This window comes from Streptomyces sp. NPDC111802 (assembly GCF_055634335.1).
The window spans coordinates 173,015-341,820 of record NZ_JBVKCZ010000003.1 but is presented as its reverse complement, the minus strand read 5'-3'; the positions used below and the strand labels follow the sequence as shown (position 1 = coordinate 341,820).

The window sequence follows — 168,806 nt, the reverse complement described above, 5'->3', positions numbered from 1 at the left end:
CCCGCCCACAACCTGACACCAGCATGGTCCCCACCCATGACCACACCAACGAGCGAACTGGCCAGCAGTCACGGCAAGCACCGTTGCAGTACTAGGGCCTGTTCTGAGTTGAGGTCACGGGAGGGCTGGGGCTGCGTAACCAGAGGGTGGACCCGCGCAGGTGGAGTCCTGCGGCATAGCTCTCGGGTGTCTTGTCATAGCGGGTGGCCAGCCCTGAGGCGGCCTTCGAGACGCACGCCGTGTCGCCGGTGCACGCGGCGGTCACCAAACGCCTCCGCGAACTCTGCGTCGCGGGGACGGAACGCGTACCGGCTCGACATGGTCGCGGGAAGGGGCCCCCGCGGCGCCTTGAGACAACGACGCGTCCCGACGGTCAAGCGCCGCAGGCCCCGTTTCCGCCGAGGCTGATCATGGCGCGGTACAGCTGCTCCTCGGTGAGCGGCGGTGCCGGTAGCGGGTGGGCGCGGTCGGTTCGGAAGCCGTCGAGCAGAAGGTAAAGGTGGCGGCGCCAGGCGTCCGGGGCGATGGCGTGGGTGGCCTCGGTGACGCGGCTGTGCGACCAGATGACGAAGGCAAGGTCCTCGGGGGTGAGGTCGGGGCGCAGGCTGCCCTGCTCCTGCGCACGCTCGACGATGTGTACACCGAGTTCACGGATGCGGGTCTGGGTACCCGCCAGGCAGGCGCTCTCCGGCAACCGCATGGAGGCCAGATCGTTGAACCCCCGGTCCTGTGACTGGAGTTCGCACATGGTCTCCAGGAAGTGGCACAGCCCCGCCCAGGCGTCATCCATGGTGACGGCCTTCTCGGCGGCCTCCCGCCAGAGGGCCAGCTTCTCGGCGAAGGTCGCCTGCACCAGGTCCAGCCGGGTGGGGAAGTGCCGGTACAGCGTGCCGATGGCCAGCCCGGCTCGCTTGGCCACCTGCTCCAGGGGTGCCTCCAGGCCCTGCTCGGCGAAGCAGGAGCGGGCCGCGGTGAGCAGGGCCTCGCGATTGCGCTGCGCGTCGCGCCGCAGGGGGCGGACAGGGGCCGGGTTCCCGGCGGAGGCGGACGGAGGGTCGATGGCCATGTCACTCAGGCTACCAACCGGAGGGGCGCCTCATGTTCTCTGCTACGCTCCAGAACATGAGGCTGCCCTCGACTTTCAGTCCCGACCGCTGTCGTGGCGGGAGTTGGCCCCTCATCCGTCCAGCCCGTCGACCGGAGGAGTACCACCCATGCGCGTCATCGCCGTCATCGGGGCAGGCCCAGGCCTGGGCCTGTCCATCGCCCGCCGCTTCGGAAGGGAGGGTTTCCAGGTCGCCCTGGTCTCCCGGACCCAGGACAAGCTCGACGCGCTCGCCGCGCGGCTCGCCGAGGAGGGCATCGAGGCCGCGGGCTTCGCTGCGGACGTGACGCGTCCCGACTCGCTGCGGTCGGCGCTCGCCGCGGTCGCCGACCGGTTCGGGGCCGTCGACGTACTGGAGTACTCGCCCGCCGACCCCACGTTCGCCGGCGCCGCCGCCGTCGACGCCACGGCGCTGGACCTCCACAAGCAGCTCGACTACTACCTGTACGGAGCGGTTGCCGCGGTCCGTCAGGTGCTGCCCGCCATGCTCGAACGCGGCAGTGGCACCCTGCTGTTCTCCACGGGCGCCTCCTCGGTCCGGCCGATCGGCGGCGCGTTCGGCAGCGTCGGCGTCGCGGCGGCGGCCCTGCGCAACTACGCCATGGCCCTGGGCGTCGACCTCGCCGAGTACGGGGTGCACGTCGCACACGTGGCGATCGGGGTGTTCATCGGCAGCGGTCCCGGCACCGAGCCCGAGACCATCGCCGAGCACTACTGGGATGCGTACACCAAGCGCGACCAGGTCGAGATCGTCCACACTGTCCCCGGCGGCATCTGGTGAGCACCTCCGGCACGCCCGCGGCGAACACGGCCAGGCCACCCTTGGTGAAGATCTTCTGAGCCGCCAACAAGGTCGTACGGCCGCTGCTCGCCTCCCGCTTCCACAAGCCGCTGAGCGGGCGCCTGATGCTGCTCACGTACAAGGGGCACAGGACGGGCCGCGAATTCACGGTCCCCATCGGCTACTTCGACTGGGATCCCGGCACGGTGCTCGCCATGTCCTCCCAGCTCGGCTGGATCCCCAGCATGCGCGAAGGGTCCCCCGTCCGGCTACGCATCCGGGGCCAGGACCACGGCGCCGTCCCGACGGTCGTCGAGGACCCTGAGGAAGTCGCCGCCCTGCTGGGTGAGTTCGGCCGGCGCAAAGGGCCCAAGGCCGCCAAGGGGCTGATGCTCGGCCTCCCAGGCGACCGGCAGCCCACCGGCGACGAGCTGCGCACGGCCGCCGCGAAGACCCGCTTGGCACACCCGCGAGCACCCGTGGGTCCGTGAGGACGCCGGCACGCTGCGCCGCTTGAAGCGCGCCGAGTCCGCCTTCAAGAACGACGCCGAGCCGGTGTTCTGCTGGACCCAGTACGCGGGGCACGGCCCCGGGTCGGAACTGCTCGGCAGTCCGCGCCGTGTGCTGGAGATCGGGTGCGGCACCGGGCGCGCCCTCGCATATCTCGCGCAGCAGGGCATCGAGGCGCACGGCGTCGACCTCTCCCCGGTCATGGTGAAGAAGGTCAGCGAGCGGTGGGCGGACACCGGCGCGACGTTCGAGTGCGCCGAGGTCCTGGACTTTCTCGGCGCGTGCGAGGACACGTTCGACGCCGTGTACTCGATCTTCGGCGCGGCCTGGTTCGCCGACCCTGGCCGGCTCCTCCCTCTCGTGCGAGCTCGGCTCAAGCCCGGCGGCATGTTCGTGTTCTCTCAGCCGCCGGCGATCCCCGGTGAGTACGGTCCCCAGGGCATGTACAAGGGCGGCTTCGCGGGGAAGGCGATGTTCACGTACCGCTACAGCTACAAGCCGCAAGTGTGGGAGCGTCACCTGCTGCGCGCAGGCTTCGTCGTGACTGAAGCGAAGGTGCTGGACGCTCCGACAGAGGGGCACATCGGCACGCTCATCGTGCGCGCCGGAGCCTAGCCCCCCAGGAACGGCCCCGCTCGTCCGTTACCCCGTGGCGCCTGGGCGGGGACGGCCGTCACGGTCCCGGCCACGAGGACGGCGGTGCCGCACAGAACGGCTGCGCGTTTTCCCATCTCGTTCCATCAGGACATGACCCGATCGGGTCGAGGGATGCGCTCCAATGCTCCCCGATGCGCCCCGATGCATCCCTGTTGCTCCCTGATGCGCTCAGATCAGCGAAAGCTGGGTCGGTTCGGTTGCCGCGGGCTCGGCCGGCTGGGGTTCGGGGATCCGTCGTGGCATCACCGCGCGTGTGGGGCCGATGCCGTACTCCTGTGCCAGATCGTGGACCTGACGGGTGATCCGGCGCTGGTACCACTTCGGCGCGTAGGCGCCGTCCGCGTACAGCCGCTCGTAGCGGCGCACCAGATGCGGGTGCTCACGGCCCAGCCAGGCCATGAACCACTCCCGGGCCCCCGGCCGCAGATGCAGCACCAGCGGGGTGACGGAGGTGGCCCCTGAGGCGGCGATCGCCCGCACGGTGGCCCGCAGTTGGGCCGGGTCGTCGCTCAGGAACGGAATCACCGGCGCCATCAGCACACCGCACCCGAGCCCGTGCTCGCTCAGGGTCCGTACGACGTCCAGACGCCGCTCGGGGGCGGGCGTACCCGGCTCCACGGTGCGCCACAGCTCGGGGTCGGTGAAGCCGACCGAGACGGAGATACCGACGTCCGTCACCTCGGCGGACTGCTTCAGCAGCTCCAGGTCGCGCAGGATGAGCGTGCCCTTGGTGAGGATCGAGTAGGGGTTGGCGTGGTCGCGCAGGGCGGCGAGGATGCCCGGCATCAGACGGTAGCGGCCCTCCGCGCGCTGGTAGCAGTCGACGTTCGTGCCCATCGCTATGTGCTCGCCCTGCCAGCGGCGCGAGGCGAGCTGGCGGCGCAGCAGCTCCGGCGCGTTCACCTTGACCACGATCTGGGAGTCGAAGCCGAGACCGGTGTCGAGGTCCAGATAGCTGTGGGTCTTGCGGGCGAAGCAGTACACGCACGCGTGCGAGCAGCCCCGATAGGGGTTGACCGTCCACTCGAAGGGCACGCGCGAGGCGCCCGGTACCCGGTTGATGATCGAACGGGCCCGGATCTCGTGGAACGTGATCCCGGCGAACTCGGGCGTGTCGAAGGTGCGGGTCACCACGGCGTCCGCGCCGAACAGCGCGGAGTCGGCCCGGCTGTGGTCGGACTCCAGGGTGAGGTTCTCCCAGCGCATGACGCCTCCTCGGTAGCACTGACCCCAGAATAGAACACATGTTCCCTTGATCGTGCGACCTATCTCCCGGCTTCGTTTTCGATCACTGTGCGACCGCTTCGGGGAACAGTTCGGGACCCCGATTTGGGCGGGCCGGGAGCGGGGTGGTTGGCTTGCCCCAACCCCGAGAACTCTGGTCCTGGAGGAAGTCAATGGCGCAGGTCGAGGCCACTACGGAGCGTGTCGTCGCGGCGGACGCGGAGAAGGTGTTCGACGCCCTCGCCGACTACAGCGGCACCCGGCGGAAGCTGCTGCCCGGGCACTTCAGCGAGTACGAGGTGCGTGAGGGCGGCGACGGCGAGGGCACCCTCGTCCACTGGAAGCTCCAGGCCACCAGCAAGCGTGTGCGCGACTGCCTTCTGGAGGTCACCGAGCCCACCGACGGCGAGCTCGTCGAGAAGGACCGCAACTCCTCCATGGTCACCGTCTGGCGGGTCACCCCGGCCGGTGAGGGCACGTCCCGGGTCGTCGTCACCACCACCTGGCAGGGTGCCGGCGGCATCGGCGGCTTCTTCGAGAAGACCTTCGCGCCCAAGGGGCTCGGCCGCATCTACGACGAGCTGCTCACCAAGCTCGCGGCCGAGGTCGAGAAGTAGCCCGGAGGTCCCTTCAACCCACTGATCACGGGCGGTCGTTGGCCGCCTCACCGGATCGAGTGGATCTCTTCGTCGTCCGACCCTGTTCCGTAACTCGTCGCGCTTGCTCGTAGTTGTTCGCTTAAGCGGGAATTGTGCAGCAGCGCGACGAGGGGAGCGGTACGTGGGCGGGAGCACTCTGGTACAGCACGAACCGGCCGCGGCGCCCCCGGAGGTCCCCCCTCCCGTACCGGCGCAGGTGACCGAACTCGGCCCGCGCCGGGTCCGGTTGATCTTCTTCGCGCTGCTGCTCGCGCTGCTGCTGGCCGCGTTGGAGCAGATGATCGTCGCCACCGCGCTGCCGAAGATCGTCGGCGAGCTGCACGGCCTGGACAGGATGTCCTGGGCGATCACCGCCTACCTGCTCACCGCCACCATCGGCCTGCCGGTCTACGGCAAGCTCGGGGACCTCCTCGGTCGCAAGGGTGTCTTCCAGTTCGCGATCGTCGTCTTCGTCGTCGGCTCCGCGCTCGCGGGGCGGGCCGAGACCATGGACCAGCTGATCGCCTATCGCGCGGTCCAGGGCGTCGGCGCCGGCGGTCTCATGATCGGGGTCCAGGCGATCATCGCGGACATCGTGCCGCCCCGCGAGCGCGGCCGGTTCATGGGCCTGATCGGTGCCGCCTTCGGCCTCGCCTCGGTCGCAGGACCCCTGCTGGGCGGCTACTTCACCGACCACCTCTCCTGGCGGTGGTGCTTCTACATCAACGTCCCCTTCGGCCTGGTCACCCTGGCCGTCGTGGCCGTCGTACTGAAACTGCCGAAGCCCGGGACCAGGGCCCGGCTCGACATCCTCGGCTCGCTGCTGCTCGCCGCCGCGTCCACCTGCCTCGTCCTGCTGACCAGTTGGGGCGGCACCGAGTACGCATGGGACGACCGCGTCATCCTCGGCCTCGGCGCGGGGGCCGCCGTCGCCGCCGTGCTCTTCCTCGTCGCCGAGCACTTCGCCGCCGAACCCCTCATCCCGCTCAGGCTGTTCCGGGACGCCGTCTTCACCGTCACCGGTCTGGTGGGCCTCGTGATCGGGGTCGCCCTGTTCGGCGCCGCCAGCTATCTGCCGACCTACCTGCAGATGGTCGACGGGGCCACGGCCACCGAGTCGGGCCTGCTGATGCTGCCGATGATGGGCGGCATCGTCGGCGCCTCGATCGTCTGCGGCCAGCTCATCAGTCACACCGGCCGTTACAAGCTCTATCCCGTGCTCGGCAGCGCCCTCTCGGTCGTCGGCATGTGGCTGCTGTCCCGCCTGGAGATCGACACGCCCCGGCTGCACTACAGCCTCTGGATGGCGGTGCTCGGCGCCGGCATCGGCATGGTGATGCCGGTCCTGATCCTCGCCGTGCAGAACTCCGTGCGCCCCGCCGACCTCGGCACCGCCACCAGCGCCAACAACTACTTCCGGCAGATCGGCGGCAGCGTTGGCGCGGCCGTCTTCGGCACCCTGTTCGCCGACCGGCTCGCCGACGCCCTGGCCGAACGCCTCCCCGCGCACCCGGGCGGCGAGCTGCCCGACGCCGAGTCCATCACCCCGCAGCTCGTCCACACCCTGCCCCCGGCGCTGCGCGACGACTACATCCAGGCCTACGCAGACGCCATGCCGAGCATCTTCCTCTACCTCGTGCCGGTGCTCGTCCTCGGCCTGCTCATCGCCTTCTTCCTCAAGGAGAAACCACTGGTGGCCCACAACGCCCCGGCCCCGGAGACGGAATCGGCGCCGGTGAACACCCAGATCCCCCCGGCCCGTTCGCCGCACACCGCCGGCGTCCCCGTCCACGGCACCGTGCAGCACCCCGACGGGACCGTCGTCCCGCGCGCGGCGCTCACGCTCATCGACATCGCCGGGCAGCAGGTCGGACGCGGCGCGAGCGGCGAGGACGGGCGGTACGCGCTGGCCACGCCGGGCCCGGGGACATACGTCATGATCGCCGCGGCCGGCGGCCACCAGCCGGGGGCCGTCACCGTGACCGTCGGCGAGCGCCCCGTCGAACTGGACATCGTCCTCGGCGGCGCCGGACGCCTCGCCGGGAAGGTGCTCACCCCGGACGGCACGCCCGTCGACGCCACGGTCACGCTCACCAACATCAAGGGCGAGGTCGTCGCCACCACCCGCAGCGGTCGCGAGGGTGGCTACGTCATCACCGAACTGGTCGCCGGCGAGTACACCCTCGCCGCGAGCGCCCCCGCCTTCCGCCCCGCCGCCGTCCCCGTCACCGTCAAGGCGGCCCGCGAGACCCGCCAGGACATCGAACTCGCCGGCGGCGCCCTGCTGCGCGGCACCGTGCGGGCGGGCGGCGGACGGCCCGTCGAGGACGCGCGCGTGACGCTCCTCGACGCGGCCGGCAACGTGCTGGACACGCTCACCACGGGCCCCGACGGCACCTTCCGGTTCGTCGACCTGTCCACGGGGGAGTACACGGTCATCGCCGCGGGTTACCCGCCGGTCGCCACCGTGCTCCAGGTCGCCGGCGGAGGCCGTACGGAACGCGATCTTCAGCTGGCGCACGAGGACTGAGGCCGGTCCACGCGCACCTGGGCTGTGCTGCGCGGACGGGAACTTCGGCACCCTCGCGCGTCGTTGTGATCCCGTCACATCAATTCCCGTATTGCCGCACATCACCGCGGCAGGGAGCCGTACGGTGGTGTGGGCGCGCAGATCTTGCGGAGCCCTGGGGAGAGAGGGCCTGGGCCATGGACCGTGGCACCGAGAGGGACGGCGCGGTGACGGAACACGCCGTGTCCGGACGCATCCCGCTGGCCGTGGTCGTCGTGGACCGCGAGGGCCTCGTCTCCCACTGGAGCTCCGGCGCACGACGCCTGTTCGGCGCCGCCAAGGAGGAGGCGATCGGACGCCCGGCGGTCGATCTGCTGCCCGTCTCCGGCGCGCTGCCCGAGGACGACGACATGTCGCTGTACGGGGCCTACTCGGCGTACGACGGACTCGGCCACGATCTCGAGACCTCCCTCGACGGACGGCTGTACTACCCCGCCGCGGGCCGCGCCCGTCTCACCGTGCCCGAGCGAGACCGCGTCGATGTCCTGTGGTGGGCCTACCCGCTGGTGGGACCCGGCCCGGAGCGGATGCTCGTGCTCGGCGCCGATGTGGGCCGGCTCCAGCAGGAGGACCGCGACGACGACCCCGGCTACGAGCGCGTGGCACCCGGCTTCGCCCTGCACACCGACTTCCCCGGCGCCGACGAACTCGCCCGCAGACTCCCCGAGATCCTGCCCAGCATGAGCGTCGAGGAGAGCGCCCGCATCGTGGGGCAGATCCTCGAACTGGGCTATCCGGTGATGGAGTTCAGCCAGAGCGACCGGGTGCCCGTCACCCCCGACTGGGGCGTGCCCCGGCGCGTGGAGCGCAGGGCCCGTCGCGAGCGGGCCGCCCGGGCCGCCGCCCAGGGCTTACCCGCACCGCGGGAGTACGCCGACGAGGCCGAGGACCTCGAGTACGCCGCCGTACGTGAGCGCCTGGAGTTCCTCAACGAGGTCAGCGGCCGCATAGGCACCTCCCTCGACCTCGCGCGGACCATCATCGAGGTCAGCAAGGCGGTGGTGCCCCGCTTCACCGATGTGGCCGGCACCTATCTGCGCGAACAGGTCGTCGCGGGTGAGGAGTTCGCCGAGGGCGTGCCGGACACGACCACCATGTGGCACCGGGTCGCCGTCGAGCACACCGACGAACCCGGCCGCTGGGACGACGTCGTACCGGTCGGCGAGGCCATGCCCTTTCCGGCGCACACACCGTTCTTCCAGTGCATGACCACCGGCGAGCCCGTGCTGGTGCCGCGCATCAGCGAGCAGATGGGCCACGCCATCGCCTCGCAGTTCGAGAAGCGCGACATCCGGCCGCTGATCACGGGCCGCTCCATGCTGGTCGTACCGCTCAAGGCCCGCAGTGTCGTGCTCGGCTTCATGATCCTGCTGCGCCACCCGGAGCGCGTCGAGTTCAACGACATGGACCGCGTGACCGGGGCCGAACTCGCCGCCCGCGCGGGCCTCGTACTCGACAACGCACGCATGTACACCTACCAGGAGAGCGTCGCCGAGACCCTCCAGGACAGCATGCTGCCGCACATCCCGCCGCGCATGGCGGGCTGCGACATCGCGACCCGCTATCTGCCGGGTACGTTGCTGGGGCGGATCGGCGGTGACTGGTTCGACTCCGTCAAGCTCCCCGGCGCCCGCACCGCCCTCGTCGTCGGCGATGTCATGGGGCACGGCCTCAACTCGGCCGCGATGATGGGCCAGTTGCGTACGGCCGTGCAAACCATGGCCGCCCTCGATCTGCCGCCCGCACAGCTCCTGCGCAATCTCGACGACCTCGCCCAGCGCCTCGGCGACACCTACCTCGCGACCTGTCTGTACGCCGTCTACGACCCGATCGCGAGCGAGCTGCAGATCGCCAACGCCGGTCACATCCCGCCCGTCCTGGTCCGTGCCGAGGACGGGCGCAGCGAGCTGCTCGACCTGCCCACGGGTGCGCCGATCGGCGTCGGCGGGGTGCCCTTCGAGGCGGTTCGCGTGCGGGTGGAGCCCGGCGACCGGATCGTGATGTGCACCGACGGCCTGGTCGAAGTGCGCGGCGAAGACATCGGTGTCGGCCTCGCGACCCTGTGCGAGTCCGCCGCCCACCCGGCCGCGTCCATGGACGAGGCCTGCGACACCATCATCCGCAGCCTCAACACGCGCGGCGGCCGCAAGGACGACGTCGCCCTGCTGATGGCCCGTCTCAACGGCATCGAGCCGCGGGACGTCGCCGCATGGCGGATCGGCCTGGACCCGGCGGAGGTCGCCCGGGCCCGCGCCGTCGTCCGCGAGCAGCTGCACGAGTGGGGCCTGGCCCGCCTCGCCCACACCGCCGAGCTGCTGGTCGGCGAGCTCGTCACCAACGCCGTACGGCACTCCCACAGCCGCCCGGTCGAACTGCGCCTCGTCCGCGGCGACACACTGCTGTGCGAGGTGGACGACGACGACCACGAGCTGCCGACCCTGCTCAACGCCGGCCCCCTCGACGACTCCGGACGCGGGCTGCGCGTGGTGAGCACGCTCGCGCGGGAATGGGGCACCAGCCGGACCGACGCCGGCAAGACCGTCTGGTTCGAACTCACGCTCCCGCGCCGCTGACCGCGTGCCCCTCAACGGGCGTACGACGGCGTGCGGCTGTCGAATGCGGAGTGAAGGTATGCGCCGTGCGCTTGTGGCTGAAACCAGGCCGCGATAGACCGTACTCGCCCGTCAGTTCACGGCGGGTCGCCATCGCTACCTGGGGAGTCGGTCATGAGCGTGAGGAATGGGTACCGAGAGGCCTGGGAGGGCTTCTGGCGTGAAGCCCCCGCAGAACAGGGGGCGGTGTTCTGGGACGCGGAGCCGGCCCTGACCGCCGGACGCCATCTGGCCCTCTTCGAGCCCCACCTGACCGATCCGGGCCTGCCGATGGTGGACCTGGGCTGCGGCAACGGCACCCAGACCCGTTTCCTCGCCGACCGCTTCCCCCGCGTCGTCGGCGCCGACCTGTCCGCCGAGGCCGTCGACCACGCCCGCCGCGCCGACCCCGCCGGGCAGGCGACGTACCGGATGGTCGACGCGGTGGACAAGACCGAGGCCGAGACGCTGCACGCCGAGCTCGGTGACGCCAACATCTATATGCGGGGCGTGCTGCACCAGGCGGAGCCGGAGGACCGGCAGCTGATGGTCAACCAGATCGCCACCCTGGTCGGCGAGCGCGGCCGGGCCTTCCTCGTCGAACTCTCCGAGTCGGCGAAGCCCGTCCTCGTCGGCCTCGCGCAGAGCCCTTCGGGACCGCCGCCCAAGCTCGCACCCATCTTCCGGCATGGCATCGCGCCCGGTGAGGTCGCCGACGCCGCCGTGCCCGAGTTCTTGCACGCGGCCGGCCTCACGGTCATCGCGAGCGGCGAACTGCCACTGATCACCACGGAGTACGGGCCCGACGGCACCCGCATCGAGCTGCCGTCGAAGTGGGTGGTGGCGGGCCGGACGGCGTGACGTCGAAGGCCCTCCGGGTGGGTCCATACCCGCCTGGAGGGCCGCTGTCGTCGTCATGCCGGCTCAGTGCGCCTTGTCGCCGTGCACGAGATCGGGGTCGGCCACCTCCGGGCGTTCCGACCAGAAGGCAGGGGCCATCAGACGCCACACGACCATGAGGAGCACACCCGCGAGGGTGATGCCGATGCCGATGACCAGCGGCGGTCCGAGCCCGAACCACGAGACGCCGCTGTAGGAGTTGGCCGGGTCGGCCATGTCGCCGACCGACTCGACCAGCAGCCAGAGCAGCAGACCGGCGCCGACCAGCGGGCCGAGGCCGATGAGCACGAAGTGGTGCAGGCTCTCGGTGAGATGGCGCCGGTAGTAGACCGCGCAGGCGATGCCCGTGAGCGCGTAGTAGAACGCGATCAGCAGGGACAGCGCGGTCAGCGAGTCGAACAGGGCGTTCTCGCTGATCTGGCGGACGACGAGATACCAGGCGATGGCGATGCCCGCGACCCACCACGTGCTCACGTCGGGTGTGCGGAACTGTGGGTGGATGTGCCCGAAGCGGCCCGGCAGGGCGTGCCGGCGTGCCATGGACAGGGCCGTGCGCGAGGCGGGGATGATCGTGGTCTGCGTCGAGGCCAGAGCCGAGGTCGAGACCGCCAGCAGCACGACCCAGTTCCAGCCGACCATCGCCTCGTCGGCGAGGATGGCGAAGATGAACTCCTCCTCCCCGGCGTTCTCGGACAGGAACGCCGGCCCCGCGTAGGCCACGACCGCGATGGCCACCGACACGTAGGTCACCAGCAGGATGACCGTCGACCACACGGCCGCCTCGCCGGGAGCGGTGGCGGAGTTCTCGACCTCCTCGGTGAGATTGACCGCCGACTCCCAGCCCCAGTAGACGAACACGCCCAGCAGCAGACCCGCCGTCAGCTCGGCGCCTCCCGCGCCGAAGGGGTTCAGCCAGCTGATCGACGGATCGACGGAGTCGAGGGTGCCGGTCCCGGCGTAGACCCGGTAGAGCGCCACCACGGCGAACGCGAGCAGACAGGCGACCTGGGCGAGGATGAGGGCGTTCTGCATCCGGGCCGACACCTCGGTGCCGATGACGCAGACCGCCGTCATCACCAGGATGACCAGCACCGTGAGCAGCTGGCGGACGAACTCGTTGCCGACCCAGCTGTCGAGCCCGAAGGCCAGCAGGGCGAACGTGACCGCGACATCCGCCAGTGATCCGACCACCAGGACGCCGGTCATCGTGATGGCCCAGCCGCCGAGCCAGCCGGCCCACGGGCCCATCGCCCGGGTGACCCACGAGAACGTCGTCCCGCAGTCCTGGTCGACCTTGTTGAGGTAGTAGAACGCCGACGCGATCAGCAGCATCGGCACGAACGACGCGAGCATGATGCCCGGGGCGCGGATGCCCACGAGAGCCACGACCGGGCCGATGGCCGCGGCGAGTGAGTAAGCGGGCGACGTGGAGTTGAGGCCGATGACGAGTGCGTCGAGGAACCCGATCGCGTTGGCTTTCAGTCCGTCGGACGGACGGGTGTCCGTGGTGCCGTCGGCCATGCTGCCTCACTTCGGTCGTACGTGACCTCATGAAACAGCGAACCGTGGGGGCCCGCCCCGCCTTTCGCGCGCGGTCATCGGAGGTATCACCCGTGTGCCCATCCACGACCTGCGTCAGCCGTCGGCCGGCAGCGCGGGCGTGGGGTGTGCCGCCGCCAGGGCCGCCAGCTCGTCCGCGTCGCGTGGACCGGGTGCCGTCTCGTCCAGCAGCCCCTGCGCGCGGAGCAACCGGGCCGCCGCGACACCCCAGGGCAGCCTCAGGCCCGCCTGCCGGAGGAGGTCCGTGCGGGCCAGCATCACGGGTGCGGGGCCGGTGCGTACACCCGAGGGGGTCAGCAGTGCCGCGTCGTCGGCCCAGCGCAGGGCGAGATCGACGTCGTGGGTGGCCATGACCACCGTGGTGCCGCTCGCGCGCAGCCCGCCGAGCGTGGCGAGCAGACGCTCCTGCCCGTCGGGGTCGAGCCCGGCGGTCGGCTCGTCGAGGATCAGCACGCGCGGCCGCATGGCGACCGCCCCGGCGATGGCGGTGCGCTTGCGCTGCCCGTACGACAGCAGATGCGTGGGCCGGTCGGCCAGCGCGGTGATGTCCAGCGCGGCCAGCGCCTCGTCGACCCGTGCCCGCACTTCGGCGTCGGACAGGCCCAGGTTCAGCGGGCCGAAGGAGACGTCCTGCGCGACGGACGCGGCGAAGAGCTGGTCGTCGGGGTCCTGCACCACCAGCTGGACGGTCGTCCGCAGCCGCGTCAGCCCCTTGCGGTCGTACGTGACCGGCGCCCCTTCCACCGCCAACCCGCCTCTGTGCGGCTTGAGTCCGCCGCTGAGCAGGCGCATCAGCGTGGTCTTGCCGCTGCCGTTGCGGCCCAGCAGCGCGAGCGCGCGCCCCTCACACACGTCGAAGTCGAGGCCGCTGAGCACGACGGGGCCGTCCTCGTAGGCATAGGACGCGCCCCGCAGGGCGACCAGGGCGGTGGGCTCGCTCATGGCAGGGCCTTCTCCAGTACGAGGGTGAGGGCGGCCAGCGCTGCGAGCAGTGCGCAACTCGCGGCCGTGAAGCGGACGGAGATCCGGGCCTGGGGCACCAGGACGCGCAGCGTGCCGTCGTAGCCGCGCCCGGCGAGCCCGGCCTGGAGCCGGGTCGCCCGGTCGAAGGCCCGCACGAACGCGGTGGCGCCGAGCCCGGAGAGCGAGCGCCACTCCGCGGCCCGACTGGTGTGGCCGAGCCGGGCGGCCTGGGCGTCCCGGACGCGCCGCACGGAGTCCAGGAGCAGGAAGCTCATGCGGTACGTGACCAGGGCGACGTCGACGACCGGCGCGGGCACCCCGGCCTTCACCAGGCGGGGCAGCAGATCGGACATCGGCGTGGTGAAGGCGAACAGCAGCACGCCGAGGGAGGCGGCCGAGGTGCGCAGCAGCAGTTCCCCGGCGCGCCGCCCCCCGTCGTCGGCGAGGGACACGAAGCCCTCCGGGCCGCCCACTTGGACCAGCAGCGTGACCGCGCCGGTCACACAGAAACCGAGCGGCACGCGATAGGCGCGCCACAGCCGCCGCGCGGGCACGCCCGCCGGCCCCAGCAGCACGGTGAGCGCGGTGACCAGGACCAGCGCGGCGCCCGGCCAGGGCGGCAGCGAGATCGCGAGCACGGTGAGGCCGAGTCCGAGCACGGCCTTGTCCACGGGATGACGGCGGCGCCAGCGACTGCTGTGCGCTGCCGCGTCGATCGGCAGCACGCGTCAGACCTTGCCGGCCTTCGGTTCCTCGGCGCTGGGCTCCCCGGCGGTGGGCTCCCGCTCCAGCGCCCGCCGCTCACCCTGCTTCCGGCCCCGGTGCAGACCGAAGTAGTAGGCGAGCACACCGGCGCCGAGAGCCGCCTGGAGCGAGAACAGGGCCGACTCGATCTCGCCGGACGGCGGCTCGTAGAGCGGCGAGAACCACGGCTTGTAGTCCGGCTCGATCTCGGTGATCGCCGACTCGGCCTCGCCGTCGGAGCCCGTGAACGGCTCCTCCTTGTGGTCGCCGAGGCCGAGCGCGAGCGGCAGCACGGCGAGCGCGGCCACGACGAGCAGCAGCAACAGGTTGATCTTCGTGTTCTTCTTCATCACGCCACCGCCTCGGTCTCGGTCCGGGACCGCTCGCCGGCGACGAGCACGCCGAGCCGGGTCAGTTCGCCCTTGCTGGACTGCACCAGCAGCCGCATCACAAGCACCGTGAGCAGGCCCTCGCTCACCGCGAGCGGGATCTGGGTGACGGCGAAGATGGAGCCGAACTTGCCGAGCGCGCCCAGGAATCCGCTGCTCGGGTCGGGGAAGGCGAGCGCCAGCTGGACGCTGGTCACGCAGTAGGTGGACAGGTCGGCGACGAACGCCCCGAAGAACACGGCGACCATCAGCGGCACGTCGAAGCGCCGCAGCAGCTTGTAGATCGCGTACCCGGCCCAGGGCCCGACGATCGCCATCGAGAAGACGTTGGCGCCGAGCGTGGTCAGGCCGCCGTGCGCCAGCAGCAGCGCCTGGAACAGCAGGGTGATGGTGCCGAGCACCGCCATGATCGGCGGCCGGAACAGGATGGCGCCGAGCCCGGTACCGGTGGGATGCGAGCAGCTGCCGGTCACCGAGGGCAGCTTCAGCGCGGACAGGACGAAGGTGAAGGCTCCGGAGGCGCCGAGGAGCAGTGTGCTCTCGGGGTGCTCCCTGACCTCACGGGTGAGTGAACGGACTCCGTGTACGACGAACGGCGCGGACGCGACGCCCCAGGCGACCGCGTGCGCCGGAGGCAGGAAACCCTCGGCTATGTGCATGGCTCAGCAGACCCTCTCCAGCACCTCGTGGATGGTTGACGCGCCTTGGCCGGTCTCCTGGCTGACGGGTACCACACGCCCGTGCTCCGCCTTCCCGGGTTCCGAAGAACCCAGTGGCTGCCCATGAGGGCCGGAGCCGGACTTCCCGATTCACAGTGGCGAGGGCCGCACCGGCATCACACCGGATTTCCCGTTCACCAAGGCGTCGTGACAGTAGTGCCCGCACACGGTGGCTGACAAGCGGGCCCAGGGGGCGTGAAAGCGGCGTTCGTCCGCTTCGTGGCGGGTTCTCGCGCGGGCGCGTAACGTGACGGAGCATGAAGATCCTCATCAGTGCCGACATGGAGGGCGCCACCGGTGTGACCTGGCCGGGCGACGTGCTGCCCGGGACCCCGCAGTGGGAGCGGTGCCGGGGGATGTTCACCTCGGACGTCAATGCCGCGGTGCTGGGATTCTTCGACGGCGGCGCCGACGACGTCGTCATCAATGAGGCGCACTGGTCCATGCGCAATCTGCTGCTCGAACGGCTCGACGAGCGGGCCGAGATGCTCACCGGCCGGCACAAGTCGCTGTCCATGGTCGAGGGCGTTCAGCACGGCGACGTGGACGGCATCGCCTTCGTCGGCTACCACGCGGGCGCCGGCATGGAGGGCGTCCTCGCGCACACCTACCTCGCCAACTCCATCACCGGGGTGTGGCTGAACGACGTACGGGCGAGCGAGGGGCTGCTGAACGCGCACGTCGTCGCCGAGTACGGCGTGCCCGTCGTGCTCGTCACCGGCGACGACGTGGCCTGCGAGGACGCGCTCGGGTACGCGCCCGAGGCGCTGAAGGTCGCCGTCAAGGACCACGTCTCGCGGTACGCCGCCGTGTGCCGTACACCGGCCAGGACCGCCGCCGACATCCGCGCGGCGGCGAAGGAGGCGGCCGCGCTGGCGGTCCGTCAGCAGCCGGTGAGCGGCGGCCCGTTCACCGTCGCCGTCGAGTTCGACGCGGAGCACCTCGCGATGGCCGCCACCGTCGTCCCGGGCGTCGAACGTATCGGCGAACGAAAGGTGGCGTACACCAGCGAGCGTATGTACGAGGGAATCCGTACCTTCAAGGCGGTCACCACGATCGTCTCGGCCGCGGTGGAGGAGCAGTATGGCTGACGGGCAGGCGCTGGACGAGGTCGTGACGTTCACCTCCGACCTCATCCGCATCGACACGACCAATCGCGGGGGCGGGGACTGCCAGGAGCGGCCCGCCGCCGAGTACGCCGCCGCGCGGCTGGCCGAGGCGGGCCTGGAGCCCACCCTGCTGGAGCGCGTCAAGGGCCGCACGAACGTCGTCGCCCGCATCGAGGGCAGCGACCCCTCGGCGGCCGCGCTGCTCGTCCATGGTCATCTGGACGTGGTGCCCGCGCAGGCCGACGAGTGGAGCGTGCACCCGTTCTCCGGGGAGATCCGCGACGGGGTCGTGTGGGGCCGGGGCGCGGTCGACATGAAGAACATGGACGCGATGATCCTCGCCGTCGTCCGGGCCTGGGCGCGGGAGGGCGTACGGCCCCGCCGGGACGTTGTGATCGCATTCACCGCGGACGAGGAGGCGAGCGCCGAGGACGGCTCCGGCTTCCTCGCGGACCGGCACGCCGGGCTGTTCGAGGGCTGCACCGAGGGGATCAGCGAGTCGGGCGCGTTCACCGTCCACGACGGCGGCGGCCGGCAGATCTACCCGCTCGCGGCCGGGGAGCGCGGCACCGGCTGGCTCAAGCTCACGGCACGCGGCCGGGCCGCGCACGGCTCCCAGCCCAACCGGGAGAACGCGGTGACCCGCCTCGCCGCCGCCGTCACCCGCATCGGCGCCCACGAGTGGCCGATCCGCCTGACCCCGACGGTCCGCGCCGCCCTCACCGAACTCGCCGCGCTGTACGGCCTCGACGCCGACCTGGCCGACGTGGACGCACTGCTGGCGAAGCTCGGCCCGGCCGCCAAGCTGGTGGAGGGCACCGTCCGCAACAGCGCCAACCCGACCATGCTGGACGCCGGTTACAAGGTCAATGTGATCCCGGGGGAGGCGGTGGCCTACGTCGACGGCCGGTATCTCCCCGGCTTCGAGGACGAGTTCCGCGCGACCGTCGACGAACTCACCGGCCCGGACGTGGACTGGGAGTTCCACCACCACGAGGTGGCCCTCCAGTCGCCGGTCGACTCGCCGACCTACGCCCGTATGCGCGCCGCCGTCGAGGAGTTCGCGCCCGAGGGCCACGTGGTGCCGTACTGCATGCCCGGCGGCACGGACGCCAAGCAGTTCTCGCGGCTCGGCATCACCGGCTACGGCTTCTCGCCGCTGCGGCTGCCGGAGGGCTACGACTACGGGGCCATGTTCCACGGCGTCGACGAACGGGTGCCGGTCGAGGCGCTGCACTTCGGTGTGCGGGTACTCGACCGCTTTCTGCGCACGGCCTAGACGAAGTAGGGGAGACAGTGCGGACGCTGGCGTACGGTTCCTGGCCCTCGCCCATCGACGCCGCCGTCGCCGCGGCGCACGACGGGCGGCCCGAGTACGTGGGCTTCGTCGGTGACGAGGCGTGGTGGATCGAGCCACGGCCCACGGAGGGCGGGCGGCGCACGCTGGTACGGCGACGCGCCGACGGCACCGAGGAGTCGGTGCTGTCCGAACCGTGGAACGTGCGCAGCCGGGTCGTCGAGTACGGCGGGCAGCCGTGGGCGGGCGCGATGGCCGACGGCAGGCCGCTCGTCGTCTTCGTCGACTTCGCCGATCAGCGGCTGTACCGGTACGAGGAGGGCGGCGAACCCCGTCCGCTGACTCCCGTGTCCGACACGGGCGGCGGACTGCGCTGGGTGGAACCGCAGTTGCGACTCGACCTCGGTGAAGTGTGGTGCGTGCTGGAGGAGTTCACGGGGGAGGGGCCGACCGATGTGCGGCGCGTCCTGGCCGCCGTGCCGCTGGACGGCTCCGCGGCCGAGGACCGGGACGCCGTACGCGAACTCACCGACGGGCGGCACCGGTTCGTGACCGGAGCGCGGATCTCGCCCGACGGGCGGCGCGCGGCGTGGCTCGCCTGGGACCACCCGCGGATGCCGTGGGACGGCACCGAGCTGCTGGTCGCCGACATCGGCGCCGACGGCACGCTCGGCGGCCCGCGGATCGTCGCCGGGGGGCCGGAGGAGTCGATCGCGCAGGTCGACTGGTCGGCCGAGGGCCGGCTGCTGTACACGAGCGACCACAGCGGCTGGTGGAACCTCTACCGCGACGGACAACCCCTGTGCCCGCGCGAGGAGGAGTTCGGCGGTCCGCTGTGGAAGCTGGGGCTGCGGTGGTTCGCCCCGCTGGCGAGCGGGCTTGTCGCCGTGGTGCACGGCCGTGGTTCGACGGCCCTCGGGGTCCTCGACCCCGAGACCGGCGAGATCGTCGACGCGGCCGGCCCCTGGACCGAGTTCGCGCCCACGCTCGCGGTGCACGGCGATCGGGTGATCACCGTCGGCGCCAGTCCGCGCAGCGCGTACGAGGTGGTCGAGCTGGACACCTGCACCGGCCGGTCCCGGGTGGTCGGGGCCGCGCACGACGACGCCGTGGACCCCTCCTACTACCCCGAGCCGCAGATCCGCACCTTCACCGGCCCCGCCGGGAACGACATCCACGCGCACATCTACCCGCCCCACAACCCCGGCTGTGTCGCCCCCGCCGACACACCGCCGCCGTATGTCGTCTGGGCGCACGGCGGCCCCACCGACCGGGCGCCCCTGGTGCTCGACCTGGCCATCGCCTACTTCACCTCACGCGGCATCGGCGTCGCCGAGGTCAACTACGGCGGCTCCAGCGGGTACGGGCGGGAGTACCGCAACCGGCTGCGCGAGCAGTGGGGCGTGGTGGACGTCGAGGACTGCGCCGCCGTCGCGCTCGCCCTCGCCGACGAGGGCACCGCCGACCGCGACCGGCTCGCCGTCCGGGGCGGCAGCGCGGGCGGCTGGACCACCGCCGCGTCGCTCACCACCACCGACGTCTACGCCTGCGGCACGATCCTCTACCCCATTCTCGACCTGGCCGGCTGGGGCACGGGCGAGACCCATGACTTCGAGTCGCAGTACCTGGAGTCGCTGGTCGGCCCGCTCGCCGAGGTGCCGGCGCGCTACGCGGAGCGTTCGCCCGCCGCGCACGCCGACCGTCTCACCGTGCCGTTCCTGCTGCTGCAGGGCCTGGACGACGTGATCTGCCCGCCCGCCCAGTGCGAGCGGTTCCTGGCCAGGATGGAGGGGCGCCGGGTGCCGCACGCCTACATCGCCTTCGAGGGGGAGGGGCACGGGTTCAGGCGGGCGGAGACGATGATCCGCGTCCTGGAATCCGAACTCTCCCTGTACGCACAGGCCTTCGGGCTGAACCCGCCCGGGATCCCGAATCTGGAGCTCGCCAAGTGACCCGGTCGGCAGGGCCACTGCTACGGCCACTGCTCCGGCCCTCCCGGCTCGCCCCCGGCGCCCGTGTGGCCGTCGTCGCGCCCAGCGGGCCCGTGCCCGAGGAGCGGCTGCAGGCCGGGCTCGACGTGCTGCGCGGCTGGGACCTCGACCCCGTGGTGGCGCCCCATGTGCTGGACCGGCACGGCGAGTTCGGCTACCTCGCGGGTACGGACGCCGACCGCGCCGCCGATCTGCAGGGCGCCTGGTGCGATCCCACCGTGGACGCCGTGCTGTGTGCCCGGGGCGGTTACGGCGTGCAGCGGATGGTCGACCTGCTGGACTGGGACGCGATGGGCGCGGCCGGGCCGAAGGTGTTCGTCGGCTTCAGCGACATCACCGTGCTGCACGAGGCCTTCGCCACCCGGCTGGGCCTGGCGACGCTGTACGGGCCGATGGCGGCGGGCGTCGACTTCGTCAAGAACGCGCGGGCGCAGGAGCATCTGAAGGCCACGCTGTTCGAGCCGGAGTCGGTGCGCGCCATCACCTCCGCCGGATCCGCGCTGGTCCCGGGCCGGGCGCGCGGTGTCACGCTCGGCGGCTGCCTCTGCCTGCTCGCCGCCGAGGCGGGCACCACGCACGCCCGGGTCTCCGCGTCCGGCGGCCTGCTGTGCCTGGAGGACGTGGGCGAGGAGACGTACCGGCTCGACCGCTACCTCACCCAGCTTCTGCGCGCCGGTCTGTTCGACGGCGTGCGCGGCGTGCTGCTCGGCTCGTGGCAGGAGTGCGAGCCGTACGAAGGGGTGCGTGCGCTGCTCCTGGACCGTCTGGGTGGCTTCGGTGTGCCCGTTGTGGAGGAGTTCGGGTTCGGGCACTGTGAGGGTGCGCTGACGATTCCCTTCGGGGCGAGTGCCGAACTCGACGCCGAGGCGGGGACGTTGACTCTCGATGAGCCGGCGCTGCGCTGAGCTCCTTTCACTGAATCTCCGTCAAGAAACCTCCGTCACGGCGATTGACCTCGCCTGACACGTGTCACACCATGACAACCGGCCAGTACTTACTGGTCGGTAAGCAGGGCATCCCCAGCGTGCCTCAGTGTGGAGGTCTCAGTGTCCCGTCGTGTGCCCAGATATCGAGCCCCGCTCGCTCTCGTCCTCGGCGCCACCCTCACCGCACCCCTCGCACTCACCGCACCGGCCGCCGCCGCGACCGGCCAGTACACCGTCACCGCACTGAAGTTCACCGTCCAGGCGGGCGGTCGCACCTGCACCGTCGACGCCGATCTGTACCGGCCCGTCGGCGTGGACCGCGCCCACCCCGCGCCCGCCGTCGTGGCCACCAACGGCTTCGGCGGCAGCAAGTCAGACGGTTCCACCGACGTCGTCGGCAAGGCCTTCGCCGAACGCGGATACGTCTCCCTCGTCTACTCCGGGCTCGGCTTCGGCAGGTCCGGCTGTCTGATCTCGCTCGACGACCCCACCGTCGACGGCGTCGCCGCCTCCGGCCTGATCGACTTCCTGGGCGGCAAGCGCGCCGCCGACGACGGCACGAGGGCCGACTTCGTCACCCTCGACGCCCCCGGCGACCCACGCGTCGGCATGGTCGGCGGCTCCTACGGCGGGGCCGTCCAGCTGGCCACGGCCGCCGTCGACCGGCGCCTGGACGCACTGGTGCCGATGATCACCTGGCACGACCTGGCGTACTCCCTCGACCCGAACAACGCCGCAGGCAGCGGCAACGTCCCCGGCGCCTTCAAGTGGCAGTGGGCCAACGGCTTCTACCTCATCGGCGAGGGCCAGCCCCTGCTGGAGCCGAACCTCGACCCCTCCCGCATCAACTCGATGGCCTGTCTGCACTTCGTCACCAAGGCCTGCGACACGATCCGCACCCTCAACTCCGGCCGCTATCCGGCGAAACAGACGGCCGAGCTGCTCGCCTACGCCCGCAGCGTCTCGCCGGTGTCGTATCTGCACCGCGTCAAGGCACCCACGCTGCTGGTCCAGGGCCAGGCCGACAGCCTCTTCAACCTCAACGAGGCGACGGCGACGTACAAGACGCTCAAGGCCCAAGGGACTCCGGCAAAGCTGATCTGGCAGTCCTGGGGCCACAGCGGCGGAATCAGCGACCCCGCCTCCGGCGAACTCAACCTCGGCCAGGGCAACCTGGAGACCAGCTACGTCGGCCGGCGCATCCTCGCCTGGTTCGACCGCTACCTCCGCGAGAACCACGTCGACACCGGACCCGCCTTCGCCTACTACCGCGACTGGATCACCGACCCGAACCACACCTATGCCACCGCCGACCGCGTCCCCGCGCTCAGCGAGACCCTCTACCTCTCCGGCGACGGCAAGCTCGTCGACAACCGCGGCAAGGTGACGCGCGGCAGCCGTACGTACACCAACTGGCTCGTCCCCACCAGCCACTCGGAGAGCTCGCTCGCCGGGCTCATCGGCCTCCCGGACCGGGCGCCGTACGACACCCCGGGCACCCATCTCGCCTGGACCAGCGAGCCGCTCGCGCGCACCACCGACGTCGTCGGCGCGCCCCGGGCCACGCTGCGGGTCGTCTCCCCGAAGGCCGAGCGGACCCAGCACTCCGGGGACGCCGCCGACAAGCTCGTCCTGTTCGCCAAGCTGTACGACGTCGCGCCGGACGGCACCCGGACGCTGGTGCACCGGCTGGTCGCACCGGTGCGGGTGCCCGACGTGACCAGGAGTTTCACCGTGACCCTGCCCGGGATCGTGCACCGGTACGAGAAGGGGCACCGGCTGCGCTTCGTGATCGCGGCGAGTGACGACGCGTACTTCGGGAACCGGGGGATCAAGCCGGTGACCGTGGTCAGCACACCACAGGACACGGGGGTGATCCAGCTGCCGGTGCTCGACTGATCGAACCGGGACTACCGGGACTGCTCACCGTGCGTGATCGCGTCCTCGGGAGCATCCTTGGTGGTATGACCACGAAGACGTCGGAGAGCGGCACGAGGGCCGGCGGGAAGTGGGGTGGCCTGGCCGGGGCGATGACCCCTGCCAGGATCACCGTGCTGGTGCTCGCCGTCCTCGCCCTGGTCCTCATCTTCGAGAACACCGGCAGGACCGAGATCCGGCTGCTGATCCCCCTGGTGACGATGCCGCTGTGGCTGGCGCTGCTCGGCACGGGCGTCATCGGCGCACTGTTCGGGGCGTATTTCATGCGACGGCGCCGCTAGCGGGTCGTACGCTGGCGCAATGCCGCACCCCGCGTCCCGCTACCTCGCCGAAGGCCCCCGCGTGGGCATACGTCCCTTCACCCACGAGGACGGCGCCGAGTTCACGGCGCGTGCCCGGGAGAGCAAGGAGCTGCACCAACCGTGGCTCTTCCCGCCGGACGGCGCCGCGTCATACGCCGCCTACGCCGGGCGGCTGATCGAGGATCCGACCAAGGCGGGGTTCCTAATCTGCTCGAAGGACGACGGCGAGGGCATCGCCGGGTTCATCAACATCAACAACATCGTCCAGGGCGCCTTCCAGAGCGGTGCCCTCGGCTACGGCGTCTTCGCCCACGCGGCCGGGCGCGGCCTCATGCGGGAGGGCCTCGATCTGGTGGTGGGCCACGCCTTCGGGCCGATGCGGCTGCACCGCCTGGAGATCAACGTCCAGCCCGCCAACACCGCCTCCATCGCCCTCGCCCGCGCCTGCGGCTTCCGCCAGGAGGGCTTCTCGCCGGGCATGCTCTTCGTCGACGGGGCGTGGCGCGACCATGAGCGGTGGGCGATCACCGCCGAGATGCGGGCTTGAAGTTGATCTTCATGGTGTCGAGGTCGGTGACCGTGGACTTCAGATCGCGGAAGCCGTAGCCCAGCTCCCGGAGCGCGGTCCCCGCCCGGTCCTCGGCGATGGCACCGGCCATCTCCTCGCCGTCCGCCGCGTCGGAGATCACGACGTAGCGCATCGAGAAGTGCTTGAGTGGGGACGGCTCGTAGGACAGCGACCCCTCCTCGGAGAACCGCATGCTGCTCAGGCCGTGCTCGGCGGCCTCGGCGAGCAGCCGCGTCCGGGCCTCGTCGGTGAGGCCGTCCCAGGTGCCCCGGACGATCACCCGGTAGGTGTGCTGCTCGCTCATGCTCCCGCTCCCGTGGATTGGCGTGGAGCGTCGACTGTACGTCGACGAGGTTGAACCGCATGCGGAATATCGTCGTGCTCGACGCCCCTCCCAACCTGTCCGACATCGTGGTGTCGGCTCTCGATCAGGCCTGACGGTCCGCGTACTCGTAGATCGACCCGTCCGGGTGCATCGCGATCAGGTTGCGGCCCACCGGCGTCGGCACCGGGCCCGCGATGATCCGGGCACCCAGCTCGCTGAGCACCTGGTGCGTCTCCTCGACGTCCTTGACGGCGATCGTCGCCGCGACCTTGCGCAGCACCTCCAGCTCGGCCTCCGGGCCGCTCATCAGCAGGAAGCACCCGATCGCCGCCACCTGGACGCCGCCGCGTTCGAAGCGGAGCGCGGTGCCGCCCGCGAGGCGTTCGTAGAAGGGGACCGCGGCCTCCAGATCATCGACGCACACGCGCAGCGTGGCTCCCAGAATGTCCATGTGGGAAGCCTAGTTGGCGGCGGCCGGGTGGGGAGATCGTTTCACGCGATCCCCTCACTCCCCGTTATGCGTACGCCTGTACGGGTACTCGGCGGCCATGGACCGCTTGGATCATCTTGAGCATCTGGACAAGCACCTGGTCGACGAGCTGGCGCAGGTGGCGCGCGAGACCATACGGGACGAACTGCGCGAGCAGACGCGCAGGCAGCGCCGCCGGGCCACGCTCTACGCCGCGTCCGGCGCCGTCGCCCTGTACGCGGGCGCGGCCCTCGCGCTCGCGCTGGGATTCGGCCTCGCCGCCGGGCTGCCGGACTGGGCGGCCGCCCTGATCACCGCGGCCATCCTCGGCGTGCTGGCCTACGTGCTGCGCGGCGCGGCCCGCCCGTCGGCGTCCCGGCACACGGGCGTACCGACCGACGCGGCGCACGGCCGCACCGTCGGCGGCACGGCTCCGTCCGCCGCGCCGAGCGGGCTGGGTGGTGTGCCGTACCCGCCGATGCCGCCCGGACCGCCGGCGGGCGCGCCGGACCCGACCGAAGCGCGGAAGCCGTATCCGGACGACATCGACCCCGAGCAGCCGCACCACCGGGCGTGAGGCGGCGTGCGCGGGCCGTGGGAAGGGGCCCTGCCGAAGCGCGGCAGGGTCGTGGTGGTGACCGGCGCCAGCGGAGGCGTGGGCCGGGCTGCGGCCCGGGCCTTCGCCGCGCGCGGCGACCGGGTCGCCCTGCTCGCGCGGGGTCGTGAGGGCCTCGCCGCGGCGGCGGACGAGGTGCAACAGGCCGGCGGTGAGGCGCTGGCCGTCACCGTGGACATGGCTGACCCCAAGGCCGTCGAGGACGCGGCCCAGCGGGTCGCCGACGCGTTCGGGCACATCGACGTCTGGGTCAACAACGCCTTCGCCGGGATCTACGCGCCGTTCACCGAGGTCACCCCGGACGAGTTCCGCAGGGTGACCGAAGTGACGTACCTGGGCTATGTGTTCGGCACCCGGGCCGCCCTGCGGCACATGCTGCCGCGCGACCGGGGCACGATCGTGCAGGTCGGATCGGCGCTCGCCTACCGGGGGATTCCCCTGCAGTCGGCGTACTGCGGGGCGAAGCACGCCATTCAGGGATTCAACGAGTCGCTGCGGTGCGAGCTGCTCCACGAGCGGAGCCGGGTGCGTACGACGATGGTGCAGCTGCCGGCCGTCAACACCCCGCAGTTCGACTGGGTGTTGAACCGGATGCCGGGACGCGCCCGGCCGGTGGCCCCGGTGTACCAGCCGGAGGTGGCCGCGCGGGCGATCGTGCACGCGGCCGGGCACGGGCGGCGGCGGGAGTACTGGGTCGGCGGTTCGACGGTGGCGACGCTGTTCGCCAACGCGGTCGTACCCGGGCTGCTGGACCGGTATCTGGCGAGGACCGGCTTCGAGGCCCAGCGCGACGAGGGCGAGCCGGACGAGGGCGCGCCGCCGGGGCCGGGCAACCTGTGGACGCCGGCGGACGGGCCGCACGGCCGGGACTTCGGCGCGCATGGCCGCTTCGACGAGGAGTCTCATCCGGCCGCCCCACAGGAGTGGCTCTCCCGCAATCGTGGCCGGGTGGGACAGGCGGTCGTGGTCGGTGCCGGGGTTCTGGCGGCGCGACGACTGGCTCGTCTCGCTCGCCCCGGCCTCGCTGGTCATCGGGTGACCGGTCGCTAGGCGACCCGGTACTCCTGGACTTCCTCCGCCCGCAGCGTCAGGCCGTGCCCCACGCCCTGGACCGGGGCGATCGTGCCGCCCGTGGGGTCCAGGGCGCCGTCGAAGAACATGTCCTCGATACGGACGTGGTCGTGGAACCACTCGATGTGGCGGAGGTTGGGAAGCGCCGCGGACACGGCGGCGTGGGCGTGCGGGGCGCAGTGGGCCGAGACCTCCAGGCCGTGGGCCTGGGCGAGAGCGGCGGTGCGGAGGAACTCCGTGAGGCCGCCGCAGCGGGTGGCGTCGATCTGCAGACAGTCGACGGCGCCCGCCGCGATCATGCGGGCGAAGTACGGCAGGTCGTAGCCGTACTCGCCGGCCGTGACGTCGCACGGCAGGGTGTCTCGGATCAGACGCAGACCGGCGAGGTCGTCCGAGGACACCGGCTCCTCGAACCAGCCGACACCGTGACCGGCGAGGGCGTGGCCGACACGGATCGCCTGTTTGCGGGTGTAGGCGCCGTTGGCGTCCACGTACAACTCGGCCTCGGAGCCGATCACCTGACGGGCGGCCCGGACCCGGGCCACATCGCGCAGCACCGCCCCGCCCCGGTCCTGTCCGATCTTGATCTTCACGCGCGGGATGTGCTGACCGTGCACCCAGCCGTTCAACTGCGCCGCCAGGTGCTTGTCGTGGTACGTCGTGAAGCCGCCGCTGCCGTAGACCGGAACGCGTTCGCGGCAGGTGCCGAGCAGCCGGGCCAGGGGCAGTTCCAGCAGGCGGGCCTTGAGGTCCCACAGGGCGATGTCCAGCGCCGAGATCGCACACCCGGCGACGCCCGGCCGGCCGGCGTTGCGGACGGCGCGGCACATCGCCTCGTGCACGGCCGGGATGTCCAGGGCGTTACGGCCCTCGACCAGCGGCGCGAGATGGTCGCGCAGGAAGTCGCCGACCGCCGCCGGGCCGTACGTCCAGCCGGTGCCGGTCGCGTCGCCCGCCGTCACCTCGGCGATCACCACGGTCGTGGCGCTCCAGGCCAGGGTGCCGTCCGCCTCGGGGGCGTCGGTGGGCACCGTATAGACGGAGACGACGGGGAGATGGAGTTTCATGACGTCCGTCCGCCCCTCGCCACCGCCGAAGCCCGGCGATCACCGGCGACACGAAGGAAGCAGCAGCCGTACTGGGGCATGGGGGAAACCTCCGGAAGGGCCGCGTCGGCGGCGGTGGCGGGTCGCCCCACCGGGTACCCGGAGGTCCGGACGGCAACCCGGGCCGGTTGTTGGACGTGCCGGAAACCGGCGGGCGGGCGTGGACCACGTTTGGGGGCCCTGACCAGGGGGACGCGGAAGGCTCCCGAGGTACGCGACAGCGTCGGAGGCCCAACGTGAGTCGACCCCGCATCGTGATCGTCGGCGCCGGATTCGCCGGATTCCGGGCAGCCCGCACCCTGTCCCGGCTCACCCGGCACAAGGCCGACATCACCCTGCTGAACCCGACCGACTACTTCCTGTATCTGCCCCTGCTGCCCCAGGTCGCCGCCGGCATCCTGGAACCGCGCCGGGTCACCGTCTCGCTCTCCGGCACCCTGCCGCACGTACGGCTCGTGCTGGGCGAGGCCGGAGGCATCGACCTCGACGGGCAGACCGTGCACTACACCGGCCCCGAGGGCGACGCCGGCACCCTGTCCTTCGACCGGCTGATCCTTGCCGCGGGCAGCGTCAACAAGCTGCTGCCCATCCCCGGCGTCGCCGAGCACGCACACGGCTTCCGGAGCCTGCCCGAGGCGCTGTACGCACGGGACCACGTGACCCGGCAGATGGAGTTGGCCGCCGTGGCCGACGACCCCGAGACCTGCGCGGCGCGCTGCACGTTCGTCGTGGTCGGCGCCGGATACACCGGGACCGAGGTGGCGGCGCACGGCAAGCTCTTCACCGACGCCCAGGTGCGCAGGCACCCGTTGCGGGCGGGCCTGCGGCCACGCTGGCTGCTGCTCGACATCGCCGATCGTGTCCTGCCCGAGCTGGACGAGAAGTTGTCGCGCACGGCCGACCAGGTGCTGCGGCAGCGGGGCGTCGAGGTGCGGATGGGGACCTCCGTGAAGGAGGCCACGCACCGGGGGGTGCTGCTGACCGACGGCGAGTTCGTCGAATCCCGCACGCTGCTGTGGTGCGTCGGCGTACGGCCCGATCCGCTCGCCGAGTCGCTGGAACTGCCCCTGGAACGGGGCCGTCTGCTCGTCGACCCCTACCTCCAGGTTCCGGGCCGGCCGGCGCTGTACGCCGCCGGGGACGCGGCCGCCGTGCCGGACCTGGAGAAACCCGGCGAGTACACCCCGATGACCGCGCAGCACGCCTGGCGGCAGGGCAAGGCCGTGGCGCAGAACGTCGCCGCGTCACTGGGCATGGGGCAGCGGCGGGCCTACCGCCACCGCGACATGGGCTTCGTGGTCGACCTGGGTGGCGTCAAGGCGGCCGCCAATCCCCTCGGCGTCCACCTGTCCGGCGTGGCGGCGGGCGCGGTCACCCGCGGCTACCACCTCGCCGCGATGCCCGGCAACCGCGTCCGCGTCGCCGCCGACTGGTTCCTGGACGCCGTACTGCCACGCCAGGCCGTGCAGTTGGGCCTCGTACGGTCGTGGTCGGTACCCCTGGACACGGCTTCGCCGGAGCTTGCCCGGGTGGCGGGCGGGCCGGAGGCGAAGAACGGCGCCGGTGGTGAGCCCGCCAAGGATCAGCCGGGTGCCGTGAAGACGCAGGGGGGCGGAGAATCCGCCGGCAACCAGCCGGGTGGTGAGCCCGCGAAGAAGCAGGGGAGTGGAGAAGCCACCGGCAACCAGCCGGGTGGTGAGCCGGCGAAGAACCAGCCGGGCGGAGAGCCGGCGAAGAGCCAGCCGGGTGGTGAGCCGGCGAGGAACCAGCCGGGCGGAGAGCCGGCGAAGAACCAACCGGGCGGAGAGCCGGCGAGGAACCAGCCGGGCGGAGAACCCGCCAAGAGTCAGCCCGCCGGAGAACCCGCCAAGGCGCAGCCCGCCGGAGAGCCCGCCAAGAGTCAGCCCCGCGGTGAACCGGCCAAAAACCAGCCCCCCGACCCCGTCCAGGACCCCGAAGCCGCCAAGCACCACGAACCCCCGGGCCCCGTCATGCGCCCCGACGCCTCGGCACGTCCCGGACCGCCCTCCGACGCCCCGGCGGTGCACAAGCCGCACCCGCGAAGTCCGGCAGCCCCCGAAACCGGCTCGCCCAAGCCCTCGGAAGGAGAGACATGAACACCGCCGAACTCACCGAGCTCGCCCAGCAGTTGCGGGTGGACAGTGTGCGGGCCTCCGCTGCCGCGGGGTCGGGGCATCCGACGTCGTCGATGTCCGCCGCCGATCTGATGGCCGTACTCCTCGCCAACCACCTTCGCTACGACTTCGAGCGGCCCGCCCACCCCGGCAACGACCGGTTCGTCCTGTCCAAGGGACACGCCACGCCGCTGCTGTACTCCGCCTACAAGGCCGCCGGTGCCATCGAGGACGGGGAGCTGCTCACCTTCCGCAAGCTCGGCAGCCGTCTCGAAGGGCACCCCACCCCGCGCCGGGTGCCGTGGGTGGAGACCGCGTCCGGCTCGCTCGGGCAGGGGCTGCCGATCGGGGTCGGGATCGCGCTCGCCGGGCAGCGCCTGGACCGGACCGGGTACCGGGTGTGGGTGCTGTGCGGGGACAGCGAGCTCGCCGAGGGCTCCGTGTGGGAGGCCGCCGAGCACGCGGCGTACGAGCAGCTGGACAACCTCACCGCCATCGTGGACGTGAACCGGCTGGGCCAGCGCGGCCCGACCCGGCACGGGCACGATCTCGACGCCTACGCCCGCCGCTTCCAGGCGTTCGGCTGGCACACCGTCGAGGTCGACGGGCATGACGTCGACGCCGTCGACCGGGCGTACGGGGAGGCCCGCTCCACCACCGGGCAGCCCACCGTCATCCTCGCCCGCACCCTCAAGGGCAAGGGCGTCGAGAGCGTCCAGGACCGGGAGGGACTGCACGGCAAGCCGCTGCCCGACGCCGACGAGGCGATCGCCGAGCTCGGCGGGCCGCGCGAGCTGCGCATCCAGGTCCACGAGCCGCACGCGACCCGCATGCTGCACGCCGTACCGTCCGGGCACCTCCAACTGCCCAGCTGGAACAAGGGAGAAGAGGCCGCCACCCGTGACGCGTACGGCAAGGCGCTCGCCGCCCTCGGTACCGGTCGCGGCGACGTGGTCGCCCTGGACGGCGAGGTCAGCGACTCCACGCGCGCGGAGTTCTTCGCCAAGGAACACCCCGAGCGGTTCTTCGAGTGCTACATCGCCGAGCAGCAGATGGTCGCCGCCGCGGTGGGGCTCGCCACGCGCGGCTGGCTGCCGTACGCCTCCACCTTCGCCGCTTTCCTGACCCGCGCCTACGACTTCGTGCGCATGGCCTCGGTCAGTGGCGCCGGCATCAACCTCGTCGGCTCGCACGCCGGCGTCGCCATCGGGCAGGACGGGCCGAGCCAGATGGGCCTTGAGGACCTGGCGATGATGCGTGCCGTGCACGGTTCGACCGTGCTGTACCCGTGCGACGCCAACCAGACCGCGCAGCTCGTCGCCCGTATGGCAGGCCTCGACGGCGTCCGCTATCTGCGGACCTCGCGCGGCGCCGGCCCGGTGATCTACGGCCCCGACGAGGAGTTCCCGGTCGGCGGCAGCAAGGTGCTGCGCTCCAGTGACCGCGACCGGCTGACCGTCGTGGCGGCCGGTGTCACCGTGCACGAGGCGCTCGCCGCCGCCGACGCCCTGGACCGCGAGGGCATCCGGATCAGGGTCATCGACCTGTACTCCGTCAAGCCCGTCGACCGGGAGACCCTGCGCCGGGCCGCCGAGGACACCGGCTGCCTGCTCACCGTGGAGGACCACCACGAGGAGGGCGGCATCGGCGACGCCGTGCTCGACGCGTTCACCGACGGGCGCCCGGTGCCGCGACTGGTGCGGCTCGCCGTACGCATGATGCCGGGCTCGGCCTCCCCGGACGAGCAGCTGCACGCCGCCGGCATCGACGCCATGGGCATCACCGCCGCGGGGAAGCTGCTGGTGGAGGAGGCGGTCGTACGGTGACCGACGACGGCGCCACGAAACAGGTGCGGGCAGGCCGCCGTACCGTCGAGGTCAAGCGCGTCGACAAGGTGCTCTTTCCCGGCGGCGGGGGCGCGAAGGAGTACACCAAGGGCGACCTCCTCGACTACCACCGGTCCGTCGCCCCGTTCATGCTGCCGCATCTGCGGGGCCGCCCGCTGATGCTGGAGCGGCACCCCGACGGGCTCGACGGGCCCCTGTTCATGCAGAAGAACACCCCCGAGCACTACCCGGACTGGATCACGCGCGTAGAGCTGCCCAAGGAGGGCGGCACCGTCTGCCACACGGTCTGTGACGACACCGCGACCCTCGTCTACCTCATCGACCAGGCCAGCCTCACCCTGCACCGCTGGCTCTCCCGCACCAGCGGCATCGACCGCCCCGACAGGCTGGTCTTCGACCTCGACCCGGCCGAGAACGACTTCGGGCAGGTCCGAGAGGCGGCGGGTCTGCTCGGCGAACTGCTCGACGCGCTGAAGCTGCCGTCGGCCCTGATGACCACCGGCTCGCGCGGTCTGCATGTCGTCGTACCGCTGAAGGGGCAGGACGACTTCGACCAGGTGCGCGCGTTCGCGCGGGACGTCGCCGACACGCTCGCCGACGCCCACCCGGACCGGCTCACCACCGCCGCCCGCAAGAAGGACCGCGGCGACCGCCTCTACCTCGATGTGCAGCGCAATGCCTACGCCCAGACCGCGGTCGTGCCCTACACCGTGCGCGCCCGGCCCGGAGCCCCCGTCGCCACCCCCCTCACCTGGGACGAGCTGGACGATCCGGACCTCGACGCCCGCCGCTGGACGATCGAGGACGCAGTGGACAAGGCGCGTACCGACCCCTGGGCCGGGCTGATGGGCCGGGCCCGCTCCCTGGGGCCGGCCCGGCGCAGGCTCGAAGCGCTGCGCGGCTGAGGAACTCGGCACACCTCGGCCCGAATAAGCCGAGCCGGGGGTTTGATCGGCGCCTTCCAGGCCACTCGGCGTAGGAGGCGCCCATGAATGATTCACAGAACACACCCAAATCATCCAGACGGCAGACGGGCGGGGCGGACGAACGGCCGGCCCCCATGGAGGTCCTGCGTCAGGCACGGGCCCAGCTCGCCGAGCTCACCGGTGCGAACGCGGAGAAGGTGACGTCCTTCGAGCAGACGGAGGACGGCTGGAGCCTTGAGATAGAGGTCCTGGAACTGACCCGCGTACCCGACACGATGAGCCTGATGGCGAGCTACCAGGTCGATCTCGACCCTCAGGGACAGCTCACGGGATACCGGCGCGTGCGCCGCTACGAGCGTGGCCGTTCCGACGCACACAGGCCGGGCGGCCGCTAGGTCGCCTGCCCACGCCCAGTACACCGACCCCAGACAAGGAGGAACGGCTGGTATGACCGTTGTCCCGGCACAGCAGACCGGCGGCGGAGGCGGCAGCAGCGGCCTCTACGACGTGCTGGAGCTCGTACTCGACAGGGGACTCGTCATCGATGCGTTCGTGCGGGTCTCCCTGGTCGGCATCGAGATCCTCAAGATCGATATCCGCGTCGTCGTGGCCAGCGTCGACACCTATCTCCGCTTCGCCGAGGCGTGCAACCGGCTCGACCTCGAGGCCGGGCCGCGCAAGGACCCGGGCCTGCCCGACCTGGTCGGGGAGATGACCGAGTCCGGTGCGCGCGGCAAGTCCAAGGGGGCTCTGTCCGGTGCCGCCGAGACCATCTCCGACGCCTTCAAGCAGGCACGTGAGGAAGGCGAGGAGCGGCCCCGGCAGCGCACCCGCAAGTCCACGACCTCGCGCAGGAAGGAGGAGCAGGAGTGAGCACGTACGTGTACGGCATCACCGCGAGCTCGCACCCCGCGCTTCCGGAGGACATGGGCGGCATCGGCGAGCCGGCGCGCCCGGTGCGCGTGCTCAAGCAGGGTGAACTGGCCGCTCTCGTCAGCGACGCGCCCGAAGGGCTGCGTCCCAAGCGCAGGGAACTGCTCGCCCACTCCAGCGTGCTCGCCGAGGTGGGGGCGGCCGGCTGCGTGCTGCCCATGCGGTTCGGCAGCGTCGCCCCCGACGACGAGACGGTCACCTCGGTCCTCGCCGAGCGTAGCGACCACTACAAGGAGCGCCTGGCGGCACTGGACGGCAAGGTCGAGTACAACGTCAAGGCGTCCCATGCCGAGGAGGCGGTCCTGCACCGTGTCATGGCCCAGAACCCGGAGATCCGGGCCATGACGGAGGCCAACCGGCAGGCCGGCGGCGGCACTTACGATCAGCGGCTCCACCTCGGCGAGATGGTGGTCGCCGCGGTCAAGGCCCAGGAGGCCGAGGACGCGACCGATGTGCAGCACACCCTGGAACCGGCGGCGGACGCGGTCAGCGTCGGCCCCGAATCCAGCGGATGGCTCGCCAATGTGTCCTTCCTGGTGGACCGGGACGGAGCCGAGGCGTTCCTCGCCGCGGTCGAACAGCTGCGCAAGGGCCATCCGCATCTCGAACTGCGCGTCAACGGCCCGCTGCCGCCGTACAGCTTCGTCGAGCCCGGCCCGGCCGAGCCCGCGGGCACCACGAGCGGCGTGGAGAGCATGGAGGAGTAAGGCCGTGGGACTGCTCGGAGAGGTACTGCTGTTGCCGTTCGCCCCGGTGCGCGGCAGCGGATGGGTGATCAGACAGGCGCTGCGGGAAGCGGAACGCCTCTACTACGACCCGAGCGCCGTTCGCGCCGAACTGGCACGGCTCGAGGAGCGGTTGACCGCCGGCGAGATCGACGAGGAGGAGTTCGACCGCCAGGAGGACGAACTCCTTGACCGGCTTGAGATCGGCCTGCGTGCAGGGTACGGGAACAGCGACGGGACGGCATGATGAACCGAGTGGGACTGGGCCTCGCGGTAGGGGCCGGATACGTCCTCGGACGTACGAAGAAGATGAAACTGGCGTTCGCTCTGGGCACGTTGGTGGCGGGCAAGCGAATGCACTTGAGCCCACGGGCCGTCACGGACCTGGTGTCCCAACAGCTCCAGAACAACCCGCAGTTCAAGGAGATCGGGGACCAGCTGCGCGAGGAACTGCGCGGTGTGGGCAAGGCGGCGTCCGGCGCGATGGTCGAGCGGCAGCTCGACGCGTTCGCCGACCGGCTGCACGGACGTACCACCGAGGTGCGTGAGCAGCTGTCCGGCGTGGTGCCGACGCCCGACCTCGGCTCCGAGAACGAGGAGGACGCGGAGGACGAGGACCGCGACGAGCCGGAGGCGTCCGAGGAGGACGAGGACCGCGAGGACGAGAACCGCGACGAGCCGGCCCGGAAGGCCACGGCGAAGAAGGCTCCGGCGAAGAAGACCGCGAAGAAGGCGGCGAAGAAGGCACCCGCGAAGAAGACGGCGCCCAAGAAGAAGGCGGCCGCGAAGCGGACCGGCGCCGCCAGGTCCGCGGCGAGGAAGACGGCGGGGGCACGCGGCGGCGCCGATGGGACACGCCGGTCGAAGGGCGGTGACGGATCATGACCGAGACACTCGGATCCGCGGGCTCCGCGGCCCGTGGGGCTGCGAAGGAACCACTGTCCGGCCTGGCCAACAGCGAGGCGGCCGACCGGCTCAAGTCCGAACTGCAGGAGTACCTCGCCGTGCAGGCCACTCGGCTGCTCACCGGCGCGGGACGCAAGCTCGGCGAGACCACGGTCAAGCTGAACGACATCGCCGAGGGCCGCAGCCCCGGCTTCGCCCAGCTCGCCCTCGACGGCGGGCGCAAGCTCGCCGAGGGCAAAGGGCCGCTGCGCAGCGCACTGGAACTCGGCGCCACCCGCGCAAAGGACAATGTCGTGAACGCGTTCAAGAACATCGGCGGGGGCGGCAAGAGCAAGAACAAGCGCAAGGCGGGCAACAAGCCCACTGTCATCATCGAGTACATCGACGTCGGCGTGCCGCTGCGCACCGCCTACGACCAGTGGACCCAGTACCAGGACTTCAGCACCTTCGCCAAGGGCGTGAAGAGCGCGAACCGCGCCGACGACACGACGTCCGACTGGCAGCTGAAGGTCTTCTGGTCCAACCGCAGCTGGAAGGCGCAGACCACCGAGCAGGTGCCGGACGACCGGATCGCGTGGACCTCGGAGGGCGGCAAGGGCACCACGAAGGGTGTCGTCTCCTTCCACCGGCTCACCGACAGCCTCACGCGTGTCCTGCTGGTGATCGAGTACTACCCCCAGGGCCTGTTCGAGAAGACCGGCAACATCTGGCGCGCCCAGGGCCGTCGCGCCCGGCTCGACCTCAAGAACTACGTCCGCTTCATCACCCTCAAGGGAGAGGCCGAGGACGGCTGGCGCGGCGAGATCCGCGACGGCGAGCTCGTCCGCAGCCACGAGGACGCGGTCGCGGAGGAGGAGCAGGAGTACGACGAGAACGAGGCGGAGGACGAGGACGAGGAGGACGGCGAGAGCGCCGAGTACGCCGAGGACGAGGAGCCCGAGGGCGAGTACGAAGAGGAGGAGGAAGAGGAGAGCGAGGGCGAGGAGGAGCCCGAGGACGAGTACGAGGAAGAGCCTGAGGAAGAAGCCGAGGAAGAGGACGAAGCCGAGTACGCGAGCGGCGGGAGCCGGCGATGACCATGTCCAGCAGGCTCCCGGAGCCCTACAGCCAGGGCAGCGGAGCCAATCTCGCGGACATCCTGGAGCGGGTGCTCGACAAGGGCATCGTCATCGCGGGCGACATCCGGATCAATCTGCTCGACATCGAACTCCTCACCGTGAAGCTGCGGCTGATCGTCGCCTCCGTCGACAAGGCGAAGGAGATGGGCATCGACTGGTGGGAGGACGACCCCGCGTTGTCCTCCCGCGCCCGCCGCAACGAACTCGCCAAGGAGAACGCCGAGTTGCGCGAGCGTCTGGCCCAGCTGGAGCCTGCCAGGGAAGCCGCCCGGGAACAGGAGGAGGCCCCATGACCGGACTGCGCTACGTCTACGCCGTGTGCCGCCCCTTTCGCTCCGCCCTCCAGGCCCAGCTCTCGGGCGTCGCCGGCGCACCGCCGAAACAGCTGACGCACCACGGCCTGGTCGCCGTCGTCAGTACGGTGCCCGAGGCGGACTTCGCCGAGGCGCCGCTGCGTGCCCATCTGGAGGACCTCGACTGGCTCACCGTGACCGCCCGCGCCCATCAGCAGGTCATCGACGCGCTCACCGCCGTCACCACCCCGCTGCCGCTGCGGCTCGCGACCGTCTTCCGGGACGACAGCGGCCTTCGGACCATGATGGAGGCCCGCGAGGAGGACTTCCGGCGCGTCCTCGACCGGCTGGAGGGGCGGGTGGAGTGGGGCGTCAAGGTGTACGTCGAGAGAGCGCCCACGGAAGCCACCGAGCCCACCGAGCCCGGCCCGTCCGATCGCAAGGCGGAGTCGGGCCGTGACTATCTGCGCCGGCGTCGTATGCAGACGCGCGCTCACGAGGATGTGTGGCAGCGGGCCACGGAATTCGCCGGGCGGCTGCACGAAACGCTTTCCGTTTTCGCCGAGGATCGCCGGTTGCACGCGCCGCAGAGCGCCACGCTTTCCGCCGCGTCCGGTCAGAATGTGCTCAACGCCGCCTATCTGGTGTCGCGCGCGGATTCCGAGGAATTCGTGGAACTGGTGGACCGGGAAAAGGACGACGTACCGGGAATCCGAGTCGAACTCACCGGCCCCTGGGCGGCGTATTCCTTCACGGGAGAGTTCGGTCAGGATTCGGAGGTGGAGCAGTGACCGTCGTCGAACGCCGTGAGATCGCCCTCGTGGACCTGCTCGACCGGCTGCTCGCCGGCGGCGTAGTCGTCACGGGGGACATCACCCTGCGCATCGCCGACGTCGACCTCGTCCGTATCGACCTGAACGCGCTGATCAGCTCCGTCAACGAGCAGGTCCCGTCCCCTTGGGGGGAGTTGACGTGACTTCACATCCCGACCCGGGACCGCACCACGACCCGGCATCGCACCACGACCCGGCATCGCATCGCGATCCGGAACGGCACCACGACCGGGCCTCGCGTCGTAACCGGGTGGACCTGGACCCCGACACTGTGGAACGCGACCTGGTGAAACTCGTCCTGACGGTCGTGGAGTTGCTCCGCCAGCTCATGGAGCGCCAGGCGCTGCGCCGCTTCGACGAGGGCGACCTGAGCGAGGAGCAGGAGGAACGGATCGGGTTGACGCTGATGCTGCTCGACGACCGTATGACCGAACTGCGGGAGCGCTACGGGCTGCGGCCCGAGGACCTGAATCTGGACCTCGGGCCGCTGGGACCACTGCTTCCCCGGGAGTGACGTCAATTCACCGGAGTGAAATCAACTCACCACCGATACCAGCGGCCCCTGCCGCCCGCCGTGGTCGTGCCACGCATCACGAAACCGAGTAGCCATACGACGAGGACCGCTATCGCGATCCACCACAGGGCCTTCAGCGCAAATCCGGCGCCGAAGAGAATCAGAGCCAGTAGCAGCACGAGCAGAATGGGAACCATAATCCAACCTCCTGCTCATCGGGTTTCCAGAAGTCCGCGATTCAGTCCGCCATTCACTACACGATTCAGGCTTCCTTACGGCACAGAATCTCTCCGTGCAGCACGCTGAACCAGCCGTCGTCCCGCTGCCCCCACTCCCGCCAGGCCGCCGAGACCGCCCGCAGCCGCTCCACCGTCGCGTGCCCGTCCCGCGTGGCACGCTCGGCATACGCGGAGGCCAGTGTGCGATCCGCCCACAGTCCGCTCCACCAGGCCCGCTCGTCGGGCGTAGCGAAGGTCCAGGTGCTCGAGGTCGCCGTGATGTCCGTGAGCCCGGCCCGCAGCGCCCAGGACTTCAGCCGGCGCCCTGCGTCCGGCTCGCCGCCGTTGGCGCGGGCGACCCGGCGGTACAGCTCCAGCCAGTCGTCCATCCCCCGGGACGCCGGATACCAGGTCATGGCCGCGTAGTCCGAGTCACGGACCGCGATGAGGCCGCCAGGCCTGGTGACCCGCGTCATCTCGCGCAGCGCGGCCACCGGGTCGCCGACGTGCTGGAGCACCTGGTGGGCGTGGACCACGCAGAAGGTGTCGTCCGGGAAGTCCAGGGCGTGCACGTCCGCCACCGCGAAGTCGACGTTCGTCAGACCGCGCCCGGCGGCCGTGGCCCGGGCCTGCTCCAGCACCTCCGGCGCCCGGTCGACGCCGGTGACGTGCCCGTCGGGGACCAGGGCCGCCAGGTCGGCGGTGATCGTGCCCGGCCCGCAGCCGACGTCCAGGATCCTCATGTGCGGCTTCAGCGAGTCGAGCAGATAGGCCGCCGAGTTGGCGGCGGTGCGCCAGGTGTGCGAACGCAGCACGGACTCGTGGTGCCCGTGCGTGTAGACGGCGGTCTCCTGTGCCTTCGACGGCCCTTTCGACATGGCTGTTCCCCTCGTCTCGTCGTGCCGGTCGACGGGATACGCGACGGGGTGCGCGGCCTCGCCGACCGGTACTCGACACCGTAAGCCCGCATGTCGAATGATGAGACCCGCGTTTTGCCATCTGGACTGACGGTCAATCAGGAACCGCCGGGCAGCGGACGGTAGACCGTCAGTGCCTCCGGCAGCTTCTCCAGCGTGACCTCGCCGCCCACCTCGGTGACCTCGCCGTCGTACGCGAGCAGCGCACCCTGGGTGACGCCGGTCAGATGCAGCCGGCCGACCTGGACCGCCGCATGGGCCGGGGAGCGGGTCAGCGGGCCGGCGACGGCCGCCGCGAGCAGGCGCAGAGCGGGCCGTCGGCCGCCGTGCACGACCCGTACGTCGAGCACACCGTCCGCGAGGTTCAGCCGTCGTGCGGGGGCGAGGCCCAGCCGGTGGTAGGTGCCGTTCCCGGCGAACAGCAGCCACAACGGGTGCGCACGGCCCGCGACTTCGGCGTGCAGCGGGTGGCGTTCACGGCGCAGGACGCGCAGCGCCGCGAGCACCCCGGCGGGCCAGGCACCGACCACCGACGAGAAGCGGTCGCGCTCACGCACCAGCTCCGGATACACGCCCAGGCTGCAGGTGTTGAGGAACAGGCCCTGCTGCCCGTCGCAGCTGAACCGGCCCACGTCCACCCGCACCGCGTCGCCGCGCTGGAGGGCCCGGCTCAGATCGCGCTCGTTCTCCACGCCCAGGTCATAGGCGAAGTGGTTCAGCGTGCCACCGGGCAGCACCGCCAGCGGCAGGCCATGGCGCAACGCGATCTCCGCGGCCGCGTTCACCGTGCCGTCGCCGCCGCACACCCCGAGCACCCGGGCGCGGGCCGCCGCCTTGCGCAACTCGGTCCGGACATCCTCCGGTTCGCACTCGACCAGCTCGGCGCGCGGCAGCAGGTCGAGCAGGGCGTGCACCCGCTCGGCGGTGCCCGACGCCTTGTTGGCCACCATGATCAGGCCGTCCCCCTCCGTCAGCGCCGGAACGTCCGTACGCGGCCGGGCCGGCGGGACCTGCCGGTCACGCGTGGGCACCATGCCCCGTACGGCGAACGCGGCACCCGCGCCCAGTGCCGCGCCCGCCAGCACATCGCTCGGGAAGTGGACGCCGGTGTACACCCGCGACAGCGCGACCGACCAGGCGATCGGCGCCACCACCAGGCCCCAGCCCGGCGACTCCAGGGCGACACCGGTGGCGAACGCGGCCGCCGACGCCGCGTGACCGGAGGGGAACGAGGTGGTGATCGGCTGCCGCTTCAGCTGCCGGACCAGCGGTACGGGATCCAGTACGGGGCGGGGGCGGCGCACGGACCGCTTGCCGAGGGTGTTGATGGTCAGCGAGGCCAGGCTCAGCGAGGCCAGGCCCCGCACCGCGGCCCGGCGGGCCCGTGGCGTCCGGCTGACGGCGATCGCCGCGGCCGTGGCGAACCACAGCACGCCGTGGTTCGCGCTCCGGCTCAGCCGTGGCAGGACCCGCTCGGCATACGGCCAGTGCTGCTCGGCGGCGAACTCGAACAGCCGGGAGTCGAGGGCGAGGAACCGGTCCCGCAGGGTGTGCCGGCCGGGCTTGAGGACGGTGAGGTCGACGTCTGGGCTCATACAGGGCTGGGTACCCTGAAGTGGCCGATTGCTGTCCGGCAGGCGGTGAGCGACACACGGAGGAACCCCCAGCACATGCGCCTGCTCCTCATACGCCACGGCCAGACCCCGTCCAACGTGGATCACCTGCTGGACACGGCCGTCCCCGGACCGGGTCTGACCGCGCTCGGCGAACAGCAGGCCGCCGCCCTGCCCGCTGCGCTGGCCGACGAGGACATCGACGCGATCTACGTCTCCACCCTCACCCGCACCCAGCTCACCGCCGCCCCGCTGGCCGCCGCGCGGGGTCTGCACGTGATCGTGCGGGACGGCATCCGTGAGCTGTCCGCCGGGGACCTGGAGATGCTGCCCGGTGAGTCCGAGCAGGGGCAGCTCTACATGAAGACGGTGTTCGCCTGGGCGGACGGCGACACGGAGCTGCGCATACCGGGCGGCGAGAGCGGTGCGGAAGCGCTGGCGCGGTATGACGCCGTGGTGGCGGAGGCCGCGGAGAGCGGTGCTCGGGCCGTCGCCATGGTCAGCCACGGTGCGGCGATCCGGATGTGGACGGCGGCGCGGGCGGTCAATGTGGACGTACCGTTCTCGGCCGCGCATCCGCTGGACAACACGGGAGTGGTGATCCTCGAAGGATCGCCCGCGGACGGCTGGAAAGCGCTGGCGTGGGCCGGGGCGGTCGTGGCTCCCGCCGGGGACAGCGGGCCGGCTGGGGAGGTCGTGGACGGGGACGCGCCATAGGCCTGCGATAACGGTTTGCCCGCTCCCGCCCCCGACCCGCAGAATTCGGCTTCATGGGACATCTGGAAGCCGCGCACCTCGAGTACTACCTCCCCGACGGGAGGGCGTTGCTCGGCGACGTGTCCTTCCGGGTCGGGGAAGGCGCCGCCGTGGCGCTGGTGGGGCCCAACGGTGCCGGCAAGACGACCCTGCTCCGGCTGATCTCCGGTGAGTTGAAGCCGCACGGCGGCACCGTCACCGTCAGTGGCGGGCTCGGCGTGATGCGGCAGTTCGTGGGGTCCGTACGGGACGAGACGACCGTACGTGACCTGCTGGTGTCGGTCGCGCCGGCCCGGATCCGCGAGGCGGCGAAGGCCGTCGACGCCGCCGAGCACGCGATCATGACGGTCGACGACGAGGCCGCCCAGCTGAAGTACGCGCAGGCGCTCTCCGACTGGGCCGAGGTGCGCGGCTACGAGGCCGAGACGCTGTGGGACATGTGCACCACCGCGGCCCTCGGGGTGCCGTACGACAGGGCACAGTGGCGTCAGGTGCGCACCCTGTCGGGCGGCGAGCAGAAGCGGCTGGTGCTGGAGGCGCTGCTGCGCGGCCCGGACGAGGTGCTGCTGCTCGACGAGCCCGACAACTACCTCGACGTACCCGGCAAGCGCTGGCTGGAGGAGCGCCTGAAGGAGACCCGCAAGACGGTCCTCTTCGTCTCCCACGACCGTGAACTCCTCGCCCGCACGGCGGAGAAGATCGTGTCGGTGGAACCCTCGCCGGCCGGCGCGGACGCCTGGGTGCACGGTGGCGGCTTCGCCACCTACCACGAGGCCCGGCGCGCCCGCTTCGCCCGCTTCGAGGAACTGCGCAAACGCTGGGACGAGAAGCACGCCCAGCTGAAGAAGCTGGTGCTGACGCTCCGTCAGGCCGCCGAGAACAGCCCCGACATAGCCTCCCGCTACCGCGCCGCGCAGACCCGGCTGCGCAAGTTCGAGGAGGTCGGCCCGCCGCCGGAGCCGCCGCGTGAGCAGGACATCAGGATGCGGCTGAAGGGCGGCCGTACCGGAGTGCGGGCCGTCACCTGCGAGGAGCTCGAACTCACGGGCCTGATGAAGCCGTTCTCCCTGGAGGTCTTCTACGGCGAGCGCGTCGCCGTCCTCGGCTCCAACGGCTCCGGCAAGTCGCACTTCCTGCGCCTGCTGGCCGGGGACGACGTGGCGCACACCGGGGCGTGGAAGCTGGGCGCGCGTGTCGTGCCCGGCCACTTCGCGCAGACGCACGCACACCCCGAGCTGCTCGGCCGCACCCTCCTGGACATCCTGTGGAAGGAGCACGCCCAGGACCGGGGCGCCGCGATGTCCCGGCTGCGCCGCTACGAGCTGACCAACCAGGCCGAGCAGACCTTCGACCGTCTCTCCGGCGGACAGCAGGCCCGCTTCCAGATCCTTCTGCTGGAGCTGGAGGGCGTCACGGCCCTCCTCCTCGACGAGCCGACCGACAACCTCGACCTGGAATCCGCCGAGGCCCTCCAGGAGGGCCTGGAAGCCTTCGAGGGCACCGTCCTGGCCGTCACCCACGACCGCTGGTTCGCCCGCTCCTTCGACCGCTTCCTGGTCTTCGGCAGCGACGGCCGGGTGCGGGAGACGGCGGAGCCGGTGTGGGACGAGCGGAGGGTGGAGCGGGCCCGCTGAAGCCGCATCGCTGGGCTCACGCCCAGCGCAACAGCGCCCCCAGGCCGCCCACCGGCGCGTCCTGCCGCACCGACTCGACGGCCGGCGTCACCGACACGGCACCCGCACCCGTGGCCACCGCGCAGCGCATCAGCGCATCGTCGGCACGCGCCGACCACGAGTGCTGTTCGCCGAGGATCCTCAGGTCCGTACGCCGCACCGCCAGCTGGTCCGGATCCTCACCGATCCACACCTCACGGTGCGCGTCGGCACCGTCCGGATGAATCAGCAGTTCGTCGATACGGTGCTCACGCGCGGCCTCGATCAGCGCCGGCACGCCCTCCACCGCCCCGGCGCGTCCCTCACCGTTCGGGTCGCGCGCCGCCAGGAACCGTTCCAGCTCGCGCGCCGCCCGCTGCCGTACATGCTCCGCGCGGGCCCGTTCGACGTCCTCGTCGAGCAGCCTGCTACCGGTGCCGTGCGGAGCCTCGACGGCCAGGTCCTGCAGCCGCCGCGGCAGCCGTTCGCGCACGGTCCGCCGCTCCCGGTCCTCGCCGACGAGGATCAGCAGATCGGCACGGGTCTCCTCCTGGCAGACGGCGAGCGCGTCGGCGATCTCGGCGGCGTTGTGCTCCCAGGTGTTCTCCACCCTCAGCTGGAAGTGCCGCTCGGACCAGTCGGCCGTGCTCGTACGGTGCAACGGATGCCGTCGGCCCGTGACCGAGCCGGCGTCCTGCCGGCCCAGCGCGGTGCGCAGCTCGAACGCGGCGCCCCTGCGGTCGACGTAGGCCACCACGCACACCGGGTCCTCGCCGGCCAGCTCCAGCAGCGGCGTGGTGTGCGGCAGCGGGGCCCAGTGGGCGCTGTCGGGCTGCGGGGCGCGGGCCAGCGGCGGATCCAGGACTACCTCACCCGCACGGGCGAAGATCGCGCGGCCGTGTGGCTCGGACGAGTGTTCCAGGTCCTCCAGCGCACTTCGCACGGCCCGGCAGGTCGCGTCGTCGCAACCCTGCTCGGACAGCTCCTGGGAAAGGGCCTGAGCCGTCAGGTGCCGCTCATGCGGCGTGTCCTCCGTATGCCGGGAGGTACCGACGTAGACGGAGGCCCAGGGCCCGAGGTGTTCGTACAGTGGATGCAGAAAGGCGAGATCCATGACTGTCTCCCCTACACCGATCGGGGGCTATGTGCTCCCCGGCGGGTACCCGGACCGCATGGTTGAACACGACGAGCGGGGCACCACCATGACCGGAGTCGACCCCGGCCGGCTGGACGACACACAGCTCATGAAGGAGCTGGAGACCATCCACCGGACGCGCCACGACACGCTGCTGTACGGCTCGAACGACGCGCTGCGGGCCCACAACGAACGGATGGCGCAGCTGGAGGGCGAGTATCTGCGCCGCAACCCGCGCCGCACCGTGGCCGCGGGCCGAACCCGCGACGGCGCCCGCGACCGTACGGCGGGCAACCCGGGGTCCACGGCTCCACCGGAATGACCTGAAGCCGCGCCCACGGACGGGGCACGCGCGGCACGTGCACATGCCCCGTCGGACTCAGCGGCGCACCGGCGGCCGGCCCCAGTGGCGGTGGGCCGCCAGGGCCGCCGTGAACGCCCGCAGGAACTCCTCGCTCGCCGGGCCGGGCGAGGTGTCCGTCACCACGCCCTGGTCGGCCACCGGATGATGGAACTCGGCGGACAGCCGCACGCCCTCCGGCTCCAGGGACGACAGCACACCCACGCCCGAACCGAGCGCGGCCACCGGCTTGCCGTGCCGGTAGGCATCCCGCACAAAGCGCATCGCGTCCTGGTCGGCGGCCGTGTCGGGGGTGTCCGCGGGGCCGCCGGGCACCACCACGGCGTCGTACAGCACGGACGCGACGGTGGGCAGCGCGCGGTCGACGGCGAACCGGTCACCGTCGGCGCCGGTCACCTCACCGTCCGTCGGCGCCAGCGCCTCGACGATCGCGCCCTCGGCCGTCAGCGCGTCACGCACCGACGTGATCTGCGCGATGTCGACGCCTTCGGCCACGAGGACCGCGATCTGCCGGGTGCGGACCGAGCCGTCGCCGCGCAGGGACTCGATGCTCAGCGCGGGGGAGGACAGCTTGTCCGCCACCTCCGCCCCGGACGGATCCGGAACCCCGACGCCGCGCGCCACCTGGCGCGCCAGGTCGGAGTTCACCTTGGCGAGATGCTCGACCGTGCGGGCCCGCACCTCCTTCGAGCCGACCTTGCCGAGCTCGAACCGGAACGCCGCCACGATGTGCTGCTTCTCCCAGTCCGCCATGCTGTTCCAGAACATCGCGGGCTGGCTGTAGTGATCCTGGAAACTCGGGCTGCGGCGCCGGATCTTGGCGCCGTCGACCCGTTCGGCGTAGTGCGTGTACGCGCTCCCGTCGACACCGGCGTGCGCGGGGCAGCCGCCGCCGAGGGAGGTCGGGAAGTAGTTGGTGCCCCGGTGGATCGCGCTCTGGTGGTAGCCGTCGCGCTGGTTCGTGCGTACGTCCGCCACCGGCCGGTTCACCGGCAGCTGGGCGAAGTTGGGGCCGCCGAGGCGTATCAACTGGGTGTCCAGGTAGGAGAAGTTGCGGGCCTGGAGCAGCGGGTCGTTGGTGAAGTCGATACCGGGGACGACGTTCGCGGTGTGGAAGGCGACCTGTTCGGTCTCGGCGAAGAAGTTCTCCGGGTTGCGGTCCAGCACCATCCGGCCGATCGGCCGTACCGGCACCTGCTCCTCCGGAATGATCTTCGTGGCGTCGAGCAGGTCGAAGTCGAACGCGAACTCGTCCTCCTCCGGGACGAGTTGGACGCCCAGCTCCCACTCCGGGTACTCACCGGCCTCGATCGCGTCCCACAGATCCCGCCGGTTGAAGTCCGGGTCACGCCCCTGGCACTCCTGCGCCTCGTCCCACACCAGCGAGTGCACGCCCAGCCGGGGCTTCCAGTGGAACTTCACGAACGTGCCCTTCCCGTCCGCGTTCACGAACCGGAAGGTGTGCACGCCGAAGCCCTGCATCATGCGGTAGCTGCGCGGGATCGCCCGGTCCGACATCAGCCACATGATCGCGTGCAGGGTTTCCGGCTGGAGCGACACGAAGTCCCACAGGGTGTCGTGCGCGGAGGCGCCGGTGGGGATGTCGTTGTGCGGCTCCGGCTTCACCGCGTGCACGAAGTCGGGGAACTTGATGCCGTCCTGGATGAAGAAGACCGGGAAGTTGTTCCCGACCAGGTCGTAGTTCCCCTCCGACGTGTAGAACTTGGTCGCGAATCCGCGCACGTCCCGCACGGTGTCCGCCGAGCCCTTCGGCCCCTGCACGGTGGAGAACCGCACGAACACCGGGGTCCGCACGGACGGGTCCTGCAGAAACGCCGCGCGGGTGAACTCCGCGCAGGACTCGTACGGTTCGAAATAGCCGTACGCGCCCGCGCCCCGCGCGTGCACCACCCGCTCGGGGATCCGCTCGTGGTCGAAGTGGGTGAGCTTCTCCCGGAAGTGGAAGTCCTCCATCAGCGTCGGCCCGCGTTCGCCGGCGGCGAGCGAGTCGTCGGTGTGGTCGACCGTCACGCCCTGGTCGGTGGTGAGCGGCCCGGCGGCCGGGTCGTCCGCCCGAAACCTCTCCCGCTGCTCCCGCTTGCGGTCTCCCATCAGACGGCCTCCTTCTTGGACTCCCTGGCGAACACCTCGAGGAACGTCTCGCAGAACGCCTTCAGGTCGTCCGGCTTACGGCTGGTGACCAGCTGGTTGGGGCCGTGGTCGCAGATCCGCACCTGCTCGTCGACCCAGGTGCCGCCCGCGTTGCGGATGTCCGTCCGCAGACTCGGCCAGGAGGTCAGCACCCGGCCACGTACGACGTCCGCCTCGATCAGCGTCCACGGGGCATGGCAGATCGCGGCGACCGGCCGGCCCTGCTCGAAGAAGTCCCGCACGAACGCGACGGCCTTGCTGTTCATCCGCAGATAGTCAGGGTTGGCGACCCCGCCGGGCAGGACCAGCCCGCCGAAGGAGCCGGCCGACGTCTCGCCCACGACCTCCTGCACGGGGAACTTCTCCGCCTTGTCGAGATGGTGGAACGCCTGGATGGTGCCCGGCTTCGTCGACACGAGCACCGGCTTGTGGCCGGCGTCCACCGCCGCCTGCCAGGGATCGGTGAGCTCGATCTGCTCGACGCCCTCGGGCGCGGTCAGAAAAGCGATACGCATGATGTCTCCACGTCCTTCCGTGGCCCGTGACGGGCCTCGTCACTGGGGCGGGTCGGCGGGTCGTGCGCTCTTGGCCCCGCGCGCCTCACTCGTCCGGGGCGGCGCGGCTGATCTCGGCCAGCGCTGAGCCGGGGTCCTGGTTCTCCGCCAGGTCCCCGAGGCTGACGACGCCGACCGGCAGGCCGTCCTCGACGACCGGCAGCCGCCGTACGGCGTGCTCACGCATCAGCGCGACCGCGACGGACACCCGCTCGCCCGGACCGATCATCACGGGGTTGCGGGTGCACACCGCCCCGGCGCTCACCGTCAGCGGATCGGCGCCGTCCGCGACCGCCCGTACCGCGATGTCACGATCGGTGAGCACACCCAGCACGTCCTGCCCGTCGGCCACCACGACATCGCCGATGTCCTGCGTCCGCATCAGCTGCGCCGCCTCGACGAGTGAGGCGTCCGGGCGGACGGCGACCACGCCCGGGGTCATGACGTCCTTCACGAATTCAGCCATCGGCGGCCCTTCCCGCGTCTGTCCGGCCGGTACGCGTACCGACCGCTAGGCGTTCCCGCGCCGGGCCGGCCGCCCGCCCCCGGTCAGGGCCTCGGCCAGCTCCTGGACGTTGGTGTAGCGCGCCGAGCGCGGAAGCCGCTCCACCGACTCGACGAGGGTGTCGGGCGCGTACTCGCGGCGCAGCTCACCCGCCAGTTCCTGGGGGCTCGCCGGGAAGGCGCCACGGCCCAGGTTCCGCGCCAGCTCCAGCCGGACCGTCGCCAGGGAGGCCGCCCCCGGCGCCACCGGCCCGCCCGCGACCTGCGGATCGTCATCGGCGGACGGCTCCGGATCGTGCCACTCCTCCGTCCGCGTGGGATGCCCGGACCGCAGCAGCCCCTGGAGCTCGTGCTTCATCTCGTCGTCGCGGTGGACGCTCAGCCGGTCACTGCCTCGCTGCATGACTCCCTCCAGATCCTCGGAACTGCGCACCGCGTACCCGATGAGAAGGGGCCGACACAGGGTTTGCACTCCGGAAGCGGGGAGACCCGGATGGGCACCCCCCGCGAAAATTCTGGGGAAGGACCAGATCATGGCACTGCTCGCTGTGCTTCTTCCGCTCGTGATGCTCGGTGTGGTGCTGGCACTGGGGCGGTACGAGGATCTGCTGCTGCCGCCGGGGCAGCAGGACGAGGACCTGCGGGAAAAGGCGGCGCTCGGCCACTGAGTCCCGGGTCCCCGCCCGCTGCCGTCACCTGTGCACACACCTTTCAGGCGCAGGTCAGGGCAGTACGACGATCTTGCGCCCCTGGCCGGCCGCGAACTGGGCCAATGCCTGGGGATACTCCGTCAGTGGCAGCCGATGGCTGATGAACACCTGCGGATCGAGCACCCCGGTGGCGAACAGTTCCGCCGCGCGTTCATAGCTGTGCAACACCGCCATGGAGCCGGTGATCGTGATCTCCTGGTTGTAGATGCGGTACGGGGAGATGGTGGCCGTCGTCGCGTAGTCGGAGACCCCGAACTGCAGGAACGTGCCGGCCTTGGCGACCCTGTCCAGGCCGTCCTGGATGGCGGCGGCGTTCCCCGTCGCGTCCACGACCACGTCCCAGCCACCCGCCCGCCCCAGCTCGTCGGCCGAGGGCGCCGTCCGCGAGCAGCCCAGCTTCTCGGCCGTCGCGAGCCGCTCCGGGTTGACGTCGACGACGTCCACCGAGGAGGCGCCGGTGCGCTTGGCCAGCTCCAGCATCATCAGGCCCATCGTGCCGCTGCCGTAGATCAGCACATGGGAGCCGATTCTGCTGTGGAGCACGTCGTAGCCGCGCACGGCGCAGGACAGCGGTTCGATCAGGGCCGCGTCCTGGACGTCCACGTGGTCGGGCAGCCGTACGCAGTTGGCGACCGGTGCCACGGCGTACTCGGCGGCGCCGCCGGCCACGGTCACGCCGATCGCCCGCCACCGGTCGCACAGGTTGTTGCGGCCGGCCCGGCAGTAGCGGCACTCGTTGCAGTACAGCGAGGGGTCCACGGCGACCCGGTCGCCGAGGGCGAGTTCGGTGACCTCGCTGCCGAGGCCCACGACCTCGCCGGCGAACTCATGGCCCGGTACGACCGGCAGGGTCGGCGCGAACTCGCCCTGGAGGATGTGCAGATCCGTCCCGCACAGCCCGCAGGCCGCCACGTCGACCACGACTTCGCGCGGCCCCGGGGTGGGGTCGGGCACCGTGGTGACGGTGACCTTTCCGGGGGCTTCGATGACAGCGGCTCTCACTTGACTGCTCCTAGGGACAAGCCCCGGACCAGTTTGTCCTGGGCGGCGAATCCGGCGATGAGGACCGGCAGGGAGACCAAGGTGGCGGCGGCGCAGAGCCGGGCGAGGAACAGGCCCTCGCTGGTGATGAAGCCGACCAGGAAGACCGGTGCGGTCGACGCGTTGGTCGCGGTGAGGTTGACGGCGAACATGAACTCGTTCCAGCTGAAGATGAAGCAGATCAGCGAGGTCGCGGCGAGTCCCGGCATGGCGACCGGTGCGACGATCCGCAACAGCACGGTGGGCAGGCCGGCGCCGTCGACCTCGGCGGCCTCGAGGATCTCCTTGGGCACCTCGGCGAGGAACGAGCGCATCATCCACACCGCGATCGGCAGATTCATGGCGGTGTAGAGGATGATCAGCGTCCACACGTTGTCCAGCATCCCGGCGTCCTTGACGATCAGGTACACCGGCAGCAGGGCCGCGATGGCCGGCAGGAACTTGGTGGACAGGAAGAAGAACATCACGTCGGTCCACTTCTCGACCGGCTTGATGGACAGCGCGTAGGCCGTCGGCACCGCAAGGGCGAGCACGAGCAGCGTCGAAATGACGCTTGCCATCGCCGAGTTGAGAAGGAACGGGGTGATGTCCCGGCTGAACAGCAGCTTGTACTGGTCGAAGGTGACCGGTGCCAGCGGACTGGGCGGGTTGGTCGCCGCGTCCGCCTCCTGATGGAAGGAGGTGAGCACCATCCACGCCACGGGTGCGAAGAACGCCAGGGTGGCGAGCCAGGCGACGAAGGTCCACAGCGGTGACAGCCGGGGCGTACCGCCGCGGTCGTCGTGGCGGCGGACGAGCTTCCTGAGCCTCGCGCCGGGTGCGGCGACGGCTGCGTGAGTGGTCATCGGGACACCTCCTCGCGGAACAGCGACGCGATGGTGCGCAGCGCGAAGGTCGCGATCACGATCGAGCCGAGCACGACGACCACGCCGGCGGCGGCCGCCTGGCCGTACTCGTACTTGCGGAACATGGTCAGGTAGATCTCGTAGGGCAGGTTGGTGGTCTGGGAGCCGGGCCCGCCCTGGGTGATGGTGTAGACCGCGTCGAAGGTCTGCACGACGTAGATCGTGCCGAGCAGGACGCCCAGCTCGATGTACTGGCGCAGATGCGGCAGGGTGATGAAGCGGAAGGTCGCCATGGCCGACGCCCCGTCGACGCGGGCCGCCTCCAGGACGTCACCGGGCTGGGCCTGCAGACCCGCCAGGATGATCAGCATCATGAACGGCGTCCACTGCCAGACCAGCGAGACCACCACGGCGGGCATGGGGTAGGAGGACACCCAGTCGATCGTGGGGCCGTTCTCCGCGCCGAACAGGCGGTACACGGCGTTGAGGGTGCCGTTGAGCAGACCGTAGTCGGGGTTGTAGATGGCGTGCTTCCACAGCAGCGCCGCGGCGACCGGCATGACGAGGAACGGCGCGATGAGCATCGTCCGCGCCAGACCCCGGCCGAGGAACCGGCGGTCGAGCAGCATCGCCAGGCCCAGGCCGAGGACCACGCTGATGAGGACCACCGAGGCGGTGAGTACGACGGTGTTGAGGACCGCCGTGCGCAGCCGCTCGTCGGTGAAGACGAACGTGAAGTTCGACAGGCCGACGAAGTGCCGCTCGCCCGGTTTGAGGACGTTCCACTGGAAGGTGGAGATGACGAGCGTGGCCACGAAGGGCAGTTGTGTGACGACGACGGTGAAGACGAGCGCCGGCAGCAGCGGAATGCGGCGCCGCCACCTGTTGACGCCGGTGGACGTGCGCGGGCGGCTGGGTGGTGGTGCTGTCCTGGGCGGAGCGGTGAGCGTGGTCATGGCGGATTCCTCTGCCGGTGAAGGCGGGGGTGGGGAGGGTGCCCGGCCGGGGGGAGGACCGGCCGGGCGGTTCCTGCGGGTCACTGGTAGTTCTTCGCGACGTCCTCGGCGAGCTTCTGGCCGTCGTTCAGTGCCTTGTCCACGCTGGTCTTGCCGGCGATGGCGGCGGAGATCTCCTGGGTGACCTTGGTCCCCAGATCCTGGAACTCGGGGATGGCCACGTACTGGACGCCCACCGTCGGCCTGGGCTGGACACCGGGGTTGGCCGGGTCTGCCTGCTCGATGGACTTCAGGGTGATGTCACCGAACGACGCGGCAGCCTTCTGGTACTGCGGGATCTCGTAGGTGCTGGCCCGCTTGCCGGCCGGGACGCGCGACCAGCCGAGCTTCTCGCCGACCAGCTTCTCGTAGTCCTTGCCGGAGGCCCACAGCATGAACTTCGAGGCGGCGTCGGCGTTCTTCGTGGTCTTGGGCATCGCCCACGCCCAACTCCACAGCCAGCCGCTGCTCTTGGTCTGCGCGGTCGGCGCGTAGGCGTAGCCGACATGTCCGGCGATCTTGCTGGAGCTCGGGTCCTCCAGCGATCCGGCCGCGCTGGTCGCGTCGTACCACATCGCGACCTTCTTCTGGCTCATGGCGTTCAGGCACTCGGTGAAGCCGGCCTGCGCCGCTCCCGCCTCTCCGTGCTTGCGGACCAGATCGACGTAGAAGTCCGTCGCCTTCTTGAACTCGGGGGTGTTGACCTGGGCCTTCCAGTCCTTGGTGAACCAGGTGCCGCCGAAGGTGTTGACCACGGTGGTCAGCGACGCGCCGAGCTCGCCCCAGCCGGCCAGGCCCCGCAGACAGATGCCCCGCATCCCCGGCTCCGCGCCGTCGACCTTGGCCGCGATGTCGGCTATCTGCTGCCAGGTCGGGCGCTCGGGCACCGTGATGCCCTTCGCCCGCATGACGTCCTTGTTGTACATGAGGAAGGAGGACTCGCCGTAGAACGGCAGGGCGTAGAGCTTGCCGTCGGAGCCGGACAGAGACGTGACCATCGGCTTGAGCAGGTCGGCCGTGTCGAAGCCCGCGTCCTTGTCGGCGTAGGAGCTCAGTTCGTGCAGCCAGCCGTTCTTCTGCCAGATGGGGACCTCGTAGGCGCCGATCGTGGCGACGTCGTACTGGCCGGCCTGGGTGGCGACGTCCTGGGTGACCTTGTCGCGCAGCTCGTTCTCGGGAAGGACCGTGAAATTCACCTTGATGCCGGTGTCCTTGGTGAAGGTGTCCTTCGTCAGCTTCGCGATGTCCTCCATCTGCGGATTGCCGACCATCAGCACGTTGATGCTCTTGCTGTCGCCACCGGAGCCCGACGTGCCGCCCGCCCCGCTGCAGGCGACAAGCAGCGAGCCCGCGGCCGCCGCCGCGGCGAGGACATGGATCATTCTTCGTGTACGCATGACTGACTCCAGGGATGTGTTGCGAGGGTGTGCGGAACCAGGCCCCGGACGTGCGGGGGTGGTGGGGTACGGAGATGAACCGCGGCTCAGACCCGGATGACCTCGGGGCCCAGCAGTGAGTAGCGGTGTGCCTCGGAGGCGGGCAGCCCGGCATCGGTGACGATCGCCTCGAACTGTGTGACGTCCGCGAAGCGGCAGAAGCTCACGGCGCCGAACTTCGTATGGACACCGGAGAAGACCCGGCGCCTGGCGGTCCTGAGGACCTGGGACTTGACCTCGCTGACCGCGGGGTCGGGGGTGGTGAGTCCGTACTCGCGGGAGATGCCGTTCGCGCCGACGTACGCCAGGTCGATGACGAGGCCGGCCAGCATCCGCGTGGCCCAGTGGTCCACCGTGGCCAGCGTCCCGCCGCGCACCCGGCCACCGAGCAGCAGGACGGTGATGTTCTCGGCGGAGGCCAGGGCACTCGCGGTGGCCAACGAGGAGGTGACCACGGTCAGTTGGCGGTCACGGGGGAGTGCGGCGGCGATGAGCTGCGGGGTGTAGCCCTCGTCGATGAAGACGGACTCCGCGTCCCCGAGCAGGTCGGCCGCGGCGACCGCGATCCGGGCCTTCTCGGGGACGTTCATGGTGGTACGGAAGGCGAGCGTGGTCTCGAAGCCACGGCTCTCCACGGGATGGGCGCCGCCATGGATGCGCCGCACCAGCCCGTGTCCCTCCAGGAGATTCAGATCGCGCCTCACGGTCTCCTTGGAGACCCCGAGGTCGGCTGCCAGCTTTCCGACGTCCACGGAGCCGGAAGAGCGTGCCCTTTCCAGAATTCCCCGTCTTCGTTCCTCGGCGTCCACGGCGACACCTCCGTTTCACGCTCGACGCGTCGTACCCGCGCCGGCTGTTTCCCGGAGCCCGTCCCGTTCGGCTTCGGTGGCCAAATTTCTACAAGGCGTTCGCCCGTACTGGCCAGGTTCGTCGTCGAGCGGTTCATGACCGAATGTGCCCGTTTCTCGCCCTGCACAGTCCCTGGATAGTGCCGTGGAGGGCTCGGTGGCGCGGGAGGTCATTGCCCGTTCGCCAATGGCCATGTGCCTGTTTGATGCCTGTTTGACGCCTGGCCTCGGGTCGGTTTCGGCCAGAGGCACCGGCGCCGGCACAGCAGTTGCCGGTCGCGGAGGGGCCGGTGCCCTGTGTGTGGATCAGCGGGCGATCGAGATCGCGAAGGGCGCCAATCCGTTGGACCGAATCAGGTGCGGTACGAACAGAATCGCTGCCTCCGTGGCGCGGGCGGTCTGGATCCCGCCGAGATCAGTGATCCACTCCTTGCGCCAGCCGAGGTCGACGAGCAGTTCACGGACGGTCTGTTTGGCCTGCGGGTCCTCGCCGGAGAGGAAGGCGTCCGGCGCCTGGGTGAGCGTGGCCGGCGCGGTCATCACCGTGAAGAGCATGGTGTTGAGTGTCTTGACGACGCGCGTTTCGGGGAGCGCTTCCTGGAGTTGCTCGGCGAGGCTCGAGCCGGGGTAGATCAGGTCGGCGGGCAGTCCGTCCGGTCCGTCGACGGTGGCGTTGGAGACGTCGACGAGGATCTTGTCGCGCAGTTCCTCGCGCAGCGCGACGAGCCGGTCCAGCGAGCCGGCGCCCGGGGTGGCGTTGATGACGATCCGGGCTGTCCGGGCAGCGTCGGCGGTGGCGCCCGGCGCGCGGTCCGCCACGGTCACCTCATGCCCTGCCCGGATGAGGGCTGTGGCCAGGTTGCCGCCGACGCGGCCGTTTCCGAGAACTGCGATCGTGGTCATGATGATCTGGTCCTTCCGTGTGTGCGGGTTGTGGTGCGCGGTCAGCGTGAGAGCGTGGCGACGGCCTCGGCGTGGACGCCGGGCGCGGCGGCCAGGAAGCTCTCGCTCTGCGGGGTCCAGGGGCGGCCCTCGGCGTCGGAGATCTGTCCGCCGGCCTCGGTGACGAGCAGCGCCCCGGGCAGCAGGTCCGCGCGGGCGCCGGCGAACTGCCAGAAGGCGTCGATCCGGCCGGCGGCCACGTTCAGCAGGTGCAGGGTCGCGGGCACGGCGGTGCGGACGACGAGCGCGTCGAAAAGCATTGCGGTGATGGAGGAGCCGACGCGCCGCACGACCTTCTCGTCCTCGTCCGGCCGGGCCTGGCTGGTGGCCACGATGCTCAGGCCGAGGTCCGCGGTCCGGGAGACATGCAGCGGCCGGCCGTCGAGGTGGGCGCCCGCGCCGGTGAGCGCGGTGTAGGTCTCCCCGGTCAACGGCAGGTGGACCGCGGTGAGCACCGGCTGGTTCTCACGCACGAGGGTGGCGGTCACCGCCCACTCCGGCAGGGCGTGCAGGTGGTTGACGTTGCCTTCGGCCGGATCCACGACCCACCACTCGCCGGGCGGCAGCGCCCCGCCGTCCAGCTCGTCCTCCACCCAGCCGGCGTCCGGGCGCAGGGCCGTCAGGCGGGGGCGCAGGATGTCGAGGGCCGTGTCGTCGTTGGCGGCGAGCGCGCTCATCAGCTCTTCGCGGCTCTGGTAGCGGACCACCTCGCCGAAGCGCTCGCGCAGCGCTGAACCGGCCTCGCGCACGGCGATCGCGGTCTGGTCGAGCAGGTCGGCGTCGGAGGCGGCTACGTCAGTGGTCTGAAGCGTTTCGGACATGGTGGTACTCCCGTGTGAGGAGGGGGGATGAGGCCGGTCGAACCGAGCTGTGCGTTCCGTCTTGCGCTCTCGTCTCGAAGGTATAGAGCCCCATCATTAACTTCAAATGCATGTCAAGCACGGCTAGGATTACTCACATGCAATTGGACTTGAACCTGCTCACCGCGCTCGACGCGCTGCTGGAGGAGGGAAGCGTGGCCGGGGCCGCCGCGCGCCTGCACGTCACCGCCCCCGCGATGAGCCGGAGTCTGGGCCGAATCCGGCGTACGACCGGGGATCAGATCCTGGTGCGCACCGGCCGCACGATGACCCCGACGCCGTATGCGATCGCCGTCCGGGAACAGGTGCACGAGCTGCTGCACCAGGTACAGGGGGTGCTGGCACCGAGCCGTGAAGTCGATCTGGCAACGTTGGAGCGCACTTTCACACTCCGCTGGCACGATTCCCTGGTCGCCTTGAGCGGCCCCGCACTGCTCGCGGCCGTGCGCGGACAGGCGCCGGGCGTGCGATTGCGCTTCGTCGCTGAATCGAGCATCGACACCCCCGAGTTGCGGCGCGGCGAGGTCGACCTGGAGGCGAACGCCAACCGCCCGAGCGCACCGGACATCCGTGCCGAGAACGTGGGGGAGACCCGCCTCGTCATCGTCGTGCGGCAGGGGCACCCCCTCACCCGCGTCAAGGCCGTCACCGCGAAGCGGTACGCCGCCGCTGAGCATGTGACCGTCTCGCGACGTGGAAACCTCAGCAATGCCCTCGACGACGCCCTCGCGCAGCTCGGCCTCACCCGCCGCGTGGTGGCGACCGCGCCCACGGAAGCTGCTGCGCTGGAGTTCGCGCGCGGCTCCGATCTCCTGATCAGCGTCCCCGAAGCCACCACGCGGTCAGCGGTCGCCGACCTCGGCCTGGTCGTGCTCCCCCTCCCGCTCGAACTGCCGTCGGCACCGATATACCTGTCGTGGCATCAGCGCTACGACACCGACCAGGCCCATGCCTGGCTGCGCGGACTGGCGCGAACCGCGCTGGCCATGTGCGGAGCGTCGTAGTCGACGCCGTCGGTCTACTGAATGACGTCACGGAATGACGCGCCCGCCCTGCGCACCGCCAGGAGCGCCGCGCCGATGTCCGCCGCCGCTCGCGGATCGGACAGGGAACGGCCCGTCAGCTCCTCGACGCGGCGCAGCCGGTAGCGGACGGTGTTGGGGTGGACGAAAAGACTCCGCGCCGCCTCCGCGGCGGAGCCGGCGGCGGCGTACCAGTGCTCCAGGGTCTCCAGGAGACGGGCCCGCTCCGCGGCCGGGAGATCGAGCAGGGGCTGAAGGACCACCTCCACCAGGTGCGCCGCCTCGGCCGGGGCGGCGGCGACGACCATGGCCAGCGGGTTGTCGTCGAACCGCGCGACGCCGGGGCCGGTGCCCTGGAGGCCGGCCAGAGCCAGACGGGCGAAGCGCAGAGCCTGGGGGGTGTCCTGCAGCGAGTGGAAGCACGGGCTGATGCCTACGCGGGCGCCCGCGCGGCGCAGGATGCGCAGGCAGGTGCTTTCCGCCGTCGCCGTGGGGAGGGCGGCCAGGCCGATCTGCTGGTCGGGCAGCAGCCGCCAGGCGAAGTGGATCTGGGCCTGACGCAGCGCCACTTCCGTCCCCGCCAGCGGCTCCTCGCCGGGAGCGTCGGCGGCCGCCGCGGCGACCACGTAGGGTCCGCGGTCGGGCAGACCCAGCTCGCGGGCGGCCTCCCACAGCGTGCGGTCGGCGATGACGCCGGTGAACAGCGCCTCCACCAGTGCCGAGCGGCGCGCCTGACGCCGCGAGGTCAGCTCGGCGGTCGTCTCCCGGTAGGCCGCCGCCACCGCCTCCGCGTAGCGGCCGAACAGGGCCCAGAACTCCGGGGACTGGGACACCAGTTGGGCGTCGGTGACCTCGGGATGGGTGCGTGCCTCGCCGAGGACCTCCGTCCACAGGAGCTCGAAGCCGATCCGGTACGCGTGCAGGGTGTCCGCCAGCGGCACGCCCTGCTCGGCACGGAGGCGGCCGGTCTCCCGGGCCGGGCTCGGGTCCTGCGCGCCCGCGCGGCCGAGCTGGTTCAGGAGCAGGTCCGCGTTGGCGGTGCACGAGCTGCGCAGCGAGTCGAAGGGGATCAGCGACTCGTCCTTGTAGGCATCGACATCCGAGCGGATGCGCTGCGCCATCCGCTCGCCCAGTTCCGGCAGCCTTGCATGAAGCGCCGAGACCACCCCTGAGAGGTCCATTCCCGCAGCGTATCGCCCCTGTTTTGTCCTCGGGAACAATTCGGGAGGTCAGACGCTGTCGTACCGCACATAGGTCCTCGCCACGGACGTCTGCACGATGTCGTCGATGTGAACAGCGAATTTCGACGGTGACGTTCGTGGAGGCGGTCATGGCCAATCTGGCTCAGTTCCTGGTGGAGACGGCACGGCGGCAGCCGGAACGCCCCGCGCTGCGGCTGGGGGACCAGGTCGTCAGCTACGCGGAGCTCGACGAGCGCAGCGCCCGCACCGCCGCGCTGCTGCGGGCCGGGGGCGTACGAACGGGAGACCGGGTCGCTCTGATGCTGCCCAACGTTGTCGAGTTCGTCGTCCTGTACTACGGCGTGCTGCGCGCCGGAGCGGTCGTCGTGCCGATGAACCCGCTGCTGAAGACCCGGGAGACCGAGTACCACCTGCGTGACTCGGGCGCGCAGATGCTCTTCGAGTGGCACCAGGCGCCGGGCGAGGGCGCGCAGGGCGCGGCCGCCGCCGGAGTGCGCCACATGGCCGTCGAGCCCGTCACCTTCGCCGGCCTGCTGGCCGGTCACGAGCCGCTGCCGGAGGTGAGCGAGCCGGACGACGAGGACGTGGCGGTGCTGCTGTACACCTCCGGCACCACCGGACGCCCCAAGGGCGCCACGCTCACCCACTCCGGGCTGCGGCACAACACCGAGGTCAACGCGGTCGAGGTGCAGCGGATGACGGCGGAGGACGTGGTGGTGGGCTGTCTGCCGCTGTTCCACATCTTCGGCCAGATCTGCACGATGAGCGTGACCGTCCGCGCCGGTGCCTCGCTCACCCTGATCCCACGCTTCGACCCGCAGACCGTGCTGGACGCCATCGCCCGCGACCGGGCGACGATCTTCGAGGGCGTACCGACCATGTACGCGGCGCTGCTCCAGCACCCGTCGGAGGCCGACGTGTCCACGCTGCGGATGTGCGTCTCCGGCGGAGCCTCGCTGCCGGTGGAGATCCTGCACGGCTTCGAGCGTCGCTTCGGCTGCGTGGTGCTGGAGGGCTTCGGCATGTCCGAGACCAGTCCGGTGGTCACCTTCAACCACCCCGACCGGCCCCGCAAGCCCGGATCCATCGGCACCCCGATCAAGGACGTGGAGGTGCGGCTCCTCGACGACAAGGGCCAGGACGTGACCCCCGGCGAGATCGGCGAGCTGGCAGTGCGCGGGCCGAATGTGATGAAGGGGTACTGGAACCGCCCGGAGGAGACGGCGGCCACCATTCCGGACGGCTGGCTGCGCAGCGGCGACCTCGCGCGCCAGGACGAGGACGGCTACCTGTACATCGTCGACCGTAAGAAGGACATGATCATCCGCGGCGGGTACAACGTCTACCCGCGCGAGATCGAGGAGGTCCTCCACGAGCACCCGGCCGTAGCGCTGGCCGCGGTGGTGGGCGTGGCCGACGCGCACCTGGGCGAGGAGATCGCGGCCGCGGTGGTACTGCGCCCCAAGGCGCAGGCCACCCCCGACGAGCTCCGGCAGTTCGTCAAGGAGAGGGTGGCGGCGTACAAGTACCCACGCGAGGTGTGGCTCGTGGACACGCTGCCGACCGGCCCCAGCGGCAAGATCCTCAAAAGGGAGATCAGCGCGCCGACGGGGTGAGGTCGATCGTCTCCGGCATCTCTCGCGCCAGGGCCCGGTCCTGGAACCGAATGGTCATCGCCTTCCATCGGCATCGACGACCGCGAGCGCGGCTCCCGTGATCTCCGCGTTCGCCTGCAGCCAGCGCTCGCGCAGCCGGGCCTCCTCGTAGAGGCGGGCGTTGTCGATGGCCACGCCACTCAAGGTCCAGCTCCCGGCCGACGGGCAGCACCGCCTCCAGCAGGCTGTGCGCCCGGTCGCGCGTGCCGCGGGCGGCGTCCAGCCGGGCCTCGAGCTCCTCCAGCAGCTCGTCCAGCCTCAGCTGCGGCAGCCGTACCCGGGCTTCCCGAGGCTCCTCGGCGCCCGTGGCGTGGGGCGGTTCGGGATCGGAGACGGATGTGGGCCCGCATCGGCCGGGTCGCAGCTCGGGTGCTTGGGCCGTTCGGCCCTGACATGGGGACGGCCAGCACATGCCGACCAGGCCCCTGTCGTCCGACGCTGGAGAGGAGTCGCGGCCCGACAGCCGGACCGTACCCGCCGAGCCGAGGAGCGCAGCGTCATGGTTCGTTACGTGTACGACTTCCGCGAGGGCCGCCGCGACATGGCGGACCTCCTGGGCGGCAAGGGTGCCAATCTGGCCGAGATGACCCGGCTGGGCCTGCCGGTCCCGCCGGGTTTCACGGTCACAACCGACGCGTGCCGGGCCTTCCTCAGCACCGGAGCGGAACCGGACGGCATGCTTGCGGAGGTCTCCCGGCACCTGTCAGCCGTCGAGGACGCCGCCGGTCGGCGGTTGGGCCGGCGGGACGACCCGTTGCTGCTGTCCGTCCGGTCCGGGGCACGGTTCTCGATGCCCGGGATGATGGAGACGGTGCTGGACATCGGGCTGAACGACGACTCCGTCCTGGGGCTGGCCAAGGTCTCGGGCAGTGAGCGGTTCGCCTGGGACTCGTACCGCAGGCTCGTCCAGATGTTCGGAAGTACGGTCATGGGCGTCGACCCGGCGTTGTTCGAGCGGGCCATGACGATGCTCAAGAGCCTGCGCCACGCCCCCGACGACCTGCACCTGGACGCCCGCGACCTCGCCGAGCTGGTGGAGGCGTACAAACAGCTGATCCGCGACGAGACGGGGGAGGACTTCCCGCAGTCGCCCGCCGAGCAGCTGCGCAGGGCGATCCTGGCGGTGTTCGGCTCCTGGAACGGCGAACGCGCCCGCCTGTACCGGCGCCGCGAACACATCCCCGACGACCTCGGCACCGCCGTCACCGTGCAGCGCATGGTCTTCGGCAACCTCGGTCCCGACTCGGGCAGCGGCGTCGCCTTCACCCGCGACCCGGCCACCGGCCGCAGCGGACTCTACGGCGACTACCTGCCCAACGCGCAGGGCGAGGACGTCGTCGCCGGCATCCGCAACACCGTGCCGCTGGCCGAGCTGGAGCGACTCGATCCCCGGTCGTACGAGGACCTGCTCACCCACATGCGGACCCTGGAGCGGCACTACCGGGACCTGTGCGACATCGAGTTCACCATCGAGCACGGCACGCTGTGGATGCTGCAGACCCGGGTCGGCAAGCGCACCGCCGAGGCCGCTTTCGCCATCGCCGCCGAGCTGACCGACGAGGGGCTCGTCACCCCGGACGAAGCCCTGACGCGGGTCGGCGGTGACGGGCTCGCCCGGCTGATGTTCCCGCGCTTCGACGCCTCCGCGACCGGTGAGGCACTCGCCCACGGCATCCCCGCCTCACCTGGTGCAGCGGTCGGCGCGGCGGTCTTCGATTCCGCCGAGGCGGTACGGCGTGCAGCGGCCGGCGAGAAAGTGGTCCTCGTCCGCCAGGAGACCACCCCCGACGACCTGCCCGGCATGATCGCCGCCCAGGCCGTGCTGACCAGCCGTGGCGGCAAGACGAGTCACGCGGCCGTGGTGGCCCGGGGCATGGGCAAGGTCTGCGTGTGCGGCGCCGAGGAACTCGCCGTGGACACCGAGGCCCGGCGCTTCACCACCCGTGCCGGCACCATCATCGACGAGGGCACTGTCATCTCCGTGGACGGCTCCGCAGGTGCCGTGTATCCGGGGGCGGTCCCGCTGGCCGACTCAGCGGTCATGCGGTTCCTGGAGGCCGGCGAGCGGTCGGCGGGCGTGGTCACCGCCGTGGCCCGTGCTCTCGAACACGCCGACTCCGTAAGACGGTTGGAGGTGCGGGCGAACGCCGACACTCCCGAGGACGCGCGGCGCGCCCGACGCTTCGGGGCGCAGGGCATCGGGCTGTGCCGTACCGAGCACATGTTCCTCGGCGAGCGCCGCAAGCTGGTCGAGGACATGATCCTGGCCCGCGACGACGCCGAGCGCGAGCGGACGCTGGAGGCTCTCCTGCCGCTCCAACGCCAGGACTTCACCGACATCCTGGAGGCCATGGACGGACTGCCGGTCACCATCCGCCTGCTGGATCCGCCGCTGCACGAGTTCCTGCCCGACCGCACCGAACTCGCCGTACGCATCGCAGCCGCCGACGCACGCGGGGAGCAACCCGATCCGCACGAGCAGGCGTTGCTGGAAGCCGTGGGACGTATGCACGAGGAGAACCCGATGCTCGGCCTGCGCGGCGTGCGCCTCGGTCTGGTGGTCCCGGGCCTGGTCGCCATGCAGGTACGGGCCGTCGCCGAGGCCGTGGTGGCCCGTACGAGGGCCGGGGGCTCACCGCACGCCGAGATCATGGTGCCGCTGGTGGGCGCGGTCGAGGAACTGCGCATCGAGCGCGCTGAGGTGGAGCGGGTGCTCGCCGAGGTGTCCGAGGAGTCCGGCGTGTCCGTGCGGTGCCCGGTCGGCACGATGATCGAGCTGCCCCGCGCCGCGCTCACCGCGGGCCGTATCGCCGAGGAGGCCGAGTTCTTCTCCTTCGGCACGAACGACCTCACCCAGACCACCTGGGGCTTCTCCCGCGACGACGTCGAGGCGGAGTTCTTCTCGGCCTACCTCGACAAGGGTGTCTTCCCCGCCTCGCCGTTCGAGACGATCGACCGGGACGGCGTGGGACGGCTGGTCAGGATCGCGGTCGACGAGGGCCGCGCCGCCCGCCCGGGCCTGACGATCGGCGTCTGCGGCGAACACGGCGGCGACCCCGACTCGGTCCACTTCTTCCACACGGCGGGCCTGGACTACGTGTCCTGCTCGCCGTTCCGGGTGCCGGTGGCGCGTCTGGAGGCGGGCCGGGCGGCGCTTTCCGGGACCGAGGGCAGCGACAGCCGGTGAGGGCCATCCGGGCCCTGACCGGGGCCCATCGGCCCTGGCACCCGGCGATTGCCCGGGAGACCGTGGAGGCAGGAGCGGCACCGGTCCCCCGCGGAGTCGCTCCGCTGAGCAGGCGGACAGAGCAGTGAGCAACGCACCTCAACGGAAGCCGGCCATGGTCCACGACGACAGTCCGCGGGTCCTCGCAGGACCGCGCCGACGCATCGAGCTCGACAGCGCCGAGGCGCTGCGGCTGCTGGGCAGCGTGACCCTGGGGAGGATCGTCTTCACCCGGCACGCCCTGCCGACCGTACGCCCGGTCAACCACGTCCTGGACGACGGCGACATCGTCATCCGCACGCACGAGGGCGCCGCCCTGATCTCCCGGACCCAGTCGGCCGACAGCCCTGGTGTCGTCGTCGCCTACGAGGCCGACGCCATCGACCCGCTGACGCATCTCGGCTGGAGTGTGGTGGTGACCGGGTACGCCCGGCTGGTGACCGATCCTGATGACCTGGCCCGCTGCCGGGTGCTGCTGCAGCCGTGGGTGGAGCAGGCCATGGATCAGGCGATCCGCATCCGGCCCGACCTGGTCACGGGCACCCTGCTCACCGAGGACGGCCGCTCGGGCGAGGCCTGAATCGGCCGCCTGTGAAGCAGGAGTCGAGGAGTACCCGCAGGGACGCCGAACGGCCCTTTGGGGAAGGGCCGTTCGGCTTACGACGCGGGCGTGCGCGTAGGGCAGGGAACGTCACACGGTGATCCGCCGCCCGGTGACCGCCTGCGGTTCGACCCGCACCCACAGATCGCGTCCGCCTCCCGCCCAGGGGCGGCTGTATGCGCTCTCAGCGAGCCGGCGAGCCTCTTCGGGATCCGTCACGGCTCGGGCACGCCCGCGCACGAGAACGCTCCAGCTCCGGCTGAACGCCTCGTCGATGCGGTCGACCTCGAAGGCCACTGGGCGGTCGGCGGCCAGTGAAGGTGTCGTACCGGATGCCGTGCGGAACACGATCGCGCCGTCGACGACGCTGTAGTTGACGGGCACGACGACGGGGCCCGATGCGGTGGACAGTGCGATTCTCCCCACGCCGTGCGGGCCCAGGAGGGACCTGCACTCGTCCGGGCTCAGTTCCGTGAACTCGGGGGTACGGGCGGCCTGTTCCAGGCCGGGCGGCAGGTCGGTGGCGCCGCCGGTGAGCTCCGAGACCGTGGTCTCCAGGGCCGCGGCCAGGCCGAGGAGCGCTCCCCTGTCGGGCGCGGCGCCGGGATGCTCCTCCAGGTGCCTCAGGTAGCTGGGTGCCATGCCGGTCCGGGCGGCCGTCTCGCGCCGGGACAAACCGAGTTGTGCGCGCCGCGCGGCGAGGCGGCGTCCCAGATCGCCCAGAGGCCGTTCGATCTGCGTCCGTTCGGCCATCGTCGTCACGTCCCTTCGTCAGGCCGCGCCCACGGCGACGACCTCGTGCTGCTCCCCGCCGAGCACGACCTTGAGGGCCCCGGTGTCGGCGGCGCCGGCGAAGACGTCGTACGCCTCCTCCATACGGTCCAGCGGGAAGGTGTGGGTGACCAGCTGAGACGTGGGCAGGCGGCCGGCGGCCGTCATCCGCAGCAGGGTCGGGGTGGAGTAGGTGTCCACCAGGCCGGTGGTGATGGTGATGTTCTTGATCCAGAGGTCTTCGAGGTGCAGGGTCGCGGGGGCGCCGTGCACGCCGACGTTGGCGACGTGGCCGCCGGGCCGGACCATGCGGGTGCACAGCTCGAAGCTCTCCGGTACGCCGACCGCCTCGATGACGACGTCCGCACCGAGACCGTCAGTGAGGTCGGCGACCAGCTGCTCGGGGGTCTCCCGGGCGTCGGCAACCGCGTCGGCACCGAGCTGCCGGGCGGCCTCCAGCCGGGCGGGGGCCAGGTCGACGGCGACGATCCGCTCGGGGGAGAACAGCCGTGCCGTGGCGATGGCCGCCAGTCCGATGGGCCCAGCGCCGACCACTACGACTGTGTCTCCGGGACGGACGTGCCCGTTGAGCACGCCCACCTCGTAGGAGGTCGGGAAGATGTCGGCCAGCAGGACGGCCTCGGCGCTGTCCATGGCGCCCGGCAGCGGGTGCACGGACAGATCCGTGTAGGGCACGCGGACGTACTCGGCCTGGGTGCCGTCGATCAGATGGCCGAGGATCCAGCCGCCGCCGCCCCGGCATTGCCCGTACGTCCCCTGCCGGCAGTAGGCGCAGCGCCCGCACGCCGTGATGCAGGAGACCAGGACCCGGTCGCCCGGCCGCACGGTCCGAACGTCACTGCCGACCTCGACGATCTCGCCGACAGCCTCGTGGCCGAGGACGGTACCGGGGCGCACTTCAGGAACGTCGCCCTTGAGGATGTGCAGGTCCGTGCCGCAGATGGTGACGGCTCCGACGCGCACGATCGCGTCGGTGGGCTCCTTGATCGCTGGGTCGGGGATCTCTTCCCAGGCAGACTGACCGGTGCCGTGGAACACGTAGCCTTTCATGACGCCCCTCTCCCACTCGATGGGCCGCGGGGCCGGGGCCGGCGACGGGATCCCGGCGCCACTACGAGCCTGGCGCCGACCTGCGTCGGATGTGCCCCGCAAGTCCAGCTTGACCCGCACGCGGGCGGAGCGCATGGGCCGGTCGGGCCCCTTGAAGGGCCGGGCGGGGACGGGTTCGTACGGCCGCCGCGTGCGGATCCCCGCGGGCCCGACAGACCTACCCGGCAGGGACCGTTCGGCCCTTCCGCACGATCAGCGGCGGGTCTTTGATCAGGCTATGTACGAGAACCACATGAGGTTCGCACTGTCCCAGGCGGTACACACCGTCGACGGGACGACCGTCGTCGAGCTGCGCGGCGAGATCGACCTCGTGACAGCGATACCGCTGGCAGCAGACCTCGACGCCGTGTCCTCGGGCCCGCACCCCGACCTGGTGCTCGACCTGCGTCCCGTGGTCTTCATCGACTGCGCCGGTCTGGGTGTCCTGTGCCGGACGCGGAACCGGGTCCTGGCCCGTGACGGCCGACTCCGGCTGATCACCGGCAGTAGACGTTTCCTGCGGATTCTCCGGACGGCCGGCCTGGGCGAAGTGTTCGATGTGCACCCCGACCTGTCCAGGGCACTGGCCCGTACGCCGACTGTCGACGCCTCTCCGGTCGCCATGGGCTGAACGGCCCGCCCTCGGCCGTGAATTGGTGCCGGGCGGCCCTGGGGCGTCGCCCCCTCGGCCCATGGGGCCACGCTCCGGTGACTGCCACTTTCGAAGGTGTAACGACCGGAGGAGGGAGGAGGTGCGGAGCCATGGGTGGTGGCAAGCAGGTGCGGATACGGTTCTGGCGCTGGCGGAGCAATCGGCTGCGACGCCGTGACGACATCGTCGACGCATGGATCGTGCTGGCCGTGTGGGTGGTCGTCGCGGTGGGAGGCACGGTCGCCGGTCTGGTGGCAGCACATGCCACCGACGAGACGTTCGCACGCCGGCGTGCCGAGCGGCACCCCGTACGTGCCGTGCTCCTCGCAGACGTACCGACACGCGCGTCGGCACTCCGGTCGTCGGGCGACAAGGCCCTGGTCAAGGTCCGCTGGACCGCGCCCGACGGCTCCGCCCGCACAGACCTCACACCGGTCGACACACGGCTGAAGGCCGGAACCGGACTGACGGTCTGGCAGGACGGCCACGGCACGTTGGCCACCGCACCACCGAGCCCCTCCGAGGCCGCCGTCGAGGCAGGCCTCCTCGGCACCTTCGCTGGGCTCGCCGTCACCGGCGCCGTCTACGCCATGGGAGCCGTCGCGCGGTGGCGGCTCGACCGGCGGCGCATCGACGGGTGGGCCGTGAGTGGGACCTGGTGGGCCCGAAATGGGGGCACAGGACCGGCTGAAGGCAACGTCTGACACTTCGGCCGGCCTGCGACTGCGTCTGTTCTCGCGAGAGGAAGGCAGATCGTCATGGAAAGAGTTGTCGTTGCCCGCGTCGACCACCCGGCGCCCGGCCGGGCTGTTGTCCGCTGGGCCTCACGGGAAGCGATGCTGCGCGGACTTCCCCTCCGGGTGACTCACCGCGTCGCCGAGATCGTGCTCGGCGTGGACACCCGCGACGCCGTCGGCGGGGCTCTCGATTTCGCCTTCGACACCGCCCGGCTGTGGGGCGTACGACTGCGTGCCGTGCATGCCTGGAGGTTCCCCTCCGGCGCGGCCGAGTTGCCCTTCGGCGTACCGGAGGAGGACCGCGCCACGTGGGAGGACCATGAGGTACAGCTGCTGGCCGACGCGCTGCGGCCGTGGCGGGAGAAGTACCCGGAGGTACGCGTGCTGGAGGACGTCCGGCTGTTCACTCCGGCCCATGCCCTGCTCCAGCTGTCCGCGAGCGCCGGGCTGGTCGTCGTGGGCCGGGGTTCCGGGGGCGAACCGGGGCCCACCGTGCGGGCACTCCTCGCCGAGTCCCTGTGTCCCGTCGCTGTCGTGCCCTCATAGCCAGGCCCCGACAAACGACCCTGGTGCCCGCTGTCCCGGCACCAGGGTCGTCCAATTCCGTCCACGCGTCCGCTAATCACCACCCGCCAGCTCAGCGGCCACGCGCCCCGCCCACTCCTCGATCGCGGTGAAGTCCCGGAAGTCCCCGCCCTTCCCGGAGCGCAGGATCATCCCGGCCACCCACCCCTTCGCGCCTTCCTCCAGGCAGCCGCCGAAGGTGATGTGCTCCCTGGCGTCCAGCCGCGTCATGACCTTCTGCACTCCGGGCACTGGCGGGATGTCGCGCTCGGAGGCCGAGGGGTCGAGGGGTCCGCTGCTGAAGAGCCAGAGCGGGCGTTCGGCGAGGGCCCTGCCGTGCCGCCGGACGAAGCGGCGTGCGTCCTTGTGCCAGCGTCCGGCGTACAGCCCGCCGCCGACCACGACGGCGTCGTACGAGGACACGCTCGCCACGTTCCGGGCGGGCAGGGCATCCGCTGTCAGCCCGTCCTTGCGCAGGACGTCGGCGATGGCTTCGGCGATCTGCGCGGTCGATCCGTTGGTCGTTCCGTAGGCCACCAACATGTTGCCGGTCATGATGGTCCGCCTCCTCTCAGAGTCGGCGCAGCCATTCGTCGGCCACGCCTTGCAGGGCCGGCTCGTCGGGTCGCAGCCCCGTGTCGTCCCGGCTCCAGGTCAGCTGGTCGACCACGGCCACCACGCCGTCGATCTGGCGGGTCATGGAGACGGCGATGGCCGACTCGCTCTTGCGTTCCGTCTGGCCGGTGAGGGTGACGACCCCTTCCGTGACGGAGACATCGATGCTGGGCGGTAGCAGCACAGGGCGCGTACCAGCACCTCCTGGACGATCTCGTCGCGGATCTCCGCGTCGGGCAGCAGGAAGACCTGGAGCAGGTCGCGCCGGGTGACGATGCCGACCAGCCGCTCCTCCTCGTCGAGGACCGGCAGCCGCTCCACGCGCCGCTGGACCATGGTCCGGGCCGCCTCGATGATGGTGTCGTCGGCGTGCACGGTGAGCGCCTCCTTTCCGAGAGCTGGAAGAGTCGGCGTCAGGGCTGTGGCCCTGTCGCGCAGGGTGTCCCTCCTCGCCTGCTCACTCCCGCTCGGGCACGATGGCGACCGGACAGGCCGAGTGGTGCAGAACCCCGTGGGCCACCCGGCCCAATTGGAGCCCGAAGTGCCGGTGGTGGGGCTCGGCGCCCACGACTCCCGCAAGGAACGCGCCTGTTCGAGGAAGGTGGCAAGGCCGACCGCTTCTGGATCATCCGCACGGGCACCGTCGAGCTCGACATGCGCGTACCAGGCCGCCGTCCCGCCGTCATCGAGATCCTCCGGCACGACGAACTCGTCGGCTGGTCCTGGCTCTTCACCCCGCATGTCTGGCACCTCGGCGCCGCGGCGACGACCCCGGTGTGGGCGTCTGCCGCGAGCTGCGCAACCAGATGCCGGAGCTGGCCTGTCTGATGCTGACGTCCTTCGACGACGAGGACGCCCTCCTCGACGCCATCATGGCCGGAGCCTCCGGCTACGTCCTCAAGCAGATCAGAGGCTCCGACCTGGTCTCCGCGGTGCGTACCGTCGCCTCGGGCCAGTCCATGCTCGACCCCGCGACCACGGCCCGTCTGATGCGCTCGCTGCGCGCCGACCCCGCCGAGCCACCCGCCATGGCACCCGAGCTGGCGAGCCTGTCCCCGCGTGAACGGGACATCCTCGCCCTGATCGGCGAGGGCCTGACCAACCGCGAGATCGGCAAGAAGCTCTACCTCTCGGAGAAGACCGTCAAGAACCACATCTCCCGGCTGCTGGCCAAACTCGGCGTCCAGCGCCGCGTACAGGCCGCGGTCCTGGCCTCCCACCTGGAGCAGACGGACACCGGCGACCGCCCGACGAGGTGAGCGGCGGCTGGGCCGTCCAGAACCCCTGGGCCGGACGGCCCCGTATGCGTAAGCGGGGAGGACGCCCCGACCTGAGGTGGGTCACCCAAAATCACGCGAGCCCGGACCGGAGCGGTCCTTCGCCTCACCCACGGCGAGCCGCCTCTCCAGCGAATTTCATCGCAGGACCGACCGACACCGCCCGCCGCGACCTGGGAACGCGACGAGGGCACGGGGGACAGGCCGACCAGGATCAAGCGCCCTTCGGGTGCGAGGCGGGCTGCCCTCTTCAGCGCCGTTCAACCACTCTGGTCCCGCTTCTTCTCCCGCCCCGGCAGGAACTCCTGCATCTTCGCCTTGAACCCCTGCCTGACCATCGACCCCCGGTCCGCGTCGCCCTTCAGGATCGACGCGGCCGTGGCCTCCATCTGTTCCCAGGTCGCGTGCGGCGGGATCGGCGGTACGGCCGGGTCCGTGAGGAACTCGATCACCGCGGGGCCGTCCGCCTCCAGGCCCGCGCGCCAGCCCGCTTCGACGTCCTCGGGCTTTTCCACCCGGATGCCGGTCAGGCCGAGGGAACGCGCGAAGGCGGCGTACTGCACGTCGGGGAGCTCCTGGGAGGGCAGGAAGGAGGGAGCGCCCTCCATGGCCCGCATCTCCCAGGTGACCTGGTTGAGGTCGCGGTTGTTGAACACGGCCACGATCAGCCGCGGGTCCTCCCACAGGTCCCTGTACTTCGCGGCCGTGATCAGCTCCGCCAGCCCGTTCATCTGCATGGCTCCGTCCCCGACCAGCGCGATCGCCGGACGGTTCGGGTGGGCGAACTTCGCGCCGATCGCGTACGGCACTCCGCAGCCCATCGTCGCCAGCGTCCCGGACAGCGAGGCGCGCATGCCGGGGCGCATCGTCAGATGGCGGGCGTACCAGTTGGCCGCCGAGCCGGAGTCGGAGGAGACGATCGCGTTGTCCGGGAGCAGAGCGTCCAGGGCGCGGGTGACGTACTCCGGGTTGATCGGGTCGGCCGACAGCCCGGCGCGCCGCTCCATGACCTCGCGCCAGCGCGCCACGTTGTCGCACACCGTGTCGTACCACTCGCGGCCCCGCTCCTCGGACCTGATCAGCGGGATCAGCCGCTCCAGGGTCGCCTTCGCGTCGCCGACGAGATTCACCTCGTACGGGTACCGCATCCCGACCATGTGCGGATCGATGTCGATCTGCACACCCCGCGCCTTGCCGAAGGACGGCAGGAACTGGGTGTACGGGAAGGAGGAGCCGATGGTCAGCAAGGTGTCGCAGTCCCGCATGAGTTCGTACGACGGGCGGGTGCCCAGCAGACCGATCGAACCGGTGACGTACGGCAGTTCGTCGCTCAGGACGTCCTTGCCGAGCAGCGCCTTGGCCACGCCGGCGCCCAGCAGTTCCGCGATCCGCTCCACCTCGGCGCGGGCCCCGGACGCACCCTGGCCCACCAGGATCGCCACCTTGTCACCGGTGTTGAGGATCTCCGCGGCCCTGCTGACCGAGTCGTCCGAGGGGACGGCCGTCCAAGAGCTGCGGTCCAGGCTGGAGGGCACCATTTTGAACTCGTGTGTGGGCGGCGAGTAGTCGAGTTCCTGCACATCGCCGGGGATGATGATCGCCGTCGGGGCGCGGCGGGCGTACGCGGTGCGGATCGCGCGGTCCAGGACGTTCGGCAGCTGCTCGGGGACCGTCACCATCTCCACGAAGTCCGAGGCGACGTCCTTGAAGAGCGTGTGCAGGTCCACCTCCTGCTGGTACGAGCCGCCCATCGCGGTGCGGTGGGTCTGGCCGACGATCGCGAGGACCGGGACGTGGTCGAGCTTGGCGTCGTACAGGCCGTTGAGCAGGTGGATCGCGCCGGGTCCCGAGGTCGCCGCGCACACTCCGAGACGACCGCTGAACTTGGCGTAACCGACCGCCTGGAACGCGGACATCTCCTCGTGCCGGGACTGGATGAAACGCGGCTCGTTCTCGGCCCGGCCCCATGCGGCGAGGAGACCGTTGATGCCGTCACCCGGATAGCCGAAGACATGCTCCACACCCCACTCGCGAAGACGCTGCAGGACGTGGTCGGCGACCTTGGTGCTCATGCGGGACCTCCTGGGCTCCGAGGGGATTGCGCGGCACCGCTACGAGTGACCCCGCGGACGGGTGGAAAACCTGCGCCCGGGTTTGAGGAGCGGCAGTGAGGGCAGGCGGACCAACAGTGCTTCGGACAGGAGGCACGTCCGTGGGAGCGGCGGCTTCTTCCCACCACGGGTGTGTCCGGTTCCGGTGCGCGCCCGCACTCCCACGGTGACCTACCAACCCAGAGCACCACCAAGGGAGTTGCGACGCACCATGCCCACTCCAGTGAGCGCGAAGCACCACCCGCACGACGACGCCCCTGACACCGCCGCCGACTTCCGCAAGCTCGCCACCCTGCCCGAGGGGCCGCAGCGCGACACCCTCCGCGACCGGATCATCGAGGCCTGGCTGCCCATGGCCGACCGGCTCGCGGGGCGATTCCGCAGCCGCGGCGAGAGCTTCGAGGACCTGCGGCAGGTCGCCGCCCTCGGGCTGGTCAAGGCCGTCGACCGATACGACCCCGAGCGCGGCAACGCCTTCGAGAGCTACGCCGTGCCCACCATCACCGGCGAGATCAAGCGGCACTTCCGCGACCACATGTGGACGCTGCATGTGCCGCGCCGGGTACAGGACCTGCGCAACCGCGTACGGTTCGCCGTCCACGACCTCCAGACCGTCTCCGGCCGCCGGCCGACCGTGGCCGAGATCGCCGAGCACGCGGACATGAGCGAGGCCGACGTCAAGGTCGGTCTCGAGGCACTGGAGAGTTTCACCGCCCTGGCACTCGACGCGGAACTGCCCGGCAGCGAGGACGGGTACTCCCTCAGCGACGCGCTCGGATCCGCCGACCCCGCGCTGGACACCGTCGTGGACCGGGAGGCCGTCAAGCCCCGGCTCGCCGCGCTGCCCGAGCGGGAGCGGGCGATTCTGTACATGCGGTTCTTCGGCGACATGACGCAGAGCCGGATCGCCGAGCAATTGGGGATCTCGCAGATGCATGTCTCCCGGCTCATCAGCCGGTGCTGCCATCGAGTACGGGAGCAAGTACTGAGTGACGTGGCCTGAGGGCCGGGTTCCGCCGCGCCCCCTCAGGGTGTCCGCGCCATCGCCAGTGCCATGTGACGGGACATCGTGTCCGTCGCCTGTGCCTCCGCCATCGAGAACGCCGTACGGGCTCCGCATCTGAACAGCGTCAGGACGCCTTCGACACTGCCCTCGACCACGAGGGGCACGCACAGCAGTGACGTGACGTTCGCCTGTACGAGGACGGGAGCGCCCTTGGGGTCCTTGCCGAAGGCGTCCGGGTTCTCGGTACGCACTTGCAGGATCGGGGATCCGGTCCGTGCCGTCTCCTTGACCAGGGGGCACGTGGCCGGATCCTGTGCCGTGAGCGAGGCCGCCTCCCGCTCCGACGGGGCGAGGACCGCCGTACGGGACATCCGCGCGGCGACCGTGTCGACGATCACCCAGTCGGCGAAGCGGCCGTGCAGAACCCGGGCCGCCTGCCGCAGGACCGCGTCGCGGTCGCCGCGCGGTGCGGTCAGCAGGGTCGTGGTCATTGCGTCCAGCAGGTCCAGCAGCGCGGCGTGCCGGGTCGTCTCGGCGAGGTCGGGGACCTGGGACGCCGGCGTGGCGGCCGGAGCCGGCGTACCGGACGCCGTGCGGTCCCCGGGCTGCATCACCACCAGCACCGTGGTGTGCGGCTCCCCGTTCGGGCGTACGGCGGTCAGGGTCGCGTGGACCGGGGCCGACGGGTGCTGCAGCAGATGCACCGTGAGACTGCGGTCGCCCTCACCGCGGGCCACCGCGGCGGCCTGCGAGCGGAACGCCGCCCGGTCGGCGTGAGCGAGCAGACCGGTCAGCGGGCGGCCCGTCGCATAGCCCGCCCGGACGCCGGTGAAGGCCGCCGCTGCGAAGTTCAGCCGGCGCACCACCGCCTCACGGTCCACCAGCGCCACCGGAAGCGGAAAGCCCTGGAACACCGCCCGCAGCAGATGCTGCTCCTGACGGCCGGCGGAGGCCGCACGGGGCGGTCCGTTCGAGTACAGCCGCTCGTACCATGGCCACAACTGGTCGGCGACATGGTCGAGTTCGAAGATGGCCGCGTCCAGGACCGTAGGGAGGTCCCCTCCGGACACGGATCGCGCCGCCTTGAGCTCCGCGACGCGGCGCACGAAATCCGCTAGCTCTTCACCGAATTCGTCCGTCTTCTCCATGGGGATGAACCTAGCTGGCGACGATGTGTTCCGGTGCCGCCGGGGCCCAACCGGTTCCCCTTGTTCTCAAGTCGTTCTCCCCAGTCGTTTTCCCCGGCCGGGGATCGGGAACGCGCAGAGAAGAGCGAGGAGTTGAGGATGCCTGTTGACGATCGTATGGATCACTGGGGAGACGAGTCGGCCGAAGCCGCCCTTCCGGGGCGCAGGCTGTCCGCGCTCGCCGAGCAGGCCGTGCGCTGCACCGTCGACTGCTGCGGAGCCAGCAGCATGGTCGCCGAGGCGGAGGCCGAGCGGCCCGCCTCCGTCACCCACCCCGACCTCGCCGGACTGGTCGCCGTACAGCTCCGCTCCGGGGACGGGCCCATCCCCGCCGCCCTGGAGCGTGGCGAGCCCGTCGACTCGGCCGACCTGCTGCACGACGAACGCTGGCCGGAGTACCGCGCCATGGCACTCGACTCGGGTGTGCGCTCCAGCGTCACGCTCCCGTTCCGCCGGTCCGGGCTGACCGTGACGCTCAGTCTCTACAGCTTCCGGCCCGGTGCCCTGGAGGACGCCCGGCACGGTCCCGTGCACGCCCTCGGTGAATTCGCCGCGAGCTGTCTCGTCCGCGACCGCTCCTACCGCGCCGCGCTCACCGAGCTCGACCACCTCGGCACCGCCCTGCGCTCCCGGCCCGTCGTCGACCAGGCGTGCGGCATCGTCATGCACGTCCTCGGCTGCGACGCCGACGCCGCCTTCGGCGTGCTGCGCCGGATCTCGCAGGGCACCAACCGCAAGCTCGCGGATGTCGCGTCCGGCGTGGTGAAGCGGCGGGGGCGCGGGCTGGAGCGGGATCTGGCGGCGCTGATGAACTGACGGGGCCGGACTCGTCGGGTACGACGGACTTACGGACTCCGCCGATCCGGGCCCTGTCACCCACTTGGCCGTCACCCGTCCCGCGAATGGTGCCCGGCCGCGCGCGCCCGGGCGCCGGGCGGGCTGTCATGGCTGCGGGGGCACGACCGCCGTTCCCCCGCAGCCGTCGGCCGAAGGAGCTCACCCCATGAGCCGCACCGCCCGTGCCGCCCTGTCCGTCGCCGCCCTGGCCGGTGCCGCCCTGGGCCCCGCAGCCTCGGCCGCCTCCGCGGAGCCGACCGCGGAGGTCAGCCCGGGCAGTGTCGCGCCGGGCGGCAATGTCACCGTCTCGGTCTCGTGCGACCCCGTCGACGGGTCCGCGCCCGCCACCATCGAGGCCGTCTCGCAGGTGTTCGAGGAGGGCACCGTCGAGCTGAAGCGGGTCTCCGGCAATGACGAGAAGGCCGCCGGGCCGGCCTACAGCGGCACCGCCCGCGTTTCCCCGGCCGAGAACTTCGAGGGCGACCCGGACGCGGCGGGCCCGGAGTCCGAGTGGACGGTCGACGGCACCTGCCCGGCGGCGGCCGGCGGCGGGGCGGGCAAGGAGGGCAAGCAGGGCAAGCAGGGCAAGGAGGGCAAGCAAGGCAAGGAGTGGAGCGCGAAGTTGACGGTGGCCCTTGAGAGCGGCGGCGACAACGGCAGCGGCGAGGTCGGTGCGGACGGCGGCACGGGCGACGTTGGCGGCGGGCAGGGCGGCAGCGGTGGTGGCGAGGGCTGGACCGGAGGCGGCACGGGCAGTACCGAAGGCGGCGGGGGCCGTACGGAAGGCGGCAGCCGCACCTGCACCGAGCCCCGCTCGGACTGGACCGAATCCGACAAGTCCGAGCCTCACTCGGGCAAGTCCGAAGGCGGCGGCACCGAGTCCGACTGGAATACGACCGAATCCGAAACGGGATCCGAAGCGGAAGCCGACAGCACGGAGTCCGGCCTCGGCACGACCGAGGGCGAGAAGACCGAGCCCGACCTCGGCACGACCGAGGCAGAGACGACCGAACCCCACGCGGACGCCACCGAGCCCGACTGGTACGGGAGCGGGCCCGGATCCGGCAGCGGCGAGTCCCCCTCGGAGGACTGCGGCGGCGCGGCCGACCAGCACGGTGTGCAGGCCGGCACGGGCGGTACCTTCACCGACTCCGTCCCCGCACTGGCAGCCGGCGGCCTGCTGATCGCGGGCGCGTTCGGGGGCGCGGTGTACCGGCTGCGCCGTAGGACGCCCACCGTGGAGGACTGACCCGTACGAGGCCGCTGTGACGGGCGCAACCCCGGCGGGCGCCCATGGAGTTGCGCCACGATGGGTACCCAGAGCGCTGGGGCACACGACGCACCGTGCGGCCCCCTCGCCGTAGGAACCCCCCAGAGCCCATCTCGGAACATCGGAACACCAGCCCTCCCGGAGTGGCGGAACACCGGACGACGACGAACCACCACGGCACCAGGCACAGCGGAGGCACGGATGCGGCGGACGGATCCCGAAGGCCACGGCCCCGTCCGTTTCGGGCCGCCGCTCCCGGACGACGGACTGCCTGTGCTGCCCGAACTCGCGGCCGTGCTCGCCGCGGCCGCGGGCCGGGCCGAGAGCGAGCCGGTCGGCGGCGGCACCGCGCTGCTGGAGGCGGCGTGCGGCTACTGGGGCCGGCGCGGACTGCCGGCCCAGCCCGAGCAGGTGGTGGCCGCTCCCGGCGCGCCCGCCCTGCTGCTCGGGCTGACCTTCGCGCTCGGCGGCGACGTCCTGGTGCCGCGGCCCTGCGCGGCCTGGTGGGCGCCGTACGCCCGTCTCCTGGGCCGGCCCGTCTTCCATGTGGCGACACCGGCCGAGTGCGGGGGCGTTCCGGATCCGTACGCCCTTCTGGAGACCGTCCGCCGGGTCCGTGCCGAAGGCGGTGACCCGCGGCTGCTGGTGCTGTCCGTCGCGGACGACCCCACCGCCACCGTGGCCCCGCCCGAGGTACTGCACGAGACCGTGGAGGCCGCGACCGGCGAGGGACTGCACCTGGTCAGCGACGAGACCTGGCGCGACACCGTGCACGCCCCGCGCGACACCGTGCTGGTCAGCCCCGCCGAGATGCTGCCCGAGCAGGTCACCGTGGTCACCGACCTTGCCGGCGCCCATCTCCCGCCGGGATGGCCGGCCGCGGTCGCCCGGTTCCCCGCGCACAACGCCGGGAACGGCCTCCACGCGCGCGTGCTCGACGTGCTGACCGCGCTGGGGGCCCGCGTCGCGGGTCCGGTCGCCCTCGCGGCCGGGTACGCGCTCGCGGAGCCCGACCCGGTCACCGCGCGGGTCGACGCCGCCGTACGTCTGCACGCGCGCGTGGCCGCCGCCGCGTACACCGCCGCCGTGGGGGCGGGCGCCGTCGCGCGGCCCCCGCAGGCCGGGCGGCACCTGTACGTCGACCTCGGCCCGCTGCGCGCCGGGCTGTCCTCGCACGGGGTGGGGGACGCCCAGGACCTGGAGGACTTCCTCGCCGCCCGGCTCGGCATGCCCGCACCGGGCGGACACCGCTTCGGCGACGACCTCCAGGCGTTGCGCGTACGGCTGTCCACCGGACCGCTGCTGGCGGGCACCGACGAGGAGCGCGCGGAATGCCTCAGTTCACCCGTGCCGTTGGAACTACCACATGTGCAACGCGCGTTGATCCACTTGAAGTCGGTCTTCGACGATCTCCGTGACGACGCTCAGCGATGGGAGCCTCCTCGATGACGCAGCAGTCCGAGTCAGCCACGTCGACAACACCGCGTCCACCCACCCGGGATGCCGACGCCCCGGCGGACCCGACACCCTTCGCACCCCCGCCCCCGCCCCCGCCGCTCGCCGCACCTCGCCCGCTGGGCGAACGCCGGGTGTGGCCGCGCACCTTCCACGACCGTCTCACCGCCCCGCTGCCCGGCATGAAGGCCCTCGCCCGCTTCGCGCGCGAGGGCGCCGTACGCCCTGGCCGGGACGGCCTCGCCGACATCCCCCGGCTGCCCTTCGAGCCGGCCCCGCTGCCCCGCGTGGACGCGCGCACGGTCGCCGTCTCCTGGGCGGGGCACGCCAGTTGGGTCGTCCGGATCGGCGGGCTGACCGTCCTCACCGACCCGGTCTGGTCGCGCCGCATCCTCGGCACCCCGACCCGTATCACCCCCGTCGGCGTCGCCTGGAGCGAGCTGCCGCGCGTGGACGCGGTCGTCATCAGCCACAACCACTACGACCACCTGGACGCCCCCACCCTGCGCCGACTCCCGCGCGACACCCCCGTGTTCGTGCCGGCCGGCCTCGCCCCCTGGTTCCGCCGCCGCAGGTTCACCCAGGTCACCGAGCTGGACTGGTGGGAGGCGGCCGAACTGTCCGGGGTGCGCTTCGACTTCGTGCCCGCCCACCACTGGTCCAAGCGCACCCTCACCGACACCTGCCGCAGCCTGTGGGGCGGCTGGGTGCTCACCGCCCCGGACGGACAGCGCGTGTACTTCGCGGGGGACACCGGCTACGGGCACTGGTTCACCCGCATCGGCGAGCGCTACCCCGGCATCGACCTCGCGCTGCTCCCCATCGGCGCCTACGACCCCCGCTGGTGGCTCAGCGACGTCCACTGCGACCCGGAGGAGGCGGTACGGGCCACCCAGGACCTCGGCGCGCGCCGGATGGCCCCGATGCACTGGGCGACATTCGTGCTGTCGGCGGAGCCGGTCCTGGAACCGCTGACACGCGTGCGTGCGGCGTGGAAGCAGGCGGGACTGGCGCGGGAGGACCTGTGGGATCTGCCGGTAGGGGGATCGCGTGTACTGAACCAGCAAGCGGCCGGAGAGGCGACCCAGAGGCGCGGGGCCGCGTCTGTCGGCGGCTCCGCCGCGGGGCGCGACTAGCCACGACGGCCCCGTAGCCCGCGACAAAACCTCACTCGGCAGATCGAATCCGTCTCCAGACACTCGGCGCCGCGCTGATCAGCACGGTCAGCGCGATCGCCGCGACCACGCCCTCCCAGGGCTCGTCGAACAACGACCCGCCCAGGATCCCGATCAACTGATACGTCACCGCCCAGGCCAGACACGCCGGCAGGTTGCCCCGCGCGAACCGCCGCATCGGCCACTCGGCCAGCAGACACGCCAGCATCACCGGCAGCCGCCCCGCCGGCACCAGCCGGGACAGCACCAGAACGGCCACACCGTGGTCCGCGAGCTTCGCCTGCGCCTGCGCGAGCCGCTCCTCCGGCGCGTGCGAGCGGATCGCCTCCAGCCAGCGCGAGCCGTTCTTCGAGCCCATGCCGCGCCGGCCCAGCCAGTACAGCGTCGCGTCACCCAGGAAGGCGGCAGTCGACGCCGTCACGAAGACCAGAGCCAGCGCGAACGGCGCCGTCTGGTGGAACGCCACCACCGCCGCGGAACTCACCAGCGCGCCCGTCGGCACGATCGGCACCAGCGCACCGATCAGCACCAGCAGGAACAGCGACGGATAGCCGATCGCCTGCTGCGTCGACTCGACCGGCACCACCGTCGTGGTGGCGGCCAGTATCGTCACCGGGCCACCTCCAGGCGCACGCTCTCCCCGTGCGCGAGCCGGTGCACCGATACGCCGGGCACACGCTCGGCCGCGAGGCGCGCGAACTCGTCGCCGGGCGCGTGGAATTCATGAGGGCGCACGCCGTCCATGCCGATCGGCCAGTACGTGCCGTAGTGCACCGGCACGGCGCTGCGCGGCGAGAGCCGGGCCAGTGCCTCGGCGGCCCGCCCGGCGTCGAGATGACCCTCCCCGAGATAAGGCCCCCAGCCGCCCACCGGCAGCAGGGCCACGTCCACCGGGCCGACGTCCTTCGCCATGGCGTCGAACAGCCCGGTGTCCCCGGCGAAGTAGGTGCGCGCCTCGCCCTCGATGACATAGCCGAGGGCGGGGGAGCGATGCCGGCCGACGGGCAGCCGCCGTCCGTCGTGCCGCGCGGGCACGGCCCGTACGGCCACGTCGCCCACCGTCGTCACATCCCCCGGCGCCATCTCGGTCACCTGCAGATGCGTGAGCCGGCGCAGCCCCGGCACGCCTCGGGGTGCGCCCCGGGGCACGAGCAGACGGGTGCCCCGCGGCAGCCCGGCCAGGGACGGAAGGTGCAGATGGTCGGCGTGGAGGTGGGACACCGCGGCGACGTCCGCGCGCCGGGCGTCGGGTGCGGGCAGTGCGCCCCGGCGGCGGCGCAGGTGTGCGAGCCGGCGTGCGAACAGAGGGTCGGTGAGGACGCGCACGTTCGAATCCTCGACCGTGCAGGTGGCGTGACCCCACCAGGTGATCTCCACCGGCACCTCTTTGCCTCCTTCGCGCGACTCCCCGAAGCGTACGGGCTGGAGTAGGGTCGGCGGCGAAACCCGGAGGTGAGGGGGACGCCATGGGGTCATCCATAGTGCGCGTCACGGCGATCGCCAGTCTGACGCCGCTCGAAGAGCTGGACGCCGACCCCTTCCTGGTGGACTCCCGCAGCCAGCACGCGATGTGCGCGCGCTGGGCCGCCGAGCACGGGTACGTCGTCGCGCGCGAGCTTCTCGTACGGGCGCTGCGGGCGGACCACAGCGTCCTGTGGGAGGGCGTCCGGCCCGGCCTCGACCTGTTCGTCGCGCCCAGCCGCAGAGTGCTGGAGAGCGCGCTGTCGTCGGTCGAGGAGTTCACCACGGAGTGCGCCCGGCGCGGGGTGCGGGTGGAGACGGTGGGGCGCGCGGAGCCGTTGTACGACGCGCAGATGAAGGCACGGGTGCATCGGAGGCTGTCCATGCCGACGGCGGGGTACGACGGCCGCTAGGCGCTCCGCGGGTCGCGCCGCTGGTAGTGCCGGACCAGGTCGTATGGCGTCTGCGGCGCCGTTGTGGCTGGTCGCGCCCACGCGGCGGAGCCGCACATTGATACAGCCCCGCGCCCCTTCGGGGCGGGAACCGGCGGAGGCGGTGGGGCGTTGTGTCAGGCTGGGGGGCGTACAGGCCCGTTTCCGGACGTGAGGTGGGCTGGGCGTGCGTGGGCGTTGGCGGCGGGTGACCAGTCAGGTCGGGCGGAGCATTGCCGTATGGGCCGTCTGTACCGTCACCATGCTCGTGCTCGCCGGGATCCTGCCGGACTTCCAGCTGCAGTCGGCGGACGATGACAGCGCCACCCGGCTCGCCGTCACCGCGGCCCTCGGCGCCGGCGCCTTCGGTCTGCTCTCCGCGCTCGTGTGGCCCCTCCTCGTACGGCTTCTGCTCCTCGTCCCCGCGCTGGTGCTCGGCCTGCTGGTGTTCTTCCTGAACGGCTCGCTGCTCATCGTCGCCCTGCGCCTGGTCCCCTCCGGCGACAGCGAGGCCGCCCCCGAGACCGCCGTCATCGTCGCCGCCGTGATGTCCGCCGTCGCCTCGGCCACCGGCGCCGCCCTCGCCGTACGGGACGACGACGCCTACCGACGCAGGCTGTACCGCCTCGCCGACCGCCGCCGCAGGGCCCTGCCACCCGGCCCGTCCAGCCCCGGCACGGTCTTCATGCAGCTCGACGGCGTAGGCCACGACATCCTTCGCACCGCGGTCGGCAAGGGCCTGATGCCCACCGTCGCCCGGTGGCTGGGGGAGAGCGACGGCAGCCGCCCCACCCACCGGCTCACCCCCTGGCGCACCGACTGGTCCAGCCAGACCGGCGCCAGCCAGCTCGGCATCCTGCACGGCAGCAACCACGACATCCCCGCCTTCCGCTGGTACGAGAAGGCCGGCCACGAGGTCATGGTCTGCAACCGCCCCACCAGCGCCGCCGAACTGCAACGCCGCGCCATGGACCGCACCGGCGACGGCGGACTGCTCACCGCCGACGGCGCCAGCCGCGGCAACCTCTTCAGCGGCGGCGCCGACGAGCAGGCCCTCGTGCTGTCCATCGCCACCAGACGGCGCGGGCGCCGCAACCGCTCCCGCGCGGGCTACTTCGCCTACTTCTCCGACCCGGCCAACGCGGTGCGCACCGCCCTGTCCTTCATCGCCGAGGTCGGCCGTGAGATCGGCCAGTCCACCCGGGCCCGCGCCCGCAAGGTCCGGCCGAGAGTGGGCCGTGGCGGCCTCTATCCGCTGGTCCGCGCCTTCGCGACCGTCGTCGAACGGGACGTCGTCGTCGCCGCGGTGATGGGCGACATGCTCGCCGGCCGCACCGCCGTCTACGCCGACCTGGTGGCGTACGACGAGGTGGCGCACCACTCCGGGCCGGGCAGCCGCGACGCCGAGAAGGTCCTCGAAGGCCTGGACAGGGCGCTGGCGTTGATCGAGAAAGTCGCCGAGCACGCGCCACGGCCGTACCGGATCATCGTGCTCTCGGACCACGGCCAGAGCCCCGGCGAGACGTTCCGGTCCCGCTACGGCCTCGGCCTGGCCGAGCTGGTGCGGGCCGGCTGCGGGCTGCCCGTGCCGCGCAAGGCGCAGCGCACTCACAGTGGCGCCGAGGCCCGCGCGGCCGTGCGCGCGGCGCTGCGCCGGCCCGTCGAGGAGGGCGGCGAGCAGCACCGCCTGGCCCGCCGCCGCTCCGAGCCGATCGTGCTGGCCTCGGGCAACCTCGGCCTGATCTCCTTCCCGGATGTGCCGCACCGGATGACCAGGGAGGAGATCGACGCCCGCCACCCGGCGCTGCTCACCACCCTCGCCAACCATCCCGGCGTCGGCTTTCTGCTCGTCCGCAGCGAGCAGCACGGCGGGGTCGTGCTCGGCGCGTACGGCGCGGAGATCCCGCTGGACCGACTGGACGGCGATCCCGGGCCGTTGGAGGTCTTCGGGCCGGGCGCCGCCGACGCCGTACGCCGGACGCACTCCTTCCCGAACGCGGCCGACATCATGGTCAACTCCGCCTACGACCCGGCCGACGGCGAAGTGCTCGCCTTCGAGGAGCAGATCGGCTCGCACGGCGGGCTCGGCGGTGCGCAGGGCAGGCCGTTCCTGCTGTCGCCGCTCGCCTTCTCCGCGCCGGCCGGCGACGCGGAGGACCTCGTAGGTGCCGAGCAGGTGCACCGCGTACTGCGCCGCTGGCTGCATGAGTCGGACGGGCCTCAGGTGCCCGTGAAGACGGAGCCGCGGGAGCGGGCCGCCTGAAAATCGGCTGCGTCCGGGGGCCCGGCGGGCACACACTGTTCGAGAGTCGCGAACCAGTCGCACACCCCCCGAGGAGTTTCTGCCTTGCAGGCAGCCGTCACCGTCACGCCCGCCCGAATCCCCGAACTGCTCCTCGGTCTCGCCACCGTGCGGCCGGTCTTCATCTGGGGCGCCCCCGGCATCGGAAAGTCCTCCCTCGTCCGGGACTTCGCCGCGTCGCTCGGGCTGGAGTGCGTGAGTCTGCTCGGCACCCAGCTCGCGCCGGAGGACCTGATCGGCGTGCCGCAGATCCGTGACGGGCGTTCGGTGTTCTGCCCGCCGGAGGCGATCGCCCGCGACGAGCCGTACTGCCTGTTCCTGGACGAGCTGAACGCGGCCACGCCGGATGTGCAGAAGGCGTTCTACTCGCTGATCCTGGACCGCCGGATCGGCAACTACGAGCTGCCCAAGGGCTCCATCGTCATCGGCGCCGGGAACAGGGCCACCGACAACGCGCTCGCCCGGCCCATCGCCTCCGCCCTCGTCAACCGCCTCACCCACGTCCACCTGGAGGCCTCCGCCAAGGACTGGCTGACCTGGGCCGCGAACAACGGCATCCACCCGTGGATCCTCGACCATCTCACCGACCGGCCCGACCACCTGTGGTCCAAGCCGCCGAAGACCGAGGAGCCGTTCTCCACCCCCCGCTCCTGGCACATGCTCTCCGACGCGCTGCACTCCTTCGGCCGCGACCTCGACGAGGAGACGCTGAAGGTCCTGGCGCACGGCACGCTGACGCCGACGCACGCCACCGCGTTCTGCGGCTACGTCAAGATCGTGCGCAGCCAGTACGGCATCGAGGCCATCGTCAAGGGCGACGCCCGCTGGCCGCACCGCATGGAGGACCGCGACCTGCTGTACTACCTCGCCGAGTCCTTCCGCGGCCGTCTGATCAAGGAGCTGCCGGCGAGCAAGGAGCACATGTCGGCGAACGGGCGCCAGACCGCGTACCGCGCCAAGTCGCTGCTGGTGCAGCTCGCGGAGATCTCCGTCGAGGTCGCCCAGAGCGTCATCGCCTCCGACGCGGACGGCAACCCGGTGCTGCCGTCCTGGTTCCTGGTGGAGGCCGCGCGGGACATGCCCCGACTGGTGGAGGCGCGGCGATGAGCCGGACCCACGACAAGGGGAAGGGGAAAGGGAAGAAGAAGCGGGACCCGGCGGCAGAGGCCTTCGCCGAGGGGCTGCGGCTGGTGCGGGCAAACCCCGCGCTCGCCGGCGTCGAGTTCACCGTCTGCCGCCACGACAAGTGCGAACAGGCGCCCCGCGACGGCCTCGTCCGCGTCGACTCCGACGGCGTCCTGCATGTGCACCCGGAGCGACTCGCCGAACCCGCCACCTGGGCCTGGGTCATCGCGCACGCCGTGCTGCACCTCGGCTTCGGCCACGTCCCTTCCAGGAAGGGCACGCCCGTGCAGCCCGACCGCGCCGACCTCGCCGCCCGCTGTGTCGTCGTCAACCGCTTCCTGCTCACCTTCCCGGTCGGGAAGGCACCTGACCACCTGCCGCTGACCTATCCGGACGGCGACGAGGAACAGCTCGCCGAGCGCTGGCGGCGCGACGGCGTTCCGGCCGGGTACGAGCGCTGCGGCACGGCGGGCCCGGAGCCCGACCAGCTCCTCGTGGAGTGGATGGGCTGGTTCGGATCGCCCCCCGACCATCAGCTGGCCTTCGCGACCGCGCTGACCCGGACCGTGTCCACCGCGATGGACATGGCGGGCGGCCGACGCGACTCCATGCTCGGCGAGCCGGTCAAGAAGCGGCCCTGGCAGTGGGCGCTGGAGTGGTTCATCACCTCCTACCCGCTGCTCGGCGGCATCGCGGCCGGCATCAAGCTGGTCGCCGACGCCGAACTCGCCCGCGCGCACGGCATCGCCGTCGCCGCCGTCAACGCCGAGGCCGGCGAGATCTACATCAACCCGCTGCGCCAGTTCGAGCCCGAGGAGTGGCGGTTCATCCTCGGCCACGAGATGCTGCACGCCGCTCTGCGCCACGGCGACCGCTGCGGCACCCGCGACCCCTATCTGTTCAACGTCGCCTGCGACTACGTCATCAACGGCTGGCTGCGCGAGATGCAGGTCGGCCAGATGCCCCAAGGGCTGCTGTACGACGCCCAGTTCACCGGCCTGTCCGCCGAGGAGGTCTACGACCGGATCACCGGCGACCTGCGCCGGATGCGCCGGCTGGCCACCCTGCGCGGCAAGGGCGTCGGTGACGTACTCGGCGCCCCGCTCGGACCGCCCGGCGACCCTGTCGACCTCGACGAGTTCTACCGCCGGGGCCTGAGCCAGGGCCTCGACCTGCACCAGCAGCAGGAGCGCGGCTTCCTGCCCGGCGGCCTGGTCCAGGAGATCCGCGCGCTCAGCCATCCGCCGCTGCCCTGGGACGCCCGACTGGCCCGCTGGTTCGACGAGTTCGTGCCGCGTCCGGAGCCCGTGCGGACGTATGCGCGCCCCGCGCGCCGCCAGGCGTCGACCCCCGGTATCCCGCGCGCAGGCCGCTACTTCCCGCCCGAGGAGATCGCCCGCTGCACCTTCGGCGTGGTCCTGGACACCTCCGGCTCCATGGGCGCCGGCCTGCTCGGCAAGGCGCTCGGTGCGATCGCCTCGTACGCCGAGGCGCGGGACGTACCGGCCGCGCGGGTCGTGTTCTGCGACGCGGGACCGTACGACGCCGGGTATGTGCCGGTGACGGACATCGCGGGGCGGGTGCGGGTGCGCGGCCGTGGCGGTACGGTCCTGCAGCCGGGGATCGACCTGCTGCAGCGCGCCGACGACTTCCCGCCGGGCGCGCCCGTCCTCGTCATCACGGACGGCTGGTGCGATGTGCTGCGGGTGCGGCGCGAGCACGCGTACCTGATTCCCCCGGGCCGTCGCCTGCCGTTCACCCCGCGTGGGCCGGTCTTCCGGGTGCAGTGAGCCGGAGTGTGATCGGATGGGGGCACGGACCCCAGCAAACGGGCCCCCACGCGAAAGGAAGAACCGTGGCTACCACGCGCTCCGCACACACCGTCTGGGAAGGCAACCTGCTCGAGGGCAACGGAGTCGTCAACTTCGACTCTTCCGGTGCCATCGCCGCACAGCCGGTCACGTGGGCCTCGCGCTCCCAGGACGCGAACGGCAGGACCAGCCCGGAGGAGCTGATCGCCGCCGCGCACTCCAGCTGCTTCTCCATGGCGCTGTCGCACGCGCTCGCCGGCGCCGGCACCCCGCCCACCAAGCTCGTCACCTCCGCCGACGTGAGCTTCCAGCCGGGTGAGGGGATCACCGGCATCCACCTCACCGTCGAGGGGACGGTGCCGGGCATCGACAACGAGGCGTTCGTCGCCGCGGCGGAGGATGCCAAGAAGAACTGCCCGGTGAGCCAGGCCCTGACGGGTACGAACATCACGCTCTCCGCCAAGCTGGCCTAGGCCGTGTCCGCAAAGTCCCGTCGTCCGCCCGGAGGGCGGGCCCCGCGGCGTCTGGTGCGTGCTCTCGGCGTGCCGGGCGGAAGCCCTCGTACTGGGCGTACTTGGGCTTGCGCCCGGTGCGGCGAGAGCGCGTGCCAGGCGTCGCGGGGCAGGCGGGACTTTGCGGACACGGCCTAGCGCCGCGCGGGGGTGCGGGGCGTCGTGGCTGGTCGCGCGGTTCCCCGCGCCCCTTCAGGGGCGTCGCCGTGCCCGCTCCCCGTGCACCGGCGGCTCGCTCGTGCGACGGTATTGCGGGAGGCGTTCCGCACCCGCCGCGCCCTGGCCCTCCGGGGCTGAGCGCCCGCTCAGCCGCCGTTTGGCACCCGCTTCCCAGGTCACTCGTCCCATTGACAAGAACTCGCTCAAGTTTTGTGCTGGAGTTCCAGAGGTGCCCTGGCGGAAGGGGACAACGATGGCACGCGCGGTCGGGATCGATCTCGGGACCACGAACTCGGTGGTCGCCGTCCTGGAGGGCGGCGAACCCACTGTCGTCGCCAACGCGGAGGGGGCCAGGACCACACCGTCGGTCGTGGCCTTCGCCAAGAACGGCGAGGTGCTCGTGGGGGAGGTGGCCAAACGGCAGGCGGTGACGAACGTGGACCGCACCGCCCGCTCCGTGAAGCGCTACATGGGCGACGCCGGCTGGCGTTTTCCCGACCAGGGGGACATCGACGGCACCCGCTATCGGGCCCAGGAGCTGTCCGCCCGGGTCCTGCAGAAGCTCAAGCGGGACGCCGAGTCCTATCTCGGCGAGGATGTCACCGACGCGGTGATCACCGTCCCCGCCTATTTCGACGACACCCAGCGGCAGGCCACCAAGGAGGCCGGCGAGATCGCGGGCCTGAAGGTGCTCAGGATCATCAACGAGCCCACGGCCGCCGCCCTCGCCTACGGACTGGACCGGGGCGACGAGCAGACGGTGCTGGTCTTCGACCTCGGCGGCGGCACCTTCGACGTCTCCCTGCTGGAGATCGGCGACGGCGTCATCGAGGTCAAGGCCACCAACGGCGACACGCATCTGGGCGGCGACGACTGGGACCAGCGGATCGTCGAGTACCTGGTGAAGAAGTTCAAGGGGCAGTACGGCATCGACCTCGGCAACGACAAGATGGCCTTGCAAAGGCTGCGCGAGGGCGCCGAGAAGGCCAAGATCGAGCTGTCCAGCTCCTCCGAGACGACGATCAACCTGCCCTACATCACCGCCTCCGCCGAGGGCCCCCTCCACCTGGACGAGAAGCTGACCCGGGCCCAGTTCCAGGAGCTCACCGCCGACCTCCTCGACCGCTGCAAGACCCCCTTCCACCAGGCGGTCAAGGACGCCGGCATCAAGCTCTCCGCGGTCGACCACGTCATCCTCGTCGGCGGCTCCACACGGATGCCCGCCGTCACCGAGCTGGTGAAGGAACTGACCGGCAAGGACCCCCACAAGGGCGTCAACCCCGACGAGGTCGTGGCCGTCGGCGCGGCCCTCCAGGCCGGCGTGATCCGCGGCGACGTCAAGGACGTCCTGCTGCTCGACGTCACCCCGCTGTCCCTCGGCATCGAGACCAAGGGCGGCATCATGACGAAGCTCATCGAACGCAACACGACGATCCCCACCCGGCGTTCGGAGATCTTCACCACGGCCGCCGACAACCAGCCCTCCGTCGGCATCCAGGTCTACCAGGGCGAACGCGAGATCGCGGCGTACAACAAGAAGCTGGGTGTCTTCGACCTGACCGGTCTGCCCCCGGCGCCGCGCGGCGTCCCGCAGATCGAGGTCGCCTTCGACATCGACGCCAACGGGATCATGCACGTCTCCGCGAAGGACCTGGCGACCGGCCGCGAGCAGAAGATGACGGTGACGGGCGGCTCGGCCCTGCCGAAGGACGACATCGACCGCATGATGCGAGAGGCCGAGCAGTACGCCGAGGAGGACCACAAGCGGCGCGAGGCGGCGGAGACCCGCAACCAGGCCGAGCAGCTCGTCTACCAGACCGAGAAGTTCGTCCGCGACAACGAGGACAAGGTCCCGGCGGACACCAGGGCCGAGGTCGAGTCGGCGATCACGGACCTCAAGCAGCAGCTGGAGCAGAACGCCGAGACGAACGCCCTGCGCACCGGCATCGAGAAACTCGCCACGGTGAGCCAGAAGATGGGCCAGGCGATGTACGCCCAGTCCCAGCAGGCGCCGGCAGACGCGGATGCGGGCACGGGCACGGGCACGGAGCAGACGGCACCGCAGGACGACGACGGTGTGGTGGACGCGGAGATCGTCGACGACGAGAAGGACCAGAAGGGCGGCGCCGCCTGACGCCCGCCGCCCAGTGGGTCACGGGCGCGTTCCCGGGTGTGCGGTCGGCAGTGTGGCGCACACGGCGTCCAGGACGGAAGCGTACGGGGTGCCGAAGTCGGTGAGCCTGGAGCGCAGCTGCTCCAGGCAGTCCCGGTGGTCCAGCAGGAGATCGGTGTCGCCGGTACGGGCCGCGAACTCCAGTACCGCGGGGAGGAAGTCGGGCAGCTCCTCGCCGGAGAACTCCAGACCGTGGGCGCGGTAGAGGTCCCTGAAGCGGAGCATCGACATGTCGCGCCGCCGGGTGTCCCCGTCGCGCCACCAGGTCAGATACAGGCTGTGACGGTTGTCGAGGTCGAAGACCTCGACATAGTGCGCGGCCAGTTCCCCGGGGGGGCGTGAGCGCCGCGTGGTCGGTGAACTCCCGAAGTTGCGGGGCGGCTTCGCGCAGCAGGGGCAGACGGGCGCGGAAGTCGTCGTCGGGGTAGGTCAGGCAGAGCGCGGCCGCCTGGTACAGCACCTCGAAGGACGGCATCAGACCTCCTCGGCGTCGGCTGTGTCAGCTGCGGTCCGCCGTCCGCGCAGGGCGTGGAAGTTCTCCACCGTCACCAGCGGCAGCAGTTTGCGGCCCGAGTCCTGGCCGAGGGGTCCCTCCGCGCCCATCCCGGGCCCGCCGTCGTAGTCGAGGCTGCACCCCTGCGGGAGCGCCGACTCCTCCAGACGCCTGGCGTCGGCGGCGGCCGCCGTCGGAATGACGTACCGGTCCTCGTGCGTGGCGATCGCCAGCAGCCGGTACATCTCCTCGATCTCCTCGGCCCGCATACCGACGGCGGCCGGCACCGAGGGGTCCGGCTCGTCCCCGAGGTTGATCGCCCGCATGTGGGAGCGCATCGCGGCGAGCTTCTCCAGCGAGGAGCGGACCGGGCCGATCGCCCCGGCCGTGAACATCTCCGCCAGGTACTCCAGCGGTATGCGCAGGCTGTCGATCGCGCCGAACAGGTTTCCCGCGTCCTCGCCGTCGTGCCCGGTCTCCGTCAGCACGTCCACCACCGGGGAGAGCGGCGGGATGTACCAGACCATCGGCATCGTCCGGTACTCCGGGTGCAGCGGGAGGGCGACCCGGTACTTACTGATCAGCGCGTGCACCGGGGAGCGGCGGGCCGCCTCCAGCCAGTCGTAAGGGATCCCCGCCCGCTCGCACGCCTGCCGCACCCCGCGGTCCTCGGGGTCGAGGAAGATGCCCAACTGCGCCTCGTACAGGTCCCGTTCACGCGGGACGGAGGCGGCGGCCGTCACCCTGTCGGCGTCGTACAGCACCACCCCGAGATAGCGCAGCCGGCCCACGCATGTCTCCGAGCAGACCGTCGGCAGGCCGGCCTCGACGCGCGGATGGCACATCGTGCACTTCTCGGCCTTGCCGGTGGCGTGGTTGAAGTACACCTTCTTGTACGGGCATCCCGGCACGCACATCCCCCGGCCCCGGCACCGGTCCTGGTCGACGAGGACGATGCCGTCCTCCGCCCGCTTGTACATCGCACCCGACGGACACGACGCCACGCAGGACGGGTTGAGGCAGTGCTCGCAGATGCGCGGCAGATAGAACATGAAGCTCTGCTCGAACTCGAACCGCACCTTGTCCGAGGCCTGCGTACGCGCCCGCTCGACCAGCGGGTGGAAACGACCGCCCGCCTGCAGCTTCAGCGCGCCCCGCCGGTTCAGCTCCCAGCCGCCGCGCCGGCGTTCCTGGTCCTCGTAGCGGCGTGGGGAGCCCGGCCCGGGGCGGGTCTCGACGTTGTTGAACCAGACGTGCTCCATGCCAGGCCGGTCGGTCCACGCCTGCTTGCAGGTGACCGAGCAGGTGTGGCAGCCGATGCACTTGTCGAGGTTCATCACCATGGCGATCTGGGCCATCGGACGCATCAGTACTCGACCTCCTGGCTGCGGCGGCGGATCACCGTCACCTCGTCACGCTGGTTGCCCGTCGGGCCCAGGTAGTTGAACGCCCAGGAGAGCTGGGCGTAGCCGCCGACGAGATGGGACGGCTTGAGGATCAGCCGGGTCAGCGAGTTGTGGAACTTCGGTACGGCGACGGTGCGTTCCCGCGCGTGGTGCGTGTAGATGGTGCCGTGCGGTATCCGGTGCGAGACGACCGCCTGTGCGACGACCACGCCGTCGCGGTTGACCGTCTCGACCCAGTCGTTGTCCACGACGCCGATCGCGTCCGCGTCCTGCGGGGACATCCAGATGTTCCGGCCGCCTCGGGAGAGGGCCAGCATGAACAGGTTGTCCTGGTACTCGGAGGGGATGGACCACTTGTGGTGCGGGGTGAGATAGCGGACCGTCACCTCCCGTCGGCCGTCCGGGCCGAGGCGCGGTTCGCCGAGCAGTTTGTTCATGTCCAGCGGCGGCCGGTAGACCGGGAGCGCCTCGCCCAGTTCCTGGATCCAGTCGTGGTCGAGGAAGAAGTGCTGGCGGCCGGTGAGGGTGTGCCAGGGTTTGAGGTGCTCGGTGCTGAGGGTGAAGGCGGTGTGGCGCCGCCCGCCGGACTCGCTGCCCGACCACTCCGGCGAGGTGATCATCGGCACGGGCGCGGCCTGCGTGTCCGCGTAGGTGATCCGCTTGCCCTCGTGCTCGGCGGCCAGGTGCGCCGTCTTCTGCCCCGTGCGGGCCTCCAGCGCGCGGAAGCCCTGGGTGGCGAGGCGGCCGTTGGTGGCGCCGGAGAGGGCGAGGATGGTGTTCGCCGCCTTCACGGCCGTGTCCAGCAGCGGGCGGCCGTCGCCCGTCGTGCCGTTCAGGTGCCGGAGGTCCTCGACCTCCTCGTCCGGCCTGAGCGTGATGCCCTTGGCGGGCAGCCCGAGCTGCTCCACCAGCGGACCGAGCGCGGCGAACCTGGCGCCGATCGCCGGGTAGTCCCGCTCCACGACGGTCAGGTTCGGCAGGGTCCTGCCGGGCACCGGATCGCACTCCCCGCGCCGCCAGTCCAGCGCGACCCCGCCGGGCTGGGCGATCTCGCCCGGGGTGTCGTGCTGGAGCGGGGTCGCCACCAGGTCCCTGCGTACGCCGAGATGGTCGACGGCCAGTTCGCTCAGCCGCTCGGCCAGCGCCTTGAACGTGTCGAAGTCGGTGCGCGCCTGCCACGGCGGGTCCACGGCCGGGGTGCAGGAGTGGACGGAGGGGTGCATGTCCGTGCCGGCCAGATCGTGCTTCTCGTACCAGGTCGCGGCGGGCAGGACGACATCCGACAGCAGCGTCGACGACGTCTGCCGGAAGTCCAGCGACAGCAGCAGATCGAGCTTGCCCTCGGGTGCCTCGTCGTGCCAGGTCACCGCACGCGGCCGTACGTCCGGCGCAGCCTCCTCGGCCCGCAGGGACGAGTGCGTGCCGAGCAGGTGCCGGGTGAAGCACTCGGCGTCCTTCGCCGACGAGCCCGGCAGGCCGGCCCGCCACAGCGTCAGTATCCGCGGCCAGTTCTCCGGCGCGTCCGGATCCTCGCAGGCAAACTTCAGTGTGCCCGCGCGCAGTTCGGCCACCACCCGCGACACCGGATCGCCGAACACCTCGCCCAGCTCCAACGGATTGCGGTCGAAGGTCGGATACGACGGCATCCAGCCCACGCGCGCCGACAGCGCCAGACAGTCCGCGCCCGTCATCCCCCGGAACCGCCCCGTACCGAGCGGCGAGGCCAGCAGGTCGGCGCCGAACCGGTCGTAGCGCCACTGGTCGGTGTTGAGGAACCAGTACGCGGTGCCGATCATCCGGCGCGGCGGCCGCGACCAGTCCGACGCGGCCGCGAGCGTCGCCCAGCCGGTCACCGGACGGCACTTCTCCTGGCCCCCGTAGTGCGCCCAGCCGCCGCCGTTGCGGCCCTGGCAGCCGGTGAGCTGGAGCAGGGCGAGGAAGGCGCGGTGGATCGTCTCGGAGTGGAACCAGTGGTTGGTGCCCGCGCCCGTCAGGATCATGCAGCGGCCCTTCGACCGCTCAGCCGTCCGCGCGAACTCCCGCGCGATCCGCACGCACTTGGCCGCCGGGACGGAGGTCTGCGCCTCCTGCCAGGCGGGCGTGCCGGGCGCCTCGGCGTCGTCATACGACGTGGGCCAGCGGCCCGGCAGTCCGCGCCGGCCGACCCCGTACTGCGCGAGCAGCAGGTCGAAGACCGTCGTCACCAGCGGACCGTTCGCACCCCCGAGTTTCGTCGCCGGGACACCACGCCGTACGACGTCCCCGCGCCCCTGTCCATGCGGCCCGCCCTCGGTGTCGAAGCGGGGCAGGAGCACCTCCACGCCGGCCGAGACCGCACTGCCGTACAGGCTCAACGTCGGTCGTATGTCGCCCAGTTCGAGATTCCACCGTCCCTTGCCCGACTCGGTCCAGCGAAAGCCGAGGGAACCGTTCGGGGCGAGCGCTCGGCCCGACACCTCGTCCAGCACGACCGTCTTCCACTGGGCGCCCTCGCCCCGCTGCCCCAGGTCCGAGGCGCGCAGGAACTTCCCCGGGACGTGGCTGCCGCCCCGCTTCTCCAGGGTGACCAGGAAGGGCAGGTCGGTGAACTGCCGTACGTAGTCGGCGAAGAACGGTGTCTCGCGGTCGACGAAGAACTCCTTGAGGACGACATGCCCCATGGCCAGGGCCAGCGCGCCCTCCGTGCCGGGGTGCGGGTGCAGCCACTCGTCGGCGAACCTGGCGCTGTCGGCCTGGTCGGGGGCGACGACCACGACCTTCTGGCCCCGGTAGCGGGCCTCCGCCATCCAGTGCGCGTCGGGCGCGCGGGCCGCCGGGACGTTCGAGCCCCACATCATCAGATACGCCGCGTCCCACCAGTCGCCGGACTCCGGCACGTCGCTCTGGTCGCCGAAGACCTGCGGGGAGGCGACGGGCAGGTCGGCGTACCAGTCGTGGAAGGACAGCATCGGGGCGCCGATGAGGGAGTGGAAGCGGGCGCCGGCCGCGTGCGACACGATCGACATCGCGGGCACGGGGGAGAAACCGGCGATGCGGTCGGGGCCGTACGCCCTGATGGTGTGCACATACGCGGCGGCGACCAGCTCGATCGCCTCGTCCCAACTCGCCCGCACCAGGCCGCCCTTGCCGCGCGCCCGCTGGTAGCGGCGGCGGCGCTCGGGGTCGCTCTGCACGTCCGCCCAGGCCAGGACCGGGTCCTTGAGGCGTTCCTTCGCCTCCCGGTACATCTGGAGGAGCGCCCCGCGGACGTACGGATGGCGGACCCGGGTGGGGGAGTGGGTGTACCGGGAGAAAGCGGCGCCCCGCGTGTTCACGACCTTGTCGTGGCCCCTCCGGTCCCGGTGGAACGCGTCCGCCGCGCGCCCGCCGGTCAGCGCGACGCTGTGCAGATCGGGCGCGGGCGTGCCGGGCCGGAAGAACCTGCCGGCCTTCAGCAGCGCCGCGCCCGGCTCGGCGGGCGCGGTGGGCGGTATCCGGGTGTCGGTCACAGGCGCTCCCTTGCTTGCCCTGATCACGAACCTAGGGCGGGGCGCGGGAGCGCACCCGTTCACGGCGCCCGTACGGGTCACCGCCGCACGGCGACGGTGCGGGTCAGGGCTTGCGGGCGACCCCCGCGTACACGGGCACGATGCCCTCGGCCTGGGCCGCCACGTCGGCCGGCTCCGGGCGCCAGCCGTAGACCGGGATGATGCCGGGGCCGAGCAGCTCCAGACCGTCGAAGAAACGGGAGAAACCGGCCAGCGACCGGGGGTGGAACGGGGTGCCGCCGCGCCGGAAGTGGTTCGCCGCCTTCTCGATGGCGTCCGGGCTGAGGTCCGGGGTGACCTGGGACAGGATCAGATAGCTGCCCGGGGCGAGCGCGGCGACGTACCTCTCCAGCAGGCCGTACACGTCGTCGCCGTCGGGGTCGTCGCCCAGATAGTGGGTGAGCGCGACCAGCGACAGCGCGACCGGTCGGCCGAAGTCCAGGGACTCGCCGGCCCGGCCCAGCAGCGTGTCGACGTCCCGGACGTCGGCGTGCACATAGTCCGTGCCGCCCTCGGCGGAACCGTGCAGCAGGGCCTCCGCGTGCCGCAGCACGATCGGGTCGTTGTCCGCGTACACGACCTTGGCCTCCGGGGCGACGCCCTGCGCGACCTGGTGCAGATTGGGCTCGGTGGGGATGCCCGTGCCGATGTCCAGGAACTGGCGTATCCCGGCCTCGGCGACCGTGCGTACGGCACGGTGCATGAAGCGGCGGTTGGCGCGCGCGCCGCGCAGCACCGTGCCGTCCACGGCGAGGATCCTGCGGGCCAGCTCCTCGTCCACCGGGTAGTTGTCCTTGCCGCCCAGCCACCAGTCGTAGACCCGCGCCGGATGCGGGCGGCTGGTGTCGACGCGGGCGGGCACGGACTCGGATCCGGTCATGCGGGGTCTTCTCCTCGGGGTCGATTGCCTGGACGGTCCGCTGCCTCGGCAGTCCGCTGCCTCAGCAGTCCTCGCGGTACTCCCGCAGGATCTTCTTCGTGCGCTCGGCCGACGCCGCGGCCGTCGACATGTGGTCCAGGACCTCCAGATGCGCGGCGACCTCCGTGCGGGAGTCGAGGTACAGGGCGCCGCTGAGGTACTCGGTGTAGACCATGTCGGGCAGTTCCGGCTCGGCGAAACGGAACAGGGTGAAGGGCGCGTACGTCCCCGGGTGCGGGCCGGAGGCGAACTCGGCGATCTGGAGCGTGACGCGGTCGCGCTCGGCGAACTCCAGCAGCCTGTCCACCTGGTCGCGCATCACCCGGCCGCCGCCGCTCACCGGGCGCCGCAACACCGTCTCGTCCATGATCACCCACAGATGGGGCGGGTCCGGGCGCTCCAGCAGCCGCTGCCGCTCCATACGCAGGGACACATGCCGCTCGATCGTCTCCGGGCCGGTCTGCCCGATCGTCCCGGCCCGCATGACGGCACGGGCGTACTCCTCGGTCTGGAGCAGACCGGGCACGAAGTGCGGCTCGTAGGAGCGGACGATCCGGGCGGCGCCCTCCAGGCTCACATACAGGCTGAACCAGTCCGGCAGCACGTCGTGGAACCGCTGCCACCAGCCCGGCTGATTGGCCTCCTCGGCCAGCGAGACGAACCCGGCCGCCTCCTCCTCCGGTACGCCGTACGTCTCCAGCAGCACCTGTACGTACGGGATCTTCAGCGCGACCTCGGCCGTCTCCATCCGTCGTACCGTCGCCGCGGCGACGCGCAGCACCCGCGCGGCCTCGTCACGGCCCAGGCCGGCCGTCTCCCGTAGCTCCTGCAAGCGTTTGCCGAGTACCACCTGGCCGACGGTGGGCGCGGGTCGCCGCTCACTCACGCCACGCCTCCCCTACGCGCCGAAAGTACGGGGTGCAGTGTGCCATGTTCGGGGGTGCCATGGGGTGGCCGGACTGTGCCCATTACCCCGCAGGTAATCGACCGGCCCGCTTGTCCGCGAGAGCGTTGAGGTACCGGATTCCGGGCCGGCGCACTCCGGTCCGGGGTCCGGCCGCCTCACATTTCTCAACTCGACCTCGACGGAGGGTGATTCACCATGTCCGCCATCTCGCTCGCCGCGCTCGCCCGGACCTCCGACCCGCAGACCGTGCTGCGCCGATTCCTGGCCCTGGACGCGGTGGTGACCGGGGCGAACGGGCTCGCCTATCTCGTGGCGTCCGGCCCGCTCGGCCGCCTCCTCGGCGTCGACTCCACGCTGCTGCTCGCCCTCGGCGGATTCCTCGCGGTGTACGCCGGTGCCGTCGCGCTGCTCGCCTCCCGTGCCCGCCCGGCCGAGTTCCCGGTGCGTGCCGTGATCGAGGCCAACCTCGCCTGGGCCGTGCTCAGCATCGTCGCGCTCGCGCTGTGGCTGTCGCCGACCACGGCGGGCTCGGTGTGGACCGTGCTGCAAGCGCTCACCGTCGCCGGGTTCGCCGCCCTCCAGTACATCGCCCTGAAAGTTCGTCAGGGAAGCAGCGACTGAAGGTACTTGACCGTCGCCGGGTCGGCCGGGAGCAGTGTCTCGATGGCCAGCTCGGCGACGGTCACGTCCATGGGCGTGTTGAAGGTGGAGATGGAGGAGATGAAGGACAGGACGCGGCCCTCGTGCTCGATCTGCATCGGCAGCGCGAAGTACGGGACGGGCTCGGCCGGTTCGACGCCGGGGGCCTCCTGCGGCACCGGATAGGCGGCGACCTCCTCGTACAGCGCGCGCAGCGGCTCGGATCGGTGCAGGGCGATCTGCCGCTGCATCTGCGCGAGGAGATGGCCGCGCCACTCGCGCAGGTTGCGGATGCGGGGCGCGAGGCCCTCCGGGTGCAGGGTCAGACGCATCGCGTTCAGCGGGGGCTGGAGGAGGTGCTCGGGGATGCCGTCGAGGAGCATGAGGATGCCGCGGTTGGCCGCGTGGACGTTGTACATCGCGTCCACGACGAGGGCCGGGTAGGGCTCGTAGCCCTGGATCAGCTGTTCCATGCCCGCGCGGAGCGCGTCCAGTGCCGGGTCGTCCAGCGGGGTCTCCGGGTAGTGCGGGGCGTAGCCGGCGGCCAGCAGCAGCGCGTTGCGCTCGCGCACGGGCACCTCCAGATGCTCGGCCAGCCGCAGCACCATCTCCTCGCTCGGCCGTGAACGGCCCGTCTCGATGAAGCTGATGTGCCGGGCCGAGGAGTCCGCCCGCAGCGCCAACTCCAGCTGACTGACCCGCCGTTGCTCACGCCAGGCCCGCAGCAGCGGACCGACGCCCTGGCCGGAGGGGGCGATGGGCGGCTGGGCTGCGGCGGACGGGACAGTGGTCATGAGTACGACCGTAATCGAGGAGCGGGGGAATGAACGAGCGGTGGCAGTCGCGGGAGGACCTTACCGACGTCAATCCGGAGAGGCGCCGCCCCGACCGGCCGGTACCGCCGATGGCCGGTACCGCCGCGATCGGGGCGGTTGTGCATCTGCCGGCCGCCGTCATGGAGGAGGGCCGGGGCCTGTCCTCGATGAGCGGCGTCCTGGCCGACTCCGCCTACCGGCTGATGCCGGCCTGGCGGCCCGGCCTCACTTCAGGTGCCGGTCCAAGAACCGGCACCCGTCCTCCAGCTCGAACCACGGGGTGCCGGTGTGCCCGCCCAGATTGGCGTGCAGCGTCTTCTCCTTGGTGCCGAAGGCGTCGAACAGATCCAGGGCCCGCTGCCGGGGGTTCCCCTCGTCGTCCCACTGCAGCAGGAACAGCAGCGGAACGGTGATCTGCCGGGCCTCCTCGCGCTGGGCGCGGGGCACGTACCCCCCGGCGAAGAAGCCGGCGGCCGCGATGCGCGGCTCGGCCGCCGCCAGCCGAATGCCGAGGGCGGTCCACCCCGAGTACCCGACCGGGCCGCCGATCTCCGGCAGCTCAAGGAGGGCGTCCAGGGTGGTCCGCCACTCCGGGACCGCCTTTTCGACCAGCGGGCCGATGAAGGACTCGAAGATCTCATCGACCGGCTCGCCGGCCTGCGTCGCCCGGCGGAGGTCGGCGCGGGCCTGCTCGTCGGCGGCGGAACGGGGCCGGTCACCGCACCCGGAGGCGTCGATGGAGGCCACCGCGTAGCCGTACGCCGCGCAGTGCCGGGCCCGGGCCACCAGCCGGGACTCCCTCCTGGGCAGGCCGTTGTTGTGGGCCATCAGGATCAGCGGGGCCGGTGCGGCGGATCCGGGCGTCCACAGGGTGCCGGGGATCTCACCGAGAGTGAATTCGCGATCGAGGACGCCGTCGTCGAGGCGTTGTTCGGAAGTGAATCGCATGGTCGTGCCTTTCGGGAGTGCGCTTGAACGGCGCTCCCGGACGACCTATCGCCCGACCGCGACCCCGGAGGGGAGCACCCATGTCGATACTGCGTTCACGGGTACCACCTCCTCGTTCTCTCGCACGGCCTCCGGGAAAGTAGCAGGGGCCGCCGTGGTCCGCCAACAGGTTTTCGCGGCGGCTCCGTGGCCGAGCGCCACGGAGTCACTCGCCTGAAGGCAGGCTCCGGGGCGGGGCTCGTCCCCGGCTACAAGGGCTACGGCGCCAGAGGGGGCCCGGGTGGCGATCGTGGCAGCGGATCCCCGTACTCGCCGCCGACCCGGCCGCCGAAAGTGTGCGCCGCCGACCACGGGGCATGGGTCTGACCAGGGCCGTCGCGCCCGCCCTGTGGCAGGCTGAAGACGTACCCTCCGACGCAGGAAGGAGCGAGGCCATGCCCCTGGAACCGCTGTCGCAGAAGGAGATCGAGGACCGGCTCGCGGAGCTGCCGGGCTGGTCGCCGGACGGTGACCGGATCGCCCGTTCCTACCGGCTCCCCTCGCACTTCGCGGCCACGGCGATGGTCGTGCACATCGCCCAGGTCCAGGAGGAGCTCGACCACCATTCCGACCTCACCCTGGGCTACAACACCGTCTCCCTCACCGTGAACACACACACCGTGGGCGGCGTGACCGAGCGGGACTTCGACCTCGCCCGGCGGATCGAGGAACTCGCCCCGGGCCACGGGGCACAGTGACGGGCGTGCTGGACTACGACAAGGAAGCCGAGCGGTACGACGTCTCACGCGGCGGCGAGCCACGAGCCGCCGCCGCGGCCGAGGCCGTGCTGGGCCTGCTGCCGGACGGGACGCGGCGCCTGCTCGACGTCGCCTGCGGCACCGGAATCGTCACGCGGCGGCTCGCCGCAGGCCGGGACGGTCTGTCCGTGACCGGTGTCGATCTCGCGCCCGCGATGGCCCGGCACGCGGCCGCCCGGCTGCCGGGCGCCGTGGTGCTCGCCGACAGCCGCCGATTACCGTTCCCGGCCGGACGGTTCGACGCCGTCAGCAGCGTGTGGCTGCTGCACCTCGCGGGGAGCGCCCAGGACGTCCGGACCATCGTCGGCGAGTGCGCCCGAGTCCTGCGGCCCGGCGGGGTGTACATCACCACGGTCGACAAGGCCGCCGCCCACAACGTCGGCAGTGACATCGACGCCGTGATGGCCTCCCGCCCGCACCGCCCGGCCCGCGACGCGGCGGACCTCGTCGAGTCGTACGCGCTCGGCCACGGCCTGGTCCCGGCCGGCGGGGCCCGCTTCACCGGTCACGGCCAGGGCCGCAGCCCCCGCCGCACAGTCGCCGACCTGCGCCGGGGCTGGTTCGTCGCCCTGCCGCCCGGTGGCGCGCTCGCCGACGGCTTCGCCGCCCGCCTGGCGGAACTTCCGGACCAGGACCGGCCCCGGCCCGACCCGGTGTTCACGGTGCGGGCGTTCCGCAAGCCCGGGTGACGCTCGCCCGGAGGGCGGCCCAACTGGCCCACGAACACGGCAACTTCCGCACGCACGGCGGCGACTGAGGGAACGGAACCGTCCGTCCTCCCGAGGAGGTACGTCACGTGCAGCACCCGCGCAAGCACCGTAGACGCCGGGCCGCCCTCGCCGCGACCCTCGCCACCGCCGCCCTGACCGCCGCCGGACTCATCACCCCGAACGGCGCCGGGACAGCCGAAGCGGCCACCGCCCGCCAGGTCGAGGCCCTCGACCGAGGCGTGGTCAGCGTCCACACCTCCAGCGGCAACCTGGTCAGCTGGCGCTGGCTGGGCACCGATCGGAACGACGTCTCCTTCAACGTCTACCGGGCCGGCACGAAGGTCAACTCGACCCCGATCACCGGCTCCACGAACTACTTCCACTCCGGCGCCCCCGAACAGGCCGACTACACCGTCCGCGCCGTCGTGAACGGCGTCGAGCAGGGCGACTCCGTGCACGCCGTCCAGTTCCGCACGGGCTACAGGGACGTCCCCCTCAGCCCGCCCGCCGGCGGCACGACCCCCGACGGAGTCGCGTACACCTACGAGGCCAACGACGCCTCGGTCGGCGACCTCGACGGCGACGGCGCCCTCGAATTCGTCCTCAAGTGGCAGCCCACCAACGCCAAGGACAACTCCCAGTCCGGCTACACCGGCAACACGATCGTCGACGGCATCAAGCTCGACGGCACCCGGCTGTGGCGCGTCGACCTGGGCCGCAACATCCGCTCCGGCGCGCACTACACACAGTTCCAGGTGTACGACTACGACGGCGACGGCCAGGCCGAGGTCGCCATGAAGACGGCCGACGGCACGGTCGACGGTACGGGCGCGGTGATCGGCAGCTCATCGGCCGACCACCGGAACGCGTCCGGCTACGTCCTCTCCGGGCCCGAGTACCTGACCATGTTCAACGGCCGGACCGGCAGGGCGATGGGCACGGTCGACTACGTCCCGGCTCGGGGCACGGTCTCGTCCTGGGGCGACTCGTACGGCAACCGGGTCGACCGGTTCCTCGCCGGTACCGCCTACTTGGACGGCTCCCGCCCCTCGCTCGTCATGGCGCGCGGCTACTACACCCGTACCGTCATCGCCGCCTGGGACTGGCGCGACGGCGCCTTCACCCGCCGCTGGACCTTCGACACCAACGCCTCCACCAACACCGGCAAGGGATTCGACGGCCAGGGCTCGCACAGCCTGTCCGTCGGGGACGTCGACGGCGACGGCAGGGACGAGATCGTCTACGGCGCGATGGCCGTCGACGACAACGGCTCCGGTCTTTGGACGACGAAGACCGGCCACGGCGACGCGCAGCACCTGGGAGATCTGGATCCCTCGCACGCGGGCCTGGAGTACTTCAAAGTGTCCGAGTCGACGTCGCAGCCGGCCGAGCTGTACATCAACCCGGCCAATGGCACGGTCAACTGGACGCTGGCCGCCTGCTGTGACAACGGCCGGGGAGTGGCAGGGGACATCTACGCCGGGAACGACGGCGCCGAGATGTGGTCCGCCTCCGACACCTCGATCCGCGACGAGGCCGGCGCCGCCAAGGGCCGCGAGCCGTCCTCGGTGAACTTCCTGTCCTGGTGGGACGGCGACACCGTCCGCGAACTCCTCGACGGCACCCACATCGACAAGTACGGCACGTCGTCCGACACCCGCCTCCTGACCGGATCCGGGGTCTCCTCCAACAACGGCACCAAGGCCACGCCCGTGCTCTCCGGCGACATCCTCGGCGACTGGCGCGAGGAGGTCGTCTGGCGCACCAGCGGCAACACGGCCCTGCGGATCCACTCCACGCCGTACGAGACGAACACGAAGATCACGACCCTGCTGCACGACACGATGTACCGCACGGGCCTCTCCTGGCAGAACACCGCGTACAACCAGCCCCCGCACCCGAGCTTCTTCCTCGGCAACGGGATGGCCACGGCGCCCAGTCCGGTGGTGTACACCCCATGACCGGGTGAAACGAAGGGGCGTGGGGAACTGCGCGACCAGGCACACACAACCCGCAGTCGCCAGTCCACCCACGCCCCTCAAGACGCTCCGCGCCGCTTACTCCAGCAACTCCGCATACGAGCCCATGGCCAACGCGATGTCCGCCTGGGCCCAGAACCGGTGATACGTGAACGACGGCGCCGCGCCGCCCGCGAGATACGCCTCGATCTTCGACCAGGCCGGATCGTCCTCGTAGAACGAGCGGATCGAGTCGAAGGTCGACGAAGAGTTGATCGCGTCGCCGTTCGGCATGGTGCCCGTCCAGCCGCTCGGGACGTGGATCGCGTCGTCGAAGCGGTTGTAGTCGGCCCGGGTCTCCGGGACGGCGACCCCCAGGGCGTCCTGGTGGTTGTCCCACATGCCGTCGAGAAGCGCCTTGGCCGTGCTCGCGGCCTCCGTGTCACCCGAGCGGTCGGCGTAGTACGTCAGGGTCTTGGCGTACGCGGCCGCCACACCGACGTCGTCGGTGTAGTCGGCGACGGTGACATGAAGTCCGTTGTTGGCGCCGGGACTTGACGGGTTCCAGGTGTCGGGCTGCCCCGACCACTGGAGGGTGGACGGGATCCGGTACGTGCCGTCAGGGTTGACGGTCGTCTCGGACAGCGCCCAGTCGACCCACTTGTCCAGGACGGCCTTCGCGGTCGCGTTCCCCGTCTGCTGGTAGTACTCGGCGACCCGCTCCATCGACCACGCCTGGAAGCCGAACCACTGGTTGGACGGCGGGTCGTGATAGACGGGCTGCTGGTCGTAGTACATGCCGTAGAAGGTCGACTTCCCGGTGGGCGGCGTCGCGTACCGGCCCGCCCAGCTGTTGGTCGCCCCGCCCGCGATCGCGCCCTCGCTGGACTGCAGCCAGCGGTAGAACTCGACCTGCCGCTCAAGGGACTTGGCCCAGTCCGCCTGCCCCGTCGCCGACTTGGGCTTCAGGTCGGCGTACGCGCTGAGCGCGTACGCGGCCATCGGGTTCTGGTAGCCGCCGTGCGCGTGGCTGGAGCCGATGCGCCAGGCCCAGCCCGCCGAGGTGTCGGTGGCACCGCCCCACGCGTAGTACCAGGACAGCAGGTAGAACGAGGCGTCCTTGCCGGTGCCCGCCGGGCAGGACGAGGGGCCCACACAGTTGCCGACCTTCTTGAAGTACTTGTCGTACATCGCGTAGCGCAGGTAGTCACCCATCTTCGCGGCCTTGGCCACGGTCGCGGAGATCTCGCCGCCCTTGCCCTGCTCGTCGGCCCACTTGTCGGCCCAGTACGCCGCCTGCACCGCACGGGCGTCCGCGTCCGGGGCGTTGGTGAACTTCCACTGCCTGGCGTACGACGCGTCACCCGTGAACAGGTCCAAGTACCCGTTCCTGCCACCGTACTTGAAGGCGTCGCAGGTGGGCTGCGGCACCGTCTCCCACACCGACTCCTGCGCGCCGCGCTGGAAGGTGTTGATGTACGACGGCCCGGTGTCCGCCGGTCCCGCCTCGCACTTGCCCGGTGAGTTGCCGTATCCGTAGACGTTGTCGACGTCCTGCAGCCAGTGCATGCCGTAGACGTCGTCCGTGCCGTAGGCCGACTTCAGTTCACCCGCGATCGGGTCCGTGCCGACCGGGACCGACGAGTCGAGCTTCGCCGGATACTCGTTCGGGGTGTCCAGCTCGGGCGCGTAGGTCGCCGGCTTCGACGCGTTGTAGAAGGAGTTGGTCGGCTGGTCCGCGTGGGTCGGGATCATGTACTTCTCCATGATCTCCCAGGCCCCGTTGAACTTGGACCAGTCGCCCGTGACCTTGCCGTACATGGCCTGCAGCCAGAGAAGGTAGCTGTAGGCCTCCGAGGTGGTCTCATGTCCGTGGTCCGGTGCCTCGACGATCAGTGTCTCGACCGAGTGGTAGGGGATGCCCTCGGGCGAGAAGTAGCCGTTCGCCGGGTTGGTGATCTTGCCGTACAGCTCCAGGAAGCGGGCGTCGTACGCCTTCGTCGCCGCGATCTGGGTCGCCGTGACCGTGGCCTTCGCGTGCCCCGTCGCCGTCGACTCGAAGGTCGCCGCGCCGGTGCCGGAGGAGTTGGCCGTGATGGTCACCTTCTGGGCGGTGTTCCAGTTCGCGGGAGTGAAGGTGAGTGAGGCGCCGCCGGTCACCGACAGGCCCGAGTTGCCGCTCGTACGAGCGGTCCTGACGGTGACATCGGCCGACGGCCGGGTCGACAGCTTGACGTCGAATGTCGCCGACTTGCCCTGTTGGACCGGGAGTTGGGCCGGGGTGGCCACCACGGCGGGACCCGAGGCGACCGTGATGCCGACCGGCGTGGACTCACCGGACGCGCCCAGGCTGTCGTACGCCTTCGCGAGCAGCGAATGACTGCCCACGGTCAAGCTTGAGACCGAGAGCGAGTACGGCGCCGATGTGTCCGTGCCCAGCAGCGTGGTGTCGTCGTAGAACTCGACCTTGCTGATGGTGGCGTTGTCCGCGGCGGCCGCGGTGGCCGCGAGCGGGACGGCGTCGCCCTGCGAGTAGACCGCGCCCGCGGCCGGGCTGGTCAGCACGGTGATGGGCGGTTGGTGCGCGCCGGTGCAACTCGTGCCGTTGACGGCGAAGTTCGTGGGGGCGGCGTTGCTGCCGCTGTAGGTGAACTGCGCGCCGGTCGTGACGCCGGCTCCGGCCGCGATCCGGCCGTTGTAGCCGGCGTCCTTCACGGTGATCGCCTGGCCGGACTGCGACCAGGTGCCGCTCCAGCCGTTGCTGAGCTTCTGGTTGCCCGCGTAGCTGTAGGTCAGGGTCCAGCCGTCGATGACGTCCGTACCGCGGTTGGTGACAGTCAGCTCCGCGGTGAAGCCGGAGCCCCAGTCATTGGCCTTGTAGTCGACACCGCACTGAACTGCCGCCGCCTGGACGGGAGTCGACCCGGTGCCGACCATCGTCAGGGGGAGCGTCAGGGCTGCCAGGACGGCCGTCCACAACCGTCGTACGGCTCTGCGTCTGCGTGGGGGATGCATGTGCTGGTTCCTCCTTGCGGCTCGGAGAAGTCAAGGCTTGAACCAGTGGGAGCGCTCCCATAGTGGGGACGGGGGTGCAAAGGGTCAAGGTGCTTGAAGAGTCGAAAAGATTCGATGAGTTCAGTTGAGCGAAAGTCAGTAACTCCTCTGTCCATCACCGTCACTTGGCGCTAACTTCATGGCACCAGTGGGAGCGATTCCATCAGTCGACGCGTCCGTCACGGCGCGCCTGATCTGCAAGGAGTCGCTCATGCGACACCCCCCGCGTTCAGTACTTTTAGCCGTCATCGGAGCGGTCGCCCTTGTCGCGGCCGTGACGATGCCGGTCGTCACGGCGCAGGGAGCCACGCCCGCGTGCACGGTGACGTACCCCGTCACCAGCGCGACGGTGACCGCGACCACCTGCAATGCCGACGCCGAACCGTCGCCGCCCGATCCGACGGACCCGACGGATCCGCCCGATCCGACGGACCCCGGTGACCGCACGGTGCCGGTCCTGCACGTCTCCGGGAACAAGCTCGTGGACGCCGACGGCACCACCCGCCGTCTGCTCGGCGTCAATCGTTCCGGCGGCGAGTTCATGTGCGTCCAGGGCTACGGCATCTGGGACGGGCCCGTCGACGACGCCGCCATCGAGGCGATCGCCGACTGGAACGCCAACACGGTCCGCATTCCGCTGAACGAGGAGTGCTGGCTGGGCCTGTCCAACATCAAGCCCGAGTACGGCGGAGCGAACTACGTCGACGCCGTGCGGGAGCTGGTGGCGAGGGTCGAGGCGCACGGCATGACGCCGATGCTCGAACTCCACTGGTCCTGGGGCCAGTACACCGGCAACTCGGCGGGCTGCTCCGATGTGCACGCCGTCTGCCAGAAGCCGATGCCCGACATGCGGTACACGCCCGCGTTCTGGGCGTCGGTCGCGAGCACCTTCAAGGACGACCCGACCGTCGTCTTCGACCTGTTCAACGAGCCCTACCCGGACCGCGCGACACCCACGACCACCCAGGCGTGGCAGTGCTGGCGGGACGGCGGCACCTGTCCCGGCATCGGGTACGAGGTCGCCGGTATGCAGGATCTCGTCGACGCCGTACGCGACACCGGCGCCGGCAACCCGATCCTGCTCGGCGGGCTCGCGTACTCGAACGACCTGAGCCAGTGGCTGACGTACCGGCCCACCGACCCGGCGGGCAATCTCGCCGCCGCCTGGCACGTCTACAACTTCAACACCTGCGCGAACGAGAGCTGCTGGAACTCCACACTCGCCCCCGTCGCGGCCCAGGTGCCGCTGGTCGCGGGGGAGATCGGGGAGAACACCTGCTCGCACTCCTTCGTCGACCAGGTCATGAAGTGGTTCGACGACCGGGACCTGTCCTACCTCGGCTGGACCTGGAACACCTGGAACTGCTCCTCCGGTCCGGCCCTGATCTCCGGTTACGACGGTACGCCCACGGCGTACGGCATCGGGCTGCGCGACCACCTGCGCTCCCTCGACGGATAACACCCGCAACCGAGAAGGAAACCCCCACTCATGAGTCGTACCAGAACAGCCATGCTCGCTGCCCTGACGCTGGTCGCCGGGGCCTCGGGAACCGCGCTCGCCGCGGACCCCGGCGGAATCGGCACGGCCGCCGTCCCCTGCACCGTCGACTACAAGGTGCAGAACCAGTGGGACACCGGCTTCACCGCCGCCGTGACCGTCACCAACAACGCCGCCGCCAAGTCGAGTTGGGCGGTGAAGTGGTCGTACGCCGGCAACCAGAAGGTCACCAGCGGCTGGAACGCGAAGATCAGCCAGAGCGGGGCCGCGGTCACCGCCGCCAACGAGACCTACAACGCCACGTTGGCGAGCGGCGGTTCGGTCAGCTTCGGCTTCCAGGGCACCTACAGCGGCACCAACGCCGTCCCGGCCACCTTCACCCTCGACGGTGTCACCTGCAACGTCGACGACGGAGGCGGCGGCCCGACGGATCCGACCGATCCCGGACCGACCGGCCCCAAGGTCGACAACCCGTACTCCGGCGCCAAGGTGTACGTGAACCCGGAGTGGTCCGCGAAGGCCGCCGCCGAGCCGGGCGGCAACCGGATCGCGGGCCAGCCGACCGGTGTGTGGCTGGACCGGATCGCGGCCATCAACGGCGTGAACGGCGGCATGGGCCTGCGCGACCACCTCGACGAGGCCCTGACGCAGAAGGGCTCCGACGAGCTGGTCGTCCAGCTGGTCATCTACAACCTGCCGGGCCGTGACTGCTCCGCCCTCGCCTCCAACGGCGAGCTCGGCCCGACGGAGATCGACAAGTACAAGACGCAGTACATCGACCCGATCAAGGCGATCCTCGCCGACCCGAAGTACGCCTCGCTGCGGATCGTCACCACGGTCGAGATCGACTCGCTGCCGAACCTCGTCACCAACACCGGCAGCCGTCCCACGGCCACCCCGCAGTGCGATGTGATGAAGGCCAACGGCAACTACCAGAAGGGCGTCGGCTACGCCCTCAACAAGCTCGGTGACGTGCCCAACGTCTACAACTACATCGACGCCGGCCACCACGGCTGGCTCGGCTGGGACGACAACTTCGCACCCAGCGCGGCCATCATGAAGGAGGCGGCGACCACCGAGGGCGCCACCGTCGACGACGTCCACGGCTTCATCACCAACACGGCGAACTACAGCGCCCTGAAGGAGAACAACTTCACCGTCAACGACACCGTGGCCGGCAAGTCCGTCCGCGAGTCCAAGTGGGTCGACTGGGACCGCTACGTCGACGAGCTGTCCTACGCGCAGGCCTTCCGCAACCAGCTGATCACGACCGGCTTCAACTCCGGCATCGGCATGCTGATCGACACATCCAGGAACGGCTGGGGCGGCTCGGCACGGCCCGCCGGTCCGGGCGCGACGACCGACGTCGACACCTATGTCAACGGCGGCCGCTACGACCGACGCATCCACGTCGGCAACTGGTGCAACCAGTCCGGCGCCGGCCTCGGCGAGCGCCCGCAGGCCAACCCGGCGGCCGGGATCGACGCGTACGTCTGGATCAAGCCGCCGGGGGAGTCCGACGGTGCCAGCCAGGCAATCCCGAACGACGAGGGCAAGGGCTTCGACCGGATGTGCGACCCGACCTACACCGGCAACCCGCGCAACGGCAACAACCTGTCCGGCGCCCTGCCCAATGCTCCGCTGTCCGGGCACTGGTTCTCGGCGCAGTTCCAGCAGTTGATGCGGAACGCGTACCCGCCACTGTCCTGACCCGGTGAACCCGCGATCCGCCGGGGTCAGCCCTCTGTCAGCCCTCCTGGGACAGACCCCGGCGGATCGCGAACTCCACCGCCGAATAGTCCCCGTCGGCCCGGTCCAGCTCCAGCGGCACCGCCGTATGCAGCGGCGGCTGCGCCATGAAACGGGGACGTGTGCCGTGGTGGGGCTGGGCGGCGTGGACCAGGAACGGGTGGCAGAGGTAGACATCGCCGGGGCGGCCCGTGGCGTGGGCCTGCGGGCGGTGCGCCGAGGCCTCCGCGACCTTGGGGCCGAGCTCCAGGAAGGAGGCGCCGGCCTCGCCGTACGGTGCCAGGACGGGCGGTACGTCGAGATGTGAGCCGACCCGGATGCGGGTCGGGGCGTCGGCCTCGGTGACCTCGCTGAACAGGAACAGCATGAGCAGCGCCCGGTCCTTCGAGTGCACGTTGGTGTGGGGGTGCTCGGCGCCCTCGGGCAGATAGCTGCCCTCGATGTGCCAACCCGCGTCGTCCGGCTCCTCCTCGTGCGGGAACCGCAGCGGGAAGCTGCCCAGCGAGTAGCGCGACTGCCAGCGGCCCTCACCCACCAGCACATCGAAGGCCTCGTGCAGTACGGGTGTGTTGACGGCGGCCGCGAAGGGGCCCTGCGCCATGTCGTACACCCAGTGCACGGGGTCCTTCCAGGTGCCCGGGTCCTCCCGGTCGTACCCCGTCTCCCGCCACAGCAGCCGCGCGCAGTGTTCGGCGACGCGCGGCGGAAAGGCGCCCTCGATCTTCACGAAACCGTCCTCGAGGAAGCGCTCCACCATCTCGTCGTCCATCGGGCCATCGTGAGTGACCGCGGGCCGCCGTCGCACCCCATTTTTCTTTGCTCCGTTTTTGCCGCTACGGCAAGGACAGTGGCCCGGGGGCGGTGCCTCGGAGCACGCTGGCGGCAACCGGACGAGAGGCTGACCACCATGGCGCACGAGAACCATCCGCACCAGCAGCACCAGCACCCGCGGCACCAGCACCGCCACGACCACACCGACGTCGACTGGGCCGAGATGGGCCCGCTGCTGGAGGCGCAGGCCGAGCTGTTCACGCCGCTGTACGAACACGTCATGGCCTGGCTGGCCAAACGGCAGACCGAACCGGGACTGATCGTGGACGCGGGCAGCGGACCCGGAGTCGTGTCCTGTCTGCTCGCCGACACCTTCCCCGGCGCCCGGATCGTCGCCGTCGACGGATCCGAGCCCCTTCTCGACCGGGCCCAGGCAAGGGCGGAGCGGCTCGGTGTCGCCGACCGCTTCGGCACCCTCGCCGGTGAACTCCCGGGCGTTCTCGACGAGTTGGACTATCCCGTCGATCTGCTGTGGGCCGGTCGCAGCCTGCACCACCTCGGCGACCAGCGCGCCGCCCTCGCCTCGTTCGCCGACCGTCTCACGTCCGGTGGCACGCTGGCCCTCCAGGAGGGCGGCCTGCCGTCGCGGTTCCTGCCGCGGGACGTCGGGTTCGGGCGGCCCGGGCTGCAGGCCCGGCTCGACGTGCTGGAGATGGAGTGGTTCGCGCAGATGAGGGCCGACCTCCCCGGCGCCGTCGCCGAGACCGAGGACTGGCCGGCGCTGCTCACCGCCGCGGGCCTGAGGCCCACCGGCACCCGCACCTTCCTCCTCGATCTGCCGGCCCCGACCACGGACCGCGCCCGCGCCTACGCCGTCGCCTCCCTCACCCGGACCCGCGAGGGCCTCGGCGACCGCCTCGACGCCGACGACCGCGCGGCCCTCGACCGGCTCCTCGACCCCGACGACAAGGCGAGCGTGCACCACCGCCCCGATGTGTTCGTGCTGGCGGCGCAGACGGTGTACACGGCGGTGCGGACGAGGTGACACCGGGGACACCGGCCGGCGGCGGGACTTGACTTCGAGAGCTCTCCAAGTGATGGACTCCCCGGCGTCGGAACCGAGACACAGGGGGAAACGCCATGACCGACTCTCCGGTCGCACTCATCACGGGCGGCGGCAGCGGCATCGGCGCCGCGGTCGCGCGGCAGTTGCTGGACGCCGGGTACCGCGTCACCGTCACCGGCCGCGGTGCGGCGCGGCTGCGGGGGTTCGCCGAGGAACTCGGCGAACCGGAAGGGCTGTTGACGGTCGTCGGGAACGCGGCCGAGTACGCCGACGTACAGGCGGCGGTCGACGCGACGCTCAAGGCGTTCGGCCGGCTGGACACGGTCGTCGCCAACGCCGGCTTCGCCACCCATGACTCCGTCGCCGAGGGCGACCCCGAGGGCTGGAGGGAGATGGTGCTGACCAACGTCCTCGGCCCGGCCCTGCTGATCCGCGCCTCCATCGACGCCCTCAAGGAGACCCGCGGCCGGATCGTGCTGGTCGGCAGCGTGGCCGGGTTCGTGCCGGGGCCGGGCAACATCTACGGGGCGACGAAGTGGGCGGTCACCGGGCTCGCCGAGAACACCCGGCGACAGGTCACCGACTGGGGCGTGGGCGTCACCCACATCGCGCCGGGCCGGGTCGAGACACCGTTCTGGGACAGCTACGGCAGCCTGCCGCCGGGGCATCTGCTGACCCCCGACCAGATCGCCGACTCGGTCGTGTGGGCCGTCCGCCGGCCCGACGGCGTGGACGTCAACACCGTGGTGGTACGGCCGATCGGACAGCCCAACTGACGTAGGGCCGGGCTCAGTGCGCGATCTCCTATTAGGAAAGTTTCCTGATGGATGCGCGACCTCGGGTCCGCCGCACTGATTGCGGCGTCATCACCCCGGTAGAAGACTGGACATGCCGAAGATTTCGGATGTGCGCCCGGCTTTCCGGGAGGTGTCATGTTCGTACGCGCCATCTACACGACCGGCGATCCGACGAAGATCGACGCGGCCATCAGGGCCATGAACACGGAGGGACGGGACCTTCTGGAGGACCGTCCCGGGTATCGCGGCGCGAGCGTCTTCGTGGACCGGACGCTCGGCAAGCTGCTCGCGGCGAGCTGGTGGGAGACGGAGCAGGCCCGGCAGAACAGCGACGAGGTGCTGCGGGAGCGGCGGGCGGCGATGCTGGATCCGTTCGCGGGCACGCTGGCGGTCGACAATTATGAGGCGCTGGTCTTCCATCAGGTACGGCAGCCGCAGGCGGGCGGCGGGCTGCGGCTCACGCGGCTGGAGTTCGACCCCATGGACACGGATCTGCTCGCCGACACGTTCCGGGCGACGGTGGTCCCCAGGCTCGACACGCTTCCGGGGCTGGTCAGGGCGTCCCTGCTGGTCGACCGCGAGCGCGGACGCGGCATGGTCGGGACGGTCTTCGTCGACCAGACGTCCCTGGCGGCGTCCCGCTCGGGTCAGGCGGGGGCCCGGCACGAGGGCGCGGCGAAGGCGCATGTGAGCGTGATCGGGCTGGAGGAGTTCGAGGTCGTCTTCACCGACGTACGCGGCGACTGAGGTATCCCGCCCGGGAGCCGGCCCGCGCACCGGACCCGGCGTGCACGTCCGCCCGCCGCTCATGCGACTGAGCGGCGGGCGGAGTGCTGGGCGTGCGGCGGCTGATGTGCCGCGGCGGGGGTCAGCCGCCGAACGTCGCCGGGTCCGGGCCGAGGCGCCGGTCCTCGTTGAGCGCGCTGATCGCGGCCAGGTCCTCGTCGTCCAGGCTGAAGTCGAAGACCGCGATGTTCTCCTTGATCCGCGACGGCGTCACGGACTTCGGGATCACGATGTTGCCGGTCTGAAGGTGCCAGCGCAGCACGATCTGGGCCGGGGTGCGGCCGTGCTTCTGCGCGATGGCGACGATCGCCGGGACCTCCAGCAGGCCCCTGCCCTGGCCGAGCGGCGACCAGGCCTCGGTGGCGATGCCCTGCTCGGCGTGGAACTCGCGGGCGGCGCGCTGCTGAAGGTGCGGGTGGAGCTCGATCTGGTTGACCGCCGGGATCACCGACGTCTCACCGATCAGCCGCTCCAGGTGCTCCGGAAGGAAGTTGGAGACGCCGATCGCGCGCGCACGGCCGTCGGCGTGCAGCTTCTCGAAGGCCTTGTAGGTGTCGACGTAGGTGCCGCGGGCCGGCATCGGCCAGTGGATGAGGTACAGGTCGACGTACTCCAGGCCCAGCTTGGCCAGTGATTCGTCGAAGGCGCGCAGAGTGGCGTCGTACCCCTGGTCGCCGTTCCAGAGCTTGGTGGTGACGAAGATGTCCTCGCGGGGGAGAGCGGAGGCGGCGATGGCCTTGCCGGTGCCCTCTTCGTTGCCGTAGATCGCCGCTGTGTCGATGCTGCGGTACCCGGCCTCCAGCGCGGTGCCGACCGCCTTCTCCGCCTCGTCGTCCGGCACCTGCCAGACGCCGAAGCCCAGCTGGGGCATCTCCACGCCGTTGTTGAGGTTGATCGGGGGGACCTTGCTGCTCACGAGCTCTTGATCCTTACGGTTGTCGTCAGGTGGTACTCATATCGTCAACGATCACGAGGCGCCGTGCATTCCTGACGGCGGAATCCGCTGGGAAAACCGCCGTAACTGACCGGCGAGTCAGCAGTCGTGGCGAGATTGGCCGGAAACGCATCCGACGTTATCGGTACGGACCATTGACCGTGGCCCGTCATGTCGAGACTCTGTATCCCGCTACCGACCGTGCTGATGAACTCGGTGCATGCATGTGAACAGCAAGTGCCTGTCTGGGCTCTGAGACCCCCACTTCCTCGGAAAGCAGGTATGCGCACATGGACGAGAGGCTGCTCGATACCCTCCAGGCGGAACAGGAAATTCAGGAAACATCGGATGAAGAGGTGTGGCAAAGCCCTGGGCACTCCATAGTGGAGACCGCCCTCGAAGTGACCGCCTACGCCCTCGCCGACCGCTAGCCGGCCGCATCGCGAGAGCACCGTGACCACGACACGCGTGCACGCCGACGGCCCCGCAGCCCCCTGGACGGCCACCGAGTTCACCGGGCGGCTGCGGGCCGTCACCGCGGCCCGCTACCACGACCGGCACCCCTTCAACCTCCGTATGCACCAAGGCGAGTTGACACCCGGCGAGCTGCGCCGCTGGATCGCCAACCGCTTCCACTACCAACGCCACATCCCCGTCAAGGACGCCCTGATCCTCGCCAAGCTGGAGCGGCCCGCGCCGCGCCGGGCCTGGCTGCGCCGCATCCGCGACCACGACGGCACGGCCGAGGGCGAGGGCGGCATCGAGCGCTGGCTGCGGCTCGGCGAGGCGGCCGGTCTCGGCCGGGACGAGCTCTGGGACGCCTCCCGGGTCCTGCCCGGGGTGCGCCTCGCGGTCGACGGATACGTCAACTTCTGCCGGCTGAGCCCCGTCCTGGACGCCGTGGCCGCGTCGCTGACCGAACTGTCCGCACCGGATCTGATGCGCACCCGCATAGCCGCCTTCGAACGCCACTACCCGTGGATCGACCCCGACGGCCTCGCCTACTTCCGCACCCGTGTCGACCAGGGCGCCCGGGACGGCGACGAGGCCCTCGCCCTGGTCCTGGACCGGGCCCGCACCCGGGAGCAGCAGGAGCGGGCGGTGGCCGCGCTGGCGTTCAAGTGCGATGTGCTGTGGGCCCTGCTGGACGCCGTGGACGGCGGCGGCCCATGACCTGGCGCCCCGCCCTCGCCCGCTCGGTCCTGCTGCGCCACGACCGGGTGCGCGGCACCGACCTCCTGCTGCTGCCCGAGCGGGTCGTCGTGCTGCACGGCAGCGCGGGCGGCGTGCTGCGGCTGTGCGACGGCACCAGGGCAGTGGACGACATCGTCGCCGAGCTCGGCGCACGCTTCCCCGGCGCCCCGGTCGCCGCCGAAGTACCCGAATTCCTGGACACCTTGCGAAAGGAGGGCTGGCTGCGGTGACCGCCGATCCCCCGTGGGCCCTGCTCGCGGAACTCACCCACCGCTGTCCGCTGCGCTGCGGGTACTGCTCCAATCCCGTCGAACTGGTCGGTCGGTCAGTAGAGTTGACCGCCGAGCAGTGGGCCGGAGTGTTCCGGCAGGCCGCCGACCTGGGCGTCGTACAGACCCATCTGTCGGGCGGCGAACCGCTGCTGAGGCGCGATCTGCCGGACATCGTCACCGCCGCCGAGGCCGCGGGCCTGCACACCCAGCTCGTCACCAGCGGCGTCGGCCTGGACGAGCGGCGGCTCGGCGGGCTTGTCGCGGCCGGGCTGCACAGCGTCCAGCTGTCGGTGCAGCACGCGGATCCGGCAGCCTCCGAACGCATCGCGGGCGCCCGCTCGTTCGCCGCCAAGGAGCGTGCCGCCCGGCTGATCCGCGCCGCCGGACTGCCGTTCGGCCTGAACGTCGTCCTGCACCGCGGCAACGTCGACGCCCTGGACGGCCTGATCGAGCTGGGCGTGTCCTGGGGCGCCGACCGGATCGAGCTCGCCCACACCCAGTTCCACGGCTGGGCACTGCGCAACCGTGCCGCCCTGCTGCCCACCCGGGAGCAGGTGGATCGCGCCCGCGCCCGGCTCGCCCACTGGCGCGAACGCCCCGGCAGCACACCGGAGTTGATCTGGGTCGCCCCCGACCATGTCGACGGCACCGCCAAACCCTGTATGGGCGGCTGGGGCGCGATCTCGCTCACCGTCACCCCGGACGGCACGGTCCTGCCGTGCCCGGCGGCGGCCGCCCTCCCCGGCCTCGACCCACCCAACGTCAGGGACCGCCGACTCGACTGGATCTGGCGGGAGTCGAAGGCGTTCAACGCCTACCGCGGCGAGAGCTGGATGCGCGAGCCGTGCCGTGACTGCGCCCTGCGCTCCACCGACCACGGCGGCTGCCGCTGCCAGGCGTACGCGCTCACCGGGGACGCCACCCGCACCGACCCGGCCTGCCGGCTCTCGCCCGACCACGCCCTCGTCCGGGACCTGGTCGACACCCCCCGCCCCCTGCCCGGCGGTCCCGCCTTCGTCCCCGCCTACCGCGAAGGAGCACCATGAGACGTCTGCACGCGCTGCTCACGGCGACTGTGCTCGCAGCCGGGGCCCTGACCACGGCACCCACGGCCGCCGGCGGGACGCGACCCGCGGCCCTCGCCGCCGAGCACCCGCGCGCCGCCACGGACTGGTCGGTCGCCATGGTCGACTCCACCACGGCCCGCTTCTCGCCGAGCACGATCGGCGGCTGGTCGTACCCCGTCGGCCTCTACCTCTACGGCCAGTACCTCGTCCACCGCCGCACCCACGACCCGGACCAACTGGCGTACATCAAAAGCTACGTCGACCGGTTCGTGGCCGCCGACGGCTCCATCGGCCGGAGCTTCGACAACCTCGACAGCATGCAGACCGGGCGGCTGCTGACGATCCTTCACCACGAGACCGGCGAGGAGCGCTACCGGATCGCGGCGAAGCGGATCCGCGACCGCCTCGACACCTACCCGCGCACCGAGGACGGCGGCTTCTGGCACGCCGACACCGCGAGCCGTGCCCACCAACTGTGGTCCGACGGCGTCTACATGGTCGCCCCGTTCCTGGTGGAGTACGGCAAGGAGTTCCACGACTCCACCTACGCGAACGACGAGGCCGCCGAGCAGCTCCAGATCTACGGCAGCCATCTCCAGGTCCCCGGCGGCCTCCTGCGCCACGCCTACGACGAGTCGCGCACCAGCACCTGGTCCGACCCGGTCACCGGCCTCGCCCCCGAGCACTGGTGCCGTGCCGTCGGCTGGTACTCGATGGCGATCGTGAACGTCCTGGACGCTCTCCCCGCCACCCATCCGCGCCGCCCGGCACTGCTGCGCATCCTGCGGAAGCTGGCCGCCGGCCTGGAGCGGCACCAGGACCCGGCCACCGGACGCTGGTTCCAGGTCATCGACAAGGGCGACCGCGCCGACAACTGGACCGAGACCTCCTGCTCCAGCATGTTCACCTACGCCCTCTCCCGAGGCGCCCAGCAGGGCCACCTCGACCCGCACTACGCGAAGGTCGCCGAACGCGGCTACCGGGGCGTCCTGCGGAAGATCTCGCTCGGCCCCGACGGCCGCACCGACCTCACCGACATCTCCGTCGGCACCAACGTCGGCGACTACGCGTACTACGTCGCCCGCACCCGGGCGACCAACGACCTCCACGGCCTGGGCGCCTTCCTGATCATGAACGAGCAGCTGCGCGCCCGGCCCCGCACACCCACCACTGAGAGGGAGCAGTCATGAGCACCAGCCGCAGGACCCTGCTGGGCGCGGCCCTGGGCGGCGCGGTCGGCGCCGCCGTCGGCCTGCCCGCCACCCCCGCCCAAGCCGCCTCCTGGCAGTTGAAGTGGTCCCCGTCCGCGCGCTCCGACGGCCTGCGCGCCTTCGAGACCATCGAGGACGACCGCGCCGACTCGCACCCCGCGGGCGCGCCCCACATCCGCCCGGACGGCGACAACTGGCGCTTCACCATGCACAAGGTCGACCGGGACACCTCGACCGACCGCCAGCGTCACGAGGTCACCGGTCTGCGCACCTCCTCCGGCTACCTGAAGTGGCTGCCGGGCCAGACCTGGCGGATCACGTACGCGATGTACATCCCGAGCTCGCTGAAGGCCACGACCACCTTCACGCACATCATGCAGATGAAGCAGCCCGGCGCCGGCTCCTCGCCGATCGTCGTGCAGTCGCTGCGCCGGGTGAACGGGGCTCAGACCATCGAACTCCAATTGCCCGTCTCCGGGACCCTCATCGGCCGCACCTCCCTGGACCCGCTGCACGACGCATGGACCGACGTCGACTTCCAGATCAAGGTCGGCGACGGCTCGTCCGGCTCGGTGCGCTGGATCCTCAAGAGCGGCGGCACCACGCTGATCGACAAGTCGCGCAGCGGCGTCGACACCTTCCTGGCCGACCGGGTGCGCCCCAAGTGGGGCATCTACCGCAGCCTCGGCGACACCTCGGGCTCCCTCCAGGACTGCCACCTGCTGCTCACGCACCTCCGCGGCTACCAACTCCTCTGAACCCGCGCACCCCCGACCTCCCCCTCGCCGCCCACCACTGGAGGTGGACCCCGTGCACGTCCTCGCCGCCAGACGCCGACACCGCCCCGGCGTGCTCCTGGCCGCCCTGAGCGGCCTGCTGCTGTCCCTGCTCAGCGCCTCCCCACCGTCCCGCGCCGCCGTCGCGGCCACCGACCACCAGGCCGAGAGCGCGACGATCTCCCAGGGCACGGTGGCCGCCGACCACACCGGCTACACGGGCTCCGGCTTCGTCGACTACACCAACGTGACCGGCTCGTACGTCGAGTTCACGGTGAGCGCGGACACGGCGGGCGGCGCCTCGCTCGCCTTCCGCTACGCCAACGGCACCACCGCCGACCGGCCCATGGACATCTCGGTGGGCGGAAAGGTGGTCGCGTCGAAGGTGTCCTTCCCGCCCACCGCGAACTGGGACACCTGGGCGACCAAGGCGATCACCGCCGACCTGACCGCGGGAATCCACAGGATCCGCGCGACCGCGACCACCTCCGGCGGCGGGCCCAACCTCGACCGACTGACCGTGGGCCCGGCGGCCGACACCCAGGCCCCGACCCGCCCCGGCGCGCCGAGCTGCTCGGCGATCACCGAGAACACCCTGACCCTCACCTGGGGTGCCTCGACGGACGACGTGGGGGTGGTGGCGTACGACATCTACGAGCACGGCAACAGGATCGGTGAGGCCGCGGGCGGCACGACCACCAAGAACCTCACCGGGCTGACCCCCGACACCACCTACAACCTCACCGTCATCGCCCGGGACGCGGCCGGCAACGCCTCCCCGGCCGGCCCGGCCGTGGACTGCAGGACCGGGACCGGCTCCGACACCAGCCCGCCGACCAGGCCCGGCACCCTGGCGTACGGCGACGTCACCGCGAACAGGGCGACGCTGAACTGGGGTGCCGCGACGGACGACAAGGCGGTCACGGCGTACGACATCCGCAGCGGCGCCACCGTCTACAAGAGCGTCACCGGCAACCCGCCCGCCACCTCGACCACGCTCACCGGGCTCGCCTGCGACAGCCCCTACAGCCTGAACGTCGTGGCACGCGACGCCGCCGGGAACGCCTCCCCGCAGAGCAACACGGTCACCTTCACCACCCGGGCCTGCGCCACGGACGGCGGCGTCCCCTCGTCCATCGGCACGCTGTCGTCCGGCTGGAGCATCCCCTGGGGCACGTACTGGATGCCCGACGGCAACAGCGCCCTGGTCACCGAACGCGACAGCTTCAAGGTGTTCAAGCTGACCAAGGACGGCACCAGGACCCAGGTCGGCAGTGTCCCGAACGCGGTCACCACGGACGGCGAGGGCGGACTGCTCGGCGTGGCCGTCGACCCCGGCTGGGCCACCAACCACCGTGTGTACTTCATGCACACCGCCGCCGAGGGCAACCGCATCGCGCGCATGACCTACGACGGCGGCTCCCTGAGCGGCTACACGGTCCTGCTGCAGGGCATCAAGAAGAACCGCTACCACAACGGCGGCCGGCTCGCCTTCGGCCCGGACGGATATCTGTACGCCTCCACCGGAGACGCCCAGACCTCCTCACTCGCCCAGGACAGGAACTCCCTGAACGGCAAGATCCTGCGCCTGACGACCGACGGCAGACCGGCCCCCGGCAACCCCTTCGGCACCCACGTCTACTCCCTCGGCCACCGCAACCCGCAGGGCCTCGCCTTCGACCGGAGCGGCCGTCTGTGGGAGGCGGAGTTCGGCAACAGCGCCTACGACGAACTCAACCTGATCGAGCCGGGCGCCAACTACGGCTGGCCGACCTGCGAAGGCACCTGCTCGGTCGCCGGCATGACCAACCCGAAGAAGACCTGGCCCGTCTCCGAGGCGTCCCCGAGCGGCATCGCCATCGTGCGCAACGTCATCTACATGGCGGCCCTGCGCGGCGAACGCCTGTGGCGCATCCCCATCAACGGCGACACCGAGAACGTCGGCACGGCGAGCGCGTACTACGTCGGCACCTACGGCAGGCTGCGCACGGTCACCAAGGTGCCGGGCGCCGACCAGCTGTGGCTGTCGACGACCAACAGCGACAACAACGGAGGCGAGCCGGACGGGGCTGACAAGATCTTCCGCGTGAACATCGGCTGACCCGGCACGGACTCACGCCTGGTACAGCGCCTCCACCTCGCCCGAGTACGCGTTCTCGATCGCCTTGCGCTTCAGCTTCAGCGACGGCGTGAGCAGTCCGTGCTCCTCGGTGAACGGCTGGGCGAGGATACGGAAGGTGCGGATCGACTCGGCCTGCGAGACCAGGGTGTTGGCGGCGACGACCGCGCGCCGCACCTCGGTCTCCAGGTCGGCGTCGCGCACCAGCTGGGCCGGGGTCATCTGCGGCTTGTCGCGCATCATCAGCCAGTGCTCGACGGCCTCCTGGTCAAGGGTGACCAGGGCCGCGATGTACGGACGGTCATTGCCGACGACGATGCACTGCGAGACCAGCGGATGGTCCCGGACGCGCTCCTCCAGCACGCCCGGCGAGACGCTCTTGCCACCGGAGGTGACCAGGATCTCCTTCTTGCGGCCGGTGATGGTGAGATAGCCGTCCTCGTCTAGGGATCCCAGGTCACCGGTGGCCAGCCAGCCGTCGTGCAGGGACTCGTCGGTGGCCTTCGGGTTGTTGAGGTAGCCCTGGAAGACGTTGGCGCCGTGCAGCCAGATCTCGCCGTCGTCCGCGATGTGCACGGTCATTCCGGGGATGGGGCGGCCGACGGTGCCGTAGCGGGTGCGCTCAGGCGGGTTCGCGGTCGCGGCCGCCGTCGACTCGGTGAGGCCGTAGCCCTCGTAGATGTGTACACCGGCGCCCGCGAAGAACAGCCCGAGCCGCCGGTCCATCGCCGAACCGCCGGACATCGCGTGGCGGATACGCCCGCCCATCGCCGCCCGCATCTTGGAGTAGACGAGCTTGTCGAAGAGCTGGTGCTGCATGCGCAGCCCCGCCGACGGCCCGGGCCCGATGCCCCACGCCTTGGCCTCCATGGCGTCCGCGTACTTCACGGCGACCTCGACGGCCTTCTCGAAGGGCCCGGACCTGCCCTCCTTCTCGGCCTTGCGGCGGGCGGCGTTGAAGACCTTCTCGAAGATGTACGGCACGGCGAGGAAGAACGTCGGCTTGAACGCGGCCAGGTCCGGCAGCAGGGCCGCCGCGTTCATCTGCGGCTGATGACCGAAACGGACCCGGCCGCGGATCGCGGCGACCTGCACCATCCGCCCGAAGACATGCGCGAGCGGCAGGAACAGCAGGGTCGCCGCCTCGTCGCCCTTCTTGGAGTGGAACACCGGCTCCCAGCGCTCGATGACGGTGTCCGCCTCGTACATGAAGTTGCCGTGCGAGATGACACAGCCCTTGGGGCGGCCCGTCGTCCCCGATGTGTAGATGATCGTCGCGACCGAGTCCGGTGTGACCGCCTGCCGGTGGCGGTGGACCACGTCGTCGTCGAGGTGGGCGCCCGCGTCGTACAGCTCCTGCACGGCGCCCGAGTCCAGCTGCCACAGCTGGTGCAGCCGCGGCAGCCGGCCGATGACGGTCGCGATCGTCATCGCGTGGTCCTCGTGCTCCACGATCGCCGCCGAGCACTCGGAGTCGTACAGCATCCAGAAGCACTGCTCGGCCGAGGAGGTGGGGTAGATCGGCACCACCTGCGCGCCGATGGTCCACAGCGCGAAGTCGAAGAGCGTCCACTCGTAGCGGGTGCGCGACATGATCGCGACCCGGTCGCCGAACCGGATGCCCCGGGCGAGCAGGCCCTTGGCGAGGGCCAGGACCTCGTCGCGGAACTCCGCGGCGGTGACGTCCCGCCACTGGTCGCCCTCGTCCTTGCGGCCCAGCACGACATACGACGGATCCTCCTGGGCATGCTGGAAGACGACGTCGGCCAGGCCGCCCACCGGCGGTGGCAACGCCAACGGAGGGTTGGTGAACTCGCGCAATCCCCGCTCCCCGCTCCGAGTGCCTCGGCTGACGCTCCGCACAGCGCCGTGAAAGCTACCCCACCCGCCTTTCGGACGGGAGGGGGCCGAAAATCGACCGGTGCTCAGGTATCCACTGGTCAGCGGTGGAAAATGCGCTCACATGGGGAAGGGTCGGACAGAAAACTGACGGTTGAGTAAGTTTCGGGCCCGTAATCTCCACCGAATCTGTACGACCCGATTACCCGCTACGGGCCCTGTCGATCATGCTATCCCCGGTGTACAGGTGTCTCCTTCGTCAGCGTCCGAGGGGCCGAACCTGTCACTCCGGTCTTCTTCCCGGGCGGCCTTTTCACCAGAGCGAGCACCAGCACCCCGGCCACCGCCGCCGTCGCCCCCGCCGCCAGCGCGACCGAGTTCAGCCCGTCGGCGAAGGCCGCGCGCAGCGTCACCTCGCCGAAGGCACCCCGCAGCCCACCGGCGCCGCCACCCGCCAGGGCATGCGCCGCCTCCTCGGGCAGCGTGTCCCGCATCCGCCCGGTCAGCACCGTGCCGTACACCGCGATACCGAGCGCGTACCCGAGCTGCCGGAAGGTGTTCACCGCACCGCCCGCCATGCCCGCCCGCTCCGGCGGTACGGCGGCCAGGGCGGCCCCCGCGATCCCGGGCGACACCAGCCCCGTACCGACGCCCACCAGGACCAGCCCCGGTATCAGCGCGCTCGCCGTCGACCCGGCGTCCAGGAACGCCATGCAGAGCTGGCCCGCGCCGATCAGCAGCAGCCCGCCCCCGATGGTGAGCCGCGCCGACACTCCGTGCAGCAGCCGTCCGCCGGCCACCGCCACCACGAACGACGCGAGCGACAGCCACAGGAACACCGCACCGCCGCGCACCGGGCTCATCCCCAGCAGGGTCTGCAACCAGATCGAGGTGTACGCCATGGCGCCGAACGCCGCCGCGTTGAAGGCGAGCGAGCCCGCCATCACACCGGAGAACGCGGGCCGGAGGAACAGCCGCGGATCCAGCAGCGGATCGGCGACCCGCCGCTCCACCACGACGAAGCAGACCAGCGCCAGGGCCGCCCCGGCGAACCACCCGAGTGTCCCCGTCTCGCTCCACCCATGGCTCCCGGCCCGCACGGCCCCATACGTCACCGCCCCCGCGAAGGCCGCGAACGTCACCGTCCCCGCCCAGTCGATACGGCGTCCACGCGTCCCCCGCGACTCCGGCACCACCCGCAGTGTCAGCCACACCGCGGCCACACTCACCGGCAGATTGACGTAGAAGATCCATCGCCAGCCCGGCCCGTCGGTGAGCAGCCCTCCGGCGATCGGCCCCACCGCGGCCGCCGCCCCGCTGACCGCGCCCCACACGCCGAGCGCGACCGAGCGCCGCCTGCCCTGGTAGACGGAGCCGAGCAACGGCAGCGTGGTGGCGAACATGGCGGCCGCGCCGATGCCTTGCAGCCCCCGCGCGGCGACCAGCATCCCCGGCCCGGTCGCGAGTCCGCACAGCAGCGACGCCGCCGCGAACACGACGACACCGGCCACATGCACACGCCGCCGTCCCAGCACGTCCGCCGCGGCCCCCACGCCCAGCAGCAGCGCGGCCAGCGCCAGCGCGTACCCGTCCATCACCCACTGCAGATCACTCAGCGACGCGTTCAGCGCCCGCGCCATGTCCGGCAGCGCGACGATCGCGATCGTCACGTCCAGCAGCAACATGAACGTACTCAGGCACACGGCCGTGAGCGGCCCCCATGTGCGCATGTTCTTCCCCTCCTGTGCGAGACACGTACGTGAGATGCGTACGTGTCCGTACGATGGGCCGCACACGGCCGATCGCGGTGGTGTCGAGCGTCCGACCGCCGGAATCCGACAGGAGAAGACGCCGTGGAGATGGAATCCCACATCTTCGATGAGCTCGACCTCCAGCTGCTGTACGCGCTGGAGCTGAACGGCCGGGCGTCCTTCGCCCGCGTCGGGGAGGTGCTCGGCGTCTCCGACCAGACCGTCGCCCGCCGCTACCGCAGGCTGTGCGCCGAGGGCGGCCTCCGGGTGGTCGCCGTCCGCGACGCCGAACGCCTCGGGCAGGACCAGTGGACGCTGCGGCTGCGCTGCGTACCCGACAGCGCCCAGGTCATCGCGGAGGCGCTGGCCAAACGGGACGACACCAACTGGATCGGCATCGCCTCCGGCGGCACCGAGGTCATCTTCGGCACCCGGCCGCGCAGCCCGGGCGACCGCGACGACCTCCTGCTCGGCAAACTCCCGCGCACCCCGCGCGTCCTGGAGATCCGGGCACACCAGATGCTGCACCGCTTCTACGGCGGCCCGAGCGGCTGGCTGCGCAAGTTCCGGGTGCTCACGGACGACCAGGTCGAGGCACTGCGGCCCGAGGTCGTCCCCGATCCCGGACCGGCCCGCATCGACCCCGACGACGAACCCCTGATCGCCGCCCTGGAACGCGACGGACGCGCGACCTACCCCGAACTCCAGCGCGCCACCGGCCGTTCGGAGTCCGCGGTGAAGCGCCGCCTCGCCGCGCTGCTGGCGTCCGGGGCGGTGTACATCGACGTGGAGTACCTGTCCGAGACCATCGGCTATCCGTTCGCGGCCCTCCTGTGGATCACCACCACCCCGGCCGCCCTCACCCCCGTGGGCGAGGCACTCGCCGCCCACGACGCGATCGCCCACGCCGCGGCGACGGCGGGGCCCTGCACCATCATCGCGACGGCGGTGGTGAAGAACAGCGCGGCCCTGTACGGATACCTCAGCGGCCCACTGGGTCGCCTGGAGGGCGTCCAGCATGTGGAGGCGTCGCCGTTCCTGCGGAGGGTGAAGCAGCTGACCTATCTCCAGCGCCCCGCACGCTAACGGCGGTGCAACCGATCCCCACCCGCCAGGATCGCCCCGGCCAGGGCATCCGCCGCCCCCTGGGCCGCCGTGTGCCGCCGGCCGTGCACCAGCACGAAGTCGACGCGTCCGAGCGGCGGCAGCCCGAACCGGTCCGGCACGCGCACCAGGCCCGGCGGAATCAGTCCCCGCGAGTGCGCCATCACCCCGAGCCCGGCCCGCGCCGCCGCGATCAGCCCGTTGAGGCTGCCGCTGGTGCACACGATCCGCCAGTCACGCCCCTGTCGTTCCAGCGCCTCCAGCGCGAGCGCCCTGGTGATGCCCGGTGGTGGATAGACGATCAACGGCACCGGACGGTCCGCCTCCAGCCGGAGCCGCTCCGTGCCGATCCACACCAGCCGGTCGTGCCACACCGGTTCGCCGCGTGGATCCTCGGGGCGCCGCTTGGCCAGCACCAGATCGAGCTTCCCGGCGGCCAGCTGCTCGTGCAGGGTGCCCGAGAGCTCGACGGTCAGCTCCAGGTCGACCTCGGGATGCTCGTACCGGAAGCCCTCCAGGATCTCCGGCAGCCGGGTCAGCACGAAGTCCTCGGACGCGCCGAAACGCAGCCGGCCGCGCAGCCGGGTGCCGGTGAAGAACGCCGTCGCCTGCTCGTGCACCTCAAGGATCCGGCGGGCGAAGCCGAGCATCGCCTCGCCGTCCTCGGTCAGCTCCACGGAGTGGGTGTCCCGGGTGAACAGCGGCCGCCCGGTGGCGTCCTCCAGCCGCCGTACATGCTGGCTGACGGTCGACTGGCGCAGACCGAGGCGCCGGGCGGCCTGGGTGAAGCTCAAAGTCTGGGTCACCGCCAGGAACGTACGCAGATGGGAGGGGTCGTACACGCCGGCCAGACTACCAGCTGCTATCGCGGATTGTGATGACAGTCAGAGTGGTATGCGGGATTCCCGATCGCTGACCGCCGGAGGACGATGGGGAGGGCACGTCCGTGCCCGGAGCCGGAAGTTCAGCGAAGCGACAGCGAAGTAGTGGAGCACAGTGAAACGCCTGCGATGGCCGCGTTGGATGCCGATCGACCCGTACATCCTGCTGCTGCTCGGGACGGTCGGGCTCGCGGCCCTGTTCCCGGCGCGCGGGGCGGCCGCCGATGTGGCGTCCGGCGCCTCCACGGCCGCCATCGCCTTCCTGTTCTTCCTCTACGGCGCCCGGCTGTCCACCCGTGAGGCGCTGGACGGGCTGAAGCACTGGCGGCTCCATGTCACCGTCCTCGTCTGCACCTTCGTCGTCTTCCCGCTGCTCGGCCTTGCCGCCCGCGGTCTCGTCCCGGTGATCCTGACGAACCCCCTCTACCAGGGGCTGCTCTTCCTCACCCTCGTCCCGTCGACCATCCAGTCGTCGATCGCCTTCACCTCGATGGCCCGCGGCAACGTGCCCGCCGCGATCTGCGCGGGCTCCTTCTCCTCGCTGGTCGGCATCGTGATGACCCCGCTGCTCGCGGCGGCCGTGCTCGGCGGCAGCGGGGGCGGCTTCTCCGCCGACTCGCTGCTGAAGATCGTGCTTCAACTGCTGGTGCCGTTCATCGCCGGGCAGCTGCTGCGCCGCTGGATCGGAGGCTTCGTCGCCCGGCACAAGAAGGTCCTCGGACTCGTCGACCGCGGCTCGATCCTGCTGGTCGTCTACACCGCGTTCAGCGAGGGCATGGTCCAGGGCGTCTGGCACCAGGTGAGCCCGCTCCGGCTCGGCGGCCTGCTCGCCGTCGAGGCGGTGCTGCTGGCCGTGATGCTCGCCCTGACCTGGTACGGCGCGAAGGCCCTGCGCTTCAACCGCGGGGACCGCATCGCGATCCAGTTCGCCGGCTCGAAGAAGTCCCTCGCCGCCGGGCTGCCCATGGCGAGCGTCCTGTTCGGCGCGCACGCCTCACTGGCCGTACTCCCGCTCATGCTCTTCCACCAGATGCAGCTGATGGTGTGCGCGGTCATCGCCAAGCGGCGCGCCCATGACGCCCAGGAGACGGTCACCGTGTCGGCGCCGCCCGCAGCGTCACGAACCGCGGTCGGTACAGGGACACGTTCCGGCTGAGCTGCGCCGCCGCGCCGCCGGTGTCCAGCCAGTTGACGTCGTAGCTCAGCACCAGACGTCCGTCGCCGCTCAGCTCGGGGTGCGCCTGCGGGTTGTAGGCGGCGACCTGGCCGCCCGGCGGCAGCGGCGGGGCGAAGTCCTTCGTCGGCCCGCGCCAGGGCCCGACAGGGGAGCAGGCCCAGTACGACGTCACGGTCGTCAGCCCCTTGGCCCCGGCGGCCATCGTGAACAGCACGTACGTCCCCCGCACCCGCACCACCGAGAACGCGCTGCCCACTCCCGAGCGCTGCCCGTCCCCCAGCACGGCACGCGGCCGCGCACCCGCCTTCCCCCACGCGGAACCGTTCCAGTACTGCCAGGCCCCCGGCTCGGCGAGCCGGCCTTCCGGCGCGCGGGCGACGTAGGCGTGTGAGACGGGCCGGGACGCGGCCTGACCGTCGTCGCCCCCGAAGACGTACGTCCAGCCGCCCTCCTCGACGAGCGTCGTCCCGAACAGCACCCGCCGCGAGGCATCCGGCACCAGTTGCTGGTCGAGGACCCTGGTGACCGACTCGACCCGCAGCTCGGGCAGCGAGAGCGTGGCCACCTCGGTGGCGGTCGGCAGACCGTAGATCCAGGGTGACTGCCCGGCCGTGCGCACCCACAGCAGCACCCGCAGCACCTGTTCCGAGGATCCGGGGGAGCGGGGCTCGACGCGGGCCGCGACCGGCCAGCGCCACTGGTTCGGGGCGGGATCGGGGAAGAGCGGGGCGGAAAGCGTGCGCTCCAGGCGTCCGTCGCGCATGACGACCGCCGAGTTGCGCACCAGCGGAGCGCTCGCCTCCCGCCAGGTGGACGACTCGCCGAATGGGTTCGGCGGGGGGTGCACCCGCCCGAGATAGGTGTCCGAGAACAGCCACAGCACCCGCCCGTCCGGCAGCCGCACCGAGTGCGTCCCGTCGCCGCCGGTCCAGTCGTCGGTGCGGGCGGGGTCGTCGCCGTAGCGGGCGAACTCGGCGGTCAGGTCCTCGTCGGCCGACCAGGACGCGACCGAGTGCGCCGTGCACGCGCCACCGCCCTCCCGTTCGCCGTCGTCCGGGAGGGCGGTGAGCAGCACGGCCGCGAGAACCAGGGCCAGCAGGAGTCCGAGGCCGGTTCCCGTGCGCTGCCGTGCTCGTGCGTCGTCGGGCACGCCCGGGACGTTAGTGGCCTCAGCCCACTTGGTCCATGGGCAGCCACAGCACGGTGTCGCGGGTGTTCACCTTCTTGCGGGTGCCGGCCTGTGCCGCGGAGGCGCTGAGCTCCTCGTCGCCGAGCGCCCGGCTCCACACCCGGACGTCGTCGATCGTGCCGGTGAGGAAGGCCCTGCTGTCCATGCGCTGGCCGACATGCACACCGAACGGCGAGTTGCGGCTGACCGAACCGGGCACGTCCGTGGTGCTGATCGCCCGGCCGTCGAGGAAGAGCGTCAGCCGGCCGCCGCCGCGCCGCAGCGCCAGATGGTGCCACTCGCCGTCATTGGCGGCATCGCCGGCCCACACGGAGGAGGTGTGCACGGTCCCGAACCCCTCCCGGGTGGTGATCAGGGCGCGCACCCGGTCGTTGTCGGGCTCCCCGCGCAGCCAGACCTGGGGCTGGGTGCTGCCGATCCCGCCCATCCACAGGAACGGCTGCTCGCCGGATGCGGCGGAGTAACGGAAGAACAGCGACACCGTGAACTCACCCGTCCCGAGCGGGAGGCCGGCCCGGTACGGCAGCCGTACGGCGTCGTCGCGGCCGTCGAACTCCAGGGCCTTGCCGAGCACGCCGTCCGTCGTCCCGGCGCCGCCCAGGACGGTCGCACGGGGTGCTCCGATGGCGAGGTCCGCGGTGGTCGGATCAGGGCCGCGCCGGGCCCCGAGCCAGTCCTCGTTGAACCGCGCGAAACGGATCTCGTCCCGCGCGTCGACCTTGCCGCCCTCGTACATCAGACCCACCGTGGACGCGTCGATGTCGACCATGTCGGAGTATCCCGACCAGTCCGTGGTGACGACCTTGCCGCGGTCCGCGCTGTCCCAGGTGTCGCCGCCGTCGTAGGAGCTGCGGATCATCATGGTCCGGCGGCGGTCCGGGTCGCCCGGGGCCGACAGCAGTATGCGATTGCCCAACCGCAGTGTGGCGCCCTGGACTTGGGGCGTGTAGAGGTCCGGCATGTCGTCGAACGGCCCGGTGAAGCTGTCGCCGCCGTCGCTGCTGTACGTCTGGCTGCGGTGCCCGAGGTCGGTGCCGTCCTGTTCCCGGGCGCTGATGAGGATCTTGCCGTCCGTACGCTCGGTGAGGGTCACCTCGGACGGCTTCTGCCGGAAGGTGCCGTCGGCCGCGGAGATGGGCCAGGTGTCGGTGGCGCCGATCCTCCAGTTGTCGCCGCCGTCGTCGCTGACGATGAGGGCCGCGTGGTTGGCGGAGACCCGACTGCCGTCCCAGGTCTCGGTGTTGACGCCGAAGACCAGCCGCCCGGCGTGCTTGCCCTTGGTGAGCTGGATGCCGTGCACCGGGCCGGTGGCGTACCAGGAGTTCCAGTTCGCGGGCAGTATCCGGTCGCTCAGATCGCGTGGCTCGGACCAGGTCCGCCCGTCGTCGTCGCTGTACTGCAGATGGGGGTGGCGATCACAGGGAACCGAGCAACTGCCGCTGTCCGTACGGCCCGTGTTGTACGTCTCGGCCAGCAGGATGCGGCCGGTCTCCCGGTCCACGATCGGTGCCGGGTTGCCGTGTGTGTCGCCGTCGCCCTCGTTGACGACCTGGAGCGGTCCCCAGGTGCTGCCCCCGTCCGTCGACCGCTTGAGCACGATATCGATGTCAGCGGCGTCGCCGCAGTTGAGCACCCGTCCCTCGGCGAACGCGAGCAGTGTGCCGTCCTTGGTCTTCACGATCGCGGGGATGCGGAAGCAGGCGTACCCGGGATCCTGGGACGCCTTGAACAGAATCTGTTGCTCGAACGACGGGACTGTCGTGGCCGGTTGGGACTCGGCGGCACCTAACGTCGCGGCCGTCGCCGAGATGGCGACGGCCGCGACCAGGGCAGCTCTGAGACGTGCGCGAACTCTTGACGGCATGGTGCGGCCCGCCCTTCATCGTCTGGTCAGCGTCCAGGCATCCGAACATTCGGACATCCCACGTCCAAAGTGCGCATCACAGACGTTAGTTGGGCTATCGCACACATCACAAGAACCGTGCACGTGTCACATCACGGATGGAGTACTACTTTCCCTCGGCTGACCCGTGACTCGACAGCCGCATGCGCCTCGGCCGCCTCCTCCAGCGCGAACTCACCGTGAAGGTCATATGCCGGAATTATCCCGCCGCCCGAACTGTATGCCACGAGTCGCCCGCCGGGCGTGAGCGACGCGAGGTCGCGCGTCAGCGTGTCGCCGCCGTCGACGGGATCCCCTCTCGGCACGTCACCACCTCGTCGGCCCCGAGGGGGCGCACGAAGCCGGCCTTGCCCGGATCGGACACGGCACCCACGACCGCCCCGCGAGGCCAACGGCGCGCCTCTCGCGCCGCTCTCGCCGGCCGAACGCGACCGATTCATGGACCTGTTGATCCGGATTTCCGGTACACAGGGCTCATGACGGATAACGTTCCGTCATGACCGCACCCCTAGCGCTCGACCCCGCACGTACCGCCCTCGTGCTGGTCGACCTGATGGACCGTATCGTCGCGCTGCCCCTGGAACCCCGAAAGGGCACCGAACTCCTCACGAGGTGCGAGGAGTTGGCGACATCCTTCCGCTCCTCGGGCGCGACCGTCGTCCTCGTCCGTGTCGAACGCCCCGGCGTCGCCGAGCAACCGCCCGGCAGCGACCTCGTGCCGGGCCTGCTCAAGAACGGCGACATCGAGATCGTGAAGCGGACGATCGGTGGCTTCCAGGGCACGGGCCTGCACGACCGCCTCCGTGAACGGGGCATCACCACCGTCGTGTTCGGCGGCATCGCCACCAACCTGGGCGTCGAGTCCACCGCCCGCGCGGCCGCCGACCTCGGCTACGACCTCGTCTTCGTCGAGGACGCGATGGCCGCGTTCACGGCCGCCGAGCACGAGGCGTCGGTACGGCTGGACTTTCCGCGGCTGGGCACGGTGGTGACGGCGGCGGAGGAGGTGCGGTTCGTGGCGTGAGCGCCGGGGGGCCCGGACCCGAGGTCGGGACTCAGACGAGCGTTCCGCCGCCGTCCACCACGACGACCGAGCCGGTGCTGTAGCCGCCCGGACATCACCTACGTGCCCGTCACCGACGCCGAGCCCGGCGAAGTGCTGCTCGCCTGGGACGCGAGCCGACGCTCACCGCTGATCGCGGCCTTCGTCGGGGCGGCCCGGTCGGCAAGGTCGGCACGGTCCTCGGGCTGAGACGGGGCCCCTGTACGGCGCAGGGGGCGCTCCCCGCCGCTACGGGGCCCCGCCGCCGTGTCGCGGGGAGCCTGTCAGGCCTGGGCGGCCGCGGTCCGCAGGGCCAGCCGGTGTTCGCCCGCGTACACGTTCATGGAGGTGCCCCGCAGGAAGCCCACCAGCGTCAGTCCCGTCTCCGCGGCCAGATCCACCGCGAGCGACGAGGGCGCCGAGACCGCCGCGAGCACCGGAATCCCGGCCATCACGGCCTTCTGCGCCAGCTCGAAGCTGGCCCGCCCGGAGACCAGCAGGATCACCCGGGACAGGGGCAGGTTCCCGTTCTGCAGGGCGCGCCCGACCAGCTTGTCGACCGCGTTGTGCCGGCCCACGTCCTCCCGTATGTCCAGCAGCTCGCCGTCCTCGGTGAAGAGGGCGGCCGCGTGCAGGCCCCCGGTCCGGTCGAACACCCGCTGGGCCTCGCGCAGCCGGTCGGGGAGGCCGGCGAGCAGTTCGGGGTCGACCCGGACCGGGGGAGTGTCGGCGATCGGCCAGCGGGCCGTCGTACGGACGGCGTCCAGCGACGCCTTGCCGCACAGCCCGCAGGACGACGTGGTGTACACGTTCCGTTCGAGGGTGATGTCGGGGATGGCCACCCCGGGCGCGGTCCGTACGTCCACCACGTTGTAGGTGTTCGACCCGTCCGCCGTGGCGCCCGCGCAGTACACGATGTTCTGGAGATCACCCTCTTCCGCGAGCACCCCCTCGCTCACCAGGAACCCGGCCGCGAGCGCGAAGTCGTCACCCGGGGTGCGCATCGTGACCGCGAGCGGCTTGCCGTTGAGCCGGATCTCCAGAGGTTCCTCGGCGACGAGCGTGTCCGGCCGGGTGGAGACCGCCCCGTCCCGGATCCGGATCACCTTGCGTCGTTCCGTAACTCGTCCCATGCTGCGATCCCGTCCGTGCCTCAGTCCCGGTTCTGTACGTGCTGGTAGCCGAAGCGGCCCTTGATGCACAGGTTGCCGTGGGTCACCGGATTGTCGTGCGGCGAGGTGACCTTCACGATCTCATTGTCCTGCACGTGGAGGGTGAGGTTGCAGCCCACACCGCAGTACGCGCACACGGTGGTCGTCTCGGTCTGCTGCGACTCGTCCCAGGTACCCGCCGCCCGCATGTCGAACTCGGACTTGAAGGACAGGGCCCCCGTCGGGCACACCTCGATGCAGTTCCCGCAGTACACGCACGCCGAATCGGTCAGCGGCGCGTCGTGCTCGACCGCGATCCGCGCGTCGAACCCACGTCCGGCCACGGAGATCGCGAAGCTGTTCTGCCACTGGTCCCCGCACGCGTCCACGCACTTGTAACAGAGGATGCACTTGTCGTAGTCCCGGACGTACAGCTCGTTGTCGACCTTCGGCTCCTCGTTGAGTCGTGCCGCGTCCGCGCCGAAACGGTCCGGCTTCGCCTCGTACTCCTTGATCCAGCTGGCGACCTGCGGGGTCGTCGACAGATCCACCGAGGAGGCGAGCAGCTCCAGCACGATCTTGCGACTGTGCCGGGCCCGCTCGGTGTCGGTCCGCACCTCCATGCCGGCCTCGGCCTTGCGTGAACAGGCCGGGACGAGGGTCCGCGCCCCCTCGACCTCGACGACACACACCCGGCAGGCGTTCTTGGGCCTCAGGGTGTCCCCTTCGCACAGGGTCGGGACGTCCTTCCCGGCCGCCCGGCAGGCGTCGAGGATGGTCGAGCCCTCGGGGACCCTGGCCTCCTGCCCGTCGATGGTGAACTCCACCAGCCTGCGCGGCACACCCAGCGGTATCGCAGTCATTCGTAGGCCCCCAGTCGGTCGATGGCGGATTCCACGGCGTTCCACGCGGTCTGCCCCAGACCGCAGATCGAGGCGTCCCGCATCGCGCGGCCGACCTCCCTGAGCAGGGCGATGTCATCGGCGGCCGCCGCGCCGGTGCGCTCGGCGATCCGGTGCAGCGCCTCCTCCTGCCGGACGGTCCCGACCCTGCACGGCACGCACTGTCCGCACGACTCGTCGCGGAAGAACTCGGCGATGCGCAGCAGCAGCCGGGGCAGCGGGACGGTGTCGTCGAAGGCCATGACCACGCCGGAGCCGAGCGTCGTGCCCGCCTCCCGCGTGCCCTCGAAGGTGAGCGGGATGTCCAGCTCGTCGGCCCGAACGAAGCCGCCCGCGGCGCCGCCCAGCAGCACCGCCCGCAGTCCCTCGCGCACCCCGGCCAGCTCCAGCAGCTCGCCGAGCGTCGCGCCGAACGGAAGCTCGTAGATGCCCGGCCGCGCCACGCTCCCCGACACACAGAACAGCTTCGGCCCGGTGGACTTCGCCGTGCCGATCGCCGCGTACGCCGGTGCGCCCATGGTCAGGATCGGCAGTACGTTGACCAGCGTCTCCACGTTGTTCTCGACCGTGGGCCTGCCGAACAGGCCCTTCTCCACCGGGAACGGCGGTTTCGAGCGGGGCTCGCCCCGATAGCCCTCGATGGAGTTGAAGAGCGCCGTCTCCTCGCCGCAGATGTAGGCGCCCGCGCCCCGGCGGATCTCGATGTCGAAGGCGTAGCCCTGGCCGAGGACGTCGTCGCCGAGGAAGCCACGCGCGCGTGCCTGCGCGATCGCGTGCTCCAGGCGGTGCAGGGCGCGTGGGTACTCGCCGCGCAGATACAGATAGCCCTGGTGCGCGCCCGTCGCGTACGCCGCGATGGTCATCGCCTCGACCAGCGCGTACGGGTCGCCCTCCATGATCACGCGGTCCTTGAAGGTGCCCGGCTCCGATTCGTCGGCGTTGCAGACGAGGTAGTGCGGATGGTCGGGCTGCGACGCCGTGGCCTGCCATTTGCGGCCGGTGGGGAAGGCGGCGCCGCCGCGCCCGACCAGGCCGGAGTCGGTGACCTCGCGGATGACTCCGGCGGGACCGAGCTCGAAGGCCCGGCGCAGTGCGGTGTAGCCGCCGTGGGCGCGGTAGTCGTCCAGCGACGAGGGGTCGACGACCCCGACGCGGCGCAGGAGGGACAGTGCGGGATCTCCGGCCTGAGGTACCGCCATCGCCGCCGGCGGCTCCTGCGGCGCCGAGTCCGGGGCGCTCGCGGCGAGGACGGCGTCGTGCACGGTCGCCGGTGCCGAGACCGCCGTACGCACCGGATCCCCCGCCTTGATCGCGAGCGCCGCCGGGGCGCGTTCGCACAGGCCCAGACAAGGGCTGCGCTGCACGCTCACCCCGCTTGCGAGTCCGAGCCGTGCCTCGATCCCGGCGCACAGCTCGCTCGCCCCGGCGGCCGCGCACGCGAGGTCCGTGCAGACGTGGAGCACGGTGGCGGGGCGGGGCTTGACCGAGAACATGGCGTAGAAGGTGGCGACGCCGTACGCCTCCGCCGGCGGCACCGTCAGCCGTCGGCAGAGGTAGTCGAGGGCGCCCTCGCTGATCCAGCCGATCCGGTCGTTGATCGCGTGCAGCCCCGGCAACAGCAGGTCGCGGCGGTCCCGGGCCTCGCGGCCGCCCCTGGCCCACCTGAGGTCGGCGTCGGAACGGTCGGCGCCCTCCCAGGAGGACTCCGGAGGTCCGAGCAGGGCGTCGACGGCGGCCCGTTCGTCGTCCGTCGGTTTGCTGTCGCCGAAGTGCAGGTCCACTTACGTCACCTCACGATGGTCGCGACGGGGAGCTTCTCGATCCGGATCGCCGATGCCTTGAACTCGGCCGTCCCCGCGATCGGGCAGTTCGCCTCGATCGTCAGCTGGTTGGTGTCCACCTCGTCGGGAAAGTGCATGGTCATGAAGGCGAGGCCGGGCCGCAGCGCGGTGTCGACCCACACCGGCGCGACGACCGAACCGCGCCGCGAGGTCACCTGGACCTCCTCACCGACGACGACCCCGTACCGCTCGGCGTCCTCCGGGCTGATCTCGACGAACTCGCCGCGCCGCAGCGGGGAGGCGAAACTCCCGGTCTGCACACCGGTGTTGTACGAGTCGAGCCGCCGCCCGGTGGTGAGCCGGACCGGGTACTCCTCGTCGGTGAGGTCGACCGGCGGATCGTGCTGGACAAGACCGAACGGCGCCGGCATCCCGCGCTCCGCCGGGTCCTTCTCCCACAACCGGCCGTGCAGATAGGTCGGTTCGAGCCGGTCGGTGGTCGGGCACGGCCACTGGATGCCCTGGTGGTGCTCCAGTCGTTCGTACGTCATCCCGTAGTGGTCCGGGGAGACCGAGCGCAGTTCGTTCCAGACCGCCTCGGCGTCGGCGTACTTCCAGTCGTGGCCGAGTCGCGCCGCCAGTTCGCAGATGATGTCGATGTCCTCGCGGGCCTCGCCGGGCGGGGTGACCGCCCGCCGGACCCGTTGAACGCGCCGCTCGCTGTTGGTGGTCGTGCCGTCGGTCTCCGCCCACCCGGCGGTCGCGGGGAGGACGACGTCCGCCAGCTCGGCCGTCTTCGTCAGGAAGATGTCCTGGACGACGAGGAAGTCCAGCTGCCGCATCCGCCGTACGGCCTGTTCGCTGTCCGCCTCCGACTGCGCCGGGTTCTCGCCGATGCAGTAGACGGCCTTGAGCTCGCCCTCCTCCATCGCCTCGAACATCTCGGTGAGGGTGAGGCCGTAGTGGGGCTGGATCACCGTGTCCCAGGCGGACTCGAACTTCAGGCGGGTGTCGGGGTCGAGGATGTCCTGGAAACCGGGCAGGCGGTTGGGGATCGCGCCCATGTCGCCGCCGCCCTGGACGTTGTTCTGGCCGCGCAGGGGCTGGAGCCCGCTGCCGTAGCGGCCGACATGCCCGGTCAGCAGGGAGAGGTTGATCAGCGCGCGGACGTTGTCGGTGCCGTTGTGGTGCTCGGTGATGCCGAGGGTCCAGCACAGCTGGGCGCGTTCGGCGCGGGCGTAGGCGTGCGCCAACTCCCTTATGGCGGCGGCCGGTACACCCGTCACCTTCTCGGCGAGCGACAGCGTCCACGGCTCGACGAGCGCCTTGTACTCCTCGAAGCCGCTGGTCGCCCGCTCGATGAACGCCTCGTTCGCGAGTCCCGCGTGGATGATCTCGCGGCCGATGGCGTGCGCCATCGGGATGTCGGTGCCGACGTTCAGCCCCATCCAGCTCTCCGCCCACTCGGCGGTGGAGGTGCGGCGCGGGTCGACGGCGTACATGCGGGCGCCGTTCCTGATCCCCTTCAGTACGTGCTGGAAGAAGATCGGGTGCGCGAAGCGGGCGTTGGAGCCCCACATCACGATGACGTCGGTGTGCTCGATCTCCTCGTACGAGGAGGTGCCCCCGCCCGATCCGAAGGCCGCCGAGAGTCCGGCGACGCTCGGCGCGTGACACGTCCGGTTGCAGGAGTCGACGTTGTTGGTGCCCATGACGACGCGGGCGAACTTCTGCGCCACGTAGTTCATCTCGTTGGTCGCGCGGGCGCAGCTGAACATGCCGAAGGCGCCGCGATTGCGTTCGATGCCCCGGGCCGCCCGGTCCAGTGCCTCCTCCCAGGTCGCCTGCCGGAACGGCTCATCGCGGGAGTCCCGTACGAGCGGATGCGTCAGCCGGGTGTAGGTCTTCGGTTGCCGTTTCCTCATACGACGCTCCTCATGCGGCGCTCCTCAGTGCGAGCAGGTCCGAGATGGCGTGCACGGTGCGCAGGGTGGGCACCGACACGCCGGTGATCTCCGCCAACTCGACGACCGCCGCGAGGAGTACGTCGAGTTCGAGCGGCTTGCCGCGCTCCAGGTCCTGGAGCGTGGAGGTGCGGTGGTCGCCGACCCGCTCGGCGCCCGCGAGCCGGCGCTCGATGGAGACACCGACCTCGCAGCCGAGGGCCTCGGCGACCGCGAGCGTCTCGGTCATCATGGTCTCGATGACCTTGCGGGTCCCGCCGTGCAGGCACATCTGCCGCATGGTGGCGCGGGCCAGCGCGCTGATCGGGTTGAAGGAGATGTTGCCGAGCAGCTTGAGCCAGATGTCGTTGCGCAGGTCGGTTTCGACCGGGCACTTGAGCCCGCCCGCGATCATGGCCTCGCTGAGGTCCAGACAGCGCTTGGACAGGCTGCGGTCGGGTTCGCCGATGGAGAACCGGGTGCCTTCCAAGTGCCGTACGACTCCCGGGGCTTCGAGTTCGGTGGCGGCGTAGACCACACAGCCGACGGCCCGTTCGGGCGCGAGCACCGCGCTGACCGCGCCGCCCGGGTCCACGCTCTCGACGCGGTGGCCGTCGTGCGGGCCGCCGTGCCGGTGGAAGTACCACCAGGGGATGCCGTTCTGGGCGGCCACGACCGCTGTGGTGTCGTGCAGAAGGGGCTTGATCAGCGGCCCGCACGCCGCGTACGAGTTGGCCTTCAGACCCAGAAAGACGAAGTCGACCGGGCCGATCTCGGCCGGGTCGTCGGTGGCGTGGGCGCGGGCGGTGAAGTCGCCGCGCGGACTGAGCACCCGCACCCCGTGCTGCCTCATGGCCGCGAGATGCGGTCCACGGGCGATCAGGTGCACGTCGGCGCCGGCGCGATGCAGCGCGGCTCCGACGTAGGCGCCGATGGCACCGGCGCCGAGGACAGCAACTTTCACTTCGGAACGCTCCGTTCGGTCGAGGGAGTACCGCGGAGGTGGCTGGGAAGTAACGCCCGATCGAGTCGAATCTCGTCGACTGAATATTGTCTACAGTATGGATAGAGGGTCAGCAAGGGTTCGCGCACGGCGTTCCCCATGGGTTTCCGGACGGTGTTCGACCGTTCGTCGCCTCCTGGATACCGCTCACCGCATACGGTCGACGTGCCGCCTTCTCAACTCCTTTGGTCATCCCTACCGTTCGGGATCATGAGTCCACCGCTCGCATCTCCGGGATGGAGCCGCTGGCTGGTTCCGCCCGCCGCTCTGTCGGTCCATCTGTCCATCGGCCAGGCCTACGCGTGGAGCGTGTTCAAGCCTCCGCTCGAGTCCGCGCTCGGGCTCAGCGGCACGCAGAGTGCGCTGCCGTTCCAGCTCGGCATCGTCATGCTCGGCCTGTCGGCCGCGTTCGGCGGCACGCTGGTGGAGCGCAACGGCCCGCGCTGGGCGATGACGGTCGCCCTGATCTGCTTCTCGTCCGGCTTTCTGCTCTCCGCGCTCGGCGCGGCCACCGAGCAGTACTGGCTGATCGTCCTCGGCTACGGCTTCGTCGGCGGCATCGGCCTCGGCATCGGCTACATCTCACCGGTCTCCACCCTGATCAAGTGGTTCCCCGACCGGCCGGGCATGGCCACCGGCATCGCGATCATGGGCTTCGGCGGCGGCGCGCTCATCGCCTCGCCCTGGTCCGCGCAGATGCTGGAGTCATTCGGCAGCGACAGCTCCGGGATCGCCCTGGCGTTCCTGGTGCACGGGCTGTCGTACGCCGTCTTCATGCTGCTCGGTGTGCTGCTGGTCCGGGTGCCGCGCACCGAGAAGCCGGTCGGCGACGGGCCCAGCGTCTTCGACGGACCGCAGGTGTCCGCCCGCGACGCCGTGCGCACGCCGCAGTTCTGGTGTCTGTGGATCGTGCTCTGCATGAACGTGACCGCCGGCATCGGCATCCTGGAGAAGGCCGCGCCGATGATCACGGACTTCTTCTCGAACACCTCCACACCGGTGTCGGTGTCGGCCGCCGCCGGCTTCGTCGCCCTGCTGTCCGCCGCCAACATGGCCGGCCGGATCGGCTGGTCGTCGACCTCCGACCTGATCGGCCGCAAGAACATCTACCGCCTCTATCTGGGTGCGGGCGCGCTGATGTACGGGCTGATCGCACTGGCCGGCGACTCCTCGAAGCCGCTGTTCATCCTGTGCGCGCTGGTGATCCTGTCCTTCTACGGCGGCGGCTTCGCGACGATCCCCGCGTATCTGAAGGACCTGTTCGGGACCTACCAGGTGGGCGCCATCCATGGGCGGCTGCTCACCGCCTGGTCCACGGCCGGTGTCCTCGGACCGCTGATCGTGAACTGGATCGCCGACCGGCAGGAGGAGGCGGGCAAGAGCGGCTCGTCCCTGTACACGCTGTCCCTGATCATCATGATCGGGCTGCTGGTGGTGGGCTTCGTCGCCAACGAACTCGTCCGGCCCGTCCACCCGCGTCATCACATTCCCGCCCCGGCGTCGAAGGAGAAGGAGGCCGCCGATGTCCAGCGACAGCAGTCCGCCTAGCCGACGGGGGCTGATCGCCTTCGCCTGGGTGTGGGTGGGGGCGCCGCTCGCGTACGGGCTCTACGAACTCGTACAGAAGGCGACGCAGCTGTTCACCGGGTAGGCGTTCGGGAGTTGTCCGGGCGTCCGATGGTCTGATTGAAGCTGACAACACGGGCGCCCGATTCCTGTGGCATCACGTGCCGTCGTACCCGTGAGTCACTGATCAGACTGGTGAATCCCGCTACCCGAGGCCCGAGGGGGACCACCATCGATGAACGGCTCGCGCATCGCCGCCGTCGGCCACTACCAACCCGCCAGGGTGCTGACCAACGAGGAACTGGCGGGCATGGTCGACACCAGTGACGAGTGGATCACGACCCGGGTGGGCATCCGCACGCGGCACATCGCCGGGCCCGACGAGCCGGTCGACGAGCTCGCCGCGCATGCCGCGGCCAAGGCGCTCGCGGCGGCGGGCCTCACGCCCGGCGACATCGACCTGGTCCTGGTCGCCACCTCCACCGCCATCGACCGTTCCCCGAACATGGCCGCCCGGGTCGCGGCCCGGCTCGGCATTCCCTCGCCCGCCGCGATGGACGTCAACGTCGTCTGCGCCGGCTTCACCCACGCCCTGGCCACGGCCGACCACGCCGTCCGGGCGGGGGCCGCGTCCCGGGCGCTGGTGATCGGCGCCGACAAGATGTCCGACGTCACCGACTGGAGCGACCGCACGACGTGTGTGCTGGTCGGGGACGGGGCGGGAGCGGCCGTGGTGGAGGCGTCCGACGAGGCTCGCATCGGGCCGGTGCTGTGGGGTTCGGTGCCTGAGATGGGGCACGCGGTGCGGATCGAGGGACAGCCCGCGCGGTTCGCGCAGGAGGGGCAGAGCGTCTACCGCTGGGCGACGACGCAGTTGCCGGCCATCGCCCGCAGGGCCTGCGAGAAGGCGGGCCTCGCGCCCGAGGACCTCGCCGGAGTCGTGCTGCACCAGGCCAACCTGCGCATCATCGAGCCCCTCGCCCTCAAGCTCGGCGCGGTCAACGCCGTGGTCGCGCGGGATGTCGCCGAGTCCGGGAACACCTCGGCGGCGAGCATTCCGCTGGCGCTGTCCAAGCTCGTGGAGCAGGGGCGGATCTCGACCGGCGACCCCGTGCTGCTCTTCGGGTTCGGCGGGAACCTGTCGTACGCGGGGCAGGTCGTCCGCTGTCCCTGACGTCCGGGCGCTCGGCCGGTGTGACGTGGCCGACTCGCCGTTTCCCTGGCCTTTGTGCGCCGTAGACTGTAGACGAAAGACAATCGATACTGGCTTTCCAGTGACGACCGGCCACGGGATGCGGTCGCCCGGCGTTCGCCCAGGAGGGGAACCGATGTTGTCGACAGGACTACCGCAGGGTGCGGTGCCCAAGCTCGAACGGCCCGGCCCGCTGCGCGACCGCGTCTACGAGGCGCTGCTCGAACTCATCACGACGCGCGCCCTCCAGCCCGGCCAGCATCTGGTCGAGAGCGAACTGGCAGGTCACCTCGGCGTGTCGCGCCAGCCGGTGCGTGAGGCGCTGCAGCGGCTGAACACCGAGGGCTGGGTCGATCTGCGGCCCGCGCAGGGCGCGTTCGTGCACGAGCCGACGGAGGAGGAGGCCGACCAGCTCCTCACCGTCCGCACCCTCCTGGAGGCCGAGGCCGCCCGGCTCGCCGCGGCCCACGCCGACAGCGCCGGCATCAAGGCGCTTGAACAGCTGTGCGCGGAGGGCGAGAAGGCCGTCGCCGCCGACGACGTGGACGGCGCCGTCGCCCTCAACGCCCGCTTCCACGCGAAGATCATGGAACTCGCGGGCAACGCGGTCCTCGCCGAGCTGGCCGCCCAGGTCGACCGCCGGGTCCGCTGGTACTACACCCCGGTCGCCCGCCAGCGCGGGCACCAGTCCTGGATCGAGCACCGGGGGATGATCGCCGCGATCACCGAACGGGACGAGGCGCGGGCCACGCAGCTGATGCGGGAGCACACGGAGCACACGCGGCGGTCGTATCACGCACGGGGCGACTCCTGACGTAGTCGCCGTGGTGCCGGGCGCGGTGTTCAGGAGCGCGCCGTTCCACGGTCATGGCAGCGCATTGGTCCCCGTGGGCTCCGTGCGGGGGGCGGCCAGCTGGACCCAGGTGCCCATCTCCCGCTGCTCGATGAGGGTGACGGCCGCGGCGAGTGCCTGGTCGCGGGTCTCGGGGGCGGCGTACTGTTCCGCCCCCGTGTAGTAGAGGCGGCGTTCCGCCTCGACTGCCTCGCGAGCCTGGCTGAAGCGCAGGTAGTCGTCCTGCCAGTGGAAGGTCGAGCGCAGACCGGTGATCACTACGACGATGCCGCCCAGGACCGCGGGGATCTCGGCGTTCCTGGACCACAGGACTGCCGAGACCGGGATCGCGGCCGAGATGATCAGCAGCAGGGTCTCGGAGAGACGGAAGTTGCGGCGCGCTCTGACGGCGGCGCCGTGGTACCAGTCGTACGAGCCGTTCGCCAAGCGCATCGCGTAGCCGGGGCCGGCTTCGGGTGAGCCGCCTGACCGGGGCGTCGTCGTCGGTTCGTCGGTCGAGGATTCCTGAGCCATCCGCGCTCCCCCCAAAGCACCTGCTGTCGGCAGGGAAAGAGTAGCCAACCACACTCCGTTGCAGGTCTCTTGGCGCAGATCGCCGATCAGCTGGGGTGCCCCCGAACCCGCCCGATGGTGTCGTTCCCCGGAGCCTGGGGCTCGCCTTTGTCCTGTGAGTGGAGAAAGTTGACAGCAATCTCTGCGCAAGTTCTTCCCACTCCCGGCAGCCACTGCTACGTTCCCCTCGAAAGCAGGCCACCGAGGTGGCCGAAACTCGGCGCGTACAGGCCGATTGAGGCGGGGAGGGGCTCGTGAGACGTATGACGGCGCGACCCGCGAACGCTCATCAGGCCAAGCTGCTCCGGCTGTTGCGCGACGGGGGGCCCAACTCCCGGGCGCAGCTGGGCGATCAGATCGACCTCTCGCGGTCCAAGCTGGCCGTGGAGGTGGACCGGCTGCTGGAGACGGGTCTGGTCGTGGCCGACGGACTCGCCGCCTCGCGCGGTGGGCGCCGCTCCCACAACGTCCGGCTCAACCCCGGGCTGCGCTTCCTCGGCGTCGACATCGGCGCGACCTCGGTCGACGTCGCCGTCACCAACGCCGAACTGGAGATCCTCGGTCACCTCAACCAGCCCATGGACGTCCGCGAGGGACCGGTCGCGGTCTTCGAGCAAGTGCTCTCCATGGCCGCGAAGTTGAGGGCCTCCGGGCTCGCGGAAGGGTTCGACGGCGCCGGCATCGGCGTCCCGGGACCGGTCCGCTTCCCGGAGGGCGTCCCGGTGGCTCCGCCGATCATGCCGGGCTGGGACGGCTTCCCGGTGCGGGAGGCGCTCAGCCAGGAACTCGGCTGCCCGGTCATGGTCGACAACGATGTGAACCTCATGGCGATGGGGGAGCAGCACGCGGGCGTCGCACGCTCCGTGGGCGACTTCCTCTGCGTCAAGATCGGCACCGGCATCGGCTGCGGCATCGTCGCGGGCGGTGACGTGCACCGCGGTGTCACCGGCAGCGCGGGCGACATCGGGCACATCCAGGCCGTGCCCGACGGCCGCCCCTGCGCCTGCGGCAACCGGGGCTGCCTGGAGGCTCACTTCAGCGGGTCGGCCCTCGCCCGGGACGCCGTGGAGGCGGCCCAGCAGGGGCGGTCGGACGAACTCGCCTCGCGACTTGAGGCGAACGGCACCCTGACCGCCGTCGACGTCGCCGCCGCGGCCGCCGCGGGCGACGCCACCGCGCTCGACCTGATCCGTGAGGGCGGCAACCGCGTCGGGCAGGTCATCGCCGGACTCGTCAGCTTCTTCAACCCCGGCCTGGTGGTGATCGGCGGCGGGGTGACCGGCCTCGGCCACAACCTGCTCGCCGCGATCCGCACCCAGGTCTACCGCCAGTCGCTGCCCCTCGCGACCGGCAACCTACCCATCGTGCTGGGGGAGTTGGGCCCCACCGCCGGCGTCATCGGCGCGGCCCGGCTCATCAGCGACCACCTGTTCTCACCCGCGTAAGCCACTGAGTCCGAACGGCTCACCGGTACCGCACCTCGCACAGCGCTCAGCCCTGCCCTGCCCTGCTTCGCCCTGCCCTGAAACCGGCCCGCACGCCCGCCAAGGGGACCTCATGGCATCAGAACCACCGCTGCTCAGCATGTCCGGCATCACCAAGTCGTTCCCCGGAGTCCGCGCCCTCGACGGCGTCGACCTCGATGTCCAGGCCGGTGAAGTGCACTGCCTGCTCGGCCAGAACGGCGCCGGCAAGTCCACGCTCATCAAGGTCCTCGCCGGCGCCCACCAGCCCGACACCGGCACCATCCGCTGGCGCGGCGAGGAGGTCACCCTCCGTTCGCCCATCGCCGCGATGCGCCTGGGCATCGCCACCATCTACCAGGAACTCGACCTGGTGGAGCACCTGTCGGTGGCCGAGAACGTCCACCTCGGCCATGAGCCCACGGCCGCCGGGTTCGTCGTACGCGGAAAGGTGGCGCGGGCATCAACGGCCCAGCTTCTCAAGCGACTTGGGCATCCCGAGATCGACCCGGGCCGGCTCGTGGGGGAGCTTTCGGCGGCCCAGCAGCAGATCGTCTCCATGGCGCGGGCGCTCTCCCACGACGTTCGGCTGATCGTGATGGACGAGCCGTCCGCCGCCCTCGACCCGGACGAGGTCGACAACCTCTTCCGCATCGTCGGCGGTCTCACCTCCACCGGCGTCGCGGTCGTCTACATCTCGCACCGGCTGGAGGAGATCCGCCGGATCGGCGACCGGGTGACCGTGCTGAAGGACGGACGGGCCGTCGCGGGCGGCCTCCCCGCGAAGTCGACGCCGACCCGCGACGTCGTGGCGATGATGACGGGACGCAACGTCGAATACGTCTTTCCCGAGCGTCCGGCGAAGGACGCGACGGGCGGGAAACCGCTGCTGGAGGTGCGGGGCCTCGCCCGGGACGGTGAGTTCGAACGCCTCGACCTGACCGTGCGGCCCGGTGAGATCGTCGGGCTCGCGGGACTCGTGGGCTCGGGGCGCTCCGAGATCCTGGAGACGATCTACGGCGCCCGCAGGCCGACCGCCGGTCAGGTCCTCGTGGACGGACGGGCGCTCAGGCCGGGCAGCGTACGGGCCGCCGTGCGCGCCGGACTCGGGCTCGCCCCCGAGGAACGCAAGGCGCAGGCACTGCTGATGCTGGAGTCCGTCACCCGCAATGTGTCGGTGTCCTCCATGTCCCGCTTCTCCCACGGCGGTTGGATCGACCGTGCCGCCGAACTGGGGGCCGCGCGGGCCGCGACGCGCGAGCTTTCGCTACGGCCCGACAACCCGTCGGTGCCGGTGCGCACGCTCTCCGGCGGCAACCAGCAGAAGGCCGTCCTGGCCCGCTGGCTGCTGCGCGGCTGCCGTGTCCTGCTGCTCGACGAACCCACCCGCGGCGTCGACGTCGGCGCCCGCGCCGAGCTGTGTGCCGTGGTCCGGCGGCTGGCCGACGAAGGCCTCGCCGTGCTGCTGGTCTCCAGCGAGGTGCCCGAGGTACTGGGCCTCGCCGACCGCGTCCTGGTGCTGCGCGGGGGCCGTGTCGTACACACGGCGCCCGCGCGCGAACTCGACGAACACCGCGTACTCGACCTCGTCATGGAAGGAAGCCCGGCGTCATGACGCAGCACGCCTCCCCGCCCCGGGACAGCACCGGCAAGGTGCCGTCGGCCGGTGCGGCGCCCGCCTGGCGCGGCCTGATGGCCCGCGCCGACGTGCGCACCCTCTCCCTGCTCGGCGTCCTCGCCGCGCTGATCGTCATCGGCGGCATCACCAAGCCGGACGAGTTCCTGGACACCCGCAACCTCCAACTCGTCCTCACCCAGGCCTCCGTCATCGGCGTCGTCACCGTCGGCATGACCTTCGTCATCACCTCCGGCGGCATCGACCTGTCCGTCGGCGCCATCGTCGCGCTCGCCTCGGTGTGGGCGACCACGGTGGCGACCCAGGAGTACGGCTTCGCCGGCATCCTCTTCACGGCCGTGATCGTCGGCGTGGGATGCGGGCTGGTCAACGGGATGCTGATCGCGTACGGCGGCATGGTCCCGTTCATCGCCACACTCGCCATGCTGGCCTCGGCACGCGGACTCGCCCTCCAGATCACCGACGGCAAGACGCAGATCGTCACCATCCCCTCCGTGCTGGACCTCGGCGAGCGCGACGCGTATGTGCTCGGCATACCGCCGCTGGTCATGGTGTTCGCGGTCGTGACGATCATCGGCTGGCTGATCCTGAACCGCACGACCTTCGGGCGCCGCACGGTCGCCGTCGGCGGCAACGCGGAGGCGGCCCGGCTCGCCGGCATCGACGTCCGCCGCCAGCGGCTCTACCTCTACCTGCTGTCCGGACTGTGCTGCGGCATCGCCGCGTTCCTGCTGATCATCCTGTCCGGCTCCGGCCAGAACACCAACGGCAATCTCTACGAACTCGACGCCATCGCGGCCGCGATCATCGGCGGCACGCTGCTCAGCGGGGGCCGCGGCACCATCGTCGGCTCCGTGCTCGGTGTCCTGATCTTCACCACGATCACCAACATCTTCGCCCTGAACAACCTGCAGAGCGACGTCCAGCAGATCGCCAAGGGCGCGATCATCGTCGCCGCCGTGCTGGTCCAGCGCCGTACCGCAAGCACGACCTGAGGAAAGGGTTCACCGTCATGCCAGAGCTCACCAGTCGCAGAGGGCTGCTGTTCGGGACCGCCGCCATAGGAGCCGGTGCCCTCCTCGTGGGTTGCACCAGCAACGAGTCCGACGACGAGCCGGCCGCGAACGACCAGCCGGCCGCCGACGACAAGCCCGGCAAGGCCGTCACCATCGGCTTCGCCGGACCGCAGGCCGACCACGGCTGGCTCAATGCGATCAACGACAACGCCAAGAGCCGGGCGAAGAAGTACTCGGACGTCACCTTGGAGATCACCGAGGGGTCGAACGACACCGCCGCACAGATCGGCCAGATCGAGACCCTGATCAACAAGAAGGTCGACGTTCTGGTGGTGCTGCCCGCCGACGGCAAGGCACTCACCCAGGTCGGCCTGAAGGCGATGCGCGCGGGCATCCCGGTCATCAACCTCGACCGGATCTTCAACACCCCGCAGGCGTACCGCTGCTGGATCGGCGGCGACAACTACGGCATGGGCCTCAACGCCGGCCACTACATCGGCGAGAAGCTCAAGGGGAAGTCCGACGCCAAGGTCATCGAACTGGCCGGCCTGGACAACCTGGAGCTGACCAAGCAGCGCACGCAGGGCTTCGACGACGCGCTGAAGAACTACCCCAACATCAAGAAGGTGGCCCGTCAGGCGGCCGAGTTCACCGTCGAGTCCGGGCAGGCCAAGATGGCCCAACTCCTCCAGGCCCAGTCGAAGTTCGACGCCCTGTGGAACCACGACGACGACCAGGGCGTGGGCGCGCTGCGCGCCATCGAGCAGGCCGGGCGCGACGACTTCCTGATGGTCGGCGGCGCGGGCGCGCTGTCCGCGTTCCAGGCGATCAAGCAGGACGACGGCGTCCTCAAGGCCACCGTCCTGTACCCGCCGACGATGGCCGCGTCCGCCATCGACCTGGCCCGTGCGCTGGGCCAGGGCAAGGGCGTCGGCGGCATGGCCGAGTTCGAGATCCCCGCCTCGATCACGCTCTACTCGGCGGTCGTCGACAAGGACAACGTCGACCAGTACATGCCCACCGGCTTCAAGTGAGGCGCACCCTGCCCGACGGGGCTCAGGGGTCCGTCGGGCAGGGCCGGGAGCGTTCCGTGGATCGAGCCGACGTGGGCCGCTGGGGTGTGGAGGGTTCGGGTGCGGGCCCGTACGGCAGGCGGTCAGGGCCGTATGGCGTGGTCGCGGCGGCCCGCGGTCCGGACTGTGCGGCATGCCGTCGGGACCCGACGACACGGCTCGGACCCGTGCGACGGCCGACGAGGTCCGCAGCGCGCTCCCCAACCCCCCACCGCGGCACGACGACGAGGAGGACCATCGCATGGGACAGCCGCAGCAGCCCGACGAGGCGGAGGCGGAGGCACGGGCCCCCCACACCGAGGCGGGAGTGCAAGGCCCGAAGGCCGGTAAGCCACCACTGCGCGTCGGCATGGTCGGCTACGCCTTCATGGGCGCCGCCCACTCGCAGGGCTGGCGCACCGCCGGCCGTGTCTTCGACCTCCCTCGCAACCCGGTCCTGGCCGCGATCTGCGGACGGGACGCGACGGCCGTGCACGCGGCGGCGGAGCGGCACGGCTGGGAGTCGGCGGAGACCGACTGGCGTGCGCTGATCGCGCGGGACGACATCGACCTCGTCGACATCTGCACGCCGGGCGACAGCCACGCCGAGATCGCGCTCGCCGCGCTCGCCGCGGGCAAGCACGTCCTGTGCGAGAAGCCCCTCGCGAACAGTGTCGAGGAGGCCGAGGCGATGGTGACGGCGGCCGAAGCGGCGTACCGGCGCGGCCAGTTGGCGATGGTCGGCTTCAACTACCGCCGGGTGCCCGCCACCGCGCTGGCCCGCAGCATGGTCGCCGAGGGCCGCCTCGGCACCCTGCGCCATCTGCGGGTGACGTACCTTCAGGACTGGCTCGTGGATCCGGAGTTCCCGCTGACCTGGCGGCTGCGCAAGGAGCTGGCCGGTTCCGGCGCGCTCGGCGATCTGGGCGCGCACATCATCGACCTGGCGCAGTACCTGGCGGGGGAGCAGCTCGGCGGGGTGTCCGCCCTGACGGAGACCTTCGTGAAGGAACGCCCGCTGCCCGGCGGACCCACGAGCGGCCTCTCCGCCGTCTCCGCGAACGGGACCGGGCAGGTCACCGTCGACGACGCCGCCCTGTTCACCGGCCGCTTCCCGTCCGGCGCCCTCGCCTCCTTCGAGGCCACCCGCTATGCCACCGGCCGCAAGAACGCCCTGCGGGTCGAACTCAACGGTTCACAGGGGTCGATCGCCTTCGATCTGGAGCGGCTGAACGAACTCTCCTACCACGACGGCACGGAGCCCGGAGCGCGCGCCGGGTTCCGCCGCATCCTCGTCACCGAACCCGACCACCCCTACCTCGACGCCTGGTGGCCCCCGGGCCACGGTCTGGGCTACGAGCACACCTTCGTCCACCAGGCCCGCGACCTGGTCCACGCCATCGCCGAGGGCCGGCAGCCCGAGCCCTCCTTCGCCGACGGGCTGCAGGTGCAGCGCGTCCTGGCGGCGGTGGAGGAGAGCGCCGAGAAGAACTCCGTCTACACCCCCATAGCGGTCTGATACACCCGAGAGCGGCCTGAGGAGGCTGACGCGCATGCCGCGTACGTTCACGCTGTTCACCGGCCAGTGGGCCGACCTGCCGCTGGAGGAGGTCTGCCGGCTCGCCCGCGACTTCGGCTACGACGGGCTCGAACTCGCCTGCTGGGGTGACCACTTCGAGGTCGACAAGGCCCTCGCGGACCCGTCGTACATCGACTCCCGCAAGGCCCTGCTCGACAAGTACGGCCTCAAGTGCTGGGCCATCTCCAACCACCTCGTCGGGCAGGCGGTCTGCGACGCCATCATCGACGAGCGCCACCAGGCGATCCTGCCGGGCGAGGTGTGGGGCGACGGGGACCCGGAGGGGGTGCGCAGGCGGGCCGCGGAACGCATCAAGGACACCGCGCGGGCCGCGGCCGCCTTCGGCGTCGACACCGTGATCGGCTTCACCGGCTCCGCGATCTGGCATCTGGTCGCCATGTTCCCGCCCGCGCCCGAGTCGATGATCGAACGCGGATATGAGGACTTCGCGACGCGCTGGAACCCCATCCTGGACGTCTTCGACGAGGAAGGCGTGCGGTTCGCGCACGAGGTCCATCCCAGTGAGATCGCCTACGACTACTGGACGACCTGGCGGGCCTTGGAGGCCGTCGGGGGCCGTCCCGCCTTCGGCCTGAACTTCGACCCCTCCCACTTCGTGTGGCAGGACCTCGACCCGGTCGGCTTTCTCTGGGACTTCCGCGACCGCATCTACCACGTCGACTGCAAGGAGGCCCGCAAGCGCCTCGACGGCCGCAACGGCCGCCTCGGCTCCCATCTGCCGTGGGGCGACCCGCGCCGGGGCTGGGACTTCGTCTCGGCCGGGCACGGCGACGTCCCCTGGGAGGACGTCTTCCGGATGCTGCGCTCCATCGACTACCAGGGCCCGATCTCCGTCGAGTGGGAGGACGCCGGCATGGACCGGCTCCAGGGCGCCCCCGAGGCGCTGACCCGCCTGAAGGCATACGACTTCGAGCCGCCCAGCGCGTCCTTCGACGCCGCGTTCAACAGCTGAACCACGCACCCGACGCAGGTCGGGGCCGGGGACCGACAACACCGCCGGTCCCCCCTCCGACCTGCACGGATCCTGCTTTGTCCTGTGCTGGGAGAAAGTTCAACCGAGTCTGACGCAAGGGGTGTTCGCCCCGGACGGACGCGGTTACCGTCCCTGAAGTGTTCAGGACACACGAAAGCGTTCAGGACACACGAGAGCGTTCAGGACACACGAGAGCGTCCAGGACACACAGGAAAGTGTTCATGGCGCACATGCCTCCGGGGTGACGGCGCACCCCGGCGCCCGCACCGCACGTCTTCGCACCCACCCAGTACGGCTCACCCGTTCCCGGAGGGACTTCGTGCACAGAACGAGACCCAGAAGCACCCGCACCCCGAGGCGTCCCAGGCTTCGCACCACCCTCGCCCTGTTCACCGGCCTGCTCCTGGCCGTGGGCGCCCCGGCCACCGTCGCCGGCGCCCACCCCGGCCACCCGGAGCACGACGAACCGGCCGCCGCCGAAGGGCAGTTCCAGCAAGTGCCGCTCGCCAAGGGCGAACCCGAGATGGGCGAGCCGATGTCGCTCGCCGTGCTCCCGGACCGCAGCGTGCTGCACACCTCGCGCGACGGCACCCTGCGCCTCACCGACCAGGGCGGCGTCACCAAGGTCGCCGGCAAGATCCCCGTCTACAGCCACGACGAGGAAGGCCTTCAGGGCGTCGGCATCGACCCGGACTTCAAGAACAACCGGGCGATCTACCTGTACTACGCCCCGCCGCTGGACACACCCGCGGGCGACGCCCCGGAGTCCGGCACCGCCGAGGAATTCAAGAAGTTCGACGGCGTCAACCGCCTCTCCCGCTTCGTCCTCAACGCCAACGGCACGCTGAACACGGCCAGCGAGAAGAAGGTCCTGGACGTCGCCGCCTCCCGCGGCACCTGCTGCCACGTCGGCGGCGACATCGACTTCGACGCGGACGGCAACCTCTACCTGTCGACCGGCGACGACACCAACCCCTTCTCCTCCGACGGCTACACCCCGATCGACGACCGCGAGGGCCGCAACCCCGCCTTCGACGCCCGCCGCAGCTCCGCCAACACCAACGACCTGCGCGGCAAGATCCTCCGTATCAAGGTCGCCGAGGACGGCTCGTACACCGTCCCGGAAGGCAACCTCTTCGCCCCGGGCACGGAGAAGACCCGTCCCGAGATCTACGCGATGGGCTTCCGCAACCCGTTCCGGATGAGCGTCGACGACAAGACCGGCATCGTCTACGTCGGCGACTACGGCCCCGACGCGGGCGCCGCCAGCCCCAGCCGGGGCCCGGCGGGACAGGTCGAGTTCGCCAAGGTCACCAAGGCCGCCAACTTCGGCTGGCCGTTCTGCACCGGGAACAACGACGCCTACGTCGACTACGACTTCGCCACCGGCACCTCCGGCGAGAAGTTCGACTGCGCCGCCCCGAAGAACACCTCGCCGTACAACACGGGCCTGGTCGACCTGCCGCCCGCGCAGGCCGCCTGGATCCCGTACGACGACGGCTCCGTGCCCGAGTTCGGCAGCGGCTCCGAGTCCCCGATGGCCGGCCCGGTCTACCGCTACGACCCGGACCTCGACTCCAAGGTGAAGTTCCCCGAGGCCTACGACGGCGACTTCTTCGCGGGTGAGTTCGGCCGCCGCTGGATCAAGCGGATCGAGCAGACCGCGGACGGTTCCGTCGCGAAGATCAACGACTTCCCGTGGACCGGCACCCAGATCATGGACATGGAGTTCGGCCCCGACGGCGCGCTCTACGTCCTCGACTACGGCATCTCCTGGTTCCAGGGCGACGAGCACTCCGCGCTGTACCGGATCGAGAACGCCGAGGACGGCTTCTCACCGATCGCCGAGGTGAGCGCCGACAAGACGTCCGGAGCGGCCGGCCTGAAGGTCACGTTCACCGGTTCCGCCAAGGACGCCGACTCCCCGGACCTCACCTACAGCTGGGACTTCGGCGACGGCACCAAGGGCGAGGGCCTCAACCCCACCCACAAGTACACAAAGGTCGGCACCTACACCGCCACCTTCACCGCCAAGGACCCCGAGGGCAACACCGGCAACGCCAGCACCCGGATCGTGGTCGGCAACACCGAGCCCAAGGTGAGGATCGACGTCCCGGGCAACGGCACCCTGGCCGAATTCGGCAAGCCCGTCCCGTTCAAGGTGACCGTCACCGACCCCGAGGAGACGATCGACTGCTCCAAGGTCAAGGTCGTCTACAGCCTCGGCCATGACTCCCATGCCCACGAGCTGACCAGCGAGATGGGCTGCGAGGGCACCCTGAAGCCGCCCGCCGGTGACGGCGGACACGACCCCAACGCCGACATCTACGGCGTCGTCGGCGCCAGTTACACCGACGGCGGGGCGAACGGCCAGGAGGCCCTGACCGGCACCGCCCGCGCCGTCCTCCAGCCGCTGCACCGCCAGGGCGAGCACTTCACCACCCAGTCGGGCGTGTCGATCATCGACAAGACCGGCGCCAACGGCGGCAAGACCGTCGGCGACATCAACGACGGCGACTGGATCTCCTTCACCCCCTACCGGTTCGACGGGCAGAAGAAGATGACCGTGCGGGCCTCCTCCGGCGGCGCGGGCGGCTTCATCGAGCTGCGCACCGGTTCGCCCGACGGACCGCTGCACGGCTCGGCCTACATCCCGCCGACCGGCAGCTGGGAGACCTTCCAGAACGTCGACGTGCCGCTGCGGGCCCTGCCCAAGCGCACCACGGAGATCTACCTGGTCTTCAAGGGCGGTGAGGGCGCGCTGTACGACGTGGACGACTTCGAGTTCTCCACCCAGCCGTTCAAGGGCGGCAAGAAGGTCCTGGTCTTCTCCAGGACCGCCGGCTTCCGGCACGACTCCATCCCGGCCGGCATCGCCGCCCTGAAGGAGCTCGGCGCCCCGGCAGGCATCACGGTCGACGCGACCGAGGAGGCCCGGCAGTTCACCACGACCAACCTCGCCAAGTACGACGCGGTGGCCTTCCTGTCCACCACCGGTGACGTCCTCAACGCCGAGCAGCAGACGGCGTTCGAGAACTACGTGGCGGGCGGCGGCGGATACATGGGCATCCACGCCGCCGCCGACACCGAGTACGACTGGGCGTTCTACGGCGGCCTCGTCGGCGCCTACTTCGACTCGCACCCGGCCATCCAGAAGGCCACCGTACGCGTCGAGGACCACGACCACCCGTCGACCGCGCACCTGGGCGACACCTGGGAGCGCACCGACGAGTGGTACAACTACCGCACCAACCCGCGCGAGCAGGCCAAGGTCCTCGCCACCCTGGACGAGACCACCTACCAGGGCGGGAACATGAAGGGCGACCACCCGATCGCCTGGTGCCAGAGCTACGGCGGCGGCCGGTCCTTCTACACCGGCGGCGGCCACACCAAGGAGTCCTACGCCGAGGAAGCCTTCCGGGCCCATCTGCTGGGCGGCCTCCAGTACGCCACCGGCCAGGTGAAGGCGGACTGCAAGCCGAACAAGGACTACCGGAAGATCTTCAACGGCCAGACCCTGGACGGCTGGAAGCAGGCCGGCCCCGGCAAGTTCAACGTCAAGGACGGCACCCTGGAGTCCGAGGGCGGCATGGGCCTGCTCTGGTACCAGGCCAAGGAGCTGAAGTCGTACTCGCTCAAGCTCGACTGGAAGATGCGGGGCGACGACAACTCCGGGATCTTCGTGGGCTTCCCGGCCTCCGACGACCCCTGGTCCGCCGTGAACAAGGGCTACGAGATCCAGATCGACGCCACGGACACGCCCGACCGCACCACGGGCTCCGTCTACTCGTTCAAGTCGGCGGACATCAAGGCCCGTGACCAGGTTCTGCGGCCGCCCGGCCAGTGGAACTCCTACGAGATCAAGGTCCAGGGCGAACGCCTCCAGGTGTTCCTCAACGGAGTCAAGATCAACGACTTCACCAACAAGGACCCCGCGCGGAGCCTGACCGACGGTTACATCGGCCTCCAGAACCATGGCGCCGACGACCAGGTCTCCTTCCGCAACATCCAGTTGAAGGAACTGCCCGTCAAGGGCGACTGAACGGCGGCGGGCGGGGGACGCCGGACCCCCGCCCGCCGTCTCCTTCCCACCCCCGGGTTCGCGCACGACCAGGAGGCTGCCCATGTCCGCGTCCCTCTCCCGACCGCGTGTGGGGGTGTGGCTGATCGGAGCCCGAGGCTCCGTCGCCACCACCGTCGTCACGGGGTGCGCCGCCGTCGCCGCGGGACTGCACCCGCCCACCGGCATGGTGACCGAGACCGCGGCGTTCACCGACAGCGGCCTGCCCGCGCTGTCCGACCTCGTCTTCGGCGGCCACGACACCCTCGACTGTCCCCTGCCCAAACGCGCCGAGACCCTGACCGCCGGCGGCGTGCTCCCGCCGGGCGTCGCCACCGCCGTCGCCGCCGAACTCGCCGCTGCGGACGGAGAGATCAGGCCCGGCGGACCGGTCTCGGGTGACACCAGGAGCGAGGCCGAACTGATCACGGCCTTCGCCGACGACATACGCGACTTCGTACGCCGCCGTGAGCTGGAGCGGGCCGTGGTGGTGAACGTCGCCTCCACCGAACCCGCGTCCCTGGGCCCCGACGCCCCACTGCCGGCCAGCACCCTGTACGCGCTGGCGGCCCTGCGCGCGGGCTGCCCGTACGTCAACTTCACCCCGTCCGAGGGCATGCACCACCCCGTCGCCGCCCGCGAGGCCGAGCGGAGCGGCCTGCCGTACGCCGGCCGGGACGGCAAGACCGGGCAGACGCTGCTGCGGGCCGTGCTGGGCCCGATGTTCGCGCAGCGGGCGCTGACGGTCCGGGCTTGGTCCGGCACGAACCTGCTGGGTGGCGGTGACGGCGCGGCCCTCGCCGACCCGGCAGCCGCCGCGGCGAAGAACGCCGGCAAGGAACGCGTCCTCGCCGACACCCTCGGCACGGTCCCCGAGGGCGAGGTGCACATCGACGACGTCCCGGCCCTCGGCGACTGGAAGACCGCCTGGGACCACATCGCCTTCGACGGCTTCCTGGGCACGCGCATGATCCTCCAGACCATCTGGCAGGGCTGCGACTCGGCGCTCGCGGCACCCCTGGTGCTGGACCTGGCCCGGCTCACCGCCCGCGCCCACGAGGCCGGCCTGACCGGCCCGCTCGGCGAACTCGGCTTCTACTTCAAGGACCCGCTGGGCGACGGACCGGCGAGCCTGGCAGAGCAGTACGCGACGCTGACCGGCCTGGCGGAGCGGCTCCGCACGGCGGGTACCGGCGAGACCGCTGGCGCTGGCGCTGGTCAGGGCGAGGGCGGCGGGGAGGCTGTCGCACGGGGCGCCTTTCCGCGGGGGGCGGCTGAGGGGGCGGCCGCCCTGAGCGCTGGTCAGGGCGAGGGCGGCGGGGAGGCTGTCGTACGGGGCGTCGATCTGCGGGGGTCGGCTGAGGAGGCTGTCGAACGAGGCGCCGGTCACCGCGAGGCCGCCGAGGAGGCTGCCGTACGGGTCGTCGATCCGTGCGAGCCGGCTCCGGGGGAGCGGCCGTGAGCCGTAGCCGTGCCTGGGCCGAACTGCTGCGGCTGCCCGCCCTGTTCACCGTCCCCGGCGACGCCCTGAGCGGTGCCGTCGCCGCCGGGGCCCGGCCCCATCCCCGCACCCTGCTCGCCATCGGCTCCTCCCTCTGCCTCTACGAGGCCGGCATGGCCCTCAACGACTGGGCGGACCGCGCGGAGGACGCCGCCGAACGCCCGCACCGCCCCCTGCCCTCCGGCCGCATCCGGCCGTCCTCCGCCTTCACGGCGGCCTGCGCCCTGACCGCCGCCGGGCTCGGCCTGGCCGCCGGGGCCGGACGCCCGGCCCTGGCGGTGGCCGCACCCCTGGCCGCCACCGTCTGGGCGTACGACCTCGCCCTGAAGCACACGCCCGCCGGCCCCGTGGCCATGGCCGCCGCCCGCGGCCTCGACCATCTCCTCGGCGCCGCCGCAACAACCGGCCGTCCGCGGGAGGCACTGCCCTCAGCCGCTCTCCTCGGCACCCACACCCTCGCCGTGACGACCGTGTCCCGCCGCGAGACCCAGGGCGGCACGTCCCTGCCGCCGCTGGCCGCCCTCGCCGTGACGGCTGTCCTCACCCGGCTCATGGCACGCGGCGCGCGCGGCCCGACGGGAGCCACGTACACCGGTGCCGCCACCGCTACCGCTGCCGAATCCGCCACCGGCATCGGTAAGGGCCGCCGGACCCCCACACACGAGGGGGCTGGACCCACGCTCGACGGGGCCCTGCGCACCGCCCTGGCCACCGCCTACGCCGCCACCGCCGGCCGCCCCTACACCCACGCCGCGCTCAATCCCTCACCGCCACTGACCCAGCGCGCCGTCGGCGCCGGCATCCGCGCCACCATCCCGCTCCAGGCGGCCCTCGCGGCCCGCGCCGGATCCGGGCTCACCGCCGTGGCCATCGCCGCGCTCGCCCCGATCGGACGGAAGTACGCGAAGAAGGTGAACATCACATGAGCCCGCGGCCCAGCCCGGCGCACGTCCCCGCCGAACCGTCCTCCCACCCCACCCCTCTCCGCTTCGGCTACGGCACCAACGGCCTCGCCGACCTCCGGCTCGACGACGCCCTCGCCCTGCTGGCCGACCTCGGCTACGACGGTGTCGGCCTGACCCTCGACCATATGCACCTCGACCCCTTCGCCCCCGACCTGCCCGCCCGCACCCGCCGGGTCGCCCACCGCCTCGGCGAACTCGGGCTGGGCGTCACGGTGGAGACGGGCGCCCGCTACGTGCTCGACGCGCGCCGCAAACACGGCCCCTCCCTGCTGGACCCGGAGCCCGACGACCGCGCCCGCCGCGTCGACCTGCTGTTGCGCGCCGTCCGGGTCGCCGCCGACCTCGGCGCCCACGCCGTGCACTGCTTCAGCGGCACCCTTCCGCCCGGCACTGACGAGGACACGGCGTGGAAACGGCTGGCCGACAGCCTCACCCCCGTCCTGGACGCCGCGGCGGCGGCCGGTGTGCCGCTCGCCCTCGAACCGGAGCCCGGCCACCTCGTCGCACGCCTCGACGACTTCCACCGCCTGCGCCGCACCCTCGGCGACCCGGACCCGCTCGGCCTCACCCTCGACATCGGCCACTGTCAATGCCTCGAACTCCTCTCGCCCGCCGACTGCGTACGCGCCGCCGCGCCCTGGCTGCGGCACGTCCAGATCGAGGACATGCGCCGCGGCGTCCACGAACACCTCCCGTTCGGCGAGGGAGAGATCGACTTCCCGCCCGTCCTGGAGGCCCTCGCCGCCGGCTACCAGGGCCTGACCGTGGTCGAACTGCCCCGCCACTCCCATGCGGGCCCTCACTTCGCCGAACTGTCCCTCCCGTTCCTCCGCAGCGCCGAGGCCACGGCCACCCGATCACCCAGCCCTGTCCCACCGCACGGCGATCCCTCCGCCACCCCCGAAGGGAGCACCACATGAGCCAGCCCCGCATCAACCCGGCAACCCCGGGCGCGGCAACGGAGAACCGAACGAACGCCGAGACCCGAACCGGCGCCCAGTCCCGAACGCGCGCTGAGAGCCGGGTCGGCGGCGAGAGCCGAGCCGGGGACGGAGCCGACGTCGGAGGCAGGGCGGGCGCCGAAGCGCGAGCCGGCACCGGGGACGGAGCCCACGTCGGAGGCAAGGCCGGCACCGGGGGCGGGCCGGGTACCGAGGGGCGAGCGAGCGCGGAGGGCCGGGCAGGAGCCGGGGACGGAGTGGGCGGCGCCGACGGTCGAGGCCGCACCGAGGGCAGACCGGGCGCCGAAGGCCACGCAGATGCCCCGAACCCGTCGGCGACCCCAGGCACCCCCCTCCCCGTCCCCCTCCCCCCACCCACCGACCTGCGCGCCCACCTCACCGCCCGCCTCGACTCGGCCCCCCGCGCCTGGCTGCGCCGGGCCCTCGACGAGGCCGCCGCGAACCCCGGTACTCATGGACCCATCTCCGTCTGGGAGTTGCGCATCGCCGAGGCCGGCCGCCGCTGTGGCGCCGAGTACGCGGATGCCGCCCGCGTCCTCATCCTGCACGCGGCCCGCGCCGACGCGGACGCCCTCACCCGGGTCTACTTCCAGGGCACAGCCGCCGAACGCCGCGCCGTCCTGCACGCTCTGCCCCACCTGGTGCCCGGCCCGGAAGCCCTCCCGCTCATCGAGGACGCCTTGCGCACCAACGACACCCGGCTCCTCGCCGCCGCCGTCGGCCCCTACTGCGCCCGGCACCTCGACCCCCACCAGTGGCGGCACGCCGTCCTGAAGTGCCTGTTCACCGGTGTCCACGTCGACACCGTGGCCGACCTGGACCGCCGCGCCCACCGCGACGCCGAACTCGCCCGCATGCTCGGCGACTACGCCGCCGAACGCACTGCGGCCGGCCGTCCCGTACCCGAAGACCTGCACCGCGTCCTGACCTTGACCGACCCCACGGCCACCCCACCCGCGCCCGCCGCCTCGCGCGGCAGCCGCGGCACCGACGGCAAGGAGTCCTGATGCGCCTCTTCGACCCCCACATCCACATGACGTCGCGCACCACCGACGACTACGAGGCCATGCACGCCGCCGGCGTCCGCGCCGTCGTCGAGCCCTCCTTCTGGCTGGGCCAGCCCCGCACCTCTCCCGCCTCCTTCCTCGACTACTTCGACTCCCTCCTCGGCTGGGAGCCCTTCCGCGCCGCCCAGTACGGCATCGCCCACCACTGCACACTCGCCCTCAACCCCAAAGAGGCGAACGACCCACGCTGCGCCCCGGTCCTGGAGGAACTGCCTCGCTATCTCGTCAAGGACCAGGTCGTCGCCGTCGGTGAGATCGGCTACGACTCGATGACCCCGGCCGAGGACAACGCCCTGGCCGCCCAGCTCCAGCTCGCCGCCGCCCATGAACTTCCCGCGCTCGTCCACACCCCGCACCGCGACAAGCTGGCGGGTCTGCGTCGCACCCTCGACGTCGTCCGGGAGTCGGCACTGCCCCCGGACCGCGTCCTGGTCGACCACCTCAACGAGACAACGGTCAAGGAGGCCAAGGACAGCGGCTGCTGGCTCGGCTTCTCCGTCTATCCCGACACGAAGATGGACGAGGAGCGGATGGTCGCGATCATCCGCGAGTACGGGCCCGAGCAGGTGCTGGTGAACTCCGCCGCGGACTGGGGCCGCAGCGACCCCCTCAAGACCCGCAAGGTCGCCGATCTGATGCTCGCCGAAGGCTTCGGCGAGGACGACGTCGACCGGGTGCTGTGGCGCAACCCTGTCGCCTTCTATGGACTCAGCGGCCGCCTCACCCTCGACATCGCGACCCCGGAAGCGACCCACGAGGGCAACTCCATCCTCCGTGGTGCCCCGAAGGACCCCGAAGAGGGACCGGCTCGCGCACCAGGAGAGCGGGAGGACCCGACCGCCGCCCCCCTTCCGGGAGCGTGAGCCATGCGCTTCCGCCACCCCGACGGCTCCACCGTCCACCTCGCCTACTGCACCAACGTCCACCCGGCAGAGACCCTCGACGGCGTCCTCGCCCAACTCCGCGACCACTGCGAACCCGTCCGCCGAAGGCTCGGCCGCGACCGTCTCGGCATCGGCCTGTGGCTGGCCAGGGACGCCGCTCACGCCCTGGTCACCGACCCGTCGGCCCTGCGCGGTCTGCGCACCGAACTCGACCGGCGCGGCCTCGAGGTCGTCACCCTCAACGGCTTCCCCTATGAGGGATTCGGCGCCGAGGAAGTCAAGTACCGCGTCTACAAGCCGGACTGGACCGACCCCGAACGCCTCGACCACACCACCGCCCTGGCACGCGTCCTCGCCGGCCTCCTCCCCGACGATGTCACCGAGGGCAGCATCTCCACCCTGCCCCTCGCCTGGCGCACCGCCTACGACGAGCGCAGCGCCGGGACAGCCCGCGGCGCTCTGCTCACCCTCGCCGAACGCCTCGACGCCCTGGCCGAGTTGACCGGCCGCGACATCCGCGTCGGCCTCGAACCCGAACCCGGCTGCATCGTCGAGACCACCGGCGACGCCATCGCCCCGCTCACTGCGATCGGCCACGCCCGCATCGGTATCTGTGTCGACACCTGTCACCTCGCCACCTCCTTCGAAGATCCGCACACCGCCCTGGACGCGCTCACCGACGCACGCGTCCCGATCGTCAAGTCTCAGCTCTCGGCCGCACTGCACGCCGAGCAGCCTCACCTCCCCGAGGTCCGCGACGCCCTCGCCGCCTTCGACGAGCCCCGCTTCCTGCACCAGACCCGCACCGCCACCGCCGCCGGCCTGCGCGGCACCGACGACCTCGGCCAGGCGCTCAAGGGCGACGCCCTGCCCGACGCCTCCCCATGGCGCGCCCACTTCCACGTCCCACTCCACGCGGCCCCCGCCGCGCCTCTCACCTCCACGCTCCCCGTCCTCAGGGCCGCACTGGCCCGGCTCGTCGGCGGCCCGCACCCCCTCACCCGGCATCTGGAGGTCGAGACGTACACCTGGCAGGCCCTCCCGGCCGAACTGCGACCCCGCGCCCGCAGCCAGCTCGCCGACGGCATCGCCGCCGAACTCACCCTCGCCCGCGACCTGTTGACCGACCTCGGCCTCAAGGAGCTGCCATGACCGAGCCACCGGACCCGGCGATCCCGGCAGTCCCGGCCAACCGCCCGGCACCCCGACCGGACTCCACCGTCGCGAGCCGTCCCACCCCGCTCCTCGTCCTGGACGTCGTCGGCCTCACCCCTCGTCTCCTCGACCACATGCCCCACCTCAAGACCCTCGCCCAGTCCGGGTCACAGGCGTCGCTCGGCACCGTTCTGCCCGCCGTCACCTGCGCCGCCCAGTCCACCTTCCTCACCGGCACCCACCCGTCGGAGCACGGCATCGTCGGCAACGGCTGGTACTTCCGCGACCTCGGCGACGTACTCCTGTGGCGCCAGCACAACGGACTCGTCGCCGGCGACAAGCTGTGGGACGCCGCACGTCGTGCCCATCCCGGCTACACCGTCGCCAATATCTGCTGGTGGTACGCCATGGGCGCGGACACCGACATCACCGTCACCCCCCGTCCGATCTACTACTCCGACGGCCGCAAGGAACCCGACTGCTACACGCGCCCGCCCGCCCTGCACGACGAACTCACCGAGAAATTCGGCGCCTTTCCGCTCTTCCACTTCTGGGGCCCCGGCGCGGACCTCGTCTCCAGCCGCTGGATCATCGACGCGACCCGCCACATCATCCGCACCCGGCGCCCCGACCTGACGCTCTGCTACCTCCCGCATCTCGACTACGACCTGCAGCGCTTCGGCCCCGACGATCCGCGCTCACTGAAAGCGGCCGCCGATCTGGACGCGGCCATGGCCCCGCTCCTGGACGACGCCCGGGCGGAAGGCCGAACCGTGGTGGCGCTCTCCGAATACGGCATCACCCGCGCGGACCGCCCCGTGGACATCAACCGGGCGCTGCGCCGTGCAGGGTTGCTGGAGGTGCACACCCAGGACGGCATGGAGTACCTCGATCCGATGGCGTCACGGGCTTTCGCCGTCGCCGACCACCAGATCGCCCACGTCTATGTCCGCCGGCCGGAGGACCTCGACGCGACCCGAGCCGCACTCGACGGACTGCCCGGCATCGAGCAACTCCTCGACGACGAGGGCAAGAAGGCCCACCACCTCGACCATCCGCGCTCCGGCGAGCTCGTCGCCGTGGCGGAGCCGGACGCCTGGTTCACGTACTACTACTGGCTCGACGACGACCGCGCGCCCGACTTCGCGCGCCTTGTCGAGATCCATCGCAAACCCGGCTACGACCCGGTCGAACTCTTCATGGATCCCCTCGACCCCTACGTCAAGGTCAAGGCCGCGACCGCGCTCGCCCGCAAGAAACTCGGCATGCGCTACCGCATGGCGGTCGTGCCCCTGGATCCGTCACCTATTCGCGGCAGCCATGGCCGCCTTCCTGTGAGCGACGACGACGGTCCGCTCCTCATCTGCTCCACCCCCCGCGCTGTCGGCGACCGTGTCGCGGCCACCGATGTGAAGTCACTCCTGCTCCAACTCGCCGGTCTCGGCTGACGGGTCACGGCCGGCACGCAACAGCTCGCCGGTCCCGTCGGCCCGTCTCTTCCGACTGGTCCCCAGTGAAGCACTCACCACTGACAACGGCCTTCGATCTCAAGGAGTTCCAGGCATGAGCCGCTTTTCCCAGACGGACCCCGAACTCACCCACCGCCTCACCAGACGAGGCATGCTCGGGGTCGCGGCGGGCACCACCGCCGCCGCACTGCTGGGCGCCGCCGCAGCCCCCGCGACCGCAGCCCCCGCCAACGCGTCCACCACCGGCACGGCCGCCGGTGGCGCCGGCCGCGGCCGCCCCGTCCTCCCGCCCGGACGCCTCGGCATCCAGCTCTACAGCCTGCGCGACAAGGTCTCCACGCTCGGCTTCGCCCCCGTCTTCGCCGAACTGGAGAAGTACGGCTACGACGAGGTGGAGTTCGCCGGATACACCCAGGGCTCGGCCGGCCCGATCACCCTCGCCCAGCTCAAGCGGCTGGCCCGGAACCACGGCCTGAACCCGATCGGCAGCCACGTCGGCTACTACTCCGACGACCCGGGCGCCTACACCTTCGCCCAGAACCTCACCAAGGTCCTGGACGACGCCCAGGCCCTCGGCCTGAAGCACATAGGCACCGCCTCGGGGCCGTTCCGCTACGGCTCCACCGTCGACGCCTGGAAGCGGGCCGCCGAGGAGTTCAACACCTACGGCGCGGCGGCGAAGGCGCGCGGCATGAAGTTCTACCAGCACAACCACTCCGAGGAGTTCTCCTTCGCCACCGACAACCCCAAGGTCCGTCTCTACGACGTGCTGCTCGCCGAGACCGACCCCGACCTCGTCTATCTGGAGATGGACATCTACTGGGCGTACTCGGGCCAGTTCCGCTTCTCGAAGCGGCCCGACGGCTCACCCGCCCCGTTCGAGCCGCTGGACTACGTCCTCAAGCAGCCGCACCGCTACCCGCTCTTCCACGTCAAGGACGGCGTGAGCGACCCGGGCAACACCTACGGCTACCGCATGGTCGACGTCGGTGACGGCGACATCGACTACCAGCGGTTCATCTCCGCCGTGACGAGAGTGCGCGGGCAGCGGCTCGCCCACCACTGGCAGGCGGAGCACGACAACCCCACCGAGTCCTTCACGTTCGCACGCCGTTCGAGCGAGCACCTGCACTCTCTGCGCGAGAAGGGCTGCTGACGAGCTGCTGACGACCGTACCGATGTGAGGAGGCCCTCCCCGGATCGGGGAGGGCCTCCTCACGTTCGCGACAGGTCACCGCGATGGTTCAACCCGCCGGATGGGGCGTCGCCGTCCGCCCGGGCTGGCGCAGCAGCAGCGCGATCGCGGCCGCCGCCATCGACACGCCGCCGGCCAGCGCGTACGCGCCGTCGTAGCCCCACGCCGCGACGACCATGGAGCCGAGACCGCCGCCGAACAGCCCGCTGACCAGCTTGCCGCTGTAGACGAGGCCGTAGTTGGTCGCGTTGTAGTTCTCCCCGAAGTAGTCCGGGGTGAGCGCCGCGAACAGCGGGTAGAAGGCGCCGCCGCCGAAGCCGGAGAGGAAGGCGAAGACCAGGAACAGCCATTCGCTCCGTATGTCTCCGGCCCAGATCACGCCGAACTGGGCCAGACCCAGTACGACGATCACGAACACCAGCGTCGACTTACGGCCCCAGCGGTCGGACAGCCAGCCCACGACACCGCGGCCGACGCCGTTGATGACCGCCATCACACCCATCGACGACGCCGCGACCAGCGGGCCGAAGCCGACCTCCTTGGCGTAGTCGACCTGGAAGGAGATACCGAAGATCGACACCCCCGCGGTGAGCACGATGGACAGCCACATCAGGGGCAGCATGCCCGTCCTGATCGCCTCCCGGGGTGTGTACTGCTTCACCGCAGGAGGGTTCTTGGCCAGGCTGACCGCGTTCTTCTGGTCGCCCGAGAACGACAGCGGATCGATGTCCGCGGGCCACCAGTTCTTCGGTGGGTCCTTGAAGAAGAACGCGCATCCGAAGACGACGATCATGATGTAGCAGCCGATCAGGTCCAGCACCCGGTGGTAGTTCGCGGTGTCGAACCCGTAGTTGAAGATGAAGATGAACGGCAGCGATCCGTACGCGAACCCGCCGTTGACGAACCCGGTCCGGGCCCCGCGGCGTTCCGGAAACCATTTGCCGACCATGTTGATGCAGGTCGCGTAGACCAGGCCGGCCCCGATGCCGCCGATGACACCGAAGCCGAGGATCGCCAGCAGGACGTTGTTCAGGTGCGAGAGAGCGAGGAACCCCAGCAGGCACATGCCGGAGCCCAGGTACATGGCCCTGCGGGCCGTCAGGATGCCCTTCTCACGCAGCCAGCCCGCCGGGAAGGCGACACCGGCCTGGAAGAACACCCAGACGCTGAGGATCCAGAAGGTGTTGCTCTGCGTCCAGTCGTGCGCGTGGGACAGGGTGTCCTCCGCGGAGCCGTACGCGTATTCGAAGACGCTGATGGCCATCATGGCGATCCACGGGAGATACACCATGATCTTGCGCGAGTGGCCGAGGATGTCCCGGTCGGTCTCGCCGACGCGGTAGACGCGCCCGCGCGCGTCGGTCACCTCACGGTAGGGACGGTGTGCGGCGTCGGAGTGTGCGGACGAACTGCTTGCTGCGTACGGATCTGCCGTCATGTCAGGCCATGTCCTCGCCGAGCGGTTGCGGGTTGGGAGTGATGCGGCTCGTTTCCTTGTCGCGTCCCGGAGGGCTGAGGAACAGCGCCACACAGCCGGCGAAGAGCGAGATCGAACCGGCCAGGATGAAGGCACCGGAGTGACCCCAGGCGCTGACGACCACGGCGCCCATGCCCGCGCCCAGACCGGAGACGAGCTTGGCGCTGTAGACCATGCCGTAGTTGGACGCGTTGTTGTTCTCACCGAAGTAGTCGGCGGTGAGGGCCGCGAACATCGGGAAGATGGCGCCGCCGCCGAAGCCGGAGATCGCGGAGAAGATCAGGAACAGGGTGAGGTTCTTGCTCTCGGCCGACCAGAGGATGCCGTACTGGGCGAGGCCCAGGATGACGCACACGGCGAGCAGGCACCGCTTGCGGCCGTACAGGTCGGAGAGCCAGCCGATGACACCGCGGCCGGTGCCGTTGACGATCGCCTTCAGGGACATGGCCGTGGCCACGATCCCGCCCGCGAATCCGGCTTCCTCACCGATGTCCACCTGGAACGCGATTCCGAAGATGTTCACGCCGGACGTGCACGCCAGGCAGAACCACATCAGGGCCACCCGGCCGGTCTGCCACGCCTCCTTGGGAGAGTACTGGCGGACCGCCGGGGGGTTCATCCGCAGCGAGCGGGCCGCGCGCGGGTCCTTCGGCGGGTTCAGCGGGTCGATCGTGGCGGGCCACCAGTTCTTCGGCGGGTCCCGGAAGAAGTAGCCGGAGAACGCGACGATTCCGGCGAGGAAGACGCCGACCGAGACCAGCACCCAACGGAAGTTGGTGAGGTCCATGTAGCCGGTGAAGAGGAAGACGAAGGGCACCGAACCATAGGCGAAACCACCGTTGACGAAACCGGTCTTGCCGCCCTTCCGCTCCGGATACCACTTGCCCACCATGTTGACGCAGGTGGCGTACACCATGCCCGCGCCCATGCCGCTGAACATGCTGAAGCCGATGTAGGCGAAGACCACGTGCGGCGCGAAGGCCAGCGACAGATAACCCATCAAGGTGCCCGCCGCGCCGCACATCATCGCCCAGCGGGCCGGCAGCTTTCCGCTCTCACGCAGCTTGCCCGCGGGGAAGGCCACCGCGGCCTGGAAGAAGACCCACACGGTCATCATCCAGAAGATGTGCATGCTGTTCCAGTGATGCGCCGTATGGAGGGTGTCCTCGGCGGACGCGAACGCGTACTCGGCGGAGGAGATGCCCATCATGCCGATCCAGGGCAGGATCACCATCCACTTGCGCTTGCGACCCATGATGTCGATGTCGGACTCGCCGATGCGGAAGACGCGTCCGTTCTTGTCGGTCACCTCGCGATAGGCGGCGACCCGTGGAACGTCGGTGGTTGTCACGTTGGTTGCACCCCTTGCGTCGAAAGTTCTGGCCAGCGCCCCCTGTCCAATGCCTTTCGTGCGCGCGCGGGTCCCGGGGCCGGCCGACGCGCACCGTCGGCCGGCCCCCCGCTGCCTCACCTCATGAACCGCCCCCCAACAGTCCCGCCGCCCGCGCCCACCGGTACTTGGCACCCAGCACGGCCACCGGCTTCTCGGTCGTGTACGGGTACGCCACGACCCCCCGCTCGTACAGGTACTGGCAGGCCTCCTCGACCTCCACGTCACCCGCGAGCGACGCGACGACGGGCTTCTCTATGCCGCGCTCACGGAACTCGGCCACCACGCGCGCGGTGAGCTCCGCGAAGACCATCGGGGGAGTGACGATCGTGTGCCAGTAGCCGAGGACGAGCGAGTGGATGCGCGGGTCCTCCAGGCCGAGCCGGATCGTCGCCTCGTACGTCGACGGCGGCTCGCCACCCGTGATGTCCACCGGGTTGCCCGCGGCCCCGAAGGGCGGGATGAACCTGCGGAAGGCCTCGTCCATGTCCGGCGGGATCTCCATCAGGGACAGGCCGTTGTCGGTGACCGCGTCCGACAGCAGTACGCCGCTTCCGCCGGCCCCGGTGATGATCACGACGTTGTCGCCCTTGGGAGTGGGAAGCACCGGCAACGCGCGCGCGTACTCCAGCATTTCGTTCAGCCCGGGCGCCCGGATGACACCGGCCTGCTTGAGGATGTCCTCGTACACGGCGTCGTCGCCGGCGAGGGCTCCGGTGTGCGACCCTGCGGCCTTGGCCCCGGCCGCCGTACGGCCCGCCTTGAGGACCACGACCGGTTTCTTCGGTACGGTCGCCCGCGCGGCCTCGACGAAGGCGCGTCCGTCCTTGAGGTCCTCCAGGTGCATCGCGATGCACTCGGTGTGCGGGTCCTCGCCGAACCAGGTCAGCAGGTCGTCCTCGTCCAGGTCCGACTTGTTGCCCAGACCGACGATCGCCGACACACCCGTCTTGGTGGTCCGCGCGAAGCCCAGGATGGCCATCCCGATGCCGCCGGACTGCGAGGTCAGCGCCACCCCGCCCTTGACGTCGTACGGGGTGCAGAACGTGGCGCACAGGTCCTGCCACGTCGAGTAGTAGCCGTAGATGTTCGGGCCGAGCAACCGGACGCCGTACCGCTCGGCGATGGCCACGATCTCGTCCTGGAGCTCGTGCTCACCGGTCTCCGCGAACCCGGAGGGGATCAGCACGGCGTTGGGGATCCCCTTGCGTCCCACCTCCTCCAGGGCCGAGGCCACGAACTTGGCGGGGATAGCGAAGACCGCCACATCCACCTCACCGGGAACGTCCGTGACACTCTTGTACGCCTTGCGGCCCAGAATGTCATCGGCCTTGGGGTTCACCGGATGGATGTCCCCGGCGAAGCCACCGTCGATGAGGTTGCGCATGACCGAATTGCCGATCTTGCCCTGCTCGTTGGAGGCGCCGATGACGGCGACCGCCGACGGCTGCATCAGGCGGCGCATGGAGGTGAGGATCTCGTCGCGCGAGTAGCGGCGGCGTGGCTTCGCGGGCGCTTCGGAGAGGATCACGCGGATGTCGGCTGCGACCGCGCCCTCCGCCGTCGCGATCACCGGGTTGAGGTCCACCTCGGCGATCTCCGGGAAGTCCGCGACCAGTTGCGAGACCCGCCGGATCTGCTCGGCGACCGCCCACCGGTCCACGGCCGCCTGGCCGCGCACCCCGCGCAGGATCTCCGCGGCCCGGATCGAGTCCAGCATGGACAGCGCCTCGTCGGCGGTCACGGGCGCGAGCCGGAAGGTGACGTCCTTGAGGACCTCGACGAGCACTCCGCCGAGCCCGAAGGCGACGACCTTGCCGAACGTCGGGTCGGTCACCGCGCCGACGATGACCTCCTGCCCCTGCGGGAGCAGTTCCTGCACCTGCACGCCTTCGATGCGGGCATCCGCGTTGTAGGCACGCGCGTTGTCGACGATCTTGTGGAACGCGGCCCGTACGTCCGTCGCGCCCTCGACACCGACGATCACGCCGCCCGCGTCGGTCTTGTGGAGGATGTCCGGCGAGACGATCTTCATCACCACGGGCCCGCCGAAGCGCGCCGCGTACGCCACCGCCTCGTCGACGTCGGTGGCGAGCTCCTCGCCCGGTACGGCGATCCCGTACGCGTCGGCGATCACCTTGCCCTCGGGCGCGGTCAGCGCCGTGCGTCCCTCGGCTCGCACGGAGTCGAGGAGAGTCCGCACCCTCAGGACGCGGTCTTCGGCCATCACGTCAGATCACTCCGTTCGACTTGAGCAGGCGCAGTTCCTCGTCGCCGAGGCCGAGCTCGCCGATGTAGACCTCTTCGTTGTGCTGGCCGAGCAGCGGTGAACTGCTCACCTCGACGGGGGAGTCGGAGAGCTTGAGCGGACTGCCGACCGTCACGAAGTCGCCCCGCTCGGGGTGCGGCACGGTGACGACCATCTCGTTGGCGACCAGCGAGGAGTCCTCGATGATCTCCTTGGTGGACAGGATCGGCCCGCACGGGATGTTGTGCGCGTTGAGCCGCTCCAGCACCTCCCACTTGGGCAGGGTCGAGGACCACTCCTCGATCAGCTGGAACATCTTGTTGAGCTTGGGCAGCCGCGCCTCCGGCGTCGCCCACTCGGGGTCGTCTGCGAGTTCGGGCCGGCCGATGAGCTCGCTGATCGGCTGCCAGCCGACGGGCTGCACGATGACGTACACGTAGTCGTTCGGGCCGCCCGGCGCGCACTTGACCGCCCAGCCGGGCTGACCACCGCCGGACGCGTTTCCCGAGCGGGGAACTTCCGTGCCGAAGTCCTCGTTCGGATATTCAGCAAGCGGCCCATGTGCCAGGCGTTGCTGGTCCCGCAGCTTCACCCGGCACAGGTTGAGTACAGCGTGCTGCATGGCCACGTTGACCCGCTGCCCACGCCCGGTGTTCTCGCGCTGGAACAGCGCCGCGAGAATCCCTGCGACGGCGTGCACACCCGTGCCCGAGTCCCCGATCTGGGCTCCGGTCGCCAGCGGCGGCCCGTCCTCGAAACCGGTGGTCGACATCGACCCGCCCATGGCCTGCGCGACGACCTCGTACGCCTTGAAGTTGGTGTACGGGCCATCGCCGAACCCCTTGATGGAGGCATAGACGATACGCGGATTGATCTCCTGGATGCGGTCCCAGGTGAAGCCCATCCGGTCGACCGCGCCCGGTCCGAAGTTCTCGACCATGACGTCGGAGCGCCGGATCAGCTCGGTGAGGATCTCCTTGCCGCGCTCGGTCTTGGTGTTGAGGGTGATGCTCCGCTTGTTGCAGTTGAGCATCGTGAAATAGAGGGAGTCGACGTCCGGGAGGTCGCGCAACTGCTTGCGCGTGATGTCTCCGGTCGGCGCCTCCAGCTTGACGACGTCCGCGCCGAGCCAGGCGAGCAGCTGGGTCGCGGAGGGACCGGACTGGACATGGGTCATGTCCAGGACGCGGATGCCTTCGAGAGCCTTGGTCGGCGTTCCAGTCATGGAGGCCACCTCACTTGTACATGGTCTGGTTCATGGTTCCGGGGGCGTACGCGTCCGGGTCGACCCAGACGTTGATCAGCGACGGCTTCCCGGACTTGCGGGCGCGCCGCAGCGCGGGGCCGATGTCGGCGGGGTCACGGACCTCCTCGCCGTAACCGCCCAGCATCTGCGCGAACTTGTCGTAGTGGACGTCGCCGAGGGTGTTGCCGACCCGCTCGCGCTCCAGGCCGTACTTCTGGGCCTGGCCGTAGCGGATCTGGTTCATGGAGGAGTTGTTGCCGACGATGCCGACGAAGGGGAGGTCGTAGCGGACGAGAGTCTCGAAGTCCCAGCCGGTGAGGGAGAACGCGCCGTCGCCGAACAGCGCGACGACCTCCTTGTCCGGTCGCGCCTGCTTGGCCGCGAGCACGAACGGCACCCCGACGCCGAGCGTGCCGAGGGGGCCCGGGTCCATCCAGTGCCCGGGCGACTTGGGCTGCACGACCTGACCGGAGAAGGTGACGATGTCGCCGCCGTCGCCGATGTAGATCGAGTCCTCGGTGAGGAAGTCGTTGATCTCGCTGACCAGCCGGTACGGGTGGATCGGCGAGGCGTCCGACTTCAGGCTCGGCAGCCGCTTCTCCAGAGCGGTCTGCTCGGCCGCGCGCAGCTCGTCGAGCCACTCCTTGCGCTTCGACGCGCCCCCGTTGACCCGACCGGAGGCCGCATCGGTCACCGACTTCAGCACCAGCCCGGCGTCGCCCACGATCCCGAGGTCGATGTCGCGGTTCTTGCCGACGGTGCGGTAGTCGAGGTCGATCTGCACGACGGTCGCGTCCGGCGACAGCCGCTTTCCGTAGCCCATGCGGAAGTCGAAGGGCGTGCCGACGATGACGATGACGTCGGCGTTCGAGAAGGCGTACCGGCGTGACAGCTGGAAGTGGTGCGGGTCGCCGGGCGGGAGGGTGCCGCGTCCGGCGCCGTTCATGTAGGCGGGGATGTTGAGGGTGCGGACGAGTTCGATGGCCGCCTCGGTGCCGCGGGTCGTCCACACCTGGCTGCCGAGCAGGATGGCCGGCTTCTCGGCGTGGACCAACAGGTCGGCGAGCTTCTCGATGGCCTCGGGGTCGCCGGCCGAGCGGGTGGAGGCACGGTAGGCGCCCTCCTTGGGCACGCGCGCCTTGCTCACCGGCACCTTGGCGTCGAGGACGTCGCGCGGGATCTCCAGGAAGGAGGGCCCGGGTGCACCGTGGTAGCACTCGCGGAACGCCATCGACACCATGTCCGCCGCGCGCGCCGTGTCCGGCACGGCCGCCGCGAACTTGGTGATCGGCGTCATCATGTCGACGTGCGGCAGGTCCTGAAGGGACCCCATCTTGTGCTGGGTGAGGGCGCCCTGGCCGCCGATGAGCAGCATCGGTGACTCGGCGCGGAAGGCGTTCGCGACACCGGTGACGGCGTCGGTGGTGCCGGGGCCCGCGGTGACGACCGCGCAACCGGGCTTGCCGGTGATGCGGGCGTAACCGTCGGCGGCGTGGGCGGCGACCTGCTCGTGGCGGACGTCGACGACCTCGATGCCCTCGTCTACGCAGCCGTCGTAGATGTCGATGATGTGGCCGCCGCACAAGGTGTAGATGCGGTCGACCCCCTCGGCCTTCAGAGCCTTGGCAACGAGATGACCACCGGAAATGACGTCCTGGGTGTCGTCGGGCATGGCGAAGTCCTGTCCCTTCGTAGGGGGTTGGAGCGGCTCTCGCGGTACATTGCATACAGTCGACGAATACTGTATGAACCTTGTTATCCCGCATCCAGTGGGTGGTGTCCAGGGAGCGTGCGGCACTTTTGAGTCAGGAGCCGGAATGGACCTGTACGAACACCAGGCAAGGGAACTCTTCGAGGAACACGGCATCTTGGTGCCGCGGGCGGAGGTGACGGACTCACCCAAGGAGGCCCGCGAGATCGCA

The 168,806-nt window shown here is 70.9% G+C and carries 149 protein-coding genes, 8 pseudogenes and 1 riboswitch (1 of these 158 cut by a window edge); of the genes and pseudogenes, 94 read left to right on the top strand and 63 right to left on the bottom strand.

Going from position 1 to position 168,806, the window contains the following annotated elements; all coding sequences use genetic code 11:
• Positions 1-373: 373 nt before the first annotated feature.
• Positions 374-1,066 (bottom strand): TetR/AcrR family transcriptional regulator, encoded by a 693-nt coding sequence (locus ACZ7NC_RS04860; protein ID WP_471484900.1) that lies wholly within the window; start codon positions 1,064-1,066, stop codon positions 374-376.
• Positions 1,067-1,214: 148 nt separating this feature from the next.
• Here ACZ7NC_RS04860 and ACZ7NC_RS04855 point away from each other — a divergent pair, with 148 nt between their 5' ends.
• From ACZ7NC_RS04855 to ACZ7NC_RS04845, 3 genes are all read left to right on the top strand, one after another.
• Entirely contained in the window at positions 1,215-1,886 is a 672-nt protein-coding gene (locus tag ACZ7NC_RS04855) for an SDR family NAD(P)-dependent oxidoreductase (protein WP_471484898.1), read from the top strand.
• A 125-nt stretch (positions 1,887-2,011) separates the two neighbouring features.
• Positions 2,012-2,377, top strand: a complete 366-nt coding sequence (locus tag ACZ7NC_RS04850; RefSeq protein WP_471484897.1) for a hypothetical protein — start codon at positions 2,012-2,014, stop codon at positions 2,375-2,377.
• A 22-nt stretch (positions 2,378-2,399) separates the two neighbouring features.
• Positions 2,400-3,011 (top strand): class I SAM-dependent methyltransferase, encoded by a 612-nt coding sequence (locus ACZ7NC_RS04845; protein WP_471484896.1) that lies wholly within the window; start codon positions 2,400-2,402, stop codon positions 3,009-3,011.
• A 210-nt stretch (positions 3,012-3,221) separates the two neighbouring features.
• Here ACZ7NC_RS04845 and ACZ7NC_RS04840 read toward each other — a convergent pair whose 3' ends face one another.
• Positions 3,222-4,259 (bottom strand): Rv2578c family radical SAM protein, encoded by a 1,038-nt coding sequence (locus tag ACZ7NC_RS04840; protein WP_471484895.1) that lies wholly within the window; start codon positions 4,257-4,259, stop codon positions 3,222-3,224.
• 191 nt (positions 4,260-4,450) lie between these two features.
• Between ACZ7NC_RS04840 and ACZ7NC_RS04835 the strand changes: the two genes are divergently transcribed.
• From ACZ7NC_RS04835 to ACZ7NC_RS04820, 4 genes are all read left to right on the top strand, one after another.
• A complete protein-coding gene (locus ACZ7NC_RS04835) occupies positions 4,451-4,894 on the top strand; it encodes an SRPBCC family protein (protein ID WP_471484894.1) in 444 nt (147 codons plus the stop codon).
• 163 nt (positions 4,895-5,057) lie between these two features.
• Positions 5,058-7,445, top strand: coding sequence for an MFS transporter (locus ACZ7NC_RS04830; RefSeq protein ID WP_471484892.1), 2,388 nt, complete (start codon positions 5,058-5,060; stop codon positions 7,443-7,445).
• Between the two features lie 176 nt (positions 7,446-7,621).
• Positions 7,622-10,057, top strand: coding sequence for an ATP-binding SpoIIE family protein phosphatase (locus ACZ7NC_RS04825; RefSeq protein WP_471484890.1), 2,436 nt, complete (start codon positions 7,622-7,624; stop codon positions 10,055-10,057).
• Positions 10,058-10,210: 153 nt separating this feature from the next.
• Positions 10,211-10,936, top strand: coding sequence for a class I SAM-dependent methyltransferase (locus ACZ7NC_RS04820; RefSeq protein ID WP_471484889.1), 726 nt, complete (start codon positions 10,211-10,213; stop codon positions 10,934-10,936).
• A gap of 63 nt (positions 10,937-10,999) precedes the next feature.
• Here ACZ7NC_RS04820 and ACZ7NC_RS04815 read toward each other — a convergent pair whose 3' ends face one another.
• The 5 genes from ACZ7NC_RS04815 to ACZ7NC_RS04795 all read right to left on the bottom strand — a co-directional run bounded on the left by ACZ7NC_RS04815 (position 11,000) and on the right by ACZ7NC_RS04795 (position 15,290).
• Complete coding sequence (locus ACZ7NC_RS04815; protein WP_471484888.1) at positions 11,000-12,496, bottom strand: APC family permease; 1,497 nt, start codon at positions 12,494-12,496, stop codon at positions 11,000-11,002.
• 114 nt (positions 12,497-12,610) lie between these two features.
• On the bottom strand, positions 12,611-13,477 hold the full coding sequence (locus tag ACZ7NC_RS04810) for an ATP-binding cassette domain-containing protein (RefSeq protein ID WP_471484886.1): 867 nt from the start codon (positions 13,475-13,477) through the stop codon (positions 12,611-12,613).
• The gene (gene cbiQ, locus ACZ7NC_RS04805) at positions 13,474-14,223 is read right to left on the bottom strand and encodes a cobalt ECF transporter T component CbiQ (protein ID WP_471484885.1); all 750 of its coding nucleotides are present in this window, start codon (positions 14,221-14,223) and stop codon (positions 13,474-13,476) included. Before cbiQ ends, ACZ7NC_RS04810 begins: the two co-directional genes overlap by 4 nt.
• A 3-nt stretch (positions 14,224-14,226) precedes the next feature.
• Complete coding sequence (locus ACZ7NC_RS04800; protein ID WP_471484883.1) at positions 14,227-14,592, bottom strand: energy-coupling factor ABC transporter substrate-binding protein; 366 nt, start codon at positions 14,590-14,592, stop codon at positions 14,227-14,229.
• Positions 14,592-15,290 carry an energy-coupling factor ABC transporter permease gene (locus ACZ7NC_RS04795; protein WP_471484881.1) on the bottom strand — a complete coding sequence of 233 codons (699 nt, stop codon included), beginning with the start codon at positions 15,288-15,290 and terminating at the stop codon, positions 14,592-14,594. The genes ACZ7NC_RS04800 and ACZ7NC_RS04795 overlap by 1 nt, the downstream gene beginning before the upstream one ends.
• Positions 15,291-15,320: 30 nt before the next feature.
• Positions 15,321-15,507: riboswitch (cobalamin riboswitch) on the bottom strand.
• A 100-nt stretch (positions 15,508-15,607) separates the two neighbouring features.
• Between ACZ7NC_RS04795 and ACZ7NC_RS04790 the strand changes: the two genes are divergently transcribed.
• The 7 genes from ACZ7NC_RS04790 (at position 15,608) to ACZ7NC_RS04760 (ending at position 23,460) form a co-directional block, all read left to right on the top strand.
• On the top strand, positions 15,608-16,441 hold the full coding sequence (locus ACZ7NC_RS04790; RefSeq protein ID WP_471484879.1) for a M55 family metallopeptidase: 834 nt from the start codon (positions 15,608-15,610) through the stop codon (positions 16,439-16,441).
• Entirely contained in the window at positions 16,434-17,738 is a 1,305-nt protein-coding gene (locus ACZ7NC_RS04785; protein ID WP_471484877.1) for a M20/M25/M40 family metallo-hydrolase, read from the top strand. The genes ACZ7NC_RS04790 and ACZ7NC_RS04785 overlap by 8 nt, the downstream gene beginning before the upstream one ends.
• Positions 17,739-17,755: 17 nt before the next feature.
• The gene (locus tag ACZ7NC_RS04780; protein WP_471484875.1) at positions 17,756-19,708 is read left to right on the top strand and encodes a prolyl oligopeptidase family serine peptidase; all 1,953 of its coding nucleotides are present in this window, start codon (positions 17,756-17,758) and stop codon (positions 19,706-19,708) included.
• Positions 19,705-20,652 carry a S66 peptidase family protein gene (locus ACZ7NC_RS04775; protein ID WP_471484874.1) on the top strand — a complete coding sequence of 316 codons (948 nt, stop codon included), beginning with the start codon at positions 19,705-19,707 and terminating at the stop codon, positions 20,650-20,652. Before ACZ7NC_RS04780 ends, ACZ7NC_RS04775 begins: the two co-directional genes overlap by 4 nt.
• A 129-nt stretch (positions 20,653-20,781) precedes the next feature.
• Entirely contained in the window at positions 20,782-22,572 is a 1,791-nt protein-coding gene (locus ACZ7NC_RS04770; protein ID WP_471484873.1) for a CocE/NonD family hydrolase, read from the top strand.
• Between the two features lie 65 nt (positions 22,573-22,637).
• Positions 22,638-22,892: a LapA family protein gene (locus ACZ7NC_RS04765; RefSeq protein WP_471484871.1), complete on the top strand. Its 255-nt coding sequence runs from the start codon at positions 22,638-22,640 to the stop codon at positions 22,890-22,892.
• Between the two features lie 19 nt (positions 22,893-22,911).
• Complete coding sequence (locus tag ACZ7NC_RS04760) at positions 22,912-23,460, top strand: GNAT family N-acetyltransferase (protein WP_471484869.1); 549 nt, start codon at positions 22,912-22,914, stop codon at positions 23,458-23,460.
• Here ACZ7NC_RS04760 and ACZ7NC_RS04755 read toward each other — a convergent pair.
• On the bottom strand, positions 23,438-23,785 hold the full coding sequence (locus ACZ7NC_RS04755; protein ID WP_471484867.1) for a DUF6204 family protein: 348 nt from the start codon (positions 23,783-23,785) through the stop codon (positions 23,438-23,440). The genes ACZ7NC_RS04760 and ACZ7NC_RS04755 overlap by 23 nt on opposite strands.
• A gap of 124 nt (positions 23,786-23,909) precedes the next feature.
• A complete protein-coding gene (locus ACZ7NC_RS04750; RefSeq protein WP_383407315.1) occupies positions 23,910-24,257 on the bottom strand; it encodes a VOC family protein in 348 nt (115 codons plus the stop codon).
• Between the two features lie 97 nt (positions 24,258-24,354).
• Between ACZ7NC_RS04750 and ACZ7NC_RS04745 the strand changes: the two genes are divergently transcribed.
• Both ACZ7NC_RS04745 and ACZ7NC_RS04740 read left to right on the top strand, forming a co-directional pair.
• Positions 24,355-24,852 (top strand): phage holin family protein, encoded by a 498-nt coding sequence (locus ACZ7NC_RS04745; RefSeq protein ID WP_471484865.1) that lies wholly within the window; start codon positions 24,355-24,357, stop codon positions 24,850-24,852.
• A gap of 30 nt (positions 24,853-24,882) precedes the next feature.
• On the top strand, positions 24,883-25,941 hold the full coding sequence (locus tag ACZ7NC_RS04740; protein ID WP_471484930.1) for an SDR family oxidoreductase: 1,059 nt from the start codon (positions 24,883-24,885) through the stop codon (positions 25,939-25,941).
• Here ACZ7NC_RS04740 and ACZ7NC_RS04735 read toward each other — a convergent pair.
• Positions 25,938-27,029: an enolase C-terminal domain-like protein gene (locus ACZ7NC_RS04735; protein ID WP_471484864.1), complete on the bottom strand. Its 1,092-nt coding sequence runs from the start codon at positions 27,027-27,029 to the stop codon at positions 25,938-25,940. The two genes, ACZ7NC_RS04740 and ACZ7NC_RS04735, sit on opposite strands and share 4 nt — an antisense overlap.
• Before the next feature lie 275 nt (positions 27,030-27,304).
• On the opposite strand from ACZ7NC_RS04735, the gene ACZ7NC_RS04730 reads away from it, so the two are divergent.
• From ACZ7NC_RS04730 to ACZ7NC_RS04670, 13 genes are all read left to right on the top strand, one after another.
• Positions 27,305-29,185 carry an NAD(P)/FAD-dependent oxidoreductase gene (locus ACZ7NC_RS04730; protein WP_471484862.1) on the top strand — a complete coding sequence of 627 codons (1,881 nt, stop codon included), beginning with the start codon at positions 27,305-27,307 and terminating at the stop codon, positions 29,183-29,185.
• Complete coding sequence (locus ACZ7NC_RS04725) at positions 29,182-31,029, top strand: transketolase (protein ID WP_471484860.1); 1,848 nt, start codon at positions 29,182-29,184, stop codon at positions 31,027-31,029. Before ACZ7NC_RS04730 ends, ACZ7NC_RS04725 begins: the two co-directional genes overlap by 4 nt.
• Complete coding sequence (ligD, locus tag ACZ7NC_RS04720) at positions 31,026-31,955, top strand: non-homologous end-joining DNA ligase (protein WP_471484858.1); 930 nt, start codon at positions 31,026-31,028, stop codon at positions 31,953-31,955. The genes ACZ7NC_RS04725 and ligD overlap by 4 nt, the downstream gene beginning before the upstream one ends.
• 83 nt (positions 31,956-32,038) lie before the next feature.
• The gene (locus ACZ7NC_RS04715) at positions 32,039-32,371 is read left to right on the top strand and encodes a gas vesicle protein GvpO (RefSeq protein ID WP_471484857.1); all 333 of its coding nucleotides are present in this window, start codon (positions 32,039-32,041) and stop codon (positions 32,369-32,371) included.
• Between the two features lie 52 nt (positions 32,372-32,423).
• On the top strand, positions 32,424-32,849 hold the full coding sequence (locus tag ACZ7NC_RS04710) for a gas vesicle structural protein GvpA (protein ID WP_471484856.1): 426 nt from the start codon (positions 32,424-32,426) through the stop codon (positions 32,847-32,849).
• The gene (locus tag ACZ7NC_RS04705; RefSeq protein ID WP_471484855.1) at positions 32,846-33,616 is read left to right on the top strand and encodes a GvpL/GvpF family gas vesicle protein; all 771 of its coding nucleotides are present in this window, start codon (positions 32,846-32,848) and stop codon (positions 33,614-33,616) included. The genes ACZ7NC_RS04710 and ACZ7NC_RS04705 overlap by 4 nt, the downstream gene beginning before the upstream one ends.
• Positions 33,617-33,620: 4 nt before the next feature.
• Positions 33,621-33,881, top strand: coding sequence for a gas vesicle protein GvpG (locus tag ACZ7NC_RS04700; protein WP_471484853.1), 261 nt, complete (start codon positions 33,621-33,623; stop codon positions 33,879-33,881).
• On the top strand, positions 33,881-34,519 hold the full coding sequence (locus ACZ7NC_RS04695; protein WP_471484851.1) for a DNA primase: 639 nt from the start codon (positions 33,881-33,883) through the stop codon (positions 34,517-34,519). The genes ACZ7NC_RS04700 and ACZ7NC_RS04695 overlap by 1 nt, the downstream gene beginning before the upstream one ends.
• Positions 34,516-35,616: an SRPBCC family protein gene (locus tag ACZ7NC_RS04690; protein ID WP_471484849.1), complete on the top strand. Its 1,101-nt coding sequence runs from the start codon at positions 34,516-34,518 to the stop codon at positions 35,614-35,616. Before ACZ7NC_RS04695 ends, ACZ7NC_RS04690 begins: the two co-directional genes overlap by 4 nt.
• Positions 35,613-35,951 carry a gas vesicle protein gene (locus ACZ7NC_RS04685; protein ID WP_471484847.1) on the top strand — a complete coding sequence of 113 codons (339 nt, stop codon included), beginning with the start codon at positions 35,613-35,615 and terminating at the stop codon, positions 35,949-35,951. The genes ACZ7NC_RS04690 and ACZ7NC_RS04685 overlap by 4 nt, the downstream gene beginning before the upstream one ends.
• Positions 35,948-36,742 carry a GvpL/GvpF family gas vesicle protein gene (locus ACZ7NC_RS04680; protein WP_471484846.1) on the top strand — a complete coding sequence of 265 codons (795 nt, stop codon included), beginning with the start codon at positions 35,948-35,950 and terminating at the stop codon, positions 36,740-36,742. Before ACZ7NC_RS04685 ends, ACZ7NC_RS04680 begins: the two co-directional genes overlap by 4 nt.
• Positions 36,739-36,927 carry a gas vesicle protein gene (locus tag ACZ7NC_RS04675; protein WP_031475810.1) on the top strand — a complete coding sequence of 63 codons (189 nt, stop codon included), beginning with the start codon at positions 36,739-36,741 and terminating at the stop codon, positions 36,925-36,927. Before ACZ7NC_RS04680 ends, ACZ7NC_RS04675 begins: the two co-directional genes overlap by 4 nt.
• 107 nt (positions 36,928-37,034) lie before the next feature.
• Positions 37,035-37,298 (top strand): gas vesicle protein K, encoded by a 264-nt coding sequence (locus tag ACZ7NC_RS04670; RefSeq protein WP_266453027.1) that lies wholly within the window; start codon positions 37,035-37,037, stop codon positions 37,296-37,298.
• A gap of 26 nt (positions 37,299-37,324) precedes the next feature.
• Here ACZ7NC_RS04670 and ACZ7NC_RS04665 read toward each other — a convergent pair whose 3' ends face one another.
• The 3 genes from ACZ7NC_RS04665 to ACZ7NC_RS04655 all read right to left on the bottom strand — a co-directional run bounded on the left by ACZ7NC_RS04665 (position 37,325) and on the right by ACZ7NC_RS04655 (position 40,028).
• On the bottom strand, positions 37,325-37,495 hold the full coding sequence (locus ACZ7NC_RS04665; RefSeq protein WP_062702272.1) for a hypothetical protein: 171 nt from the start codon (positions 37,493-37,495) through the stop codon (positions 37,325-37,327).
• A 65-nt stretch (positions 37,496-37,560) separates the two neighbouring features.
• On the bottom strand, positions 37,561-38,394 hold the full coding sequence (locus tag ACZ7NC_RS04660; RefSeq protein ID WP_471484845.1) for a class I SAM-dependent methyltransferase: 834 nt from the start codon (positions 38,392-38,394) through the stop codon (positions 37,561-37,563).
• Positions 38,395-38,531: 137 nt separating this feature from the next.
• Complete coding sequence (locus tag ACZ7NC_RS04655; RefSeq protein ID WP_471484844.1) at positions 38,532-40,028, bottom strand: phosphatase PAP2 family protein; 1,497 nt, start codon at positions 40,026-40,028, stop codon at positions 38,532-38,534.
• Between the two features lie 75 nt (positions 40,029-40,103).
• On the opposite strand from ACZ7NC_RS04655, the gene ACZ7NC_RS04650 reads away from it, so the two are divergent.
• Together ACZ7NC_RS04650 and ACZ7NC_RS04645 are read left to right on the top strand one after the other, a co-directional pair.
• Entirely contained in the window at positions 40,104-40,763 is a 660-nt protein-coding gene (locus tag ACZ7NC_RS04650; RefSeq protein WP_471484843.1) for a histidine phosphatase family protein, read from the top strand.
• A 53-nt stretch (positions 40,764-40,816) separates the two neighbouring features.
• Positions 40,817-42,436: an ABC-F family ATP-binding cassette domain-containing protein gene (locus ACZ7NC_RS04645; protein WP_471484841.1), complete on the top strand. Its 1,620-nt coding sequence runs from the start codon at positions 40,817-40,819 to the stop codon at positions 42,434-42,436.
• Between the two features lie 16 nt (positions 42,437-42,452).
• Here ACZ7NC_RS04645 and ACZ7NC_RS04640 read toward each other — a convergent pair whose 3' ends face one another.
• Entirely contained in the window at positions 42,453-43,568 is a 1,116-nt protein-coding gene (locus tag ACZ7NC_RS04640; RefSeq protein WP_471484840.1) for a baeRF2 domain-containing protein, read from the bottom strand.
• 58 nt (positions 43,569-43,626) lie between these two features.
• On the opposite strand from ACZ7NC_RS04640, the gene ACZ7NC_RS04635 reads away from it, so the two are divergent.
• Complete coding sequence (locus tag ACZ7NC_RS04635) at positions 43,627-43,911, top strand: DUF6158 family protein (protein ID WP_471484929.1); 285 nt, start codon at positions 43,627-43,629, stop codon at positions 43,909-43,911.
• Between the two features lie 57 nt (positions 43,912-43,968).
• Here ACZ7NC_RS04635 and ACZ7NC_RS04630 read toward each other — a convergent pair whose 3' ends face one another.
• The 4 genes from ACZ7NC_RS04630 to ACZ7NC_RS04615 all read right to left on the bottom strand — a co-directional run bounded on the left by ACZ7NC_RS04630 (position 43,969) and on the right by ACZ7NC_RS04615 (position 47,562).
• The gene (locus ACZ7NC_RS04630) at positions 43,969-46,062 is read right to left on the bottom strand and encodes a catalase (RefSeq protein ID WP_471484838.1); all 2,094 of its coding nucleotides are present in this window, start codon (positions 46,060-46,062) and stop codon (positions 43,969-43,971) included.
• Entirely contained in the window at positions 46,062-46,616 is a 555-nt protein-coding gene (locus tag ACZ7NC_RS04625) for a type 1 glutamine amidotransferase domain-containing protein (protein ID WP_471484836.1), read from the bottom strand. Before ACZ7NC_RS04625 ends, ACZ7NC_RS04630 begins: the two co-directional genes overlap by 1 nt.
• Before the next feature lie 85 nt (positions 46,617-46,701).
• A complete protein-coding gene (locus ACZ7NC_RS04620; protein ID WP_471484835.1) occupies positions 46,702-47,121 on the bottom strand; it encodes a CBS domain-containing protein in 420 nt (139 codons plus the stop codon).
• Positions 47,122-47,166: 45 nt separating this feature from the next.
• Positions 47,167-47,562 carry a DUF2795 domain-containing protein gene (locus ACZ7NC_RS04615; protein ID WP_471484834.1) on the bottom strand — a complete coding sequence of 132 codons (396 nt, stop codon included), beginning with the start codon at positions 47,560-47,562 and terminating at the stop codon, positions 47,167-47,169.
• A 130-nt stretch (positions 47,563-47,692) separates the two neighbouring features.
• Between ACZ7NC_RS04615 and ACZ7NC_RS04610 the strand changes: the two genes are divergently transcribed.
• A complete protein-coding gene (locus ACZ7NC_RS04610; RefSeq protein ID WP_471484832.1) occupies positions 47,693-47,827 on the top strand; it encodes a hypothetical protein in 135 nt (44 codons plus the stop codon).
• Between the two features lie 54 nt (positions 47,828-47,881).
• Here the strand turns inward: ACZ7NC_RS04610 and ACZ7NC_RS04605 are convergent, their stop codons facing one another.
• The 7 genes from ACZ7NC_RS04605 to ACZ7NC_RS04575 form a co-directional block, all read right to left on the bottom strand.
• Positions 47,882-48,871, bottom strand: a complete 990-nt coding sequence (locus ACZ7NC_RS04605) for a zinc-dependent alcohol dehydrogenase family protein (RefSeq protein ID WP_471484830.1) — start codon at positions 48,869-48,871, stop codon at positions 47,882-47,884.
• Positions 48,868-49,755 (bottom strand): carbohydrate ABC transporter permease, encoded by an 888-nt coding sequence (locus tag ACZ7NC_RS04600; protein WP_471484828.1) that lies wholly within the window; start codon positions 49,753-49,755, stop codon positions 48,868-48,870. Before ACZ7NC_RS04600 ends, ACZ7NC_RS04605 begins: the two co-directional genes overlap by 4 nt.
• A complete protein-coding gene (locus ACZ7NC_RS04595; RefSeq protein WP_471484827.1) occupies positions 49,752-50,711 on the bottom strand; it encodes a carbohydrate ABC transporter permease in 960 nt (319 codons plus the stop codon). The genes ACZ7NC_RS04600 and ACZ7NC_RS04595 overlap by 4 nt, the downstream gene beginning before the upstream one ends.
• Positions 50,712-50,791: 80 nt before the next feature.
• Positions 50,792-52,147: an ABC transporter substrate-binding protein gene (locus ACZ7NC_RS04590; RefSeq protein WP_471484825.1), complete on the bottom strand. Its 1,356-nt coding sequence runs from the start codon at positions 52,145-52,147 to the stop codon at positions 50,792-50,794.
• A gap of 86 nt (positions 52,148-52,233) precedes the next feature.
• Positions 52,234-52,995, bottom strand: a complete 762-nt coding sequence (locus ACZ7NC_RS04585) for a DeoR/GlpR family DNA-binding transcription regulator (RefSeq protein ID WP_471484823.1) — start codon at positions 52,993-52,995, stop codon at positions 52,234-52,236.
• A gap of 345 nt (positions 52,996-53,340) precedes the next feature.
• Complete coding sequence (locus tag ACZ7NC_RS04580; RefSeq protein WP_471484821.1) at positions 53,341-53,937, bottom strand: NADPH-dependent F420 reductase; 597 nt, start codon at positions 53,935-53,937, stop codon at positions 53,341-53,343.
• 41 nt (positions 53,938-53,978) lie between these two features.
• On the bottom strand, positions 53,979-54,797 hold the full coding sequence (locus ACZ7NC_RS04575) for a 3'(2'),5'-bisphosphate nucleotidase CysQ (RefSeq protein WP_471484820.1): 819 nt from the start codon (positions 54,795-54,797) through the stop codon (positions 53,979-53,981).
• A 137-nt stretch (positions 54,798-54,934) separates the two neighbouring features.
• Here ACZ7NC_RS04575 and ACZ7NC_RS04570 point away from each other — a divergent pair, with 137 nt between their 5' ends.
• On the top strand, positions 54,935-55,840 hold the full coding sequence (locus tag ACZ7NC_RS04570) for a LysR family transcriptional regulator (protein WP_471484819.1): 906 nt from the start codon (positions 54,935-54,937) through the stop codon (positions 55,838-55,840).
• Between the two features lie 14 nt (positions 55,841-55,854).
• Here ACZ7NC_RS04570 and ACZ7NC_RS04565 read toward each other — a convergent pair whose 3' ends face one another.
• Positions 55,855-57,024: a PucR family transcriptional regulator gene (locus ACZ7NC_RS04565; RefSeq protein ID WP_471484928.1), complete on the bottom strand. Its 1,170-nt coding sequence runs from the start codon at positions 57,022-57,024 to the stop codon at positions 55,855-55,857.
• Positions 57,025-57,188: 164 nt separating this feature from the next.
• On the opposite strand from ACZ7NC_RS04565, the gene ACZ7NC_RS04560 reads away from it, so the two are divergent.
• A complete protein-coding gene (locus ACZ7NC_RS04560; protein WP_471484818.1) occupies positions 57,189-58,676 on the top strand; it encodes a long-chain-fatty-acid--CoA ligase in 1,488 nt (495 codons plus the stop codon).
• Between the two features lie 54 nt (positions 58,677-58,730).
• Here the strand turns inward: ACZ7NC_RS04560 and ACZ7NC_RS04555 are convergent, their stop codons facing one another.
• Positions 58,731-58,859 carry a hypothetical protein gene (locus tag ACZ7NC_RS04555; protein WP_471484931.1) on the bottom strand — a complete coding sequence of 43 codons (129 nt, stop codon included), beginning with the start codon at positions 58,857-58,859 and terminating at the stop codon, positions 58,731-58,733.
• 355 nt (positions 58,860-59,214) lie between these two features.
• Here ACZ7NC_RS04555 and ppdK point away from each other — a divergent pair, with 355 nt between their 5' ends.
• Both ppdK and ACZ7NC_RS04545 read left to right on the top strand, forming a co-directional pair.
• Positions 59,215-61,902, top strand: a complete 2,688-nt coding sequence (gene ppdK / locus ACZ7NC_RS04550) for a pyruvate, phosphate dikinase (protein WP_471484817.1) — start codon at positions 59,215-59,217, stop codon at positions 61,900-61,902.
• Between the two features lie 154 nt (positions 61,903-62,056).
• Positions 62,057-62,521, top strand: a complete 465-nt coding sequence (locus ACZ7NC_RS04545) for a pyridoxamine 5'-phosphate oxidase family protein (protein ID WP_471484815.1) — start codon at positions 62,057-62,059, stop codon at positions 62,519-62,521.
• 111 nt (positions 62,522-62,632) lie between these two features.
• Here ACZ7NC_RS04545 and ACZ7NC_RS04540 read toward each other — a convergent pair whose 3' ends face one another.
• Positions 62,633-63,295: a helix-turn-helix domain-containing protein gene (locus ACZ7NC_RS04540; protein ID WP_471484813.1), complete on the bottom strand. Its 663-nt coding sequence runs from the start codon at positions 63,293-63,295 to the stop codon at positions 62,633-62,635.
• A gap of 18 nt (positions 63,296-63,313) precedes the next feature.
• Positions 63,314-64,384 (bottom strand): zinc-dependent alcohol dehydrogenase family protein, encoded by a 1,071-nt coding sequence (locus ACZ7NC_RS04535; RefSeq protein WP_471484811.1) that lies wholly within the window; start codon positions 64,382-64,384, stop codon positions 63,314-63,316.
• A gap of 292 nt (positions 64,385-64,676) precedes the next feature.
• Between ACZ7NC_RS04535 and ACZ7NC_RS04530 the strand changes: the two genes are divergently transcribed.
• The 3 genes from ACZ7NC_RS04530 (at position 64,677) to ACZ7NC_RS04520 (ending at position 66,358) form a co-directional block, all read left to right on the top strand.
• Positions 64,677-65,054: an STAS domain-containing protein gene (locus tag ACZ7NC_RS04530; RefSeq protein WP_471484810.1), complete on the top strand. Its 378-nt coding sequence runs from the start codon at positions 64,677-64,679 to the stop codon at positions 65,052-65,054.
• Between the two features lie 131 nt (positions 65,055-65,185).
• Positions 65,186-65,779 (top strand): Rv1733c family protein, encoded by a 594-nt coding sequence (locus ACZ7NC_RS04525; protein WP_471484809.1) that lies wholly within the window; start codon positions 65,186-65,188, stop codon positions 65,777-65,779.
• 54 nt (positions 65,780-65,833) lie between these two features.
• Entirely contained in the window at positions 65,834-66,358 is a 525-nt protein-coding gene (locus tag ACZ7NC_RS04520) for a universal stress protein (protein WP_471484808.1), read from the top strand.
• Between the two features lie 72 nt (positions 66,359-66,430).
• On the opposite strand, the gene ACZ7NC_RS04515 is transcribed toward ACZ7NC_RS04520, so the two are convergent.
• The 3 genes and pseudogenes from ACZ7NC_RS04515 to ACZ7NC_RS04505 all read right to left on the bottom strand — a co-directional run.
• The gene (locus tag ACZ7NC_RS04515; RefSeq protein WP_471484806.1) at positions 66,431-66,931 is read right to left on the bottom strand and encodes a flavodoxin domain-containing protein; all 501 of its coding nucleotides are present in this window, start codon (positions 66,929-66,931) and stop codon (positions 66,431-66,433) included.
• Positions 66,932-66,947: 16 nt separating this feature from the next.
• Positions 66,948-67,372, bottom strand: a pseudogene (locus ACZ7NC_RS04510) (CBS domain-containing protein); the annotation flags it as partial.
• A gap of 76 nt (positions 67,373-67,448) precedes the next feature.
• A pseudogene (locus ACZ7NC_RS04505) lies at positions 67,449-67,562 on the bottom strand (universal stress protein); the annotation flags it as partial.
• Between ACZ7NC_RS04505 and ACZ7NC_RS04500 the strand changes: the two are divergent.
• Together ACZ7NC_RS04500 and ACZ7NC_RS04495 are read left to right on the top strand one after the other, a co-directional pair.
• Positions 67,520-67,774: pseudogene (locus ACZ7NC_RS04500) on the top strand (cyclic nucleotide-binding domain-containing protein); the annotation flags it as partial. The pseudogenes ACZ7NC_RS04505 and ACZ7NC_RS04500 sit on opposite strands and share 43 nt — an antisense overlap.
• Positions 67,765-68,250, top strand: a pseudogene (locus ACZ7NC_RS04495) (LuxR C-terminal-related transcriptional regulator); the annotation flags it as partial. The pseudogenes ACZ7NC_RS04500 and ACZ7NC_RS04495, both read left to right, overlap by 10 nt.
• A gap of 278 nt (positions 68,251-68,528) precedes the next feature.
• Here ACZ7NC_RS04495 and ACZ7NC_RS04490 read toward each other — a convergent pair.
• Entirely contained in the window at positions 68,529-70,340 is a 1,812-nt protein-coding gene (locus tag ACZ7NC_RS04490) for a thiamine pyrophosphate-requiring protein (protein ID WP_471484804.1), read from the bottom strand.
• Between the two features lie 250 nt (positions 70,341-70,590).
• Here ACZ7NC_RS04490 and ACZ7NC_RS04485 point away from each other — a divergent pair, with 250 nt between their 5' ends.
• On the top strand, positions 70,591-71,382 hold the full coding sequence (locus ACZ7NC_RS04485; protein ID WP_471484802.1) for an RNA polymerase sigma factor SigF: 792 nt from the start codon (positions 70,591-70,593) through the stop codon (positions 71,380-71,382).
• 23 nt (positions 71,383-71,405) lie between these two features.
• Here ACZ7NC_RS04485 and ACZ7NC_RS04480 read toward each other — a convergent pair whose 3' ends face one another.
• Positions 71,406-72,533 (bottom strand): GAF domain-containing protein, encoded by a 1,128-nt coding sequence (locus tag ACZ7NC_RS04480; RefSeq protein ID WP_471484800.1) that lies wholly within the window; start codon positions 72,531-72,533, stop codon positions 71,406-71,408.
• Between the two features lie 138 nt (positions 72,534-72,671).
• On the opposite strand from ACZ7NC_RS04480, the gene ACZ7NC_RS04475 reads away from it, so the two are divergent.
• From ACZ7NC_RS04475 to ACZ7NC_RS04460, 4 genes are all read left to right on the top strand, one after another.
• Positions 72,672-73,388 (top strand): ANTAR domain-containing response regulator, encoded by a 717-nt coding sequence (locus tag ACZ7NC_RS04475; RefSeq protein ID WP_471484799.1) that lies wholly within the window; start codon positions 72,672-72,674, stop codon positions 73,386-73,388.
• A 187-nt stretch (positions 73,389-73,575) separates the two neighbouring features.
• On the top strand, positions 73,576-74,658 hold the full coding sequence (locus ACZ7NC_RS04470; RefSeq protein WP_471484798.1) for a hypothetical protein: 1,083 nt from the start codon (positions 73,576-73,578) through the stop codon (positions 74,656-74,658).
• A gap of 222 nt (positions 74,659-74,880) precedes the next feature.
• Positions 74,881-76,128, top strand: a complete 1,248-nt coding sequence (locus tag ACZ7NC_RS04465; RefSeq protein WP_471484797.1) for an aminotransferase class I/II-fold pyridoxal phosphate-dependent enzyme — start codon at positions 74,881-74,883, stop codon at positions 76,126-76,128.
• Positions 76,125-77,270, top strand: coding sequence for an MBL fold metallo-hydrolase (locus tag ACZ7NC_RS04460; protein WP_471484795.1), 1,146 nt, complete (start codon positions 76,125-76,127; stop codon positions 77,268-77,270). Before ACZ7NC_RS04465 ends, ACZ7NC_RS04460 begins: the two co-directional genes overlap by 4 nt.
• A 31-nt stretch (positions 77,271-77,301) precedes the next feature.
• On the opposite strand, the gene ACZ7NC_RS04455 is transcribed toward ACZ7NC_RS04460, so the two are convergent.
• A complete protein-coding gene (locus ACZ7NC_RS04455) occupies positions 77,302-77,922 on the bottom strand; it encodes a DedA family protein (protein WP_471484794.1) in 621 nt (206 codons plus the stop codon).
• Complete coding sequence (locus ACZ7NC_RS04450; protein WP_471484792.1) at positions 77,919-78,692, bottom strand: MBL fold metallo-hydrolase; 774 nt, start codon at positions 78,690-78,692, stop codon at positions 77,919-77,921. Before ACZ7NC_RS04450 ends, ACZ7NC_RS04455 begins: the two co-directional genes overlap by 4 nt.
• Before the next feature lie 83 nt (positions 78,693-78,775).
• Here ACZ7NC_RS04450 and ACZ7NC_RS04445 point away from each other — a divergent pair, with 83 nt between their 5' ends.
• The 6 genes from ACZ7NC_RS04445 (at position 78,776) to dnaK (ending at position 87,244) form a co-directional block, all read left to right on the top strand.
• Positions 78,776-79,183: a hypothetical protein gene (locus tag ACZ7NC_RS04445; RefSeq protein ID WP_471484791.1), complete on the top strand. Its 408-nt coding sequence runs from the start codon at positions 78,776-78,778 to the stop codon at positions 79,181-79,183.
• Positions 79,184-79,463: 280 nt separating this feature from the next.
• The gene (locus tag ACZ7NC_RS04440) at positions 79,464-81,464 is read left to right on the top strand and encodes a phage holin family protein (protein WP_471484790.1); all 2,001 of its coding nucleotides are present in this window, start codon (positions 79,464-79,466) and stop codon (positions 81,462-81,464) included.
• An 84-nt stretch (positions 81,465-81,548) separates the two neighbouring features.
• On the top strand, positions 81,549-82,610 hold the full coding sequence (locus tag ACZ7NC_RS04435; RefSeq protein ID WP_471484788.1) for an ATP-binding protein: 1,062 nt from the start codon (positions 81,549-81,551) through the stop codon (positions 82,608-82,610).
• Positions 82,607-84,418, top strand: a complete 1,812-nt coding sequence (locus ACZ7NC_RS04430) for a vWA domain-containing protein (RefSeq protein ID WP_471484786.1) — start codon at positions 82,607-82,609, stop codon at positions 84,416-84,418. The genes ACZ7NC_RS04435 and ACZ7NC_RS04430 overlap by 4 nt, the downstream gene beginning before the upstream one ends.
• Positions 84,419-84,483: 65 nt before the next feature.
• Complete coding sequence (locus tag ACZ7NC_RS04425) at positions 84,484-84,912, top strand: OsmC family protein (RefSeq protein WP_471484784.1); 429 nt, start codon at positions 84,484-84,486, stop codon at positions 84,910-84,912.
• A gap of 451 nt (positions 84,913-85,363) precedes the next feature.
• Positions 85,364-87,244: a molecular chaperone DnaK gene (dnaK, locus tag ACZ7NC_RS04420; protein ID WP_471484782.1), complete on the top strand. Its 1,881-nt coding sequence runs from the start codon at positions 85,364-85,366 to the stop codon at positions 87,242-87,244.
• 18 nt (positions 87,245-87,262) lie between these two features.
• Here dnaK and narJ read toward each other — a convergent pair.
• The 5 genes and pseudogenes from narJ to ACZ7NC_RS04395 all read right to left on the bottom strand — a co-directional run bounded on the left by narJ (position 87,263) and on the right by ACZ7NC_RS04395 (position 94,514).
• A pseudogene (narJ, locus tag ACZ7NC_RS04415) lies at positions 87,263-87,758 on the bottom strand (nitrate reductase molybdenum cofactor assembly chaperone).
• Positions 87,758-89,143 carry a 4Fe-4S dicluster domain-containing protein gene (locus ACZ7NC_RS04410; RefSeq protein WP_471484781.1) on the bottom strand — a complete coding sequence of 462 codons (1,386 nt, stop codon included), beginning with the start codon at positions 89,141-89,143 and terminating at the stop codon, positions 87,758-87,760. The pseudogene narJ and the gene ACZ7NC_RS04410 overlap by 1 nt, the downstream one beginning before the upstream one ends.
• On the bottom strand, positions 89,143-92,670 hold the full coding sequence (locus tag ACZ7NC_RS04405; protein WP_471484779.1) for a nitrate reductase subunit alpha: 3,528 nt from the start codon (positions 92,668-92,670) through the stop codon (positions 89,143-89,145). Before ACZ7NC_RS04405 ends, ACZ7NC_RS04410 begins: the two co-directional genes overlap by 1 nt.
• Positions 92,671-92,773: 103 nt before the next feature.
• Positions 92,774-93,589 carry an SAM-dependent methyltransferase gene (locus ACZ7NC_RS04400; protein WP_471484777.1) on the bottom strand — a complete coding sequence of 272 codons (816 nt, stop codon included), beginning with the start codon at positions 93,587-93,589 and terminating at the stop codon, positions 92,774-92,776.
• 61 nt (positions 93,590-93,650) lie between these two features.
• Positions 93,651-94,514, bottom strand: coding sequence for a DUF5753 domain-containing protein (locus tag ACZ7NC_RS04395; RefSeq protein WP_471484775.1), 864 nt, complete (start codon positions 94,512-94,514; stop codon positions 93,651-93,653).
• Between the two features lie 216 nt (positions 94,515-94,730).
• Between ACZ7NC_RS04395 and ACZ7NC_RS04390 the strand changes: the two genes are divergently transcribed.
• Complete coding sequence (locus tag ACZ7NC_RS04390) at positions 94,731-95,156, top strand: hypothetical protein (RefSeq protein WP_471484774.1); 426 nt, start codon at positions 94,731-94,733, stop codon at positions 95,154-95,156.
• Here ACZ7NC_RS04390 and ACZ7NC_RS04385 read toward each other — a convergent pair.
• Together ACZ7NC_RS04385 and ACZ7NC_RS04380 are read right to left on the bottom strand one after the other, a co-directional pair.
• A complete protein-coding gene (locus ACZ7NC_RS04385) occupies positions 95,138-95,968 on the bottom strand; it encodes a helix-turn-helix domain-containing protein (protein WP_471484773.1) in 831 nt (276 codons plus the stop codon). The genes ACZ7NC_RS04390 and ACZ7NC_RS04385 overlap by 19 nt on opposite strands.
• A gap of 246 nt (positions 95,969-96,214) precedes the next feature.
• Entirely contained in the window at positions 96,215-96,937 is a 723-nt protein-coding gene (locus tag ACZ7NC_RS04380; RefSeq protein WP_471484771.1) for a dienelactone hydrolase family protein, read from the bottom strand.
• Between the two features lie 434 nt (positions 96,938-97,371).
• Here ACZ7NC_RS04380 and ACZ7NC_RS04375 point away from each other — a divergent pair, with 434 nt between their 5' ends.
• The 3 genes from ACZ7NC_RS04375 (at position 97,372) to ACZ7NC_RS04365 (ending at position 100,405) form a co-directional block, all read left to right on the top strand.
• The gene (locus ACZ7NC_RS04375) at positions 97,372-97,674 is read left to right on the top strand and encodes a 4a-hydroxytetrahydrobiopterin dehydratase (protein WP_471484769.1); all 303 of its coding nucleotides are present in this window, start codon (positions 97,372-97,374) and stop codon (positions 97,672-97,674) included.
• Between the two features lie 5 nt (positions 97,675-97,679).
• Positions 97,680-98,423: a class I SAM-dependent methyltransferase gene (locus ACZ7NC_RS04370; protein ID WP_471484767.1), complete on the top strand. Its 744-nt coding sequence runs from the start codon at positions 97,680-97,682 to the stop codon at positions 98,421-98,423.
• Between the two features lie 107 nt (positions 98,424-98,530).
• Positions 98,531-100,405, top strand: coding sequence for a rhamnogalacturonan lyase (locus ACZ7NC_RS04365; protein WP_471484766.1), 1,875 nt, complete (start codon positions 98,531-98,533; stop codon positions 100,403-100,405).
• Positions 100,406-100,501: 96 nt separating this feature from the next.
• On the opposite strand, the gene ACZ7NC_RS04360 is transcribed toward ACZ7NC_RS04365, so the two are convergent.
• Positions 100,502-103,417 (bottom strand): glycoside hydrolase family 48 protein, encoded by a 2,916-nt coding sequence (locus ACZ7NC_RS04360; RefSeq protein ID WP_471484764.1) that lies wholly within the window; start codon positions 103,415-103,417, stop codon positions 100,502-100,504.
• Between the two features lie 250 nt (positions 103,418-103,667).
• Between ACZ7NC_RS04360 and ACZ7NC_RS04355 the strand changes: the two genes are divergently transcribed.
• Positions 103,668-104,915: a glycoside hydrolase family 5 protein gene (locus tag ACZ7NC_RS04355; RefSeq protein WP_471484762.1), complete on the top strand. Its 1,248-nt coding sequence runs from the start codon at positions 103,668-103,670 to the stop codon at positions 104,913-104,915.
• A gap of 30 nt (positions 104,916-104,945) precedes the next feature.
• Complete coding sequence (locus tag ACZ7NC_RS04350) at positions 104,946-106,664, top strand: glycoside hydrolase family 6 protein (RefSeq protein ID WP_471484760.1); 1,719 nt, start codon at positions 104,946-104,948, stop codon at positions 106,662-106,664.
• A 37-nt stretch (positions 106,665-106,701) separates the two neighbouring features.
• Here the strand turns inward: ACZ7NC_RS04350 and ACZ7NC_RS04345 are convergent, their stop codons facing one another.
• Complete coding sequence (locus ACZ7NC_RS04345; protein WP_471484758.1) at positions 106,702-107,472, bottom strand: phytanoyl-CoA dioxygenase family protein; 771 nt, start codon at positions 107,470-107,472, stop codon at positions 106,702-106,704.
• A gap of 138 nt (positions 107,473-107,610) precedes the next feature.
• On the opposite strand from ACZ7NC_RS04345, the gene ACZ7NC_RS04340 reads away from it, so the two are divergent.
• From ACZ7NC_RS04340 to ACZ7NC_RS04330, 3 genes are all read left to right on the top strand, one after another.
• A complete protein-coding gene (locus ACZ7NC_RS04340; protein WP_471484756.1) occupies positions 107,611-108,519 on the top strand; it encodes a class I SAM-dependent methyltransferase in 909 nt (302 codons plus the stop codon).
• A 95-nt stretch (positions 108,520-108,614) separates the two neighbouring features.
• On the top strand, positions 108,615-109,316 hold the full coding sequence (locus ACZ7NC_RS04335) for an SDR family oxidoreductase (RefSeq protein WP_471484755.1): 702 nt from the start codon (positions 108,615-108,617) through the stop codon (positions 109,314-109,316).
• 156 nt (positions 109,317-109,472) lie between these two features.
• Positions 109,473-110,084 (top strand): hypothetical protein, encoded by a 612-nt coding sequence (locus tag ACZ7NC_RS04330; RefSeq protein ID WP_471484753.1) that lies wholly within the window; start codon positions 109,473-109,475, stop codon positions 110,082-110,084.
• Between the two features lie 121 nt (positions 110,085-110,205).
• Here ACZ7NC_RS04330 and ACZ7NC_RS04325 read toward each other — a convergent pair whose 3' ends face one another.
• Positions 110,206-111,039 carry an aldo/keto reductase gene (locus ACZ7NC_RS04325; RefSeq protein WP_471484751.1) on the bottom strand — a complete coding sequence of 278 codons (834 nt, stop codon included), beginning with the start codon at positions 111,037-111,039 and terminating at the stop codon, positions 110,206-110,208.
• A gap of 308 nt (positions 111,040-111,347) precedes the next feature.
• Between ACZ7NC_RS04325 and pqqA the strand changes: the two genes are divergently transcribed.
• The 7 genes from pqqA to ACZ7NC_RS04290 are packed head-to-tail and all read left to right on the top strand — an operon-like array spanning position 111,348 to position 117,678.
• Positions 111,348-111,488 (top strand): pyrroloquinoline quinone precursor peptide PqqA, encoded by a 141-nt coding sequence (gene pqqA, locus ACZ7NC_RS04320; protein ID WP_471484750.1) that lies wholly within the window; start codon positions 111,348-111,350, stop codon positions 111,486-111,488.
• 22 nt (positions 111,489-111,510) lie between these two features.
• Positions 111,511-112,230: a pyrroloquinoline-quinone synthase PqqC gene (gene pqqC / locus ACZ7NC_RS04315; RefSeq protein WP_471484748.1), complete on the top strand. Its 720-nt coding sequence runs from the start codon at positions 111,511-111,513 to the stop codon at positions 112,228-112,230.
• On the top strand, positions 112,227-112,481 hold the full coding sequence (pqqD, locus tag ACZ7NC_RS04310; RefSeq protein ID WP_471484747.1) for a pyrroloquinoline quinone biosynthesis peptide chaperone PqqD: 255 nt from the start codon (positions 112,227-112,229) through the stop codon (positions 112,479-112,481). The genes pqqC and pqqD overlap by 4 nt, the downstream gene beginning before the upstream one ends.
• Positions 112,478-113,569 carry a pyrroloquinoline quinone biosynthesis protein PqqE gene (pqqE, locus tag ACZ7NC_RS04305; protein ID WP_471484745.1) on the top strand — a complete coding sequence of 364 codons (1,092 nt, stop codon included), beginning with the start codon at positions 112,478-112,480 and terminating at the stop codon, positions 113,567-113,569. The genes pqqD and pqqE overlap by 4 nt, the downstream gene beginning before the upstream one ends.
• On the top strand, positions 113,566-114,780 hold the full coding sequence (locus tag ACZ7NC_RS04300) for a glycoside hydrolase family 88/105 protein (protein ID WP_471484744.1): 1,215 nt from the start codon (positions 113,566-113,568) through the stop codon (positions 114,778-114,780). The genes pqqE and ACZ7NC_RS04300 overlap by 4 nt, the downstream gene beginning before the upstream one ends.
• Positions 114,777-115,559, top strand: a complete 783-nt coding sequence (locus tag ACZ7NC_RS04295) for a Tat pathway signal sequence domain protein (RefSeq protein WP_471484743.1) — start codon at positions 114,777-114,779, stop codon at positions 115,557-115,559. The genes ACZ7NC_RS04300 and ACZ7NC_RS04295 overlap by 4 nt, the downstream gene beginning before the upstream one ends.
• A 52-nt stretch (positions 115,560-115,611) precedes the next feature.
• Positions 115,612-117,678: a PQQ-dependent sugar dehydrogenase gene (locus ACZ7NC_RS04290; RefSeq protein WP_471484741.1), complete on the top strand. Its 2,067-nt coding sequence runs from the start codon at positions 115,612-115,614 to the stop codon at positions 117,676-117,678.
• Between the two features lie 12 nt (positions 117,679-117,690).
• Here the strand turns inward: ACZ7NC_RS04290 and ACZ7NC_RS04285 are convergent, their stop codons facing one another.
• Positions 117,691-119,517 (bottom strand): AMP-dependent synthetase/ligase, encoded by a 1,827-nt coding sequence (locus ACZ7NC_RS04285; protein WP_471484740.1) that lies wholly within the window; start codon positions 119,515-119,517, stop codon positions 117,691-117,693.
• A 248-nt stretch (positions 119,518-119,765) separates the two neighbouring features.
• Positions 119,766-121,265 (bottom strand): MFS transporter, encoded by a 1,500-nt coding sequence (locus ACZ7NC_RS04280; protein ID WP_471484739.1) that lies wholly within the window; start codon positions 121,263-121,265, stop codon positions 119,766-119,768.
• Positions 121,266-121,388: 123 nt separating this feature from the next.
• On the opposite strand from ACZ7NC_RS04280, the gene ACZ7NC_RS04275 reads away from it, so the two are divergent.
• Positions 121,389-122,372: an Lrp/AsnC family transcriptional regulator gene (locus ACZ7NC_RS04275; protein WP_471484737.1), complete on the top strand. Its 984-nt coding sequence runs from the start codon at positions 121,389-121,391 to the stop codon at positions 122,370-122,372.
• On the opposite strand, the gene ACZ7NC_RS04270 is transcribed toward ACZ7NC_RS04275, so the two are convergent.
• A complete protein-coding gene (locus tag ACZ7NC_RS04270) occupies positions 122,369-123,232 on the bottom strand; it encodes a LysR substrate-binding domain-containing protein (RefSeq protein ID WP_471484736.1) in 864 nt (287 codons plus the stop codon). The two genes, ACZ7NC_RS04275 and ACZ7NC_RS04270, sit on opposite strands and share 4 nt — an antisense overlap.
• A 181-nt stretch (positions 123,233-123,413) precedes the next feature.
• On the opposite strand from ACZ7NC_RS04270, the gene ACZ7NC_RS04265 reads away from it, so the two are divergent.
• Complete coding sequence (locus tag ACZ7NC_RS04265; RefSeq protein ID WP_471484734.1) at positions 123,414-124,427, top strand: bile acid:sodium symporter family protein; 1,014 nt, start codon at positions 123,414-123,416, stop codon at positions 124,425-124,427.
• Here ACZ7NC_RS04265 and ACZ7NC_RS04260 read toward each other — a convergent pair.
• From ACZ7NC_RS04260 to ACZ7NC_RS04250, 3 genes and pseudogenes are all read right to left on the bottom strand, one after another.
• Positions 124,363-125,598, bottom strand: a complete 1,236-nt coding sequence (locus ACZ7NC_RS04260; RefSeq protein WP_471484732.1) for a DUF4185 domain-containing protein — start codon at positions 125,596-125,598, stop codon at positions 124,363-124,365. The two genes, ACZ7NC_RS04265 and ACZ7NC_RS04260, sit on opposite strands and share 65 nt — an antisense overlap.
• A 19-nt stretch (positions 125,599-125,617) precedes the next feature.
• Positions 125,618-127,501 carry an exo-alpha-sialidase gene (locus ACZ7NC_RS04255; RefSeq protein ID WP_471484730.1) on the bottom strand — a complete coding sequence of 628 codons (1,884 nt, stop codon included), beginning with the start codon at positions 127,499-127,501 and terminating at the stop codon, positions 125,618-125,620.
• Positions 127,502-127,632: 131 nt separating this feature from the next.
• Positions 127,633-127,952: pseudogene (locus ACZ7NC_RS04250) on the bottom strand (quinone oxidoreductase family protein); the annotation flags it as partial.
• Between ACZ7NC_RS04250 and ACZ7NC_RS04245 the strand changes: the two are divergent.
• From ACZ7NC_RS04245 to ACZ7NC_RS04235, 3 genes and pseudogenes are all read left to right on the top strand, one after another.
• A pseudogene (locus ACZ7NC_RS04245) lies at positions 127,919-128,020 on the top strand (MarR family transcriptional regulator); the annotation flags it as partial. The pseudogenes ACZ7NC_RS04250 and ACZ7NC_RS04245 sit on opposite strands and share 34 nt — an antisense overlap.
• A 16-nt stretch (positions 128,021-128,036) precedes the next feature.
• The gene (locus ACZ7NC_RS04240; RefSeq protein WP_471484728.1) at positions 128,037-128,564 is read left to right on the top strand and encodes an isochorismatase family protein; all 528 of its coding nucleotides are present in this window, start codon (positions 128,037-128,039) and stop codon (positions 128,562-128,564) included.
• A gap of 102 nt (positions 128,565-128,666) precedes the next feature.
• Positions 128,667-128,792 carry a hypothetical protein gene (locus ACZ7NC_RS04235; protein ID WP_471484726.1) on the top strand — a complete coding sequence of 42 codons (126 nt, stop codon included), beginning with the start codon at positions 128,667-128,669 and terminating at the stop codon, positions 128,790-128,792.
• Between the two features lie 74 nt (positions 128,793-128,866).
• On the opposite strand, the gene fdhD is transcribed toward ACZ7NC_RS04235, so the two are convergent.
• The 5 genes from fdhD to ACZ7NC_RS04210 are packed head-to-tail and all read right to left on the bottom strand — an operon-like array spanning position 128,867 to position 135,323.
• Positions 128,867-129,715: a formate dehydrogenase accessory sulfurtransferase FdhD gene (fdhD, locus tag ACZ7NC_RS04230; protein WP_471484724.1), complete on the bottom strand. Its 849-nt coding sequence runs from the start codon at positions 129,713-129,715 to the stop codon at positions 128,867-128,869.
• 20 nt (positions 129,716-129,735) lie between these two features.
• Entirely contained in the window at positions 129,736-130,596 is an 861-nt protein-coding gene (locus ACZ7NC_RS04225) for a 2Fe-2S iron-sulfur cluster-binding protein (RefSeq protein ID WP_471484722.1), read from the bottom strand.
• On the bottom strand, positions 130,593-132,416 hold the full coding sequence (locus ACZ7NC_RS04220; protein ID WP_471484720.1) for an NAD(P)H-dependent oxidoreductase subunit E: 1,824 nt from the start codon (positions 132,414-132,416) through the stop codon (positions 130,593-130,595). Before ACZ7NC_RS04220 ends, ACZ7NC_RS04225 begins: the two co-directional genes overlap by 4 nt.
• A 5-nt stretch (positions 132,417-132,421) precedes the next feature.
• The gene (locus ACZ7NC_RS04215) at positions 132,422-134,341 is read right to left on the bottom strand and encodes a molybdopterin oxidoreductase family protein (RefSeq protein WP_471484719.1); all 1,920 of its coding nucleotides are present in this window, start codon (positions 134,339-134,341) and stop codon (positions 132,422-132,424) included.
• Between the two features lie 10 nt (positions 134,342-134,351).
• Positions 134,352-135,323, bottom strand: a complete 972-nt coding sequence (locus ACZ7NC_RS04210; protein WP_471484717.1) for a 2-dehydropantoate 2-reductase — start codon at positions 135,321-135,323, stop codon at positions 134,352-134,354.
• A gap of 249 nt (positions 135,324-135,572) precedes the next feature.
• On the opposite strand from ACZ7NC_RS04210, the gene ACZ7NC_RS04205 reads away from it, so the two are divergent.
• The 4 genes from ACZ7NC_RS04205 to ACZ7NC_RS04190 all read left to right on the top strand — a co-directional run bounded on the left by ACZ7NC_RS04205 (position 135,573) and on the right by ACZ7NC_RS04190 (position 138,934).
• The gene (locus tag ACZ7NC_RS04205; RefSeq protein WP_471484716.1) at positions 135,573-136,910 is read left to right on the top strand and encodes an OFA family MFS transporter; all 1,338 of its coding nucleotides are present in this window, start codon (positions 135,573-135,575) and stop codon (positions 136,908-136,910) included.
• Positions 136,885-137,013, top strand: a complete 129-nt coding sequence (locus ACZ7NC_RS04200; RefSeq protein ID WP_383401126.1) for an MFS transporter small subunit — start codon at positions 136,885-136,887, stop codon at positions 137,011-137,013. Before ACZ7NC_RS04205 ends, ACZ7NC_RS04200 begins: the two co-directional genes overlap by 26 nt.
• A 150-nt stretch (positions 137,014-137,163) precedes the next feature.
• A complete protein-coding gene (locus ACZ7NC_RS04195; protein ID WP_471484715.1) occupies positions 137,164-138,102 on the top strand; it encodes a beta-ketoacyl-ACP synthase III in 939 nt (312 codons plus the stop codon).
• 154 nt (positions 138,103-138,256) lie between these two features.
• Complete coding sequence (locus tag ACZ7NC_RS04190; protein ID WP_471484713.1) at positions 138,257-138,934, top strand: GntR family transcriptional regulator; 678 nt, start codon at positions 138,257-138,259, stop codon at positions 138,932-138,934.
• A 51-nt stretch (positions 138,935-138,985) separates the two neighbouring features.
• Here ACZ7NC_RS04190 and ACZ7NC_RS04185 read toward each other — a convergent pair whose 3' ends face one another.
• Complete coding sequence (locus tag ACZ7NC_RS04185) at positions 138,986-139,486, bottom strand: DUF4231 domain-containing protein (RefSeq protein WP_471484711.1); 501 nt, start codon at positions 139,484-139,486, stop codon at positions 138,986-138,988.
• Between the two features lie 302 nt (positions 139,487-139,788).
• Between ACZ7NC_RS04185 and ACZ7NC_RS04180 the strand changes: the two genes are divergently transcribed.
• From ACZ7NC_RS04180 to ACZ7NC_RS04110, 15 genes and pseudogenes are all read left to right on the top strand, one after another.
• Positions 139,789-140,970: an ROK family transcriptional regulator gene (locus tag ACZ7NC_RS04180; RefSeq protein WP_471484926.1), complete on the top strand. Its 1,182-nt coding sequence runs from the start codon at positions 139,789-139,791 to the stop codon at positions 140,968-140,970.
• 112 nt (positions 140,971-141,082) lie between these two features.
• Positions 141,083-142,603 (top strand): sugar ABC transporter ATP-binding protein, encoded by a 1,521-nt coding sequence (locus ACZ7NC_RS04175; protein ID WP_471484710.1) that lies wholly within the window; start codon positions 141,083-141,085, stop codon positions 142,601-142,603.
• Positions 142,600-143,619 (top strand): ABC transporter permease, encoded by a 1,020-nt coding sequence (locus ACZ7NC_RS04170; RefSeq protein WP_471484709.1) that lies wholly within the window; start codon positions 142,600-142,602, stop codon positions 143,617-143,619. Before ACZ7NC_RS04175 ends, ACZ7NC_RS04170 begins: the two co-directional genes overlap by 4 nt.
• A gap of 17 nt (positions 143,620-143,636) precedes the next feature.
• Entirely contained in the window at positions 143,637-144,674 is a 1,038-nt protein-coding gene (locus ACZ7NC_RS04165) for a substrate-binding domain-containing protein (RefSeq protein ID WP_471484707.1), read from the top strand.
• A gap of 280 nt (positions 144,675-144,954) precedes the next feature.
• Positions 144,955-146,211, top strand: coding sequence for a Gfo/Idh/MocA family protein (locus ACZ7NC_RS04160; protein WP_471484924.1), 1,257 nt, complete (start codon positions 144,955-144,957; stop codon positions 146,209-146,211).
• Positions 146,212-146,245: 34 nt separating this feature from the next.
• Entirely contained in the window at positions 146,246-147,244 is a 999-nt protein-coding gene (locus ACZ7NC_RS04155) for a sugar phosphate isomerase/epimerase family protein (protein WP_471484706.1), read from the top strand.
• A 340-nt stretch (positions 147,245-147,584) separates the two neighbouring features.
• Positions 147,585-151,307, top strand: a complete 3,723-nt coding sequence (locus ACZ7NC_RS04150; RefSeq protein WP_471484705.1) for a ThuA domain-containing protein — start codon at positions 147,585-147,587, stop codon at positions 151,305-151,307.
• 82 nt (positions 151,308-151,389) lie between these two features.
• Positions 151,390-152,514, top strand: a pseudogene (locus ACZ7NC_RS04145) (inositol-3-phosphate synthase); the annotation flags it as partial.
• Between the two features lie 269 nt (positions 152,515-152,783).
• A complete protein-coding gene (locus tag ACZ7NC_RS04140; RefSeq protein WP_471484703.1) occupies positions 152,784-153,752 on the top strand; it encodes an SCO3242 family prenyltransferase in 969 nt (322 codons plus the stop codon).
• Entirely contained in the window at positions 153,749-154,711 is a 963-nt protein-coding gene (locus ACZ7NC_RS04135) for a sugar phosphate isomerase/epimerase family protein (RefSeq protein WP_471484701.1), read from the top strand. The genes ACZ7NC_RS04140 and ACZ7NC_RS04135 overlap by 4 nt, the downstream gene beginning before the upstream one ends.
• A 278-nt stretch (positions 154,712-154,989) precedes the next feature.
• On the top strand, positions 154,990-155,760 hold the full coding sequence (locus ACZ7NC_RS04130) for an EboA domain-containing protein (protein ID WP_471484923.1): 771 nt from the start codon (positions 154,990-154,992) through the stop codon (positions 155,758-155,760).
• Positions 155,760-156,683, top strand: coding sequence for a TatD family hydrolase (locus ACZ7NC_RS04125; protein ID WP_471484700.1), 924 nt, complete (start codon positions 155,760-155,762; stop codon positions 156,681-156,683). Before ACZ7NC_RS04130 ends, ACZ7NC_RS04125 begins: the two co-directional genes overlap by 1 nt.
• A gap of 3 nt (positions 156,684-156,686) precedes the next feature.
• Positions 156,687-157,856, top strand: a complete 1,170-nt coding sequence (gene eboE / locus ACZ7NC_RS04120) for a metabolite traffic protein EboE (RefSeq protein ID WP_471484698.1) — start codon at positions 156,687-156,689, stop codon at positions 157,854-157,856.
• Positions 157,853-159,307 (top strand): nucleotide pyrophosphatase/phosphodiesterase family protein, encoded by a 1,455-nt coding sequence (locus ACZ7NC_RS04115; protein WP_471484696.1) that lies wholly within the window; start codon positions 157,853-157,855, stop codon positions 159,305-159,307. Before eboE ends, ACZ7NC_RS04115 begins: the two co-directional genes overlap by 4 nt.
• A 115-nt stretch (positions 159,308-159,422) precedes the next feature.
• Positions 159,423-160,484, top strand: a complete 1,062-nt coding sequence (locus ACZ7NC_RS04110) for a sugar phosphate isomerase/epimerase family protein (RefSeq protein ID WP_471484694.1) — start codon at positions 159,423-159,425, stop codon at positions 160,482-160,484.
• 88 nt (positions 160,485-160,572) lie between these two features.
• Here ACZ7NC_RS04110 and ACZ7NC_RS04105 read toward each other — a convergent pair whose 3' ends face one another.
• The 5 genes from ACZ7NC_RS04105 to ACZ7NC_RS04085 form a co-directional block, all read right to left on the bottom strand.
• Entirely contained in the window at positions 160,573-161,961 is a 1,389-nt protein-coding gene (locus ACZ7NC_RS04105; protein ID WP_471484692.1) for an OFA family MFS transporter, read from the bottom strand.
• A gap of 1 nt (position 161,962) precedes the next feature.
• On the bottom strand, positions 161,963-163,351 hold the full coding sequence (locus ACZ7NC_RS04100; protein WP_471484691.1) for an OFA family MFS transporter: 1,389 nt from the start codon (positions 163,349-163,351) through the stop codon (positions 161,963-161,965).
• Between the two features lie 121 nt (positions 163,352-163,472).
• Complete coding sequence (locus ACZ7NC_RS04095) at positions 163,473-165,617, bottom strand: acetate--CoA ligase family protein (protein ID WP_471484922.1); 2,145 nt, start codon at positions 165,615-165,617, stop codon at positions 163,473-163,475.
• Positions 165,618-165,621: 4 nt separating this feature from the next.
• Complete coding sequence (frc, locus tag ACZ7NC_RS04090; protein ID WP_471484689.1) at positions 165,622-166,863, bottom strand: formyl-CoA transferase; 1,242 nt, start codon at positions 166,861-166,863, stop codon at positions 165,622-165,624.
• A 10-nt stretch (positions 166,864-166,873) separates the two neighbouring features.
• Positions 166,874-168,556 (bottom strand): thiamine pyrophosphate-binding protein, encoded by a 1,683-nt coding sequence (locus ACZ7NC_RS04085; protein WP_471484687.1) that lies wholly within the window; start codon positions 168,554-168,556, stop codon positions 166,874-166,876.
• Between the two features lie 145 nt (positions 168,557-168,701).
• Here ACZ7NC_RS04085 and sucC point away from each other — a divergent pair, with 145 nt between their 5' ends.
• On the top strand, positions 168,702-168,806 hold the 5' end (the start) of the coding sequence (gene sucC / locus ACZ7NC_RS04080) for an ADP-forming succinate--CoA ligase subunit beta (RefSeq protein WP_471484686.1). It continues 1,029 nt past the right edge of the window; 105 of the gene's 1,134 nt are visible here — the first part of the coding sequence; it begins with the start codon at positions 168,702-168,704; the stop codon falls past the right edge of the window.

Excerpts from the sequence above, each read along its gene's own strand:
- ACZ7NC_RS04385 (WP_471484773.1), bottom strand. The coding sequence starts at position 95,968 with ATGACCACTGTCCCGTCCGCCGCAGCCCAGCCGCCCATCGCCCCCTCC.
- ACZ7NC_RS04540 (WP_471484813.1), bottom strand. The coding sequence starts at position 63,295 with ATGGCCGAACGGACGCAGATCGAACGGCCTCTGGGCGATCTGGGACGC.
- ACZ7NC_RS04335 (WP_471484755.1), top strand. The coding sequence starts at position 108,615 with ATGACCGACTCTCCGGTCGCACTCATCACGGGCGGCGGCAGCGGCATC.
- ACZ7NC_RS04485 (WP_471484802.1), top strand. The coding sequence starts at position 70,591 with ATGCCCACTCCAGTGAGCGCGAAGCACCACCCGCACGACGACGCCCCT.
- ACZ7NC_RS04620 (WP_471484835.1), bottom strand. The coding sequence starts at position 47,121 with ATGGCTGAATTCGTGAAGGACGTCATGACCCCGGGCGTGGTCGCCGTC.
- ACZ7NC_RS04725 (WP_471484860.1), top strand. The coding sequence starts at position 29,182 with ATGAACACCGCCGAACTCACCGAGCTCGCCCAGCAGTTGCGGGTGGAC.
- ACZ7NC_RS04715 (WP_471484857.1), top strand. The coding sequence starts at position 32,039 with ATGAATGATTCACAGAACACACCCAAATCATCCAGACGGCAGACGGGC.
- ACZ7NC_RS04600 (WP_471484828.1), bottom strand. The coding sequence starts at position 49,755 with ATGACCACTCACGCAGCCGTCGCCGCACCCGGCGCGAGGCTCAGGAAG.
- ACZ7NC_RS04095 (WP_471484922.1), bottom strand. The coding sequence starts at position 165,617 with ATGGCCGAAGACCGCGTCCTGAGGGTGCGGACTCTCCTCGACTCCGTG.
- ACZ7NC_RS04160 (WP_471484924.1), top strand. The coding sequence starts at position 144,955 with ATGGGACAGCCGCAGCAGCCCGACGAGGCGGAGGCGGAGGCACGGGCC.
- ACZ7NC_RS04645 (WP_471484841.1), top strand. The coding sequence starts at position 40,817 with ATGGGACATCTGGAAGCCGCGCACCTCGAGTACTACCTCCCCGACGGG.
- ACZ7NC_RS04735 (WP_471484864.1), bottom strand. The coding sequence starts at position 27,029 with ATGAAACTCCATCTCCCCGTCGTCTCCGTCTATACGGTGCCCACCGAC.
- ACZ7NC_RS04195 (WP_471484715.1), top strand. The coding sequence starts at position 137,164 with ATGAACGGCTCGCGCATCGCCGCCGTCGGCCACTACCAACCCGCCAGG.
- ACZ7NC_RS04215 (WP_471484719.1), bottom strand. The coding sequence starts at position 134,341 with ATGAGGAAACGGCAACCGAAGACCTACACCCGGCTGACGCATCCGCTC.
- ACZ7NC_RS04515 (WP_471484806.1), bottom strand. The coding sequence starts at position 66,931 with ATGACCGGCAACATGTTGGTGGCCTACGGAACGACCAACGGATCGACC.
- ACZ7NC_RS04650 (WP_471484843.1), top strand. The coding sequence starts at position 40,104 with ATGCGCCTGCTCCTCATACGCCACGGCCAGACCCCGTCCAACGTGGAT.
- ACZ7NC_RS04610 (WP_471484832.1), top strand. The coding sequence starts at position 47,693 with ATGGCACTGCTCGCTGTGCTTCTTCCGCTCGTGATGCTCGGTGTGGTG.
- ACZ7NC_RS04225 (WP_471484722.1), bottom strand. The coding sequence starts at position 130,596 with ATGACTGCGATACCGCTGGGTGTGCCGCGCAGGCTGGTGGAGTTCACC.
- ACZ7NC_RS04155 (WP_471484706.1), top strand. The coding sequence starts at position 146,246 with ATGCCGCGTACGTTCACGCTGTTCACCGGCCAGTGGGCCGACCTGCCG.
- ACZ7NC_RS04795 (WP_471484881.1), bottom strand. The coding sequence starts at position 15,290 with ATGCACATAGCCGAGGGTTTCCTGCCTCCGGCGCACGCGGTCGCCTGG.
- ACZ7NC_RS04240 (WP_471484728.1), top strand. The coding sequence starts at position 128,037 with ATGACCGCACCCCTAGCGCTCGACCCCGCACGTACCGCCCTCGTGCTG.
- ACZ7NC_RS04430 (WP_471484786.1), top strand. The coding sequence starts at position 82,607 with ATGAGCCGGACCCACGACAAGGGGAAGGGGAAAGGGAAGAAGAAGCGG.
- frc (WP_471484689.1), bottom strand. The coding sequence starts at position 166,863 with ATGACTGGAACGCCGACCAAGGCTCTCGAAGGCATCCGCGTCCTGGAC.
- eboE (WP_471484698.1), top strand. The coding sequence starts at position 156,687 with ATGCGCTTCCGCCACCCCGACGGCTCCACCGTCCACCTCGCCTACTGC.
- ACZ7NC_RS04860 (WP_471484900.1), bottom strand. The coding sequence starts at position 1,066 with ATGGCCATCGACCCTCCGTCCGCCTCCGCCGGGAACCCGGCCCCTGTC.
- ACZ7NC_RS04475 (WP_471484799.1), top strand. The coding sequence starts at position 72,672 with ATGCCTGTTGACGATCGTATGGATCACTGGGGAGACGAGTCGGCCGAA.
- ACZ7NC_RS04460 (WP_471484795.1), top strand. The coding sequence starts at position 76,125 with ATGACGCAGCAGTCCGAGTCAGCCACGTCGACAACACCGCGTCCACCC.
- ACZ7NC_RS04520 (WP_471484808.1), top strand. The coding sequence starts at position 65,834 with ATGGAAAGAGTTGTCGTTGCCCGCGTCGACCACCCGGCGCCCGGCCGG.
- ACZ7NC_RS04750 (WP_383407315.1), bottom strand. The coding sequence starts at position 24,257 with ATGGACATTCTGGGAGCCACGCTGCGCGTGTGCGTCGATGATCTGGAG.
- ACZ7NC_RS04710 (WP_471484856.1), top strand. The coding sequence starts at position 32,424 with ATGACCGTTGTCCCGGCACAGCAGACCGGCGGCGGAGGCGGCAGCAGC.
- ACZ7NC_RS04440 (WP_471484790.1), top strand. The coding sequence starts at position 79,464 with ATGCTCGTGCTCGCCGGGATCCTGCCGGACTTCCAGCTGCAGTCGGCG.
- ACZ7NC_RS04680 (WP_471484846.1), top strand. The coding sequence starts at position 35,948 with ATGACCGGACTGCGCTACGTCTACGCCGTGTGCCGCCCCTTTCGCTCC.
- ACZ7NC_RS04470 (WP_471484798.1), top strand. The coding sequence starts at position 73,576 with ATGAGCCGCACCGCCCGTGCCGCCCTGTCCGTCGCCGCCCTGGCCGGT.
- ACZ7NC_RS04085 (WP_471484687.1), bottom strand. The coding sequence starts at position 168,556 with ATGCCCGACGACACCCAGGACGTCATTTCCGGTGGTCATCTCGTTGCC.
- ACZ7NC_RS04355 (WP_471484762.1), top strand. The coding sequence starts at position 103,668 with ATGCGACACCCCCCGCGTTCAGTACTTTTAGCCGTCATCGGAGCGGTC.
- ACZ7NC_RS04175 (WP_471484710.1), top strand. The coding sequence starts at position 141,083 with ATGGCATCAGAACCACCGCTGCTCAGCATGTCCGGCATCACCAAGTCG.
- ACZ7NC_RS04135 (WP_471484701.1), top strand. The coding sequence starts at position 153,749 with ATGAGCCCGCGGCCCAGCCCGGCGCACGTCCCCGCCGAACCGTCCTCC.
- ACZ7NC_RS04810 (WP_471484886.1), bottom strand. The coding sequence starts at position 13,477 with ATGAGCGAGCCCACCGCCCTGGTCGCCCTGCGGGGCGCGTCCTATGCC.
- ACZ7NC_RS04490 (WP_471484804.1), bottom strand. The coding sequence starts at position 70,340 with ATGAGCACCAAGGTCGCCGACCACGTCCTGCAGCGTCTTCGCGAGTGG.
- ACZ7NC_RS04745 (WP_471484865.1), top strand. The coding sequence starts at position 24,355 with ATGGACCGCTTGGATCATCTTGAGCATCTGGACAAGCACCTGGTCGAC.
- ACZ7NC_RS04105 (WP_471484692.1), bottom strand. The coding sequence starts at position 161,961 with ATGACGGCAGATCCGTACGCAGCAAGCAGTTCGTCCGCACACTCCGAC.
- ACZ7NC_RS04295 (WP_471484743.1), top strand. The coding sequence starts at position 114,777 with ATGAGCACCAGCCGCAGGACCCTGCTGGGCGCGGCCCTGGGCGGCGCG.
- ACZ7NC_RS04345 (WP_471484758.1), bottom strand. The coding sequence starts at position 107,472 with ATGGACGACGAGATGGTGGAGCGCTTCCTCGAGGACGGTTTCGTGAAG.
- pqqA (WP_471484750.1), top strand. The coding sequence starts at position 111,348 with ATGGACGAGAGGCTGCTCGATACCCTCCAGGCGGAACAGGAAATTCAG.
- ACZ7NC_RS04530 (WP_471484810.1), top strand. The coding sequence starts at position 64,677 with ATGAGGTTCGCACTGTCCCAGGCGGTACACACCGTCGACGGGACGACC.
- ACZ7NC_RS04535 (WP_471484811.1), bottom strand. The coding sequence starts at position 64,384 with ATGAAAGGCTACGTGTTCCACGGCACCGGTCAGTCTGCCTGGGAAGAG.
- ACZ7NC_RS04640 (WP_471484840.1), bottom strand. The coding sequence starts at position 43,568 with ATGGATCTCGCCTTTCTGCATCCACTGTACGAACACCTCGGGCCCTGG.
- ACZ7NC_RS04340 (WP_471484756.1), top strand. The coding sequence starts at position 107,611 with ATGGCGCACGAGAACCATCCGCACCAGCAGCACCAGCACCCGCGGCAC.
- ACZ7NC_RS04380 (WP_471484771.1), bottom strand. The coding sequence starts at position 96,937 with ATGCGATTCACTTCCGAACAACGCCTCGACGACGGCGTCCTCGATCGC.
- ACZ7NC_RS04790 (WP_471484879.1), top strand. The coding sequence starts at position 15,608 with ATGAAGATCCTCATCAGTGCCGACATGGAGGGCGCCACCGGTGTGACC.
- ACZ7NC_RS04480 (WP_471484800.1), bottom strand. The coding sequence starts at position 72,533 with ATGGAGAAGACGGACGAATTCGGTGAAGAGCTAGCGGATTTCGTGCGC.
- ACZ7NC_RS04400 (WP_471484777.1), bottom strand. The coding sequence starts at position 93,589 with ATGACCGGATCCGAGTCCGTGCCCGCCCGCGTCGACACCAGCCGCCCG.
- ACZ7NC_RS04115 (WP_471484696.1), top strand. The coding sequence starts at position 157,853 with ATGACCGAGCCACCGGACCCGGCGATCCCGGCAGTCCCGGCCAACCGC.
- ACZ7NC_RS04410 (WP_471484781.1), bottom strand. The coding sequence starts at position 89,143 with ATGCGTCCGATGGCCCAGATCGCCATGGTGATGAACCTCGACAAGTGC.
- ACZ7NC_RS04445 (WP_471484791.1), top strand. The coding sequence starts at position 78,776 with ATGGGGTCATCCATAGTGCGCGTCACGGCGATCGCCAGTCTGACGCCG.
- ACZ7NC_RS04630 (WP_471484838.1), bottom strand. The coding sequence starts at position 46,062 with ATGGGAGACCGCAAGCGGGAGCAGCGGGAGAGGTTTCGGGCGGACGAC.
- ACZ7NC_RS04560 (WP_471484818.1), top strand. The coding sequence starts at position 57,189 with ATGGCCAATCTGGCTCAGTTCCTGGTGGAGACGGCACGGCGGCAGCCG.
- pqqD (WP_471484747.1), top strand. The coding sequence starts at position 112,227 with ATGACCTGGCGCCCCGCCCTCGCCCGCTCGGTCCTGCTGCGCCACGAC.
- ACZ7NC_RS04580 (WP_471484821.1), bottom strand. The coding sequence starts at position 53,937 with ATGACCACGATCGCAGTTCTCGGAAACGGCCGCGTCGGCGGCAACCTG.
- ACZ7NC_RS04185 (WP_471484711.1), bottom strand. The coding sequence starts at position 139,486 with ATGGCTCAGGAATCCTCGACCGACGAACCGACGACGACGCCCCGGTCA.
- ACZ7NC_RS04110 (WP_471484694.1), top strand. The coding sequence starts at position 159,423 with ATGAGCCGCTTTTCCCAGACGGACCCCGAACTCACCCACCGCCTCACC.
- dnaK (WP_471484782.1), top strand. The coding sequence starts at position 85,364 with ATGGCACGCGCGGTCGGGATCGATCTCGGGACCACGAACTCGGTGGTC.
- ACZ7NC_RS04575 (WP_471484820.1), bottom strand. The coding sequence starts at position 54,797 with ATGTCCGAAACGCTTCAGACCACTGACGTAGCCGCCTCCGACGCCGAC.
- ACZ7NC_RS04820 (WP_471484889.1), top strand. The coding sequence starts at position 10,211 with ATGAGCGTGAGGAATGGGTACCGAGAGGCCTGGGAGGGCTTCTGGCGT.
- fdhD (WP_471484724.1), bottom strand. The coding sequence starts at position 129,715 with ATGGGACGAGTTACGGAACGACGCAAGGTGATCCGGATCCGGGACGGG.
- ACZ7NC_RS04265 (WP_471484734.1), top strand. The coding sequence starts at position 123,414 with ATGCCGATCGACCCGTACATCCTGCTGCTGCTCGGGACGGTCGGGCTC.
- ACZ7NC_RS04765 (WP_471484871.1), top strand. The coding sequence starts at position 22,638 with ATGACCACGAAGACGTCGGAGAGCGGCACGAGGGCCGGCGGGAAGTGG.
- ACZ7NC_RS04170 (WP_471484709.1), top strand. The coding sequence starts at position 142,600 with ATGACGCAGCACGCCTCCCCGCCCCGGGACAGCACCGGCAAGGTGCCG.
- ACZ7NC_RS04595 (WP_471484827.1), bottom strand. The coding sequence starts at position 50,711 with ATGACCACGCTCACCGCTCCGCCCAGGACAGCACCACCACCCAGCCGC.
- ACZ7NC_RS04815 (WP_471484888.1), bottom strand. The coding sequence starts at position 12,496 with ATGGCCGACGGCACCACGGACACCCGTCCGTCCGACGGACTGAAAGCC.
- ACZ7NC_RS04660 (WP_471484845.1), bottom strand. The coding sequence starts at position 38,394 with ATGTCGAAAGGGCCGTCGAAGGCACAGGAGACCGCCGTCTACACGCAC.
- ACZ7NC_RS04695 (WP_471484851.1), top strand. The coding sequence starts at position 33,881 with ATGAACCGAGTGGGACTGGGCCTCGCGGTAGGGGCCGGATACGTCCTC.
- ACZ7NC_RS04825 (WP_471484890.1), top strand. The coding sequence starts at position 7,622 with ATGGACCGTGGCACCGAGAGGGACGGCGCGGTGACGGAACACGCCGTG.
- ACZ7NC_RS04165 (WP_471484707.1), top strand. The coding sequence starts at position 143,637 with ATGCCAGAGCTCACCAGTCGCAGAGGGCTGCTGTTCGGGACCGCCGCC.
- ACZ7NC_RS04465 (WP_471484797.1), top strand. The coding sequence starts at position 74,881 with ATGCGGCGGACGGATCCCGAAGGCCACGGCCCCGTCCGTTTCGGGCCG.
- ACZ7NC_RS04665 (WP_062702272.1), bottom strand. The coding sequence starts at position 37,495 with ATGGTTCCCATTCTGCTCGTGCTGCTACTGGCTCTGATTCTCTTCGGC.
- ACZ7NC_RS04360 (WP_471484764.1), bottom strand. The coding sequence starts at position 103,417 with ATGCATCCCCCACGCAGACGCAGAGCCGTACGACGGTTGTGGACGGCC.
- ACZ7NC_RS04760 (WP_471484869.1), top strand. The coding sequence starts at position 22,912 with ATGCCGCACCCCGCGTCCCGCTACCTCGCCGAAGGCCCCCGCGTGGGC.
- ACZ7NC_RS04125 (WP_471484700.1), top strand. The coding sequence starts at position 155,760 with ATGCGCCTCTTCGACCCCCACATCCACATGACGTCGCGCACCACCGAC.
- ACZ7NC_RS04190 (WP_471484713.1), top strand. The coding sequence starts at position 138,257 with ATGTTGTCGACAGGACTACCGCAGGGTGCGGTGCCCAAGCTCGAACGG.
- ACZ7NC_RS04390 (WP_471484774.1), top strand. The coding sequence starts at position 94,731 with ATGTCCGCCATCTCGCTCGCCGCGCTCGCCCGGACCTCCGACCCGCAG.
- ACZ7NC_RS04375 (WP_471484769.1), top strand. The coding sequence starts at position 97,372 with ATGCCCCTGGAACCGCTGTCGCAGAAGGAGATCGAGGACCGGCTCGCG.
- ACZ7NC_RS04615 (WP_471484834.1), bottom strand. The coding sequence starts at position 47,562 with ATGCAGCGAGGCAGTGACCGGCTGAGCGTCCACCGCGACGACGAGATG.
- ACZ7NC_RS04785 (WP_471484877.1), top strand. The coding sequence starts at position 16,434 with ATGGCTGACGGGCAGGCGCTGGACGAGGTCGTGACGTTCACCTCCGAC.
- ACZ7NC_RS04570 (WP_471484819.1), top strand. The coding sequence starts at position 54,935 with ATGCAATTGGACTTGAACCTGCTCACCGCGCTCGACGCGCTGCTGGAG.
- ACZ7NC_RS04330 (WP_471484753.1), top strand. The coding sequence starts at position 109,473 with ATGTTCGTACGCGCCATCTACACGACCGGCGATCCGACGAAGATCGAC.
- ACZ7NC_RS04200 (WP_383401126.1), top strand. The coding sequence starts at position 136,885 with ATGTCCAGCGACAGCAGTCCGCCTAGCCGACGGGGGCTGATCGCCTTC.
- ACZ7NC_RS04690 (WP_471484849.1), top strand. The coding sequence starts at position 34,516 with ATGACCGAGACACTCGGATCCGCGGGCTCCGCGGCCCGTGGGGCTGCG.
- ACZ7NC_RS04350 (WP_471484760.1), top strand. The coding sequence starts at position 104,946 with ATGAGTCGTACCAGAACAGCCATGCTCGCTGCCCTGACGCTGGTCGCC.
- ACZ7NC_RS04590 (WP_471484825.1), bottom strand. The coding sequence starts at position 52,147 with ATGCGTACACGAAGAATGATCCATGTCCTCGCCGCGGCGGCGGCCGCG.
- ACZ7NC_RS04800 (WP_471484883.1), bottom strand. The coding sequence starts at position 14,592 with ATGAAGAAGAACACGAAGATCAACCTGTTGCTGCTGCTCGTCGTGGCC.
- ACZ7NC_RS04855 (WP_471484898.1), top strand. The coding sequence starts at position 1,215 with ATGCGCGTCATCGCCGTCATCGGGGCAGGCCCAGGCCTGGGCCTGTCC.
- ACZ7NC_RS04625 (WP_471484836.1), bottom strand. The coding sequence starts at position 46,616 with ATGCGTATCGCTTTTCTGACCGCGCCCGAGGGCGTCGAGCAGATCGAG.
- ACZ7NC_RS04850 (WP_471484897.1), top strand. The coding sequence starts at position 2,012 with ATGCTGCTCACGTACAAGGGGCACAGGACGGGCCGCGAATTCACGGTC.
- ACZ7NC_RS04635 (WP_471484929.1), top strand. The coding sequence starts at position 43,627 with ATGGTTGAACACGACGAGCGGGGCACCACCATGACCGGAGTCGACCCC.
- ACZ7NC_RS04655 (WP_471484844.1), bottom strand. The coding sequence starts at position 40,028 with ATGAGCCCAGACGTCGACCTCACCGTCCTCAAGCCCGGCCGGCACACC.
- ACZ7NC_RS04280 (WP_471484739.1), bottom strand. The coding sequence starts at position 121,265 with ATGCGCACATGGGGGCCGCTCACGGCCGTGTGCCTGAGTACGTTCATG.
- ACZ7NC_RS04205 (WP_471484716.1), top strand. The coding sequence starts at position 135,573 with ATGAGTCCACCGCTCGCATCTCCGGGATGGAGCCGCTGGCTGGTTCCG.
- ACZ7NC_RS04840 (WP_471484895.1), bottom strand. The coding sequence starts at position 4,259 with ATGCGCTGGGAGAACCTCACCCTGGAGTCCGACCACAGCCGGGCCGAC.
- ppdK (WP_471484817.1), top strand. The coding sequence starts at position 59,215 with ATGGTTCGTTACGTGTACGACTTCCGCGAGGGCCGCCGCGACATGGCG.
- ACZ7NC_RS04300 (WP_471484744.1), top strand. The coding sequence starts at position 113,566 with ATGAGACGTCTGCACGCGCTGCTCACGGCGACTGTGCTCGCAGCCGGG.
- ACZ7NC_RS04180 (WP_471484926.1), top strand. The coding sequence starts at position 139,789 with ATGACGGCGCGACCCGCGAACGCTCATCAGGCCAAGCTGCTCCGGCTG.
- ACZ7NC_RS04835 (WP_471484894.1), top strand. The coding sequence starts at position 4,451 with ATGGCGCAGGTCGAGGCCACTACGGAGCGTGTCGTCGCGGCGGACGCG.
- ACZ7NC_RS04755 (WP_471484867.1), bottom strand. The coding sequence starts at position 23,785 with ATGAGCGAGCAGCACACCTACCGGGTGATCGTCCGGGGCACCTGGGAC.
- ACZ7NC_RS04525 (WP_471484809.1), top strand. The coding sequence starts at position 65,186 with ATGGGTGGTGGCAAGCAGGTGCGGATACGGTTCTGGCGCTGGCGGAGC.
- ACZ7NC_RS04545 (WP_471484815.1), top strand. The coding sequence starts at position 62,057 with ATGGTCCACGACGACAGTCCGCGGGTCCTCGCAGGACCGCGCCGACGC.
- ACZ7NC_RS04685 (WP_471484847.1), top strand. The coding sequence starts at position 35,613 with ATGACCATGTCCAGCAGGCTCCCGGAGCCCTACAGCCAGGGCAGCGGA.
- ACZ7NC_RS04255 (WP_471484730.1), bottom strand. The coding sequence starts at position 127,501 with ATGCCGTCAAGAGTTCGCGCACGTCTCAGAGCTGCCCTGGTCGCGGCC.